We start from the raw sequence: 227,371 nt of genomic DNA, 5'->3' as shown, positions 1-227,371 counted from the left end.
CGGCGTGCCCAATCCGATTCTGTTCGGCGTCATGGTCGGGATGTTCAACTACGCGCCTTACATTGGCCCGGTGGCCAGTTTCACGGTGATCCTGCTGGTCAGCCTGCTGCACTTCGACGGGATCTACGCGACCCTGCTGCCGCCCGCGCTGATCCTCGGCCTGAACGTGCTGGAGGGCCAGTTCATCACTCCCACGGTGGCCGGCCACCGGCTGCAGCTGAGCCCGGTGGCGGTGTTCCTCTCGATCCTGCTGTGGGGCTGGATGTGGGGCGTGGTGGGCATTCTTATCGCGGTGCCGCTGCTGGTGTGCATCAAACTGGTGTGCGACAACATTCCCTCCCTGCGGCTGGTGTCCGCCTTCCTGGGCCGCTAACGCGGCCACCCGGGCGCTCCATGCAGCGATGTCCGGAAATGGCGAGCCGGGATCTCGTGGCCCATCTACAATGGCGATGATCACCGGTTACCCTGGCGGAGACACCATGCACACCGACGCCGATGTCCATCATCCGATCGACTCCCCCCTTGGCCCCTTGCTGCTCACCAGTGACGGCGACGCGCTCACCGGCCTGTACATGAAACGCTGGAAGGAAAGGCCCGAGGCGGACCGGGAGCGCTACCGGGACGACGCCCTGTTCCGCGCCGCCCGGGAACAACTCGCGGCCTACTTCGCCGGCCAGTTGCGCGAGTTCGAGCTGCCACTGGCACCGCGCGGCAGCGACTTCCAGCAAAGCGTCTGGCGGGCCCTGGCGGACATCCCCTACGGCGAGACCGAAAGCTACGGCGAGCTGGCCCGTCGGCTCGGCAACCCGGGGGCATCCCGCGCCGTGGGCCTGGCCAACGGCCGCAACCCGCTGGGCATCATCGTGCCCTGCCACCGGGTGATCGGCGCCAACGGCACCCTCACCGGCTACGGCGGCGGCCTGGAACGCAAGCAATGGCTGCTCGACCACGAACGCCGGCACGCCGGTGGCCAGACCGCCCTGCCCGGCTTCGGCTGAAACCCGGCGGAGAATGCCTGACGATGGTGCCAGAAACCTGCTAGGTTTAAGGCCTCGCAACCTTCCAGGGGCATCATCATGGACAACAAAAGCGATGCGATCGTGGTGGGCGCCGGCCTGGCCGGGCTGGTGGCCGCGGCGGAACTGGCGGACGCCGGCAAATCGGTGCTGATCGTCGAGCAGGAAGGGGAGAATTCCGTGGGCGGCCAGGCCCACTGGTCCCTGGGCGGCCTGTTCCTGGTGGACAGCCCGGAGCAGCGCCGCATGCGCATCAAGGACAGCGCCGAGCTGGCCCTGCAGGACTGGCTGGGCAGCGCCGGCTTCGACCGCGACGAGGACTACTGGCCGCGCAAGACCGCCGAGGCGTTCGTGGAATTCGCCGCCGGCGAAATGCGGCCCTGGCTGTATGAGCAGGGCATGCGCTGGTTCCCGGTGGTGGGCTGGGCGGAACGGGGCGGCTCCACCGCCACCGGCCACGGCAATTCCGTGCCGCGCTTTCACATTACCTGGGGCACCGGCCCCGGCGTGGTGGCGCCGTTCGAACGCCGTGTGCGCGAACACATGGACGCCGGGCGCATCACCCTAAAAACGCGCCACCGGGTCGGCCGGGTGCTCACCGCCGACGGCCGCGTTACCGGCGTGGCCGGCGAAATGCTCGCCCCCAGCACCGTGCAACGGGGCGAGCGCTCCTCCCGGGAGGTGATCGACGCGTTCGAATTCCACGCCGGCGCCGTGCTGGTCACCTCCGGCGGCATCGGCGGCAACCACGATCTGGTGCGCGAATACTGGCCCCGGGAGCGGCTCGGCGAACCGCCGGCCAGCATGGTCTCCGGCGTGCCCCACCATGTGGACGGGCGGATGATCGCCATTACCCGGGAGGCCGGCGCGGCGGTGATCAACAGCGACCGTATGTGGCATTACACCGAGGGCATGAAGAACTGGAACCCGATCTGGCCGAACCACGGCATCCGCATCATTCCCGGCCCCTCGTCCATGTGGTTCGACGCCAACGGCCGGCGCCTGCCGGCGCCCTGCCTGCCCGGCTACGACACCCTGGCCACGCTCAAGGAGATCCTCGCCAGCGGCCACGACTATTCCTGGTTCGTGCTCGACCAGTCGATCATCGAGAAGGAATTCGCCCTGTCCGGCTCGGAACAGAATCCGGACATGACCTCCGGGCAGTGGAAGGAAGTGCTCAAGAGCCGCCTGGGCAAAGGCGCGCCGCCGCCGGTGGAGGCCTTCAAGAAACACGGCGAGGACTTCGTGGTGGCCAATGACCTCAAAACCCTGGTGGACGGCATGAACCGGCTCACCGGCGAGAACCGCATCGACCACGGGCGCTTGCTCGCGGAGCTCACCGCCCGCGACAACCAGATGGACAACCCCTATGCCAAGGACGCGCAGATCACCGCCATTCACGGCGCCCGCCACTACCTGGGCGACAAGCTGTTCCGCGCCGCCAAACCGCACAAAATCCTGGACCCGAAACACGGCCCGCTGATCGCCGTGCGCCTGCACATCCTGACCCGCAAGACCCTGGGCGGCCTGCACACCAACGTGGACGGCCAGGTGCTCGACGACGCTGGCGACCCGCTGCCCGGGCTGTACGCCGCCGGCGAGGTGGCTGGCTTCGGCGGCGGCGGCTACCACGGCTACAACACCCTGGAAGGCACCTTCCTGGGCGGCTGCATCTTCTCCGGCCGCCGCGCCGGGCGCCACGCCGCCACGGTGGTTTAGGCGTAGCCGCGACCCGAGGTGCGCGGGTAATCGCGGCTGAAGCCGCCCCTACAGCCAGTCAGGGGGCTCAGGGCAGCCGGAACACCTCCACCCGGACCTCCGAAATGCGGTAACCACCGATGGCCGTGGCGGCGACCAGGATTTCACCGTCCGGACTCCAGGCGAGACGGGGCAGGTTCCGATTCTCCGCCTGGAAGGCGGCGATCTGCTCGCCGCTGCGCACCGACCAGACGCGAATATAGGCGGAGCCATCGCGCCGCAGGGTGTCGTCGGCGTAGAGCGCCGCCAACCGCTCGCCGTCCGGTGACAGCGCCAGAGTATAGCCGGAGGGGTAGTTTAATCTGGGTTCGTTGTCGCGGGGTTTCAGGCGACGCATCTCGCCGTCATCGACGCGGTACAGCAGCACGTCCTCGCCATCGGGCTGCCCCACCCACTGTTCACCCAGCCGGGTCAATCCACGGCCCGAACCGCGCCACCAGTCCGCGCGGAAAAACCCCGGCCGGGCCATCTCGGCGACGGTATCCAGCCGGCGGCCATCCCGCGCCGATACCACCAGGGCATCGTCTCCGGCCCCCCGGTAACAGAACTCGTCGTCACCAAGCTTGCCGGGCTCATAAGCATTCTCCCGCCGCCAGGGGTCATTGTGATGCTTCGGGCAGACCAGGGTAATACGGCCCCCGTCGGGGGAAACGAAAACCCAGTCCGGCGGATGCACGAACGGAATCCGCTGGCGGGCGCCGACGGCGCCGCTGTCGAGATCCATATGCACCAGCTCGACATGGCCCAGCCAACCCACTGGCCGCTCGGACTCCGGCGGCAACGAGGTGCCCACCAGCACCACCTCATCGCCGGGCGACGGCACCGCCATCACCTGACCCACGGTATCCATGGTGAAGGGCGCCACGGCGCCGCTGGCCGCCGGACCGCAGGGGTTCAAGGGGCGGCACTCGCCATGGAGATACTGGCCGGAGGTCCACCACCAAACCGCCGGGGCGGCGCCCACCGCCAGCAAGGCAAACACCCCCAGCACCAGCAGCAACCGGCGGCGAGCCGGGCTAGTGGAAACTTCGGTCATCGTGACCCCCTAAAACGAACGATTGTAAAGGCTCCTCAGGCGCAGGCCGGCAACGATCTGCAGCACGCCGTAGATCAGCATCCCAACGCCGAACCAGACCGTGGCCACCACCAATCCGGCCAGGGGTTTGGCCAGGAACAAACCGCCCAGCACGATGCCCAGCAGCCCGGTGACGGCGATCACCCATTCACCGCGCACATGGCGGCGGATCTGGAAGGCGAACAGCACCCGGAACACGCCGGCGACCACGAACCAGCACGCCAGCACCAGCAGCAGGGCCCCGGCGGTGGCCGCCGGGTTGGTCACCGCGAGCAACCCGAACAGCAGCGAAATCAGCGAGTAGAACAGTACCCAGCCGCGCCCCGCCACGGCGCCGTTGGCGAACAGCGCCGCCAGCCCCACCACGCCCTCGGCCAGGGCCAGGACACCGATCGCCCAGGCCAGCGCCACCGCCGCCTCCAGCGGGGAGACCACGGCATACAGGCCCACCAGCACACCGAGCACGCCGTAAAGCACCAGCAACCACCAGTGACGGCCGAAACCGTCCATGAACAGCGTCGTCATCGTTCCGATCTCCTCGTGAAGGGTCAACAGGGTGATTGTAGCCCCCCAGGCGGGAAGGCGGACAGGGCCAGCGGCGGGTGTGATGCAAGTAGGGTGAAAAGGCCCTAAAGTAGTGCGCCCTTTTCGCGCCGCCACCGTCTGGAAGCCCGCATGTCACTGGTCACGCCACCGCCACACCGCCCCAATGCCCTGATCATGGTCACCGGCGGCATTCTCACGGCGCTGGTGGCGATCGTGTTCGCGCGGCTTGCCTACGGCGTGATCCTGCCGCCCATGCGCGAGGACCTGGGCCTGAGCTACCGCCAGGCCGGCAACCTGGGCACCGTCACCGCCCTGGGCTATCTGCTGTTCGTGCTGGTGGGCGGGGTCGCCGCGGGTCGCTGGGGCGCGCGCAACGCCGTGGCCCTGGGCCTGTTCATTCTCACCTTCGGCTTCGCCGGCCTGGCGGTGGCCTCCGATTACCGCTGGATTCTCGGCCTGATGGGCCTGCTGGGCCTGGGTACCGCCTTCTGCTTCGCGCCCATGGTGTCATTGCTGGCCACCTGGTATCCGGAGCGGCGCGGCCTGGTGATCGGCTGCATGGGCGCGGGGGTGGGCGCCGGCCTGTTCGGTACCGGCCTGCTGGTGCCCTGGTTATCCGATGCCTTCGGCGACCACGGCTGGCGGGTCAGTTGGGGGGTGTTCGCGGTGATCTCGGCGGTGGCCGTGGCCCTGGTGCTGATCGCGGTGCGCGATCCCGAGCCGTTGGACAGCGACGATCCCCAGCGACCGGCGCCGGCGGATAAATGGCGCATCTACCGTCACCCACGGGTGATCACCATGGCCACCGTCTATGGCGTCATCGGCATGGTCTACATTATCCAGTCCATCTTCATGGTCAGCTATGTGGTGGAAGCCGGCCACGGCGACGACGTGGCCGGTTGGCTGATGGCCATGTCCGGCTTGCTGTCCGTGGCCAGCGGGCCGCTGTGGGGGTCACTCTCGGACATCTGGGGGCGCGGCAACGCCCTGACCCTGGCCACCGCCGTGGTCACCCTGGCCATGGGCCTGCCGCTGCTCGACCAGGGGCTGCCGGTGTTCTTCGCCCATTTTCTGCTGATGGGCTGCGCGGTGAATGGCGTGTTCACCATGATCCAGGCCGCCAGCACCGACCAGGTGGCGCCGCGTTTCATCCCCATCGCCTTCAGCTACGTCACCGTGTTCTTCGCCACCGGCCAGTTCCTGGGCCCGGCCATCGCCGGCGCGCTGATCGAGTTCAGCGGTGGTTTCCATCTGGCGGTGGGCTTCACCTGCGCCTCGCTGCTGGGTGCCCTGCTGCTGACCCTGCGCATCCGTCGCTTCCCCCGGGACCTGGCGGTCGCCTGAAGGGCGGTGACCGGAAGATTGCCGGGCGCCGGGCGCACCCGGCGGCGCGGCATTATCATCGCCGGCCGTTCCTGATTAGAATGTGCCGCTTCGCCCGGCGGAGCCCCGTTAAACGGGCGCCTCCGGGCCCGTGTTCCGGCCAGGGTGGCAGCAATGAGCAACGGCGTGCATAGCTTTCCACGAGCATCCTATCCGGGCGGCCGGCTGGCCCGTCTGCTGGCCGAGTTGCATCTGCTCGACGGTCAGCCCGACGGCGACGTCGCCGAACGCCTGGCGCGCCTGTTCGACCTGTCGGACACCGTGGCTCTGGACACCGCCAACGCCCACCGCGCCACGGGCCCCTTCCATGCCAGCGAGCGGGACTACCGGCGCCTCGGCGAGGATCTGGCCAAGGTTCGCGACAAGCTGCTGGCTGGCCTGACCCGGGCGTTCGAACCGGAACAGCTTGGCACCCGCAACGGCCTGCCCGCCCCCCAGGCGGACTACGAGCCCTACCAGAAATTCTACGTGGCCCGCCAGCGCCAACTCACCGCCGGCCTGCAACCGGTGCGCGTGCGCCTGCGCGGAGCCCTGGCCGACTGCGGTCCGGGCGCCGCCCGGCTGGCGGAACTGGACGCGGTGTTCGACGCCACCCTCACCGCCTGGACGCGGCGCTGCTTCGGCGCCGTCCCGAAATTGCTGGCGCGGCGCTTCGAGGCGCTCAAGCCGGATGGACAACGCAGCCTGCTGGACAACGACGCCGATGACCCCGATGCCTGGATGGCGCCCGGCGGCTGGCTGCACCGCTTTTGTCAGGAGATGCAGCTACTGCTGCTCGCCGAACTGGAAGCCCGGCTGGAGCCGCCGCTGGGCCTGCTGGACGCTTTGCACAACGAGGTACGCGACCGCACATGACACGCTTTCTTTTTGTTCTGGCCTTCATCCTGGGCGCCGCCGCGGTACTCTGGGTGGGGCTCGGTTTTCTCGCCGGCCAGCCAGTGGCGCTGCTCGCCACCCTGCTGATCGCCCTGGTCTATGGCTTCGGCTTCCTGGAACTGCTGCGCTTCCGCCGCGCCACCGACCGACTGAGCGAGAACCTCACCTCCACCCCCAGCGACGAACAGGCCCTGGGCGGCTGGCTGGCGAGCCTGCCGGCGGGCCTGCGTGGCGCCGTGCGGCGACGCATAGAGGGCGAGGCGGTGGCGCTGCCCGGGCCCATGCTCACCCCGTACCTGTCCGGCCTGCTGGTGATGCTGGGTCTGCTGGGCACCTTCATCGGCATGACCGTGACCCTGCAAGGGGCGGTCACCGCCCTGGACGGCGGCGCCGACCTGCAGGCCATCCAGGGCGCCCTGGCGGCCCCCATCGCCGGCCTCAGCCTGGCCTTCGGCACCTCCATCGCCGGCGTGGCGGCCTCCGCCATGCTTGGCCTCGCCGCCACCCTGTGCCGCCGGGACCGCACCCTGGCCAGCCGCGAACTGGACGGCAAGATCAGCCGCGAACTGCGCGTCTTTTCGCTTAAGCAGCAGCAACGAGACGCCTTCCAGGCCCTGCGCGCCCAATCCGATGCCTTCCCCGCCGTGGTCGAACAGCTCGCCGCGCTCACCGACCGGCTGGACGCCCTGGGCGGCCGGCTGGCCGACAATCTGAGCGACAACCAGGAACGCTTCCACAGCCGCATGACCGAGGAATACCGAACCCTCGCGGACACCCTCGGCGAGCGGCTGCAACATCACCTGGGCGACAGCGCCCGACTCGCCGCCGACGGGGTGAAGCCGGTCATGGAAGACGCCATGGCCCGTCTCCAGGAACAGACCGAGCGCACCCACCACCGGCTCGGCGAGGTCACCGAGCGGCACCTGACGGGCCTGGGCGAACAGTGGCGCCAGGGCCTGGCGGAAAGCCGCCAGGCCCATGAACAACAACTGGCGGCGCTCAGCGAACGCTTCCAGGACACCACCCGCCAGGCCGCCGACGCCTGGCGCGACGGCCTGGCGCAACAGAACCGTCAGCAGGCGGAAACCACCGAGCGCCTGGCCGGCACCCTGGAAGATACCGCCGAGCGCCTGCGCGCCGACAATAGCGCGATGATCGAGCATGGCCGCCAGCAACAGGCGGAGCACGCCGCCCGCGTCGAGGAGCAACTGGCGCGTGCCACCGAGGCGTTCCAGGCCAGCACCGAGCAGGCCGCCGGGCAATGGCGCGACCACCTGGAGCAGCAAGGCCACGCCGCCGGCGAACTGGTGGCACGCCTGGACCAGGCCCTGGCCCGCCACGGCGACGCCTTCCGCGCCACCGCCGGCGAGCTGCTGGATGGCCAGCGCCAGAGTCAGGACACCCAGCGACAACAAGCCGGCGAACTACTGCGCGACGTCGGCGCCACCCTCCAGGGCCACCAGGACGGCTTCCAGCAGGCCGTGCGGCAATTGCTGGACGGACAACGGCAGGGCCTGGAACAACTTACCGCCCGCACCGGCGAGCAACTGGCCGCCCTGCGCGACCAGGAGCAGGCCCGCGGCGAGGCCGCGAGCCAGCGGCTGGCGGCGCTGGAAGCCACCGCCAGCCGCCATCTCACCGAACTGGGTACGGCCCTGGAAGCACCCATGACCCGGCTCATCGAGACCGCCTCGGAAACCCCCAAAGCCGCCGCCGAGGTGATCAACGAACTGCGCGCGGAAATGACCCGCAACAGCGAGCGCGACAACGCCCTGCTGGAAGAACGCCAGCGCCTGGTCAGCGAACTGGACCGCCTGCTCGGCGCCCAGCGTCAGGCCGCCGAGGCGCAGCGCGAGGCGGTGGAAAGCCTGATCGTGGATGCCGGCGGCGCCCTGCGCGCGGTCAGCGACACCTTCACCGACCAGGTAGAACGGCAAAGCACGCAACTGGAAACCCTGGCCGGCGACCTCACCGGCGGCGCCCGGGAAATGGCCAGCCTGGGCGAGGCCTTCGGCGCCGCCGTGGCCCGCTTCGGTGAGGCCAATGAGGGGCTGCTGGACACCCTGCAGCAGGTGGAAGCCGCCCTCACCCGCTCCGCCGAACGCAGCGACGAACAGCTCGCCTACTATGTGGAGCAGGCCCGCGAAGTGATCGACCTGAGCCTGAGCGCCCAGAAGGACGTGATCGACGCTCTGGGCCGGGTCCGTGATTCCTCCACCGGAGCGAGCTGATGGCCTACGACGGCGACACTCAGGCGACCCCGGTGTGGGCCATCTTCTCGGACCTGATGGCCGCCCTGGTGGGCATCTTCGTGCTGATTCTGGTGTGGGTGATCGGCATCCAGCTGGAACTGAGCCAGTCGCTGCAGGAGGAGCGCGCCAAGCTGCAGGCCGAGCAGCAGCGCCGCCAGGCCCTGGAGGAAGCGCTCGCCGATCCGCTCGCCAGTGGCCGCATCTCGTTCCAGAACGGTCGTATCGGTATCAACGGCAGCGTCCTGTTCGGGCTCAACTCCGACCGCCTGCAAGCGGACGGCGAAACCCTGCTGCGCAGCCTGGTGGCGCCCCTCAAACAATACCTGAGCGAGCACGACGAGCTGCTCATGGTAAGCGGCTTCACCGACGATCTGGCGATCCAGAAGGGCAACCCCCGCTACAGCGACAACTGGGGCCTGTCCGCCCAGCGCGCGCTCACCGTGACCCGCACCCTGATCGACCAGGGCCTGCCCGAAGAGCGCTTGTTCGCCGCCGCCTTCGGCGATAACCAGCCGGTGACACCCAACACCGACGACGACGCCCGGGCCCGCAATCGGCGTGTGGAAATCACCACGGTGCCGCGCCAGGACAGCGGCGATGAGTAACCCGACTGTGCCCGCGACGGACCTGACGGACCGCCTGACAGCCCTGCGTGGGCAAGGCGCCGCCCGGTTCGAACCGGTGCGCTTTCATTATCTGGACGCCCTGGCCCGCCGTCTCGACGGCGACCATCGGCCCGGCCTGGCCACCACCCGGGAAAAACTGGAACGGGAACTAAGCGCCCTGGAAGAAGCGTTGGCGGCGGCGCGCCGGCACACCGACGCACTCATCGAGCAATGCGGGGACGAAGCCCTGCGCACCCGGCTCCAGGCGCTCGGCGAGCGCGGCGAGCACCGCGCCGCAAGGCGCCTGGCGAGCGCCGGCGGCGCGCCCTCGCCCCTGGGCGCACTGGTCGGCGAATTGCGCGCCGGCGACACCAGCCCGGCGGCGCCCGCCGGCGCCTCGGCGCTGGACGCCCTGCTCCACGAACAGCACCAGCGCCTGCGCGCCCACCACCAGGGCCAGAGCAACGCCGCCCCCAAACGGGACCTGAAAGCCGCCGCCGACATCCGCGCCCGACACGCCCGGCAGCGCACCGCGCAACGCATCGACGCCGCCCTCGCCCACCCCACCGGCGACGCCGGCCCGCTCAATTCCCACCGCCAGGTGGTGCGCGCCCTGGACCAGCTCCATGAACTGGCGCCGGAATATCTGGAACGCTTCGTCGGTTACGTGGACACGCTCATGGCGCTGGAAAAGGCGCTCGGGAATCGGCGCGGTTAGGGGGCATCCGGCGACCGGGGTGATCGCGACTGAAGCGGTGCGCCGCCCGGTCGCTCCTACCGCGGTGCTGCTTGCACCTTAGGAGCGACTTCAGTCGCGATATCGCCGGTGCAAGGCACGCACCTGCTCGGCGAGGTCCGGCACCGGGCCCTCCACCGGCACATCCGGCGCCACCTGTTGGATCGACAGGCCGGCCACCGGGGACGGTGGCTGGCCCCATTCCGCCCGCCAGGCTCTCAACTGCTCGCCGGAGCTGGCGTAGACGATGCGGCCCAGGCCCACCCAGGCGTGGGCGGCGGCGCACATGGGGCAGTGCTCCCCGGAGGTGTAGACGGTAGCGCGGGCACGCCGCTCCGGGAGCAGGTGTTCGGCGGCCCAACGGGCGATCTCGAATTCCGGGTGGCGGGTGTGGTCACCGCCGCCGACCCGGTTGCGGGCGGTGAACAGCACCGTGCCGTCCTGGTCCACCAGCAGCGAGCCGAATGGCTGGTCACCGGCTTCCAGGGCCCGCTCGGCGAGCTCGATGCAGTGGCTCAGATGGGCCAGGTCGGTGTCATTCATGGGCCCGCCGGTCAGCCGCCGATTTTATCCTGGGTCCTGGTTTCGAAGTCGCTGGCGTCATGGCGCTCACGAAGTTGCGAGGCGGGATCGCCGAAGCTGCGGTTCACCATGCGGCCCCGTTGCACCGCCGGGCGTGCGTCGATGTCCTTGGCCCAGCGCAGCACGTTCTTGTAGGACGTCACGTCCAGGAACTCGGCGGCGTCATAGAGCCGGCCCAGCACTAACTGGCCGTACCAGGGCCAGGTGGCCACGTCGGCGATGGAGTATTCGTCGCCGGCCAGGTAGGCGTTGTCGGCGAGGCGGCGGTCGAGCACGTCGAGCTGGCGCTTCACTTCCATGGTGTAGCGGTCGATGGGGTACTGGTATTTCTCCGGCGCGTAGGCGTAGAAGTGGCCGAAGCCGCCGCCCAGGAAGGGCGCCGCGCCCTGCTGCCAGAACAGCCAGTTCATGCACTCGGTGCGCACCGCCGGGTCGGCCGGAATCAGGGCAGCGAATTTTTCCGCCAGGTAGAGCACGATGGAGGCGGTCTCGAACACCCGGCGCGGCGGGGTCACGCCGTGGTCCATCATGGCCGGGATCTTGGAGTTGGGGTTGATCTCCACGAAGCCGCTGCCGAATTGATCGCCCTCGCCGATATTGATCAGCCAGGCGTCGTATTCGGCGCCCTCATGGCCCAGGGCCAGCAGTTCCTCCAGCATCACCGTGACCTTGACGCCGTTGGGGGTGGCCAGGGAATAAAGCTGCAGCGGGTGCTTGCCCACCGGCAGTTCCTGGTCGTGGGTGGGGCCGGCGATGGGACGGTTGATATTGGCGAACTTGCCGCCGTTGCCCGGTTCCCATTTCCAAACCTTAGGCGGCGTATAGGTGTCGTCGGACATGCAATCTCTCCCGTGGCAAAACGAAGACGGCGCGGGGCCGGACCCGGCACCTTAGAACGTCCCGGCCAGGGTTGGAACGGCGGGCGTCGCAAAGGCTTCCTATCATGCTGAAAGGCCGGGCCAATGGCGAGCGCGCCCGGTCAGACCTTCTTCACGAACTCCGATTTCAGCTTCATGGCGCCGATACCATCGATGCGGCAATCGATGTCATGGTCGCCGCCCACCAGGCGGATGCCCTTGACCTTGGTACCCACCTTGACCACCGATGAGGAGCCCTTGACCTTGAGATCCTTGATCACGGTGACGGTGTCGCCGTCGTTGAGCACATTGCCGTTGGCGTCCTTGATCAGGTCCGCTTCGGCGGCGGCCTGCTCATCGGCGGCGTTCCATTCATGGGCGCATTCCGGGCACACGAACATGGCGCCGTCTTCGTAGGTGTAAGGGGAGCTGCATTGGGGGCAGGCGGGCAATTCACTCATGAGCATTCTCTGTCAGGCGGCCCCCGGCGGGGTCGGTGGGTGCCGGCTCGGCGGCTTGGGCGGGGCATCATAACACAGCGCCGACGCCGTTCCCGGCGGTGCCCCGCAGCGCATGCTGGCGTCGCCATTGGCGGGGCGGGCAGCCATGGGCCTTGTGAAAGACCCGGGAGAAAGCACCGACATTAGCGTAGCCCAGCAGGCTGGCCAGCATGGTCACGGGGATGGTGGAGGCGCTCAGGTGCCAGCGCGCCACGCCCATGCGGGTTTCCGTGAGCAGGGTGTTGAAGCCGGTGCCCTGCTGGCGCAGGCGCCGCTGCAGGGTACGCGGATGCAGGGCCAATAAAGCGGCGATGTGTTGCAGGTCGTGCCCGCCGGCGGGCAGGGTCTGGCTGATCAGGGCGCGCACCCGGCGCGCCAGGTCGTCCCCGGTCTCGCGAATCAGGCCCTGGATATAGCCGTCCAGATAGCGGTTCAGGGCCTCGCTGGCGGGCACCAGCCGGCGGCGCAGAATGGCGGCATCGAACACCAGCACATCCTGCTCCTCGTTGAAGGACACCGGCGCCGAGAAAAAGCGTCGGTACCGGGCCTGCGTGGCGAGCGGGCGGTGACACAGGGCCACTCGCAACGGACGGATGTCGCGACCGATCAGTTCCTGGATCAGACGCAAACAAGCCCCCACGGACAGCTCCCGGTAAACGCGCCGGTCCAGATCACCATCGAACAACTCGAAGCGGTACACGTACAGGCGGTCACCGGTGACCTGGCTGCTCCAGTATTCGCCCTGGTTGTGCAGCGCGATGTGCCGTTGCAGTACCGCCAACCCGTCTTGTGGCCCGGCGCTGTCCTGGATCAGCTTCCCCAGAGCTCCGAGCATGGCCATGCCCTGCCCGTCCGCCATGCGCAGACCGAAATCCGGGCACGCCAGACGCCGGGCGCAGCTTCCCAGCAGCGCGGCGAAGCGCGCCACCGGCATGATGGCGTCGGGGTCGGTGAGCAGGCTCGGCGACAGACCATGATCGCGCAGCAACGCCCGGGGCTCGCCGCCGAGGCTCTCCACCAGGGGCCGCCAGCCCATCAGAGCGCCGCTGCGCACGCCGTAAGCCGGTGTCGAATACGAGGAAGACATGACGGTGTCGTGAATTGGTAAGTCCGGCCCAGTATAGCCGCCTATGCTGATGACGTCCCAAGGGCCCGGACCAGGAGCCCCATAACCACAACAAGAGGATGACGCCATGGCATACGCCTATGACTTCGTGATTCGCGGCGGCCGCTACTTCGACGGCACCGGCGCCCCGGCCACCGACAGCGACGTGGCGGTAAAGGACGGTCGCGTGGTGGCGGTGGCCCCGACGCTGGACAGCGACGCCGCGGAACAGGTGATCGATGCCCACGGCAAGTGGGTGCTGCCCGGCTTTCTCGATACCCACACCCATTACGACGCTGAATTGCTGGTGGCGCCGAGCCTGTCGGAATCGGTGCGCCATGGCGTCACCACGGTGCTGGTGGGCAGCTGCTCACTGTCCATGATCTGCGCGGACACCGAGGACGCCTCGGACATCTTCACCCGGGTGGAGACGGTGCCCCGGGAGAAGGTGCTGCCGATCCTGGAAGCGAAGAAAACCTGGCGCACGCCGGCCCAGTGGCTGGAGCACATTCACTCCCTGCCGCTGGGGCCCAACCTGATCTCCCTGCTCGGCCACAGCGACCTGCGCACCGGCGTCATGGGCCTGGAGCGGGCCACCGACCGCCGGACGCGCCCCAGTGAGCAGGAACAACAAGCCATGGAAGCGCTGCTGGAGGAGGCCCTGGAACTGGGCTTCGCCGGCCTGTCCACCATGTGCCTCAAGTTCGACAAGGTGGACGGCGACCGCGCCTGGTCCCGGACCCTGCCCAGCACCTACGCCCGCTGGAGCGAGGTACGCCGCCTCAACCGGCTGCTGCGCCGCTACGACCGGGTCCACCAGGGCGCGCCCAACGCCGCCAACCCGCTGCAGATTTTCCAGTACCTGGGCGAGGCCGTGGGGCTGCTGCGCAAACCCCTGAAGACCACGCTGATCTCCATGCTCGACCTCAAGGGCAACGCCACCGTGCGGCCCATGGCCATGCTCTCGGCACGGGTCACCAACTGGCTCAACGGCGACTTCCGCTGGCAGCTGCTGCCCACCGCCTTTTCGGTCTACGCGGACGGCATGGACGTGGTGCTGTTCGAGGAATTCGGCGCCGGCGAAATGGCCCTGGACCTGAAGGACCAGATCGAACGCAATGAACTGCTGCGGGACCCGGCCTACCGTCGGCTGTTCCGCAAGAACTACGGCAACAAACTGTCGCCCCGCGTCTGGCAGAGGGACTTCGCCGACGCCGTGGTGCTGGACTGCCCGGACCCGGCCCTGGTGGGCCGCGACTTCGCCAGCCTGGCCGCGGAGCGCGGCGTGCACGTGGTGGATTTCTTCCTCGACGCCATGATCGAACACGGTCGCAAGCTGCGCTGGTTCACGGTGATCGGTAACCATGACCAGGAACGGCTGAAACGAATGGTGTGCTTCCCGCACACCCTGCTCACCTTCTCCGACGCCGGCGCTCACATCCGCAACATGGCGTTCTACAACATGCCGCTGCGCTTCCTGAAACTGGTGCTCCAGGCACAATGCCAGGGCGAGCCGGTGATGCCCATGGAAAAAGCCATCTGGCGGCTCACCGGCGAACAGGCCGACTGGCTTGGCGTGGAAGCGGGCAAGATCCGCCCCGGCGACCGCGCCGACCTGATGATCCTCGACCCCGCCGGCCTCGACCAGGAACTGGAACAGCCGCAATGGGCGGAGATGGAAAACTTCGGCCTGCAGCGCATGGTGAACCGCAACCCGGGCATCATCGAAGCGGTCTGGATCAACGGTCGGTTGGCCATGGAAAACGACCGGGTCATGCCGGCGCTGGGCCGCGATGCCGGCTTCGGCCGCTTCCTGCCGGCGGGCGGGGCTCAGTCCTCGCCGATGTCCTCGTGCCAGACGTCCGGGTTGGCGCGGATGTAGTCGGCAAGCAGGGCCTTGCAGTCCGGGTCGTCCAGCTCGATGACGCGCACGCCGTGGGCGCGCAGCTCGTCCAGGCCACCAGGGAAATTCTCGGACTCGCCCACCACCACGGTGCCAACGCGGAACTGGCGCACCAGGCCGCTGCAATACAGGCACGGCGCCAGGGTGGTGACCATGATCTTGTCGCGGTAGCGGCGCTGACGGCCGGCCTTGCGGAAGGCGTCGGTTTCGGCGTGCACCGAGGGATCGTCTTCCTGGATGCGCCGATTGTGGCCGGCGCCGAGCAGGGTGCCGTCGGCGTCGAACAGGGCGGCGCCGATGGGGATGCCGCCCTCGGCCAGGCCCTGGCGGGCCTGTTCCAGGGCCACCTTGAGCAGGGCGTGGTAATCCAGGGTGTCGCTCATGGGTTCTCCTTGACCTCGTCTCAAGGCGGTGCTGCCATGAGCGAAGAGAATAACAATGGGGTGACCACCATGTCGCCATTGCAGCAACCCATCCTGGCGCTGCGGGAGCTGATCGGCTTTGATGCCGCGCAACTGGTCGCGTTTCTGCCGTCGCAGAAGCGTCATGTTTCGCTGTGGCATCAAGGATATTCCCCAGCCAGCATCGATGCCCTCGCCGACCAGTTTCCGCGCCTCTATCCGCCGGGTTTTACCCGACAGCTTTCCCCCCGGGACCGGCTGCCGCCTTCCATCAGTGAGTGCGCCGGCAAGATGTTTCCGCCGTTCCTGGCGACGTCGGTTTACCGGTCCGCTCTGCACCCTCAGGGTTTCCAGGACGGCATGACCATTGAGCTGGGCATCGAGGGGCGGCATCTGGGACTGGCGCATTTCTCTTCCTGCACGCCGGGCGCCTTCAATCAGCGGGTGCGCACCCTGGCGCGGGGCGCCCAACCGTTGCTGGAGGCCGCCCTGCGGGAGCGCCTGCCGGCGCTGCACGCCGAACAGTCGGTCCCGGTGTACTTCGACCGTCAGCCGGGGCGGCAGGCGTTATACGCGCCGCGCCCGCCGGCCGGCCTGGATCACCAACGGATGGCCCGGGCGCTGGCTTCGCTCAAGGACGATACGCTCACCGCGTTCTGGCTGGAGGGGCGCCGCGCCTTTCGGCTGCACGCGCAAAAACTCGCCGGGGAGGACGTGCTGGCGACGCTGACGCCCACACCGCTGCCGATGAACATGACCAGCGCCGAGATGCGCGTGCTCAGCTGGCTGGCGGCGGGGCTTGGTGACCGGGACATCGCGCGGCGCCTTTGCCTGAGTGAACGCACCGTGCATTCCCACGTGGCTTCCCTGCTGCGGCGGCTGGGCGTGCAAAGACGCGCCCAGTTGTCGGCCCAGGCGGCGGCCAACAACTGGTTCGTGCCCGATGCACGGGGATTGATCCTGGCGTCCGTGCCCGGTCTGGGGCACTGACGGCGCTCAACGCAAGGCGTCGATCAAGGGCACCGCGTCCTCGATGCGGGCACGCTGCTCATCAAGCAGCTCGGCGCCGCCCATGCCGGAAAGAAACTCCAGGTAAGGATCTTCCAACCCGCCCTCACCGGCCAGCTCCTGCAGCACCGCCAGGCCGCAGAACGGCACATAGTGCGGGCTGTAACCGCCTTCCTGGATGAACATCAGGCGCCCCTCGCAGAGGTCACCGGCGGCCTCCCGGATGCGCCGGGTCATGCTTCGGAACCCTTCCGAGGTCACCATCATCCGGGCCAGCGGGTCCATGATGCTGGCATCGAACCCGCAACCGACGATGATCAACTGGGGGCGGTAGGCCCGCAGCGCCGGCAGCACCACGGTGTCCATGGCGTGCAGATAGGCGCCATTGCCGCAGCCCGGGGGCATCGGCACATTCAGGTTGTAGCCCTGCCCGGCCCCGCCACCCCGTTCATGCAGGTAGCCGGATTCCGGTGGGAAGCAGAGGTGCTGGTGCAGTGACAGGGTCAGCACCGACGGGTCTTCCCACCAGATGTCCTGGGTGCCATTGCCGTGGTGCACATCCCAATCCACGATCGCCACGCGCTCCAGCCCCAACTCATGCCGGGCGTAGGCCGCCGCCACCGAACTGTTGTTGAAAATGCAGAAGCCCATGGCCGCGTCACGCGGGGCATGGTGCCCCGGCGGATTCACCAGCGCGTAGCCGTTGTCGATCTCGCCGCCGACCACGCTCTTGGCCATCTCGATGGCGCCGCCGGCGGCCAGCAGCGCGATCTCCAGGCCACCATTACCGAGATGGGTGACGCCATCGCCGGCGTCACCGCCGGTTTCCCGCGCGCTGAGCTCGCGCATCCGCTCCAGATGGCCGGCGGTATGGACACGCAGGATGTCCTCGTCCCGGGCCGGGCGGGCGTTCACCGGGGTCAGCGACTGGAACTGGCCGGAGGCCCGGACCAGCTCGTGAAAGCGGCGCTTGGTGTCCGGGTGCGCCAGGTGATGGCTGATGGGCTGCACCCTTGCCGCCAGATTGGCGCTGGTAAGGCCGCCGGTGCCGGTGTCCATCCAACCGTAGAGGGTATCCCACAGATAGCCGGTCGCCATGTTGTTCTCCTTTTTTGATCGAAGGTTATTTCGATACTAGGAGGTGGAACCGGCGGCCTCTTCCGTAGCACTACCGAATTTACCGGGAATTGACCTTCACGCCGGAGCGATGGGCGCGGCGGCACCGTTGAACAAAATTGCCGTCTTCCCAAACGGCGGCTTTGCCGTTACCGTGAACACCTGTACACAAAGCATGGCTGATTAGCATAATAAGGGAATCAGGAGGCAGGCATGACGACCCCGGTACCGGAAAGCAAGGCACCCAGGCGCTGGCTGACGCGGCTGTCCGCGATCAGTGATATGTTCGCGTTCCCGCTGCGCACCTCCCACTACGTGGAGCTGGTGAACCCGCTGTGGACCACCCACCGCATGCACGCCCGGGTGGTGGACGTGTGGGACGAAACCCGCGATGCCCGCACCGTGACCCTGAAGCCCGGCGCCAACTGGCGGCTGCACCGGCCGGGCCAGCATATTCGCGTGGGCATTCCGGTGGACGGCCGCCACTACACCCGCACTTATACCATCTCATCGCCGCCGGAGCGCGACGATGGCTGCTTCACTATTACCGTCAAGAAGATCGACGGTGGGCGGCTGTCCCACCACATCGTCCGTAATCTGAAGGTGGGCGATTTCATTCCGGTGGGGCTGCCCCAGGGCGAGTTCTATCTGCCGGACGCCTCGCCGGTGCAGCCGCTGTTCATCACCGCCGGCAGCGGCATCACCCCGGCCATGAGCATGGTGCGCAGCCTGATCGCCCAGGAGCGACTGCCGGATACCGTGCACATCCATTACGCGCCCCATGAGTTCGACACCATCTTCGGCCGCGAGCTGCGCCGGCTGGATCAGGCGCAGCCGCACTACCACCTGCACGAGGTGCACACCCGCCACGCCCCCGAGGACCAGAACCATTTCACCGAGGCGCAGCTTGAGCGTCTCTGCCCGGACTGGCGCGAGCGGGACTGCTACGCCTGCGGCCCACCGGCGTTGCTGGCCGCCCTGGAGCAAACCTGGGAAAACGCCGGGCTCGCCGGGCGGCTGCACATCGAGCGTTTCCGCGCCGACTTCGCACCGATTCCCGACGACGCCGTGGGCGGCCGGGTGCGCTTCGCCGGCAGCAACCTGGACGTGGACGCGGACGGCGAGACCAACCTGCTGCGCGTGGCCGAGGACGCCGGGCTCAACCCGCCGCACGGCTGCCGCATGGGCATCTGCCATACCTGCAACACCACCCTCACATCCGGCTGCGTGCGCGACCTGCGCAGCGGCGACTTCATCAACGAACCCGGCGCCATCGTGCAGGTGTGCGTGTGCGCGGCCGCCGGGGACTGCGAACTGGCACTTTAGGGAGAACGGCATGAGCACGAAACGACCCTTGCCGGTGGACCTCACCGACGAACAGATCGACGAGTTTGGCCGTGAGATGGACGCCATCTACCACGAGACCCTGGAATCCCGGGGCGAGAAGGACCGGCTCTACATCCTGCGGCTGATCCGCACCCAGCGCGCCATGGCCCTGGTGGGCCGGCTGGTGATCTACGCCAGCCTGTTCCTGCTGCCGGCCTGGGGCCACGCCCTGGCGGGCTGGCCGTCCACGCTGATCGTCATGGCCCTGGGCGTGATCCTGCTGGGCCTGGCCAAGATCCTGGAGAACATGGAAATCGCCCACAACGTGCTGCACGCCCAATGGGACTGGATGAAGGACCCGGAGATCCAGTCCAACACTTGGGAGTGGGACACCATGAGCCCGTCGGACCGCTGGATGCACTCCCACAATGTGGTGCACCACACCTGGACCAATGTGCTGGAGAAGGATCTGGACGTGGGCTACGGCATCATGCGCGTGACCCCGCACCAGCCCTGGAAGCCCGCCTACCTGTTGCAGCCGGTGTACTTCGTGCTGCTGATGTTGCTGTTCGAGGAAGGCGTGGCGCTGCACGAGCAGGCGCTGATCGACGTGGCCGAGCGCAAGAAAAAGCCCAAGGAGATCCTGCCGCTGATGAAGCACATCGGCCGCAAGGTGTGGGGCCAGGTGCGCAAGGACTACATCATGTGGCCGGGCCTGGCCGCCCTGGTGGCGCTGCCGATTTCCCTGGTGGTGCCGGAATCACCGCTGACCGTGTTCCTGCTGGTGGCCGGCGCCAACTTCGTGGCCAACACCATGCGCAATATCTGGGCCTTCGTGATCATCTTCTGCGGGCATTTCCCCGCCGGCGTTTATCACTTCACCCAGGAGCAGACCGAAGGGGAATCCCGTGGTCAGTGGTACCTGCGCCAGCTGCTGGGCTCCGCCAACATCACCGGCGGCCCATTGTTCCATGTGATGTCCGGCAACCTGAGCCATCAGATCGAGCACCATCTGTTCCCGGACCTGTGCAGCAACCGCTACCCGGAGGTGGCGCCCCGGGTGAAAGCCCTGGCGGACCGCTACGGCCTGCCCTACAACTCCGCGCCCCTGTGGCGGCAGTTCGGCACCACCTGGCTGAACAACCTGCGGCTGGCGCTGCCCGGCGGCGCCACGCCACCGGAGCCGGCGCGGGCCTGAGGGCCGGCAAGTGGTGGCTTTCCTCCGGATGACAGCAGTGCTAGCATTGCTGTCATCCATTGAGGAGAACGCCGATGAGCACCCTGACCGTCCGCAATCTCGATGACGACCTGAAACAGCGCCTGCGGCTGGAAGCCGCCCGGCACGGCCATTCCATGGAAGAGGAAGTACGCCGGATCCTGCGCCGGGCCCTCAGCGAGCCGGCGCCGGAACAGGGCCTGGGCAGCCGCATCCGTGACCGCTTCGCCGCCTACGACGGCCAGGAGCTGGAGCTGCCCGAGCGCCGCGACCCGCCGCGTCCGGCGGACCTGGATTGATGATCGTCCTCGACACCAATGTGCTCTCCGAGCTGATGCGCCCGGCGCCGAACCCGGTGGTGGTGCACTGGCTGGACCGGCAACCGGCCCGGGACGTGGCCACCACCAGCATCACCGTGGCGGAGATCCTGTACGGCATCGAGCGGCTGCCCGCCGGCCGCCGGCAACGCACCCTGGCGATGCTGGCCGCCGAGCTGTTCGACCGGGAATTCAGCGGGCGCCTGCTCACCTTCGACGCCCTGGCCGCCAGCCACTACGCCCAGAAAATCGCCAACGCCGAACGCAACGGCACCCCGGTGAGCATGGCCGACGGCCAGATCGCCGCCATCTGCGAGACCCACGGCGCCACCCTGGCCACCCGCAACACCAAGGACTTCGAGCCTCTTGGCATTCTCTTGATCAACCCCTGGGTCTCGTAACACCGCTTCTACAAACGGCTGGCAGTGGCCAGGTCCTCATGTTCGAAGGCGCTTTCCATGCGCTTGATTTCAGCAGCGGGAGCGCCCCGCTTTCTCGCCGCATCACGCCACCCCTTACAGGCTTTGGCCACTTCCCGAATGCACGCATCCGCTTCCGCCGGTTTGAGGGAAAATTCGTCCGCCACGGAGCGCAGCAGTTCGATGGAGCAGGTGCCATCATCCAGATCGATGTTGGTGGCCAATACGCGGGCTTTCATATCCTGAGGCGTGGGGTTGAGGTCATAGGCCGGCGACAGGGACCAGCCGGCCCCGCCTTGCCACAGGAATCCGTGATTGCGCAGGTGATCGTCCACGTTGGAAACCAGGATGGAAAACGCCACGCGCCGGAACAGTTCCCGGCGATCCTCGCGGGCGCTCGCCCCTTGCTCGGCAAGGGCATCGACAATTTCCAGATAGCTGCCCCGTTCGCCATCCCGGTGCTCGGTCATCGACATGGCCGACAGGAAAGGAATCCGTTCATCGCCGTCGCGGTCGAATCGGCGGGACAATAAGACCGGCCGCCCGGCCACCTCATGCAATGCGTGGTCGGCGGTGCGAATTCCCGCTCGCGCCGCCAGATCCAGCGCGATGGCTTCCCAGCGTTCCAGGGAATATTCATCGGTTTCCTTGGGGAATTTGGCGATCGCCAGCCGCCCGTGCTGATCGATCACGGACGCCTTGGGGCGGGCGCCCCCCAGCGAAGAGCCCGGCGCGAAGATCATACGCAAGTCTTCATCGGTCTCCTCACCGCGAACGATCCGCTCCGAAGCCCCGAGCAAATCACCCAGCGCGAGGAGGTCCGGCACCCCCCTGGACTGCGGTGCCTGAAAAACCGCATCCCCTTGCCACCGAAAGCGCAGCGCGCCAAGCCGGGTCTGGTCCGAGACACCGAGCAGAAAGTCGGTCTCGTGAAGGGTACGTACCGCCCGGCCTTCCCGTTCCGCCGCGCGCCGTTCGCGGCGGCGCATCAACATGCGGCCCCAAGTGTCCGGCGCGGAATCGCCCAGGGTGCCGAACATTTCCGCGCCCGCCGGCGGGCGAAACAGGCCCGGCCCCACCGGCAGCGCCGGGTCCATGGAAAAGCGGTCGTCCGCCGCCAACCATTCCGGCGCGTACTCGAAGGTCACCGTTTCCCGGCCCCTGCTGGCATGGCGGCGCAACAGGCCAACGCGACGATTCCGGCGCCGCCAATCCAGAAACACTTCGACGTTACTCATCCTTGTCACCCCTCGCGCGCGGCGATGAGGCCCGCTGGCGCAGCGATTCCCGGCTGATCTCAAGCCCTTGGGGGTCCTCGGCGCTGTCGGCCAGGTCCGCCAGCCGGGGCAGCATGCCCAGCGCCTGCAGCACACCGGCCAGAATCGCGACGCTCACCGCCGTGTCCCCCTTCTCCAAACGGGTCAGGGTGGCGCGGGAAGTCGCGGCGCGCTCGGCCACGATTTCCATGGACAGGTTACGGCGCAGGCGCGCTTCGCGGATATCCTCGCCCAGTTTCCGCAAGGCTCGGCGGACCGCCGGAGAGGGGCGATAAGGAGCAGGCATAATGTAATCTTCATGAGTCATTAACCACTTTAATGTCTCATGAAGATTACATTGAATCAAGAAAGAGGCGGGGCCCCGGGGTGATGTCACCCTCGGGGTCCCGCCAGGGATGGATCAGAACCGGCCCAGGTCCATGACCTTGGCCCAGGCGGCCACGAAGTCCTTCACGAACTTGGCCTCGGCGTCGTCGGACACCGGCGCCCAGGCGATGCTCATGTCCACGACGGTTTTGAAGAAGTCGTTGCTGAGCGTTTCCGGGCGGTCGGTGAAGACGCCGTGCTCGGCGCCATCGTAGTGGGCATTGAGGGCGCGCATGCCACTAAAGATCAATAATTCTGACACAAAAAGGACAACTTGCTTGACTTAATAATTCATGCTATATCGATTATGGGCGAATAAAAAGGAGAACATCATGATAAGGATTATTTCGGCAGTCCTAATAGTAACATCAACCTCTGCTTGGTCGGCCTCCCCTCCCGAAGACGGCCCCCTATCCACCCCCCTTGATCCAGATATTGTGACAAATGCGACTATCATCGGCGAATCAAGATGGTCGGATGAAGAAGGTATAATCCTTGAGCGAGAGTACTACCTGAAAGACGGAAAAAACGAAATATACGCCAAGCGTCGCTTCAGAGTTATAGAAAATGGAAGACTCGAACTCATATGGAGGTCTCCAGAGGCACGCAACCTGGACGTTAGGGCATGTGCCTTTTACGGCGGCAAACCAATAGAACCCGGTGAGGCCTCGAAAATAATATACTCCGACGATGTAGTATATTCAGTAAGTTGTGAGATCAGCCCAATCGACAAAAAAACAGTTCAGGATCAATATCGCCTCAAGACATTGAGGTGGGGGGGTCAATACCTTAGATGGCAGGATGCAAACAGCACCGCCACTGCTGGAATCAATGCTGTTTTTCTAATGCGGGCAGCCTACCGTTTCCACGGCGCCGGCCAAGCTTGGTTTAACTCCAGCACCGAAGCTGCAAGGGACCCGGGAAGCTGTGTTCTCAGTATTTTACGCACTCACACAGGGCAAGGAACGCATGAATCAATACTGATCGATAGTCGTCGAGCTGGGTAAAGGATCAACCAGGAACTTACCCCATCCATGCGGAAGGCTGCTCCAAAAGCCTTTGTGATACTCAAGTTTTTTCCGCGACACTTATCGATTAGCACCTCCTCCCCAATTACACTAAATACTCTTCTTTAGAAAGCGGGCGAGGATCGGCTCCTCGCCCTCATCCATATCACTTTCTTATCGGTCGAACCGGCCCAGGTCCATGACCTTGGCCCAGGCGGCCACGAAGTCCTTCACGAACTTGGCTTCGGCGTCGTCGGCGCCGTACACCTCGGAGAGGGCACGGAGCTGGGAGTTGGCGCCGAAGATCAGGTCGAGCCGGGTGGCGGTCCACTTGAGCTTGCCGGTGGACCGGTCGCGGCCTTCGAACAGGTAGTCGTCGTCCTCGGACACCGGCGCCCAGGCGATGCTCATGTCCACGACGGTTTTGAAGAAGTCGTTGCTGAGCGTTTCCGGGCGGTCGGTGAAGACGCCGTGCTCGGCACCATCGTAGTTGGCGTTGAGGGCGCGCATGCCGCCCACCAGCACGGTCAGTTCCGGGGCGGTGACGGTGAGCAGCTGGGCGCGGTCGATCATCAGGTGCTCCGCGTCCACCGTGGCCTTGGCCTTGCGGTAGTTGCGCACCGCGTCCACGAACGGCTCCAGGTAGCGGAAGGAGTCCACGTCGGTCTGCTCCAGGGAGGCATCGGTGCGGCCCGGGGTGAACGGCACGGTGACCTTATGGCCGCCCTTCTCCGCGGCTTTCTCCACCGCCGCCGCGCCGGCCAGCACGATCAGGTCCGCCAGGGATACCTTCTTGCCGCCGGAGGCGGCGCCGTTGAATTCGCCCTGGATGCCTTCCAGGGTCTTCAGCACCTTGTCCAGGTTTTTGGGGTCGTTCACCGCCCAGTCCTTCTGGGGCGCCAGCCGCACCCGGGCACCATTGGAGCCGCCGCGCATGTCCGAACCGCGATAGCTGGAGGCGGACGCCCAGGCGGCTTTCACCAGATCCGGAATCGACAGGCCGCTGTCCAGAATCCTGGCCTTGAGGGCGGCGATGTCCTGGTCGTCGATCAGGGCGTGGTCCACCTTGGGCACCGGGTCCTGCCAGATCAGTTCTTCGCTCGGCACTTCCGGGCCCAGGTAACGCTCGATGGGGCCCATGTCCCGGTGGGTGAGCTTGTACCAGGCGCGGGCGAAGGCATCGGCGAATTCCGCCGGGTTCTCATGAAAGCGCCGGGAAATTTTTTCGTAGACCGGATCGAAGCGCAGCGACAGGTCGGTGGTGAGCATGGTGGGCTTGCGCTTCTTGCTCTTGTCATGGGCGTAGGGGATGTCCGCCTGCGCGTCCTTGGCCACCCACTGGTAAGCACCGGCCGGGCTCTTCTCCAGCTCCCATTCGTGGCCGAACAGGTTCTCGAAAAACAGGTTGGTCCATTGCGTCGGCTGTTGCGTCCAGGTCACTTCCGGGCCGCCGGTGATGGTGTCGTCACCGAAGCCGCTGCCATGGCGGCTGTGCCAGCCCAGGCCCATGGATTCGATGGGCGCCGCTTCCGGCTCCGGCCCGATCAGGCCCGGGTCGCCGGCGCCGTGGGTCTTGCCGAAGGTGTGGCCGCCGGCGATCAGGGCCACGGTTTCCTCGTCGTTCATCGCCATGCGGGCAAAGGTCTCGCGGATATCGTGGGCCGCCTTCAGCGGGTCCGGCTCGCCCTCCGGGCCTTCCGGGTTCACGTAGATCAGGCCCATGGTGGTGGCACCCAGCGGGTCTTCCAGGTCGCGGTCGCCGGAGTAGCGCTTGTCGGTGCCGAGCCAGTCGCCTTCGTCACCCCAGTAGATGTCGGTTTCGGGTTCGTAGAGGTCCTCGCGGCCGCCGGCGAAACCGAAGGTCTCGAAGCCCATGGATTCCAGCGCCACGTTACCGGCCAGCACGATCAGATCGGCCCAGGAAATCTTGTTGCCGTACTTCTGCTTGATCGGCCACAGCAGCCGCCGGGCCTTGTCCAGGTTGACGTTGTCCGGCCAGCTGTTGAGCGGCGCGAACCGCTGGGTGCCGGTGCCGGCGCCGCCGCGCCCGTCGCCCAGCCGGTAGGTGCCGGCGCTGTGCCAGGCCATGCGGATGAACAGCGGGCCGTAATGGCCGAAGTCCGCCGGCCACCAGTCCTGGGAATCGGTCATCAGGGCGGTGAGGTCTTTTTTCAGCGCCGCCAGATCCAGGCTCTTGAAGGCCTCCGCGTAATCGAAGTCCTGGTCCATGGGGCTGGTCACCGGCGCATGCTGGTGAAGGATGTCGATGCGCAGCTGGTTGGGCCACCAATCCTGATTGGTGGTGCCACCACCCGCGGTGTTGTGAAAAGGGCATTTGCTCTCGGTCATGGTCGTTCTCCCTGAAAAAACACGCCTGCGATTATTCCGCCGGCCTTACGGCCCGGTACTCATAGATGTACTCCGGCGCTGCCTATCGGGCAAATACAGGCAATCGAACAAACCGATAGCTTTTGTCAGTGGCTCCTTGTTGACGTAATCGCGAGTCAGAAAAAAAGCGGGGAATATCAGTGCATCACCGTGGTGGCCCGCACTCACCCTCGCTATTTTTGACGCGTTCGGCCGCCTCTTTCGCCTCCAGATGGGACTCGAAGCCAGTCAGCATAAGGCTCCTGTTCAGGGGAGACTGGATAACAGGCTCGGTCGCCATGAGCGGCTCGCCATCCCCATCCTCCAGACGCATTTTGTGACCCACCCGGGAAACCGTGAAACCGTGGAGCATCACGCCGCCGTCCTCGTCCAGCCGGATGTACACCACCGGCATGCCGGTCTGATCCTCCGTACCCGCCTTCACGGAATCCAGGCAGTCCTTCGACACCCGGAAGGACTCCACCGGCTTTGAATCCGGCGCGGGCGCCGCCGACACGGTGAAGGACGACGCCATCGCGGAAGACGACCAGGTCAACAGCATCACCACTACAAAACGCCACATAGACATTTCCCTTCCATTCGTCAGTTCAACATCCACCGCGATGGCCCGTACCAGATCGCGGCGATGATCAAACCGCCAACATAGCAGTTGATGATCACGGCGTAGCGTGGCAGTTCAAAAAAAAAGGAGGTGCCCATGGAAAGGAGCGGTCCGGGAGCGCCGACGGGCAGTGATCGGTATACTGCGCGCCGACAATCATCCGGCACGACGGAACAAGGCATGACGACACTGGCAATCAACGGTTGGCGGGCCCGGCTGGGCCACTGGGTGGAATCCCCGGCGGTACGGCACTTCATCACCGGCCTGATCATTCTCAACGCCGTGGTACTGGGGCTGGAAACCTCCCGGCGGGCCATGGACGTGGCCGGCGAACTACTGGCCCTGCTCAACAGCCTGATCCTCGCCGTGTTCGTGGTGGAGATCGTCGCCAAGCTGGCGGCCTTCGGCCCGCGCTTCTTCCGCTCCGGCTGGAACCTGTTCGACTTCGTGATCGTCGCCGTTTCCCTGGCGCCGGCCGCCGGGCCCCTGGCGATTCTGCGCAGCCTGCGCATTCTGCGGGTGCTGCGGCTGCTTTCCACCATCAAGCGCCTGCGCATGCTGGTGGAATCGCTGATGCATTCCCTGCCCGGCATCGGCTGGACCGCCGCCCTGCTGCTGATGATGTTCTACATCTTCGGGGTGATGGGCACGGAGCTGTTCGGCGACGCCTTCCCGGACTGGTTCGGCACCCTGGGCGCCAGCATCTACACCCTGTTCCAGATCATGACCCTGGAAAGCTGGTCCATGGGCGTGGCCCGGCCGGTGATGGAACAGTACCCCCACGCCTGGCTGTTCTTCGTGCCGTTCATCCTGATCTCCAGCTTCATGGTGCTGAACCTGTTCATCGCCATCATCGTCAACGCCACCCAGGAAGTGCACGACCTGGAGCAAAAGGAAGAACGGGACCAGGCCAACCAGCGCGCCCACGACGAACGCCAGGAAATGCTCGAGCTGCTGCGCGCCATGGACCAGCGCCTGAGCCGGCTGGAACAACAAAAGGAAAACACCCCCCCGTAGGAGCGGCTTTAGCCGCGATGGGGCGTGCCGCCGACCCAAACGCCGGATCGCGACTGAAGTCGCTCCTACGAAATGAGGGTCCTAGTTGAGCATGCCCTGGGACAAGCCGTACCAGATGGCGGAAATGATCAGCCCGCCCACATAGCAATTGATCACCACCGCGTACTTCGGCAACTGGAAGAAACCGAAGTGATCCTTCACGTTGCGCAGGAAGAAACTGCCCACCAGCAGCGTGCCGATCAGAACCCCCAGCGGAAAGGAGCGGTGCAGAAAGGCCGGCACCAGAGCAAAGGCAAAACCACCATAGAGCAGCAACGCCCCCAACAGGTCGGTTTTCCAAAGATGAAAATCGTCGTGCTGTTGCATGATCGCCACACTCATAAACAGGAAAGGGCCTCCGCAAAGGCCGGATTGTGTCACCATACAGACCGGTCTACTGCTTTTCGATGGAGTGCGTCATGGGAGCCCGCCCCAAGCACCGGGACAATCTGATATACACCGCCGCACGCCTGTTCCGCCAACAGGGCTATGCCGCCACCGGCATCAACGACATTTTGAGGGAGGCGGCGGCCCCCAAGGGGTCGTTCTACCATTACTTCCCGGGCGGCAAGGAAGAACTGGGCGCGGCGGCCATCCGCCACGCCGGCGAACTGGTCACCGGCACCCTGGAACGGCTCGCCCTGGCCCACGGCTCCCCCGGCGACACCCTGCGTGCCTATGGCGCCCTGCTGGCCGGCTGGCTGGCGGACTCCAACTACCGCGACGGCTGCCCCCTGGCCACCACGGTGCTGGAAGTGACGCCCCAATCCGCGCTTATCACCGCCGCCGCCGAGGAAGCCTATGACCGCTGGCGGCGAACCCTGGCGGCGATCATCGCGCCGGACGACGCCTCCTCGGCAGCGACACAGGCGCTGGCCTCGCTGACCGTTTCCGCCCTGGAGGGCTCTCTGATCCAGGCGCGGGTGGCGCGCAGCCCGGCACCAATCCACGAGGCCTGCAACCAGCTCGCCCACTTGATCACCCCGAGCCACTGAGGACGACCGGTGCCTGCTGGCTGAAGATTGACCGTCCATGATAATTATATAGACTGGTCTACATTAAATTGTCGGAGCGTCATCATGGATACCGTCCCCGAAGGCTTTCGGCGCCACCCGCGCAAAAGCGGGTTCACCGCCCCCTGGGAACCGATTTATCAACGCCCCCATGAAGAGGGCCTCAGCCTGGGCCTGCGCGCCGGAGACGCCCACGCCAACAGCCGGGGCTTCGTCCACGGCGGCTTGATCTCCACGCTCTGCGACAACGCCATGGGGCTGAGCTGCGCCGGCGCGCTGGGCGGCATCAAGGGGCTGGTGACGGTGAACCTGAGTATGGATTTCCTCGGCACCGCCCGGGTGGGTCAGTGGCTGGAGGTGCGGGGAGCAGTGACCCGCACCGGGCGCACGCTGAACTTCGCCGAGGCGCGGGTGTTCGCCGACGGCAAGCTCTGCGCCCGGGGCAGCGGGGTGTTCAAGGCCCAGGTCTAGATCGGGTGATTCCCGTGACGCCGCCGGTCAGCGCGCCGCCGCCGCGCGGGCAGCGTGGAGTTTTTTGTAGCTCTCGATCAGGCGCTGGTGGCGGTCCAGTCCCTCGAGCTGCATGTTGGTGGGAGTGAGCCCCGGGAAGCGGACGGCGCCCTTCACGGCGCCGACCACATCGTCCATGGTTTCCGCGCCATACATGCGGCGCAGGCTGGTCAGGTAATCGTCCAGGTCCAGTTCGTCATCCAGGGTGATTTCCAGCACCGCGCTGACGGCGCGGTAGAACAGGTTGCGTTCCACCGTGTTGTCATTGAACTGCAGGAACGCCTCGGTGCGTTCCAGGGCCTCGTCGTGGCGGCCCAGGGCCAGGTCGATGAGCAGTTTCAGCTCCAGCACGGTGAGCTGGCCCCACACGGTGTTCTCGTCGAACTCGATGCCGATCAGGGTGATGATGTCGGTGTAGTCGTCGATCTGGCTTTCTTCCAGATGCTCCGACAGGGCGGCGAGCTGGTCATCGTCCAGGCGGTGCAGGTTAAGGATGTCCTCGCGGTAATCCAACGCCTTGTTGGTGTTGTCCCAGACCAGGTCCTCCACCGGGTAGACCTCGGAATAGCCCGGCACCAGGATGCGGCAGGCCGGCGCGCCCAGCTCGTGGTAAGAGGCAGTGTAGACTTCCTTGCCCAGGTCCTCGAGGATGCCGAACAGGCGCTCCGCTTCTTCCTGCGTATTTTGTGAAGAGCCGCCGGAAAAATCCCATTCGTGAAATTCCACGTCCGCCTTGGCGCTGAAGAACCGCCAGGACACCAGGCCGCTGGAGTCGATGAAGTGCTCCACGAAGTTGTTCGGCTCGGTCACCGCCAGGCTGTTGAACGTGGGCGGCGGGAAGTCGTTGAGGCCCTCGAAACTGCGGCCCTGCAGCAGCTCGGTGAGCGAACGCTCCAGCGCCACCGCCATGCTCGGATGGGCGCCGAAGGACACGAACACGCCGCCGGTGCGCGGGTTCATCAGCGCCACGCAGGCCACCGGGAATTGCCCGCCCAGGGAAGCGTCCTTGACCAGCACCGGGAAGCCCTGGGCTTCCAGCGCCTCGACGCCTTCCACCAAGTTGGGATACTTGGTCAGCACCTCTTTCGGCACGTCCGGCAGGGCCAGCTCTTCCTCGATGATCTGTTTTTTCACCGCCCGCTCGAAGATCTCGGATAGGCACTGCACCTGAGCCTCGGCCAGGGTATTGCCGGCGCTCATGCCGTTGCTGAGGAACAGGTTTTCGATCAGGTTGGAGGGGAACCACACGGTCTCGCCGTCGGAGCGGCGCTCGAACGGCAAGGAGCAGATACCGCGATCCACCCGGCCGGAGTTGGTGTCGATCAGATTGGAGCCGCGCAGCTCGCCATCCGGGTCGTAGATGGCCCGGCAGTGGTCGTCCAGGATCCCGGCCGGCAGCTCGTCCTCGGGGCCGGGCTGGAACCATTGTTCGTTGGGGTAATGCACGAAGTCGGCGTTGGCGACCTCCTCGCCGAAGAACTGGTCGTTGTAGAAGAAGTTGCAGTTCAGCCGCTCGATGAACTCGCCCAGGGCGGAACAGAGCGCGCTCTCCTTGGTGGCGCCCTTGCCATTGGTGAAGCACATCGGCGACGCCGCGTCGCGGATGTGCAGCGACCACACATGGGGCACGATGTTGCGCCAGGAGGCGATCTCGATCTTCATGCCCAGGGCTTCCAGCGCCCGGCTCATGGTGGCGATGGTCTCCTCCAGCGGCCGGTCCTTGCCCTCGATAAAGGTGCGCGCGCCCTCATCCAGGCCGGTCCCCAGCAGCGCCTGGGCGTCCTCGTCCAGGTTCTCCACGGTCTCGATCTGGAAATCCGGCCCGGTCTGCACCACCTTCTTCACCGTGCAGCGGTCGATGGAACGCAGAATGCCCTGCCGGTCCTTGTCGGAAATATCCTCCGGCAACTCCACCTGGATGCGGAAAATCTGGTTGTAGCGGTTCTCCGGGTCGACGATGTTGTTCTGCGACAGCCGGATGTTCTCCGTGGGAATGTCCCGCGCCTTGCAGTACACCCGCACGAAATAGGCCGCGCACAACGCCGACGACGCCAGGAAATAATCGAACGGGCTGGGCGCCGAACCGTCGCCCTTGTAGCGAATCGGCTGGTCGGTGACCACGGTGAAGTCGTCGAATCTGGCCTCCAGGCGGAGGTTGTCGAGGAAGTTGACCTTGATTTCCATTGGGAGACTACCGGTTGGCGAATGTGGCGCGGGGGCCTGGCTGGGCGCCATTATCCAGATTTTGCCGGTGGGCGTCTTGGGAGACGATGAAGGCTACGGATCGCCGTCGTGGATTTCATCGGAGCGCAGAAGCTGGCTGCTCCGCCGCACCGTCAATACATCGATGCGGTCTTTCACGCTATAAATGATTCGATACTGGCCGACGATCACTTCACGGATACGCCGGGCTCCCACCTCGGGCACGATTCGGCCGCTCTCGGGGAACGCCGCGAGCCGTTCCACGGCGGCGAAGATGTCATCCACCCAGCCATCCGCCGCACCGGGGTTATCCTCGGCGATGTACAGAGCAATGTCCTCGACACGCTCAAGGGCCAGCGGCGACCAGACGATGTTCATTTCGACAATCGGCCCTTGATCCTGGCCTTGGCATCCCGATGGGGAATCCCGTCCCCCGCAGCGATCTGCTCCTCGGCCTTATAGACCTCCTCCAGCACCTCCAGGCGCTCCTGCATTCGCTCATACTCATGAACGTCCACCAACACCGCCACGCCACGCCCGCGCTGGGTGAGCACCATGGGGCGCCGGGTCTCGTGGATGTGTCTCACAAAGGTGGCCACCCCAGCCCGGAATTCGGACAGAGGGCGGATGTCTTCATCAACTCGGACTCGCGGCATGGCACTTTCCCGTACACAATTACGTACATTAAAATGTACTCTTATTGACCTCGGATGTCACTTGCCTATCCGTCCCGGCCAAACAGCTCCCGAAAACGCCGCTCAGATTCCTTCAAACCTTCCTCGGTCAGCAAGACTGATTTCGCTTTCCCGACCGGATTACAAATCAAGCCCTTTTCATGAAGCCTGTTCATGGCATCCCAATCAAAGGACTTCCAGGCTCGGTCACCGTCGTGCAGCGTCAGATGCAGCAACGCCAGAACGGCCTGATCGACTTTCTCCTCATCAATTTCCATCAGGCTTTCTCCTGTCAGTGGCAAGGATACGCGCCGGATTTTGACAACCCGAATCAACGGCCTCAAGCCGGCCTTGCAAGGACCTAATCACCAATGCGGCTGTAGGATTCGAACGGAACCCCATGCTCCTCAAGAAAGCCCTGGAGACCGGCCGCGGCGTCGCCGCTGAAATGTTTCTTGAGTAGTGCAAGAGGATCGCCACGGTGGCCAAGCGCCTGGCGCAGCGTCTCCACATCCTGTGCCTTGATGGTCCAGCGCCACTCATACTCAGCGCAGCCGAAGGCGTCGCGAACGCCCTGGCCCAGGTCCTGGCCCTCGAAGACCAGGTCGCCGTTCTTCTGGCGTGTGACACCGAGGAAACGGTAGTCGCCCGGGCGGTGCTCTTCCCGCAGCGTCACGCTGTTCTTTTTCGATTCACCAAACATTGGGACTCTCCGATCGAACCGATGACGGCATCCATTTTCATATGCCACCAACACCTCCGCTCTCCTGGTCGTTCGTAGTGTTACTCCGCCGCATTCGCGCGATGTCCCTCACTGGAGGGTTGCCAAACATGCGGGCGTATTCCCGACTGAACTGGGAGGGGCTCTCGTACCCCACTCGATAGGCGGTGCTTGCGGCGTCCAATTGTCGGGACAGCATCAGGCTACGTGCCTCCACCAGCCTGACGGATTTCTGGAACTGCAGCGGGCTCATACTGGTGACGGCTTTGAAATGCACATGAAAAGTGGAAACGCTCATCCCGGCCAGGCGCGCCAGTTCTTCCACGGATATCGGCCGATGATAGTCCCTGCGCAGTTTCTCTATGATGGTGGAGATTCGCTGTGTCGGTGTACCGGTGAGGGATATCTGCGCGATCCGAGGGCCGTGCTCGCTGCGTAACATGCGGTAATGCATCTCGCGCACCAGAAACTCACCCAGCACGGGAATATCCTCGGGCACCTCGATCAATCCCAGCAGGCGCAGCAAGCTGTCGCCCATGGCACGATCCAGCTGACCGATGAACAGAGCGTTCCCGGACTGCTTATGAGCGACAGCGGATGACGGCATAAGCGGGAGCAGCTCGGAGATTCGCTGCCCATCAATATCGATCTGGATCACGAAATAGGGGCGCTCTTCCGTAGCCTCCTCCACAATGCCAATCACCGGCAGGTGCACCGAAGCCACCAGAAACTCCAACTCACCGTACGAGACACGCTGCTTGCCGAGCATCACGTTCTTGCGGCCCTGCACTATGACGCACAGGCAAGGCTGGTATACCGCCGGCATTTGGGTGTTGGGCCGGGAAATCCGGTAGCAGGACACATTGGGGATCGGTGTCGGGTTGAATCCCTCTTCCGTCGCGGCGCGCTCGACCAGACGCACCAGTGTCTTTTTCAATGTTACGCTCACCTTTGTTGTGCTCACCGTTCCCAACCGATTACTCTTCCGCCCGCACACCTCGGACAATCGGGCAATAATAGACGATTTTCATGTATCGTTTCCCACCACCCCGCCAACTAATATGACAAGCCTTGAACAGGGGCCCTTCACCGCCCCGGTTAAACCGCCCTTCAAGGAGCCTTGTCATGGAACAGCGTAAATTAAAAGTCATTTTGATCACCGGCGCCAGCAGCGGCATTGGTGAAGCCACCGCCCTTACTCTGGCCCTGGCCGGCCATACCGTGCTTCTGGGCGCACGCCGGACGGAACGCCTTGAGGCCCTGGCACGGAGAATCAAGCAAAATGGCGGCACTGCCAAGGCCTACACTCTGGACGTCACCTCCCGGGAGGACTTTCAACGGGTCGTGGCCGATGCCAGCGCGGAGTTCGGCCCCGTTGATGTGCTGGTCAATAACGCAGGCCTGATGCCACTGGCACCCATGGCGGCCCTGAAAGCGGACGAGTGGGACCGAATGATTGATGTGAATATCAAAGGGGTACTGAACGGCATCCAGGCAGTCCTGCCCACCATGGAAGAGCGAGGCGGACACATTATCAACACCGCCTCGATCGCGGCCCATAACGTCTTCCCCACCGCCGCGGTCTACTGCGGCACCAAATTCGCCGTCCGCGCCATCTCCGATGGCCTGCGAATGGAAACCAAGAAGATCAGGGTGACCACCATTTCCCCCGGCGTGGTGGAAAGCGAACTGGCCCGCACCACCACCGATGCCGACACCAAGGCATGGTTGGAAGACTTCCGCAAAGTGGCATTGAAACCCACGGCCATCGCCAACGCCATTGCCTACGCCATCTCACAACCGGATGACGTCAATGTGGATGAAGTGATCGTGCAACCCACCGCGGCCTGACATCTCCTCACCCTGCCGCCATCCCGCGGGGGCGACCCATCGCCTATGATCGCGACCGAAGCGGTAAGCCGCCCGGTCGCTCCTACGGGAATAAGAAGAGGGGACGTTTCAGTGCGGGGTGCTGGCCAGTTCCGTCAGACCATCCAGCACATCCCGGCCAGCGCTGTGCACCTCCTGGATGTCCCGGCGGAAAAAAGTCTTGGTGCACTCGGTCTGCACCACCAGCACGCCCCGCAATTGGTCGCCGTGCTCCAGGGGGATGCCCAGGTAGCTCTTGAAACGCTCCTCGCCGGAGCCTTCCACGTGGAAATAGTCGGCGTGGTCCTGAATCACCCGGGCGACCACGGGCTGGCGGGTGCGGGCCACCTTGCCGGTGAGGCCCTGGGCGTAACCCAGCTGCTTGCCGATCACGCTCTGGTTCAGGCCGCTGGTGGCGACGATCTCCAGGGTTTGCTGGTCCGGGCGGGCCAGGTAAAGGCTGCAGACGTCCACATCCAGCTTGCGCCGGACGGCGTCCACGCGGTCGTTCATGGTGGTGCGATGTTCAGTCACGCTGACTCCCGGGAAAGGTCAAAGGACACGACCTTAAGCAATAGCCGTGCCATGGGGTGGGCCGTGCCACACCCTCAGGACAATAATGGCGCTGGCATGGACCGAATAACGAACCACGTAGCGGCCAAAAACGATATCGCGAATGGAATCCGGGTCCGGGGCCAACGCCACGGGCGAGCCCATTCGCGGAAAGTCGGGCAAGGCGCTCGCTCAAGCTGCTGTTTCTCGATGTACTCCGAGAGCGCCTGGTTAATCACCCAGCCTTTGCTACGCTGAAGGCGGCTCGCGATGGCTTCCAGATGCTGCTCAACCTCTGCCTGAAGACGAACGGTGGCAACACTCATGGCAAACCTATCGGTGATCCTTACAGGGATCAGGAAGGATCATCCTCGTGTCATTGACGCCTTTGTATACGATGATAATATACAAAAATGATCGATTGGGCGCACGTTACAGGCTTCAACTGGGACGAAGGCAACTCCCGCAAAAACGCGGAGAAGCATGGTGTCGGCCAGTCCGAGGCGGAAGAAGTCTTCTTCAACGAGCCGCTTCTGCTGTTGGAGGATGCCAAGCACAGTCAAGCCGAAGCCCGTTTTCACGCCCTTGGTAAGACGGATGATGGAAGACTCTTGCACATAACGTTCACACTGAGACAAAGCGGCACGCTGATTCGGGTGATTTCCGCTCGCGACATGCACCGCAAAGAGAGGGCTGTTTATGAGCAAACGAAAAAAGACGCCTGAGTTCAAAACCGAAGCCGAGGAACGGACCTTCTGGGAAACCCACGACTCCTCTGACTACGTGGACTGGAGCCAGGCCAAGTCCGCTTCTTTTCCGAAGCTGAAGCCGTCAACGAAGACGATTTCGCTCCGTTTACCCGAAGCGCTGCTTGATCGCATCAAGATCGAGGCCAACAAGCGGGATATGCCTTATCAGTCCCTGATCAAGGCCTGGCTTAAGGATGACGTGGACGAGAGCCGGGCCGGGTAAAGGTCGGCATCTAGCCTCACTGCGAACCTGTAAGTGATCCTTACAGGTTGCCCGCAAAGAGCAGCCACCACAGCACTATGAGGTTGGCCGCCACCGCGGCGTAGAACATCAGTTGGAAAGACGTCTTGCGGGTCTTGTGCCGAAACACCCGTTGTGCCAGCAAGGCGCCGGGCCAACCGCCCAGCAGCTCGACCAGGTGCAGCCGAGCCTCCGACGTACGCCAGCCGCCACGCGTAGAGGCCCGCTTATCCAGGCCGTACAGTGAAAAGCCGAGCGCGCTCATCAGCATGTAAAAGCCAACAAACCATCGCCATTCAGGGGCGGGGGCGAGAATCGCCAGCCCGGCGAAGAACACCACGACGACGAGCACGGCAGAAAGCAGGCGCCGCCCACGTCCGGATGCTGATCGTTTCCTCGACGATCCATTATGTTTCATTGTCCAATCATTGAAGAATACGCGCCTTAACGCTGGACCATAACGCTCCTTCGTCCTGGTCTATCTCGAAGGCCACCAGGCGCCGATCCAGCTCTTGTTTTTGGGCGCCCGTCAGCTCAAGGTCCGCCGGCACCGAGGCCGTAACCGATTGAATCTCCAAAGTATTTCCTCCGACTGGGCAGATATTTTCCAAGCTTAGCACACTCCGGCAGCGGGACGACCTGCTCAAAAACGGGCGATTTTGAGCAGGTCCGCCTCGTCATGCTCATTTTTCGGGAATCGTGAGCAGCACGAGTTGCGCCCTTTTACCCTTTAATTGATAATCACTCTCAATTATAGCTGTGACCTCAATCTCTATGTCCGGCGCCGCCACCGACACTCAGCCGCTGTTGCCCGGCTCCCAGCGGGAGCTGGGCGAGCTGTATGCGGCGCATCATGGCTGGTTGACGCATTGGCTGCAGGGGCGGCTGCGCTGCCCGCAGGACGCGGCGGACCTGAGCCAGGACACCTTCCTGCGGCTGATTCTGGGCGAGCAGTCGCTGGAGGCGCTGCGCGATCCGCGCGCCTATCTGATGGTCATCGCCAGCCGGCTGATGATCAATCGCCACCACCGCAAGCAGGTGGAAGAGGAAGCGCTGCGCCAGGTGGCGATTCTGGTGGAGACCCGGGACGATCGAGGCCCGGCGGAGATCGCCGCCGCCCACAATCTGCTGGTGACGGTGCTCCGACTGCTGGTGGACGAGCTGCCGGAGAAGCCGCGCCGGGCGTTTCTGATGGCGCGCCTGGAGGGCCTGACGTATCGGCAGATCGCCCGCCGGCTGTCGGTGTCCGAAAGCAGCGTTAAACAGTACCTGGCCAAGGCCTTCGCCCACTGCCACGCGCGGCTCTACGACAGCCTGGCGGACCCATGTCCGAGCTGAACCGCATCCGCCAGCAGGCCGCCGAATGGGTGGTCGCCCTGCAAACCGCCGGCGCCGACGAACACGCCCGCCTGCAAGCGGAGTGCGACACCTGGCAGGCCAAGGACCCGCGCCGCCGCCAGGTGCTGGAACAGATCCAACGGATGTGGCGAGCCACCGACGCCACCGCGGAACGACGCCGCCGGCGCCGGCGGCAAGCCACCGGTCTCGGCGCCGTGCTGCTGCTGGTACTGGCCGGCGCGCAACTGCCCTGGGCCTACTGGAGCGCCGACTACCGCACCGCCGCCGGGGAGATCCGCACCCTCACCCTGCCCGACGGCAGCCAGGTGGTGCTCAACAGCGGCAGCGCCATCGACCTGGACTACAGCGGCACCACCCGCACCGTGGAGCTGGTGCGCGGCGAGCTGCTGGCCACCGTCGCCAAGGCCCCGGACCGCCCCTTCCAGGTCACTACCCGCGACCTCACCGCCACCGCCCTGGGCACCGAATACAGCGTGCGGCAGGAACACGGCTTCACCCGGGTGGCGGTACAGGAATCCACCGTGGCGGTGACCCCCCGGGACGGCGGCGACGAACTCAAACTCACAGCCGGCCAGCAGGCAGACCTGAACCGCCAAGGCGTCATCGCCCGCGCCGAAACCCCGCGCCAACGCCCGGACTGGGCCGACGGCCGCCTGGCCTTCAGCAAGGCGCCGCTCACGGAAGTGGTCGAGCGCCTGGCCCGCCACCGCCCCGGCCTGCTGACCCTGGACGACGCCCTCGACGCCCCGGACGCGCCCCGCTTCACCGGCGTGCTCCCCGCCGACGACAGCGACGCCGCCCTGGCCCTGCTCGCCGACACCCTCAACCTGGAGGTGCGCTACCTCACGCCCTGGTATGTCACCGTCCGCCGCCGCGCACAATAACCACCACGACGGAAACGCGCCCAAACCACCGGAAAAACATTGTAGGAGCGACTTCAGTCGCGATAGCTGTTCGCTACCTGAAAGGCTTTATCGCGACTGAACTCGCTCCTACAGCAAACTGATATGACAGCGTGATGGGTTGAGCCAAACGAAGAAGCAGGACATTGTGGATACCATTGACTCCGGCCAGGGCCGGCTTTCAGCGAACGAGGCACCCATGGCTCGAACTTTTGCTCTCCTTCTCTTCATCACCATCGCGCCTCTGGCGCACGCCACGGAGACCAAGCCGGCGAGAAGCGACTGCATTTTCCGTGTCGATCTGGACTGGAGCGAATTTGCCGGCAACAAGCAGGACGCACTGAAAACCCTGATCACGTCAGTCGGCCAGGCCCCGGATATGGGCTTCAACCAGGTCCCGCCCAGCGCCACCATTCAAGGCAACGATCAGCAGTACCTTTACTTCCAACTCACCGATGGCTGTGGCGCGCAACGGCTGGATAGCGCTAAGAAACTGCTCTCCCACGTCGAACGGGAGAGTCTGCCCCCGTTCCGCCTGAACACCGCCTCGTTCTCTCCGGGCCTGGACACCATCCATGTCCAAGGTCCGTGGTGGCGGTAGGGACACCCTTCACAAAAAAATTTCCGTCAGCACTGCCCGATCGGCTCCTCTGCTTTGTCTTCATAGGTAAAGACACCGCGCATCCCTGCTGGAGCCCCCATGATTCGCTCACAAAAACCGAATACCGCAACGACGGCGCCGAAGGCGCTGTTGCTGCTTGGCTTGCTGACCCCGCTGCTTACCGCGCCGCTGCTTGCCCAGCCCGCCCGGGCGCAAACCGCGACCACGCAGACCATCAACCTGCCCGCCCAGCCGCTGGACCAGGCGGTGATCGACCTGGCCCGGCAGACCGGGCTGGCCATCGGCGGCGACGCCTCCCTGCTGGAGGGTAAGCAGGCGCCGGCGCTGAGCGGCGACTACACGCCGGCCCAAGCCCTGCGCGCCCTGCTGGCCGGCAGCGGCGTCATCGCCGTGCGGGTGGAGAATGGCTACCGGCTGGAAGCGGCGCCGAAGGAAACCAGCGAGAGCAATACGCTGGACGCCGTCTCCGTGTACGGCCGCCAGAAAAACGACACGGTGGAAGCCATCCCGCAAAGCGTGAGCGTCTACGACCGGGAAAACTTCGAGCTGGCCCAGGCCAATACCGTGGGCGACATCGTGCGCCTCACCCCCAGCGCCAACCGGTCCGGCTCCGGCCGCGACATGTTCGCCGACGACTTCCTGATCCGCGGCTTCAACGCGGAGCAGTCCGTTAACGGCCTGGGCTTCCGGCAAACCGACCACCCCACGGACCTGGCCAACGTGGAGCGCCTGGAAATCCTCAAGGGCCCGGCCTCCGTGCTGTACGGCCAGATGGAACCGGGCGGCACCATCAACGTGGTGACCAAGCAGCCGCTGGACTACTACCAGGCGGAAGTGGGCGCCGAGTACGGCCGCTACGATTACCACCGCGCCACCCTGGACGTGACCGGCCCGCTCAACGACCGGGTGCGCGCCCGCCTCAACCTGGCCCACCAGGACAGCCACGCCTCCATGGACTACTGGGGCTACGAGCGCCTGTTCGTGGCGCCCAACGTCACCGTGGACCTCACCGACACCACCAACCTGACCGTGGAAGGCAGCTACTCGCGCAACGAATGGACCGCCCTGCCCGGCGGCGCCCCGGCGCAAGGCGCCATCGAGCCCAACCCCAACGGCGACTACAGCGACGACTTCAACGTGGCCTGGAAAGACGCCACCACCGAGCGGGACTCCGTCTACCTGAACGCCCGCCTCACCCAGGCGCTCACCGACACCATCGACGCCCGCCTGAGCTACGCCTACACCCGCAACAACGCGGACTGGAAGGAGTACGCCCCGTTCGGCCTGGGCGCGGACTTCCGCACCCTCAACCGCATCGTGTTCGCCAGCGACGACGCCAAACAAACCGACCACGAAGTGATCCTCGACCTGAGCGGCGAAGCCACCCTGGCCGGCATGACCCACCGCTTTATCGCCGGCGTGAACTTCCGGGACTCCGACAGCACCCGGCCTACCCAGGTGTACCTGGTGGACCCCATCGACCTATATGAACCGGTCTACGGCCCCATGGACCTGAGCACCAAAGCCCGCGACCGCGGCTTCACCCAGACCGACCGCATCCTCGCCGGTTTCGTCCAAGACCGCATCTCCTTCGCCGAAAAGTGGACCCTGCTCGCCGGCCTGCGCTACACCGACGCGGAACAATCCCAGAAAACCACCGACTTCATGGCCGGCGACGCCGTCACCCGCGCCGAGCTCGGTGAAACCGCCTGGACCACCCAGCTCGGCCTGGTTTACGACCTCACCGACAGCACCTCGCTCTACGCCAGCCGCAACGAAGCCTTCGTGCCCCAGCAGGGCACCACCTCCGGCCGCCAGCCCCTGGACGCGGAAGAAAGCGTGCAATACGAAGCGGGCGTGCGCGTCACCGCCGGCCGCCTCAACATCAACGCCGCCGGCTTCGTTATCGACAAGGACAACATGGCCATCAGCGACCCGCTCAACGCCGGCTTCCTGGTGGCCCAGGGCCGCTCCCGCTCCCAAGGCGCCGAACTCACCGTGGACGGCTACGCCACCGCCAACCTCTATCTGAGCGCCGGCTACGGCTACACCGACACCGAAGTGCTGCGCACCGACGACCCCACCCTGGAAGGCACCCGCTTTATCAACGTGCCCCTGCACACCGCCGCCCTGCAAAGCCGCTACTACCTCAACGCCATCACCGGCCTGAGCCTGGGCGGCACCGTCGCCTACGTGGACGACCGCCCCGCCAACGCCGACAACAGCGTCACCCTGCCCGCCTACACCCGGGTAGACCTGGGCGCCTACTACGCCGTCACCGACGCCCTGCAACTGGACCTGCTGCTCAACAACGTCACCGACGAGGAGATCTTCTCCCCCGGCTCGTTCGACGGCGTGATCCGCGAAGAAGGCCGCACCTACCTGGCGCGCATGAAGTACCTGTTTTAATGGGTCGCGCTGAATGAGGATGCGCCAACGGCTGGTGCAACTGCACCGCTACGTGGGGCTGGTGATGGCGGGCTTCCTGATCATCGCCGGCCTCACCGGCGCGCTGCTAGTGTGGTATTACGAGCTGGACGCCCTGATCAACCCGCAGTGGCTCAAGGTCGAGCCGCCGGCCGCGCACAGCGAACCCCTCTCGCCCTTCGCCCTGCGCGACCAGGTGGACGCCGCCCACCCGGACGCCAACGTGCACTGGATGATGCTCGCGCCCCCGGACGCCCACAGCCCGGTGCGCTTCTTCCTCAGCGCGAAACCGGAAGCGGCCGCATTGCCCATCGACGAAGTGTTCGTGAACCCCTACACCGGCCAGATCCTCGGCGGCCGCCTGTGGGGCGACCTGAGCCAGGGCATCAGCAACCTGATGCCCTTCGTCTACCGCCTGCACCACTCCCTGGCCCTGGGCACCATTGGTACCTGGATCTTCGGCCTCATCGCCCTGCTCTGGACCCTGGACTGCTTCGTCGGCGCCTGGCTCACCTTCCCCCCGCCACGCCGCCGCGACGCCCGGCACCGCCCCCGCCGCTTCTGGAAACGCTGGGCCAAAGCCTGGCAAATCCGCTGGCGCGCCGGCGGCCACAAACGCACCTTCGACCTGCACCGCGCCAGCGGCCTCTGGCCCTGGGCCCTGCTGCTCGTCTTCGCCTGGAGCGGCGTCGCCCTCACCCTCTACGACGAAATCTACCGCCCCACCACCGGCCTGCTCCTCAGCTTCCAGGAAGACCCGCTCGCCACCGTGCCCACCCGGGCCAACCCCAGCCCACAACCGCCCATCGGCTGGGAACCCGGCTACCACGCCGCCCGCCAACACCTTGAAGCCCTGGCCCAAGACCGCGACCTCAAAATCCACGCCCTGGAACGCTTCGCCTACACCCCGCACAAAAACGCCCTCAAACTGATGGCGCGCACCAGCAGCGATGTGAACGAACGGTTCGGCGAGACCTGGGTGTACGTGGACGCCACGGACGGCGCCCTACTGGGCCACTACCTGCCCACCGGGGAGGCGGCGGGGAATACGGTGACGACCTGGCTGACCAGCCTGCATATCGCGGCGGTGGGTGGGGTGGGATATCGGGTTGTTGCGACGGTGTTGGGCTTGGCGGTGATCGTGTTGAGCGTGACGGGGGTGATGGTCTGGTGGCGAAAGCGAGGAGCTGCGCGCGTAACGAAACCAATCGCCGTGCCCAGGTAAGCAATAGATTAAAAGTGTGTAGGAAAAGTGCGTCATCGCCGCTGTTGCGCACTGGACATATTGACAGTAGCGCAAACAGAACTACACTTTGCACAAGGAGCGTCGAAACTCCCACAAGCGGGCCTCACCGCAACCCGAACCAACCGCGGTATTTTTGTGCCTGAAAACCGGCCTGTAAGGGTCGGGAGGTCTGGGGAATACAACACCTTCGGGAAATACCCAGAGCAGTTCTTGTGGCTGTTTCGAACCTCCTGACCACCATTGCTTTTAATTCGAAATAAGCACAAGGAGCAACACCATGAAACAGCGCAAGCTGAAAGTCCGCAAAGGTCACTGGGATTACACTCTGAAAAGTGAACCCTATAGCGGCAACCGCATCACGCCCTTCCTTCTTCTCAAAGGTACCTGGCTGGAGCAGGCCGGGTTCAACATCGATACGCCTGTGTCGGTATCCGTTGAAAATGGTCGGCTATCAATTATTCGGGATCATACTAGATGAGAACCGCGCCCCGGTCATCGGCCGGGGCCTCCTGTGCTTTGATAAACACGGGGTATGATATAACGTTTGGCTCAGGTGCGTTTGAGGCGACGACCGCTTTTGCAGCAGAAAAAATGGGCGGCGGATCAAACGTCCCCTGCAGCGATTTGTTATATGGCAGATCACCGACGTTCAATCTGGATCCCATAGCGTTTCTCTACGTGGCGGATGAATTCTGATATTGCCAACTCAATGGCCTTCAGAATATGAAGATAGTCGGCTTTTTTCAGCGACCTATCTATGGCAAGATGATGAATTACCCCGTGCCTGTATTGAATTATTTCGGCAACCCGGTTCTCGAGGTAGCCAATAGAAGCTCCAATCTTCCTCCTCTTGTAGAGCAGCGCGCGTACATCAAGACCAAGCCAAGCTTTATAAGCTTTGTTTAGCTGATCTAAGTTTTGAAATGTATAGCTCTCGGCGATCAGCATCTCGACTGTCTTACTGCCATTTTTTATTTCGAGAACGTCTTCAAAAGCTATTTTCTGTTGATGTGACAGCATCGTTGCTTGTGCTGTGTCGTCATAGCGTAGAAGAACCTGAAATGCTCTTGAGAAAAAATACTCGAAGACCGCCACCGCAAATGGGACTAAGCCGTTGTAGATCACTCGGCTTGGATCAAGGCTGTTGGTGAATTCAATGAATTCTCCAGCCTTCCCGTTGGCAACATTTGGGTTGTTAAATGTCGGATCTGGCAATGCGTGCCGCACTGCTGCGATTTTCTGCTCAACGTGCTGAACGACAGCAGAGAGACCGCGACTAAGTGGCGTGCTGATATCGTCCCATAGAGGGGCATAGCGATTTGTGCCGTAATCGCCCCTGATGGTTCCGCCGAACTTCCGGCGCGCAGACCTGAGGACATCATTGAGCATTTTTACGTCATGCCAACTTGCGCTGTAGAGATTTCTTACATGCAGCGCCCAGGGATTACCACAGATTTCTAACTCATCTCCCGACACTGGATAAACGTCGGCAGAAACGCCATCAATGGAACGAAAATCGATCTCATCAAACCAACTGAAATTCAACGTACCCTGGGGCCAATCCCACCAATGATCACATTTCTTGAACCCAAGCTGAACAAGATGATCTCGCAAATCTTGCTTAGTGGCTTCCGCTGGATAAAGGGTGAGATCTCTTCCCATGGGTCGTTTTACACCGCGCGCACAACTGCCATATAACGCCCCTGATCCGGCGCGAAATTATGTTGGCGTGCCTTTTGCGACTTTTGCAAAAGGCATGACGATATACTTTTGTCGCTCAGGCTCGGATTGTTATGACATCTGTCTCTATGAAACATGAAATTGCTACTCGCTACTGAAAGCATCGTCCGCGTCTACAAACCGCGTGTAGACCTCAGGCTTCCTATTGTTAAACTCCATTGTTCCGTTAGTCTTGCGATCAGTCCAATACTTCGCAGTTAGCGTTCTTGGCTGAACGCTTGACCCATGTGTTTCCACTATCATTGCGCCCTGATGCATCTCACTAATTCGTTCATGCCGTAAATGAACATTCGGCTCATTGGTATAAACCCCGATGATTTGATAGCCATTGCCGCTCGGAGAAGGACGCACATGGTCAGCGATGAGCCACGACTCTGACTCTGGCGTCATGAGGTGCATGTTCAGCTTTGACAAAGTTTGTGTCACCCCCATGTAGCACTCAATTGGTGCAACTCTCTCATTGGTCTCCGGACGAACATAGCTAGATTGAATCACTACTTTCCATGTTCCCCTCAAATCAGGGCGTGCAAAGAACCATCCATGAAAAAGCCGATTCCGCCATAACCAGAACTCAAAAAGTAGGCCGACAGCCACAAGCCCACTTACTACAATGCTAAATGGCCTTGCATGATCCCAAGAAACTGGAGTTCCTTGGAGCCACAGAACCGCGAGCCAAATCACCGCAGCAATAGCTAGAAAGGCGGTAATGTGCAGTCTTTGAATAGTCATAGCGGCTTCACACCAACATAATCCCAAATGTCATTGATGAGTTGATGCGCCTGCTCTCTTGTCCAGGGTTGCGAAGGGTGGAAAAGGTATTTTATTCCATCGACCTCGCACCAATGATCAGACAACTCCTTCGATCTGGTCTGCTGCCATAGAAACCCCAAGACTGATTGGACTCGATCGACCCAAAGCTCGTGAGCAAAGCACCAGTCAGGCGAATTCCAAGCAAGGCACTCCAATAGGTAGCCTGGGGTAGATGTGGCAATTTGATGTCCACCATCCTCCAACTCGATGCGCAGCTTCTTGAGTATCCGCACCAAGCCTTTGTACCGATGGCCAGTGGCGCTGTTCTTCGAAACACCGTTCTCGTAGTGCAGTGGTGTCGGCGGCCAGTAATCAACCAATCGCTCGGGGTAATTCTCAATTCTTCCACCCCCTTTGTCAGGAAAGAGTACAACCCCTGCACGATAGTCCCCGCTGCTCCAGTATTGTCGGAACTCAAAGAGTGGTACGGCATCAGCTTCCACTTGAGACTGAGTGGCCTTAATGTCAAATGCTTTATTCCCCCTTTTTACCGAAGCGCGTCCGAAGTGATTTACCAAGGCTCCTTCGAGCTCGTCTTTAAACTGAGAGAATGAGTATCCTGCATCGTAGTTTCCAAAATCTGTATCCCTCTTCCCTTCCGGGTACTGGGCAATAAAATATTCGTAGAGCATTACGCCAACGTCCACATCGCTCTCTTTTCTCACATTTACCCGGTTGCGAAACGAGCCTTGGGTAAAGACGAGAATTTTTCTGGCTTGTAGCTTCTGACTACCATTTACGGCGGCAGTTATGGCTCGAATCACCCGCTCACAACGCTCTTGTTCCGTTTTGCTGGGCGACTGTGCCCAGAATGAGAACGAACTTTCCCAGTCTCTAGCCAAAATCACACTCCTTTCTGATCGTAGCTCGCAAGGTCATAACGTCCACGTTCAGGTGCGTTTGAGACGATGGCCGCTTTTGCGGCAGCAAAAGTGGGCAGCGAGTCAAACGTCACCTGCAACGTGTTGTTATGCCTTTGCATGACTAAGCTTAAAAAGCATCCCAACTGGCGAGCGTTTCACTCTGTTGTTTTCCTCCGCAAGATCTCTAATGGATTTTGGAATATCTCGGAGCTTCGGCGCATCTAAAAGCTGGTCGGCAGCGATGGCGGCAAGACCCCAAGCGGGAATTCCGGTTGCCGTTGCGGCGACCGCGAGGGAACCCACCACAAACCAAGACCCAATATCGCTTCCGGCAAACTTCCAGCCTTTGCTACGCAATTCATCAACATTCCTCTTGTGTAGATCGAACGCAGCATGGAAGTTTTCAAAAATTTGATCACTTGTCCGATGAAAGTTATTCGGATTAGCCTCAGCAAGTTCCTGCACACCTTGTCCGATGATTTGTCGAATCTCCGCCAGCGCACCATCTTTGCGAATTGCCACAAGCGCTTCCGGTGGAACATTTCCCAACCAGGTCATCTCGTTTTCAGCGAGATGCTGGAGGCCTCTTAATACATGAAGGGCTTCTTTCGGATCATTACCCTCAACGCGCTCTGCGTCATACTCCAGTTTCCAGCCAAAGTATTGCCATGAGGTAGGTGCATCAATAACCGGAGTGCCTTGTAAACGTCTTGCTTTGATTAGTAATTCGTTGCATGTAGCCATTCGACCAGCAGCGTTAGATGCAACGATGGCGCCGCAGTGATCTGTGCCAAGTAGACCAGAGAACCCGCCCGACGCCTTGGAAAGCTGTTCTTTGAGTCCACCAGACACTTCCGAGTCAAATAGTACACGACTGGGATCAACTACCGCTTTTTCGACCAAATCAAACGACGGCAGCGAACCAGCGAACTCCATCAACTCTTCGAATGATTCAAAGGATCTGCCAAAAATCTTGGACGAATGAATAAGCGCATCTTGTTGCCCAAGTTTCGCAAAAAACCGTTGCTCGTCCTCTTGAAGAACGGCCATATCTGGAAGCACCACGACTATGGGCGGCGACAGATCCGCGCAAGCCAATTCCTTGTATTGAAGTAAGTTCATGGCGTGCTTGATCATGTAGTAGGCCCTTTTCTGATCTGAGGCCCTGCTAAAGATCAATTTGGTCCTGAGAAAGGGACATGGCAGGATCAAAGTATCGGTATAAAGGCCGCACTTCGATGCTAGGTTTTCGTATGGCGACGGAAACAGATCACCTCCGAATACCCCTTTCAGACAACCATGCATGTCTTCCATATGGGCGTGCGCCGCATCCCCGCACTGCGACCAGAACTCTTCAATAACCTCCAAAAACTGAGGCAGATTTTCAATCAAACCGGCTATCGTTTCCGCATTCTGGGAAAGCGCCATCCCCGCATCGTGCGGAGTCAGATCACGCTCCTTCATGACCTGGAAGTAGCGTCCAAAATTCTGATCTATGAAACTGAAGTAAGCCTCCTGAATTTCAGGGAGAGGAACCGCTTCTTTTAGTTCCTTCCTGTCATGCATGAATTCAGCAGCAAGCGCCAGTGAACGAACACTTCCATCTACCGTTTCTAGGTCAATACTGCCGTCAGGATTTGTTCGAATTTTTTGGAGACTTTCAACTACGCCCAAGCCCTCAGCAAACTTGATCTTCCCCGCTTCTAATTCTTGCTTAAGCAATTCCAAGCGACGACGGAGACGAGCTTCGTAAGCGGCTTGTTCGTCATGGTTATCCACTATTCTTCCCCAAAAGCATAACAGTTTATTCACCGACGTTTGTCGTATATCCCCCGACATATATCCGGGCGCCGTTCCGATCAGGCGGTGCGGCAAGACTGCGCGTATCGACGCCTTACATTTGCCACCGACTTTCCGGTCGGCGACCTTTGCGACATGTGACGTTTATCTCTCTATCTTATATCTCGCACGTCTAATGTGTAGGTCACTAGAATATGGCATATCGTCCAATGGATGGGCTACCCATAACCTGAAAGGGCAATGATTTTTCATTTTCCACCACAACGACTTATTTTCTTAAGTTCTTCTCTATCTGCACTTGGCAAAGCGCTGTCTGGGCTTGAAGTTTATGCGCGAAGGCCTTTTCTTTCCCATAGGCGTAACCGACCGCGCCACCAATAATCCCGCCGACAGCCGCAAAAACAAGCTGACCAGTTGCGAGCCCAGCGAAACCCAGCAATATAACCCCGAGTGCAGTGTAAGACCGAGTTACACTATTAGCTCTGGCATACAACCTATCAGCGAACTCTTGTATGATATCTGGGTTATATATTGTTTTCATGGCGCCCCCTTTTTAAATTTTCATTTTTAGTTATCTATTCGGGAAATTTCTTATCAGCTTATAGGTAATGCTGCTATTGTCAGCATTCAAAACTTCTATTTGCGCTCCCTTGTAGCCTATTACCCTTGACGCCGAAAGGTCATACTCAACCTCGTTATTGAATGCGGGCCTAGCGGTGTTATTGCTAAACTCTCGGTATCCGATATTTATCTTGCTTCCTACGCGACCGCTGTATATCAGTGTCTGCTGAAAACTATTTTTTGTTTCCGAAACTCGCCCATGCCTCTCATAGTCAGCATCATAACAAGCACGGCTACCCAATGTAGTAATAACACATAGTTTGCTATGGCCTTGTTTCTTTATGGCCAAAGCTTCAATAGGGTCCGATAGCGCACCTCTGATGACGCCGACCGCTGAAAAGAAATCCTGCTTACTATCGAACCCTACTTGTGGGTAATTATTGCTGGGGATGTCGTAAAGGAAGCCGTCAACACGCTGTTTTACATATAGTACCTGCTCTTCATATATAACGCCCTTTTCGACCATATGATCCCCAACGTATGCTGTAACCTCTTGCTCCACAGGAGGGTAATCAACGTTTTTTACGGCCATCGGTGAACCATTATATTTTACAGTCGTGCAGCCGCTCAGAAAAATGATAACCAAAAGCACAGATGCTATCTTCAATTTGAACCCCCTCCCAATTTTTTAATCACGGCAGATCAAGCTGGTACAAAATTTCCGGTTTACCCCCTTTCTCTCACACCCCAAATGAGCTCAGTGTGCTGGGCTTTATCACGAATAAAAACGTGACCGACTTCACAAGTCAACATTTGTATCCGCTTGTCGCGCAAACACAAAAAAGGGCCACAAAAGGCCCCTTCAAATAGTAACGACTAACTAACTGCCAGGGCGGCACCATCACTCACTCCAAATCAAATCCAACTTCTTCGCCGCCTTCACCTCATCCAGCTGGCGCGCGGGCCGGTGAACGGCGCTTCGGTGACGGTTTCCGGGTTGGTGTTCGCTTCTTCCAGGGTTTTGGCCATGGCGTCGACAAAGTCGTCCATGGCTTCCTTGGTTTCGGTGGGCTCGATCAGGAAGCATTCGGGCACCAGCAGCGGGAAGTAGATGGTTGGGGCGTGCTGGTTATAGTCGAGCAGGCGCTTGGCGATGTCGAGTGCGGTGACGTGGTTGTCCTTGGCCAGTTTGGCGAAGGTGAGGATGAATTCGTGGCTAGCACGGCGCTCGGGGTAGGCGGCCTGGCAGCCGATGGCTTCGAGGCGCTTGAGCAGGTAGTTGGCGGCGAGGGTGGAGTATTCGCCGACGCGTACCCCATTCACGGGCGAGCATCACCGTGCAAAAGCAGGCACGTAGAAGACAACTTCAGTTCATTGTGCTATTCCCCAAAGACCGGAGAATAGTTGCCCTGCTAGCCTTTTTTGTCCGGTTCCTTAGGCGGGGAACTAGGAGCCTTAGGTACTTTTTCCATTGTGGGAATGTTAGCGCTATTTCCTGCTTTCCCTATGTCTCTCGGAATTCTTTCCATTGAAGGAACATTGGCACTCTTACGTATCAGACCGCCCGACACGTTCTTTCCTTTACTGCTTTCATCATTCATTTCCACTACCTCTGCACGTTGAGGATGACGAAGGTTACAATCAATATTATCGAAAAAGAAAACGCCAATCCAGTTATTGCATTGGCCCAACTATTCATGGTTGCATATACATTTCTGCGATCAAAGGCCCCATCATTTTCTTCTATATAATATTCTCTCGCATTTTTTATCTGTGCATTTATAGCTTTATTTCCGATAAAATATGCAAAAAGGGAACTTAGCACACTAATGGTTAGCAATATCCAGCTAATCTTCAATAGACAAAGATGGAGCGCACCATCTAACGGTACAATCAATTGAATGGCCGAAATAGATAGCGCCAAACAGCTGGAGGACAACGTTAAAATCGCTCTATCGTAGTTCTCAGTGTTAGACAAATCCCTCTTTAGCAACTCGTCCCTCAACGAATCAAACATCCTTTTTGACTCGAGTCTTTCCTCTTCTGTTCGGCTAATGGCCCACCCCCAGTATCTCGATTCCCTTTCAGGACATTACGTAAAAACAATTTTAAAGGTTATCTTCTTATCGATTCAATGGCTAACGATACTTACCGATCAGCCCCTAGAAAGAAGAGCCACCAAGGGGCTAGGAGGTAATAGCTAAATAGACCCTAAACCATCAATAGTACTTGCTTCAAACTGCATCCAATCCCTCTACGTCTTGACCTCATTCGGTCGGCGTACGGGCTGGGTAACCGGCGCCTCTGGATGGTCTCAGGGTTGGCCTTGGCCTCTTCCACTAGCTTGGCCATGGCGCCGACGAAGTCGTCCATGGCTTCGTTGGTTTCGGTGGGCTCGATGAGGAAGCATTCGGGCACCAGCAGAGGGAAGCCGATGGTGGGGGTGTGCTGGTTGTAGTCGAGCAGGCTCTTGGCGATGTCGAGCGCGGTGACGTGGCGGTCCTCGGCCAGTTTGGCGAAGGTGAGGATGAATTCGTGGCTGGCGCGGCGCTCGGGGTAGGCGGCCTGGCAGCCGATGGCTTCGAGGCGCTTGAGCAGGTAGTTGACGGCGAGGGTGGAGTATTCGCCGACGCGGATCATGCCTTGGCGGCCGAGGACTATCGTAGAGCCAGCGCGCGCTACATCAAGTGATGTGATTGCAAAAAACAGAAACGCGGGACCTGAAATTCGCCTCGTTTAAACGCGATTCGAATTCAGACATAATTTCCTGGATATCCAGAGATTTTGGCAACGGCAAGTCGGCCAGCTGTATATCTCGGCGACCGTGGAAATTTGCCTCAGCTATCTGTCTGGCTATGCCATTCAAGGCGTAGAAGGTTCCGTTGTTGTAAAGGTAAAGATGTAGGCTACCGTTTCCTTTTAACGACATCGCGTTACATCCAACCACTTCCTGATCACTTACAAACCTGACCTGGCACTTAATAGCTGATCCTGGATAGATCTTTGCGTCAAGATACGCAAGGGTTAAAGCATCAGAATGTTTGTTCGAGCTACTACATGCCGACATGACCATCAGCGACAGCATTATTATAAAAAACCGCTTCATTATCCCACCTTTTTATCTTTTCAGGTATTTAACCCAGCACCGTGTGCTGCATAACCTATAGCGTGAGCCAAGCTCACGCCTATTACTCAATCGCGCCTATGGAAGAAGAAGCGGCTTCTTATGCTATGGTACGAATTATTAAAGTGGGGCAAGATTAGCTCTAGCAGAGGTACGACTCAACTGCAATTTTGACAAAGATGATCAGCCTCTTCCCAAGAAGTCATACAACACCTCCAAAACTACCGGATTCTGGCTCTCACAGCGCCTTGCCCCGACAAAAGCAGTAACCAATTTATTTTTTCCCAGTGCCTTTAGGCTTAGACTTGCTTGGAGTTTGAGAAAGTGCGCTGCCTGCCGCCGATTTGGTCGCCTTTGACGTACGCCCATCTCTGAGCACTGCTGATGCCGCTTTTGCGGCCTTGGTACCGGTTTGCCTATTCGGAGTGCCTTTTTGCGATAAAGCGCTGCCAGACGAAGTCTTAGATTTCGAGCCTGTGCCCTTACCGGTTAATGTCTTTGAAGCACTTGAAGCGGCCTTCCCACCCGTGGTTCTCGTATTCCTAGCCATAACTGGTTCCGTTTACACAACACCCTCATTCGTGACGATGTGCCAAAATCATAAGCTCAGTTACATCAGTTCTTGCACCCATTTTTCTGGCAGTTCACCTTTTCAGCGGTATTCACCCAGTGACTTGGATGTTTGGTCGTGTCTTCACCGCATCCTGTCTTTCCGCCCTTTTGCCCTTTGTGGACTTTGCCTTCTTCGTATATGTGCTTAACCGCCATGTCGAACCTCCCAATTTTAGTGATATGTGCCGAATATCTTCACAGAACAGCAACCACTTTTTAGAACGTGTCAGGCATCATAGTCAACACTTGTGTTCGCTTGTCGCTTAACCACAAAAAGGGCCAGATAAGCTCGCTTTTAAATAGTAACGACTAACTAACCCTTAAAACCCCACCATCACTCACCCCAAACCAAATCGCCGCCTTCACACCGTCCAGTCGGCGCACGGGCTGGGTGAACGGCGCTCCGGTGACGGTATCCGGGTTGGTGTTGGCCTCTTCCGGGATCTTGGCCATGGCGGCAACGAAGTCGCCCATAACTTTCTTGGTTTCGGTGGGCTCAATGAGGAAGCACTGGGGCACCAGCAGCAGGAAGTAGATGGTGGGGGCGTGCTGATTGTAGTCGAGCAGGCGCTTGGCGATGTCGAGGGCGGTGACGTGTTGGTCCTTGGCCAGTTTGGCGAAGGTGAGGATGAATTCGTAGCTGGTGCGGCGGTCCGGATGGGCAGCTTGGCAAACTGGGTGATCTACCAGTAATCCGGCTTCTTGATTGGCTTCTTTCTTGTCGGTATCTGGTCGGGAAGGTGTGATTGCGAAAGCTCAACATCGGTAATGTGATGCCGAGTCCAGTCTGCAAACTTGCTGAGGCTCTTATTTCCCGGGCGATGCCCATTGAATGACTTTGGGTCCCTGATAGGAAAAATAACACCCAATTGGAGCCGTCCGCCGAGGTCCTCTTTCAGGGCTTTCACAACGGGAGCCAAGTCTGTGTCATTCGAAACAAACACCAGCTGATCAACGCCAGCTTTGAGGCCGTCACGATAGGCTTCCAAAGCCATATTGACGTCCGTTTCCTTTTCCTCAAGACGCCATACAGCGACTCGGCGGGACTTATCAGGTGGCTGCCTATATTCAAGCAGGCGAGCCTTTTCCAGACTGTAATAACCTTTGATGATTTCCACTGTGGAAGGGTACAGCGCTTCCAAAGCTCGATGGTATGACTGCTGGGCAGTCACGGCGTCTTGCCCGTGCGTGGCAATTTTGGCCCGGATACTAGCAGTAAAATATTTGATGCAAACAAGCTCGGAGCCGGGGTCTTGGACGCGAACAATGCGCTCGAATAACAGCTTCTGAATGTCCAGCCATTTATCCTTGCTATGTTTTAGGCAGCCGTAGAATAGGTTGTAGCCGTCTACATAGATAATGGTTTTCATGCAGCGGGGCTCCGGTAAAATTCGGTGCCCCAGAAATGAGAAAACCGCCCAGAAGGCGGTTTTCCCGCCCCAAGCAGCAGCCAACTTAATGACCCTGCGAGGGGGGAGTCGTGCTTGACATGGTGCGATATCAACGACAGGTTGTCAACCTTAAGTTGACAACCTTGCATGAGGCGGCTGGCATTTAACTTACTGAAAAATATCAATTTTTTACCCTGGAGACACCCGCAATGACATCTGCGGGGCTGGGCATCGTGGGCCCATGGTCACCGCCGAGCAGACCAGAATCTGAGCGGCTGAAAAGAGCCTGGAGAACGATGTCTCTGGACTTAGTATCCAGAGCCCCTTCGTTGATTAAGGACAGATAAAGGTGGGAGAGCTGCTCTCTTTCCTCTGCGTCACGCTGTAGATGATAGGAGCTGAATGTCAATCTGGAGAGGACGCGGACCAGGAAAACGGCTGCCGCAGCGGAGGCCCCGAACAGAGCGACGCCTTGCAAACTGTGCAGGCCGAATGGAATTTCGGATTTATTCGTTAGCCATTCCCAGAAAAAAGCACCTGCGGCGACGGATAGCAGCAGAGAAAAAAGTATTAGCAACCTGGCCCAGCCTTTACCTTGGCGTCCGAGGGCACCGGCCCGGTCCGCCCAATACTTAGCAGGAGCTTCCAGTCGAAGCTTTTCCCGATACAGCGCCTCCAGCTCCTTGTTACGCTCGACAGCATAGTCAGCCATGCTTTTAAATAGCTCCGAATGCGCTGCTACAGACTTTATAGAATCTTCTCTGTAATGAGTGAACCAATCGGCAGTCTGCTTCTGCATCCGGTCGAACCACTCTTTAAAGCTACTCTCTGTTCCGCTTCGCCAGCTGTCAATCTCATTGCGAAATTCCGCTATTTCCACTACTAGTTTGTTGCGTTCTTCTTCGAGATCTTTTCTTAGCGTCTCAAACGACTTCTTCTCTGCTTTACGGCGCTTTACCAGATGTGATCGGTCTTGTAGGCGATATTCGTAGGCCATCAGAACGCCGGTGAAGGAATCAAAGCTCGGCGGATTCCCTACCGTTTGAGCTTGATCACTAATCATTGAATCACGAAACGCATTCCCTGACGCCTGGGAATACTTGTAGGCGGCCAGCATTGCCTCGACAAAAGCGCCACCTCTGTACACCCAGTTTTTTATCATCCAGCCTTTAAACGCATCTTTTTCTCTCTCAAATACCTGCTTGAGCTGGGTGATATTGTACTTCCCGGGCTCTGCGAGCTCTGCTTTTTCTAAGGAATTCATCTTTTCCAGGAAAGACGAGATCTGCTCCGGAACTGATGTCAGTGCTTTGTCGAGCTTATTACCGAGCTCTTCTTTTTTTTCGTTCCAGAATCGACGCTCAGCTTCCAGAAATGAGCGCACCTCCTCCGAGGTCTTTAGCGTAAAAGATTGCTTCGTCTTGTCGGTAATCCTTAAGTTAACATCCATATTTGGCTACCTTTTATAGGGCGGCGCCTAATTTTTTTATGGTATTCAGAAGTAAAGTAGCCTACAAAGCTAACTTTTTTGGGTTTGATTGCTCTCGGCCACGTTTGGCGGCTTATTGTTATACGTCCACAGCCAGCGCGGCGCAAACTCCTGAGCCACACTCGATAGCCTGCCGCGCAAACACAAAAAAGGGGCCAGAAAAGGCCCCTTCAAGTAGTAACGACTAACTAACCCTTAAAACCCCACCATCACTCACCCCAAACCAAATCCAACTCCTTCGCCGCCTTCACATCGTCCAGCCGGCGCACGGGCTGGGTGAACGGCGCCTGGGTGACGGTCTCGGGGTCGGTGTTGGCTTCGTTGAGGATCTGCTCCATGGCGTCGACGAAGTCGTCCATGGCTTCCTTGGTTTCGGTTTCGGTGGGCTCGATGAGGAAGCATTCGGGCACCAGCAGCGGGAAGTAGATGGTGGGGGCGTGCTGGTTGTAGTCGAGCAGTCGCTTGGCGATGTCGAGGGCGGTGACGTGTTGGTCCTTGGCCAGTTTGGCGAAGGTGAGGATGAATTCGTGGCTGGCGCGGCGGTCCGGGTAGGCGGGCTGGCAGCCGATGGCTTCGAGGCGTTTGAGCAGGTAGTTGGCGGCGAGGGTAGAGTATTCGCCGACGCGGATCATGCCTTCGCGGCCGAGCACCATGGCGTAGAAGTAGGCGCGCAGGAGGACGCCGGCGTTGCCCATGAAGGCGCTGAGGTGGCCGATGCTGGTGGGCAGGGTGTCGGTGTCGATCCAGTGGTAGTCGCCAGATTCTTCGTCCTGCCCGGCCATGGGGGTGGGCAGGTAGTCGAGCAGGCGTTGGGAGACACCGACCGGGCCGGCGCCGGGGCCGCCGCCGCCGTGGGGGGTGGCGAAGGTTTTGTGCAGGTTCATGTGGATGACGTCGAAGCCCATGTCGCCGGGGCGCACTTTTCCGAGGATGGCGTTGAGGTTGGCGCCGTCGTAGTAGAGCAGGCCGCCGGCGTCGTGGACGGCTTTGCTGATGGCTTCGATTTGCCGTTCAAAGACGCCGCAGGTGGACGGGTTGGTCATCATCAGGCCGGCGGTTTGCGGGCCGCAGGCTTCCTTGAGGGCTTCCAGGTCCACGTCGCCGTCTTTGTTGACGGGGACTTCGCGGACTTTGTAGCCGCACATGGTGGCGGTGGCCGGGTTGGTGCCGTGGGCGGCTTCGGGGATGAGGATTTCGGTGCGGGCGTCGTCGTTGCGGGCTTCGTGGTAGGCGCGGATCATGGCGACGCCGGCGAATTCACCCTGGGCGCCGGCCATGGGGGCCAGTGACACGCCTTTCATGCCGGTGACTTCCTTGAGGAAGTCCTGCAGTTCGTACAGGCACGCGAGGTAGCCCTGGCTGTGGGTGGCCGGGGCGAGCGGGTGCCGGTTGAGGAAGCCGGGCAGCATGGCCGCGCGGTTGGCGCCGCGCGGGTTGTATTTCATGGTGCAGGAGCCGAGCGGGTAGAACTGCTTGTCGATGGCGAAGTTCTTGGTCGACAGGTTGGTGTAGTGGCGCACCACTTCCAGCTCGCCCACTTCCGGCAGGCCGGGTTTTTGCTTGCGGCGCAGGTGCGCGGGGATGGCGGCGAGTTGGTCTTCACTCACGGGCTTGGGCGCTTGCGCGGTGGCGCTGCGGCCGGGACGGGAGTGTTGGAAGATCAGCGTGGTTTCGTTGCTCATGCCAAAACCTCCTTCATCGCGGCCACAAACAGATCAAGGTCGCCTTCGGTGTGGACTTCCGTGGCGTTCACCAGGATCGCGTTCTTCATCTTGAAGTCCTTGGCGAGGCTGAGGCCGCCGAGGATGTCTTTCTCAGCAAGACGGGCGAGCACGCTGTCGGCGTCTTGCGGCAGCGTGAGGGCCACTTCGTGGAACACCGGGGCGGTGAAGGCGCGTTCGACGCCGTCGAGGGCGCAGAGTTTGTCGGCCAGCTTCTGGGTGTTGGCGTGGCAGTGGCCGGCGACGCTGGCGAGGCCGTCGGGGCCGAGCAGCGAGGTGTAGATGGTGGCGGCGGTCATGGCCAGGCCCTGGTTGGTGCAGATGTTACTGGTGGCCTTGGAGCGGCGGATGTGCTGCTCGCGGGCTTGCAGGGTGAGGGTGAAGCCTTGCTTGCCTTCCAGGTCGATGGTGCGGCCGATGATGCGGCCGGGCATTTGGCGCACGTGTTTCTGGGTGCAGGCCATGAAGCCGAAGTAGGGACCGCCGGAGCTGAGCGGGATGCCCAGGGGCTGGCCTTCGCCGACCACGATGTCGGCGCCCTCGCCTTCCGCGCCCCATTCGCCCGGGGGCGTGAGCAGCGCCAGGGACGTCGGGTTGACCACGGCGATCACCAGCAGGCCGTTGGCGTGGGCCCAGTCGGTGAGGGCGTCCACGTCTTCCAGGCTGCCGAAGTAGTTGGGCTGGCTGATCACCAGGGCGGCAAAGTCCTGGCCTTCATGTTCTTTCAGACCGTCCACCAAGGTCTGGCCGGCGTCGTTGCAGAACGGCACGGACACCAGCTCCACGTCCTGGTTGCGGACGATGGCCTCGCAGGCGCTGCGGTAGCGCGGGTTAAGCGCCTCCGGCACCAGCACCTTGCGGCTTTTCGATTTGCGGTTGGCGCGCAGGCTCATGAGTACCGCTTCGGCCAGGCCGGAGGCGCCGTCGTAGACCGAGGCGTTGGAGACGTCCATGCCGGTGAGGCGGGCGATCAGGGTCTGGTATTCGTAGATCACCTGCAGGGTGCCCTGGCTGGCTTCCGCCTGGTACGGCGTGTAGGCGGTGTAGTACTCGCCCCGCGTCGCGATTTCCCATACCGCCGCCGGGATGTGGTGCGCGTAGGCGCCGCCGCCGATAAAGCTGAGGGCGAAGCGGTCCTGTTCGGCGCGCTCCGCCATCAGGCGGGTCACTTCCATCTCGCCGCGCCCTTCGGGCAGGGCGTCGAGGGCGTGGCCGGCTTTCAGGTGGGCGGGGATTTCATCGAAGAGCTGTTCGATGCTGTCGGCGCCGATGGCCGCCAGCATGGCTTGGACGTCGTCTTCGGTATGGGGGATGTAGGGCATGGGAGGCGTTACCGGATGGTTAGGTGGTCAACGGAATGGTCACGACGGTTAACGACGGGCCGGACGCTTGACGCCGGACGCAAGACGCTCAGGACGGCGGTGTTTGCGTCCGGCGTCAGGCGTCCAGCGTCAGGCGACGCGGCCCAAGCCGCGTCTATTCGCTGTCGATCTGTTCCTGGTACTGGTCGGCGGTGAGCATTTCTTTCAGCTCGCCGCTGTCGGCCATTTTGATCTTGAACAGCCAGCCGCCGGCGTAGGGTTCGTTGTTGACCAGCTCGGGCTCGTCTTCCAGGGCCTCGTTGATGGCGATGACTTCGCCGGAGACCGGGGCGTAGATGTCGGAGGCGGCTTTCACGGATTCGACCACGCCGGCTTCGTCGCCGGCGGCGAACACCACGCCCACTTCGGGCATTTCCACGAACACCAGATCGCCCATGGCGTCCTGGGCATGGTCGGTGATGCCGACCACGGCCACGTCGTCCTCGACGCGGACCCATTCGTGGCTGTCGCGGTAGCGCAGTTCGGCAGGAATCTCGCTCATTGTTTTCTCCTTTAAAGACGCTTGCGCGCTGGCACGCTTCACGCTGGCACGCCCAAAAGCGTGGTGCGTGCAAGCGTGTAGCGTGCCAGCGTGTTCACACGGGTTTATAAGAACTCTGGCCTTTTTTCACAAACGGCGGCTTTACCACTTGAGCCACCAATCGCTTGTTGCGTATCTCCACCTCCACGGTGCCGGTGGTGCCGGCGGGCAGGCGCGCCAGGGCGATGGCCTGGCCCAGGGTCGGCGAGAAGGTGCCGCTGGTGGTCTCGCCTTTGCCCTCCCCATTTTCAGAGTGCGTGTGCACGGTCTGGTGGGGGCGCAGCACGCCTTTGTCCTGGAGCACCAGGCCGCGCATGACCGGATGGTCCCGTTCTTTGTGCCGTTCCAGGGCGCGGCGGCCGACGAAGTCCCGCTCGGCGTCGTCCAGGGCGACGGTCCAGCCCAGGTTGGCTTCCCACGGGGTGATGTCGTCGTCCATGTCGTTGCCGTAGAGGTTGAGGCCGGCTTCCAGGCGCAAGGTGTCGCGGGCGCCCAGGCCGATGGGCCGCACGCCGGCGTCGAGCAGGCGCTGCCAGAGCTCCGGGGCCTTGCCGCCGGGCAGGATGATCTCGGCGCCGTCCTCGCCGGTGTAGCCGGTGCGGGCGATCAGCCATTCGCCGACGGTCTCGAAGCCGAAGAACGGCATCTCGCGGACCGCCTTGCCGGCGGCGTCGCAGAGCTGCTGTTCGAGGATGGCGCGGGCCTCGGGGCCCTGCACGGCGATCATGGCCAGGTCCGGGCGTTCGCGGATGTCCACGGCGTAGCCGCCGGCCTGGCCTTCCATCCAGTCCAGGTCCTTGTCGCGGGTGGCGCAGTTGACCACCAGACGGAACTGGTCGGCGCCTTTATAGACGATCAGGTCGTCCACCACGCCGCCGCGCTCGTTGAGCATGCAGGTGTAGAGGGCACGGCCCTCGCCCACCTTGTCGATGTCGTTGGCGAGCAGGTGGCGCAGGTAGGCGCGGCTGTCGTTGCCGGCCACATCCACCACGGTCATGTGGGAGACATCGAACATACCGGCGCTCTGGCGCACGGTGTGGTGCTCTTCGAGCTGGGAGCCATAGTGGATGGGCATGTCCCAGCCGCCGAAGTCCACCATCTTGGCACCGGCGGCGAGATGGGCGTCATAAAGGGGTGTGCGATGACCCATGGGAATGCGGGCTCCAGGTCCGTGGGCCGGGGCGGCGGGGCGCCGAATCCGACCCATTGATTGTCAGGGGTGAAGGATAACGGACGCGGGCCACGGCGCCTAGGCGGGGACTGACCGGGCGGTCGCCTCCGCCGGCGGGTTTCCTGCTTGTTCTTGCGCCGGCGTTCATTCGCGAATAGTTCTCGTTTATACTGCCCGCCGCCACAGTTCGCCCTTTATTTTCCTGCTCCGGGAGCGTGACGCCATGCGGTCCGCCCAATCCCGCCAACGGGATGCCTTGGATGCCCTTTACCGGGACCATCACCGCTGGTTGCACAATCTGTTGCGCAGCCGTTCCGGTTGCAGCGAAACCGCCGCCGACCTGGCCCAGGATACCTTTCTGCGGCTGCTCAGCCGCGATCAGGATCCGTTGGGGCTGACCCACCCGCGCGCCTATCTGGGGCGCATTGCCCGGGGCTTGCTGGCCAACCATTGGCGCCGCCGGGATATCGAACAGGCTTACCTGGAGGCACTGCGCCAGCGGCCGGAAGCGCTGGCGCCGTCCCCCGAGGAGCACCACCTGGTGATGGAAACCCTCTATGAGGTGGACGCCTTCCTGGTCTCTTTGCCGGACAAGGCCCGGCGGGTATTTCTGATGTCGCGGCTTGATCGTTTGCGCTATGCCGAGATCGGCGAGCGGCTGGGCATCTCCGAGCGTATGGTGAAGAAGTACATGGCCCGGGCCACGCTGCAGTATCTGCGCCTGGACAACCGGGGCGACGGGCGGTGAGCGGGAGCGACCCGGCCCTGCCCGACGAGGTACTGGCCGAGGCGGCGGAGTGGTTCGCCACCCTCGGCGACGAGCCGGTGTCCGAGGCCGAGCGCCAGCGCTGGCGGGCCTGGTTGGCGGCCAGCGAGAGCCACCGGCGCGCCTGGCGGCGTCTGGCGGATCTGGACCGGCGCCTGGGCACCCTGCCCGCCGCGCCCGCCCGCCGTGCATTGTCGGCGGCGGGCCGGAGCCGGCGCCGCTTTCTCAAGGGCGGCGCCGGGCTGGCGGTGCTCGCCGCCAGCGGTGGCCTGGCCTGGTCCCGGGCGCCGCTCTGGCGGGCGGATCTGCGCACCACCGTGGGCGAGATCCGCGAGCAGCCCCTGCCGGATGGCGGCCGCCTTTGGCTCAACACGGACACCGCCGTGGACCTGGATTACAGCGCCGACCACCGCCGCCTGCGCCTGCTGGCCGGGGAGGTGCTGATCGAAACCGCCGCCGACCCGCGCCCGTTCACGGTACTCACCGCCGCCGGGGCGGCACGTCCCCTGGGCACCCGTTTCGGCGTGCGCCTCACCGACACCGGCACCCGGGTGGCGGTGTGGTCCGGTCGGGTGGCCCTGGCCCCCGCCGACGCGCCGGGGCGCGGTGCCGTGGTGGCCGCCGGCCAGCAACGCCACTTCGACGCCCGGCATTGCGCGGCGGCCACGCCGCTGGCCGGCCACGGCGGCGCCGGCTGGGAGCGCGGCATGCTGGTCGCCGACGATCGGCCCCTGGGGGAATTTCTGGAGGAACTGTCCCGCTACCGGCGCGGCGTCATTCATTGCGACCCGGACGCCGCCGGGCTGCGCCTGGTGGGCAGCTTCCCCCTGGCGGACACCGGCCGGGTGCTGCGCTCCCTGCCCGAGGCGCTGCCGGTGGATGTGACCTTTCTGACGCCCTGGTGGGTGTCGGTGTCCCGGGCCGGTTGATGGCTGGATAGCGGGGGATCGCAACTGAAGCGGTACGCCGCCCGGTCGCTCCTACGGATCAATATTGGTGCTGTGGTTCCCCTTTTTGGGTTTCACGGGGCTGGGTCCTTGAACCCTTTCATACGAATCCGGAAAAAAGGATCGCCCCATGGCGTTACGTCCATTGTCCCGCTCCTGGCCCCTGCTGGGAGCCTTGTTGCTTGCCTCGCCGTTGCAGGCGCAGACCGCCGCCACCGTCGCCGCGCAAACCCAGGCCCGTGATTACGCCATCGAGCCGGGGCCGCTGAGCACGGTATTGTCCCGCTTCGCCGGCGAGGCCGGGCTGCTGCTGTCCGCCGACGGTGAATTGACGCGCGGCAAGCAAAGCCCCGGCCTGCGCGGCCGCTACACGGTGCCGGCGGGCCTGGAGCAACTGCTTGAAGGCAGCGGCCTGCGCTACCGGCTCACCGACGACGGCGGGCTCACCCTGGAGCCCGTGGGCGAGGGCCACACCCTGGCGCCGGTGGCGGTGACCGGCACCGCCCAGAGCCGCTACGAAAGCCGCTACGCGGACAGCGCCCTGCGTCTGCCCAAGGACGTGGCGGACGTGCCGCGCAGCCTGGACGTGATTCCCGAGCAGTTGCTGCTGGACCAGCAGTCCCGGGAGCTGGCCGAGGTGTTCCGCCTGGCCCCCAACGTGACCGTCAGCGACGGCTACGGCGGCACCCGGGAGCACGCCGTGGTGCGCGGTTTCGCGCGCAACGACAACTTCTACCGCAACGGCGTGCCGTTCGTCACCGACAGCCGCATCGACCCGGCCACCGTGGACAGCATCCAGATTCTCAAGGGCCCGGTGGCGGACATCGGCCGCATGGCGCCCAGCGGGCTGATCAACATCCAGACCAAGCAGCCCTCGTTCCAGCGTCAGGGTTCGCTCTCCACCGCCTTCGACGAGCACGGCCAGCGCCGCTTCACCGCCGACACCACCGGCCCGGTGGCCGGCAGCGACACCTTTGCCTACCGCGTTACCGGCTCACTGGAAGACAGCGAGACCTTCCGAGATACCAATGTGGACCGCAAATTCCTGTCGTCCTCGTTGCTGTGGCAAACGCCGTCCGGCTTCCGCCTGTCGGTGAACCATGAGTATTCCGAGGACCAGCGCGAGATCGACCGGGGCCTGGTGACGGTGCCGGTCGGTGGCGACCGCCGGCGGGTGGCCGACGTGGACCGGGACGCCCGCTACGACGGCAACGTGAAAAACGAGCGTGACGAGCACTACCAGCTGGTGCAGATCGACAACCTGCTGCCGCTGGGTGGCAGCGGCTGGGATCTGGACAGTACCCTGTTTTATTCCCGCGAGGGCGGTGACGATGTGCGCGCCGAGGTGGTCAACGTGTCCGACAGCGGGGTGCTGACCCGGCGCATGGGCAGCAACGAGAACCGGGAGCGGCGTTCCGTGTTTCTGCGCTCGCAGTTGATCGGCTCGCTGCCCACCACCCTGCCGGTGGACCTGGCCGCCGGGGTGGAATACCGCCGCGAAACCCATGAGTGGGAGAACTACACCGGTGCGCTGCAAACCGGGGGCACGGTGAACGATCCCGATGCCTTCGATCTGGTCAACGACATCGGCACCCCGCAAAACGGCCTCTATTTCGATACCGAGGTGCAATCCCAAGGCGTGTTCGCGCTGGCGGATGTGGCCCTGCTGCCCTCGCTCACCGCCACCCTGGGGCTGCGTTACGAGGTGTTCGAAACCGACTTCCACCGCCGTGATCTGCTCGCCGGCGGCGTCACCGACGCCCGATCCGGCGACCAGAACAAGCTCACCAAGGGGCTGGGGCTGATGTGGTCGGTGACCCGGGATCTCAATCTGTACTTCAATTACGCGGACACCTTCGAGCCGCAGAGCATCTTTATCGGCCAGACCCGGGTGGCCGAGGCGGACCCTCGGGAAGGCCGCCAGTACGAAGTGGGCGCCAAGTGGCACCTGCTCGATGACCGCCACTTCCTGACCGTGTCGCTGTTCGATCTGGAAGAAGACAACGTGGTGCAGTTCGAGAATGGCGAGCCGGTGCTGAACGGCGGCCAGACCTCCCAGGGCGCGGAGGTCTCGCTGGTGTCCAACCCGGTGGACGGCTTCAACCTGCGCGCCGCCGTGGGCGTGGTGGACGCCGAGCAGGTCACCAATGACGACGATGACGGCAACCGCCCGGCCAATGTGCCCACCACCACCGCCAGCCTGTGGGCCAGCTACGAATTCCAGACCGCCGCGCGGCCGCTGCGGGGGCTAGGCCTGGGCGGCGGCGTCTCCTACGCCGGCGATCGCTATGGCGACAGCGCCGGCAGCTTCGAGATGGACGGCTACACGGTGCTGGATGTGGGCGCCTGGTATTACCTGCCGCTCAGCCAGCGGGAACGGCTGCGCTTTGATGTGGGCGTGAAGAACCTCGCCGACGAGGAATACTACAGTGCCTCCGGCGGCTCCTACCGGATCTCGGTGGGCAACCCGCGCACCGTGTTCGGCGGGGTCAAACTGGAATTCTGATCGGTGGCTTCCCTGGCGCGAACAGCATTCCGGGTGCACAGCTTCACCGGCGTGATCACCGGTTTACTGCTATTCATACTGTGCTGGAGCGGCACCTTCGCGGTGATCGCCCATGAACTGGACTGGCTGGCCACGCCCGCCGCCCGGGCGCAGGCGGCGCCGGGTCCCGACAACTGGGCGGCCTGGGAGGCCGGCGTGCACGCCTACGCCCCGGACACCCGGCTGCTGGGGTTGCGCGCGCCGCTCAATGACCACGGCGCCGCCCAAGCGATGATCCAGCGGCCCGATGGCAAACGGCGCCTGCTGTTCATCACGCCGGCCACCGGCCAGGTGCAGGGCGAGGCGAGCCCGTTCACGGTGCAGCGCTTCTTCCGGGAGTTTCACCGCAGCTTCTATATTCCCACGCAATGGGGCACCTATCTGGTGGCGGCGCTGGCGGTGACGCTGCTGGTGTCGCTGGTGGCCGGGCTGCTGTTCTACCGGCGCTGGTGGCGGCGCTTCTTTTCGTTGCGCTGGCGGCGCGGGCCGGGCCTGTGGAGCGAGCTGCACAAATTCGTGGGGCTGTGGAGCCTGTGGTTCGTGCTGATCATCGGCGTCACCGGCCTGTGGTACGGCGTGGAGCGGGCGCGCCTGGATATGGGCGACGGTCTGTTCGCCTACGCCGGGCCCACGGCAATGGCGGCCCACCGTATTGCCGAACCCGACAGCGATCCGTCACGGCCGCCGCTGTCGGTGGCGGCGCTGGTGGACCGGGCACGGGCACTGCGCCCGGCTCTGCGCCTGACCACGGTGATCCCCGGGCCGGACCGTTTCTACGCCGAGGGCGAGGCCGATGACCTGCTGGTGCGGCCGCGCGCCAACCTGATCTATCTGGACGCGCGCAGCGGCGCGCCGCTGTACAGCCAGAACGCCGGCGATCTGCCCGCCTACTGGCGCTGGTCGGAGACCGCCGACCCGCTGCACTTCGGCGACTTCGCCGGGCTGCCGGTGAAGCTGCTGTGGTTTGTGTTCGGGCTGCTGCTGTGCGGTTTGATTCTCACCGGCACCTGGATGCATGCGCGTCGCCTGGCGCGCTCCGAGCGGGCCCGGGAAAAGCACCGCTGGCGGGGTACCGGGGCGGCGGTGGTGGTGTCGTTGCTGGTGGTGGTGGCGTCGGTGCCGCTGGCGATCCACCAGGTGCGTCTTGAGTATGGTGGTTTTCCGCCGTTGCAAAGCGGTGTGATGGCGGTGGTGCTGGGGTGGGTGGCGCTGACCGTGATACTGCTGGCCGGATGGGGATGGAGCCTGAAGCGGCGCTGAGTGGTCGCGGCTGAAGCGGTTCCTACGGTGGGTTGGCGTGGTGCCGGCGATGATCGCGGCTGAAGCCGCTCCTACGGGGTTGTAGGAGCGGCTTCAGCCGCGATGCCGGGCCGATCAGTTCTTGATCGGCGCGGAGACGTAGTTGAGGAACACCCCGCCTTCGGGGATGCCGAGGGTCATGCTGGCGGCCCGCAGCACACCGGCGTCGTCCAGGCTGATGCCCACTTCCACGTCCTGCTCGACCTGATTGCGTTGCTCGATCTGCAGGCGGCCGTCTTCCAGGAAGGTGACGTCACCGACCAGATGCAGGCTCAGCGGATAGCTGTAGAGGTCGTGGGAGAGCGGCAAGCCGGCGGCCGTGGGCTGCAGGTACGGCGCCGACAGGTAAATGTCCAGGTTGGTCTCGAAAATCGGACCGTCCGGGGTTTCGCGAATCCAGCCCGTGACCGGCTGGGTGCGGTTGCCGTTGCCGTCGTCCTCATAGCGGATACGCATGATCTGCGGCCCCGTGGCGATGGTTTCCTTGATCGGGATAATCGCCAGCAGGATCTGCGCGTAGACGTCCACGGTGGAGGTCTTGAGCAGCGTCGGGTAGATGTTCACCTTCACCGCGTCCTCGTCCGCGTCGTAGCCGAGCACCTGCACGTCCAGGTCGGCGGTGACGTGGATGAACTTGTCCGCCGGGCAATCGTCATCGCTGTAGTCGCAACCGACCCGCGCCTGTAGCAGCAGCCCGCCGGTGTCCTTCACGAACAGTTCGGTGCTGTTCGCTGGCGGCGGAAATTCGCCGGAGCCGGCCGGGCTTTCCTGGGCCTGGGGCTCGCTGTCCTGGTGCACGAAGTCGTGGTTGGTGTCGTTCACCGGCAGGTTGCGCAGTTCCTGGAAGACGTTGTTGTCCGCCGGGGCACCGGTGAAGTAAAGCTCCAGGTTGGGCCCGCCCATGTCGTCGTCCGGGGCTTCCAGCACGGCGGTTTGCAGGGGGCCGTTGTCCTCGGTGCAGATGGCCGCGCCGCTGGTGCAGTCGTCGACGCTGAAGTCCTGGTTCTCGGACATCAGCACGTAGCGGTAGGTGGCGCCGTCTTCCCAGGGCTGGTCCGGGGTGAAGGTGATCTTGCGACCGGCGTATTCCAGCTCACCGGGCACGGTGTCCAGGCAGGTGTACTGGGTGCGGCTGTTGCCGTCCACGGTGCCCTGGGGGGCCTGGCCGGGCTCGGCGATTTTCTCCACGCGGAAGCTGCCGGTGTCGCAGGTTTCACCCACCTGGATGCTCTCTTCCAGCATGGTCTGGGAGAACTGCACCACGATGGGCCGCTGGCCGGGCATGGGCATCACCGGCATGTGATCGTCGTCGCCCTCGCCGCCCCGGCACTGGCCGTGGTCGCCGGCGGCGATGTCCCAGGTGGTTTTGTCCGCCGCGCAGGGGAAGCCCGGGTAGGTGGTGGTGGCGATGGCCGGGTGGCCGCTGCCTTCATAGGTCGGCATGGTGAAGGTGCGGGTGAACGGCTGAGTCGGATTGCCGGCGGTGTCGGTGATGCCGTCGGTGACGCCGATTTCATAGCTGGTGCCGTAGGCCAGCGGCTGCTCCGGCTTGATGACGATGGAAACGCCATCCAGGTAATAATCGAACGGCACCGCCACGCCGCCGGCGGTGAGCGTGAGGTCGGTACCCGGCGCCACGGACATCGGGTCCAGCGGTTCATCAAAGGTCAGGATGATGGGGTCGCCGGGGCGCTGCTTACCGAGCTCGTCACCGGGCATCCAGGTGGCGATCTGCGGCGCATCCAGGTTACGCGGCTGCTCCGGCGCGCTTTCCTGGTCCGGGTAGGATTCCATGTGGAAGCTGAGCATGCCGTAGGCGTTCTCGACGCCCAGCACGCGCGGCTCGACCATGCCCACGGCGTCCACCACCAGGCTGCCTTTTTCCAGGTCGGTGAAGGCATAGCCCACCAGTTCCACTTGCAGCAGGTTCTGGTTGAAGGCGCCGTTGGCCTTCTGGGTCTTGGTGTCGAAGGCCACGTCCATGGTCAGGCGCAGTTGCTTGGGCGCGCCGGCGTCATCGGAATAGGGATTCGGCAGCAGGTAACCGTTGGCATCGGACAGGAAGGTGACGGTGACATCGCCGGAATCAAAACCGGCGGGCACCGCGCCACCGATGTTCACGTCCAGCGGGTCGCCGCTGAGCAGTGAGCCGCGCGGGATGCGCAGCGGCGTCTTGTCCGGGAAATTGGGCGCGAACGCCAGCTCCGCGTACACATCGCCCTGCTGTTTGGAGACGGTGTTGTCACCCAGCAGCTTGGCCACCAGGGGCACGCAGTTGATGGCGTCGCCGGTGATCGGCGAGGTGCGCACGCCATCGTCCAGGCAACCCAGCTGAGTGTCCGCCGGGTCGGCCTTCTGGGCCAGCATGGAACGCGGCGTGGTGTCCCGGGGCATGAACTCCCGGGTGTAGGCGGGCAGCGCCTGGCCTTTGATGTTGCGGACCTGGTTGGTCAGCGTCAGGGTCAGGGTAGTGCCGGCCTGAACCGGCTCCACCTGGTCCTCGCCACCTTCGCTTTGTGGTGTGGGGTCGATGGTGATGTAGCGGCCATCCACCAGCAGCGTGGCGGGAATCACCTCACCATTCTGGGTCAGGGAAATGGTCTGGCCGTATACCAGCGAGTCCGGGTCCACCGGTTGCGAGAGCCGCAGGTTCACCGAGGAGAAGTCCAGGAAAGGTACCTCGGCGTCGTCCGGGTTAACGCTCACCACCTCGAAGCTGTCCTCGCTGCTGCGCAACTCGAACGGGCCCTGCAGGGCCGGGCGGGTGGTGAAGTTGAGTGCGTCACCGGGCAGCGAGGGCTCGCCGTTGTCGGTGCGGATGTCGTTAAGCGTCAGCGTGTAGTCGCTCTTCAGCGCCAGCGGCTGATCCGGGGTGAGCACGGCGCTGAGCCCGCCGTCGACGCTGGCCACGCTGAACGATACCGGCCCGTCCGGGCCTTCCAGGGTAAAGTTGCCGGCGTCCACTTCCACCGGCTCGGAGAAGCGCACCACCACCGGGGCGCGGGGCGCCACGTCCCGTTGCCCTTCATAGGGGTAGGTGTAGAACACCTCGGCTTCCACCCAGGTGTCGAAGTCCACGCTCTGTTCGCTGCCGCCACCGCCGCCGCAGGCTGCCAGTGTCAGTGCCATGCCGGCGAGCAGGAGTTTTTTTGTGATCATGTCCCGCCTCCTCAGAATTTCAGGGTCACGGCGCCGGTGATGACGTTCACATCACCGTCCGCTTCCACGGTTTCATAGGGCTGAGGGTAGCTGGAGGAGCGGGTGTCGTAGAGATCGAACTTACGCGGCTCCAGCTTCTGGTATTGATAGGCGATGTCGAAGCGCACCGGGAAGGAGAAGAAACGGGTGCGTTCGTACTTGGCGGTCAGCCCCAGGCCGACGATCCATTTGTCGGTGTCCAGGTAGTTCACATTCAGGGAGGCGTTGGATTTCAGCGGCGACTCGCTGTAGGCGACACCGCCGGTGACCGCGAAATTCTTGTTGATCTGGTATTCGGCGCCGACGCGCGGGATGACGATGTCCTGGAATTCCAGGATGCCGACGCCATCGTCGTTGGCCACCGCCTGGTCCTTGATGGTGTCACCGTCGAACTCGTCGGCGAGATCGGACCACTGCTGCATTTCCACGCTGGCGCCCACGCGCAGGCGGCCGGTGTCGTAGAGCACGCCGGCGGAATAGATATTGGGCTGGTAGGAATCCAGGGTGGTCACCGCCAGGGACAGGCCCGGTTCGTCGATGACGCCGGGGATCACGGTGTTGGCGTCCACGGTGGTGTTGGTGTTGGAGTAGCCACGGAACGCGAACGCGGTCTCGAAGCCGTCGTACCAGCACTCGCCGTCAGGACAGAAGGTCTCGCCCAGGTCCATGGTGACACTCAGGGTGGGCCGGATTTCCGGTTTGGCGGAGACATCCAGTTTTTCGTATTCGGTTTCGCCGGCCAGGTTGGTGTAGGCACGCAGCTCCGCGTCGGACTGCAGGGTGATACGCGCGGAGGCGCCCACGTCGATGCCCCGCCACAGCTGGGTAGCACCGCCCAGGCTCAGAAACAGAGGCTGGCGACCGTACTCGAAGAACTGGCCCTCCCGGGACGTTTCCGATTCGAAGGCGAGCATCTCCTCGCCGTATTTTTCGATGCCGATCATCACGCCCAGGTAGAGCGGATGGTTGAAGCGGGTGAGGTTGGAGAGGTTCGACTTAAGGCCGATCAGGGTGTGCTGGGAAGGGGAATCCTGTAGCACGTCGCCGCGCCGGATCGGTGCCGCCGCGCCGCCCAGGCTGTCCACGCGCAGTTCGTGCTCGGCGTGCAACAGACCCATGGTGAGCTCACCCCGCGGGTCCTTGGCCAGGTAGGCCGGGTTGTAATACACCGAGGAGACCTTGGTGTTGAACATGGACAGCGCCTGCGCGGAGGCCACGTCGGTGGGCAGCACACCATAGGTGGTGCCGATGTTCCCCATGCTCGCGAAGGCGTTGCCGGCGGTTCCCATGACAAGCGCCAGGGCCGCGCCCTGGACGATCTTGTTGTTTTTCATGCTGGACATCTCCGTTAGGCCGTCGGGAGCAACGGCACTTTATTATCGAATTCGCCCCGGTACAGGCGTTCACATCAGGGCGGCGAAGTATGGGCTACCGAAATCGTACTAAACACCACCAACTGCAACGTTTGGTGCACTTTTGTTAACCACTTCCGGTAGTCAAAACCTTTTACTGATGCCGCTTTAATAAGCTAATAGTTAAGTATCGTTCCGGGCCTTCCCGGCCTTCGCCGGACGGCGCGGCGTGCGGTCTGAGCCGCGCCATTGGCGGCGTCGGCGGGGCAACCGTCTTGTACTGCTCAAGCTTCGATTGTGAAAAACCGTCAGCCGATGGGAAACATAAACTTTGTAAAAACAGGGTGAAGAATTGCAGCGTTGCGTGCCGCCCGGCAACACCGCGAGAACAACCGTTAGCCGCTTTGAGGACGCCCGTGCACAACAATAAGTCAGCGCGACTCAACGGGCGGGACAGCTTATGAAGACGAAGTCATAAGACTTTCGGAGCGTTGCCAACGGCTGGTGATTCATCTTGCCTTCGTTGTTCGGTATAAACCCCGATGAAGCAACGCGGAACAAATAGGTTTACCTATTCATAAGTGGCCCTCGGGCCCAAAATAAGACGAACAACAGCAGGAGGGTTATATGGACGGCATTACCGAAGAGGGCTCACGCGCCAGCGGCGCTTCCCGACCCGGATTCCTCAGCCGCGAACGCACCATCGCGGGACCTCAATTCAACCGCTGGCTGGTACCCACCGCCGCACTGGCCATTCACCTGTGTATTGGCATGGCCTACGGCTTTTCGGTGTTCTGGCTGCCGATGAGCCACGAGATCGCCAACCCGCCGGCGAGCTGCGGCGACATCGGCCTGATGCAGGCGCTCACCACCACCACCTGCAACTGGACCGTTACCCAGGTGACCTACACCTTCGGCATCTTCATCGCCATGCTCGGTGTGTCGGCGGCGATCTGGGGTGCCTGGCTGGAACACGCCGGCCCCCGCAAGGCCGGCTTCATCGCCGCCCTGTGCTGGGGTGGCGGCATGATCCTCGGCGGCGTGGGCGTGATGGTGCATCAGCTGTGGCTGGTGTATCTGGGCGCCGGCGTGCTCGGCGGCGTGGGCCAGGGCCTGGGCTACATCACCCCGGTCTCCACCCTGATCAAATGGTTCCCGGACCGGCGCGGCATGGCCACCGGCTTCGCCATCATGGGCTACGGCGGCGGCGCCATGATCGGCGCGCCCCTGGCGGTGTGGCTGATGGCGCGCTTCAGCGCCGACGGCGGCACCGGCGTGGCGCCCACGCTGATGACCATGGGCGTGATCTACGCCATCGTCATGAGCTGCGGGGCGTTCGGTTTCCGGGTGCCGCCCAACGGCTGGAAGCCCGAGGGCTGGCAGCCCAAGGAAGAAGACGGCAACGCCATGATCACCCAGGGCCATGTGCACCTGAACAAAGCCTGGAAGACCAAACAGTTCTGGCTGATCTGGGCGGTGCTGTTCCTCAACGTGACCGCCGGCATCGCGGTGATCTCCATGGCCAGCCCGATGCTGCAGGAAGTGTTCGGCGGCATCCTGGTGGGCGTGGACGACCCCAACGCCACGCTCACTGAGGCGCAACTGGCAGCGGTGGCCGCCGCAGCGGCGGGCCTGGTGGGCCTGATCAGCCTGTTCAACAGCCTGGGCCGGCTGTTCTGGGCGTCGCTGTCGGACAAGATCGGCCGCAAGAATACCTACTTCTGCTTCTTCGTGATCGGCATCGTCGTCTACAGCCTGCTGCCCACCTGGGGCCACCTGGGCATGGCCGGGCTGTTCGTGATTTCCATCTGCGTGATCCTGAGCATGTACGGCGGTGGCTTCTCCACCGTGCCCGCCTATCTGGCGGACATCTTCGGCACCCAGATGGTGGGCGCCATCCATGGCCGGCTGCTGACCGCCTGGAGCGCCGCCGGCCTGGTGGGGCCGCTGATCATCGGCGCCCTGCGCGACGCCCAGTTGGAAGCCGGTGTGGACCAGGCGCTGGTCTATGACCGCACCCTGTACATCATGGCCGGGCTGCTGTTCGTGGGGCTGATCTGCAACGCCCTGGTGCGACCGGTGCACGACGACCACCACATGGACGAGGAGGAAGTGGCCCGCGAGCGGGCTCTGCAGCACGACAGCGGCGTGGCCGCCAACGCGGAGACCGCCGCGCGCGGCAGCTTCGGCGTGGGTGGCGTGCTGTGCTGGCTGGGGGTGGGCGTGCCCTTCCTGATCGGCCTGTACATCGCCATCGCCAAGGCGGCGGCGTTGTTTTAGGGGTCGGTTATCGCGACTAAAGTCGCTCCTACCGCTACCTGATACGCCATGCGCATATCGTTTTCGGTAGGAGCGACTTCAGTCGCGATCCGGCCGGGCCGGGCTATTCGGCCCGGTCGCTGGCGAGCAGCTCCTCGAAGGTACAGATCTCCCCGCAGCGGTCCGGCGCGTAGCCGGGCAGCCGGTCGATCTCGGCGAGGAAGTCCGGCGAGCGCATCAGCGCCAATAGCTGGCGCATGTTGTGGTTCTCCAGGCGGTCCCGGTGACACACCAGCAGATAATGCTCGGTGGCCAGGTTGACGAAACCCAGGCCGAACTGGCGCGCCGCCGCTTCCACGCCGAAGCCGGCATCGGCCATGCCGGCGGCCACGTAGGCGGCCACCGCGGTGTGGGTGAACTCCTCCTGGTCGGTGTCATGGATCGCCGCCGGGTCCACGCCCTGCTCTTCCAGCATCAGGTTGAACAGGGTGCGGGTGCCGGAGTGCCGGTCCCGGTTGATGAACCGCACCGAAGGATCGGCCAGGTCCGCCAGCCCCTCGAAGCGACGTTCGCTATCAGCGCGCACCATCAGGCCCTGCTCCCGGGTCACGAAACGGATCACCCGCAGGTTGTCCAGATCGAGCCGGTCCTGATACAGGGCCATGATGCGCTCCGCCCGCCTCGGGCTGGCCGGGAAGTGGAAGCTGGCCAGGTCGGATTCGCCCCGCGCCAGGATGTCCAGGGCGTGGGCCGGGTTGGTGTACTGCAGATCCAGCTCCACCCGGTCGGAAAACTCCGGCAGCAGCGCCACCGCGTAGCCATGGCTGGCGTGCAGGCGCAGCACCGGGTGCTCGCCGGCCAACAATTGTTGTAACTGGGTGTTGAGCTCCGAGGCCAGGCTGTCGAGCTGGGGTCCCAGCCGCGCCTTCACCCGCTGCTCGGACCACAGCAGTTTTTCGCCCAGGGCGGACAACCGGGTGCCCTGCCCTTTACGCATCTCCACCAGAGGCAGGCCGAAGAAGTCGGCGGCCCGATTGAGCAGGTTCCAGGCGTGGCGGTAGGAAATGCCCGCCGCCTTGGCGGCCTGGGTAAGCTTGCCGGATTCATGGACGCCGTTGAGCAGGCGGAAAATAACCGGCTCGAACAGCTCGCCCTGGTCGGTGCGAAACACCCAGGCCGGGGCGATGTGGAGCTTCTTTTTAGGCATTGTCGTTCATATTTATTGGGGTTATCGGGAGTGTTAATTTCAAGGGTCACGCTGTGAGAGCGACAAAAATTTAGGATCGGTTATTCATATGTATAAGCACAATAACCCGTCCGCGGAAGGGCTGTCCACGCCACCGCCGGATGACCAGCCACAGAGCCAGCCGGAGCAAATCCAGCAAGCCGTGGACTCCCTCAAGGACCAGCCCGGCGCCATGCTGCCCATTCTGCACGCGATCCAGGATCGCCTCGGCTACATTCCCGATGCCGCCGTGCCCATCATCGCCGAAGGCCTGCGCCGCACCCGCGCCGAGGTGCACGGCATCATCAGTTTCTACCACCACTTCCGCACCCACCCCGCCGGTCGCCGCGTGATCCAGGTGTGCCGCGCGGAAGCCTGCCAGGCGGTGGGCGCCCGCGCTCTGGAAGCCCACGCCAAGACCAGCCTGGGGGTGGACTACCACCAGACCAGCGCGGACAACGAATTCACCCTGGAGCCGGTGTACTGCCTGGGCAACTGCGCCTGCGGCCCGTCCATCCGGGTGGGCGACGATGTGCACGGCCGGGTGACCCCGGCGCGCTTCGACGCCCTGGTGGAGGAACTCACCACCAGCGTGGTAAGCCTGCGGGGAGGGATGAAGCCATGACCGTCACCGTCTACGTACCCCGTGACACCACCGCTTTGTCCCTGGGCGCCGACCCGGTGGCGGCGCGCATCGAGCAAGCCGCCACCGAGCGCGGTGTGGAACTGAAGCTGGTGCGCAACGGCTCCCGGGGCCTGTTCTGGCTGGAGCCGCTGGTGGAAGTGGCCACGCCGGCAGGCCGCGTGGCCTACGGCCCGGTGACGCCCGAGGACGTGCCGGCGCTGGTGGAAGCGGGCCTGTTCGAAGGCGGCCAGGAGCATGAACTCGCCCTGGGCCTCACCGAGGACATCCCCTACCTGAAGAATCAGCAGCGCCTGACCTTCTCGCGCATCGGCATCACCGATCCGCTGTCCCTGGATGACTACACCGGCCTGCGCGGCTTCGAGGGCTTGAAGAAAGCGCTCACTCTCGACGGCCAGGGCATCATCGACGAGGTGAAAGCCTCCGGCCTGCGCGGCCGGGGCGGCGCCGCCTTCCCCACCGCCATCAAATGGCAGACGGTGCACGACGAACCGCCGGGCCAGAAGTACATCGTCTGCAACGCGGACGAAGGCGACTCCGGCACCTTCGCCGACCGGCTGGTGATGGAGTGCGACCCGTACATGCTGATCGAGGGCATGACCATCGCCGGCCTGGCGGTGGGCGCCACCCAGGGCTACATCTACCTGCGCTCGGAGTACCCGCTGGCACAGAAAATCTTCAATGAAGCCCTGCGGCGCGCCTACGCGGCGGGCTATCTGGGCGAGAACATTCTCGGCAGCGGCCGGCACTTCGATCTGGAAGTGCGGCTGGGCGCCGGCGCCTACATCTGCGGCGAGGAAACTTCCCTGCTGGACAGCCTGGAAGGCAAACGGGGCATGGTGCGCGCCAAGCCGCCGCTGCCCGCCATCCAGGGCCTGTTCGGTCGGCCCACGGTGGTCAACAACGTGCTGTCCCTGGCGGCGGTGCCGTTCATCCTCGACCAGGGCGGCCAGACCTACGCCGACTACGGCCAGGGCCGCTCCCTGGGCACCCTGGCCCTGCAACTGGCCGGCAACGTGAAGCGCGGCGGCCTGGTGGAACTGGCCTTCGGCACCACCCTGCGCACTCTGATGGAGACGTTCGGCGGCGGCACGCTCAGCGGCCGACCGCTGAAGGCGGTGCAGGTGGGCGGCCCGCTGGGCGCCTACCTGCCGGAGAGCCAGTGGGACAGCCCCATTGATTACGAAGCCTTCGCCGCCTTTGGCGGGGTGGTGGGCCACGGTGGCGTGGTGATGTTCGACGACAGCGTGGACATGGGCGAGCAGGCCCGCTTCGCCATGGAATTCTGCACCGTGGAGTCCTGCGGCAAGTGCACGCCCTGCCGGATCGGCTCGGTGCGCGGCGTGGAGGTGATCGACCGCCTGCGCGCCGGTGAGGACCGCGATGCCAACCTCGAACTGCTTTCCGAGCTCTGCGAAACCATGGTGGACGGTTCCCTGTGCGCCATGGGCGGCATGACGCCGTTCCCGGTGCAGAGCGTACTCAAACATTTCCCGGACGACCTGACCCGCTCCCGTGGAGGTGCGCCATGTTGAATTATTACGACCCCAGCCAGCATCGCCCCAATCCCAACCAGGATCTGGGCACGCCAGCCCGGCTGTCCGAAAAACAGATCGCCCTGACCATCGACGGCCTGGAGATCAGCGTGCCGGAAGGCACCTCGGTGATGCGCGCCGCCGCCCTGGCCGGCATCACCATTCCCAAGCTGTGCGCCACCGATAACCTGGAAGCGTTCGGCTCCTGCCGGCTGTGCGCGGTGCAGATCGAGGGCCGGCGCGGTTACCCGGCCTCCTGCACCACGCCGGTGGCGGAAGGCATGGACGTGACCACCCAGAACGGCAAGCTGGCCAAACTGCGCCGCAACATCATGGAGCTGTACATCTCCGACCACCCGCTGGACTGCCTGACCTGCCCGGCCAACGGTGACTGCGAACTGCAGGACATGGCCGGCGCGGTGGGCCTGCGCGAGGTGCGCTACGGCTTCGAGGGCGCCAACCATCTGGACGCCCCCACCGACGACTCCAACCCCTATTTCAGCTTCGACGCCAGCAAGTGCATCGTCTGCTCGCGCTGCGTGCGCGCCTGCGAGGAAGTGCAGGGCACCTTCGCGCTGACCATCGACGGCCGCGGCTTCGACTCCAAGGTGGCCGCCGGGCAGGACGAGGACTTCATGGACTCCGAGTGCGTGTCCTGCGGCGCCTGCGTGCAGGCCTGCCCCACCTCCACGCTGATGGAGAAGAGCGTCATCGACCAGGGCGTGCCGGAGCACAGCGTGGTCACCACCTGCGCCTACTGCGGCGTGGGCTGCTCGTTCAAGGCGGAGATGAAAGGCGACCAGCTGGTGCGCATGGTGCCCTACAAGGGCGGCGACGCGAACCACGGCCACTCCTGCGTGAAAGGCCGCTTCGCGTTCGGCTACGCCACCCACAAGGACCGCATCAAGACGCCGATGATCCGCGACTCCATCAACGAGCCGTGGCGGGAAGTGTCCTGGGAAGAGGCGATTCAATTCTCCGCCCGGCGCCTCAAGGAGATCCAGGCGAAGTACGGCCGCGAAAGCATCGGCGGCATCACCTCCTCGCGCTGCACCAACGAGGAAACCTACCTGGTGCAGAAGCTGATCCGCGCCGCCTTCGGCAACAACAACACCGACACCTGCGCGCGGGTGTGCCATTCGCCCACCGGCTTCGGCCTGAAAACCACCCTGGGCGAATCCGCCGGCACCCAGACCTTCGATTCGGTGATGAAGGCGGACACCATTCTGGTGATCGGCGCCAACCCCACCGACGCCCACCCGGTGTTCGGCTCGCAGATGCGCCGCCGACTGCGCCAGGGCGCCACCCTGATCGTCGCCGACCCGCGCCGCATCGACCTGCTGAAAACGCCCCACGGCGGCCGCATGCTGCACCTGCCGCTGCGCCCGGGCACCAACGTGGCGCTGATCAATTCCCTGGCCCACGTGGTGGTGTCCGAGGGACTGGAAGACCAGGCCTTTATCGAGGCGCGCTGCGAGTCCGGCGCCTACCAGGCCTGGCGCGACTTCATTCTGGAAGAGCGCAATTCGCCGGAAGCCCTGGAAGCGGTCACCGGCGTGGCCGCCGAAAAAGTCCGCGAGGCGGCCCGCGCCTACGCCGAGGTGCACAACGGCGCCATCTACTACGGCCTGGGCGTCACCGAGCACAGCCAGGGTTCCACCATGGTGATGGGCATCGCCAACCTGGCCATGGCCACCGGCAACATCGGCCGCGAAGGTGTAGGCGTGAACCCGCTGCGCGGCCAGAACAATGTGCAGGGCTCCTGCGACATGGGCTCCTTCCCCCACGAACTGCCGGGCTACCAGCACGTGGCCGACCCGGCGGTGCGCGACCGCTTCGAGGCGGTGTGGAAGGTGAAGATCGACGACGAGCCGGGCCTGCGCATTCCCAACATGTTCGACTCGGCCATCGCCGGTACCTTCAAGGCGCTGTACGTGCAGGGCGAGGACATCGCCCAGTCCGACCCCAACACTCAGCACGTGCAGGCGGCGCTGACCAGCCTGGACTGCCTGATCGTGCAGGACATCTTCCTCAACGAAACCGCCAAGTACGCCCATGTGCTGCTGCCGGGTTCCACCTTCCTGGAGAAGAACGGCACCTTCACCAACGCGGAACGGCGCATCAACCGGGTACGCAAGGTGATGCCGCCGGTGGCCGGCAAGGAAGACTGGGAAGTAACCCAGGAGCTGGCCAACGCCCTGGGCTACCCGATGAATTATTCGCACCCGTCCGAGATCATGGACGAGATCGCCCTGCTCACGCCCACCTTCACCGGCGTCAGCTATGCCCGGCTGGAGGAACAGGGCAGCATCCAGTGGCCCTGCAATGACGAGCACCCGGACGGCACGCCGACCATGCACGAGGTGGACTTCCCGATCGGCAAGGGCCACTTCGCGGTCACCGAGTACGTGCCCACCGAGGAACGCACCACCCGGCGCTTCCCACTGCTGCTCACCACCGGCCGTATTCTCAGCCAGTACAACGTGGGCGCGCAGACCCGGCGCACCGCCAACAGCCAGTGGCACGACGAGGACGTGCTGGAGATCCATCCCAGCGACGCCGAGCTGCGCGGCATCCGCGACGGCGACTGGCTGGGCGTGTCCAGCCGCGTGGGCCACACGGTGCTGCGCTGCCGCATCAGCGACCGCATGCAGCCCGGCGTGGTCTACACCACCTTCCACCATCCCGGCAGCGGCGCCAACGTGATCACCACGGACAGCTCCGACTGGGCCACCAACTGCCCCGAGTACAAGGTTACGGCGGTGCAGGTGGAGAAGGTGTCGCAGCCGTCCCAGTGGCAGCAAAACTTCCAGGACTTCGACCGCCGTCAGAAGGACTACCTGGAAAACGCCGGGGCCGACGCCACCGTCGACGAACCGGCGCCGATGGGCAAGTGAGGGCGCGGCCATGAAGGAGCAAGCATGAGCGGACAGGGTCTCGAGCAACTGGTGAAGATGGTCAACCAGATCAGCGCCAACATGCACGGCGCCACCGACCAGCAGGCCGCCGACAAGGTGGCCACGCACCTGCAGAAGTTCTGGGCGCGGGCCATGAAGGAGCAGATCATCGCCTACGCCAACGACGGCGGCGAGGACCTGACGCCGATTTCGCGGATGGCGGTGGAGAAGCTAAGGGAAGTGCGCGCGGCGGGGTGAACGCTGGACGCCTGACGCCGGACGCCGGACGCCAGACGCTGGACGCTGGACGCTAAACCCGAAGCCTGAACGCGATGGCGTGTTTACTGCTCGCCAGAAAACACTCGGCGCCTTTCCGCGCCGGGTTTGGGGTTTGGCGTCTGGCGTCTGGCGTCTGGCGTCTGGCGTCCGGCGTCCGGCGTCCGGCGTCTAGCGTGCCACCGGCCGGGCGGTGCGGGGCAGGTCGCCGGCGCGGCCCAGGGCCCGGTGCATGAAGGCATGCCGGGCCGGGGCCAGCCGGTTGACCAGGTTCAAACCGCTGTTGCGCAGCCAGCGCACTGGCAATTCCTGGCGCTCAAACAGCAGCTTGAAGCCGCGCATGGCGTTCTGCATCACCAGATTGTCGGCGCGGCGGCGGCGCTGGTAACGGGCCAGCACCGCCGGCTCGGTGACCGGCAGGCCGGCCTGCCGGGCCCGACCCAGCTCCTCCGCCAGCACCGCCGCGTCCAGAAAGCCCAGGTTGATGCCCTGCCCGGCCAGCGGGTGAATCACGTGGGCGGCGTCGCCGACCAGCGCCAGGCCTGGGCCCACGTAGGCGCTGGCGTGGCGCTCCTGGATCGGGAACACGGCCCGGCGGCCGCGCACCCGGGCCTGGCCCAGGGCGGCGCCGGTGGCCCGGGTGAGGGCGGCGCCGAAGGCGTCGTCATCCAGGGCCATCAGTTCCTCCACCCGCTCCGGCCAGGCGGACCAGACGATGGAACACTGCTGGCCCGGGCCTCCTTCCTGTGCGCTGAACAGGGGCAACAGGGCCAGCGGTCCGGAGTCCATGAACACCTGGCGGGCACAACCGCCATGGGGCAATTCCGTATCGATGGTGGCCACCAGGGCATGGTGGCCGGTGTTCCGGGGGCCGCCGGGGATACCGGCCAGCTCGCGAACCCGGGAGCGGGCGCCGTCGGCCCCGATCAGCAGGTCGGCGGTGAAGGTGTCGCCGCCGGCCTCCACCCGCCAGCGACCGCCTTCCCGGCGGATCGCCGTGGCCGCCTTGCCGCATTGCCAGTCCAGGTTGTCGCGCTCGCCGGCGGCGGCGTACAGGGCGGCGGTAAGATGATCGTTCTCCAGCAACCAGCCCAGATACTCGGCGCCGGCGTCGCGAGCGTCGAACGCCACCTCGCCGGTGCCGTCCTGGTCCCATACGCGCATGGCGGTATAGCCCTGCACCCGCTCCGGACGCAGCCGCTCCCAGGCGCCGGCGTGGCGCAGGAGCCAGTGACTGGCCTCGCTGAGGGTGGAAACCCGCGCCGCCGGCTCGCCCTCCGGCCAGGCCGGCGCCGGAGCGCCATCCAGCACGCGCACCGTGAAGCCCTGCTCCGCCAGGCTCTTATCCGTCAACAGCAGGGCCTGCAGCCCGCCGGCCATGCCGCCGCCGATGATCAGGATGTCGGTGTGGGAGGATTCCTTCATGGTGTTTTCTCTCATAGCCCCATGGCCCGGCGGGCGAAGTTTTTGCGGGCGCCGGGCAGCAGGTCCAGGGCCAGCAGGCCGAGCTGGCGGGTGTGGGCGAACAGCGGATTGCGCACCCGGAACAGTTCCGGCACCCAGCGCGAGGCACGGGCGATGTCGGCCTGGTCCCGGCGCCGGTCGGCGGCCCATTGCTCCAGCAGGGCCAGGCGCCCGGGGTTCGGCTGGCCGCCAACCCGCTCGGCGAGCAGGGCCAGATCCCGGAATGTCAGGTTGAAGCCCTGGCCGGCCACCGGGTGCAGGGTGTGGGCGGCGTTGCCCACCACCGCCGCGAAGGGCACCGCCTGGGCGCAGGCCTCGGTGAGAATCAGCGGGTAGCGTTGGCGCTCGCCGGCCCGGGCCAGCCGGGGCATGGCGGCGCCCACCCGTTGGCGCAGGGCGGCCAGGAAGGCGTCGTCGTCCAGGGCCATCCAGCCATCCACCTGCTCCCGGGGCCCGGTCCAGACCAGCGCCATGCGGTCGCCCGGCAGGGGCAGCAGGGCCAGCGGGCCGTCGTCGAGAAAGCGCTCGAAGGCCACGCCATGGTGCGGCTCCGCCAAACCGATGTTGGCGATCAGGGCGTCCTGGCCCAGGTCCTGGTGGCGGGCGCTGATGCCCAGCCACTCCCGGGTTCGGGAGCGGGCGCCGTCGGCGGCGACCAGCAGCGGCGTCAGCCGCTCCTCGCCGTCCAGGGTGACCCGGTAACCGTCACTCTCCCGGGCGATGGCGGTGACCGACGCCGGAGCACGCAACTCGATGGCCGGGTCCGCTTCCACGGCGCGCAGCAGCACATGCCCGAACCAGCGGTTCTCGACCACGGCACCGAGGCGCGGCAGGGCGTGCTCGGCGGCGTTGAGCCGGGTGATGCCGAGCCGCTCGCGGCGCGACACGTGCACGGTGTCGATGCCGGCGGCGCGCTCCAGCACCGCGTCCAGCAGCCCCAGGCGTTCCAGGATCGTCAGGCTGCCGGCGGACAAGGCGGTGCTGCGGGCGTCGAAGCTGGGCGTGTCCGGCGGCTCGCCGGCGCGGATTTCATGGCTCTCCACCAAGGTCACCGCCGGCGCGCCATGGTGGCGCAACAGCAACGCCAGCGCCGCGCCGGCCATGCCGCCGCCAACGATCAGCGGCGCCGCCCCTTTCATGCCCGCGCCTCGCGCATCAGGGCTTCGATGTCGTCGATGTCCTTGGGCACGTCGGCGGTGAGCACCTCGCAGCCGTTCTCGGTGACCAGCACGTCGTCCTCGATGCGGATGCCGATGCCGCGCCAGCGTTCGTCCACCGTTTCGTCGTCCGGGGCGATGTAAAGGCCCGGCTCCACGGTGAGGGTCATGCCCGGTTCCAGTTGGCGCCATTCACCACCGACCCGGTAATCGCCCACGTCGTGTACATCCAGCCCCAGCCAGTGGCCGGTGCGGTGCATGTAGAAACGCTGGTAGGCCATTTCCTCGATCAGGTCGTCCACCTTGCCACTGAGCAAGCCCAGTTCCACCAGCCCCTCGGTAAGGATGCGCACCACGATTTCATGGGGCACGTTCCAGTGGTTGTCCGGGTGGGTCGCCTCGATGGCGGCGTACTGGGAGCGCAGCACCAGTTCGTAAAGAGCGCGTTGCTCGGCGCTGAAGGTGCCGTTCACCGGGAAGGTACGGGTGATGTCCGAGGCGTAGTTTTCCAATTCGCAGCCGGCGTCGATCAGCACCAGGTCGCCGTCCTTCAGTTCGGCGTTGTTCTCGATGTAGTGCAGCACGCAGCCGTTGGCGCCACCGCCGACGATGCTCGGATAGGCCGGGCTGCGGGCGCCATGGATCATGAACTCGTGCAGGTACTCCGCTTCCAGCTGGTACTCGTACATGCCCGGGCGCACCGCCTTCATGGCGCGCACATGGGCGCCGGCGGAAATGCGACCGGCACGGCGCATCAGGTCCGCCTCCGCCTTGCTCTTGAACAGGCGCAGGTCGTGCAGCAGGTGGGACAGGGCGACGAACTCGCCGGGGGGCTGGGCGCCGGTACGCACCCGCTCGCGGATGGCGTTGACCCAGCCCATCAGGCGGCGGTCGAAGTCGGCGTCGCGACCCAGGTCGTAGTAGACCCGGTTCCGGCCTTCCACCAGGCCCGGCAGGATGTCGTCGATGTCGTTGATGGGGAAGGCGTCGTCGGCGCCGTAATCGGCCACCGCCCCTTCCGGACCAGCCCGGTAGCCGTTCCAGATTTCCCGGGCGCGGTCGCGCTCGCGGCAAAACAGCACGTACTCACCGTGCTCGCGACCGGGCAGCAGCACCATCACCGCCTCCGGCTCGGGGAAGCCACTCAGGTACCAGAAGTCACTGTCCTGGCGGTAGGGGTGTTCCACGTCCCGGTTGCGGGTGCGTTCCGGGGCGGCGGCGAGAATGGCGATGCTGTTGGGCTCCATCTGCGCCATCAGCTCCGCCCGGCGTTGCTGGAATTCCTCGAGACCAATACTCATGGGGGCTCCGGCTTAGTGCCGCGTGGGCGGGTTGGTGTTGGTGTCGCCGCCGGTGTCGTGGGCGGCGGGCTTCATGACCAGGTCGGTGTAGATCATCATCGCCGCCATGCGGCAGTGCTCGGTGACCTGCTCAAGCATGCGCTGCTCTTCCTCGCCGTCTTCCTCCGGCGTGCTTACCTGGCTGATCGCGGACAGGTCGGAGAGGGCCTCCTGGACGCCGGGGGAAAGCTGGCTGTCGTTGATGCCGGCGGCGCCGGTGCCAAACCCCACCAGGAAGCCCTCGGCCCACTGGCCCAGGGCGGCCACGCGCAGACCCAGGTCGTCTTCATCGTCGGGCAGCAGCAGATCCAGCTCCAGGCCGGTGTCGGCGTAGCCTTCGCTGGCGGCGTCGCGGCAACGTATCAGGTCGCCGGCGAGATCCGGCGACAGACCCTGGGGTTGTTCCGCGTGAGCGGCCAGGGTGCCGAGCAGAGCGGCGTCGTTCAGGCCCTGGCCGGTGGCCAGCAGTCCGCAAACAACGCCGTGCAGTTCACTGGGGGAGACCGCCACGCCAGCGTCGGAGGCGGCGCGGACGAGGTGATCAAAATCGGGCAGATCGGGCATGGGAATGTTCAGCCACTCTTTACGGAAGCGGCGCTAAGTGTCTCTTGCGCCTTGGAATTTCGTTGACCCTTACCAGGGCCCCACCTATAGTACAAAAAGCCGTCAATGGCGGCGAAATCAGGCCCGGATCGGGGGCTTAACCCAGGGGCGTAACCTTAGGCGAACAGCGACCAATTTGCCATGACGACGGACCAACAACTCCGGCAACTGGAAGCCCGCGTGGACGAGTTGCTGCGGATTTCCGCGCACCTGCGCCAGGAAAACCGCCTGCTGCGTGAACGCGAGACCCGTCTGCTCGACGAACGCACCCAGTTGATCAAGAAAAACGACCTGGCGAAAAGCCGCGTGGAGGCCATCATAACCCGTCTTCGTTCCCTGGAGCAGGAGGACTCATGAGCAGCGACAGCTCCCTGGTCATCCACCTGCTCGACAAGGAATACCGGGTCGCCTGCCCGCCCGGCGCCCAGGACAACCTGCTGCGCGCCGCCCGCTACCTGGACGATCAGATGCGCGAGGTCCGTCAGGCCAATGTGATCGGCCTGGAGCGCATCGCCATCATGGCCGCGCTCAACATGAGCCACGAGCTGCTGGAAGCCCGCGAACGGCTGGATAACGACCCGGACAGCGACGCCCGGGTGGAAGCCCTGCTCAACCGTCTGGAAAACGAGATCCGCGCCTTCGAGGAAGGCCATTCGCAAGCGCCTGTCAAGCCCTGACCCGCCACGCCCGCCCTGTTATACTCGCTCCCAAGTGTTCCCTGGACCGTGCGCCAGACGGGTTATGTCCCTGAGCCGATGCTTTACCCCAAGGGGATCAAATTGGCGTGCCTGTGTGCATGTCCGCCCGCGAGCGGAAAGCCTGAGGGCATTAGCCTGAGGTCTCCGCCTTGAACCTTTCGGTTCAAGGGCCACACCCGCAGCGGCGGTTCGGGGAGCACGCTTTATTCAAGCTGCACGCTGCACGCTGCACGCTGCACGCTGCACGGATTGTCCTTCCTTGATGAGCGATTCCAACCCTTCAAGAGCCTCTCTGCGACGTGAACTGCGCGCGCGACGCCGGGCGCTGAGCGCCGGCCAGCGACGCCAGGCGCAGCGGCGCTTCGCGCGCAATCTGTCCCGGGCCCTGGGCCCGAGGCGGTTCACCGAGGTGGCGTTGTATCTGGCCGGGGACGGCGAGCTGGACCCGTTACCGGGGCTGGCGGCGGAGCGATTCGAAAGGGCCCGGCTGTACCTGCCGGCGCTGGACCGGGTGCATCGGGGACACATGCAGTTCCGGCTGTGGCGGGTGGAGCGGCGGCTGCGCGCCAACCGCTTCGGCATCGGCGAGCCGCGCCGACGGGAGCGGGCCCGGGCGGCCTGGGCGCTGGATATGATGCTGGTGCCACTGGTGGGCTTCGATGATCGCGGCCACCGCCTGGGCATGGGCGGCGGCTTCTATGACCGCGCGCTGGCCGATCTGGCGCGCCGACCCCGGCGCCCCCTGCTTGTGGGCGTGGCGTTCCGGTTCCAGCGTCTCGACCACCTGGCGAATGCCGCCTGGGACCAAGCGCTGGACCGTGTGATTACGGACTGAGCGGGTTACCGGCTGACGCTGACCTTGACGCCCGCCGAGTTGGCGAACCGTTCCAGATCGGTATCATTGCCGCCATGGGTCAGCGTGCTGACCAGAACCCCGATAGCGAATACAAAAGCAAGAACGACGAGGGCGTCGGGCTTTTTCTTCATTGTGCTGCAAATCCCCAAAATTCAAGGCCGGGCACCATAGGGGCCCCTTGGCTCGGTACGACGAAAACAACGGAATTCCGCTTTATGGGACCCGGTCGGGCCGGGTCGGCGCGGAATTTCCCGCATCCCCTGTGTCCATATCGGACGAAAGACTCACGATGGTACGGCATTTTTTTCGTAACAGAATGAGAACGGTGTCAAAATTCAACAGCAACCCTCAATAAAGTCAAGCAGTTAGAGGGCAATGCTCACGCTTCTTAACAAAACCCCCGGCCAACTCACAAAGATCACGGGTTTTTCACGGCAATTTCGTGCTTACCCGCGCCGAGCCGCCGGCGGTTCTGAAGGGTCGGACAGAACCGTCCGACCTTAGTTCAAAAACAGCCGATAGGCCGGGTTGTCGCTTTCCTCGACCATCGGGTACGGCACCTTCTTGAGGTCCTTGCGCAGGTTGCCCCGCTCCCCGAACGGAACCTGGAACCCCACCAGCACCCGACCGTAAGCGGCACCGTGGTTGCGATAGTGAAACAGGCTGATATTCCACTTCTGCCCCAGCGACAGCAGGAACTTCAGCAGGGCGCCCGGGCGCTCTGGAAACTCCACCCGGAACAGCATCTCGTCCAGGTCCTGCCGCGAAGTGTGGCCGCCCACCATATGGCGGATGTGCAGCTTGGCCATCTCGTTGCCGGTCATGTCCACCACCGGATAGCCGGCCTCGCGCAGCTCCTCCAACAGGGGAGCAAGGTCCGTGCCACCCGGACGGATCTGAATACCGACGAAGATATTGGCCTCATGCTCGCCGGCATAGCGGTAGTTGAACTCGGTGATGCCACGGCGGCCCACCACCTGCAGGAAATTACGGTAGGCGCCCGGTTTCTCGGGGATCGTCACCGCCAGGATCGCCTCGCGCTGCTCACCCACCTCCGAACGCTCGGAGATGTGGCGCAGGCGGTCGAAGTTCACATTCGCACCGCTCTGGATCGCCACCAGCGTCTGGTTTTCCGCGCCATGCTTGTGCACCCAGTTCTTCAGGCCGGCCAGGGCCAGGGCACCGGCGGGCTCGCACACCGCCCGGGTATCCTCGAAGGAATCCTTGATCGCGGCGCAGATCTCATCGGTGGTGGCGGTGATCACCTCGTCCACGGTGTCCTTCAGCACCCGGTAGGTTTCCTTGCCGATCTGCTTGACCGCCACGCCGTCGGCGAACAGACCCACCTCCGACAAGGTAACCCGGCGCTTGCGCTCCAGGGCGGCCTTCAGACAGGCGGCGTCTTCCGGTTCCACGGCGATGATCTTCACATCCGGTCGTACGTACTTCACGTAGGCGGCCACGCCGGCGGCCAGGCCGCCGCCGCCCACCGGAATGAAGATGGCATCCAGGTCGCGGCTTTGCTGGCGCAGGATCTCCATGCCCACCGTGCCCTGGCCGGCGATCACGTCCGGATCATCGTAGGGGTGCACGAAGGTCAGGCCTTCCTTCTCTTCCAGCTTCGTGGCGTGGGCCAGGGCTTCGTCGAAGCCGTCGCCGTGGAGCACCACCTTGCCACCGCGCTGACGCACGGATTTGACCTTGATCTCCGGCGTGGTGCGCGGCATCACGATCACCGCGCGCACGCCCATGGCGCTGGCGGCCAGGGCCAGGCCCTGGGCGTGATTGCCGGCGGACGCGCAGATCACGCCACGTTCGCGCTGGGCGTCGGTGAGCGCCGCCAGCTTGTTGTAGGCGCCGCGCAGCTTGAACGAGAACACCGGCTGCAGATCCTCCCGCTTGAGCAACACCCGGTTGCCAATGCGCTTGGAAATCAGCGGCGCGGCATGGATCGGGGTTTCATGGGCCACGTCGTAGACGCGGGATTGGAGAATCCGTTTCACGTATTGATCAAGCATCGCAGGCATGGAAAGTCCGGAAGGGTAAAAGCGCTAGTTTACGGGCCCAAGGGCGGGAGCGTCCATTGGAGCGGCGGCTCCCGGGCCGTATAATCCCGCCGTCGCAACGAGGATGGATCGCATGGATCAGGACGCGCTCAAAAAACAGGTGGCCGAAGCGGCACTGCGCTACGTGCCGGAGGGTGAGGTAGTGGGCGTGGGCACCGGCTCCACCGCCAACCACTTCATCGACGGTCTGGCGGCCATGAAGGACCGTATCGTCGGTGCCGTGGCCAGCTCCGAGGCCACCGCCGAGCGTCTGCGCGGCCACGGCATCGCGGTGCTAGAGCTCAACGACGTGGGCACCCTGCCGGTGTACGTGGATGGCGCGGACGAGGTCAACGCCCATCGCGAAATGATCAAGGGCGGCGGCGGCGCGCTCACCCGGGAGAAGATCGTCGCCGCGGCGGCACGGGAATTCGTGTGCATCGTCGACGGCTCCAAGAAGGTGGAGCGCCTGGGCCGCTTCCCGCTGCCGGTGGAGGTGATCCCCATGGCGCGCTCCTACGTGGCGCGCAAGCTGGTGGCCCTGGGCGGGCGCCCGGAATACCGGGACGGCTTTATCACCGACAACGGCAATCTGATCCTCGATGTGCACAACCTGGACATCCTCAACCCCATCGAGCTGGAAACCACTCTCAACAATATTACCGGCGTGGTCACCAACGGCCTGTTCGCCCGCCGCCCGGCGGACGTGGTGCTGGTGGGCGAGGGCGGCGGCGTATCGGTTTATTGAGCCACCCGGCCTTGACCCTCGCGCACCCTCCCGGTGGACCGCGGGTTACCCGGCCGGCCCACCCTTAACCGCGCCGTTACGTTCCGCAACCCAAGACTACGTTCGGCAAATTTCCCGCTGCTCAGCGAACGCTTTCCAACCTTTTTCATACGGCAGGGCACCCCGTTTTTGCTTTATGAATTGCATATGAAGCAATAACTCCAATAAGAGGTGTTCCATGCGTCCTTATCTCGTGACAGCAACACTGAGCGTCACCCTGGCGCTGACGGGCTGCGGCGGCAGCGGCGGCGGCGGTGGTGGTGGCGCGGTACCACGCGCCCCGGAAAGCAGCAGCGACGCGCTGTTCTTCTCCTATCCGGCGGACGGCCAGACCGACATCGCGCCGAACGCGCCGGTGGTGTTCAGCTTCGCCAACCCGGTGGCGGTGACGCCGGCCAACTTCCAGTTCCTGGACGACGACGGCAACGCGGTGGACTTCCAGCTGCGCTCCGTGGATAACGGCCGTGGCGTGGTGCTCGCGCCCACCTCGGCACTGGCGCCGATCACCGATTACACCGTGGAGCTCCGGGACATCGTCATCGATGATCAGGACGTGGTGCCACCCGGCGGCACCCTTGACTTCACCACCCGGGCCGCCGTGCAGGGCCCGGTGCGTCAGCAGCAGGAAAGCGCGGCGTTCGAGATCGCCTCCGTGTTCCCGGACGACCAGCAGTTCCAGACCATGGACTTCTCCGCTTTCCGGCTACGCACCAGTCACCCGCTGGATCAGAGCAGCGCCGTCTATGGCGACACCATCCGGCTGACCCGTGGCGGCGAGCTGGTGCCGGCGGTGCTGGTCGCCCAGGGCAACGCCATCACCGTGGACCCGCTGCAGGACATGACGCCCGGCGACACCTACACACTGATCGTGGATGGGCTGAAAAGCCGCTTCGACGAGACCATCGACCGCTTCGAGCGGGAGGTGAGGCCCCGTGATACCACGTCGCCGCTCGGCGAGCGGTCGCTGCTGGTCACCGAGGTGCCGGCGGCGGACCCGGACAAGAGCTGTCTGGATCAGGATGTGCTCACCTCGCCGTTGACCGGCACCCCGATCAACTGCGTGCCGGTGAAGGGCACCATCCTGGCGGACCAGACCGCCTCCAAGCAGACCGGCAACGTGTTCGGTGAACTGGCCTTCCAACCGAACTTCCCGCTGGTGACGCCGCTGCGCGTGGCGCGGGGTTCACGGCTGATCGGCGATGCCCTGGAGGTGATCATCGGTGGCGAAGTGCCGGTGGGCTTCAACTCCGGCGACGTGACCGTGGAGATGATCACCGACGCCACCGGCTATCTCTACCCCAACCCGCTGTCTCGGCGGGACGACGCCAGCCGCTACCTGCGCCTGTTCATGGATCTGGCCACCACCACCGCCGACGCCCGTGCCAATGGCGCCTTCACCCAGAACCTGATGCACCTGGAGCTGATCGGCCGTGCCCGAGTGATCGACGGCCGGCTCACCGTGGACGCCCTCACCGTGGTGGAACCGAGAGTGCTGGGCGTGGAGACCAGCTACGGCCTGCTCAGCTTCCGCATGGCGTCCTACCTGGACCAGACCTCCGCGCCGGCGCCGATCGAGGACACCACCGGCCCGCAATTGCAGGCGGTGACCCAGGACGGCCAGCTGCGCCTGTCCTGGCAGCCTGGCCTGGTGGCCGACCGCATGGTGCCCGGCGAACCGGTGGTGCTGCAATTCGACGAAACCCTGGACCCGCTCAGCATCGTGCCCGGCGACACCCTGCGCCTGACCAAGGGCGGCGCCAGCGAGCCATTTTCCTGGTACCTGAACGGCAACGCCCTGGTGATCACCCCGGAGGACCCGGTCAACTTCGGCGTGCAGTACGCGGTGACCGCCACCAGCGGCATCACCGACCTGTCCGGCAATCCCCTGCAGCCCATCAACCGCATCGAGGGCGGCGATACCCTGACCTTCTCACTGCCGGAATACGTGGAGAGCGCGGGCGGCGACAGCGTGCTGCGCGGCCCCTTCGCCATGGTGGTGTACCCGGGCTTCCCCTGCGCCAGCTCCGACGACATCGACCTGAACGCTTTCAACGGCCAGGGCAGCCAGGGTGTGTGCCTGTCCTCCAGCTCCGACAGTGAGCAGGTAGTGCTGGACACGCTGCCCATCGATGCCCTGCCCCGCAACCGGCCGATCCGGGTGCGTTTCTCCCAGAACATGGACCCGGCCAGCCTGACCCTGGGCCAGACCTGCGGCGACGGCAGCGTGCGCGTGGAGCGCATCGACCAGAACGGTACCTGCCTGGAGCCGGTGCCCGGCGTGCTGCAACGGGAAACCCGGGCGCTCACCTTCCTGCCCAGGGACCCGTGGGAAGTGGGCGGCCTGTACCGCTACACCCTGGGTTCCCAGGAAAGCGGTTGCGGCGCCGGCGCCATCTGCTCGGAGGCGGGCCTGCCGCTGCAAACCGCCCCGCTGCTGGGCGGCGACCGGGAAACCGGCGGCCCGGACATGGACATCGTGTTCCGTGGCGCGCCGGCCAACCTGGATGTGTTCCAGGAGCTCAACAACCTGCCCAGCGTGGACGTGAACAGCAACTTCGCGGTGGATGACGGCGAATCGCCGATCACCGACAACAGCGTGCCGACGCCCTCCAACGCCACCCGCATCCGTCCGGACGTGGACGGCCCCAACGGCTCCGGCGAGGGCCTGGTGGTGGCCGCCAATACCGGCTGTGGTTTCGGCGGCGCACCGCCTTACGAGGACGGCGAGCAGACCGATTGCGATGCCCAGCGGTTGCTGTACATCGCCGGCGCGCTGAACACCGATATTCTCGGCTATGATCCGGACCCGGACCTGCCCGAGGAAATCACCCGGGGCCAGGGCGGCGTGGCGGTGCGCATCTATCCGACCACGGTGGCGCTCACGAACCTGGACGCCACCGCCGTGATCGGCCTGGACCTGGACACCACCGACGGCGGCACCACCCTGGAAACCGTGCCGCTGGTGGGCGGCCTGCTCAACGGTCTGGTCACCACCCTGGGCGACGTGCTGGATATTCTCGGCCTTGAGGAACCGGTGCTCGGCCAGGTGGGCAACCTGGGCCTGGTGCCCATCGACACCGCCACCGGCCCGAACATCATGCGGGTGCGCTACGAGCCCGATGAGAACGGCAATCGGACCAAGGCGCCGGTGGGTTATATCCTGCCCGGCGACAACCCGGCCGCCGGCGATCCGCCGCGCTTCGTGATCCGCTTCGACCTGTTGTTCGACGCGCCGGCCCTGTCTCTGCCGCTGGGCCTGGATCACAACGTGAAGAGCCTGCCGATCGACGACATCACCCTGGAAGGCACCCTGGACTTCCTGCCCGATGGCCGTCTGTTCATCGCCCTGGAAAACCAGGAGCCCAAGCAGGTGAGCCTGGAGATCAAACTCTCCGAGCTGGAAGGCGGCAAGGTGAACCTGAACATCCCGGTGGGCGGCATCAACCTGAGTTATCAGAGCGTGTCGATCCAGGAATAACCTTCCAGCAACGAAAAAGGGGCCCCTCGGGGCCCCTTTTCTGTTACCGCTGACCGGCGAATCAGTCTTTATCCTCGCCCATGGCCTTGCGGTATTCCTCCTTGATGTTATCGCTGGAGTCGATCTTCTCGCGCTGTTCCAGATAATCCTTGGATTTACGTTCAGCGCCGTCCATCTTCTTCTCCGCGGCTTCACGCTTGGCTTCCATGGCCTTGCGATATTCCTCGCTGATGTTGCCTTCGGAGTCGAGCTTCTTGCGGCCCTCGGAGTAATCCGGGCCGGTGCCGGTGTCGGACATGCCCTTTTCCTTGGCCTCGCGCTGAGCCTCCATGGCCTTCTGATACTCTTCCTTGATGTTTTCCTGGCGATCAACATTGGTCTGCTGTGCCAGGGCGGCGGGTGCCATCAGAGCACCGGAAACGCCCAGCAAAGCGGAAATCAGTACGGTTTTTTTCATGGTTCTCTCCTTCGTTATTTTTCGATCCCTATCGATCGGGGTCCAAACGATCCCCCACCAGTATAGTGACCGGGTGGTGACAATGCACCGCCCAAAATAGCGGCCCGGCTTAGCGATCGGCGCCCGCGCCGAAGCCGTCGAAGGCACGCTGTGAGCGCTCTCTGACCCGGTCATTGCGATCGCGCGCGTCGCTGTCCAGGCGATCCATGCGCTCGCGCATGATACGACGGTGCTCGCCTGCCTGGTCCCGGCCACGCTGGCGCAGGGTCTCGGTGGCGTCACGGTTTGTTTCCAGGCGGGGCGGGCGGTTGTCCGGCGGTGTCTCGTCATCGACCGCCCGGGCCGGCGGGCCGGCCAGCGCGGTGGCGACGAGCAGGGTGGTGAACAGTGCTTTCATTCTCATGGCCCGGCTCCCGGACATTTCGGTCAGTGTGGTCGCCGTGAAGTCACGACGACGCGAAGGGTTCATGCCAGATAGCGGTCGATCAGGGCGAAGATGCGCTGGCGGTAGTCACCGTGCTCATTGGCCAGATGATGGCGCGCGCCGGCCAGCATGTGGATCTCCGGGTCCTCGAATTTATTGCGAATCACCTGCAGATTGTGGCGCCAGTCCACGGTTTCGTCCTGGTCGCCCTGGATCACCACCGGCGAGATCTTGACCCGGTCGGCGGCTTCGAAGCCGGGAATCCAGCGTTTCAGGGCGGTCACCCAGCGAGCCGGCAGGCGGCGTTCCTGGAGCGGGTCCTTATTCTCCAGGAAATCGAGGAAGTCCGGATCGCCGGAATTGACCGTGAACACCCGTTTGATGGAGCGGGCGAACGGCCGCACCAGGGTGTGCAGCCAGCGCGCCACGCCCCATTTGAAAGGCCGCACCAGCGGCGCCAGCAGGATGATCTGCTCAAAGGGGCTGCTGTCGGCGTCGAAGCCATGGTGCAGCAGGTAGTCCATGACGATGGCGCCGCCCGTGCTCTGGCCAATCACGTGCCAGGGACGCGGCAGATGGTTTTCGGCCAGGGACAGGCATTGTTCCAGTACTTCCCGGTAAATGCGGAAATCGTCGATGGCGGCCCGGGGGCCGGAGCTCAGGCCGTGGCCGGGCAAATCGTAGGCGAGCACCGCGTAGCCGAGCTGCAGCACATGGCCGATGACATGCCGGTACAACCCGACGTGATCAAAGTAGCCGTGGCAGATCAGCACCGTGCCGCGCGGAGCGACGGGCCGCCAGGCGTGCACGCTGATGGTGTGGCCGGCGGCTTCGAAATAGCCGAAGCCGTGCTCCAGCTCCGGCAGGCGGGCGTCGAAATCGATGCCGTAATAGTGCGCGTAGCGCTGGCTGGTCTCGTCCAGCGGGTCGAAGGCTTCCCAGTTGAGGGGCTTCCAGTGCTGCAGGATTTCTTCGCGGCTGAACGGTAACGACATGGTAGCGGCGGCGTTCTCGATAACGGGATTCGATGATAGGCGCCCGGTGGCGGTAAAAAAAGGTCCATCGGGTTCGGGGTAACGGCGGACGAAGGATCCTCCATCCGGGCCGCGTCTCGGCGTGGTCCCCCTTCCGGGAACGCCGTGAACCCCCGCAAGCGGGTCCGGCCACCCATCACAGATGGGCGGCGTTCGGCGGCGCGCGAAGCAGTGCTTCGCAACACACTTGCCTCACCCATGGGGGCTCCCGGTCAAACATCCTGCTTGACAGGGTCCCGGAAGGGGGACCACGCCGAGGCGCTCCGAGGTAGCGTCATGCGCGGCTCCGTAGGTTGGATGGTGCGGTAGGAGCGACTTCAGTCGCGATCAGCCCCGGCGCCATCTTCATCGCGACGGCAATGCGCGGTCCGGGCTTTCCGGTCGGCGGCGCTGGATAAAAAAAGCCCCGGCGGGGGGGCCGGGGCAAGGGGGGGTAAAACAGAGGGACGCAAGGCAGTCCGAATCAGCTCTGTCCGAGATTACTCAGCACCTCGGAGATGTGCTGGGGAGAATCCAGGTTCTGACGTTCGTTAAGGTAATCGCGGCCGGCACCGGCGGGGTTGCCTTCGGCTTTCACCACCTCTTGCTGCGCTTCCAGGTCACGGTATTCCGCGGCGATGAACTGCGCCTGATCCTGGTTGAGGCGCTGCGCCAGGTAATCACGGGGCGCGCCCTGATCGTTGCCGGCGGCGCGGGCACGCTGGCCCTGAGCCACGGCTTCCTGATAAGAGGCCTGGATCTGCTCGAAGCTGTCCAGGTTCTGGCGCTGGGCCAGGTAATCATCGGCCTGGGCAACACTCAGGGGGGCGGCGCTCAGGGCGGCAATGGCGAACGGGATAAGTGCTTTGTTCATGGTCCTAACCTCGCTGTTCGGTCGTTCCGGCGCGTGGCGGGACCGCTCGCTGTACTTGGCCTCCCACGCTTGATGGTTGCCAGTATGGTTACAGGTTACAGATTTGTCAACTTGTAACTTGCGAAGCAAATACCTATCGCCGCCATAGGTGTTGCCTCAGGGCGCCAGGCTGCGCAGGATCAGGTTGGTGACCGCGGTCAGTTTGGCTTCCATCTCCTCGGGATCGCCGAGCCGGCTGAGCAACACCGGGTGGGCGTAGGCGGCGGCGGTGACGCGGATCGCGGTGCACACCTCGTCGAGCGGGGTCTTACGTTCGAACTCGCCACTGTCGCGACCGTCGGCGACGATCTTCTCGATGGTCTCGTAGACCACCCGGTTGTGCTCCTCGGTGACCGCCCATTGGTTCTCGATGGACACCACGATGATGTCGTGCATGCGGCGCTCCCTCAGGAACAATCGCAGGGCTTCTTCCAGCAGGGTGCGCAGCATGTCGCGCAGGCGCTGGGTGGCGGGCTGGTCGCGCGCGGCGACGGCGCGGATGGCGTTGTCCATGCTCAGCAGAGCGCGGGCGCAGACCGCCTCGCCGATGGCCTGCTTGGAGTTGAAGAAACGGTACAGGTAGGCGCTGGACACGCCGATTTCCCGGGCGATGTCGGTGACCGAGGTCTTGCGGAAACCGTGGGCCTTGAACAGATCGTCGGCCACGCAAAGGATCTGTTCGCGGCGTTCGTGGTCCGCCGGCCCGCGCTGGCCCGGCGTGCCGTCGCACAGGTCGTTGCCCGTGTCGTTGGTGACTTTGTTGCTCATCATGCTCTCCCAATCTCGCCGTCGCGGCACAGGCACGGCAAGTAACAAACATTATAATTTGTAACGGGGTGAGCTTAGCAGATAGATCGGCGCGGCTGTAGGAGCGGTCGGGTGGCGTGCCGCTCCTACAGCGGCCTGGCCCCCTGGGGAGGGGGCCCGTGGGGGCTACTTGACGCGGGGATCCAGTTCGCCGGTTTCGTAGCGCTGGTACATCTTTTCCAGGCTGATCGGCTTGATCTTGTCGGCGTTGCCGGCGGTGCCGAAGGCTTCGTAACGGGCGATACAGATGTCGCGCATGGCCGACACGGTTTCCTTGAGGAATTTACGCGGGTCGAACTCGGCCTTGTTGTGGGCCAGGAAGCGCCGCACCGCGCCGGTGGAGGCCAGCCGCAGGTCGGTATCCACGTTGACCTTGCGCACGCCGTGCTTGATGCCTTCCTGGATTTCCTCCACCGGCACGCCGTAGGTTTCCGGAATCTCGCCGCCGTATTCGTTGATCACCTTCAGCCATTCCTGGGGCACCGAGGAGGAGCCGTGCATCACCAGGTGAGTGTCCGGGATGCGGGCGTGGATTTCCTTGATGCGCTCGATGGCGAGGATGTCGCCGGTGGGCGGCCGGGTGAACTTGTAGGCGCCGTGGCTGGTGCCGATGGCGATGGCCAGGGCATCCACGCCGGTGGCCTTGACGAAGTCGGCGGCTTCCTCCGGATCGGTGAGCAGCTTGTCGTGGTCGAGCTTGCCCTCGGCGCCGATGCCGTCTTCCTCGCCGGCCATGCCGGTTTCCAGGGAACCCAGGCAGCCCAGCTCGCCTTCCACGGATACGCCACAGGCGTGGGCCATTTCAACGGTGCGACGGGTCACTTCCACGTTGTAGTCGTACTCGGTGGGGGTTTTGCCGTCCTCGCCCAGGGAGCCGTCCATCATCACCGAGGAGAAGCCCAGTTGAATGGAGCGCTGGCAAACACTGGGGCTGGTGCCGTGGTCCTGGTGCATCACCAGCGGGATGTGCGGAAACTCCTCGGTGGCCGCCAGGATCAGGTGGCGCAGGAAGGGGGCCCCGGCGTATTTGCGGGCACCGGCGCTGGCCTGCACGATCACCGGTGAATTGGTCTGGTCGGCGGCCTCCATGATGGCGCGCATCTGTTCCAGGTTGTTCACGTTGAACGCCGGTACGCCATAGCCGTGCTCGGCGGCGTGGTCCAGCAGTTGACGCATGCTGATCAGTGCCATGGTATTTCTCTCCGGTTAACCGTTTGCGGTGACTGACACCGCTTTCGCTTCGTCCAATACGTTACCGCCCACACGCACCACGCTAACACGCAACACGCCAAAGCGTGCCGGCGTGGAGCGTGGTGCGTGCAGGCGTCTAGTCTTTTGCCCGCTGCTCGAGCATCGCCACCGCCGGCAAGGTCTTGCCTTCCACGAATTCCAGGAAGGCGCCGCCGCCAGTGGAAATATAACTGATGCGATCGGCGATGCCGTACTTGTCCACCGCCGCCAGGGTATCGCCGCCGCCGGCGATGGAAAATGCCTCGCTGTCGGCGATGGCTTCCGCCAGTTCCTTGGTGCCTTCACCGAACTGGTCGAATTCGAACACGCCCACCGGGCCGTTCCAGACGATAGTGCGCGCTTCCTTCATCAAGGCGGCGAACACGTGGGCGGTCTGCGGCCCCACGTCCAGGATCATGTCGTCCTCGGCCACCTCGTCCACCGTCTTGGTGATGGCTTCGGCGGTTTCGGCGAATTCCTTGGCCACCACCACGTCCACCGGCAGCGGGATATGCACTTTCTCGGCCAGCTTCCGCGCCGCCGGGATCAGATCCTTCTCGCACAGGGACTTGCCCACCGGGTGGCCGGCGGCGGCCAGGAAGGTGTTGGCGATGCCGCCACCAACGATCAACTGATCGACCTTCTCCGCCAGGGCGTCGAGCACCTCCAGCTTGGTGGACACCTTGGAACCGCCGACGATGGCCACCAGCGGCTTGGCCGGTTCCAGCAGCGCCTTGCCGAGGGCATCCAGTTCATTGGCCAGCAGCGGCCCGGCACAGGCCACCGGCGCGAACCGGGCCACGCCGTGGGTGGAGGCCTGGGCGCGGTGGGCGGTGCCGAAGGCGTCCATCACGTAGATGTCGCACAGCGCCGCCATTTTTTTGGCGAGCGCCTCGTCGTCCTTCTTCTCGCCCTTGTTGAAGCGCACGTTCTCGCACAGCACCACCTGGCCTTCCGCCACGTCGACACCGTCGAGCCAGTCCTTGGCCAGGGGCACCTCGCGGCCCAGCAGGCCACCCAGGTGCTCGGCCACCGGCTTGAGCGAGTACTGTTCCTCGTACTCACCCTCGGTGGGGCGGCCCAGGTGCGAGAGCAGCATGACACGGGCACCAGCCTCCAGGGCGTGCTGGATGGTCGGCAGCGAGGCGCGGATGCGGGCGTCGCTGGTCACCTTGCCGTCCTTGACCGGCACGTTCAGGTCCTCGCGGATCAGCACCCGCTTGCCTTTCAGTTCCAGGTCGGTCATGCGTTTGAAATTCATGATTCCTCTTACCTCGTTGGAAAAACGCTGGCACGCTCCACGTAACACGCTTGCACGCCAAAACTTTAACCCGTGCCACCGGCGGCGCTCCCGCGTGTCAGCGTGAAGCGTGTTGCGTGCCAGCGGCAATATAAGCCACCCAATCGAGCAGGCGGTTGGCGTAGCCCCATTCGTTGTCGTACCAGGCCACTACCTGGACCATTTCGCCCTGAACCCGTGTCTGGGTCGCGTCAACGACGGCGGACTCGGGCCGATGGTTGAAGTCCGCGCTCACCAGAGGCTCGTCATTGTAGCCAATCAGCGCCGGTTGTTCCTGGGACAGGCGCCTTAACCAGGGGTTCAGGTCGCCGGCGTCCGGGGTGCGCTCAAGCAGCAGGGTCAACGCCACCATGGCCACGTTAAGCGTGGGCACACGGATGGAGTGGCCGTCGATGCGCCCTTCCAAGGCCGGCAGCACCGCCTGCACCGCCTTGATGGCGCTGCTGGTGGTGGGAATGATGTTCTGCGCCCCGGCCCGGCCCCGGCGCGGATCACGATGCACGTGATCGAGCAGGGTCTGGTCCGAGGTGTAGGCGTGGATTTCCTTCATCAGGGCCTGGCGCACACCGAATTCCCGGTCCAGGGCCGCCAGCACCGGCGCCACGCAATGGGTGGTGCAGGAGGCCGCGGACAGTACCCGGCTGTCCGGGTCCAGGTCGCCGTCATTGACGCCGTAGACGATGGTCTGGTCGGCGCGGTCGAACGGCACCGCGCCGATGATCACCCGGCCGGCGCCGGCGCTCAGATGCCGCGCCGCGTCGCCGTGGCCGCGAAAATGGCCGGAGCATTCGAGCACCACGTCCACCCCCAGCTCACCCCAGGGCAGGTCCTCGGGCCGCGCCTCGCTGAACAACCGGGGCGCCTGCCCGCCGATGCGCAGGCAGCCGCCCTCCAGAGCCACCGGCGCGTCGAGACGACCGTGGGTGGTGTCGTAGCGGGTCAGGTAGAGCAGGTCCTCGGCGCGGCCCAGATCATTGATCGCCACCAGCGTCACGGGCGCGGGGCGGCCCGCCGCCTCGCGCTCCGCGAGCGCGCGAACGAAGGAGCGGCCGATGCGGCCATAACCGTTGATCGCGATCTTCATGAAAAACGCTCGACGCTTGACGCCGGACGCCGGACGCCAAATACCGCGCTTTTCAGCGTCTGGCGTCCGGCGTCTGGCGTCCGGCTTTTATTCAAAGCAAGCTCTCCACCGCTTCGCGGACCGCATCGGCGGTGATACCAAAATGTTTGTACAGCTCGCCGGCCGGGGCCGAGGCGCCATAGCCGTGCATGCCCACCACCTTGCCGTCCAGGCCCACGAAGCGGTACCAGTAGTCGACGATGGCCGCCTCCACCGCCACCCGGGCACGCACCGCCGAGGGCAGCACCTGTTCCTGGTAGTCGGCGCTCTGCGCCAGGAAGGTGTCGACGCTGGGCATGGACACCACGCGCACGTTCTTGCCCTGATTGCCCAGCTCGCGGGCGGCGTTCACCGCCAGCTCCACCTCGGAGCCGGTGGCGATGATGATCGCCTCGGGCTGACCTTCGCCGGTCTGCAGCAGGGTGTAACCGCCCTTGGCCACGTTGCCCAGCACGGTGTCGTCGCGCTCCATGCAGGGCAAGCCCTGACGGGAGAAGATCAGCGCGCTGGGGCCGTCGGTGCGGGTCACGGCGTGCTTCCAGGCCACCGCGGTTTCCACCGTGTCGCAGGGCCGCCAGGTGCTCAGGTTCGGCGTCATGCGCAGGTTGGCGAGCTGCTCGACAGGCTGGTGGGTGGGGCCATCCTCGCCCAGGCCGATGGAATCGTGGGTGTAGACCAGAATGTTGGGCTGGTGCATCAAGGCCGCCATGCGCACCGCGTTGCGGGCGTATTCCATGAAGGTCAGGAAGGTGCCGCCGTAGGGGCGCACGCCGCCGTGCAGGCACAGGCCGTTCATGATCGCCGTCATGCCGAATTCACGCACGCCGTAATGGATGTAGTTGCCGCTGGCGTCACCGGCGGTGATCGACTTGCAGCCCTTCCACACGGTGTTGTTGGAACCACCCAGGTCGGCGGAGCCACCGGTGAGCTCCGGCAGCAGGGGGCCGAAGGCGTCCAGGGTATTCTGGCTGGCCTTGCGGCTGGCTACTTTATCGCCGGCCTTCTGGCATTCGGCGATGAAGTCGTTGGCGCGCTGCTCGAAGCCGTCCGGCAGCTCGCCGGCCAGGCGACGCTCGAACTCCGCCGCCAGCTCCGGGTGCTCGGCCTTGTAGGCATCGAACCGGGCCTGCCAGTCGGCTTCCACCTTGGCGCCCTGGGCACGGGCGTCCCAGGCCTGGTAGATCTCGTCCGGTACCTCGAAGGGAGGATGGTGCCAACCCAGGGCATCCCGGGTCAGGGCCACTTCTTCCTCGCCCAGGGCGGCGCCGTGGGAATCTTCCTTGCCCTGCTTGTTGGGGCTGCCGAAGCCGATCACCGTCTTGCAGCAGATCAGGGTGGGCTGGTCGGTGTTCTTGCGGGCGTTCTCGATGGCCAGCTTCACTTCCTGGGCGCTGTGGCCGTCCACATTGGGGATTACGTGCCAGCCGTAGGCGCGGAAGCGTTCCACGGTGTCGTCGGTGAACCAGCCTTCCACCTCGCCGTCGATGGAGATGCCGTTGTCGTCATAGAAGGCGATCAGCTTGCCCAGGCCCAGGGTGCCCGCCAGGGAGGACACTTCATGGGAAATACCCTCCATCATGCAACCATCACCCAGGAAGCAGTAAGTGTGGTGGTCGACGATGTCGTGGCCGTCCCGGTTGAACTGGGCCGCCAGCACTTTCTCCGCCAGGGCCATGCCCACGGCGTTGGCGATGCCCTGCCCCAGGGGGCCGGTGGTGGTCTCGATGCCCGGCGCGTCGCCGTATTCCGGGTGGCCGGCGGTGGGGCTGCCGAGCTGGCGGAAGTTCTTGATGTCATCCAGGCTGACGCCATAGCCGGTCAGGTGCAGCAGGCTGTAGAGCAGCATGGAGCCATGCCCGTTGGAGAGCACGAAGCGATCACGGTCGGCCCAGTGCGGGTTGTCCGGGTTGTGCTTCATGAAGCCGCGCCACAGGACCTCGGCGATATCGGCCATACCCATGGGCGCGCCGGGGTGGCCGCTGTTGGCTTTCTGGACCGCGTCCATGCTGAGCGCACGAATGGCGTTGGCGAGATCACGGGTGGCGGGAGCAGAGGACATGCACGTCTCCTGGGTGATTTTTGGGCAGCGCTGAAAAAGGGGGCGCTATTGTCGCCGAAGCCCGGGATGGGGGCAAACCCTGCAAGGCGCTGGCACGCAACACGCTGGCACGCCGGCAAGCTGGTCGGCTTTCGCTGCGCTCAAACCGCCCCGGAAAACACACCAACTCTCTCCGCCCCGGGGTTTGCGTGTAAGCGTGCTGCGTGATGCGTGCCAGCCACCTATATCAATAAACTTTGATGCAGACTTCCGCTTCCTTTAGAATCGCGCTTTATGACCACCGATGCGGCACCGCTGGAACAGCCCCTGGACACCCTGGCCGCCTTCCTCAAGGCAGCGGGCGATCCGTTGCGTCTGGAGGTGCTGCGGGTACTGGGGCAGAACAGCTTCGGCGTGCTGGAGCTGTGCGAGATCATGGCCATGAAGCAGTCCGGCATGAGTCATCACCTCAAGGTGCTGGCCCAGGCCGGGCTGGTGGAGAAGCGCCGCGAGGGCAACTCGATCTTCTACCGGCGGCGGCTGCCGCCGCCCCAGGCGCCCACGGAGAAGCTCCACGGCGCCTTGTTCGAGGAACTGGACGAGACCCTGCTGGACACCGGCACCGCCAAACGGCTGGCCGGGGTGCAGGCCCAGCGGGCGGCGCAGAGCCGGGCGTTTTTCGCCCGCCACGCCGACGACCTGCCGCGCCAGCAGGAACTGATCGCCGAGTACGATCAGTACGCCGAGCAGGCCTGTGAGCTGCTCGACCGGGCCCTGGCCGGGGCGCCGGCGCGGCGCGCCCTGGAAATCGGCCCCGGCGACGGTCGCTTTCTGACGCCCCTGGCGGCCCGTTTCGAGCAGGTGCTCGCGCTGGACAACAGCGAGGCCATGCTGGCTCTGGCCCGGCGCCGTGTGCGCGAGGCAAAACTGAACAATGTGACCCTGGTGGCCGGCGAGTGGCCCCAGGAGGGCGAGAGTTTACCCTCGGTGGACGCGGTGGTGCTCAATATGGTGCTGCACCACCTGCCCTCGCCGGCCAGCGCCCTCAAGGCGGCAGCGGCGCAACTGAACGGCGGCGGCGTGCTGGTGGTCACTGATTTATGCCGTCACGATCAACGCTGGGCGGTGGACGCCTGCGGCGATTTCTGGCTCGGCTTCGACGAAGCCGATCTGGTGGCCTGGGCCGGCCGGTCCGGGCTGGTGTTGCGCGAGAGCCTGTTCCTGGCCATGCGTAACGGGTTTCAGGTACAGGTAAGAAGCTTTGAAAAGAGCAGTTGACAGTTACCAGTTAAATCACGGGAGACCCCACAATGAGTGAGTATTCCATCTTTACCTCCGAGTCGGTCTCCGAAGGCCATCCGGACAAAATGGCCGACCAGATCTCGGACGCGGTGCTGGACGCCATCATCGCCGATGACCCCCACGCCCGCGTGGCGGTGGAGACGCTGGTCAAAACCGGCATGGCGATCGTCGCCGGCGAGGTCCGGACCAACACCTACGTGGAACTGGAAGACATCGTCCGTCAGGTGATCCTGGACATCGGCTACAACAGCTCCGATGTGGGCTTCGACGGCGCCAGCTGCGCGGTGCTCAACGGCATCGGCAAACAATCCGCGGACATCGCCATGGGCGTGGACGAAGCGGAAGACAAGGAGCAGGGCGCCGGTGACCAGGGCCTGATGTTCGGCTACGCCACCGACGAGACCGACACCCTGATGCCGGCCCCGATCTATTTCTCCCACCGGCTGGTGGAGCGCCAGGCGGAACTGCGCAAGAACGGCCGCCTGGGCTGGCTGCGCCCGGACGCCAAGAGCCAGGTGACCCTGCGCTACGAAAACGGCAAGCCGGTGGCGGTGGACGCGGTGGTGCTGTCCACCCAGCATTCCCCGGACATCAAACTGCCGGAACTGCGCGAAGCGGTGATGGAAGAGATCATCAAGCCGGTGCTGCCCGCCGAGTGGCTGCACGACAAGACGCTCTATCATATCAACCCCACCGGTAATTTCGTGATCGGCGGCCCGATGGGCGACTGCGGGCTCACCGGCCGCAAGATCATCGTCGACACCTACGGCGGCATGGCCCGCCACGGCGGCGGCGCCTTCTCCGGCAAGGACCCGTCCAAGGTGGACCGTTCCGCGGCCTACGCCGGTCGCTACGTGGCCAAGAACATCGTCGCCGCCGGCCTGGCCAGCAAGTGCGAGATTCAGGTGAGCTATGCCATCGGCGTGGCCGAACCCACCTCGATCTCGGTGAACACCTTCGGCACCGGCAAGATCTCCGACGAGCAGATCGTGGCGCTGGTACGCGAACACTTCGACCTGCGCCCGCGCGGCATCATCGAAATGCTCGACCTGCGCCGGCCGATCTACCGGCCCACCGCCAGCTACGGCCACTTCGGCCGGGAAGGCTTCAGCTGGGAAAACACCGACAAGGCCGAGGCGCTGAAAGCGGCGCTTTAAGCCAGGAAACGTAAATCAAAACCTCCGTAGGAGCGGCTTCAGCCGCGAAACACCGGCCGCGCACAGCGCTGATCGCGACTAAAGTCGCTCCTACAAGAACCTTATCCCCCATCGTCATCGAGGGGCGCTGCAGCGGACATCCGCGAGGCTCGATGAAACGGGGTCGAAACGAACAACGGCGCCCATTCGCTAACCACGAATGGAGAAAGCAATGAACGCAAAAGCAGACGCGTTGCAGGACTACAAAGTCGCGGATATTTCCCTGGCCAAATGGGGCCGCTCGGAAATCGAAATCGCGGAAACCGAGATGCCCGCCCTGATGGCGATCCGGGAAAAATACCGTGCCGAACAGCCGCTGAAAGGCGCCCGCATCATCGGCTGCATCCACATGACGATCCAGACCGCGGTGCTGATCGAAACCCTCAAGGCCCTGGGCGCGGAAGTGCGCTGGTCCTCCTGCAACATCTTCTCCACCCAGGACCATGCCGCCGCCGCCATCGCCGCCGCCGGCGTGCCGGTGTTCGCCTGGAAGGGCGAGACCGAGGAAGAGTACATGTGGTGCATCGAACAGACCTGCCGCGACGGTGACGGCAATCTGTGGGACGCCAACATGATCCTGGACGACGGCGGCGACCTGACCGCCTACATCCACGACACCTACCCGGAAATGCTGGACAAGATTCACGGCATCACCGAGGAAACCACCACCGGCGTGCACCGTCTCTACGACATGCTGAAAAAAGGCACCCTGAAAGTGCCGGCGGTGAACGTGAACGACTCGGTCACCAAGAGCAAGAACGACAACAAATACGGTTGCCGCCACTCGCTCAACGACGCCATCAAGCGCGCCACCGACCACCTGCTGTCCGGCAAGAAAGCGCTGGTGGTGGGCTATGGTGACGTGGGCAAGGGCTCCGCCCAGTCCCTGCGCCAGGAAGGCATGATCGTGAAGATCACCGAGATTGACCCGATCTGCGCCATGCAGGCGTGCATGGACGGCTTCGAAGTGGTCAGTACCTACAAGAACGGCATCAACGACGGCAGTGAAGCGTCCGTGGACAAGGCACTGCTGGGCAACACCGACCTGCTGGTGACCACCACCGGCAACCTGAACGTGTGCGACGCCAACATGCTCAAGGCACTGAAGAAAGGCGCGGTGGTCTGCAACATCGGCCACTTCGACAACGAAGTGGACACCGCCTTCATGCGCGACACCTGGGAATGGGAAGAAGTGAAACCCCAGGTGCATAAAGTGTGGCGCGACAAGAAGAACGCCGACTTCCTGCTGCTGCTCTCCGAGGGTCGCCTGGTCAACCTGGGCAACGCCACCGGCCACCCGAGCCGCATCATGGACGGCTCCTTCGCCAACCAGGTACTGGCGCAGATGTACCTGTTCGACCAGGGCTACGCCGGCCATTCCGACACCGTGAAGGAAAAAATGCTCAAGGTGGAAGTGCTGCCCAAGCATCTCGACGAGGAAGTGGCCCAGTACATGGTGCAGGGCTTCGGTGGCGTGATCACCAAACTCACCCAGGAGCAGGCCGACTACATCGGTGTCAGCACCGACGGCCCGTTCAAGCCCGACCACTACAAGTATTAAGGCGCCGGACGCCGGACGCCGGACGCCGGACGCTTTGCGCTCGCCTCGCGAGCGGGCGTCCGGCGTCAAGCGTCAAGCGTCAAGCGCCTCGCAACGCGAGGCATAAATGAAACGCATCAGCTTTGAGTTTTTCCCGCCCAAGACCGAACAGGGCCGGGAAAAACTGCTGAACACCCAGAAAAAACTGCTGGTGAAGAAGCCGGAATTCTTCTCCTGCACCTTCGGCGCCGGCGGTTCCACCCGGGACAACACCCGGCAGATGGTGGACCTGCTGCGCGAGCAGCACGCCGACACCGCGCCGCATCTGAGCTGCATCGGCCAAAGCCGTGACGAAATCATGGAGCTGGTGAATGGCTACAAGGAAAAAGGCGTCACCCGCATCGTGGCACTGCGCGGCGACCTGCCTTCGGGCATGGGCTATGCCCAGAGCGAGGTGAAGTACGCCGATGAACTGGTGGCGCTGATTCGAGAGGAAACCGGCGATCACTTCACCCTGGAAGTGGCTGCCTATCCGGAGAACCACCCGCAATCGCGCAGCTTCGATGACGACATCGGGCACTTCAAGCGCAAGATCGATGCCGGCGCCGACAGCGGCATCACCCAGTACTTCTACAACGCGGACGCCTACGGCTACTACATGGACGAGCTGCGCCGCCGGGGCTGCGAGGCGCCGGTGTACCCGGGCATCATGCCGATCCTCAACGTGGCCAACCTGTTCCGTTTCTCGGACAACTGCGGCGCCGATATTCCGCGCTGGCTGCGTGGCCGGCTCACCGACCTGCAGGATGACGAAGCGGCGGTGAAAGCCTTTGGCGAGGAAGTGGTGACCCGCCTGTGCGAACGGCTGCTCGCCATGGGGGCGCCGGGCCTGCACTTCTACACCATGAACCAGGCCGCGCCGATTCTGCGCATCCTCGACAACCTCGGCCTTTGAAGAACAAGGCGGCTGAAGCGGAGTGCCGCCCAGTCGCTCCTACAAAATCTCTACCCTGCGGAGCCGCGCGGGACGCCACCTCGAAGCGTCTCGGTGTGGCCCCCGCCGCTAACGGAAAAAGCGGGCCAGCGCCCGCGCTTCCTCGGCAATCAGATCCCGCACCACCGACGCCAGCTCATTGAAGCGCAGCACGCCGTGGATCAGCCCGGGCGCCACCACCAGTTCCGAGGCCACGCCGGCGTTTTCCAGTTCACCGTGAAGGGCCCGGTTCTGATCCAGCAACGGGTCCAGTTCACCCACCACCAACCGAGTGGCCGGCAGCCCGCGCAGATCCCCATGCAGCGGCTGCACGCGCCAGTCGCTGTCATCGTCCGGCAGATAGGTGCGCCAATACTCGCGCATGGACGCCGCCGACAACCCCTGCCCGCCAACGCCACCCAAACGCCAGGACGCCGAATCGGTCTCCTTCGCATAAACGCCGTAGAACAGCAGAAGATAGGCCAGGGGCTCCACTCCGGCATCGCGCAGAGCCAAGGCCGCCGCCAGCGCCAGATTGGCACCGGCGGAATCGCCGCCCAGCGCGAATCGGGCCACGCTCAGCCCGGCCACGCCGCCCTCGGCCATGACCTGGCTGGCCACCGCCACCACCTCTTCGAACGCCGCCGGGAACGGATACTCCGGCGCCAGAGCGTACTCGATCGACAGCACCGCCAGGCCGCTGTCGCGCACCAGTTGGCGCAGGGGCGCGTCCCAGCCGGCCAGGGTGCCATGGCGGAAGCCGCCACCGTGGCAATAAAGCAGCAGACCCGGCGGCGCCCCGTCCTCGGGCGGGTAAAGCTTGCAGGGCACCGCGCGGCCCGGACCCGGCACCGACAGCAGGCGCTCCCCGGGCAGCGGCACGCTGTCCGCCGAGGCAAACGCGGCGAGGCGTTCCAGATCCGCCCGCACGGTTTCGATGTCCGCGCCTTCCCGTGGCACCAGGCCGGCGCCGCGCAACAACGCGGCGACCCTCGCCACCTGAGGATGCACGGCCCCGCTCACGAAGACACCGCCCCGGCCATGGCGTCGAAGAGCGCCTCATACCCGGGCTGTCGGCCCAGATCGGCGACGAACCGGAGCACCGCGTCTTGCGCCTCCTCGGTGAGATGTGGCGCCGCCATCTTGCGGAACTTGCGCTCGAAGTCGGCCTCGGTCATGGGCGTCTCCACGGAACCGGGCCCGCTGATCACCTCACTGACCAGGTGCTCCCCGGAGTCCAGCGTCACGATCACCCGGTTAGCCAGATGCTTGGGAAACAGCGCGGTGAGCGCCGGGTCCACGGTCACCGTGGTCCGGTCCATGAGCGCCGCCGCCGCCGGATCGGCGATCTTAGCCGGGGTATAGGAATCCAGGGTGATGTCCCCGTCCAGCAACGCGCGGGCCACGTTGTAGGGCAGGCTGTGGTCGGCGGTTTCCCGGGTGCGCGGGCGCCATTTGTCGGCACCGTCCGCCAGCACCCGCCGGTTGAATTCGGAGGTCTCGATGCGAATCGCCTCGATCCCGGCCAGGTCACCGACCCGCTCACGCAGATCGAGGGCGGCCCACACGGCGGTATGCAACTCGCCGTTGGTGGGGAAGGTCTTGGTCAGCGAGCGGCGGATGGCGAAGTCTCCGTTCTCCAGGGTGCCGAAGCGGTCCACGTCCAGATTCAATGCACCGGTGACCTGGTTTTCGAAGCCCATTTCCCCTTCAAACACCGGCGCCGGGCCGGTCATGCCGTGGCGCGCCAGTTGCGCCGAGAAGATCGCGTTGCGGGCGGCGTTGGCGGCGGAACAGCCCTTCCAGTCCGACAGGTTGCCGGAGCGCACCTGGCGCAGGGCCAGATGCCCGCTGAGCGAGATATTGATGGCCTGCTCGATGGCGTCCGGCTCCAGCTTCATCAGTTTGCCAACCGCCGCTGCCGTGGCCACGTTGATGTAGTTCACGTGGTCCCAGCCCTTCTTGTTCAGGCTGGCGGCGTCCTGAAGACGCATCTGGATTTCGTAGGCCAGCACAATGGCGGCGATCAGCTCCTCGCCACCGGCCCGTTCCGCCTGGGCCACCGCCAGGCAGGCGGGAATGTTGTCGCTGGGGTGGCCCGGCTCCAGACCCATGTAGCCGTCGTTGTAATCCAGGAAGCGTACCATCACGCCGTTGGCGAAGGCGGCGGCCTCCGGCGTGCTCTTCCGCGCCGACCCGAACACGCCACAGACACCGGGCACCGACGAAGCATGGGCCACCGCGGCGTTTACCGGCGCGGCACCGTAGGCGCCCAACACGCATGCCAGGCTATCCAGAAAACGGCTGCGCGCAATGGCGCGTATCGGTTCGGGAATGTCCGTCACTGGAAAATCCCGGGCGTAGAGGGCGAGGCGTCTTGCAAGGGTCATGGGGTTTACTCCGATAGAAAGAGATGACGAATCGCGATCAAAGGCCCAGCCCGGCGTTCAGCCAGCCCAGATAGCCCACGTAGATGGCCAGAAGCAGCGCCCCCACCCACCGGCTCAGGCGCAGCCCTCGGGCTCCACCGATCAGGGCCAGCAATTGCAGCATCACCACCAGCGCGACCATCACCGGCCAATCCCGGTACAGCAGCCCATCGGCCACCGGGAAGGGCGTGATCACGCCGGCCAGGCCGACCACCGCCAGGGTGTTGAACAGGCCGGAACCAACAATGTTGCCAAGCGCCAGGTCGTGCTCGCCTTTGCGCGCCGCCGCGATGACGCTGGCCAGTTCCGGCAGGGACGTGCCCAGGGCCACCACCGTGAGCCCGATGATCAGTTCGCTGATGCCCAGGGACAGGGCGATTTGAACCGCGCCCCAGACCAGTAACCTGGATGAGGCCAGTAACAGAACCAGGCTGACCAGCAGCCAGACCAGGGCGGCGCCGGTGCCCGCGCCGGCTTCATTGCCGGGGGGATCATCGGCGGAAGGACCGCCACTGAAACTCTTCTTCACCGACCAGGCCAGCAACACCACGAAGGCGGCGAGAAGAACGAGCGCGTCACCGCGCCCCAACTCGCCGTCGAGCAGTAACCCGCCGGCCAGCAGGCTGACGCCGAGCAGGAGAAGAATTTCCCGCCGAATCACCGGCGAGCGGGAATGGATCGGCCGGACCAACGCCGCCAGCCCCAACACCAGGCCAACGTTGGCAATGTTGGAACCGAACGCATTGCCCAGCGCCAGCTCGGGGCTGTTTTGCGAAGCGGCGATGGCGGACACCACCAACTCCGGCGCCGAGGTACCGAAGCCGACGATGATGATGCCGATAAACAGGGGCGGCACGCCGAGTCGGCGCGCGCACAGGGAGGCGCTATCGATGAAGCGGTCGGCGCTCCAGACCAATATCGCCAGACCCAGGATCAATGCCAACCAGGAGAGAAGCATGACAAAAGCCGGAGCGAATGGTTACGAAAAAAAGGGCGCGTGCTCTCCGCCCGGAGAGCACGCGCCCGCCCAACGACGGGCGAGCAATGCCTTATGTGGGGACCGTGATGCACATAAGGTCGGCACATCGCTTAATCGAGCGGAACATCCAGTAGCCGCGCGTACTGCTGGCCGGCATGCATGTCCCGCTCCACCATGCCGCCCTGGGGCGTCAGCCGGGGGTAGGAAATCTTCACCATGCTCAGTTGCGGTACCGGGATACGCTTCACCAAGGCCGGATCGGCGCCGTAGAGGCTGGCGAACCGCTCCACGGAAAGCGCCGGGCTCTGGTGATAAAGGTCAAAGCTCTCCCGGCTGTCGAAGTAGATATCGAAAGTGATCCAGAAAGGACCCGCCTGCTTCGACCGAACATGACGACATACTTCACGCAGTTTAGGCACGCGCTTTCTCCTCGGATTCGTTGGCATCGCCCACGCCAACCCACTCGGTGGTGACCAGCTCGAACGGGTCATCCAGCTGGACGACATGATTGAGTTTGAACTCATAGATGCGGCCGCAAGGGATGTCCGCCGGCGAAAACGCGAAGCCGTAGGACGGCAACTCCTTGCCCATGATGCTCGGGTAATGGAAGAAGTAGGGGTTGCAGGCGTGGGCGATGGTGTTCGCCAGATCCTGAGTGGCCGCCGTGGCGACGAACAGCATCCCCAGCTCCGGCGGCGTGGCCGTGCTCGGGGGCGGCGTCACTCCGGTAACCGCGTTCCAGCCATACATACGCAGGGAGATATGGAATTCGCCCAGCTCGTCCTCCGGAATACACTGCCGGGTGCGCTCATTCAGCGCCGCCAGAAGGCGATCATGGAAGCCGTCGATGTCCTCCAGCACATCCGGATCCTGGATACCGACCAGCATGATGGTCTGGTAAGCACCGGCGGCGGCGCCCTCCAGCTTCATGGTGTAGGGCTGGTTTTCCCAGCGGGAGCCGGTGACCCGGACCCGGCGCTCATCCACTGAGCGGTACTCCGCATCGGTCACGTTCAGAATGCCGCCGGGCTCGGTCAGGCGGAAAGGGTCGGTATTCTCATAGAGCATGTGGCCGGACACGCTGTTGGGGGTACAGCGGTTGCCCGGGTCCAACGGCTCCACCTCGAATCCCGCCGAGTCGATACAAAGCAGGACGCCCGCCCCCCCGGTGGAGTTCTCCGCGCACTGCACGCCACATTCAGCGATCTTTCCCGCATGCCAGGCCGGGCCCCAGGGAGCACCTTTCCAGATCGGGAAGGCGGCGATCACCGCGGTATCGGTGGCGCGCCCGGCGAGGATAATGTCCGCGCCCTGGTCAAGAGCCTCGACGAAGGGCTCAACGCCCAGGGCGGCGACGATATGCTCGCACTGGTCCACGGTTTCGTCTTGCAGATCACCCAGCGGCGGCAGCGGCGTGATGCGGCCTTCGCCGTTCAGCCGCTTGAGCGTTGCTTTATCCTGCTCGCAGTGGATCAGCGCGATGCGCGGGGCAAGCCCGAGTTCCCGGGCCACTTCCAACACGATGTCCCGGGTCCAGGCCAGATTCAGATCGCCGCCGGCCTGGCCGCACGTGCCCACGATCAACGGCACGCCATGCTCCGCCTGCGCCGTCATCAGGATTCGCAGATCCCGCTTCACGGCGCCCCGGCTGTTTTTTGATTTGCCCATCGCCAGATAGGCGGCGCCGCTATCGGTGGACCCGGCATCGGTGGCGATGGCCTGGGCGCCGAGGCGGAACCCCCGCGCGACCTCCTCCTCACGCACGCCGGCCCCAAGAGAACCACACGGCACGATGATCTTAATAGTGTCTTCTGAATCCTGTCTCATAAAAGCATCCTCTTTACCTTTCAATAAACGGGCCGGAGCCGGGAGTGGCCCACGATCAGGCAACCGGACGGGGGCTCTTGGTCGTTCAACACGGACACCACGCAACGGGCCGCCACCTGATTGGTACGCCGCAGTCCCTCGTGGGTGGACGCGCCGGAGTGGGGCGTGGCGACCACGTCCGGCCGTCGCACCAGTTCCCGGGTGACATCCGCGAGTGCCGGGTTGGCTTCACTTTCAAACACATCCAATCCGGCCCCGCCCAACCGCTCCTCTTGCAACGCGGCCAGCAGGGCCCGGTCATCGACCAGGCCGCCACGACCGGTATTGATCAGAAAGGCGTCCGGTTTCATCAGGGCCAACCGCCCGGCGTTGATGAGGTGCTTTGTTTCCGGCTTGAACGGCGCATGAAGGGAGACGAAATCGGCGCGCTCGAGCAGGGTGTCCAGATCCACGTACTCGACGCCCATGGCATCCGCGTAGGCCGGGTCCGGTCGCGGCGTGTGGACCAGCACGGTGGCGTCGAACGCCTTCAGCCTGCGCACCACGTTGCGGGCGATGCGCCCCAAGCCGATGATGCCCACCGTGCGCGCGTGGAGATCGTGACCAAGCAAAATCGCGCCCGGCCCGTCGATCAGTTGCTGCTGCGATTCGCGCAGCCGGTGGGCCACGCCCAGCATCAATGCCAGGGTGCGGTCCGCCACGCTTTCCTCGTTGCCACCGGCGGCGATGGTCACCACCTTGCCGGTTTGCCGGGCGGCATCGAGATCCACTTTCTCGTAGCCGACACCCCGCCGCGCCACGATCTTCAGGCGCGGCAGCGCCTGCAGCAGGCTCAAGGTCACCTGGGCGTGCCCGACGATCCAGGCGTCCGCCTCGGCGAGCAGAGCGATCAACTCCGCCTCGCCGGCGGTGGCGTCGGTGACGCCCTCCGGGAAACGGGCCACGGTAACATCGCAGCCGTTTTCCTCGAGGAACCGGATAGTTTCCCCGTCGAAGAATTTCTGCGTCACCACCACCGACTTTCTTTCATCCACCATGTTGGGTTCACCGTTCAAGGTTCACTTTTTCCTTTCGTTTCGCCCATGTCAGAACGCGTAATCCACGTACACGCGCAGCTCCTCACCGTTCAGCACGTTGTCCGGCTGCGCGGAGACCAGCGCCACGAAGTCCTCATTGATCCAGTAGCGGGTGTAAATCAGGCCCACGGAGACGCCCTCGTGCTCCGGTTCGTCGAAGCGGTAGTTCAAGCGGTACTCCAGTTGCTTTTCTTCCACCTCGCTGCTGACACCGGACAGCGGGTTGGTGGCATCGAATTCACCGCGTTTGAAGATCGCCATGGCGTTGACGCCATCCAGCGGGATACGCCCCAGGGAATGGCCGCTGAAGTCATACTGAACGCCGATCTGCCAGGCTTCCTCGCCATCGTTGTTGAAGTCGTTGCCGGAGCGGGTCCAGGCGTCCATCAGGCCATCGGCGTTGTCGCCGTGGTCGAAGTAGGCGTAGCCGAGCATGCCGTTACTGAGTTCCGCCTCGGATTTGGAGTAGGACAGACCCAGCCCCCAGCGCGCGATTTCCACGCCCAGGTTCACGTTCAGCCAGTTGGCGTCGTCATCGTAGGCCGCGTCGCCGCTGGCCCAGTCGTGGTCCCAGAGTTCACCTTCTTTCTGGAAGTCGTAGTACTGGGTTTCCAGGAGGACGCCGCCGTCCTCGCCAATGGACGCGCGCAGGGTCAGGCCGTAGCTGGTGTTGCGGTTAAAGTCCCGGGCCACGCCACGGGCGAACTTGAGCGCGATCAGACGGGCGTCGTATTCCACGCCGAAGGTCTTGATGTCGGTGATCTCTTCCCCGGACTCACTGACGATCTTTTCGAAGTCTTCCCGGTCCCGGGGCGAGGTGCGATTGATGTAGGCGGCATCCAGGCTGAGCACGCCGGGCAGGGGGCCGATGTCCAGGCCCTCGAAGCGCATTTGCCCGCGTGCGCCCTGGTAACTACCCGGTACCGCCCGGGTGTCCTTGGTGACCACGGTGCCAGCGTCGAACCGGCCCCGGCCCGCCTGGAAGGCGGCCAGCCAGTGCTCGCCGCCGTGGCGGAATTTCAGGTTGGCCTGGCCCAGCTTGCCGAAGCTCTTGCTGTCGCCGGAGGTATCGTCGAACAGGTCGCGGTCTTCCGGTCGCGCATCGATCTTGGCGACGCCGTACAGGGATGCATCGAAGCCGATGCTGTCCATCCAGTAGCGGGATTCGTAATCGGTGACCACGCCCAGGGCGGTGCCGCCCAACCGTTCGCCGATCGGGATGCCGCCGAACAGATCGTCCATCAGATCGTTCTCGATGCGGGTATCGATATGCACCGCGCGCATGTACACATTCAGTTCACCGTCGTTGCCGGTGCGGTCATAGTCATTGATGCTCACCGCCATCACCTGGGTGGGCGCGCCGATCACCAGCGCCGCCGCCATTGCGTTTTTCATCTTCATTTCGGTTACCTCTTATACTTATTTTGGACAGAGGGGCCCCGTGCACCCTGGCGAAGCCGGATGCGGACCCGTTTTTTTATTTGCTGTTTTTCTTTAAATAGCGCCGGTCAGGAAGGCTCCGGCAATAAAGACCAGGGACGCGCCGATCGCGGGAAGAAGCGCGAAACGTTGCAGTTCCCCCACCTCCTTGTTCAATAGGCCGCCGATTACATAAATGGGCGCGATCAACGGACTCAACGCATGCACCGGTTGGCCCAGCATGGAGGCGCGTGCGATATGGATCGGATCGACGCCGTACTCCGCCCCGGCCGAGGCGAGGATCGGCACGATGCCAAAGAAATAGGCGTCGTTGGACACGAAGAAGGTGAACGGCAAGGAAGCGAACGCCGTGATCGGCGCCATGTACTCGCCGGCGGCGTCGGGAATGATCGCCACGAACGCCTGCGACATGGCGTCCACCATGCCCGAGCCCGTGAGAATGCCGGTGAACACGCCGGCGGAGAAAATCAGCGTGGCCACGGTAACGGCGTTTTCCGCGTGGGCGGCGATACGCGCCTTCTGTTCCGCCAGGCGCGGATAGTTGATCAGCAGAGCCAGCGCGAAGGTGACCACCATCACCACCGGCAGCGGCGCCACGCCGGTGCCCATGGCACCGGCCATGCCGAGCATCAGGAACAGATTGACCCACACCAGTTTCGGGCGCTGATGGCGGTTATCGATTTCCGGCACGTCCGCGCCATTGTCGGTGGCCAGCATGTCCTTGTCCGGTTCCCAGCCGAGCCGCTTGCGCTCCCTCAGCCCCAGCCACCAGGCCACGCCGGTGGCGTACACCAGGCCCAGCAAGGCGGCCGGGATCAGCCCGACGAAAATATCCATCACATCCAGGTGGAGGGCACTGGCCACCCGGGCGGTGGGGCCACCCCAGGGAATGATGTTGATCATCGTGTTGGTGAGCAGCAGAAGCAGCGCGATGATCAGCGGATTCATGCCGATGCGCAGATAGACCGGTAGCATGGCCGTCACCACGATCAATACCGTACTGGTGCCGTCGCCATCGAAGGAAGTGGCGGCGCCGAGGAACGCCGTGGCCAGCGCGATGCGCAGCGGGTCGTGACCGGCGAACCGGGTAATCGATTTGACCAACGGCTCGAACAGGCCGGCGTCATACATGATCGAGAACAGCAGAATCGCGAACACCAGCATGATGGCGATGGGCGCCACCTTGCGCATCCCCTCCATGACCATGCCGCCCATGTCGCCGCCCAGGCCGGCGAACAGGCCGAAAATCACCGGGACAAGAATAAGGGCCACCACGGCGGACAACCGCTTGGTCATGATCAGCGTCATGAAGGTGATGACCATACCGAAACCAATCCAAGCCATATCGCTTTCCTTTTTTATTTTCCGAATAACGCGAACCGCCCCGGGGCGATCAAGGCAGAACCGTACACATTGACTATAATCAAGTAAATCTTGATTTTTTATGTGCATATTTACAGTAAATATTCACCTATGCTCCAATACACCGACGTCCCGTTCGCGAACAACCAGGATCGATTTCCGTGAGTGATGATCATCTCTATCTGACGGCCGAGGAGGCCGCCGGCATGCTCGGCGTGAGCCTGCCCACGCTCTACGCTTACGTAAGCCGCAAAGGCATTCGCTCGGTGAAAGTCGAGGGATCAAGAAAACGGCGCTACTGGGCGGCGGATATCGAGGCACTGAGCAACGGGGAACGCCGACCGCGAACCGAACGGCAGCCCGCACTGGACCTGGGAATACAAAGCAGCGCCATCACCCTGCTCACGGACAACGGCGTCTACTACCGTGGCGTCAGCGCCACGGAGCTGGCCGATTCGGCCTCCGTCGAGGAGGCCGCGGAGCTGATCTGGCAGTCACCGGGGGCGTTCTCCGATTCGCTGCCGACCATGCCGAAGGCCACCAAGCCATTGCTTGAGCTGTACCGGGACATGACCGTGTCGGAAAAGGCCATCGCGCTGTTTCCCCTGGTCGAGCGGGAGAATCCCCGCGCCTTCGATCTGTCGCCGGACGCCTACGCCCGCACCGGCGCCGACGTGGTGCGCATTCTGGCCTCGCTGATCGCCGGCCGGGGCGTGCCGGACGCCTCGCCGCTGCACCAATTCCTGACCCGCGAGCTGGGGCTGGACCCGGCCTACGAGGATATGATCCGGCGCCTGCTGGTGCTGTTCATCGATCATGAGTTCGACCACTGCACCTACAGCGTGCGGGCCGCCGCGCGCACCGGCGTGACGCCCTACTACGCGGCCATCGCCGGGCTGACCACCTATCAGGGCCGGCGGACGGCGTACGCCCGGCACCAGGCCGCCAACCGTCTGCTCACGGAAATCTGCACCGCCAAGGACCCGACCCCGCCGGTGCTGCAGTATTTCAGCCAGAATGGAGAGATCCCCGGTTTCAATCACTCCACCCACAAGGTCAAGGATCCACGGGTGGCGAACCTGATGAAGGCGCTCACGGCGCTGTTCGAATCCGATTCGGAATTCCAGAATCTGATGAAAGCCACCGAGGTGGCGGATGAGCTGGTGCAAAAGCCGCCTGAGTTCGTGCTGCTGGCCAGTTTCGTGGGGCGCAAATGCAACCTGGCCGGCCAGGAGCTGGCCCTGGCCGGCATCGCCCGCGCCATCGGCTGGATCGCCCATGCCAGCGAGCAATGCCAGCAGCCGGTGTCCCGGCAGCGCGCCAACTACGTGGGCAAGCTGCCGTAGGGCGGGCCGTCAGGCCAGCCAGGGCTGGTCGGCGAAATGCCGGGCCTCGAACCGCTCGATCCGGTCACTCATGGTGAGCGTGCGGTCGATGGCGTCCAGGCCCGAGATCAGCACGTCCTTGCGCAGCCCGTCGATGTCGAACGCCACCACCACGCCGTTGGCCAGGGTGATGGTCTGCGCCGGCAGGTCGATCTCCAGGGTCGCGCTACCGGCCTCGGACACCCACTCGCCAATCTCCCCCACCCGCTCCTGGTCCAGTTCGATCAGCAGCACGCCGTTACGCTGGCAGTTATCGAAGAAAATGCCGGCGAAGCTGCTGCCGATCAGCGCCCGTATGCCGAGCTGCCGCAAGCCCCAGACCGCGTGTTCGCGGCTGGAACCGCAGCCGAAATTGGGCCCCACGACCAGGAACCTGGCGTCCCGCCAGGGCGCCCGATTAAGCACGAATTCCGGATTCGGGCCGCCTTCGGGCAGAAATCGCAGATCGTGAAATACGCCCCGGTCGAGGCCGGCCCGGTCGATGCCCTTGAGGAACTGCTTGGGCATGATTACGTCGGTGTCGATATTGGCGGAGAGCAGCGGCGCGGCCACGCCCTGTTCTCGAGTGAAAGGTTCCATCAGGCCTCCGGGTTCGCGGCGTGCGCGGTTCTGACATCGGCGAGCCGGCCAGCGATGGCGGCTTCCACCACCATGGCCGGGCTCATCAGGTGGGTGCGGGCGCCGGCGCCCTGACGCCCCTCGAAATTACGGTTGGTGCTCGACGCGCAGCGGTCACCGGGGGCGAGCACGTCGTCGTTCATGGCCAGGCACATGGAGCAGCCGGATTGCCGCCATTCAAAACCGGCGTCGATGAATTGCCGGGCCAGCCCTTCCTCTTCCGCCTGGCGCTTCACCGGCGTGGAGCCGGGCACGATCATCGCGCGCACCCCCGGCGCCACCTTGCGGCCACGCAGCACCCCGGCGGCGGCGCGCAGGTCCTCGATACGGGAGTTGGTGCAGGAGCCAATGAAGGCATGGGTGATGGGCAGGGCATCCAGGCGGGTGCCCGGCGCCAGGTCCATGTAACGCAGCGCCCGCTGCATATCCATGCGCCGCAACGGGTCCGGCTCCCCGGCGGGGTCCGGAACGCGACCCTCGATGCTCACTACCTGGTCCGGGCTGGTGCCCCAGGTCACCATGGGCGCCAACTCGCCGGCCTCCAGGGTCACCTCCCGGTCGAAGCGGGCCCCCGGATCGCTGTACAGCGTCCGCCAGTGCGCCACCGCCCGCTCCCACATCTCGCCCTTGGGCGCCCGGGGCTTGTCGGCGAGATAGGCGTACACCTTTTCATCCGGCGCCATGAACGCCCCTCTGGCGCCGGCCTCCACGGCCATGTTGCAGATCGTCATGCGCGCCTCCACGGACAGGTCATCGATGGCGGAGCCGCTGAATTCGATGGCGTAGCCGGAGGCGCCGGACGCGCCTATGCGCCCGATCAACGCCATGATCACGTCCTTGGAGGTCACGCCCGGCGCCAGGGGCCCATTGACGACCACCCGCATGGCCTTGAGCTTCTTATAGGCCAGGGTCTGGGTGGCCAGTACATGCTCGATCTCCGAGGTGCCGATGCCGAAGCCGAACGCGCCCAGCGCGCCGTAGGTGGTGGTGTGGCTGTCGCCAGCGGCCACCACCATGCCCGGCAGGATGAAGCCCTGCTCCGGCGCCACCACATGCTCGATGCCCTGGCGACCGTCCAGAATATCGAACAACTCGATGCCGAAGTCCTCGCAGTTGCGGCCGAAATAGGACACCTGGCGGGCGCCGCCGGCGTCGGCCACCTCGGCGGTACGGCGTGGCGCCGTGGGGTTCACATGGTCCACCACGCCCAGGGTGGCGGACGGCCGACGCACCTTTCGACCCGCCTCGCGAAGGCCGCTGAACGCCTGCGGGCTGGTGTATTCGTTCGCCACCTGCCGGTCGATGTAGAGCAGCACGTGGCCGTGCTCATCCAGCTTGCGGATGGTGTGCGAATCGATGTGTTTGTCGTAGAGGGTTTTCGGCGCCATGACTGCTCCAGAATCCGTCGAAGGGACAACGAAAGGCTGGAGCATATACACGCACAAAAAATGTGTAAATGTTTACAATATTAATCAATCATTGATGCGCCTGATGCATCGAAAAAACGGTTATGTTGATCGATTTAGTACAGATTTCTTCAATGGAATCAGTGGTATATCTTCCATCGATTCATTCACTGCCGTTTTCATGTTGATTGCCTATGACCATTCCAATAACAACCTCCCGGGCCCCACTCCTGATCACTCTGCTGTGCCTGGCCGGGCTCATCGCGATGTCATCCGGCCCGCTGAAGGCCGGCGAACTACCCTCCGGCCCCTCCGCCGGCGACATGGATCTGTCTCCGTTTTATCGCTGGGACGGCGACGTGCCGGCGGCGCCCGGCACCGTGCTGCGCGCCGAGGAGGTTGAACCCCAGGCCGATATTCCAGCCGCCGCCCATGTTCGCCGGCTGCTCTACAGTGCACCGGATCAGCGCTGGGATTCCGGCCAGGTACCGGTGAGCGCCACCCTCTTTCTGCCCTCCGCTCCGGCACCGGCGGACGGCTGGCCGATACTGGCCTGGGCCCATGGCACCCTGGGCATCGCCGATGTTTGCGCGCCCTCCTGGGCCGGGTTCAAGGGCCGCGACGCCGCCTACATCAACCGCTGGCTGGAACGGGGCTTCGCGGTGGTCGCCACCGACTATCAGGGCCTCGGCGGCCCCGGGCCCCACCCCTATTCGGTGTGGCGGGCGGAAGGGCAATCGGTGCTCGATTCGGTGCGCGCCGCCCTGGCTCTGGAACCACGCCGCCTTGCCAACCGGGTGGTCCTGGCCGGCCAGTCCCAGGGCGGCGGCGCGGCCCTCGGCGCGGCGATCCTGAGCCAGCGACAGGCACCGGAGCTGAATATTCTCGGCGCCGTGATCACGGGGCCCAACAGCACCTTTCCGGACGGCCCGGTGGCGCTGCCGCCACGCCGCTCCATGACCATGTTCCTGGCGTTCGCCACCGGCGGGTTGCGCCCGGATGGCCCGTCCCTGGAGAAAATCCTCACGCCCAAGGGCCTGGCGCTGCTGCGGGTGGCCCGCGCCGGGTGCACCGCCGACATCGCGCGCAAGGCACGGGAACTGGGTGTGGCCTCCTCCGAGGAGCTGCTCACCATCCCTGCTCGGGAGTTGGCCGCCCTGCGGGTACCGACCACCGATATGCCCCAGGCGCGCCTCCCCTTCCCCGTACTGATCGGCACCGGTCAGGCGGATCGCACCATCACGCCCGAGCGGCAGTATGCCGTGGCGGCGGCACTGTGCGCCGCCGGCAACCGGATCATCTGGCGGCTCTACCCGGGCCTGGGCCACGACGGTGCCCTGCACGGCGCTCTGGACGACGCCTTCAGGTTCGTCGAGGCGCGGCGGGCGGGCGAAACACCGCCGGCCAATTGCGATCGACTGCAACCACCGGGCCCACCCGGCGAACGCGACCCGGACGCGCCTTTCAATCATGATTAAAAACGGCCACGCCGCCACCGGAACCGAACAATGAAAAAAACCGGCTTTCGCACGCTTTCCTTCTGGCTGCTCCTGATTCTTCTTTCCGGAGCCGCCGCCGCTCTGATGCGACGATGGCATCTGCCGGCGGCGTTCATGCTCGGGCCGATGGTGGCCGGCGTGATCATTGCCTTGAGCGGCAGCGGCCTGCGCTTGCACCGCAACTTCACGCTGGGCGCGCAAAGCGTGATGGGTTGCCTGATCGCCGGCTTCATCACCCCCTCCTTGCTGGCGGTGTTCCTGGAGCACTGGCTGCTGCTGATCTCGGTGAACCTGATCGCCATGGCGGCCATCGTGGCATTCAGCATCGTCATCGCGCGGCGTCGCTGGCTGCCCGACACCACCGCCATCTGGGGTCTGTTTCCCGGCGCGGCCTCGGCCATGGTATTGCTTGCCGACACCCATCATTCCGATCCCCGCGTGGTGGCGATGATGCAGTACTCACGGATCGTGCTGGTGTCCGTCGCGTCCATCGCCATGGCCACGCTGCTGGAAAAAAACCACGGAAGCGGCCATGCCGCCGGCGCCGCCCTGCCACTGGCCTGGTCGTTCCACGGCAGCTACCTGCCGATCCTCGCCGGGCTGGCGCTGGCGCTGTTCGGCTTCGCCATCAGCAAGCTCACTGGCAACGGCACCCTGGCGCTTCTGGTTCCCGCCTTCGGCGGCACGCTGCTGCAGGGCAGTGGCCTGCTGACGATCGAGGTGCCGCCGTTCGTGTTCATCCCCGCCTTCACCATGACCGGCTGGTACGTGGGTCTGACCTTCAATCGCGGCGCCATCAAGCACTGCTTGACGCTGCTGCCGATCATGCTGTCCGCGGCGGCGGCGGTGATTACCCTGTGTGGCGTGATCGCGTTCCTGCTGGCCCGGCTGGTGCCGACCATCGATCCGCTGACCGCCTATCTGGCACTCAGCCCCGGCGGCATTGAAACCATCATCATCATTGCCCGGGAAGCGGACGTGATTCTGCCGCTGATTCTCGCTTCGCAGTTTCTACGCCTGCTTATCGTGCTTTCCATCGGCCCCAGGGTAGCCCGGTCGGTGGCTGTCCGGAGCCGGGCGCGATAAGCCACGCCACGAAATTCCGTTAGCGAATTTCGCGACAATATGGCGACAATGTTGCAGGTCACCCTTTTTTCGCTAGACTCAAATGAATTAAAACGGCGCTCGACCGTTGGGGGACCTTAATCATGAGAATCGGTCTGGTGGTGGATTCCGGTTGTGATCTGCCCAAGTCCTTTATCGATGAGCACGGCATTCTGATTCTGCCGGTGGCCATCAAACTGGGCGATCAGGAAATCGTTGACCAGCGCGATCCCGAACGCACCCGCCAGTTCTATGCCACCGAGGCGGCGGACAAGGCCCACGACGCGGTCTCCGTGCCGTTCACCATGGAACAGATCAAGACCCTGTTCCTGGAAAAAGTGGTGGTGGATTTCGACTACGCTCTGGTGCAGACGGTACCGAAAAGCCGCAGCCCGATCTTCGACAACGCCACCGAGGCGTCCCACGCTATCCTTCGCGAGTACAAACCGATTCGCAAGAACGCCGGCGTGGAGGGCCCCTTCGCGCTGCGCGTCACCGACAGCCAGACCCTGTTCGCCGGCCAGGGTGCCCTGGCCGCGGCCACCGCGCGACTGATCCAGTCCGGCATGAAGATCACCGAGATCCGCCAGACCGTGGAAGTGCTGGCCAGCCAGGCCACCGGCTACGCGGTGGTGCCGGATATCTACTACCTGCACAAACGCGCCAAGAAGCGGGGCGACAAGAGCGTCAGTTGGGCCGGCGCGATTCTGGGCAATGCCCTGGATATCAAACCGGTGCTGTGCGCGCGTCAGGACGAGACCTTCCCGGTGGCCAAGCTGCGTGGCTTTGACGCCGGCGTGGAGGCGATCTTCCGTCACGGGGCGCGCTGCATCGAGCGCGGCCTGGCGGCGCCGGTGATCTGCGTGAGCTACGCCGGCGATGAAAGCCGCATTCGTCAAATGCCGGGCTTCGACAAGCTGGCCGCGACGGCCCGGGAGCATGACGTGGCCCTGCTGCTGAGCACAATGGGCCTTACCGGCGCGGTGAACATCGGCCCCGGCGCTCTGAGCCTGGGCATGATCGTCGACGATCCCGCCTTCGAGGGCTGATACCGGAAACGGCTCACCGGAACCCCGCCGCCAGGCCCTCCCCCCGGCGGACGTCGGCGGCGGGTTTGAGGTTCCGGCGCCGCTGATCGCCTGCTTCCAGCCCACAACCCGAGTTTACGGCGCGGCGATCAGGCATCATTTTGCAGTGCACACGGTGAGCCGGCTTGCCCGTCCGTCCCCCATTTCTTGTCTCCGCGTCCCCGGAGCGATCAAAGCTGACGCAGCCAATGCTGAAAGGCCGGCCCGCCCGGCGTGGACGCCGGTGAGACGTCGGCGGCCCGGGCTTGCTCGATAACGTCGCTGGGGGTCATGGCGAAGGCACGGCGGAACAGCCGGCAGAAATGGCTCTGACTATCGAAGCCCCAGCGCAGGGCCACGTCCACCACCCGCTCGCCATTGACGGCGGCACGCCGCAGATCCCGGAAGCAACGCTCCAGGCGCTGCTCACGCACATAGGCGGCCACCCCGCCCACCGGCTGGAACAGGCGATACAACCGGCTCCTGGAACAGCCGAACCGATGACAAAGCCTGGCGGGCGACAGGTCTTCATCCAGGTGGGCGCGGATATAGGCGAGCATGGCGTCCAGCCCGACGCCCTCGAGAAGGGGTTCCTCGCCCGCCGACGGCGACACCGGCCCGCCACCGCCCGGGTCGGCGAAGGCTCCGGCCACCGCTCCCACCAGGGTGCGATTGACGCTTTCCAGATCGGCGACGGACAGGGTCGGAAGGGTTTGCCAGACGGAGAGCAGGTGGTGGCTCAGAATGGTCGTCAAAGGCCGGTTCGCGGCCAGTACCCGACCGTGGCGAAGGCGGACCCCGGGCGCCAGCTCGGCAAGCACGTCCCGGGGAATCACCACCGACAACACCCGCGATGAGGGGGCCCGGGTATCCAGGGAGCGGCCCAGATCCAGCAGGCTGATGTCGCCGGCGCCCACGCGCATCGGGCGATCACCGTTGTGCCCCGCATAGCCGCCCCGCTGATAGAACTGCACCAGCCAGTGATCACCCCCGTCCGGGTATTCACGGCCGGCGGGGCGTTGAAACGCCAGGGGCGAAAAACCGCACCAGGCCATGAACACCTCGCGCAGGTCGTAGCTTTCCACCCAGGCGTGAAATTTCCCGGTGGCGGCGGGCACGGAATCGAACAAGGGGCGCACGCTCTCCCGCCAGACCGGGAAGCGGTCCGCTCGGGGAAAGCGCTCAGCGCGAAATACGTCGTGGGACAGACCGGCCTCTTGCCGATCCACCTGCCCGGAACAAACCACCCGCCACCTCCAAAAACCGGAACCCGTTCACAAAACAGGTACCACGGTGGCGGGCGCCGTACAAGCCGGGGCGGCTTAGCGATCCCAGTCCGGGGCGAAATCCGGGTCGGCGATGCGCTCGCCCCGATCCAGACTTTCGATGATCGCCACGTCGTCTTCCTCGATGCTCAGATCCAAGGCCTCCAGATTGGCTTTCAGGTGGGCTTCCTTGGTGGAGGACGGGATCACCACGATGTCCTGCTGGTGCAGCCAGGCCAACACCAACTGAGCCGGCGTGGCGTGGTACTTATCCGCCAGCTTCCCGAGGGTCTCGTCTTCCATCACCTTGCCCACCGCCAGGGGCATGTAGGCGGTGACGGTGAGGCCGGCGCCCTTCACCGCCTCCACCACCCTGCGGTTGGTGAGGAACGGATGCACCTCCACCTGGTTGGTGACCAGGTGCTCGCCGCCGGGCAGACCGCGTGCTTTCTCAAGCTGGGCGACGGTAAAGTTGGACACGCCCACATGCCTGGCCAGGCCGCGTTGTTTGGCCTCCGCCAAGGCACCGATGTATTCCTCCATGGGCACTTCGTCGCCGGGGCTGGGCCAGTGAATCAACGCCAGATCCACACTGTCGGTGCGCAGCCGGTTGACGCTTTCCTGCAGGCTTTTCAGCAGGTCGTCGTGGCGCAACCGGTCGTGCCAGATCTTGGTGGTCAGGAACACCTCGTCGCGGGGTACGTCATGGGCGTCCAGGGCGGCGCCGACGGTCTCCTCGTTGTCGTACATCTGAGCGGTATCGATGTGGCGGTAGCCCAAATCCAGAGCCTTGTGGATGCTGCCCATCAATTGCTCGCCCTTGAGCCGGAAGGTGCCCAGCCCCAGGGACGGAATGCTTGCCTTAGCCATGTTCGCTCCTTTGCCGTTCGGGTTAATCCGTCAACGGGGTGTACCTGACGGCGAATGGAGTGGGTTTCAAGGTTGATCGCGACTGAAGTCGCTCCTACGGTGCCCATGGCTCGTTGTAGGAGCGACCGGGCGGCGTACCGCTTCAGTCGCGACCCGCCATGGCCTCCACCAGAAAATCCACGAACTGCCGCACCTTCGGCGACAGATGCCGGTGGCGCGGATAGACCACCCACACGGCGGTGTGGCCACAGGCGTACTGGTCCAGCACCGAAATCAGCGAGCCATCGTCGAGCCCGTCGCGCACGTAGTAATCCGGCAGTTGCACCAGGCCCAGCCCCTTGCGGGCCGCGTCCAGCAGCGCCAGGCCGGAATTGGCCCGCCAGTTGCCCTGCACCCGCCAGGTACGGTGCTGGCCGTCCACGTCGAAGGCCCAGTGGTCCATGGAACCGAGCAGACAGTTGTGGCCGCCCAGCTCCCCCAGGGTGTGCGGGCGTGGATGCCGGTCGAAATAGGCCGCCGAGCCGACCACGTACTCGCGACGCTCGCACAGCTTGCGGGCGATCAGCGTGGAATCGGGCAGGGCGCCGGTGCGAATCGCCACGTCGAAGCCCTCGTCGATGATGTCCACCCGCCGGTTGGTGAAGTCCATGCGCACCGACAGCTGTGGGTGGGCGACCAGGAAATCGTTGACCACCGGAGCGATGAATTTCTCGCCGAAGGTGGTGGCGCAGGTGAGCTTGAGCACACCCTTGGGCTGCTGCTGGTAGTCGCTGATGGCGGTGAGCGCTTCCTGGAAGCCGTCGAACAGCTGGGCGCAGTGTTCGTAATAGACGGTGCCGGCGTCGGTGAGGCCCAGCCGCCGGGTGGTCCGGTAGAGCAACTGAGTGCCCAGCTCCTTCTCCAGCCGCGCCACCAGCCGGCTCACATGGGAACTGGAGACGCCCAGGGCACGGGCGGCGCCGGCGAAGGATTCGTGCCGCACTACTTCGACGAAGGCCTCGATGCGGTCCCAGTGCTGCATTGTTGCCCTCCAGCAATAATCTATTGCGCCATGATGCCTTAATCCGCGCCCCGGCGCTGCTCTACCATGGACACCAATACGATATGGACCCACAGGGAGAACACCATGAAATCAAGAGCCGCCGTGGCCTGGGAAGCAGGCAAACCGCTGGTCATCGAGGAAATCGACGTGGCCGGCCCCAAGGCCGGCGAAGTGCTGGTCCGGATCGTCGCCACCGGCGTCTGCCACACCGACGCCTACACCTTGTCCGGCAAGGACCCGGAAGGGCTGTTCCCTTCCGTGTTCGGCCATGAGGGCGCCGGCATCGTCGAGGAAGTGGGCGAGGGCGTTACCAGCGTCAAGCCCGGCGACCACGTGATCCCGCTGTACACCGCCGAATGCGGCAAGTGCAAGTTCTGCCTGTCCGGCAAGACCAACCTGTGCTCCGCGGTGCGCGCCACCCAGGGCCAGGGCCTGATGCCCGACGGCACCCGCCGTTTCTCCCTGAACGGCAAGGAAATCAACCACTACATGGGCACCAGCACGTTCTCCGAGTACACCGTGGTGTCGGAAGTGTCCCTGGCCAAGGTCAGCAAGGAAGCGCCGCTGGACAAGATCTGCCTGCTCGGCTGCGGCGTCACCACCGGCATCGGCGCGGTGCTCAACACCGCCAAGGTGGAGCCCGGTTCAACGGTGGCGGTGTTCGGCATGGGCGGCATCGGCCTGTCGGTGATCCAGGGTGCGGTGATGGCCAAGGCGGAGCGCATCATCGCCATCGACATCAACGACGACAAGGAGAAGATGGCGCGGCAATTCGGCGCCACCGACTTCATCAACCCGACCCAATACAGCAACTCCATCCAGGAGGTGATCGTCGAGCTCACCGACGGCGGCGTGGATTACTCCTTCGAGTGCATCGGCAACGTCAACGTGATGCGCTCCGCCCTGGAGTGCTGTCACAAGGGCTGGGGCGAATCGATCATCATCGGCGTGGCCGGCGCCGGCGAGGAAATCTCCACCCGCCCGTTCCAGCTGGTCACCGGCCGGGTCTGGAAAGGCTCCGCCTTCGGCGGCGTGAAGGGCCGCACCGAGCTGCCCGGCTACGTGGACCGCTACATGAAGGGCGAGATCAAGATCGACGAGTTCGTCACCCACACCATGCCGCTGGATGACATCAACAAGGCGTTCGATCTGATGCACGAAGGCAAGAGCATCCGCTCCGTGATTCTGTACTGAGGCCGGTTGCTCCGTATCTTTCGAATATGACCCAGGGAGTCACCGATGACGACCTCCAATGAACTGGAACTGGTTTCCGCCAACAAGAGCTTCGGCGGCTGGCTGAAACGCTACAAGCACCACAGCAAGGTGCTGGGCTGCGAGATGGTGTTCGCCATCTTCCTGCCGCCGGCGGCGGAGGAGCATGATGTGCCGCTGCTGTGGTGGCTGTCCGGGCTCACCTGCACCGATGAGAACTTCACCCAGAAGGCCGGCGCCCAGCGGGTGGCGGCGGAGCTGGGGCTGGCGTTCGTGTGCCCGGACACCAGCCCGCGCGGCACCGACCTGCCCGGCGAGCATGACAGCTACGATTTCGGCTCCGGGGCCGGCTTCTACCTGAACGCCGAACAGGCGCCCTGGAACAAGCACTACCGGATGTACGACTACGTTACCGAGGAATTGCCGGCGCTGGTGCACGCGCACTTCCCACTCAACGGCCGCGAGGCGATCAGCGGACACTCCATGGGCGGCCACGGCGCCCTGGTCTGCGCGCTCAAGAACCCGGACCGCTACACCTCGGTGTCCGCGTTCGCGCCGATCGCCAACCCCACCCGGTGCCCCTGGGGCGAGAAAGCATTCGGCGGCTATCTGGGCGACGACCGGGAAAGCTGGAAGCAATGGGACGCCTGCGAGCTGATCGCCGCCGGCGCCCGGGTGGACGAGATCAAGGTGGACCAGGGCGACGCGGACAACTTCTACCAGGACGGGCAGCTACGCCCGCAAGCCCTGGAAGCCGCCTGCAAGGACGCCGGCATTCCGCTGACCCTGCGCATGTGCCCGGGCTACGACCACTCCTACTTCTTCATCGCCAGCTTCATCGACGATCACCTGCGCTACCACGCCCACCACCTGCGCAGCGCCTGACCGCTGCTCTCCAGAGGGCCCGCGCCGGGATCGGGTGGGCCCGTACAGGATTATCGGGTTCCCAGGGCCGGTTATTGCGGCGCCAGCGCGTCCAGCAGCAGCAGGCTGTTGGCCTTGACGGCGGTGGTGATCACCCGGCGCGGTTCGATGATTTCGAACTTGGGGTTGTGGTTCATCGGCGGCAGTTTACCCGTCGCCATGTAGGTCTTGACCACGTCCGCGGGCCCACCGCCCACTTCCATGAACAGGGTCTTGGTGTCCTCGATGCCGGCCACCAGCATGGGGAAATCCTCGGAGCCCATCACCGGCGGGAAACCGGGCATCAACGCGTCCTTGCCGAGGCCTTCGGCCAGCAGGCCCTGGGCGTGCCTGGCCAGGGCTTCGTCGTTATAGACCGGCTCGGAGTACCCCTTGAAGGTGTAGTCCGGCAGCTTGTCCTCGGCCACGCCGGCGGCCCGGGCGATGCCGTTGGTTTCCCGCTTGATCGCCTCGATCATCTGGTCGCGCACCGATTTTTCGTACCAGCGCAGGTTCAGTTTCAGCACACCGGTTTCCGAGATCACGTTGTTGGCTTCGCCGATCTGGCTGGCGCCAACGGTAAGCACCGCCGGTTTCTGCGGGTCCACGTTACGGCTTACGATGGTCTGATAAGCCATCACCGAACGGGCGCCCATCACCACCGGGTCAATGGTGACTTGCGGCATGGAGCCGTGACCACCGACCCCGTGCAGGGTGACGTCCAGCTGATCGCTGCCGGCCATGCGGCGACCGGCGCGCACCGCCACGGTGCCCGAGGGCCAGGCCGGGAAAACGTGGGCGCTGATCAGCAGTTGCGGCTTGGGCACCTTATCGTAGAGACCATCATCGACCATGGCCTGAGCGCCTTCGAGCAGTTCCTCCGCCGGCTGCGCCACCAGCACCAGGGTGCCGGACCAGTCATCACGGGTATCACGCATCACCCGGGCGATGCCCAGCAGCCAGCTTACGTGAGCGTCGTGGCCGCAGGCGTGGGTCACATGCACCTTGCTGCCGTCATCCAGGGTCACCTGCTTGCGGCTGGCGTAATCCAGGTCTGTCTCTTCTTTCAGAGGCAGGCCATCCATGTCGCTGCGGAACATCACCACCGGCCCGTCGCCGTTTTTCAGCACCGCCGCCACGCCGGTGCCACCGATGCCGGTGTGCACCTGGTAACCGAGCTTCTTGAGCCGCTTGCTGACCAGCCGGGCGGTTTCGGTTTCCTGGAAACCCAGCTCCGGATTGGCGTGCAAGTGCTTGAAGGTACTTTCGAGACGGTCCCCCTGGGCCTCGGCCAGCTCGGCGACGCGCTCTTTCAGATCGGCGGCCGCCTGGGCGCCGGCACAGACCAGCAGCAGGGCGGCCGCCAGCGGCGCCCGTAGTGACATGGAAACAGACATACACTCTCCCCTGGTGAGAATTGGACCCGGAGGTCCTGTTATTGGAATGGAGTTTCGCGAGTGAAGATAACCACTCAACCGCCATGTGCCAAGGAACAGCCCCCCCATTCACCCGGTGGGACTCCCGGTAGGAGCGGCTTCAGCCGCGATCCGGCGGTGGGGTGATGCTCAAACGCCGAATCGCGGCTGAAGCGGTACGCCGCCCGGCCGCTCCTACGGGCCTACAGAGCATCCAGGTGGCGGCGCAGGCCTTTCTTGTAGAAGGTCCAGGCCATGGCGCCGGCGAGCAGGTTGCCAGCGCCGGCGCCGATGGCCAGCCCGGTGAGCCCGCCCAGCCAGGCGCCCAGCCATAGCAACGGCAAGTAGCAGGCGAACAGGCGCAGGAAGGAAATCAGCATGGCGCGCATGGGCCAGCCCAGGGCGTTACTGGCCGATACCACCAGCATGCACACGCCGAGCAGCCCGTAGCTGGGCGGCAGGAAGCGGATCAGCCGGGTGAGGGCGTCACGTACCGCCGGGCTTTCCACCAGCAACGCCGCCAGGGGCGCGGCGCACAGCGCCACCAACAACCCCAGCAGCACCTGCCAGATCACCACCATGCGCGCGGCGGCGGCCATCACCCGCTCCACCTCTTCCCAGCGGCCGGCGCCGTAGCAGCGGCCCAGCCAGGGCGGCAGCGCCATGGTCATGCCCAGCACCAGCACGATGGAGAAGCTTTCCAGGCGGCTGGTCAGGCCCCAGGCGGCCACCGCCGATTCCCCCAGCCGCGCCACCAGGCCGGTGGCGAGCATGGCCGCCAGGGGCGGCATCAGCTGGCTGACCATGGCGGGCCCGGCGATGTGGGCGAACGGGCCGGCGGAAACGCGCACCTCCGCCAGCACCTGGTCGAGCTCCAGCCAGCCGCGCCCGCGCAGGAAGAAAGCGGTGACCAGGCCGCCGCTGACGAACGCCGCCAGCGACGCCCAGGCGGCGCCCTCCAGGCCCAGGGCCGGCACCGGCCCGAGGCCGAAGATCAGCAATGGGTCGAGGACCAGGTTCAGCAGGCTGGTGACCATCATCATGGTCCCCGGGAAGCGGGTATTGCCGTGGGCGCGGAACAGGCTGTAGCCGAAATACATCATGGCGCTGGCCCAGGAGGCGCACACCTGAATGTTCCAAAACGGCCGGATCACCTCGCGGATGCGCTCGCTGGCGCCGAGCAGGGCGAAGGCCGGGTCCTGCAATGCCCACAACAGGAACAGCAATACCGCCATGACGGCGCCGCCGCCGGTGAGCACCAGCACCCCCAGGCGCCCGGCCCGGTGTTCCTCGCCGGCGCCGATGGCCCGGGAGATCAGGGCGGCGATGGCGATGCCCATGCCCACCTGCACGCCGATGGTGAGAAACACCAGGGGGAAGGTGAACGACTGGGCGGCCAGGGGCTCGGTGCCCAGGCGCGCCACGAAGACGCTGTCGACCAGATTGAAGCCCAGCAGCGACAGGGCGCCCAGGGTCATGGGCCAGGTTTGCTGCCAGATTTGACGGGTCAGGGAGGAATCGGCGTGGCGCACGGAGGCTCCGGCGGATTACGGGAGCGGCAAGCCTAACACAGGAGGGGTGACCGCATGGACGGGGAGCATCGCGACTGAAGTCGCTCCTACAGCCCCCCCCTTGGCCTTGTAGGAGCGACTTCAGTCGCGATCATCACAGCGGCGTAAGGCGGTCCGCGAACTTTCCGGTCTCCACCAGCTCCAGGAACTCGTCGCCCAGCCGCCGGCTCTCGTCGATGGCCTGGCGCCAGGCCCGCTCGCGGGCCGGGTCGTCGCCCAGGTAGCGCTTGAAGTCGGAGCGGTCCGGCAGCTTGCCGTCCGGCAGCCGCGCCAGGTAATCCGCCGAGGGCGCCACCAGCAGGGTGCGTGACAACCGTCCGACGTCGCCCTTTCGCCAGCGCAGGGGTTTATCGAACCAGCCGGGGATCACCCGGTCGGTGAAGTGCGGATACAGCACCAGCCCCTCGCTGCGATAGGGCAGGTCCAGGTGGTAATCCAGCAGCCCGCCGTCCCGGTACACGCCGGGCGGCGCGCCGGGGATGTCGCGCACCCCCTCCAACACCATGGGAATGGCGGCGCTGGCCAGCAGTACCGCGCGCAGGTTCTTCACATCCAGGGGAATGGCATGGGTGGTGAAGTCGCGCAGCTCTTCCAGGGGCAGCTCTGGTTCGCCGGTGTAGGCAAGGCCCCGCTCCATGAACGCGCCCAGGGCGCGACGGCTGAGCAGATTGCCGCCGATCACCCCGGCCAGGCCGAGCCCCAGGCCCAGGGGGCGGTCGCCACCAATCGCGCCCCGGCTGCGGATCACCACCACCACCAGCCGGTAATCCGGGTTGGTGAGAATACGGTCGTCGCTGTCGGCGAGCAGGTCCGCCAGCATCTTCTCGCAGCGTCGCGTGACTTCCCGGGGAGTCACGCCCTTGGGAAAACGCTGGGAAGTGTACAGATCGGCCAGCCGCGCCAGCCGGTGAGCGGCGTCGCGACCGTCCCGGGCGCCGGCCACGGCGGCGAACCGCCAGCTGCCGATGGAAGCGCCGATCAGGGTGCGCGGGCGCGGCGCCCGGGGCAGGAAATCGCCGAACACGGCCCGGTCCAGGCCGGCCAGCCCCACCGCCTTGGGGCCGCCGGCGGCGCCGGGCAGGATGTCCACGTCCTCGGCGCGCAGGCCGTGATCAATAAGGTGCTGTCGAGCTTGCGCGCCAGCGCGCAATATCAGCGCCGGCTCGCGGGTATGAATGGCGGGCAAGGCGCTTCCCCCGGCTAACGGACCCGGCCATGCTAACCGCTGGTTCGGGAAACACAATGCCGAACAGGGGCGCCCTCAGTTGCGCTCCTGGGGATGGCAGTAGATCACCAGCTCGTCCTCCGCCTCGCTCTCGCTGAGCGGCGGGTTGAGCGGATCGTTCACCGCCAGGATCACGTCGTAGGTGCGGGAACCACTCAACGAGCAATCCACGCGGGCAAAGCGCTCTTCCGGGCTGACACCGGTACGGGCGACCACCAGGTTGAGACTGCCTGCATTGGTACTCTGATAATCAGTGGCCTGGCCAAGGCGCAAGCCCGTCTCGAAGTAATTGCCGGTACCCGCGTCGTTGTAGCGCAAGGCGAAACCACTGGCATCCAGATCTTCCGGATCAACCGTATTGATGACCCTGAACCGGGCCCCGGAGTCGACGTCACTGCCATCCTGCTCGAAAACGGCAATATCCGTATTAAAGCCGGTGTCACCGTAGGACACCGCGGTGTAGTTGCTGTTATTGACCAGATCGACGCGAGTACGGAACAAACGACCGCTGCTGTTCTCGCCCACCAACGAAACGCTGTTGTCATCATTATCATCGGCATCATCGATGCGGACCCGAAGTTCCGGCCCTTCATCATCGAGGGAATAACCGATACCGGAAGCACTGTCGCTGTCGTCGTCCCCGGTCAGGGAGACATCCACCGTCAACAGGCTCTGATCGGCGGCGCCGTTGCTGGTGATCTGGTTGTAATAGAACACCGAGGCGTCGGAACGCAGTGAACCGAGGCCGTCGTCATCGTCGTCCCCGCAACTGCTGGCCACGGCGGCGGCCACCACCAGCGGCGTGAAATACAACAGATTCATGATCGTCTCCCCGGGATTCCGTCCCTGTTATTCGTCTCCGGTAGGACCAATGTCCACGTCCGCCGGTTCCGTGTTGAATTCCTGAATGAAGATCTGCCAGAAGGCCACGAACAGGCCCGCCAGCAGCGGTCCCAGGGCGAAACCGGTGATCCCGAACAGCGCCAGCCCGCCGAGGGTGGAGTACAGCACCACATAGTCCGGCAGCTTGGTGTCGCGGCCCACCAGGATCGGCCGGAGCAGGTTGTCCACCAGGCCGATCACCACGGCGCCGAAGGCGGTCAGGATCACCGCCTCGGCGACGTCGCCCACGGCATACAAATACAGCGCCACCGGCAGCCAGATCAAGCTCGCGCCCACCGCCGGGATCAGCGACAGCAGGGCCATGGCCACGCCCCACAGCAGCGCCGCCGGGATGCCCAGTATCCAGAAGATGAGACCGCCCAAGGCGCCCTGCACCGCCGCCACCACCAGATTGCCCTTGATGGTGGCCCGGGTGATTTCGGCGAACTTGTTGAACAGCAGGATCTCCCGGTCGTCGCCCAGGGGCAGCGCGCGGATCAGCATGTTCACCAGCTTGGGCCCGTCGCGCAGCAGGAAGAAAGTGAGATACAGCATCAGGCCCAGATCGATGAAGAACTGGAAGGTGTTCTGGCCCACTGCCAGGGCGCGCTTGCCAAGGAACTGGCCGGCGCTCTTCAGTCCGTTGATCAGCTGCTCGCCCAGATTGCCGAATTCCACGCCGGCGCGCTCCAGCAGGTGGTAGGCGGAGGGAAAACCGGTACGGAAGGCATCGATGTATTTCTGCGGGTCCAGATCGCCCCGCTGCAGCTTCTGGTACATGGCCACGCCCTCGGTGACGAAGGAGGCGGCCACCGCCAGCACCGGAATCACCACCACCACGGTGCAGATCAGCAGCGTGGTCAGCGCCACCAGGTTGGGCCGCCCCGGCCACTTGCGCAGCAGCCTCTGCTGGGCGGGATAAAAAATCAGCGCCACGGCGCAGGCCCAGAAGATGGGCGCGAAGAACGGCTTGAGCACCCACATGAAGGCCACGCTGACCAACAGCAGCAGGGCCAGGAAGGATTTCTGTTCCAGCGGCGCGCGCATTGTTTCTCCTTGTTGGCGGGCCGGCGTCAGCCGCCGGCGCCCGGCGCGGTGACCAGAGTGCTGATCAGATAGCCGGTGTACCCCAGATAGGCGGCCAGCAGAATCGCGCCTTCAAAACGGTTGATGCGGCCCGTGCCGGCGCCCCGAAAACCGTAGCCGAACACGAACAGGGCCAGAGTGAGCGCCGCCATCACCACCCAGTCGCGGTACAGCACCGCCGGCTCGGTGGGCACCGGCGTGATGGCGCCGGCGATGCCGACCACCGCCAGGGTGTTGAACAGATTCGAGCCTAGCACATTGCCGAGCGCCAGATCGTGCTCGTTCTTGCGCACCGCCGCCAGAGCGGAGGCCAGCTCCGGCAGGGAGGTTCCCACCGCCACCACGGTCAGCCCGATGATCAGATCGCTGACCCCCAGGGATTCGGCGATGAACACCGCCCCCCACACCAGCAACCGGGAACTGACCACCAGCAGCACCAGCCCGGTAACCAGCCAGAACAGCGCCCGGCCCAGAGGAAGAGGCTGCGCCTCCAGTTCACCTTCCACGCCGCCGCCCAAGGGGTCGCCCTGGCCGCTCATGCCCTGATACACGGACCAGCCCATCAAGCCGGCGAACACCACCAGCAACACCGCGGCATCCAGGCCGCTGACCTGGCCGTCGAGCAACTGGTAGCCGGACAGTACGGTAATCACCGCCAGCACCGGCAGTTCCCGGCGCAGCACCGTGGATTGCACGGCGATCGGGCTGATGATCGCGGTGACGCCGAGGATCAACGCAATGTTGGTGATGTTGGAGCCGTAGGCATTACCCAGGGCCAGCCCCGGATTGCCGTCCAGGGACGCCAGCGCCGAGACCACCATTTCCGGCGCGGAGGTACCGAAGCCGATCACCAGCATGCCGATCAGCAGGGTCGGCATGCCCGCGTGGCGGGCGGTGGCGGAGGCGCCGTCCACGAACCGGTCGGCGCTCCAGATCAGAATCACCAGGCCGGCGATCACCGCCCCTATGGCAAGGCCCAAAATATACCTCCAAAAACCATGCGGCCTCGGGCCGCTACTCTTTTCTGTAAAGGCGGGCGCGCACGTCACCGCCGTCCTTTTCGCGCAACAGTTCCCAGCCGTCCGGCACCGCCGGGGCGTCCGCCTGACGCCGGGACTCCACGTAGATCAGGGCATCGTCGGCGAGCAGCCCCAGTTCCTCCAGGGCCGCGCAGGCCGGTTCCGCCAGCCCCAGATCATAGGGCGGGTCGATGAACACCAGATCAAAGCGCTCGCTGCTGCGCGGCAGCCACTTGAGGGCGTCCGCGCAGCGCACCCGCACCCGCTCGCCGAACAGCGGCTCCAGTTGCCGGCTCAGGTCGGCGCAGCGCTCGCGCTTGCGCTCCACCAGCACGGCGTGGGCGGCGCCCCGGCTGAGCGCTTCCGCGCCGAGGGCACCGGAGCCGGCGAACAGGTCCAGCACCCGGGCACCGGGCACGTCCGCCTGCAGCCAGTTGAACAGCGTTTCGCGCATGCGATCCGAGGACGGCCGCAGATCGCCGCGCTGATCGACGAAGTGCAGCCGGTGGCCGCGCCGCTCGCCGCCGATGATCCGGATCTGGCCCCTACTGGTCTTGCCCCTGGGTTTCATTCTTCCCGCCTTGTGGCAGACGCGGCGCCTCCGGGCCGATGCTGACGATGGCCAGCCGGTCGGCGTCGAGGGCACGCTGGAACGCCTCGCGAATGTCCGCCACCGTGACCGCCTTGACCTGCCGGTTGAAGCGCTGGAGATAATCCAGGGGCAGATCATAGAAGCCGATGGCGCCAAGCTGGCCGATGATATCGCCGTTGTCGGCGGTTTCCAGTGCCCGGCGGCCAAGAATGTTGGCCTTGGCGTTGTCGAGCTGTTCCTGGGTGGGGCCGTTGGCGATGAAGTCACGCAGGATGCCCATGGTCAGCCCCAGGGCCTGGTCGGCGTTGTCGTTGGCGGTCTGAAGCTGCAGGCGGAAGGGCCCGCCGCCGGCCATCGGCTGGAAGTAGCTGGACACACCGTACACATAGCCGTGCTTCTCGCGTACCTCCTGGGTGAGCAGGGAGGCGAAACCGCCACCGCCGAGAATGTAGTTGCCCACATAGAGCGCCGCGTGGTCCGGGTTGCCGCGCCAGGTGGCCTGGCCGCCGATCAGGATGTGGGTCTGGTTGGACGGGAAGGTGAGGTGCTCGGTGACCCGCGCGGCGGGTTTTTCCGCGCGCGGCATCTCCGGCGCCGGGCCGCCTTCGGGCAGTGCCGCGCTGAGCTCGGCGGCGATCGCCTCGGCCCGCTCGCGGCTGACGTCACCCACCAGGGCGATGACCGTGTTGCCGGCGGCGTAATAGCGCTCATGGAAGCGGCGCAGATCTTCCCGGGTAATGCCGGGCAGGCTCTCCAGGGTGCCGGAATCCGCATGGCCGTAGGGGTGATCACCGAATACCACGCGCTGGAAGGCCTTTTCCACCTGCGGGCCGGGCACCTGCTTTTCCATCTTCAGCCCTTGCAGGGCACGGGTACGCAGGCGATCCAGGGCATCCTGGGGGAAAGTGGGCTGGCCGATCACCCGCGCCAGCAGATCCACGGCGTCATCGCGCCAGGCCGGCTTGGACAGGGTGCGCAGGCTGATCACCCCCATGTCCTGATAGCTGCCGGTGGAGAAGCTGGCACCCCGATCCTCGAACCCACGGGCGATGTCGTCCACGCTCAGCCCCTCGGCGCCTTCGCCGATCAGGGCACTGGTCAGGGAGGCCAGGCCGGGCTGGTCGCCGTCACGGGCGCCGCCGGCGTGCATCACCAGGCGCACATCCAGCATCGGCAGCGCCTCGGACGGCACGAACAGCACCTTGGCGCCCTGATCGGTTTGCCAGGACTGAATCGCCAGCTCCGGCGCCGCCGGTTCCGCCTGGCTTACCTGCCGGGCGCTGGTGGGAAACCCGGCGCAACCGGCCAGAGCCAGAGTGCAGAGCGTCGCGACGACCATCTTCAGGGGACTGTGGGCTGCCATCTTCATTGCTGCTCCTCCGGAATCACATGGGCCACGGCGCGGCGTTCGGCCACCAGCCAGTCACGGGCCGCCTGTTGCACCTGTTCGGGGGTCACCTTCGCCAGGTTGTCGTCGAACTGCTCGGCCAGGCGCCAATCCACGCCCAGCACCGACAGGCGGCCCAGCTCCATGGCCTGGCCCATCACCGAATCACGCTGATAGACCTGGCCGGCCAACACCCCGGCACGCACCCGGTCCATCTCCTCGGCGCTGGGGGGCTGTTCAGCGATCTTGCGCACTTCCTTCTCGAACGCGGCCTCCAGGTCATCCAGGCTGACGCCCGGGTTCGGGGAAGCGCTGAAGGTAAAGGTGCCGTTGCCGCGCTGCAGGCCGTCGTAACCGGCGCCGGCGCCGGCGGCCAGGCGCTGGCCGCGCACCAGATTGCTTTCCACGCGGGCACTGAGGCCACCGTCCAGCACGCCACCGAGCATGGTCAAAGCGTAGAAGGTAGCCGGGTCCTCGGCGGTGGTCAGGGAGGGCACGTTATAAAGCATGTAGAGCGCCGGCACCCGCACCGGCAGCCGCAAGGTCATGCGCCGCTCGCCAGCGGGCGGATTCAGCGTCGGCTCCGGACGCGGCGGGGTCTCGCCGGCGGCGATGGCGCCGAAGAACTTTTCCACCAGGGGCCGGGCCTCGGCCTCGGTGACATCACCGGCGATCACCAGGGTGGCGTTGCCGGGCACATAAAAGCGTCGGTACCAGCTGCGCGCCTGCTCCGGCTTGAGCTGGGCAAGCTGGTCCCGCCAGCCGATGATCGGGTGAGCATAGCCGGTGCCGGGCCGCGCCACCGCCTGGAATTTCTCCCAGGCCAGGGCGGTGGGCTTGTCGTCGGTGCGCTGGCGCCGCTCTTCCATCACCACCTGCAGCTCGCGCTGGAAGTCCTCGTCCTCGATGCGCAGGTTCTTGAGCCGCTCGGCTTCCAGTTCCAAGGCCAGCGGCAGCCGCGAGGCCTCGTACTGCTGGTAATAGGCGGTGAAATCAAAGCTGGTGAAGGCGTTGTCGCTGCCGCCGAAGCGCGCCACGGTGCGCGAGAATTCACCGGGGGCCAGATGCTTGCTGTTGCGGAACATCATGTGCTCAAGCAGATGGGCGACGCCGGTTTCGTAGGGCGCCTCGTCGATGCTGCCGGCCTTGAACCAGATCATCACGGTGACCACCGGAGCGCGATGATCCTCGCGCACCAGCACGTCCAGGCCGTTATCGAGCTGGAATTCATGGGTGGGCAGGTCCGCCCGCGCGGTCACCGCGACCAGGCTCAACGCCAGGGCGATCCACAGTTTTTTCATGCGTTTTCCTCTGAACGACCGGGGTCAGGGAACCGGCGATTATGATGGTTAGCCCCCGCCGACACGAGCCGTCGGCGGCCATAACCGGGTAGGACTGATCGGACGCCGGGAAGGTTCCGGCGCCGGGGGCTCAGAGCACCGGCGGTTCGGAGAGAGGAAACTGACGCAGCAGGGTTTCACGCACCACCCGGGCGATGCGCGCCAGGTGATCGTCTTCCAGGCGCTTCACCCCCAGGCGCCGGATCAGCGTGGTGCGGTGCACGCCGAACACGATGGCCTCACCGTACAACGCCTGCACTTCGATGATCACATCCGGATCGGTTTCCGGTTTGCCGCGCAACGGCCCCACCAGACGCGCCATCAACTCGTGCACCGGCTGGATCAGTTCGTCGTACAGGATGTCCATGGCGGCGGTGGGCTGCATCTGCTCGCGCAGCAGAAAGTAGCCGATCTCGTACTTGTCGCGCTGAGCAAGAATCTTCTCGAGCAGGGCGCCGACCAGCAACGCCACGTCCTCGCGGGCCCGGGCCAGGTCGGTGACGCCATCGGCGTGGCGATCACGCACTTCCACCACGGCGTGCTCCATGGCTGGACGCACGGTTTCCACGATGCGCCAGGCCACCGCCCGATAGAGCCCTTCCTTGGACTGGAAGTGGTAGGGGATGGCGGCCAGATTGGCCTTGGCGGCGTTGGCCAGGGCCCGGGTACTGACGGCGTCGAAGCCCTGACGGCTGAACAGGCGCAGGCCAGCGTCGATCAGCCGCTTGCGGGTAGCTTCGCTGCGCGCGGATTCGCCGCGGGCATGCCCTGTGGAGGAGGCGGATTCAGGGCCCGTCGCGGGCCCGGTGCCGGGCTTGGCCATGCTGGGTTCCGGTGGCGTGAAAAGGCCAATATTAATTCAATCGATTGATTTTGTCATTGGACTGTTCAAGAATGTTGCCCGACTTCATCGGGAGGCGTTTCATGCCCAGTTCCCTTATCCCCGTTCGCCGCTGGCGGCGCCCCACGCTGGTCGCGCTGATGGCGCTGACGCTGGGCGCCTGCGCGGTGGGCCCGGACTTCCAATCGCCGGCGGACGAGCTGGCCGAGGATTACCAGGTGCGCGCGCCGGTCGGCGAGACCGCCCGCACCGACGGCCCCGGCGGCGGCGCCCAGAGATTCACCGAGGGCGCGCCCATCGCCGCCGACTGGTACCGGCTGTTCGGATCCCCGGCGCTGGACGCGTTGATCCGCCAGGCCATGGAGAACAGCCCGTCGCTGCGCGCCAGCCAGGCCAGCCTGCGCCAGGCCGCCCATCAGCTGGAGGCGGTGTCCGGCTCCGACCTGCCCGACCTGGATCTGTCCGGCGGCGCCACCCGCCAGCGTTCCAATGGCGCGCGGATCGGCCAGGACAATCCCATGTTCAACAACGTCTTCAACCTCTACGAGGCAAGGCTGGCGTTGAGCTATGACCTGGATCTGTTCCACGCCTCGGACCGGGAAACCGAAGCCCAGGTGGCCCAGGTGGCATACGCACAAAACCTGCTGCGCGGCAGCATGCTGACCCTGGTGGACAACGTGGTGGTGACCACGGTGCGGCTGGCCGCCCTGCGCGACCGGCTCGCCGCCAGCGAGACCATCGTGCGCCTGCAGCGCGATCAGGCGGAACTGCTGAGCGAGCAGGAACAGGCCGGCTCCGTGGCCTACGCCGACGTGCTGCGCGCCCGCGCGCAACTGGCCGACAGCCAGGCGCAACTGCCCACCCTGCGCCACGATCTGGCCACCACCGAACATGCCCTGGCACGGCTGGTGGGCGCCGACCCGTCCACCTTCCGGGCGCCGCCGCTGTCACTGGCGGACCTGAACCTGCCGGCGGAGTTGCCGGTCAGCCTGCCCTCCGAACTGGTGCGCCAGCGTCCCGATATCCTGGCGGCGGAAGAACAGCTGCACGCCGCCAACGCCCGGGTGGGCCTGGCCACCGCGCGGCTCTATCCCAACCTGAATCTCACCGCCAGCCTGGGCTCCGTGGCCAACCACGGCGACGCCCTGTTCGAACCCGCCGCCAAGGTCTGGAGCCTGGGCGCCGATCTCACCGCGCCGCTGTTCCACGGCGGCACCCTGCGCGCCAACAAAAAAGCCGCCCAGGCGGCCTGGGAAGCGGAGTACGCCCACTATCGGGACACCGTGCTGGGCGCCTTCGTGCAGGTGGCCGACGTGCTCGACGCCATCCAGCGCGACGCCGACGGCCTCAATGCCCGCGATCACTCCCTGGAAGCCAACCGCGACAGCCTGGCGCTGGTGCGCAAGCAGTACCGGGCCGGCGCCGCCGGCTATCTGGACGTGCTCAGCGCCGAGCAACGCTACAACCAGGCGCTGTTGTCGCGCATCGACGCGGTGCGCCAGCGCTACGTGAACACCGCCGCGCTCTACCACGCCCTGGGCGGCGGCTGGTGGAGCGCCACCCCCGAACGGAACGACCGGACGGCCGCCGCGCCGACCGCCCCCTGAACGCCGGAGACCTTTCATGGCCGAGCACGACACCTCCACCCACCCGGACCACACCGCGCCTCAACCGTCCGGCGACAGCCCCACCAACAATGACAGCCCCACCGACAACAACGGCGGCAAACGCAAACGCCTGCTTCTGATTCTCGCCCTGGTGGTGGTGATCGCCGCCGCCGGCTACCTGGCCTACTGGCTGCTGTGGGGCCGCTTCCACATCACCACCGAGGACGCCTACGTGGGCGGCAACGTGGTCAGCGTCTCGCCCCAGGTGAACGGCACCGTGGTATCGATCCACGCCGAGGACACCGACCGGGTGGCCGCCGGCGACCTGCTGGTCACCCTGGATGACACCGACGCCCGCGTGGCCCTGGAACAGGCCAAGGCCAACCTGGCGCAGACCGTGCGCGAGGTGCGCCGGCTGTTCGACCAGGCCGACCAGCTCAACGCCACCGTGACCCTGCGCAAGGCCTCCCTGGAGCAGGCTCGCCGCGACTATCAGCGGGCCCGGGAGCTCAAGCAGGTGCGCGGCATCTCCACCCAGGACTTCCAGCACGCGGAGACCGAGCTGGAAACCGCCCGCGCCTCCTATCAGGAAGCCCGCCATCAACTGGCCGCCAGCCGCGCCGCGGTGGCCGGCACCAGCCTGGAGGATCATCCCCAGGTGCTGCGCGCGGAAGCGGACCTGCGCCAGGCCTGGCTGCGCCTGCAACGCACCCGCATTCTGGCGCCCACCGACGGCTATGTGGCCCAGCGCGGCGTGCAAGTGGGCCAGGAGGTGCAGCCCGGCGGCAAGCTGATGGCGGTGGTGCCCCTGGACCAGGTGTGGGTGGACGCCAACTACAAGGAAACCGAACTCACCCATGTGCGCATCGGCCAGCCGGTGGAACTGACCGCCGACCTGTACGGCGACGACCACGTCTACCACGGCAAGGTGGCCGGGCTGGCCGCCGGCACCGGCAATGCCTTCGCGCTGCTGCCGGCGCAGAACGCCACCGGCAACTGGATCAAGGTGGTGCAGCGGGTGCCGGTGCGCATCCGCCTGGACGGCGACGACCTGCGCGATTTCCCGCTGCGGGTGGGGCTGTCCATGGAAGTCACCGTGGAAACCCGGGACCGGGACGGCCGCACCCTGGCCGAGGCGCCGGTGTCCGGCGCCCGCTTCGAGACCGACGTGTACCGGCGCGACCAGAGCGAGGTGGACGCGCTGATCGCCGACATCGTGGCCGCCAACCGGGGCGGCGATGACCGTGCCTCCTGAGTCCCGCGTCCACCAGGAGAACCGTCATGGCCGTTGATTCCGTCCGCGCCGGCACCCCGGGGGCGCGCAACAACGTGAGCCCCTGGGTAATCGCCCCGGTGGTGGCCATCGCCGCCTTCATGGAGGTGCTCGACATCTCCATCGCCAACGTCGCCCTGCTGCACATCGCCGGCGGGCTGTCCGCCACCCAGGACGAAGCCACCTGGGTGCTGACCTCCTACACCGTGACCAACGCGGTGGTGCTGCCGATCAGCGGCTGGCTGTCCAACGTACTCGGCCGCAAGCGCTTCTTCATGATCTGCATCGCCGGCTTCACGGTCACCTCCCTGGCCTGCGGGCTGGCGCCCACCCTGGGCACGCTGATCCTGTTCCGTTGCCTGCAGGGCATCACCGGCGGCGGCCTGCAGCCGGTGTCCCAGGCGATCCTGTCGGACGCCTTCCCGCCGGCCAAGCGCGGCATGGCCTTCGCCATGTACGGCATCGCCGTGGTGTTCGCGCCGGCCATCGGGCCCACCCTGGGCGGCTGGATCACCGACCATTTCTCCTGGCGCTGGGTATTCCTGATCAACCTGCCGGTGGGGCTGATTCTGATTCCCCTGGTGCAGGCGCTGATCCGCGACCCGGATTACATGAAGGAAGCGCGCCACAAGCGCGGTGGCAAACGGCCCCGGGTGGATCTGATCGGCTTCAGCCTGCTGGTGGTGGGCCTGGGCGCCCTGCAGATCATGCTTGATCGGGGCCAGCAGGACGACTGGTGGCATTCCGGCTTTATTCTGGCCATGACCTGCCTGGCGGCGGTGGGGCTGATCGCCTTCCTGATCTGGGAGTGGTACGACAAGGACCCGATCGTCGATGTGCACCTGTTCCGCAACCGCAACTTCGCGGTGGCCAACCTGTTCATGATGATCCTGGGCTTCGTGCTGCTGGCCAGCACCGCGGTGCTGCCGCTCTATGTGCAGGAACTGATGGGCTACACCGCCACCCAGGCGGGCCTGGTACTGACCCCCGGCGGCATCGCCATCATCTGCCTGATGCCCTTGGTGGGGCGGCTGGTGGGCAAGGTGCAGACCCGCTATCTGATCGGCTTCGGCTTCCTGGTCAGCGGCATCGGGCTGTACACCATGACCGGCTTCAGCCTGGAGGCGGACTACAACACCATCATGCTGGCCCGGGTGCTGCAGGCTTCGGCGTTGGGTTTTCTGTTCATCCCGATCAGCACCGCCGCCTACGACGGCCTGCCGATGGAGAAATCCAACGACGCCTCGGCGATCATCAATCTGGCCCGCAACCTGGGCGGCAGCATCGGCATCTCGCTGGCCACCACCCTGCTGGCCCGGCGCAGCCAGTTCCATCAGTCGCGGCTGGCCGAGGAGATCACGCCCTACAACCCGGCCTACCAGGACCAGATTCATCAAATCGGCCAGGCCACCGGCGCCGGCGACCTGGCCAGCCACGGTATGCTGTATCAGGACCTGCTCAACCAGGCCAGCATGCTGGGCTACCTGGACGTGTTCAAATTCATGGCGATTCTGTTCCTGTGCATGGTGCCGCTGGTGTTCATCATCCGCCGTGGCGTGGCCGGCCAGGGGGCGCCGGCCGGGGCGCATTGAGGGGAGCGCTGGCACGCTGGCACGCTGGCACGCTGGCACGCTGGCACGCTGGCACGCTAAACCCTGACCTGAAAGGTAAGGTGTGTTTACTGCATGCGCGGCAGAAAACACGCCATGGATCTCCGCAACGGGTCTGGCGTGTAAGCGTGTAAGCGTGTTGCGTGTAAGCGTGCAAGCGTGTTGCGGCCCCCCGGCGTTTTTTGCCCGCCCCCATGGTGGTAGCATACCGACCGCCCCGCATTCGACCCCACAGGACCCGACCCGATGAACGACGACGCCCGCGACGACGATCGCAACGAGGAAGCGCAGAAAGGCGGCTTCTTCTCGCGCATGTTCCGGCGCAAGCCCGAGGACAAGCCGGAGCCGGCGCCGTCCAGCGACCGGGCGGAGCCCGATAGCGACACGCCGGCGGAACCCGGGTCACCGGAACCGGCCCCAGCCGAGCCCGCGTCCTCCGAACCGGCCCCGCCGGAACCGGTGCGCGCCGAACCGGCCACCCCGCCGGCGCCCGTCGAGCAGCCCGCCCCCGCCCCGGAGTCCGCCGGCGAAGGCGGCGGCTTCTGGTCGCGCATGAAGCAGGGCATGAGCAAGACCAGCAAGAACCTGGGCAAGGGCCTGGCGGACCTGCTGGTGGGCGCCAAGGAGATCGACGACGAGATCTTCGAGGAGATCGAGACCCAGTTGCTGGTGGCGGACGTGGGCGTGGAGGCCACCGACACCATCATCGGCAACCTCACCGAGCGGGTCGGTCGCCAGGAGCTGGTGGACGCCGACGCCCTCTATGAAGCCCTGCAGGAAGAACTGCGCAATCTGCTGGTGCCGGTGGACCGCCCGCTGGAAATCGACACCTCGAAAAAGCCCTATGTGATTCTGATGGTGGGCGTGAACGGGGTCGGCAAGACCACCACCATCGGCAAGCTGGCGTGCCGCTTCAAGGCCGAGGGCCGCGGCGTGATGCTGGCCGCCGGTGACACCTTCCGCGCCGCCGCCGTGGAGCAATTGCAGGTGTGGGGCGAACGCAACGACATTCCGGTGGTGGCCCAGCACACCGGCGCGGACTCCGCCAGCGTGGTCTATGACGCGGTGCAGGCGGCCCAGTCGCGGGGCGCCGACGTGCTGATCGCCGACACCGCCGGGCGCCTGCACACCCGGGGCAACCTGATGGAGGAGCTCTCCAAGGTCACCCGGGTGATGAAGAAGCTGTCCCCGGAGGCCCCCCACGAGGTGCTGCTGGTGCTGGACGCCGGCACCGGCCAGAACGCCATCAACCAGGCCGAGGAGTTCCGCGATACCGCCGGTGTGACCGGGTTGGTGCTCACCAAGCTCGACGGCACCGCCAAAGGCGGTATCCTGTTCGCTCTGGCCAAACGCACCGGGCTGCCGATCCGCTTTATCGGCGTGGGGGAACGCCTGGAGGACCTGCGCCCGTTCAACGCCGAGGAGTTCGTGCAGGCGCTGTTCGAGGACGTCACCGCGTAACGCTTGCATACACCACGCTGACACGCACCACGCTTTCAAGCGTGAAGCGTGTTAGCGTGCAAGCCGTCGAGCAAAGCGAGACTCTATTCATGATCAAGTTCGACCGGGTGGGCAAACGCTACCCGAACGGCAAGGACGCCCTGCGGCAGGTCAGCTTTGAACTGCCCGCCGGGCAATTGACCTTCCTGACCGGGCATTCCGGGGCGGGCAAGTCCACCTTGCTGAAGCTGATCATGATGATCGAGCGCCCCACCCAGGGTCAGGTGTTCGTGGAAGGCCAGAACCTGACCGGCGTGGGCAGCCGCCACATTCCCTTCCTGCGCCGCAAGATCGGCATGGTGCACCAGAACCATCAGCTGCTGTTCGACCGCAGCGTGTTCGACAACGTGGCCCTGCCGCTGGTAATCGCCGGCTTCGCCCGCGCCGACATCGGCAAGCGGGTGCGCGCCGCCCTGGACAAGGTCGGCCTGCTGGACAAGGAAAAGCTCAACCCGATCATGCTGTCCGGCGGTGAACAGCAGCGCATCGGCATCGCCCGGGCGGTGGTCAACAAGCCGCCGTTGCTGCTCGCCGACGAGCCCACCGGCAACCTGGACCCGGCGCTGAGCGCGGAGATCATGGATCTGTTCCATGATTTCGCCCGGGTCGGCGTGGCGGTGCTGATCGCCACCCACGATCTGTCGCTGATCGCCCGCTACCGGCATCGGCTGCTGACCCTGCGCGAAGGCCGTCTGATTCACGATGGCGAGGAAGCGGCCTCCCAGCGCGACCAGGACCTGGCGCTCTACGCCGGCATCCGGGAGGACCGCCGTGGCCCGTAATACCCGTCCTCCCCGCCAGCGGCGGCCCGCCGGGGCGCGCAGCACGCGCACTTCCCTGGGTGACCAGTTCACCGCCTGGCGCCACCATCACCGGGATTCCCTGACCGACGCCCTGGCCCGCATGCGCGCCGCGCCCACCAGCACCCTGATGACGGTGTTGGTGATCGCCATCGCCCTGGCCCTGCCCGCCGGCCTGGCGGTGTTGATGGACAACGCCCGCGCCCTGACCCGGGGCTGGGACGGCCAGGCGCACCTGTCCGTGTTCCTGCAACTGGATACCGGCGAGGAGCGCCAGCGCGCCCTGGCGCGGGAATGGGACGGCTTCGATACCGTGGCGCGTACCGAGGTGATCACCCGCGAGCAGGCCCTGGACGAATTCAAAACGCTGTCCGGCTTCGGCGATGTGCTCGAGGCCCTGCCGGACAACCCGCTGCCGCCGCTGATCGTGGTCTACCCGGCGGATGTGGCGCCCGGCCAGATCGAGGCCCTGCAACGGCGCCTCAACGGCCTGCCGGAAGTGGACAACGCCCAGCTCGACGTGGCCTGGGTGCGGCGCCTGCACGCTATTATCGAGCTGGGCGACCGGATGATCAGCGTGCTCACCCTGGGCCTGGCCCTGGCGGTGGTCCTGGTGGTGGTGAACACCGTTCGGCTGGCCATCGAAAGCCGCCGCGAGGAGATCGTGGTGATCAAGATCGTCGGCGGCACCGACGGCTTCGTGCGGCGCCCCTTCCTGTACAGCGGCTTCTGCGTGGGTTTCGCCGGAGGCCTGCTGGCGCTGATCCTGGTCAGCCTGGCCCTATGGTGGCTGGGCGGCCCCATCGACGAGTTGCTGAGGCTGTACGATAGCGAGCACTCGCTAACCGGCATGGCCGCCTCCAGCGGCCTGGTACTGCCGCTATTCAGCGGCACCCTGGGGCTGCTCGGCGCCTGGCTGGCGGTGAGCCGGCATCTGGGCGACATCGAACCGCAGTTCTAGGGCCTGTTTTTCCTTTCTTTACCCCACGCCGACGCCGGGTTCCCTAAAGTGGGGAATTCACGGCAGGCAACGGCGTCTATATTGATGCACGTCACCACGGCGTCACCGACCCCGTCGCAGGCTGATAGCAGCCATTGAAGGTTTGAATGACGGGGAACTATCCCGGCTATTAGCACTCATATAAACCGAGTGCTAATATCGAGCCCATCCAATCAGGGAGAAGGGACATGACCACCCAACAACTGCAAAAGGCGCAAGCGTTACCGCTGGCGGTGCCGGGCGACGACCTCGACGCCTACATCCGCGCGGTCAACTCCGTGCCGGTGCTCAGCGTCGAGGAAGAGCGGCAGCTGGCGGAGCGGTTGTACTTCCAGGATGACCTGGACGCCGCCCGCAATATGGTGCTGGCGCATCTCCGGTTCGTTGTTCATATCGCCCGCAGCTACACCGGCTACGGGCTGCCCCTGGGCGATCTGATCCAGGAAGGCAATGTGGGCCTGATGAAGGCCGTCAAACGCTTCGATCCCAACAAAGGCGTGCGCCTGGTGAGCTTCGCGGTGCACTGGATCAAGGCGGAAATCCACGAATACGTGATCAAGAACTGGCGCATCGTGAAGGTGGCCACCACCAAGGCCCAGCGCAAGCTGTTCTTCAACCTGCGCGGCCAGAAAAAACGCCTGGGCCGGTTGACCACCGAGGAAGCCCAGCGGGTCGCCGATGATCTGGGCGTGACCGCCGCCCAGGTGAAGGAAATGGAAGGCCGACTGGGCGCTTTCGACGCCAGTTTCGACGGCCCCACCAGCGACGACGAGGACAATGCGATCCCGTCACCGGCGGCCTACCTGCACAGCGACAACAGCGACCCGGCGGATCTGGTGGCCGAGGAAGATCACCAGCAACGCAGCTCCCGCCAGCTGGGTTCCGCCATCCTGACCCTGGACGACCGCAGCCGCGACATCCTTGAGCGCCGCTGGCTGGCCGACCAGAAAGCCACGCTCCAGGAGCTGGCCGACGAATACGGCGTCTCCGCGGAGCGGATTCGCCAGCTTGAGAACAACGCGCTGAAGAAACTGCGCAACGCCATCGCCGCTTGAGGCGGCGACGGCGCGCGGAACCCCTTCGCCCCGGCACCCACCGCCGGGGCTTTTTTATGGTCCTCCACGCGGTTGAAGAGCCCCCGTCGCATCCCAATTTCCAGTACAATCGGGTCTCCACGGATCAACCACGCCGGTGACCATGAAATACCTCCTTTTCCTGGGCGCTCTGAATGGCGCTCTGGCGGTCACGCTCGGGGCCTTCGGCGCCCACGGGCTGAAAAACCGCGTCGACGCGGCCATGCTCGACATCTGGTCGACGGCCAGCCAATACCATTTCTACCATGCCCTGGCGATCCTGCTGGTGGGCGTGCTGGCCCGCCAGCTCGGCGCCGGCCTGCTCACCGCCGGCTGGATTCTGTTCGCCGGCATGCTGGTGTTCAGCGGCAGCCTCTATGTGCTGGTGCTCAGTGGCCAGAAATGGCTCGGCGCGGTCACCCCGCTGGGCGGCGTGGCGCTGATCATCGGCTGGCTGTGGCTGGCCTGGTCGCTGTGGCGCGCCCACGGCTGACACCCACTTACGGATAGCGAGCACCACCATGACTTCCCTGACCGTAAACGGCGACCCGCTGACCCTGGACGGCACCACCGTCGCGGACCTGGTGGCCCAGCTGCAGTTGCAGGGCCGCCGGCTGGCGGTGGAGGTGAACCGCGACATCGTGCCCAAGAGCGAGCACGGCCAACACCCGCTCCGCGACGGCGACGTGGTGGAGATCGTACACGCCATCGGGGGTGGGTAAATCGCGCCTACGGCGCGATTTACGACCGGACAGGACGTCCGGGCCGGGCGTTCAGACCGGCACGGCGCCGCGCCAGGGATGGCGGGCACGGCGCCAAAGAATGGTACGCGGAAGAGCCGCCAGGAATGGCGGAAATCAGCCCGAACCCTGTTTCACCAACGCTGGAACCCATCATGTCCGACCCGCTTCACATCGCAGGCAAAACCTACCAGTCCCGGCTGCTGATCGGCACCGGCAAATACAAGGACTTCGAGGAAACCCGCCAGGCCGTGGAGGCCAGCGGCGCGGAGATCGTCACCGTGGCGGTGCGCCGCACCAACCTGGGCCAGGAGCCCGGCGAGCCCAACCTGCTCGACTTCGTCACCCCGGACAAATACACCATCCTGCCCAACACCGCCGGCTGCTTTAATGCCGAGGACGCGGTGCGCACCTGCAAGCTGGCCCGGGAACTGCTCGACGGCCACAAACTGGTGAAGCTGGAAGTGCTCGGCGACCAGAAGACCCTGTACCCGAACATCGCCCACACCGTGCGGGCCGCCCAACAACTGGTGGACGACGGCTTCGACGTGATGGTCTACACCAACGACGATCCGATCGTCGCCAAGGAGCTGGAGGACATGGGCTGCGTGTCGGTGATGCCCCTGGGCTCACTGATCGGCTCCGGCCTGGGCGTGCTCAACCCGCACAACCTGCTGTTGATCATGGAAGAGGCCAGGGTCCCGATCCTGGTGGACGCCGGCGTGGGCACCCCCAGCGACGCGACCCTGGCCATGGAGCTGGGCTGCGATGGCATCCTGATGAACTCCGCCATCGCCCATGCCCGCAACCCGGTGCTCATGGCCAGCGCCATGAAGAAGGCCGTCGAGGCCGGTCGCGAGGGCTTCCTGGCCGGGCGCATGCCCAAACGGGTATTCGCCAACCCGTCCTCGCCCTCCGAAGGCCTGATTTAACGCGCAAATACGCAACACGCACGCTGGCACGCTGGCACGCTGGCACGCTGGCACGCTGGCACGCTGGCACGCTGGCACGCTGGCACGCAAACACGCTTACACGCTAAACCCGTGCCTGAAAGCCCTCAGTGTTTCCTGACACCTCAGGAAACATGCCAAACACTCCAGGCGCGGGTTTAGCGTGTTGCGTGCCAGCGTGTTGCGTGTAAGCGTGTTGCGTGCCAGCGTGCTGCGTGTAAGCGTGCTGAGTGTAAGCGCGCCCCCCATCCCTTATACTCTGCCCCGCCAACCGCCACCGTAATCGCCATGCTCGATTTTCTGCACCAGGACAAGGACCCGGAAACCGGCAAGGTGATGCGCCGGGTGCGCAGCTTCGTGCTGCGCGAGGGCAGGCTCACCGACGGGCAGCGTCGGGCCCTGGACACCCTGTGGCCGCGCTTCGGCCTGGAACGGGGGCAGGGCATGCTGGACCCGGACGCGGTGTTCGGTCGCGACGCGCCACGGGTGCTGGAAATCGGCTACGGCATGGGCCGCTCCCTGGCGGACATGGCGGAGACCGACCCGGACAAGGATTTCATCGGCATCGAGGTGCACCGGCCCGGTGTCGGCGCCCTGCTGATGGAAATCGAGCAGCGCGGGCTCACCAACCTGCGCAGCTACTGCGACGACGCGGTGGATATTCTCAAACTGTGCATTCCGGACGGCAGCCTGGAGCGGGTGCAGCTGTATTTCCCCGACCCCTGGCACAAGAAGAAGCACCATAAGCGGCGCATCGTGCAACCGGACTGGGTGGCGCTGGTGGGCCGCAAGCTACGCCCCGGCGGCGTGCTGCACATGGCCACGGACTGGGAAAACTACGCGGAACACATGATGGAAGTAATGGCGGGCACCGACGGCTTCAAGAACCAGGCCGGCGCCGGCCAGTTCGCGCCTCGGCCGGCCTGGCGCCCGGAAACCAAGTTCGAGCGCCGTGGCGCCGGCCTCGGCCACGGGGTGTGGGATTTGCTGTTCGAACGAACGGCGCCGTAGCGAGGGCCACGGCGCCGCATCAGGCGGCGGGGTGCCTAGAAGCGGTATTCAAGACCCACGGCGAGGCTGTCGTATTCCAGGTCCTCGCTGACGTCGTCCGCCTCGAACGCATAGCGGCTGTAGGACGCGGTGACACCGGCCTGCTCACTCAACAACCAGGCCGCGCGCACGCCGTAAAAGAAGTCACGGGCATCGTCGTCCATGCTGTCCGAGCCACCCGGCCCCCTGAGCCGGAACGTGATGTCCGCGTTCTGGATACCCAGGGTGCCGCCGACCAGGAACGAGGGTGTCACCGGGAACATGGCATCGGCGGCCACATAAAAACCGTCCGCTTCCACCTCGAATTTACCGATGCCGCCCTCGATATCGGCTTCCGCGTCCCCGAATTTCCGGTAACCGAAACGGAAAGTGAACATCTCGTTGGCGGCCAGGCCGACATACACATCCCCGCCCATTTCCGCATCCGGCGAACTTATCCGGACCGACGTCCCGCCCACCGCGTCGTCAAGAAAATCATCGGCGTTACTCTGGTCGCGGGTTACCGCCGCACCCACCAGAAATCCGGAATCCGCCTGGGCGGCAAGGGGCAGAATAGTCAGGCTGGACACAGCGGCGGCAAGAAGAAATTGTTTTTTCACGGGTTCCCTCCGATATTAATGTTATTGAATAAGAGCGGGACACTTTACCCAAAAAAGTTATAAAAGGTAAATCCTGATGCACCTTCCTGGTGCTCTCCGCCCGGATCGACATTGGCTTGGAGGGGCGACTTCAGCCGCGATCAACGGCGTGGTCCGCTGTACCGTGCTCAAACCTCTCTCAGGCGCCAGGACCAGAAAGTGCCGAGGGTGCCCATCAGCCCCAGGAACACCAGCGCCCACTGGGCGCCAACCAGGGACACACCGGTGCTGACCGCTCCCACCGCCAGCAGCAGCACGCCGATGACAGTGTTGCTCACCGCCGTGTAATCGGTGCGCTTGGTGCCGCCGGCCATGTCCACCAGGTAGGTCTTGCGGCCAATGCGCACGCCGGAGTGCGCCACGGAAAGCACGAAGAAGGCCACCGGATAGAACCCGCCCAGCCACGACCGCTCCGGGGCGAACAACGCCACGGTGGCCACCGCCAGGCACACCAGGGCCGCCAGACCGCCACCGCGCATCATCACCTGGCGGCTGGAAGCGTCGGCCATGTAGCCCCAGAGCGTGGCGCTGAGGGTGCTGGCCAGGCTGGAGGCCACCAGGAAACCACCCAGCAACGCGGCGCCCTGACCACGCTCCTGGGCCAATACCACCAGAAAGGGGGAACCCAGGGCCGAGGCCATGAGCAAGGCCCGGGCGATCACGAAATTCCGGAACGGCGCGTCGGTCACCAGCAGGTTGAGGCTGCCCAGGGCCTCGCGCAGCGCATGGCCGCCACCGGCGGTTTCGCCCTTGAACTCATCGACGCGGGCGAACACCGCCGCCGCCAGCCACCAGGCCAGGCCCGCGGCCACCAGCAGCAGGGAATAGAACCGCAACCCGGGCTCGCTGTCCTGGCCAAACAGAAACAACCCCACCGCCAGAGTGGCCAACCCGGAGAACGTGGAGGCCAGGCCGGTGAGCCGGCCACGCCGGGACTTGGGAATGCATTTACCCTGCACGTCCTTCATGGCCACGGAGCAAAAGCCGCGGCCCAGGCTGAAAATCACCAGCAGCCCGACGATGGCCAGCCCGGCGGCGAGACCTTCCCAGTGCCATACCGCCAGCGCCATGCCCAGCACGCACACCCCCTGGATCACCGAGCCGAGAACCCAGAAGCCCTTGCGCACCGGATGGCGACGCACCCAGGCACCGATCACCAGTTGCGGAATCAGCGAGCCGGATTCACGGATCGGCACCAGAGCCCCGGCCAGGGCGGCGGGGGCGCCCACCGCGCCGATCAGCCAGGCCAGCACGGTTTTCGGGTTGATCAGCAGATCGCCGATCTTGGAGAGCACGTTGGCCAGAATGAGCCTGAAGAAATTGCCGGGCACCTCCCGGCAGGCCTCCTCGCTGATGTCGGTGCAGGTGCGCGCGTCCTCATCGTTCGCCACCAGCGTGTAAAGGCGGTCCAGCGCGGCCTGGTCATGGTCGCCGCTGGCGCTCCGCGGTTGGTTCATGGTGTCCCCTTAACGTTTTTTAACCCTCGTTTACCCCTTGTTTACGCATCCCGGGAGTAGCATGAAACACAGGAGATCAGAGCACTCAGGGAGAGTAACACTATGTACAGAGTGTATTATCTCGTCCGCAGTCTCGATCAGGTAAAGGTCGCCCTGAACGGCCTGAAGCGCGCCGATATCGGCGCCAACCGCGTGCATGTGATGGCCCGCGACAACGGCGAACTGGTCGCCGAGGGTATCCACGCCACCACCCCCTGGGAAGACACCAACATCATGACCACCGGCTTCTATGGCGCCCTGATCGGCGCCGGCATCGGCCTGTTGGTGGGCGGAGCGTTGGCGGCCATCGACCCCTGGGGCGTGCCCATCGGCTTCTTCGGGGTAGTATTGAGCGTCCTGTTCTTTGCTGCCCACGGCGCCTGGGCCGGCGGCCTGCGCGGCATTTCCCACTGCAGCTACCATCTGAAACCTTATCTCAAGGACATCCGCCGGGGGCGTTATCTGATTCTTGTGGATGTGGACCGCGAGGAACAACGGGCCCGGGTGCACCGGGTGCTGGACCGCAGCCTGTACGCCGACCGGCAGGACGACGAGGGCTCCTACAGCCCGCTGTTCTGAACCGCGCGCGGCTGAAAAGGGTCCGTCGCTTTCTAGCGGGAACGGTGGCCGGATTTCCCGGCGGGAGCGGCTGAAGCCACTCCCGCCACATCCATTGAGCGTGCATTGCACGGTCGGGGGGTGGCCGATAGACTTTGCCCCACCTTTGGATGGTTACCCGAAATGCCCGAATCGATTCCCCAGGACTCCGTTGGCCTGGTACAACCGCGAACCCTGCACGTCGACCAGTCGCTGGAGCTGGAGTGCGGCCGGGTTCTGCCCGCCTATGACCTGGTGTACGAGACCTACGGGACCCTCAACGCGGACGCCTCCAACGCGGTGCTGATCTGCCATGCGCTGTCCGGCCATCACCACGCCGCCGGTTACCACGGCCCGGACGATAAACGCCCCGGCTGGTGGGACAACTGCATCGGCCCGGGCAAGCCCATCGACACCAACCGCTTCTTCGTGGTCTGCCCGAACAACCTGGGCGGTTGCCACGGCTCCAGCGGCCCCACCTCCACCAATCCGGAAACCGGCCAGCCCTGGGGTCCGGATTTCCCGATGATGACGGTGAAGGACTGGGTGAAGAGCCAGACCCGCCTGGCGGACGCCCTGGGCATCGCCCAGTGGGCGGCGGTGGTGGGCGGCAGCCTGGGCGGCATGCAGGCCATGCAGTGGGCGATCGACTTCCCCGAGCGGCTGCGTCACTCGGTGGTGATCGCGGGCGCGCCCAAGCTATCGGCGCAGAACATCGCCTTCAACGAGGTGGCCCGCCAGTCGATTCTCACCGACCCCCATTTCCATGGCGGTCGTTATTATCTGCACGACACCTACCCTCGCCAGGGGCTGATCCTGGCCCGCATGGTGGGCCATATCACCTACCTGAGCGACGACGCCATGCGCATGAAGTTCGGTCGCGACCTGCGTTCCGGTCGCTTCCACTTCGGCTTCGACGTGGAGTTCCAGGTGGAGTCCTATCTGCGCCACCAGGGCGAGACCTTCTCGCGCAATTTCGACGCCAACACCTACCTGCTGATGACCAAGGCGCTGGACTACTTCGACCCGGCCCGGGAGTACGACCATTCCCTGGAAAAAGCCATGGAACAAACACGCTGCAATTTCCTGGTAATGTCGTTCAATTCCGACTGGCGCTTCGCCCCGGAGCGCAGCCGCGAAATCGTCAACGCCCTGGTCCAGGCGGGCCGCGACGTGAGCTACGCGGAAATCGACACGCCCAAGGGCCACGACGCCTTCCTGCTGCCGATTCCGGAATACACCAAGCTGTTCAGTGCTTACATGGGCCGCGTGGCCGGCGAGGTGGCCGCCCATGTCTGAGCGCGACGAGCTGCGTCTGATCAGCGACTGGATTCCCCAGGGCGCCACGGTGCTCGACCTGGGCTGTGGTGACGGCGCCCTGCTGGCGCGCCTGCGCGACGAGCGGGCGGTAACCGGTTACGGTCTGGAGATCGATCAGGACAACCTGGCCGCCTGCTTCGAGAAGGGCGTCAATGTGATCGAGCAGGACCTGGACAAGGGCCTGGGCAATTTCCAGAGCGAGCGCTTCGACTACGTGATCATGACCCAGGCACTTCAGGCGGTGCTGCGCCCGGACGCCATTCTCGACGAGATGCTGCGCGTCGGTCGCGAGGCGATCATCACCTTTCCCAACTTCGGCTACTGGCGCATTCGCGCCTACCTGGGGTTCAAGGGCCGCATGCCGGTGTCCTCGGCGCTGCCCTATGAATGGTACGACACTCCCAACATTCACCTGTGCACGGTGGCCGATTTCCAGGCCCACTGCCGGCGCAACGACATCCGCATCATCGAGCGGACCGTGGTCAACCGCCAGCATCGCAGCGGCGCCCTGACCCGCCTGTGGCCCAACTTCTTCGGCGAGATCGCCGTCTACCGTGTGACCCGCTGACGCGGAGATAAACCATGAACACCCTTGTGCTGGCTTCCGGCAACCGCAAGAAACTCGAAGAGATGCGCGCCATTCTGGCGCCCCTGGATCATGAGGTGGTGCCGCAGAGCGATTTCGACGTACCCGAGGCGGAAGAAACCGGCCTCACCTTCGTGGAAAACGCCATCCTCAAGGCGCGCAACGCCTGCCTGCACACCGGCCTGCCGGCGATCGCCGACGACTCTGGCCTGGAAGTGGACGCCCTGAACGGCGCGCCGGGGATTTTCTCCGCCCGCTTTTCCGGTGCCGACGCCAACGACGCCAAGAACAATAAGCTGCTGATCGAAATGCTCGGCGACCTGCCGGAGGCACCACGCACCGCCCGCTATCAGGCACTGCTGGTGATGATGCGCCATGCCGAGGACCCCACGCCGTTGATCTGCCAGGGCACCTGGGAAGGCGAGATCATACTGCAGCCCCGGGGCGAGCACGGTTTCGGCTATGACCCGCACTTCCTGCTGCCGGACCGGGGCCTGACCGCCGCCGAAATGGACCCGGCGGAGAAGAACCGCGTCAGCCATCGGGGACGGGCCATGGCGGAATTGATTGGCCGGCTGACGGGGGATCGCGGCTGAAGCCGCTCCTACGGCGCCGCCAGGCCATGAACGCCACCGACGATACCCTCGGCCTCTATATCCACGTGCCCTGGTGCGTGCGCAAATGCCCCTATTGCGACTTCAATTCCCACGAGCGCGGCGAGATTCCGGAACGGGCCTATCTGGCGGCCCTGCTCACCGACCTGGACCAGGACCTGCCCTGGGTGGCGGGCCGCGTCGTGGACACGGTGTTCATCGGCGGCGGCACCCCGAGCCTGATGAGCGCCGCCTTCTACCGCGAGCTGTTCCATGGGCTCCGTGAGCGCCTGGCGTTCAGCGACCACGCCGAAATCACCCTGGAAGCCAACCCGGGCACCCTGGAGGCAGGGCGCTTCGCCGGCTTCCGGGAAGCGGGCATCAACCGGTTATCCATTGGCGTGCAGAGCTTCCACGCACAACACCTGGCCAGGCTGGGCCGCATCCACGGCCCGGAGGAGGCGCGGGCGGCGGTGGGGGAAGCCCGCGCCGCCGGCTTCGACAACTTCAACCTGGACCTCATGCACGCCCTGCCGGGCCAGACCACCGAGCAGGCACTGGATGATCTGCGCCAGGCCCTGGCGCTGTCGCCCACCCACCTGAGCTGGTATGAGCTCACCATCGAGCCCAACACCGCCTTCTTTCGCGCGCCGCCGGAACAGCCCGACGGCGACCACCGCGCCGACACCGAGGAAGCCGGGCTGGCGTTGCTGGCCGATGCCGGCTTCCGTCGCTACGAAGTCTCCGCTTTCGCCCGGGACGACCGCGCCTGCCGGCATAACCTGAATTACTGGCGCTTCGGGGATTATCTCGGCATCGGCGCCGGCGCCCACGGCAAGCTGACCCTGCCGGACCGACGGCTGCGTTATCGCAAGACGCGGCAGCCGGAACACTATCTCGCCGATCCGGCGGCGTCGCGCCGTCAGGAAACCGTCATCGAAGCCGCCCTGGAAGAGGCTCTGATGAACGGCCTGCGGCTGGTGGATGGTGTGTCCTCGGCGCTGCTTGCCGAGCGCAGTGGCTGGTCACCACCGGAGCTGGACGCCGCCCTGGCGGCGTTCCGCCAACGCCACCTGTTGGTCGATGAAAAGGAGCGGGTGGCTTGCACGCCCCTGGGGTTCCGCCATCTGGATACCGTGCTCGAACAACTCTTCGCGCATCTGGCCAATCGCTGACGCGACGTCAAAAATCGATCCGCGCGGCGCATAGGCGCCATGGCCTCTGGCTCGGGGTCGACCGGGTGTTCACACTGCCATTTCAATATCCCATGACCGTGGCGTATGCTCTTCGCTCAGTTTCAGGCCACGGATGGCCGGCCCGGCGTCACGCGGGACGCCGCCCTCCGCGGGCACAAGAATCAAAAACACCGCCTTCTATCAGGGGTTTATACCGATGAGTAAGCGCATTATCAGCAAGCGCATGGTGATCATGCTGATCATCCTGGCGATCGTGTTCGGGGCGATCTTCGGCTTCAAGGCATTTGTCAGCGTGAAGATGAACGAATTCTTCGACAACATGCCGCAACCCGCCGCCGCGGTATCCACCTATGAAGCCCGCCCGGACAGCTGGGCCCTGATGCTGGAAGCGGTGGGCACGGTCAACGCGGTGAACGGCGTGGACGTGACCAGTCAGGTGGCCGGCGAGGTGCGCAAGATCGAGTTCGAATCCGGCGACACGGTCAAACAAGGCGATGTGCTGGTAACCCTGGAATCCGCCGCCGACCGCGCCCAGCTCAATGCGCTGCAAGCCACCGCCCGGTTGTCCCGCCAGGAATTCGACCGTTACGAGCGGCTGTTCAAGCAAGGCAGCATTTCCAAATCCGAGCTGGATAACCGCCGCGCCCAGCGCGACCAGGCCATGGCCCAGGCCCAGGCCCAGCAGGAACAGCTCAACTACAAGACCGTGCGCGCGCCCTTCGACGGCCGGCTCGGCATTCGCCAGGTGGACCTGGGTCAGTATCTGCAGCCCGGCACCCCGGTGGTGAGCCTCACCCAGCTGGAACCGATCTTCGTGGACTTCTCCCTGCCGGAGCAGGAACTCAGCAAGGTGGAGCAGGGCTTCAAGGTACAGGTGCGGCTGGATGCCTTCCCGGACCAGAGCTTCGAAGGTGAGATCAGCGCCATTGAGCCGGGCGTGGACGCGGCCACCCGCAACGTGAATATCCAGGCCCGCTTCGAGAACGCGGATCGCAAACTGCGCCCGGGTATGTTCGCCAAGGTGAATATCCAGTTGCCCCAGGCGGAAGACGTGGTGGTGGTGCCGCGCACCGCGATCAGCTACGCGCCCTATGGCAATGCGGTATTCGTGCTGCAGGACGCCGACACCGGCAAGAACGGCGAGCAAGCCAGCGGCGAAGACGAACCCCGGAAAATCGTCAAGAAACGCTTCGTGAAACTGGGCCGCCAGCGCGGCGACCTGGTGGCCGTGGTGGACGGGCTCAAGCCCGGCGAGGTGGTGGCCACCAGCGGGCTGCTGAAACTGCGCAACGACGCCAGGGTAACCATCGAGAACGATGTGCGGCCTTCCGCCGACCCGACGCCGACGCCGGGTAACAGCTGAGGCCGCCCATGAAATTCACGGATATTTTCATCAATAAACCGGTGCTGGCCAGCGTGGTCAGCCTGTTCATCTTCCTGCTCGGCCTGCGCGCCGCCACCGAGCTGAACGTTCGCCAGTATCCGGAAATGGAAAACGCCGTGGTCACCGTGACCACGGTCTATACCGGCGCCGACGCGGACCTGATCCAGGGCTTTATCACCACGCCCCTGGAGCAGGAAATCGCCTCCGCCGAGGGCATCGATTACCTGGTCTCCACCTCACTGCAGGGGGCGTCCTCGATCCAGGCCTATATTCGCCTGGGCGCCGACCCCAACGAGGCGCTCACGCAAATCGTGGCCAAGGTCAACAAGATGCGCAGCGAGTTGCCGCAGGAGTCCGAGGACCCGACCGTCGAACTGGCGGTGGGCGAGGACATCGCCTCGATGTATCTGTCGTTCTCGTCGGAGATTCTCGACAACAACCAGATCACCGACTACATCGTGCGCGAGATCCAGCCCAAACTGGCCACCATTCCCGGGGTACAGCGCGCCCGCGTACTCGGCGACCGTACCTTCGCCATGCGCGCCTGGCTCAAGGCGGAACGCATGGCGGCCCTGGGAGTGACGCCCTCGGACGTGTACGGCGCCCTGCAGCAGCAGAACGTGCTGGCCGCGGTGGGTAGCACCAAGGGCACCAACGTGGCCCTGGACCTGAAAGCCGGTACCGACCTGAATTCCGCCCGCCAGTTCGAGCGGCTGATCATCCGTTCCGAGGGTAACGCCATCGTGCGGCTCGGTGACGTGGCCGATGTGGAACTGGGCTCGGAGTCCTATCAATCGTCGGTGACCTTCAACGGCAAGCAGGCCACCTTCATCGGTGTCGAGGTGGGCACCGACGCCAACGCCCTGGACGTGATCGCGGAAGTACGCGACGTTCTGGAAAACCAGATCTTTCCGCAGTTGCCGGAAGGCATGAGCGGCGACATCCCCTACGACGGCACCGACTACATCCAGGACTCCATCGACGAGGTGATCAAGACCCTGATCGAGGCGGTACTGATCGTGATTCTGGTGATCTACCTGTTCCTGGGTTCACTGCGTTCGGTGCTGATCCCGGCCATCGCCGTGCCGTTGTCCATGGTCGGCGCCCTGTTCCTGATGCTGCTGATGGGCTTCTCCATCAATCTGCTGACCCTGCTGGCCATGGTGCTGGCCATCGGCATCGTGGTGGACGACGCCATCATCGTGCTGGAGAACGTGCACCGGCACGTGGAAGAGGGGCTATCGCCGTTCGACGCGGCCATCAAGGGCGCCCGGGAACTGGCCTGGCCGGTGGTGGCGATGACCACCACCCTGGTGGCGGTGTACCTGCCTATTGGTTTCATGGGCGGCCTCACCGGCACCCTGTTCGTGGAATTCGCCTTCTCCCTGGCCGGCGCGGTGCTGCTGTCCGGTATCGTGGCACTGACCCTGTCGCCGATGATGGCCGCCAAGATTCTCAAGCCCCACGATCCGAACCGGGAAGGCCATCGCTTCGAAAAGTGGCTCAACCGCCGTTTCGAAAAACTGGAGAAGGGCTACGAGCGACGCCTGCACGGCGCCCTCAACGACCGGCCGGTGATCTATGTGTTCGGCCTGGTGATTCTGGTGTCCTGTTACTTCCTGTTCATCAGCTCGCCCAGTGAGCTGGAACCGGCGGAGGACCAGGGCTTCGTATTGACCTCATCCACCGCCGACCCTTATGTGACGCTGGATTATCTGGAACCCTTCACCCGGGAGTTCAACCAGATCGCCGACAGCATGCCGTCGGTGGGCAACGTATTCCTGCTCAACGGCATCGGCGGCGGCGCCGGCACCGCCGCCTCCAACACGGCGCTGGCCGGCTTCGTACTGAAAAGCTGGAACGAACGCGACCAGACCACCGCCGAGGCGAACACCGAGCTGTCCGAGAAGATCAACAGCATCGCCGGCCTGCAGGTGGCCTCCTTCGTACCGCCGTCCCTGCCCACCGCCGGCGGCATGCTGCCGGTGGAATTCGTGATCGGTACCACCGAGCCCACCGAAAACCTGCAGGAGTTCGCCAACGAAGTTCTGGCCAAGGCTCGCGCCAGCAACAAGTTCATCTTCATGGACACCGACCTGAAGATCGATAAGCCGCGCTACAACATCGTCATCGACCGGGAGAAGGCGGCCAGCCTTGGCATCACCATGCAACAGCTGGCCCAGGAGATGGGCGCCATGCTGGCCGGCGGCTACGCCAACCGCTTCTCCCTGGAGAACCGTTCCTACAAGGTGATTCCCCAGGTGCAGCGGGGCGACCGCCTGACTCCGGAGCAGCTCAAGCAGTTCTATGTGCGCACCGGCGGCGGCGAGCTGGTGCCCCTGGCCACGGTGATCAGCCTGGAAGAAACCGTGCAGCCGCAGCAGTTGAAGCGCTTCCAACAGCTCAACTCGGTGACCATCTCCGGGGTGCAGCGGCCCGGCGTGACCCTGGGCGAGGCCCTGGGCGTGCTGGAAACCGCCGCCAACGAGGTGCTGCCTCCGGGCTACTCGGTGGATTACTCCGGCCAGTCCCGCCAGTTCAAGAAAGAAGGCAGTGACCTGATCATCACCTTCTTCTTCGCGCTGATCGTGATCTACCTGGTGCTGGCCGCCCAGTTCGAGTCCTGGCGGGACCCGATCATCATGCTGATCACGGTGCCGATGTCGGTGTGCGGCGCCATGATTTTCGTGAGCCTGGGCCTGACCACCCTGAACATCTACACCCAGGTGGGCCTGGTGACGCTGATCGGGGTGATCTCCAAACACGGGATTCTGATCGTGGAGTTCGCCAACAAGATGCAGGACGAGGGCATGAGCAAGCGCCAGGCCATCGAGCACGCCGCCGCCGTGCGGCTGCGCCCGGTGTTGATGACCACCGCCGCCCTGGTGCTGGCCATGGTGCCGCTGCTGATCGCCGCCGGCCCTGGTGGCGGTGCCCGCTTCGCCATCGGCCTGGTGGTGGCCGCCGGCATGACCATCGGCACCCTGTTCACCCTGTTCGTGGTGCCGGCCATGTACATGCTGCTGGGCCGCGACGAAGGCCACGACGACAGCGACCACGCCGCCGCCTGACGGCGGGGCGGTGCCCTGCGGGGCACCGCCCCGCTCCCACGGCAATGAAAAGCCCCGCTACGTGGCGGGGCTTTTTTGTGTCCGGGCGGTTTGAAGCGCCGGGTCAGAACTTCCAGTAGGCCGAGGCCGCCGGGCCTTTGACGGTCACGTTGTCCTTGTCGTAATAGAACATGTACTCGAGGTTCAGGCCCACGCGCTCGCTGAGATCCATGTCCACGCCCGCGCCATAGGAGGAGTCATAGAACTTCTGGTCGACTTCTCCAAGGTCGGTATCGAGCTTTTCCTTCCCTTCCGTGTAGCCACCCAGCAGGTAGGGGGTGAAAGCGGTGTGGTTGGCCCAGCTGAGTTTGGCGTAAATGCCGTAGAAGTATTCGATGGCGTATTCGCCTTTGACGCCGGGCAAAGCGCGCAGGTTGTCCTCGTTCTTGTTGATCGTGGTGCCGGCGCGCATTTCCACGCCGAACCAGTTGTTCACCCGCCCACCGAGTTTGCCGATCAGTTCGCCGGTTTCGAACCGGTCGTCTCCGAAGAAGCGATCATTCTGCTCATGATGGCCGTAGCCCAGGGACAGATAGGCCGGGGAGGGTTCGTCCGCGCTCACGGGCGACAGCAGGCCCAGGCCGATCAACGGAACGGCCAGGACGGCGATGTTGGTTTTCATTTCTGGATCAGTCCTCTTCCTTGACGCGATTCGCTTCCACCACCCGCTTGTCGGCCCGCAGCCGCTCATGCTGGCGGGGCGTGCAGCCCAGACAACGCACGAAGGCGGCGGACGCCGGTGTTTTCACCAGGGTGTCCGCGGCTTCCTGCGGGTTGCCGCCAATCAGGCTGAATGGCAGGGTCACCGCGTAGACGGCTATGCCCCCCACGGTGCCCACGGTCATGATCGGCCGCACGATCAGGGCATCGCCGAACATGGCGAGCGCCGACGGGCGAGCGCCATCCAGCTCCATGTCGCGGGCCTGGGCGGGACCGGCAAGCGAAAGCGTCGAGGCGAGAGCGGTGGCCGCGACCAGGCGCAGGGCTCGCTTCATGGTGGTTCCCTCTTGCTTGGAATCGTCGATGTGCTCCGGCACGCCCAGGGCGTCCACCGGGAGCTTGTTAATGTAATACTGCTATTGTCGTTCCTAAGTAATTCTTCTTCCGACAATCACATCACAATCTACAGCTTTGTTATGAGCCCGGCAATATGGCCGCCAGCGGCCCGTCAGCGCTGGCAGGCCGCGCAAAATACCGTGCTGCGCTGGCCGTGGCGGGCGCTCCGCAGGGGCGCCCCACACTGCCGGCAGGGCCGGCCCGCGCGGCCGTACACCAGCAACTGCTGGGCGAAATAGCCGGGCTGGCCATCGGCTCGGGTGAAATCCCGCAGAGTGGTGCCACCGGCCTCGATGGCCTTGGCCAGCACCGCGCGGATCGACAGCGCCAGACGCTCGTAACGGGCGCGGCTGATACGCCCGGCGGGCCGCGACGGATGAATGCCGGCCAGGAACAGGCTTTCCTGGGCGTAAATGTTGCCCACCCCCACCACGGTAGCGTTATCCATGATGAAGCTCTTCACCGACACCCGCCGTCCCCGGCTGCGCCGGTACAGCCAGTCGCCGCCGAACGCCTCGTCCAGGGGCTCCGGCCCCAGGTTGGCCAGCAGGGGATGGGTCAGCCCCTCGGCCAGGTAGAGCAGGGCGCCGAAGCGGCGCGGATCGTTGAAACGCAGCAGCCGGCCGGAGTCCAGGTGCAGGTCCACATGATCGTGCTTGCGCAGCGGGGTGTCCGCCCCCACCACCCGCAGAGTGCCGGACATGCCCAGATGGATACCCAGCTCCAGGTCGCCCAGATCGATAAGCAGGTACTTGGCACGCCGCCGCAGAGCGCGGATGGGCCGGTCGCGCAGCTCGCCGACGCGGGCGTCCACCGGCCAGCGGAGGCGCGGCTCGCGCACGGTGACGGCGGTGAGCACACGGCCAGCCACATAGGGCTCGATGCCGCGCCGGGTGGTTTCCACTTCGGGCAATTCAGGCATATTCGGTCAATTCAGGTCGGGGAATCCGGGGTCCGGGGCGAGTGCACGCCTCCACCGGGGACATTAACATGGGCCTCGCATTGTAGTGGACACGGAACACGGAGACACCATGGCGTACTGGCTGGGCGTGGATACGGGCGGCACCTTCACGGATTTCGTGCTGCTCGGCGAGGATGAGCCGCGCATTCACAAGGTCCTTTCCACGCCGGCCGCTCCGGAGCAGGCGATCCTTCAGGGCATCCGGGAAATGGGCCTGGAAGACGCCCTGGGTGCCGGCGAACTGGTTATCGTGCATGGCACCACGGTGGCCACCAACGCCGCCCTGGAAGGCCAGGGCGCGCGCACCGTGCTGGTCACCAACCAGGGCCTGGAGGACGTGCCGCTGATCGGCCGCCAGAACCGTCCGGAGCTCTACAACCTGACCCCCATCGCGGCGCCTTCCGCCCTGGGCGAAACGCCGGTGGAAAGCCTGCCGGCCCGGCTTGGCGCCGGCGGCGAGGAAATAACCGCCCTGGATGACCGGCAGATTCAGGAGCTCGTGTCGAGAGTGAGCGCCCACAAACCCGAATCCGTGGCGGTCAACCTGCTGTTCAGCTATCTCGACCCCGACCACGAAAACCGGCTGGGCCGGGCTCTGGAGGAGGCCGGCCTGACGGTGAGCCTGTCCAGCCAGGTGCTGCCTTTGCGCGGCGAGTACGAGCGCGGCCTGGCCACCTGGTTGAATGCCTGGCTGGCACCGCGCATTCGTCATTATTTGAATCGTTTGTCCACCCATACCCGGCCGTCACCGCTGACCATCATGCAATCCAACGGCGGCACCGTGGCGGCGGAACAGGCCGCCGACCGCGCCGTGAACCTGCTGCTCTCCGGCCCCGCCGGCGGCCTGAACGCCGCCCGCCGTCTGGGCCGCGAGCTGGGCCGCGACCACCTTATGACCTTCGACATGGGCGGCACCTCCACGGACGTGGCCCTGCTGGACGGCGACATCCGCCTGACCCGGGATGGCCACATCGGCCCTTACCCGGTGGCGGTACCGATGGTGGACATGCACACCATCGGTGCCGGCGGCGGCTCCCTGGCGCGGGCCGACGACGCCGGCCTGCTCCATGTGGGCCCGCGCTCCGCCGGCGCCCACCCCGGCCCGGCCTGCTATGGCCGGGGCGGCACCGAACCCACGGTCACCGACGCCAACGTGGTACTCGGCCGCCTGCAACCGGAATTCGCCCTGGGCGGCAGCCTCGCCCTGGACGAGGACGCCGCCCGGGCGGCGGTGAACCGGCTGGCGGCACGGCTGGGCCTGGGGCTCGAGGACGCGGCGCGGGGCATCATTGATCTCGCCAACGAGCACATGAGCCAGGCTCTGCGGGTGATTTCCATTCAGAAGGGCTTCGATCCGGCGAACTTCACGCTGGTCAGCTTCGGCGGCGCCGGCGGCCTGCACGTGTGCGCCCTGGCCGATAATCTGGGCATGCGCCAGGCCGTGGTACCGGTACGTGCCGGGGTGCTGTCCGCGGAGGGGCTGGTGTACGCGCCGCGCAAGCGGGAGCTGATCCAGGCTCTGCCGGCGGACGCCGACGGCCAGGGCGTGGACACCCTGGCCCGGGATCTGGACCGGCACGGTCGCGCCGAACTGGCCGCCGAGGGCGTGGCCGAAACAGACATCGAGACCACCGTGAGCCTGGATCTGTGCTACCAGGGCCAGTCCTCCACCCTGGCGCTGCCCTGGGAAGGGGACGCGGCGGCCTGCGAGGCGGCCTTCCATGCCCTTCACGAACAGCGCTATGGCCACCGGCTGGCCCTGCCCGTGCGGCGCGTGAATGTCCGTGTACGCTGCCAGGCCGCGCCCCGTTCACCGGCGCCGGCGGCCCTCACGGGCGGTACCGGGGAGCCGGCCTGGCACGCCCGGCTGCCGGAACTGTCCGTGCCGGTGCCGGTCTACCGTAGAGAGGCCCTCAAGCCGGAACAGTGCCTGGAAGGCCCGGCCCTGATCTTCGAGCCGGTCGGGACGGTTTATCTGGCACCGGGCTGGCGGGCTCAGGTACACTTTCAAGGTCATCTGCTGATGACCCGCTAGTCACCAAAAAGATACTCATCCCCATGAACGACGTACTCAATTTCCTCTCCGGCGGCCTGCTCTCACCCGGCCCCTGGACCCTGGTTCTGATCACCCTGGCGCTCACTCACGTGACCATCGTCAGCGTGACCGTATACCTGCATCGCTATTCCGCCCACCGGGCCCTGGAGCTGCACCCGGCCCTGAAGCATTTCTTCCGCTTCTGGCTGTGGATGACCACCGGCATGGACACCCGTGCCTGGACCGCCATCCACCGCAAGCACCACGCCCGCTGCGACAGCGAGGAAGACCCCCACAGCCCGCAGGTTCTCGGCCTGCGCAAGGTACTGCGCGAGGGCGCCGAGCTCTACCAGGCGGAAGCCACCAACCAGGAGACCCTGGACAAATACGGCGCCGGCTGCCCGGACGACTGGTTGGAGCGCAACCTCTACCACAAGCACAGCGTGCTCGGCATTACCCTGATGGGTCTGATCAACGTGGCCCTGTTCGGCGTGGTGGGCATCACCGTCTGGGCCGTGCAGATGATATGGATTCCAATCACCGCCGCCGGCATCATCAACGGCATCGGCCACTATTGGGGCTACCGCAACTTCGAGTGCAGCGACGCCTCCCGCAACGTGCTGCCCTGGGGCATCCTGATCGGCGGCGAGGAGCTGCACAACAACCACCACACCTACCCGAACTCCGCCAAGCTCTCCGTGCGACGCTTCGAGTTCGACCTGGGCTGGGCCTGGATCCGCACCTTCGAGGTGCTGCGTCTGGCCAAGGTGAAAAAGGTGGCGCCCAAGCCGGTGGTCGCCCGCGACAAACACACCGTGGACCTGGACACCCTTCGTGCCCTGGTGCAACACCGCTTCCAGGTGATGGCGCACTACCGCCGCGAAGTGATCAAGCCCGTGTTCGAGCAGGAAAAGGCGCGCGCCTGCGACGCCACCCGTGGCCTCTACAACCGCGCCGCCGCCCTGCTGCATCGCGACCAGCGCTTCTTCAAGGTGCGCCACACCAAACGCCTGACCACCCTCACCGAGCACAACTCGACCCTGGCGACAATCTACGATTACCGCCTGCGTCTGCAGGAAATCTGGAGCCAGACCAGCCACAGCTCGGCGGAAATGCTCGACTCCCTGGCGCAATGGTGCCGGGACGCGGAAGCCTCCGGCATCCACGCCCTGCAGGATTTCGTAAGCACGCTGAAAGGCTACCGGGTCACTCCGGCCCGAGCCTGAACCGGACCCCGCCCGCCGCTTGCCGGCGAGCGGGGCCCGCCTTTCCAGGCGCTAGTAACGCAAGGACACCCCCACGGTGAACAGGCTTTCCGTGGGCTTCAGTTCCAGAGCTCCGTCGAAATAGTCCTCTTCGCCGTAGCGCGTCTGGTTCCACTCCAACCGCATATCGAGATTCTCTTGCAGAGGCAGCAGGGCGCCGACGCCGTAGCGAATGCCGTCATGGTCCTGGTCGTCTGAATCGGCGCCACTGACCTCGTAGTTGGAGGTCTGCCATCCCAAGCGCAGATAGGGTGTGGCGCCTTCGAGGCGGCCACCCAGAAGGATGCCCAGGCCGTAGCTCACGTCGGATTCAACCTGCGCTTTATCGGTTACACCACCAGAACGGAGGGTTTCTTCCGCTTCCGCGTCGCGCATTCCCATGTTGGCTTCAATTGCGAAGAAACCATGGATAGAGCGCCACCCATATCCAGCAAAAATACTGCCACCCAACCCATCAGCCGCAAGCCCATCCAGGTTGTAACGAGCACCGAGTGCCGAAGAACTCATCTCGACATGATTGCTGGACCAACCCATGCCAGCCCCAATGAACCCACCCTCGCGCGCCATAACCTGCGAGGGCAACCCAAGCACCAGCGCAAGAGAGCCAGCAACCATGTACACACCCAACCGGTTTTTTCCATTTTGTTTTTTCATCGTTTCCTTCTCCTTGCTCCTTATGGTTTGAACTTTTTTCCTTAGCAGCCCTCCCGGCCACGCGATCCCAAAACACCACGGCAACGCCTACTCGGACCAGGCACCATGGAAAGCATTAACCGGTAAAAACCGAGATGGAATCGACTTTGCGGTTAGGTGCCGTCACCGCTAACAGCCACATTCTCAATCAACTGGATATTGCTCTGGTCCACCCCAGAAACGGTGACGGAAATCCCCCCAAGGCCCACACCCAGGGTCTGAAGCAACGGATTGATCAGAGCTTGCGCGAGACTGTTCACTACCCCATTAAGTAAGGCCTGAAGTGCATCCGTGATCGGCTGAAGAAGAACCCCGAGATCGAGCCCCAAAAGCTCGACTTTCTTTAATTCCACGCCCAGATCAAGACCGCCCAATCCAGCCCCCTGGTCCTCCCACTCCTGCCTTGCACAGCCGCTCTCGGGAGAGCAATAGAGAGGGTATCGAGGATCTAACGTCACGGTTTGATTCTCAGCGGGGACGGAAACATCTAGGCCGGCGGTCAGTTGTATAGCAGGGTCAAGCACCGGAATCAGACCAAAGAACAAGCGTAATCTTCCGACCTGCGCGTCTATATCCTCCTGGTTGAATGACCCGGAAGGCCCCACCGAGCCGGTCGCGATCCTTGCCACTTCCCGTTCCAGTTCAACGGTGACCTCGACATCATTGTTGTTACTCTTAGCGCAATCCGCCGCCACAAAGGCACCTTGGCCACCGCCAACGGCGACGGCCAGAGGTATATTGAGACTGGCCAGATTCAGTGAGGCAAGCCCCAGGTCCACGTTCAAAAGCTCAACATCGGCGGCCAGAGCCAAAGTGATATCCGGCGCATGGAAACGGGTAACCCATTCATCCGTTTCCCCACGACGCGCCGGGCCAATGGCGACGGTCGGGGGTTCGCCTACATGAAGCCCGACATCCACCGTGTTGATATTCGCCAGAAGGGGAATCGATAGGTTGTCGATATTGATTGGCAAATCCAGAATGCCGTCACTGCCTGGCTGCTGTTGTTCAGCAATGTTCAAGACCAGACTAATAACAACGTCATAGAGAGGAAATTCACTGTTTTCAGGAACCCGGCTTTCACCAACCACGCTGAGGATATCGCCGACTTTTATGGTCTCTATACCGGCGGCACCGGCAATATCATCCAGCGTTCGCCCCAGGGAAGTGGTCACTCCGGATATAGTACTCAACGCACCAGCCAGTTCATCACCGCCCAAAGGCAAAAGACCGGCAATGTCATTAACGCCCAGAGTGTTAAGCAACTCACCCAGTTCTACCGTCGTGTTCTGCAAGCTAGAAAGACTGGTCGGATCCAGCGTGTAAGCGGCGTCACCGAGCACCGCCCCCAGAAGCGATCCCAACAGACCACCTCCGACGCCAGCTGTACTGCCGGCGGCGCTGAGTGTCGCGACGGCTTCCTTACGAACCGCCGCGGAAACCTCCATATCAACGCTGCCCAATTGGGTTTCCGGCAGCAGCATTGATATTCGCGCGGAGCGCCGATAACTAACGTGGACCGCGTTGCTCTGGTCCAGAAACGGCATGGTACGGAATTCGATATCGCCGTCCCCATCGCTGTCCTGAAGAAGCCCGGCCTGTACAACCAGATCTCCGTCTTCCCCCGTGAACCCTTGGCCACGGGCGGCCGTCAACGCTCGCTGGCGTATCGTCGCCATATCGACGTCCTGACCGCCGCAGGTTTGTACGCCGTCAGCGGCGGCGGTGGCGGCGGCATTAACCTGACTCTGCATATCCTGGCGCAATGAATAAAGGCGCGCGCCGTCGAGGGCCATCGTGCTAAGAAGCACGACGATCACCATAAGCAGCGGAGTAACAAAGGTTAGGGCGCCACGCTGCCGTCTCATTTCAATTCTCGTTAAGGGTCTGCTCACCGAAGCTGTCCGGGATCGGCTGATTGAAGCTCTCCGAAAGCCGGCGCTGGGTCTGCACGTACACGGGCACGGAAAGTTCGCTTTCCTCGGCTTTAGGCGAACGACGCTGCTGGTTCAGAGCCCGTTCAGTAGCGGTGGTCGAGCGTTCCTTCACCACCACGCCGGCGAGGCCGTATTCGGGGGTTTCAGCTTCGCCGGCCAGGGCCAGGGCAGGAATCATGATGAATAGCGCGAGCCCGTATTTCATTGCACGCTCCTGAAAGTAGCGGCGAGACGTTCCGCGTAGGCGCGTTCCTCGCCATCGAAGTCGTATTCCTGGGTCATCCACTGCAAACCCGCCCAGTTTTCGGTGAGCAGGTAGGCCACCGCCAGATTCTGGCGAACCGGACCCTGGCCATCGCCTAGCTCCATGGCGGTACGCAATTCGTAAGCGGCGTCCTGATACTCGCCGACCATGAGCAGCACATAGCCGTAGTCGTTGCGTACCTGAGCCGAGGCCGGCGTGGCGCGACGCGCCTGTTCGAGCTGGTCCAGCGCCGCCATGACCTCATTCTTCTTGAGCAGCACCATGCCCAGGCCGTGATGACCGCGCCCGCTTTCACATTCGCGGACCAGGCCGCGAAAGATCCGCTCCGCTTCATCCAGACGGCCAGTGGAGGCCTTCAACTGACCGTATCGCACCCAGTGATCGACGGTGGACAACGGTCGCGCTTCCAACTGCGCAAGAGCCGCGTGGTTGTGCTCACGGGCCATAAGGGTGTCAACACGGTCCAGCTGCACCTGTTCCTCGGGCTGAATTTTGGCGTTGCAGGTCAGGTTTTCCGGCGCGCCGGTATTCAGGTTATCGGGCGGTGGCGGCTGGTAAGCACAGCCGGTAGCGAGCAACGCCGCCGTGAACCCCACAATGAATGCTCGCATCCTTTCACTCCCTTCTTTTTAGCCCGTTAACGCTTCGCCAATGGAAATGACCGCTGGCCCGCCGATCAGAATGAACAGCGCCGGCAGCATGAAGGCCATCATGATCACAGTCATCTTCGCCCCGATCCGATTGGTTTCTTCCTGGATGCGGTTGCGTTCGACCTTTTGAGCTTCCTCGATGATCTGGTCCAGGCTGTCGGATACGCCGGCACCAAGCTGGCTGCTTTGCTTCATCAGCACCACATAGCTGCGCAGCACTGGAATACGGCGGTTCTCGCCCAGTTCGTCCAGCGCCTGGGTACGTTCGGCGCCGGATTCCATCAACCGGTTGAACCGGTCGAGGCGCATGGCCAGCATGGGAATCATCGGTCGGCCTTGCGCGGCGATGAGGCGCAGTACCCGTTCCAGTGACAGGCCAGCTTCCATCAGCATGCGTGTGAGATGACACAACTCCACCGCTTCGATGTTTTGCCTTTGTTCGGCCCGGCGGCCCATGGAACGGATCGTGCGTCGCGGCAGTAAAAAGGCGCCCGCCGCCACCAACATGCCGCCCATGGGGCCCAGGAAGACAAAACCACCAAACACCACAATGGCGGGGATAAGCCAGCAATAGACCAGATAGAGCACCTGGGATTGTTCCCGGTGGCGCCCGGTGGCGGAGAACGCCTCCTGCATCTCCCGAAAATCCTCCCGTGCCAGTGAAGATTCCGTCAGGCGGGTGGCGAACCGGCTCAGCCAGAACGAAGAGGATTCCGCCTCCACGTCACCGGCGTTTCTCAAACGGGCGTGCACACGCCCCTTCCGCGCCCAACGAGGTGCCATGAACCAGGCAACCCAGACGGCCAGTAATGCCATGATCATGGCGGCGAAGAACCAGAGATTAATCACGGCCGACCCCCTGGATCATTCGCCAGATCAGAATCATGCCCAGCGCCTGCAACCCGCCGGCCACGCCCAGCATCCAATGCCCCGTGGTGCTGTTCAGCAATACGTCCGAGTAGTTTTCGTTGATCAGGATCATGTAGCCCGCCAGTCCTAACGGCAGCAATGCGAAAGCGGCGGCGGTGAAGCGGATCTCGGCGGTGGCCGCCATGAACTCGCGACGGAGCTCCTGTTGCGAACGCAGGGATTCGGAAACCTGTTTGAACACCGGCTTAATGGATGAACCGAACCGCGCCGAGGTACGCAGGGCAATGGAAACCAGAACCAGGGAGGGCACTTGGTAAAGTTGTGCGAAGTCCTCGAACAGTCCGGTGTAATCCCGACCGGACTCCACCGCGCTGCGCAACCGGAAGTTGAGCGGATCGAAGACCGGCGGTGCGTCTCGAAACGCTTCCACCAGGGCATTTTCCAGAGAACGTCCGGCGCTCATGTAGCGTAGTACGGAATCAATGATGCCGGGCAGTTCCTCATAAATGCGTCGCCGCTGTTGCTGGAAACGAAAGCGCCAATACATCCAAAGCATAACCGCCAACAGCCCGGCCGTGATCGCCACCACCAGCGGCCCTTTCAACGAAGCGACCACGGCCAGGAACCCCATCAGCAGGATGCCGACAAGCACCAGCTTTTGGCGGGGTATCTGAATATCGGCGCGCAGAAGCACCTGCTCCAGAGCGGTGAGCTTCACCCGGGCAATAGCGTCGTCGCTTACCGGGCCGGCGTCGATCATTCGGCGCCGCACGTTCTCATTGAGCACGCGCCGCGACCGATAATGAAACCAGAGTGCCTGCACCGCCAGAACCAGCAGGGCCAGCACGGCCAGGGTCTGGGCGGCGGCGAGCAGGGCGACGCTATTCATGGTCCTGGCTCCGATAGAGATAATCCATGTGGTAGGCATCGGTTTCGGTGGGGCTCAGCGACACCACATCACTGACCATGCGCTTACCATCTGGCCGGCGCACCAACTGGATAATGATGTCCAGCGCCGAGCCGATCAGCCGGCCGATGGCCTTTTCGCTGGCGTCATAACCGCTGACCGCCAGCAACGTTTCAATTCGAACCAGGGCATCGCGGGTGCTGTTGGCGTGGATGGTACTCATGGAACCTTCGTGACCGGTGTTCATGGCTTGAAGCAATTCAATGATTTCCGCGGAACGGACTTCGCCGAGAATGATGCGGTCCGGGCGCATCCGCAGCGCATTGACGACCAGTTCCCGGGCGGTGATGCGGCCCTTGCCTTCGGTATTCGCGGGCCTGGTTTCCAGCCGCACCACGTGGGGGTGATGCAACACCAGCTCGGCGGAATCCTCGATGGTAAGAATGCGTTCCTGGCGGGGGATATGCTGGCTGATCAGATTCAGCATGGTGGTCTTGCCGGTCCCCGTGCCGCCGCTGACGATGATATTGCGGCGCGATTCCACCGCCCGTATCAGCACCTCAAGGCATGCCTCGGTCATGGAGCCGCTGTTGATCAGCTCCCGGGCGGTAAGGTGGTTGCGGGTGAACTTCCGGATACTGATGGTGGGCCCGTCGAGCGCCAGCGGCGGGATGATCGCATTGACCCGGGAGCCGTCCGGCAGGCGGGCGTCGACCATCGGGCTGGCCTCATCCAGCCGCCGACCCAATGGCGCCAGCATGCGCCGGATCACCCGGATCACGTGCTCATCATTGATGAAGCGGGTGCGTGCCCGCTGCAGTACACCGGCGACTTCCACGAACACATCCTTCGGCCCGTTGACGAGAATGTCGTTGATGCTTTCGTCGGCGAGCAGTGGCTCCAGGGGACCATAGCCCACCACTTCGTTCAGCGTGTCCCGGGAGAGCTGATTGAGGTCGCGCGTGGACAGCGGCACCCGGTTCTGGGAAATAAACTGGCTCAGGTTGTGGTGCACGAACTCAGCAAGAGTATCGACCTTGGTGCGCCCTACCTCGATGCCCTCCTCGTCGAGCCGCTCAACCACCCAGCGGTGAGCACGCTCCTTGAGTTCCTGATATTCCTGATCAATACGACCGGGCACGGCTTAGCTCCCCAGAACACGCGTCAGCAAACCGCCCTTTCGCGATTTCTCCATTCCGCCGTCCAGGGCATCGAGTACCGCCCCGAGGTGGCGGCTGTAGGCACAACGTGGTGATTGTTCGAGAATCGGCCGGCCGGAGTTGATCGCCATCAACCGGTGGCGCCAGTCCATGGGCAGCGTGCCGGCCAGCGGCGCGCCCACCGTTTCACCCAGCTCCTCCAGATCCGGCGGCACCTTGCTGTCGTAGCCGTCGATGACCAGGCCGATTTCCGCATTGCGGCCCAGGTGCGAGCGCCAGTCCTGCACCAGGCCGCGAGCCGCGTGGGCCTGCTCCACCAGGGGCTGCATGGCGACCATGAGATGGCGCGTGTGTACACCCAGGGCGCGAATCCAGTAGTTGCTTTCCAGCACGCCCACGTTGATGACGATATGGTCGAACATCTGCATCAGCCGGTTCAGGGCGATGAACAGATCCGCGCTGCGATCTCCCTGAAAATCCTGTGTGCCGGCGCCGCCGGCGAGCAGCCTCAGGCCCGGGCGGTATTCCTCCAGGGCGGTGCCGATCAGGGTTTCGTCCAGGGTCTCCGGGCTGGTGATCAGGTTATCGAGGGTAAACTGGTTGCTGGCGTCGAGATAAAACACGCTTCGCTCGCCGGCCTGGGTATCAATCGCCAGACAGCGCCACTCCGGGTGGCGGCGGTTTATACCCAGAGCCAGGCTCTGGGTCAGGAAGCGGGTATCCACGGTCGGGTCCGCGCCGGCCACCAGGGTGAGGTTGTTTACCGCCGAACGGGTCTCGTCGCCATAATGACCGCTGCGCACCAATTGGTGCCGGCGCAGACGGTCACGGATTTCAGCGGCGTCGTTACCGGCCAGAAAACAGTCGCGGGCACCGGCACGCATGCTTTGCAGCAGCAGCTCCTGATTGGCATAGCCGCATACGGTGATCACCGTTACCCAGGGGCGCGCGCTGGTGAGGGCGGTGATGATGGCCAGGGACTGGTCCAGGTCTTCCTCGTTGACTTCGACCAGCACCAGATGGGCGGTGGTCGCTTCCAGCAGGCGCAGAACCCGGGTCATATCTCCACGGCTGACGAATTCGAGCCGGAACGGCTCCTCGACGCTTCGTTCCAGCCAGGCTTTGATGCCCGGGTCATCGACCACGGACAGGACAATATCGTTATCGCTCATGGCTCACCAGCTCACTCCGTGACGAATGGGTTGCGAACCGCGCCGCGGTTCCGTGGCCATGTCCAGCCACCCGGTGCTGCTTTCGTGATAGGCGCCACCGGGCAGGGTGACCGGAGGACGGCCGGCCTTGCGCGGCGTCACCAGGTGCGGCGTGACCACCATGACGAGTTCCTTATCGTCGCGGGAAATGCGGCTGGAGCGGAAGAACGCGCCCAGCACCGGGATGTTGCCCAGGCCCGGGATGCGATCACTGTTATTAACCGTGCTCCGGCTCACCAGCCCACTGATGATGAAGGTCTCGCCGGGCGCCAGGGAGACCGTGGTCTCCGCGCGCCGCACGCGCAGGCCGGGCACCGCCACGCCACCGGTTTCCACGCCGGCGGAGTAATCCAACTCGCTGACCTCGGGTGCCACCTTGAGAATAATCTGTTCTCCGCTGATTACCGTGGGAGTCAGGCTGAGGCCGACACCGAACTCCTTGTACTCAACCTGGATGCCATCGTTGGAGCTGCGGGTCGGCACCGGAAACTCACCACCGGAAAGAAAGGAAGCGCTTTGGCCACTGAGGCTGGTGAGCGAGGGCTCCGCCAACGTGTAGGCGAAACCGCCACCTTCGAGAGCGTTGATGATGGTCAGGGAATTGCTGCCAAAACCAAACAGGTTGAAGCCATCCGCGTTGATCGGCGCCTGGGCGCCCCCCGGGCCCGAAAAGCCCCGATAGCTGGTGCCCGGCGGGGCGATGCCAATGGCGGAGTCGCCGCCGTCAAACAGGTTGGCGTAGTAAACGCCCAGGCTGTTGAGCTCCGAGCGGCTTACTTCCAGCACACGGATATCGGTTTGTACCTGGGTTCCGAACGGCAAACTGCCGCCCAGGGTCGTGGCCACCGCCACGCTGCTGCGCAGGGGCGCCTGGCGATCACGGACCCAGATGGTCAGTTCGGCGGAGCCCTCCTGGATGGCGGTCAACAGGACTTCGCGGTCGCCGCTCACCGTCAGTCTGGCGACCTCCGGGTTCGATGTGGCCACTTTGGTGATCGGCCCCGGGAAGGTCAGGACTTTCTGATCGCCGGGGGCGAGCCTGGTGGAGCTTCCCATGGGTTCCGCCAGAACAGCCACCGACCAGCACAACGCCAGTACGGCAACGAAAGCGGATCTGCATCGCCTAGCGAACATAGGTGCTCCTTGATTCAGCTCCCTCGAACACCTGAACACGGCGCCCCGGCGAAGCACGCGGCGCCGGTGCCCGCGCCTTGGGCGGCTCCGGGAAGAAGTCCTCGAAATAGAAAGGTTCGGCTTTGTCTTCGGTGTCGTTCATCGCCACGGAGGTAGCGCGCCGATCATCGGCGGCCGGGCCTTGTTCAGGAGTGGGTTGTGACGCCGGCCCCTCGTCCTGGCCACCGACCACGGCGAGGCGGAGCTTCCCTTCGGAGGAAGCCAGCATCAGCGCGGAGACTCTCGCCTCCGGCACCGACAGCACCACGGTGTCGTTGCGGCGATTGTTGTCGTCGTCGCTGTCGACATTGTTCATCACGCCACGCACCGCCAGCACCTCGATGCGCTTGAGCATCACCAGAGCCACCGGCGCGTCCTTGTCGGAACGACGGAAAGCGGTAATCACGTCAACACGGTCGCCGGGCCTCAGCAGCCCCCCGGCCACGGTGACATTGTCCACGGGAATGGCGATGGCGCGATGCCCACGGGGCAAGCTGGGGGGCAGAGAGCCACCGGTTTCCAGATGGTGGGCGGCGAGCAGCTCCCCGGCGCGCACGGTGCTCTGCACCTGCTGCCCGGCGATGGCCTCGTCGGCGCTCAGCGCCCCGGTGATGGGCGAATCCGCGGACACCACCGCCAAATTGTCGGCGGTGAGGGTCTCTCCCGCTTCCACCGGTTCTCGCACCACCCAGTATTCGTGGGCCGCTTCTTCACCGGCTGCAGGCGCCAACGGCGCGCTCCGCTCGGCGGAAGTCGGTTCCGGCTCCCGGCTCAGGCCCACCAGGGCCAGAATCAGGGCCAGTAACGCCAGCAACAGTGCCGGCAGGGTGTACAACAGCTTCGATCCCATAACCCCTCCAGAACCTCCCTGTTTCTTGGCAACTGGTAAGACGAGGTCAGAAAGCCGCGTGCGCCTCCGCCGTCAGGGTATCCGGCAAGGGAGGGAAGGTGCCGAGCATGCCGAAGCTCATCACCGGCACGATCGGATTGGCCTTGTAGTCATAGGTCAAGGTACACCGAAGCATTTCCACTCCCCCGACTCCCCCGACGGTTTCCACACCGCAGGCACCGTCCCCCGGTGACATGCTTTTCAACGGCTCGGGCTGCTTCGCGAGCAGCCCGCTCAGGGCATTCAGGGCACGACTTTCCACTTGAGTTTGCAGTTCTGAGGTAGCGTAGGCTGAGCGATCCACGTACAGCGCCGTGGCCACCGACCGGTCCACCACGCTCTGCAGCCGGTACTGGCTGAAGAACACAATGCCGTAGATGGCAGCGCCATACAGCATGGCTACCACGAAGGGGAAGAGCATCAGAAATTCCAATGCCACGGCCCCTTCGTGGGCCTTCGCTGGCGTTTGGCGACTACCACCAACAATGAACATCACCCAAAGCCTTAATCTAGGGGTTGGGGTTCTTATTGGTTGCGTCGGTAAATAATTGTGTAAACGCCGTCTGCAAAGTCGTCTGGACGGTATCGTTGGTAGCCAGAATGCCAACAACAAAGATGATGGCCGCAGCCAGAACAATATATTCGAGGGCACTGGCACCACGCTGCTTGTCGGCACGGGTAGGCGCGACGGAGTACAGACGGGCCGCCAGTTTCTGAGTAGTGAGTCGAATGTTAGTGATCGCTTTCATAGTGAGCTCTCCATGGCACTTTGTTGTGGAATCAGTAACGAATCCTTTCCCGATAGTAGACATTCTGTGAGCGTGATCACAATGACTGAATTTGCCATGATTTTCTGTCTCCCCCACTAAATCAATGAGTTAGCTGATATGGCCGGATGATAAGTGGCACCGTGAGAGCGACGACCGGTGGGTACCCGTCCCAAATTACCGGACATCAAGCGCTCGACGACACACCCTCGCCGGCCTCACGTTCGTACCAATATGGCGAAATGGTGGGCGTTTCGGAAGATATTCTTTGTATTGTTATGAAATTTTTTGTTTCTTGGAATTTTTATGACAGAGGTCGGTTTTCCAGGCACACAAAAAACCCGACGTAGTGTGAACCACGTCGGGTTTTTTGTTGCCCCTTGCCAGGCGGGAAGCTTACTTAATCTTCGCTTCCTTGTAGATCACGTGCTTACGCACCACCGGATCGAACTTCTTGGTCTCCATCTTTTCGGGATGCAGACGCTTGTTCTTGGTGGTGGTGTAAAAGTGACCCGTGCCCTCGGAGGACACCAGACGGATCTTTTCGCGAATCGGACCTGCCATGATTCAGTTCCTCCCGGCCTTTAAACCCGCGCGCCGCGGGCGCGGATATCGGCCAGCACGCTGTCGATACCCTTCTTGTCGATGATGCGCATCCCTTTGGAGGACACACGCAGACGCACGAAGCGCTTTTCGCTTTCCACCCAGAAACGGTGGTAGTGGAGGTTCGGCTCGAAGCGGCGTTTGGTCTTGATGTTCGAGTGGGACACATTGTGACCCGTTACCGGCCGCTTGCCGGTCACCTGGCAAACCTTGGACATGATTCTTGCTCCCGTGAAACATACTTTGGGGCGGGGCAGCCCCGGAAAAGGCGCGTTTTATACCATCCCATTGGCCGTTGTTCAAGCAAAGAGTGGCGTTCAGACCCAACCGCGCCGGCTGAAGGACTCCCAATGGCCGTCGCCGATCACCAGATGATCCAGCACCCGCACGTCCACCAGATCCAGCGCCTTGCGCAGCCGGTCGGTGACGTCGCGGTCCGCCTGGCTGGGCTCGGCCACCCCGGACGGGTGGTTGTGCGCCACGATCACGCTGGCCGCGTTGTATTCCAGAGCCCGCCGCACCACCTCCCGGGGATAGACCGCGGCGCCATCAACGGTGCCGTAGAACATTTTCTCGAAACCGATCACCCGGTGCTTGTTGTCCAGGAACAGGACGGCGAACACCTCGCGGGGCTCACCGCGCAACTCCGCGGTCAACAGACGCGCCGCCGGTTCCGGATTATCCAGGCTGAAGCCGCGCTCAAGCTCCTCCGCCAGATAGCGCCGGCCCATCTCCAGGGACGCCAGCAACAGCGCCCGGCGCCCCACGGAAGCCAGCCCGGGCAGCCGCGCCATCCGGGACGGCGGCAGGTCCAACAGTTTGCGCAGCCCGCCGGCGCGGTGCAGCAGCCCCCGCCCCACATCCACCGCGGTGCGCCCGCGGCTGCCGGTGCGCAAAAAAATCGCCAATAATTCCGCGTCGCTCAGGGCCGACGCCCCGCGCGCCAGAAGTTTCTCCCTCGGCCGCTCGTCCTCGGGCCAGTCGCTGATCGCCATTGTCCGCCTCCTTGGACCGTGACCGCCCACCCGGCCACGGCATCACTACGCTTGGTCATACCTTGGTGCTACCCTAGGACCCCTCTGAGAGTCACCACCCCATTACACCAAGCCACCCACGGACCCTGGCAGACGACATCGGCTCCGAATCGTGTCAGCCAAATCCCAAAACACTGTACGGAATAACAGTATGCAGCGACTGGTCAACAAGCGAATCCTCCTCGGCGTGACCGGCGGCATCGCCGCCTACAAAGCCGCCGAACTGGTCCGCCGACTGCAGGATGCCGGCGCCGAAGTGCGCGTGGTGATGACCCAGGGCGCCTGTGAGTTCATCACCCCCCTGACCATGCAGGCCCTGTCCGGCCACCCGGTGCATACCGATTTGCTCGACCCGCGCGCCGAAGCCGCCATGGGCCACATCGAACTGGCCCGCTGGGCGGACCTGGTGCTGATCGCCCCGGCCTCCGCCAACTTCCTGGCGCGCCTGGCCTACGGCCACGGCAACGATCTGCTCAGCACCCTGTGCCTGGCCACCGGCGCGCCCATCGCCGTGGCGCCGGCCATGAACCAGCAGATGTGGGCGGACGCCGCCACCCAGAAGAACCAACTGATTCTCCAGGAAAAGGGCATTCATATATTCGGCCCCGGTGATGGCAGCCAGGCCTGCGGCGAAGTGGGTCCGGGCCGCATGCAGGACCCGGAAACGATCATCCACCAGGCGGCGGACGTGTTTGACTACGACCTGCTCACCGGCCGCCATGTGGTGATCACCGCCGGTCCCACCCGGGAGCCAATCGACCCGGTGCGCTACCTGACCAACAAAAGCTCCGGCAAGATGGGCTTCGCCCTGGCGGCGGCCGCCGCCGAGGCCGGCGCCCGCGTGACCCTGATCGCCGGGCCGGTGTCGCTGCCCACCCCCAACCGGGTACGGCGGATCGACGTGGTACGCGCCGAGGAAATGCACCAGGCGAGCCTGGACGCGGTGGAAGACGGTTGCGACATCTTCATCGCCACCGCCGCGGTGGCGGACTACCGCCCCACGGTCACCGCCGATCACAAGATCAAGAAGTCCACCGAGGAAATTCACCTGACCCTGGTGAAGAATCCGGACATCATCGCCGCGGTGGCCAGCCACGCGAAACGCCCCTTCACGGTGGGCTTCGCCGCCGAAACCCAGGACGTGATCCAGTACGCTCAGGGCAAGCTGGAAAACAAGAACCTGGACATGATCGCCACCAACGACGTCTCCGGCAGCGACGTGGGCTTCAACAGCGACAACAATGCCCTGACCGTGATCTGGCCCAATGGCCACAAGGTGTTGCCGCTGGCTTCCAAGGCGCAGATCGCCAAGCAGTTGATCGAGCTGATCGCCATCCGTCAGGGCTGAGGCATGCCCCGCTCAGGACATCCGGAACGGCGCCTTGCCTTTATCGTTGTTGGCCTCCACCAGCCGCACCAGCTGTGACAACAAGGCCGCCCGCTCCGGCTCCGGCAGGGCCTCGATGGTGCGGTCGTGGGCGCGCTGCGCCGCCGCGTCCACCCGCTTGATCAGAGCCCGCCCCTTGCGCTCCAGCTTCACCAGCTTAACCCGCCGGTCACTTTCGCTGCGCCGGCGCGACACCAGTTCACGGGCTTCAAGGCGGTGGATCACCTCCGCCACGCTGGTCCGTTCCAGACCGATCTCCGTGGCCAGGCCCACCTGATCCAGTTCACCGCGATCCGCCAGTGTGGTCAGCAGGCTGTACTGAACCGGCGTGATATTGAAATCCCGCGTCTCTTCCAGAAACAACGCGCAGTGAATCTGATGCAGGCGACGAATCAGGAAACCGGGTCGGTCCAGCAGCGAGGACCGGGGAGCATTCGCGGGCGGCGATTGTGAAGCGTCCATCAACATTCCTTTTGCAAGGTTCGGTGCGTCCGGGCCTATTGCACCCCAGCCAGGGCAGCCGCGCAACAAGCGCCGGCCCGGTGCATTTAAATAAGTGGTATGCCCCTTAATGCGACACTCGTATACTCGCCGTCCCACCATATAAGAGGCATACCACTCATATAGATCAATAATTGCCCACCAGAAACTCATTTATTTTCAATGGATTACATTACCCCTGGATAAATTTTCCGCGCCCTTGGCATATCCATTGCAGCAGACGCCGTATCACAAGGACCAAAAGGACAGCGCAAACAATGGCGGATCTGCTGATCAAAGGCGGGCATGTGATCGACCCCGCCCAGAACATCGACGCCCCCCGGGACATACTGGTCACCGACGGACGCATCGAGGCCGTGGTAGCCCCCGGCACGGTCGCCGCGCCGGGGGCGGACGTTATCGACGCCAGCGGCAAACTGGTGATCCCCGGCATGATCGACACTCATGCCCACGTATTTCAGTACGTGACCGGTCGCTTCGGGCTCAACCCGGATCTGTGCGGGGTTCGCTCCGGCGTCACCACCCTGATCGACCAGGGCGGCCCGTCGTGCATGACCCTGCCGGCGTTCCGGGAGCACATCGCCGGAGGCCACCACTCACGGACCTTCGCGTTTCTTTCCACCTATCTGGTCGGCGGCCTGGAAGGCCATTACTACCCCTCGCTGTACAAGCCCGATTGCGTGGACGTGGAAGCGACCGTTACCTCGGCGCTGGCCAACGCGGACCTGGTAAAGGGCTTCAAGGCCCACGCGGAAATCGGCGGTATGTCACGCTGGGGGCTGGATGTGATGCGCCAGTGCGCCGAAATCGGCAAACGGGCCGGTCTGCCGCTGTACATCCACTTCGGCCAGCTCTGGCCATTGCCCGAGGACAAACACCCCATCGACCCGGATTCGGTGCTCCGCGACGTGGTGCCGCTGCTCAAACCCGGTGACATTCTGGCCCACCCGTTCACCCGCCACCCCGGCGGCTTCGTGAATAGCGAGGGCAGGGTGCACCCGATGGTTCGCGAGGCCCTGGAGCGGGGCCTGAAGGTGGACGTCGGGCATGGCTCGCACTTCAGTTTCAAGATGGCCCGCATCGCGCTGGACGCGGGCATCGTGCCGCACACCCTGGGCGCCGACATGCACGGCTACAACACCCATGTGCCGCACCCCGCGGGCACTCCGGAGGAGCACACCGACAAGGAACACATGTTCTTTGGTAAGCAGCGCTTCTCCCTGGCTTCGGCGATGACCTCCATGCTGGCCCTGGGCCTGCCCCTGATGGAGGTGGTGAAGATGGTCACCACCAATGTGGTGGCGAATTTCGGCCTGCCGGACGAGCTGGGCTCCCTGACCCCGGGCAACCCGGCGGACATCAGCGTGCTGAACGATCACCGCGGGCGCTTCTCATTGCGCGACAACGAGGACACCGTGGTGGCCGCGGACCGGCTGCTGAGTCCGGCGTTCTGCCTGGTCGATGGCGTGCGCCATGACGCCGACGCTCCGATCCTGCCGGATCTGACGAGGAATGCGGTATGACACCCGCCACCCTCGCCGCGCCCTTCGCCGACGCCTTCTGGCATGATCTGGTGACACGCCGTCAGGCGCTGCCGGATCTGCCCGAACGCACCTTGCTGCATGCCGGCCCGCCACTGCGCGGCGCCGTACCCACCGCCGTGCGCAACGCGGCGGTGGTGGCCGCTCTGTTCGAGGGGCTGGCCGGCAGCTCCGCCGAGGCTCTGGAACTGCTCAAACAGGGCCACCTGACCCTGGCCCCGGCCCAGGACCATGGCGTGGTGACCCCGCTGGCCCAGGTGGTCAGCGCCAGCATGCCGTTGATCGCGGTGGGCGAGGGCGCCGCCACCCGTTATGCCCCCCTGGTGGAAGGGCCGCCGCCGGCGGCACGGTTCGGCACCCTGAGCACGGACGGCGCCGCCCGTTTCCGCCATCTGGCACGGCTGGCCGCCGACCATCTGGCGCCGGCGGTACGCGCCCGCCCCCTGGCCGTGGAACCGGTAGTGACCGAGGCGCTTGCCCAGGGCGACGACTGCCACTCCCGTACCGGCGCGTTGACGCGGGCCTTGCTGGACCGGTTGCCCGGCCTGCCGGAGGCGATCCGCGCGGAGCTGGCCAATAACGCCTCCTTCGCGCTGACACCGCTAATGGCCGCCGCCGCCTGGCGGCTCCACGACGCGCCGATTACCGCCATCGGCGGCAACGGGGTGGATTTCGGCCTGCGCGCGCGTGGCGCCAGCCAATGGCGCACGGCGCCGGCGACACCGCCCCGCGGCACCCTGCTGCCCGGCGCCGACGAAGCCAATGCCCTCGGCGCCATTGGCGACAGCGCGGTCATTGACGCCTGCGGCCTCGGCGGCCAGGCACTGGGCCTCGCGCCGACTCTGCTCGAGGAATGGGCCGACAGCCTGCCCGACTACGCGGCGCGACGCCGGCCCCTGTTCGAGCTCGCCAGCGGCACCCTGGACCCGGAAAGGATTCTCGCCGATGGCCGCCCTCCCATCATCAACCTGGCGATTCTCGGTCGCGACGAGGCCTCCGGCCTGATTGGCCGGGGTTTCCATCAGCCCCCGCTCAGCCTGTTCGACCTGCCGGAGACCGTCTCATGAATCTGGAAACGACCCTGGCCGGGCGCGTCGCCGTGGTCACCGGCGGCGCCCTGGGCATCGGCTTCGCCGCCGCCGAGCGCCTGGCCCGACGCGGTGCCAGCGTGATCATCGCCGACCGCGACGGCGCCGAGCAGGCCGCCACGCGGCTCCGCGACCAGGGCCTGGCCGTCGAGGGCCTGGCGGTGGACGTGGCCTCGGAAGCGGATACCGCCATGCTGGCCGGCACCGTCACCGACCGTCATGGCCGCCTGGACATCGTGCTCAACAACGCCGGCATTTATTCATCACTGAAGCCGGCGCCGTTTGAAACCCTGGAGCCGGAAGAATGGCGCCGCGTATTCGACGTCAACGTAATCGGCATCTTCCTGATCTGCCGGGCTTTGCTGCCTCTGCTCAAGGCCAGCGACCATGCCCGCGTCATCAATATCGCTTCCGGGGTGGCCTTCAAGGGCAACCCCTGGATGGCCCATTACGTGGCCAGCAAGGGGGCGGTTATTTCCCTGACCCGGGCGCTGGCCACCGAGCTGGGCGCCCATGGCATCACCGTCAACGCGGTGGCGCCGGGCTTCACGCTCAGCGATGGCGTGCACGGCAACCCGGAGCTGGTGGACGGCGTCAAGGAACCGTCCCTGCGCAACCGGGTACTGGCCCGCGACATGCTGCCCGCCGACCTGGTGGGCGCCATCGAGTTCTTCGCCGGCGATCCGTCCGCCTTCATTACCGGCCAGACGCTGGTGGTGGACGGCGGCGCCTACTTCCACTGACCCCGAGGCCTTCCCATGACCGCCACCATTCCCGTTATTGATCTGGCCCCGGCACTCGAAGGCGACCCCGAGGCGCGCCTGCGCGTGGCCCGGGAGATCGATGCCGCCTGCACCCGGGTGGGTTTTTTCACCATTCGCGGCCACGGCGTGCCGCTGGCGGTGATCGACCGTCTGCGCGAACAGGCCAGCGCCTTTTTCAACCTGCCGCTGGACGAGAAGTTGCGCGCCCAGCCGGATGACGTTTCGGTGCCACGGGGCTACCGCGCCATCGGCTTCGAGGCACTGTCCTACGGCAACACCATCGAGACCCCGCCGGACCTGAAGGAGTACTACCACTTCGGTCGCCCGGACTGGCCGGACGAGCCCTATTACACCAGCGACCAGGGGCAACGTTTCTTCGTGCCCAACCGCTGGCCGGCGCGGCCCGCGGCGTTTGCCGAGGCCGCCGCTGACTACTACCGGCGGGTGGAAAAACTGGCCGAACAACTGATGGCGCTGACCGCCCTGGCGCTGGGCCTGGACGAGGATTTCTTCGCCGACAAGATCGATCGCCATATCACCGCCATGCGCATCAATTTCTATCCGGAGCAGAAAGAAGCCCCGGAACCGGGACAACTGCGTGCCGGCGAACACACCGACTACGGCCTGCTCACCATTCTCAACGGCGAGAACAAGCCCGGTGGCCTGCAGGTTCAGGTGCGCGACGGCGAGTGGATTCCGGTGGAAACGGCGCCGGACACCTTCGTGGTCAACATCGGCGATCTGCTGATGCGCTGGACCAATGACCGCTGGGTTTCCAACGTGCACCGGGTGGTGAATCCCCCGGCCAGCGCCGCCTCCATGTCGCAACGCATTTCCATTGGCTTTTTCCACCACCCCAACTACGACGCCCTGATTGAAAGCGTGGCGGCGCCGGGGGAAGCCAAGTATCCGCCGGTTCTGTCCGGCGAGTACCGCGACGAAAAATACCGGGTGACCCGCAGCTGATAACGCGGCACTCCGATGATTTCTTTTTTCCCACAAGAGGGTATACGCAGCATGACTTCCACCAAGGTTCTTCACGCTCTGCGCGCGCTGGGGTTCGCCGGCGCCTTGTCCGCTGGCCTGGCCGTGGCCGGCGCCCACGCCGCCGATCTGCGCTTCGCCGCCGACTGGGCGTTCCAGGGTCCCCAGGCTCCATTCCTGTTGCCCCACGAGAACGGCTGCTATGACGAGGCCGGCCTGGACGTGGTCACCGACCGGGGCTTCGGTTCCGGCGACACCATCACCAAAGTCAGCACCGGCGCCTATGACATCGGCTTCGCCGACATCAACGCCATGCTGGAATTCAACACCCGCAATCCGGATGACGCCCTGATCGCCATCTTCGTGATTTACGACGGCTCACCGCTGTCGATCATTACCCGCAAGGACACCGGCGTCGAAAAACCGGCGGACCTGGTGGGCAAATCCATCGCCGCGCCGCCGGGGGATGCATCCCGGCGCCTGTTCGGCCTGCTCGCCAAGGCCAACGGCTTCGACGAAGACTCGGTGAACTGGAAAAGCGTCTCGCCGGAACTGCGCGAGAGCACCCTGGCCCGCAAGCAGGCCGACGCCATCGCCGGCCACGCCTTCACCGGCTATATCGGCGCCAAGGCCGCCGGCGTGCCCGAGGATCAACTGGTGGTGATGCGTTACGCGGAAAACGGCGTGCCCCTGTACGGCAGCTCCCTGGTGACCCGCCCCGGGTTCGCCGAGGAACATCCGGAAGCGGTGAAGAAGTTCATCGGCTGCGTGGCGCAGGCGTTCATGGAAAGCGCCAGGGACCCGGAAGGCACCATCGAGGTGCTCGCCAAGAAGGACCCGCTCACCGACAAGACCGTGGAGCAGGAGCGCCTGCAGTTGTCCCTGGACTGGTCCGTGGCCACGCCCTGGGTGGTTGAGCACGGCATGAGCAACGTGGACGCCAAACGGCTGGCGGACACCACCCGTGGCGCCGCCCAGGCGCTGGGCATCGCGGTGCCGGCGCCGGACACCGTCTATACCGACGCCTACCTGCCGCCCCGCGACACCCTGAAATGGTCCGCCGAGTAATCGCATGGGATATCCAGCCATGGTCAATACGCTCCCGCCGACGCCGGAGGAACCGGCGTCGGGCGGCCAGCGTCCGTTCGTCGAGCTCACCGACGTCAGCCTCACCTACGGCGACTTCGGCGAAGGGCTGCTGGCCCTCAAGGATTTCAACCTTTCCGTGGGCCAGGGCGAATTCTGCGCGCTGGTGGGCCCTTCCGGCTGCGGCAAGTCGACCACGCTGAAACTGGTGAGCGGGTTGCGCCAGCCGGATGCCGGCGGCGTTATCGTCGCCGGCAAGGAGGTCAGCAAGCCGCTGAAGATCGTCGGCATGGCGTTCCAGAACCCGACGCTGCTGCCCTGGCGCACGTCCCTGGACAATGTGCTGTTGCCGCTGGAAATCGTCGACCCCCACCGGCGCCGTTTTCGCAAGGAGCGCGCGCGTCATGTGGAACGGGCAATGGCGCTGTTCGACAAGGTCGGCCTCAAGGACGTGGCCGACCGCTTCCCCTGGCAGCTCTCCGGCGGCATGCAGCAGCGGGTATCGCTGTGCCGCTCGCTGATTCACGAGCCGGACCTGCTGCTGCTCGATGAGCCGTTCGGGGCGCTCGATGCCTTCACCCGGGAGGACCTGTGGGACACCGTGAAAGCGCTTTGGGAGGAACGGAAGTTCACTACCCTGCTGATCACCCATGACCTCACCGAGTCGGTGTACATGGCCGAGACCGTGCACGTGTTGTCCGCGCGCCCGGGCCGGGTGATTCATTCACAGCGCATTCCCGCCCACCTGCGACGCACTCGCGAGGATCGCTTCTCGCCGGCATTCGCCGACACCGTCCATCGGCTCCGCCAGCACGTGGGCCACGCCCAGGAGAACCCATCATGAACCGACGCAAACTGCGCCAGGCGATGAGCCCCTGGATCACCGCCGGCGGCTTCTTCGCGGTCTGGGAAGTGGCCTGCCTGGCGTTTGATATCCCGCAATCGATCCTGCCGTCGCCCACCGACTCGGTGAAGGCGGGCATCGAGTTCTGGCCGGTGATTCTGTCCGCCTCGATGCAGACGCTTTACACCACCCTGGTGGGCTTCTTCATCGCTCTGGTGGTGGGCGTGGCCCTGGGCGCCCTGGTGGGCTCCAGCCAGGCCATGTACCGGGCCACCAACCCGCTGCTGATCGGCTTCAACTCGGTGCCCAAGGTGGCCATGGTGCCGGTGCTGGTGATGTGGTTCGGCATCGGCTCGGTGCCGGCGATTCTTACCGCCTTCCTGACCGCGTTCTTTCCGATCCTCGCCAACGTGGCCACCGGCATCGCCACCCTGGAACCGGAACTGGCGGATGTATTGCGTTCGCTGGGCGCGAAACGCGGTGTGATTCTGCGCAAGGTGGGCCTGCCCCGGGCACTGCCCTATCTGTTCGCCTCGTTGAAGGTGGCCATCTCGCTGGCGTTCGTCGGCTCGGTGATCGCCGAGATGGTGGCCAGCGATGGCGGTATCGGCTACCTGCTGCTGACCGCCAGTTCCTCGTTCCGGGTACCGTTGGTGTTCGCGGCGCTGCTGGTGGTGGGGGTGCTCGGTATCCTGATGTACGTGATCGCCGACCTGATCGAACGGCGCTCCACCCGCTGGGCGACCCGGGGCGGCGGCTCCCTGTGAGCCGCCCCTCGCCGGCGGGGCTTCCCCCTTGGTCGGACTCTGCAAAGGATGGCACCCGGTGTTAAAGTAACGGCCCGAATGGCCCGAACGGAGAGCCCGACACCGTGGAACTGCAATACCGCCTTCTCGACCCGCGCCTGGGCGACCAATTCCCATTGCCCGCCTACGCCACCGACGGCTCCGCGGGCCTGGATCTGCGCGCCATGGTCGAGGCGCCACTCACTCTCAACCCCGGTGACACGACCCTGCTGCCCACCGGCCTCGCCATCCATATCTCCGACCCGGCCTACGCCGGCCTGATCCTGCCGCGCTCCGGGCTTGGCCATAAGCACGGCATCGTGCTCGGCAACCTGGTGGGGCTCATCGACTCCGATTACCAGGGCCAGTTGATGGTGTCGTGCTGGAACCGGGGGCAAGCTCCGTTCACCGTGGAACCCGGTGAGCGGATCGCGCAACTGGTGGTGGTGCCGGTCATGCAGGTGGCACTGCGTCAGGTGGAAAGCTTTGAAGACAGTGAACGGGGTGAGGGCGGTTTCGGTCACAGCGGCCGCCATTAAGGTGAACGACAATGGGCGCTGGGGGGCGTCCATCGCGGCTGAAGCCGTGATAACAAGACGACAAGAGGCGAAAAAGGGGGGGAGAGCATGGCGCGCACCAGGAACCCGTTCGGCGGGCGGGCGCTGTTGCTGATCTTGGCGGTGCTGATCGGCGGCGGTGCCTACGGTTTCCACGAATACCAGCACGGGCGGACTCTGGCCCAGGCCCGGAGTGACGCCCAGGCACTGTCCCGGCAATTCGCCGGCACCCTCGCTACCCTGCTCAACCGCGACCGTGAACAGCTCCAGCAACGCGGCGCGGACCCTTCCGTGCGTGAGCGCCTGGCCAGCGGCGAACTGGCACCCGGCCCCTGGAACGACGACGCCCGCCTGTGGCTGATTGCCGATCAAGGGACCGGCGAGGAAGAACTGTCCTTCGTCTTTCAGGACCTGCTGCGGCAGGTGCGCGAGAGCGGCGAACCGAGGATGTCGTCGCGGGGCGGCGAGCAACCGGCCGTGCTGCTGGCGCGTAATGCCCCCGGTGGCGCGTTGATTCTCGAGCGTCGCCTGACCCCCTGGCTCGATCAGAGCGCCCGGGATCTGCCACCAAGGGCCATGCTGACCCTGGAACAGGGCGGTCTGACCCTGATCCGATATGGTCAGGCCGACGCCGATGCCCCCCGGGCACAGGCCGCCGCCGGCCCTCTTTCCGTGGCGGTCACGGTACCGCCAGCCCCCCCTTTCTGGTCCACCTGGCTGATCCCCGGCGGCGCCGGCATCGCGGCGTTGCTACTGATAGCGGCCCTGGTTCCCGCCCTGCGGCGCCTCCGTGGCACGCCGGCCACCGAACCGGCGACACCCGGCGTCCGGCGTCCGGCGGCCAAACCCGCCGGGCCCTCCCCGGCCGCGCCGGCGGCACCGCCCTCCGCTCCGGAACCCGCCCCGGAGCCGGCCAGCCCGCCGCCGCCCACCGTACCGGCGGACCTGCTCCATGATGACCACCTCGGCGGCGCCACCCTGAAAACGGACACCTTGGCCCGGCTGGCCCGGGCTCTCGGTGGCGCCGCCGGCGAAGCCGGCCAGCACACCCTGTTCGCGGCCCGCTCCCCGGCCACCGGGGACGATCCCTACGCGGCGCTGCTGGACGGGCTCGCCGCCAGCGGCCGCCAGGTCATGGATCTTGGCGCCGTTCCCCGCCCGGTGCTCTACTACGCCACCGAGGTGCTGGAAAGCCAGACCGGGCTGTACCTGAGCGGCCAGCGCCTGGAAGTTCGCCTGCAGGGCGAGCGGCTCACCGGCGAGGCCCTGGCCGCCGCCGCCAGCCACGCCGGGCCCGCGCCCGAGGCGCCCGGCACCGTGGAGCAGCGGGAACTCACCGGGCGCTACCTGCGGGCCCTGGGCGATGACATTATTCTGGCCCGCCCGATGAAGGTGGCGGTATTCGCCAGCCCCGGCGCCACGGACCAGGTGGCGGCGGTGCTGCTGGAAGAACTGGGCTGCCGCGCGGTGCCCGTGGAGGGCCGATGGGACCCGACCGACCCGGCTACGCTGGCGCCCCTGGGCGACACCGTCACCGGCCAGAACCTGGACCTGGGCCTGGCCTTCGACGATGGCGGTGGGCGGCTGGCGGCGGTGGCCTCGGACGGCGCCGTGCTCGGCACCGACCGGCTGTTGATGCTGTTCGCCCGCGACCTGCTGAGCCGGAATCCGGGCAGTGACGTGCTGTTCGACGTAGAATGCAGCCCCGGGCTGGGCACCCTGATCCGCAAACAGAGCGGTCGGCCGGTGATGACCCCCGCCGGCGCGGCGGCCCTGCAGACGCGCTTGCGCGAAACCGGCGCTCCCCTGGCCGGCGACATGAGCGGGCATATATGCTTCGCCGATCGCTGGTTCGGGTTCGAGGACGGCCTGTACGCCGCCGCCCGGCTGCTGGAAATACTGTCCCTGCAAGCCGGGGACAGCGCGGCGGCGTTCGCCGCGCTCACCGATTGATTGAATGGCTGGAGACACACATGGACACCAAGAGCGCACAGGAAACCGCCCGCGTTCTGATCGAGGCGCTGCCGTATATTCAGCGCTTCTCCGGCACCACCGTGGTAATCAAGTACGGTGGCAATGCCATGGAAAACGACGAACTCAAGAACAGCTTCGCCCGCGACGTGGTGATGATGAAACAGGTCGGGATCAACCCGGTGATCGTGCACGGCGGCGGGCCGCAGATCGGCGACCTGCTTACCCGCCTGGGTAAGGAAAGCAAGTTCGTCCAGGGCATGCGCGTCACCGATCGCGAGACCATGGACGTGGTGCAGATGGTGCTCGGTGGTTTGGTGAACAAGGACATCGTCAACCTGATCCAGCACAACGGCGGCCAGGCGGTGGGCCTGACCGGCAAGGACGGACGCCTGATCAGGGCGCGCAAGATGGTGCTCAAGAACCTGGACACCAGCGACCCGGAACTGAACACCTCCGAGATCATCGATATCGGCCACGTGGGCGAGGTGCAGGGCATCGACACCAAGGTGCTGGACCTGCTCGGCGGCAGCGACTTCATCCCGGTGATCGCGCCCATCGGCGTGGACGATGACGGCGTCAGCTACAATATCAACGCCGACCTGGTGGCCGGCAAGGTGGCCGAGGTGCTGCGCGCCGAGAAGCTCATCCTGCTGACCAACGTGGCCGGCCTCAAGGACAAGGAAGGCCGGGTGCTGACCGGCCTCAGCGCCGAGCGGGTCGGCGAACTGATCCAGGACGGCACCATCCATGGCGGCATGTTGCCCAAGATCCGCTGCGCGCTGGAGGCGGTGGAGAACGGCGTGAAGACCTCGCACATCATCGATGGCCGGGTGGCCCATGCCGTGCTGCTGGAGATCCTGACCGACAAGGGCGTGGGGACGCTGATCAGCAAGCATTGAATTTGGACTGGTCGGGTCGCGGCTTCCGCCACGCCCCGACCCGGGGGAAAAGGGAACCACCGAATGACAGAACAGAAGCAGTCCAGAAAGGACCAGATCCTGCAGGCACTGGCGCACATGCTGGAGGCGGAGCCCGGGGGGCGCATCACCACCGCCGGCCTGGCCCGGGAGGTGGGCGTCTCGGAAGCCGCCCTGTACCGGCATTTTCCCAGCAAGGCGAAGATGTTCGAGGGGCTGATCGACTTCATTGAGGAGGCGATCTTCTCGCGCATCAACCGTATCACCGCCGAGGGCGATGCTCTTACCCAGGTGGAGCAGATTCTGACGCTGATTCTGGCCTTCACCGAGCGCAACCCGGGCATCACCCGGCTGCTCACCGGCGACGCCCTGACCGGCGAGAACGAGCGCCTGCGCAAGCGCATCCAGCAGTTCTACGACCGTGTCGAAAGCCAGCTCAAGCAGGTGGTACGGGACGCGGAATTCAAGGAAGGCAAGCGCACCCGGGCGACGCCCACTATCACCGCCAATTTACTGCTGGCGGTGGTGGAAGGGCGCATCGCCCAATTCGTACGGTCCGGGTTCAAGATCCACCCCGGCCAGGACTGGCCGGAGCAATGGGCGCTGCTGGCGCCCACCGTGTTCCGCGATTAACCCCCGCTTACCACTCCTCCCGTAGGAGCGGCTGAAGCCGCCCCTACAGGGGAACCATGATGGCGGGTCAGGGGGCGGAGGTTTCCAGTTGGCGCAGCCGCTCGATGATCGGCTCGTACTGCTTGCGTACCGTCTCGATGTCACGCTGGTAGGCTTCGATTTCGGCGTGAGTGTCTTCCATGCGGCGATTGTAACGGCGGATTGCTTCGCGGGTGCCTTCCGGCACCGCCCGCCCGGCCCGCTCGGCACGGGCCGCATCGCTGACCTCGGCGTCGCGCTTGTCCTCAAGCTGGCCAAGGGAACTGCGCGCATAGCTGATTTTCAGCTCCAGGGCATCCACCTGGCGTTCCCGGGCCCGCTCCGCGTCCTCCGGGCCGGCGTACAGGCGCTTGAGTTCCTCGTCCCGGGCGGCCCGCGCCTCGGCCTGGCGCCTGGCCTCCATTTCCTGGCGCCGACGCGCCTGCTCCTCCGGCGGTGCCGGGGCCACTTCCTTGATCACCTGACCCTTGTGGTCAAGCACCTGGTAACCGGAATGGATCGCCTCGCGGGTGAGCGTGGCGCTCAGCGCCAGATTGCCGTCCGGGGTGGTGTAACGGTACGTCACTTCCCCCGGGGCACTTTCGTTCCGGGCCGGCGCGGCCATCACCAGTACCGGCAACAACAGCAATCCCGCCCAGAGCCTTTTCACTCGTCGTCCACTCCGTATTGTTGCCGGTAAAGTTGCATGGCGGCGCGATCCGCCTCGCGCTCGGGCAGTTCCTCCAGCCAGGCGATGATGTCGGCCATGCTGACGATACTGCGTACCGGCACACCCAGGCTCCGTTCCACCTCCTGGATCGCGGACAGCGGCTTGCCCTCCGCCGACGGCGCCGCCTGGCCGCGCTCCTGACGGTCCACCGCCACGAACACCCCGGCGATGCTGGCCTCGGTTTTCTCGAACAGCGCCGCCACCTCGCGGATCGCGGTACCGGCGGTGATCACGTCGTCAATCACCAGGACCCGGCCCTGCAGGGGCGCGCCCACCAGCCAGCCGCCTTCGCCGTGGTCCTTGGCTTCCTTGCGGTTGAAGGCCCAGGGCAGGTCGCGGCCGTGGTGCTCGGCCAGGGCCACCGACACCGCCGCCACCAGCGGGATACCCTTGTAGGCCGGCCCGAACAGCATGTCGAATTCGATGCCGGACTGAACAATGGCGTCCGCGTAGTGACGGCCCAGCCGCGCCAGTGCCTCACCGGTATGGAAGGTGCCGGCGTTAAAGAAATAGGGGCTGATGCGCCCGGATTTGAGCGTGAATTCCCCGAACTTGAGCGCCTGGCGCTCCTCGGCGAAGCGCAAAAAGTGCTTTTTGTAGTTCTTCATGCGTCCCCCCGGGCTACCAGCCCAACACCGCCTGTTGTTCGCGAACGATTTCCCCGATGCCCTTCTCCGCCAGGCCCAGCAAGGTGTCGGACTGCTGGCGGGTGAACGGCTCGTCGCCTTCGGCGGTGCCCTGAATCTCCACGAAACCGCCATGTTGGGTCATTACCACGTTCATGTCCGTGTCGGCGTTCGAATCTTCGGCATAATCCAGGTCCAGCACCGGCTCGCCCTTGTACAGGCCCACGGACACCGATGCGATCAGGCCGTTGAGCGGGTCTTCCTTGATGCGCTTTCTCTCCAGCAGCTTGGTGAAAGCGTCCACCAGCGCCACGCAGGCCCCGGAAATGGCCGCCGTGCGAGTGCCGCCATCGGCCTGGAGCACGTCGCAATCCAGGTAGATGGTGTTCTCGCCCAGCTTCTTGAGATCCACCGCCGCCCGCAGCGAACGGCCGATCAGGCGCTGAATCTCCAGGGTGCGGCCCCCCTGCTTGCCGCGCGCGGCCTCGCGCCCGGAGCGGGTGTGGGTGGCGCGGGGCAGCATGCCGTATTCGGCGGTGATCCAACCCTGGCCCTTGCCCTTCAGGAAGCGCGGCACGCCATCCTCCACGGAGGCGGTGCACAGCACCTTGGTGTTACCGAAGGACACCAGCACCGAGCCTTCGGCGTGCATGGTGAAATCGCGCACGAAGGAAACCTCGCGCATCTGGTCGGACTGTCGGCCGGAAGGGCGCATGAAAACTCCTTGATGGGACGTTGAAGGCGCCCATTGTAACGAACCCCCGGCGCCAAGTGCGAGGCGCGCAGCGGTTCAGGACGGGTTCACCAGCCCCAGGTGAATGGCTTTCAGGGTCGCCTCGGCGCGGGTGTTTACCTGCAACTTGGCATAAACATCCTTCATGTAACCCGCCGCGGTATAGGGGGAAATGCCCAGCTTTTCCGCGGCATGCTTGACGCTCAGCCCCTTGGCGATAAGCGTCAGCATGTCGGTCTCGCGCCCCGTCAGGGTGGCTTCCTGCTCGCCGAAAACCGGGTGGAACCGCTCCAGCAGCCGCCGCGCGATGGACGACGAAAGTGGCGGTCGTCCGGCCAGGATACCGGCCAGCTGCTGGCGAAATTCCGATTCGGTGTCGTCCTTCAGAAGGTAGCCGTCGGCGCCGGCGCGCAGGGAGCCAAACAGGTGCTCGGCATCGTCGAAGATGGTGGTCACCACGCAGAGTCCGTCGCGGTGGGCTTCCTTGAAAGGGCGCACCAGATCCACGCCGCTGCCATCCGGCAGACCGAGATCGATCAGTGCCAGGTCATGGACGTTGGCGCCCATGCTCTCCCGTGCTTCCTTCAGGCTGGCGGCCCGGTCGATGTGTTCAGGGGCCAATAAACCGGACACCTGCTCATGCAGCCAATCGGCCACGTCCGGCAGATCCTCCACAATCAATACTCGCTTGATTGCTTTCATTGTCGCGCCCCTGAATATGGACAAACGCAAAGCTGTGACACACGTCACAGGAATCATATATTCTGCGACGATATCACAAAGGGAACAGGCATGTTTTCACTAAAAACACGCATCACCACCGGGCTTGTTCTCGTTGCTGTTTATGGCTTTCTGACCGTCGCCCTGGCATTAACATTGCCCGCCAGCGACATCACCTTTGGCACGCACGACGACCGCATCGACGCCGTCCTGCCCAACAACCGGGCGGTTACCGTGGCCGCCTTCAGCGATGGCGTCTCGACACAGCCGGCGGACCCCATCCTGCTGCTGGAAGAGCCCGACGTGGTCGCCACCTACGCCGATCTGAACCGCTTCTTCCTCGGCCACCAGCAACTGGCCGACTGGCTCGCCAACGGCACCCTGGTGCTCATTGATACGGACGGCGGCCGGCACCCGGTCAGCCCGGCGCGCCGCACGGTCACGCAGTTGCCCGGGCTTTTCTGGCTGCAGCTTCTTTGCGGCCTTTCCGGCATGGTGATCTGCCTGCTTGTCTGGGTGCCGGCGAAACGGGACGTGGCGATCCATTCGTTCGCCATCACCGGGCTGAGCTACGTGCTGTTTTCATCGGCGGCGGCGATTTACAGCACCCGGGATTTCTTCATGCCGGGCCCGTTGTTCTCCTGGCTGTCGGGCATCAACCATCTGGGCGCCTTGCTGTTCTCCGCTTCCCTCGGCGCCTTCCTGTGGAACTATCCGCGCAAGGCGCCTTCCCGCTGGGTCGCCACCGGGTTTTATCTGGCCTCCGCGCTGGCCATTGTGATCGACCAGTTGCAGCTCACCGACCGCCCCGCCGAGGGTTTCCATTCCTGGGTGCTCGGCATTTTTCTTATCGGGCTGCTCGGCGCCGCCTGGCAATGGCGCGGCACCAGAACACAACCCGGGCACCGCTCCGCGCTGCGCTGGGTGATCAGCTCGATCCTGGTTGGCACCGCGTTCTTCGCCGGCGGCATGATTCTCCCGGCCATGCTGCAGGTCGCGGAGCCGGCCTCCCAGGGACTGCTGTTCACCACCTTCCTGCTGATGTACCTGGGCATGGCCCTGGGGGTGGTGCGGCACCGGCTTTTCAATCTGGATCAGTGGTGGTTTTCACTATGGTCCTGGCTGCTCGGCGGCCTGTTCATCATGCTCACGGATCTGGTGCTCGCGCTGATCCTCAGCCTCTCCGCGCCGGTCACGCTGACGCTGTCCGTCGCCCTCATCGGCTGGCTGTATTTTCCGCTGCGCCAGTATCTCTGGCGAAAGCTGTTTCTCAGCAATCACCAGGAACTGGAAGAGTGGTTGTCCCAGGCCCTGCCGGCCATGCTCGAAGCACAGCGCCACACACAACCACGCTCCGGCGTGCAGGAAGCCCTGCAGGCGGTATTCCAGCCTCTTGCCCTGGAGAGCCTGCCACATACCACCTCCGCCATTGCCCTCTCCGATAAGGGCGAGACCCTGAAGGTCCCGGACCCCGCCGAGCCGCGCACCTGGCTGCTGCACCATGCCCGCCAGGGTGAAAGGGTGTTCAACCGCCACGACATGCGTACCGCCGGCCTGGTGCTGGCCCTGCATCAACTGGTGAACCAGGCCGACCGGGCCCACGCCACCGGCGCCCGGGAAGAGCGCCTTCGCATCCGAAGGGACATCCATGACGATCTGGGCGCCAAACTGCTTCAGCTCCTGCACCGTTCCACCGACACCACCAAACCCCTGGTCCGGGAAGCCATCCATGACTTGCGTGACCTGCTCAAGGACATGGAAGGGGAATCCCTTTCCCTCGAAGCCGCGATGCTGCAATGGCACGAGGAAACCGCGCAACGCTGCGAGGATCACGGCACCCGGCTGCAATGGCGGGCGCACCCCACCGGCACGGTGCTCGCCGCCAGCGAATTCAGCGAGTTGACCCGTATTCTTCGCGAGGCGGTGACCAACGCGCTCAAGCATGCCTCCACGAAACAACTTTCCGTGGTGCTCGACGGCGAGGCCGGCTCACTGACCATGGTGATCGAGAATGACGGCGCCATGCCCGCGCGGGAAAACCGGACCGGCCGGGGCCTGGATATCATGGCGAGCCGCGCCCGCAAGCTTGGCGGTCGCTTCCAGCATGAACACCAGGCCGACCGCTGGCGGGTGATCCTGGGCATCCCGCTGGCCGCCGGCGCGCCTACCCTGGAAGGCAGCCGCTGACCGGCGGCGCCGGTCATTGCTTTCGCGCCTCGCTCATCCCGAACAGTTCGCCGGCCATGCTAAGACGCCGCCCGCGAGACGTACCCCCCACGAACAGGGGGGCGAGCCCGCGCCACCCCGCCCGAGGTCAATGTCAGCCGCGCACCGAACCGGTACACTACGCCCTCACTCGTAATCGCAGCCCACGGGGACGCCCATGATCCGTAGCATGACCGCCTTCGCCCGCGCCGACCGTCGCCTCCAGGGAGCCGACCTGGCCTGGGAACTCCGCTCGGTGAACCACCGCTACCTGGAGCTCATGCCGCGCCTCCCCGACGCTCTGCGCGGCCTGGAAAACGCCCTCCGCGAACGCTGCCGGCAACGCCTGGGCCGGGGCAAGGTGGACATCACCCTCCGCTACCAGCCCGATGACACCGACGCCGAACTGGAACTCAACGAAGCCCTGGTCAAGCGCCTCTCCGAAGCCGCCCGCCGGGTCGGCGATCTGGTACTGCACGCCGGCCAGGTCAACCCGCTCGAGGTGCTGCAGTTCCCTGGCGTGCTCAGCGCCCGCCAGATCGACAGCGACGCCCTGGAAGCCGCCGCCCTGGAGTTGCTCGACGAAGCCCTGGACGCCCTCATCGCCACCCGCGACCGGGAAGGCGAACAGCTCGCCAAGCTGATCCAGGACCGCCTCGACCGGGTCGAGCAGGAAGTGGAGCGGGTGCGCAAGGCCCTGCCCGCGATCCGCGACGCCCTGCGCGAACGGCTCAAACAACGCGTTCAGGAAGCCACCGACAACCCGGACCCGGACCGCCTGGAACAGGAACTGGTACTCGCCGCCCAGAAAATGGACGTGGACGAAGAACTGGACCGGCTGGTGACCCACGTTGCCGAAGTACGCCGCGTGGTCCGCAAGGGCGGCCTGATCGGCCGCCGCCTGGATTTCCTGATGCAGGAACTGAACCGGGAAGCCAACACCCTGGCCTCAAAATCCGTGGACGCGGAGACCACCGCCGCCGCGGTGGAACTCAAGGTGCTGATCGAACAGATGCGCGAGCAGATTCAGAACATCGAATAAAGTCTCAGGGAATCCAGATAAGCTTTTAATCCGTTGTTTTAACTTAACTTTCTTACCATCTCCCTTCCCAGGTAGTCCAAAGAAATCCGCCAATGCCCACCATAAAAGGTGGGCAAAATGGTGGGCACCTTCGCTTTTCCCTGCTTAAATATCAACCAAATGGTGGGCAGCGCCCACAGCCCAGGACAAGGAGCGCCCATGGCCAAGCTCACCGCGACCCAGGTCGCCTCTCTCGCCAAACGCGACGCCAAGAAACACACCGACGGCGGCGGCCTCTACTTCTGCGTGCGCAACGCCGGCTCGCCCTATTGGATGCTGCGCTACAGCCACGCCGGTAAACGTCGGGAAGCCACCCTCGGTGCCTACCCGGCACTTTCACTCGCCGAGGCCAGGCTCCGCGCCGAAAACATGAAGAAAGACCTGCGCGAGGGTAGGGACCCCCTCGTCGAGAAGCAGAAACGCCAGACCCCCGACATTCAAACCACTCGTCAGCTCTTCGATGACTGGTACCAGAGCGACCTGACCAAGCGCCTCCAACACCCTCAGATCCCCAAGCGCATCTATACCAAGGAAATTGACCCCGTAATCGGCAACTACCCCATCAACGATGTGACCCCCAAGGACATTCGCCGGATCATCCAGCGCGTCGTAGAGAGCGGAAGGCCGACCATCGCCAACGACACCCTGATGTACCTCAAGCAGTTGTTTCGCCACGGCATGAAGCTGGGCCTCTGCAACACCAACCCAGCCGCTCCCTTCACCGCTACCGACGCGGGCGGCCTGGAACACAGCCGAGAGCGAGCGCTCACCCCAGAAGAAATTCAGCACGCCTTTGAAGTCTTCAGACAGAACATCAGCAGCTTCGGCCGAGACAACTACCTGGCATGCTGCCTCTTCCTGGTCCTCGGGGTACGAAAAAGCGAACTCTGCGAAGCCCTCTGGGAGGAATTCGATCTGGACGCCGCCGTCTGGGAGCTGCCCGCTCATCGCAGCAAAACCGGCACAGCGATCTCCATCCCCCTGCCCACCCAAGCGGTGGAATGGCTCGCCACACTAAAAGGTTTCGCCTGTGGCTCTGCCTATGTCTTCCCCGCGCGAAGGGCCAGCAAACGCCCGCACATGGGTCCGGACACCCTCAACCGCGCGATTTCGAAGCTGTTTGGACGGGAAACCGGCCGCAAGCGGCAGCCACCCAACAAGATGGGCGACCTGGAGCACTTCACCGTTCATGACCTGCGCCGCACCTTCCGCAGCCTCGCGGCTGCGGAAGGCGTGCCCAGTCACGTGGCAGAGCGGTGTCTGAATCACAAGCTGAAAGGGGTAGAGGGGATTTATGATAGACACGACTATTTTCTTCAGCGAAAAGACGCACATGAAAAAGTAGCCAATAAAGCATTATCATTTTTGGCGGGGAACTGACAAGTAGGTCTTTACACCAATCTTAGTCGGCACATATCAACTCAATGATCCGTCAAAAATGCACCCCGGTACAAATCAAAAGCTATAACGCACCAGTCAGGAGCGAATAAATGACGAAACTTTCTAACTAGCGGCTCGACAGAAAACCTTCTAAACGCAGCACCATCCACCACCTCCAAAAGCTTATGCACTTCAGCAGCAAATGACATAACCGTTGTATCCGCTGCCATCACCCCTCCATGCGTAAGATCCATAGCATTCCGGAGGGAGCCAAAATTCGCCATTAAGTTTATATCAGGACGGGAAGACATATTGTAGTCTTGGGAGAACACCGCCCATTTCTCAAAGAAGCCCTTTACTTTTCGTCCATTAAGAACGAAATAATGGACATCACGAAATCTTCGAAAATCCAAACTTCCACTAAGGAGAAGAGCAGCATCTACTAAGCACTCCAAAGCTCTAAAGTGGTAAACATATGCCACATTGTAGAAGCTCATGGCCTGATAAGACTCGGCAAGGACAAAAAAACTAGCAGCGTGCCAGCGCATCGCCTTCGAAACCTGCTCCGGTGAGGCAAACTCCAGGTCTGACACTCGCACCGTCGAAGAAATATCCGTCAGCTCTTGAAGCGTCCAAGACCACTCCCTCCAAGATGCACTAACCTCTAAGCCAGCAGAATCATTGACCCAGCCCTTCAGACCGCGCTGCAAGCGTTGCCATCGCGTCAAATTGCACATATCCCACAGCCCGTGCTTAGCACCGGTCAGGGCCTCGCCATGGGCTACCGCATCTCTTTGCCCCAGGCCCCTCAGAAGGCTTTCACAGCAAGCTTCAAGCTTGATAACGAAATTAACTAAAAGCTGAGTTTCTGTGAAGACGCTGACAGGACAAGCCTTTAGATAGCCAATATGATGGTAAGCATCCCTTACATTCTTATTGCTTGCTGCCTCCCTTAGAGCTGAAAGGCTATGGTGGACTCCGCTAAGCTCTCTACTTATCAGCCGCTCCTCATTCATATCCTCATCTAAAAAAACAATCTCTTCACCTTCGCCCTTCAGGATGTTTAGACTGATTAGCAACTCCGCCAAAGCTGCCCTATGGAAAGCCAGTCCGCCCCATAGACATCTATTCGCCGGAAAGTCAGCCTCCTCCGTAATGTCGATACAGTCCTGGCGCTCACCAACGAGGCAGATCCACAGGGAATCCCCATAAGTCTCCACAAGAAGGGTAATAGCCGCCGCTGCGTCCCCCGAGGAGTACCCATGCCTAAGCTGAGGCAAAACCACAGTCGCCATAAGGCTAGTCCTCTACATCCTCCTCAACTTTCTCCTCCGCTACAGGCTGGAAACCCAAGAGGTGGGCCAACTGCTTAAGAGAAAGATCGTAATCGTGCTTTATATGCTCACGAACGAGATCATCAAAGTCGGTAGGAATTTCAATTTCCGAATCTGCTTTTTTTCTTACTTTAGCATCCTGAAGGGCTTGCTGTGCCAGGGCGAGCTTCTCTCTTTCTGTCGCAGAAAGCTGAAGATCACTTTTGTAACTAACCACGAACGCCTTGCGTCGCGCAGAAAAAAGCGTATGTGCAAAATACGCCGCATCCGCCTGGCCTTTATTTGATAGATCATCTCTCAACGCGTCGACATTATCAGGCCCCGCCTCAGCCGACATTATGGCCACAACCTCCTCACAAACCTTGGCATTGCCGAGGAAGGCAGTAATTAACCGTTGTATCTGGTCCCTACCTTCTTTAGTGGGACGTATTTTTACTCCCGAGTATACAGACTCTTGCAGGTAATAGTGTTTATCATCATTTTCAAACGTGCCCATCTTGACTGACAGCGCCCTATCCAGAAGTCGGATAAATCCATCTGTAGCAGCATGGATAGATATTTGATAACGACGGCCAACAGAAATCATACCAAACCAAGCAGAAAGCATGCCCCGCTGGAAAACATTATTCCTAATTATCCTTGGATACGAGCCCGCCGCCTCCCTCTCCACATCGCTAATAAACGCCGCTTTGAGGCTTTCTGCGCTAGGGTTCTGATAGATAGGATTCGAATCCAGAAAATGATTTATTACAACTTTCGCGTGTTCTGCCTCAGGGCACCGCTCACCAGCCATATCTTCCAGCTTAGTTTTGAACAAACGCGAAAAAATTTCAAAATGCTTACGATATGGGTCCGAATGAAAAAATATCTTTATAAGATTAGGAACAAGATGCTTCCTTATACATTCGTCAAGATAAGGCTTGTTCTGATAACGAAAATCTCGCCAGGGGAACTCACTCGGCATAGGCAAAGGCTGGTCATTCTCATCTAAACCGAAATCTAACCGGTCCTCGATTTCGCCGAGATTAATCATATACGCCAAGAGTCTCCGGCCATCTCTATCGCTAAAGGCTGCTTTGAACGCCTCATCAATAACACCAAGACTCGTAATGGTATAGCTCTTAGAAATAGTCAAAGATTCTTTATGGTTTTTGGTGTTCCATTCCACTAGAGACAGCGCCTGTCGACCCAGGTCGTACTTTTTCATTATTTCGTCGCAGAATGCACGACATATCGGGCTAGAAAGCGTTTGATCTGACAGAAGAATAACGAAATGACCACTAACTCGCTCTACGGTTGAGTTAACGTCAACAAACAGATCTCTAAGGACCTTAGGAACAGACGGTATATGATCAGCAGCCTTGCTCTTTGTTGAAAGAGGAGAGTAAAGAATACAAACTGGTAGCAAGATACGCTCAATCTTGCCTCGACACGTTTTTTGAAGATGCTTCAGCGCAAACAGTCTATGCTGGCCATCGATGACAACCAGCTTGGCCCCCGCCGCTCCTTCAGAAGCAAGACTGAACTCAACTGTTAGCTTGCTAGGGTCAATTGACACCTCTCTCTTTTCACCATTGACCTCAAGTGCAAGCGGATATCCATCATCTAAGTCATAGTGTGTCACTTGAAACAAACGACCCCAGCGCCTTTTGTATATCTCGCCGTGACCATCTTCACCCACACTTTCTTCGCAATCGGGATAATACTGAGAAAGGCTTCCATCTTCTGTTACAGGGACGATGGCCGCTAAAAGAGGAGGCAAAAAGACAATGTCATCCTTTTTCGATCCGCCTTCCTTAGGACTGATATACTGACTAATCTCGGCCAACGCCCTCCCTTCATCTATATCGCGCTGCATTAACAAATCAAAGTTGAGTGCAGTCTGCGTGTCGCGCGCATAAGAAAGCAGAGATAACTCGTTGACGCCAAATGTCGTCAGCATATACTCAATTGGAACAGTAATATCAGTAGAGAAAAAGCCAAACTGGCCATCTTTAGTATGGCTCCACTCCGGCAGCTTGCCACCGCGACGACTCATAATTCCCCCTTTTAGGCCTGACTTAATACGGGTTTCGATAAGGAGAGGAGCAAATCCTCACACAGTTTAATATTTCGGTCGCTAACCAGCGCCGTCGGCAACTCTATGGCATGAAAAGTTACGTCGTTCCACGAAAGCCTTAGCTTGCGCAATCTGGCGCCAAAAGTACCTGGGACCGGTGATCTATAATTATGCCAATGCTGCTCATAGCGCATTCGGAGCGTCTGATCGCGAGTTACACCAACATAGATTGGAGGCAAAGCCAGGGAAACTCGCTCCAAGATATGAACCAATGCTTCGGGGTCACCAATCGCCGCCAAATCTTCACGTATAGCTGCCAAATTGAGCGATTGCACCTGCTCTGCTGACACGCTAAACCTGGTTGCAGGGTGAGTGCCTTTATCCTCAGACAAATTACCTTGCAGCACCCGACTAGAAAGTACTTCATCGGCTAGATTTAGCCTATCTAGCAACCGGGCCCTGAGGCGGGCCTGCCCATCAGCAGGTCTGAGATGGCTAGGGCCGATAAGACCCATCACCTCTGGGTTAGCCAAACAAAGACGGAAGCAGTAGAGGCCTGCGCTCTCAGGAATTTCGGGAGAACCATATAGCTTCATATCAGACGCCGACCAAGCTGTTGCGTGGACGTTTATTTTGTGTGATTATGACTTCCAATTCTTTTTAACTTCCAAAAGCTATGACCACTGACACAACTTTCGCATACACTTTCCCCGCAGCGAGAGGGGTTCAAAGTGGCCGCCCCTGCTATATAGCGATGTGTCCAATGCGGCTTGTCCCTAAAATCTTCAAGTTTAATGAGGAGGAAGTGCCCGCTGAGCTAAGGGCACAAAGGACGTTGAATAGGGCGCGAATACCCGAGATCAGCTCTTATCTCGTCGAAAATTTCGCAGACTATACCCTATCCGCTATCACCGCCTCTATAGATGGACAAGTAGCTTTTGAACCCACCGCTGATACCGGGCTCGGTCAGAACCTCGGCAATCTCTCTATACCGATGGATGCGCAAATATTGATCAATGATGGTCAGCACCGTCGAGCTGCGATTGAATATGCCATACAAGAGAAGCCCGAACTAGGGTACGACAATATTCCCGTACTTTTTTTCATCGACGAAGGTCTAGAGCGCAGCCAGCAGATGTTTGCTGACCTCAACAAGCATGCCGTAAGGCCGAGTGACTCGATCAGTACGTTATATGACAGACGCGATATCCTTTCGGAGCTTGCCCGCTCAATGGTGAAGAAAGTAGAGGTTTTCTCGCGGCTCACTGAGCTTGAAAAATCCAGCATCTCAAATCGGAGCACCAAGCTTTTCACGTTAAGCGCCATAAAGAATGCCACGAAAACGCTTCTAGCTAAGCGGAAAGGTGATCCGATTGAAGAAAGTGAAATGACGCTCGCTAGCAACTATTGGTCAATAGTCGCCCAAAATATGCCCGATTGGCAACAGGCATTGGCAAAGAAAGTTTCCACCTCTGAGCTCCGTGAGCAGTATATCCACGCACACGGAGTAATGTTGCAAGCCATGGGAAATGTTGGAGCAGAACTACTGGTTCGCCCACAAAAACAGTGGTCTCAAGTGCTGGAAGGCTTAAGCAGGATAGATTGGGCGCGAGCCAATTCTGATTGGGAAGGCCGTGCTATGCACCACGGAAGGATTAGTAAAGCGGTCTCTAGCGTTATACTTACGGGCAACTATATAAAGCTTGAGCTCGGCTTGCCTCTCTCAGCGTCAGAGCAGGAATATGAGGACGGCAGAAAATGACAGCAATGGAACAGTTTCTTTACCCTACACATCTCGAAATGCTGAAAGACCTCTCAATAAGCGGGAGACCGCTCGTTGACCTTGTGCATGAGATACAAAACATATACTTGGCGGATGATCGCCCTTGGATTATCGGTTTCAGCGGTGGCAAAGACTCTACCTGTGTACTTTCACTTATTTATAGTGCCATCGAGCAACTCCCTGAAGACAAACGCCACAAGCATATTTACGTTGTGTCCTCCGATACTCTTGTGGAGACTCCTGTAGTCGTGGACATGATCAAGGGCGTGTTAGGTTTGATTAACGAATCTGCAATAGACCAGAATCTACCTATTACTGCCCACTCGGTCACGCCCAAGACCTCCCAAACCTTTTGGGTGAATCTGATCGGCAGAGGCTACCCAGCTCCGAACCAAACGTTCCGATGGTGTACGGAGCGCATGAAAATAGACCCGGTCAGCGAATTTATCTTAGACACCGTTGCACAATTCGGCGAAGCAGTCGTTGTTCTGGGCTCTCGTAGCCAAGAGAGTAACTCTAGAGCCCAAGTAATCACAAAACATAAGATTGACGGCTCTGCACTAAGTCGACACTCATCGCTCCCCAATGCATACACTTATATGCCGATTGAGACCTGGTCTGCTGATGAAGTATGGGAATATCTTATGAGCTCACCCTGCCCTTGGGGAGGCTCTAACCGTAAGCTTTTTGAGCTCTACAAAGGTTCCAATCAAGGCGAATGTCCGCTGGTCATTGATAAAAGCACGCCCTCATGCGGGAACAGCCGCTTCGGTTGCTGGACGTGTACTGTAGTAACAGACGAAAAGGCTCTTCATGGCCTTATTCAATCAGGCGCTAATTGGATGCAACCTCTGCTCGATTTTCGCAACAAGCTTTATCAGTCGCGCCAACCAGAAAACTCGAACAAGTACCGAAATTATCGGCGGCGCACAGGTCGAGTAACATATAACACTGGCGACATCAGTGATGATTCCGTTTCCGAGGTCCGGCATGTACCAGGCCCGTACTGGTTAGAGGTTCGACGCGAATTTTTGAGAGAGTTGCTGATGATAGAAAAATCTATTAACCAGCAAGGGCAATCTATTGAGCTAATAACTCGCCCTGAGCTCCACCAGATTCGCCAACAGTGGCTGCGTGATCCCAATGAACCAGATTGGGAGGACTCTCTACCCGGGATCTACCGTGAAGTTTATGGTGAAGATTTAGAGTGGGTGGAGAATGACGCCGGCGCTTTCAGTAAAGTCGACGGATCTATACTTGAAGAGCTTGCAAATAAACACAATGTTCCTTCATCAATGGTAAGAAAAATGCTCGAGGCGGAGCTACAGGTTGCGGGACTGGGAAGGCGACGAGGCATATTGCAGCATATCGAGTCAATTTTACGCCAAGACTGGGAAGATCTTGAGGAAGTCAACGAGCGAAACCGTGGATTGCGCAAACTCGGCAAAAGTCATGTTGACGAGGTGAAAGAAGAGTTCGCGGAGTTTCTTAAGTAATGCTGATAAAAGAGCTTGTACTACGAAATTACAAGATTTACGAAGGCGAAAACCGATTCGATCTTTCTCCACGCAAGCGCTACGGAAAAGTACGACCCATAATTCTATTTGGCGGCATGAATGGTGCAGGCAAAACGAGCCTACTTTCCGCACTTCGCCTAGCTTTGTACGGCAGGTTTTCTTTGGGACAATCGCCGACCCAAAAGGAGTATGAAGATTTTTTAAAGAAAGCGATTTACAGATCAAAAATTACTGATCGCGCGGCTAATGAAGCTTCCGTTGAGCTTTGCTTCACCTACGCAAAGCTCGGCACAGAGAACCACTACCGCGTAATTCGAAGCTGGAAGTCTACCGGTAAATCGGTTAAAGAAAACGTTGAAATTTTTGAAGACTTCGAACATATAAAAGGACTTGGCTACGAACAAGCACAGAATTTTCTGAACGAACTTATCCCTATTGGCGTTTCAGATCTTTTCTTTTTTGATGGAGAAAAAATTAAAGAGTTGGCGGAAGACACCGGCGGCTCAGCTCTAGAGAATTCTATAAAAAAGCTTATGGGCTTGGATATCATAGAACGCCTTTCGGGTGATCTTACTGTATTGAATCGTAATATAACGAAGGCGTCCTCTCTGGGCCAGATCAATAGAGAAATAGACTCGCAGCAAAAATTGCTTGATCGACATAAAGCATCGATAGAACAATATAAAAGCGAAATTTCTGACCTTCTGGTAAAGCGCGCCGAATTAGCACAGAACCATAGGAATCTTCAGTCACGATTCGATGAGCGCGGCGGACACTTCTCTGCTTCAAGAAAGGATATAGAAAAAAAAATAGATGCGGAATCTAACCGAAAGTCTGAATTGGAAGCCGAAATCGTTACTCTATTATCCGACGCTCTGCCACTCTATCTCTCCGGCGGCTTCCGTCTACATGTTGCGGAAGTGATCCAGAAAAGCCTGGATGAAGTAAACCCTCTCACTAGCGACAAAGTTAGAAGGTCTCTAGAGGCGGAACTTTTGAGAAGGCTCGAAGTTAAGTTTGGAAAAAAAGAGCTAGAAGAAGTTAGCAGAGCTCTGTCAGAGCTATTTGTAATTTCTTCTGATCACCAGGCAGCACAAGTACATGATCTGACGCCACGCCAGGCGAGCGAGGTTATAGCTTCCTTTCAAAAGGCCATAGAGCAGTTCAATAGCGCTTCTTTCCTATTCGGCGAACTGGAGAAATGTGAAACATCTCTTGACGAGCTTGGATCTGCTCTCTCTCGCGCTCCCGATGATTCGCTGATCCGAGCAGATTTTGAGAAGCTTCAACTCGCCCAGTCCGAACTGTCTGCGTTAGAAATCAATATAGAAGCGCTGCGAAGTTCAGCAAAAAAAGAAGCGGAGTTGGCAGTTGAGTGCGCGCGAAAACTAGACAAGCTCTATGAAAAAGCTGCTCGCTCTAGCGACCAGGCTCGCGTACTTAACTATATAGGTTCAACTAATAATCTGATTGATGATTTTGTTCGTCAATCTTCCCTTTCAAAGATTGCTGATCTAGAAACTCAATTCTCCGACTGCTTCTCCCGGCTAGCTAGAAAGCATGACATGAATCTAAGTCTTAAGGTGAATCCTGAAACTTTCAAGTTCGGCCTTCTCAGCAAAGATGGTTCTGAGGTGGACAAAAGTGAGCTTTCTGCAGGCGAGAAGCAGATCTTTGCTATCTCGATCCTGGAAGCGCTAGCTAAGACATCCGGACGCCAGCTGCCCATGATAGTAGACACGCCTTTAGGCAGACTTGATTCTAATCATCGCCAAAAGCTAGTAGAGGAGTATTTCCCTCGAGCAAGCCATCAGATGATCATTTTATCTACAGATACCGAGGTTGATGAAGGTTTCTACAAAGCACTATCTCCAGAGATTTCTCGCGCTTTCAAGCTGGAGTATGATCCTCTATCTGGGTCCACCCAGGCTACTGAAGGTTATTTTTGGCAACAGCGAGGGTGATGTAGATATGCTGCCTACCAGGATACAACTCAGCAAGAAAACGTGGGACAAGCTTCAGTATCTTCAAACACAGACACGCTTGACGCCTAACGTTACCGCTCGACTAGCAATCAACATGGCGTTACGAGACACTCGTTCCGCGACAGTGAACACTTCGCAGCCCGATCAGGTACACACGATAAACCGTGACGTTCTGTTCGGCGAAAATGATAAGGCATATGAGGCTTTATTTCGCCAATTCTATAATGATTATGATATCAGTGCCGATATCCAATCAGTCATTCGTTCTCTCATCGAGAGCGGACTACACAAGCTCGGGCATTTGCGAAAGTTCTCTGATCTTCGATCTATATTTCTTGTCGATAGCTAGGGACATTCAATCTCATTAAGGTAAGCGTCCGGGGAACCCACCTTGTCAGGCCGTGGCCGGCGCCCAGTTATGAGGCAGGAGTTCGTCGATGGCGCAGCTCTTCTGCGTCGGCAGGCGAGTCAGCACGTCCTTGAGGTAGGCATAGGGATCGTGGCCGTTGAGTTTGGCCGACTGGATCAGGCTCATCACGGCGGCGGCGCGCTGGCCGCTGCGCAGTGAGCCCGCGAACAGCCAGTTGTTGCGGCCCAATGCCCAGGGCCGGATCTGGTTTTCCACCCGGTTGTTGTCGATCGGCACCGCGCCATCGTCCAGGTAACGCGTTAGCGCCGCCCACCGTTTCAGACTGTAGTCCAGGGCTTTGGCCGTACCGGAGCCATCCGGGACCTTCTGCCGTTGCGCGATCATCCATTGGTGCAAGGCATCGGCGATGGGCCGGGCCTTTTCGTGGCGCAAGCGCTGGCGGTCCTGATCGGGCAGGTCCTTTGCCTCGCGCTCGACGCCGTACAGCGCTCCGATGTAGTCCAGTGCCCGGGCGGCCAGTTCACTCTTGTTGGCCATGTGCAGGTCGTGGAACTTACGCCGGGCGTGCGCCAGGCAACCGATCTCGGTAATGCCGCTGCCGAAGCCCGCCTTGTAACCGGCGTAGTCGTCGCACACCAGTTTGCCGTGCCAGTCGCCCAGGAAAGCGCGGGCACGTTCGCCTACCCGGCCCAACGCGAAGTCGTAGACCATGGCCTTCAGTTCAGAGAACAGCGTGCTGCAGTAAGTCCACACATAAGCTCGGTGAGTCGTCTTCTTGCTCGGCGCCAGCATGGCCACCGGGATTTCGTCGGCGTGCAGCACCGGCTGCGCCAGCAACTGGGCCCTGAGGGCGTCCACCACCGCCTTCGGTCGTACACCGCAGATGCCCACCCAGTCGGTCAGAGTGGAACGCGCGATCGCCAGCCCGCCCGGTCGAAGATGATTTCCTGACGGCCCAGCGGCAGATGATCCGCGTACTTGGCCGCGCGCACCTCGGCCAGCAAGTTGTCGAAGGGCTCTTATACCGGGCTAGTTAAATAAAATCCTGATAATCCCGTAACCTGTCCACAGCCACCACCAGGCCCTGCGCGGCCAGGGTATCAAGATATTCTTCCACACCTTTCGGCGGGCTCCTTAGCGAAGCCCTATGCTGTTTGGCCGCGCTGACCACCCTCGCTTCGTGCAAGTCAAACTGCTGGACGATGAAGTCATCGGGGTGAACCGCTTCGATACCAAAGGACGCCAAGTAATCGTTGGGGAAATCTTTGAGATTAAAGGTGACGATCAGTTGGGCGCCGGCCAGAATCGCGGCGGCGAGCACATGCCTGTCGTCAAGGTCTGGCAGCGACAATCCCGGGATCAGGCTCTCATATCCGACTACCCGACAATCCGGTACGGCCAGGTTCATCAAATCTATGGTCCTTGCCACCTGACCCGAGAGTTCGGGTCTGTCCATGAGCAAATTGCGCGACCACTCGTTCTGAATGTCGTCTGACCATCTCGCCGCGAATAGGCCGGACAACGCCAAGCGCATGAGAAAATCACGCAGCGGCGCCGGATACAGAACGCAGGCATCGTAGATGACCGAAAAGCGCATCAGTACCCCATATCGTGTTCTTGAGCCTGGTCCGCCAGCGCCTGCAGGGCCGCTTCGCTTTCCGAGTTGCGGGCTGTTCGATATTCCATGACATCCTGAAAGCGGATACGACGGTGCGTTCCCACTTTACTAAAGGGGATTTCCCCGTCTTCCAGCAACTTGACCAAATGCGGCCGGGACACGTTCAACAGGTTGGCAGCTTCCTGAGTGGTCAACTCCGCGTGCACCGGCATGATGGTGACCGCGTTACCCTGGGCCATTTCGGTCAGAAGATTCCGTAACAACTCTAGGGCGTGCCGTGGCAGCACCAAATCCGTGTCGTCCATACGGACCCGGGCACGGTCCTGCCGGGGGTGATCTTTCAGCAGCTTCGCCAAAGCGGCGGAGCTCTCACGCGCCAAATCCGCGGCCTGGGGATCTGGAAGCTTGCTGTGGTCCGACGCGGTATTCATGAGCACCTCTGGTTGATGGATATCCGTCCGATATCGACAACTTATTCGAAACAATCGAAAAACGCAATAAACGAAACGCCACTCAACAAACTTTCAGATACATATCACCCGCCCAATAGCCGGGCTCTCCGTGTCTATCCTCAATTCATCTACTCCTGGAGGCACATTGAACGTTACTTGCCCATGCTGCCAGTGCGAGCGGCACCCTGAACACCATCCCGCCCGACAGGTCTGCAGCGCCCTGGGGGCTGCTGCGGGCGCAGCCAGCGGCCTGGCAGCGGCAGGCTCCAGCGCCCGGATCGGCGTTACCGTCGGTTCCGTAGCGGGGCCAGCCGGCGCCGTCATCGGCGCGCTCGGTGGCGCCTTTGCCGGAGGTACCGCCGGTGCGGCCGTCGGTGACCTGATCGGCGAGACCGTACTGAACACCCTCGAATGTCTGGAGTGCGGATACCGGTTCAGCGTCGAACCGCAGTAAAGCCTCCTCCCTTCTATTCCCCATCAGCCCGCTTATGCGGGCTTTTTTGTTTCTGGAGATTCCCATGTGCCATTGCGAAACCACCTTCGTGAAAAGCGAGAAGGGCCTGTACCAGGCCTTCGGGCCGATCACGCCGGAGGCCATTGTGCGAACCGCTGCCGCCATCCTTCAGGAAAGCCTGGTGCGCGGCGATGCCTTAACCAATCCGGAAGACGCCGCCCGGTTCCTGCAGATGGCGTTGGCTAATGAAAAGAATGAGCACTTCGCTGTGCTGTTCCTGAACAACAAGCATCAGGTCTTGAGCTTCGAGCGCTTGTTCTTCGGTACGGTCGATGGCACCACTGTTCATCCCCGCGTCGTGGTGCAGAAGGCGCTTGAATATAACGCTGCCTCAGTGATCTTGGCCCATAATCACCCGTCCGGTCATAGCGAGCCGTCCCAGGCGGATCGGGAGGTGACCGACCTCTTAGTAAAGGCCCTGAAGCTGATCGACGTGCGGGTGTTGGATCATTTGATCGTATCTCAATCCGGCTGGGAGAGCCTTTCCCGGCGCGGCTGGGTCTGACTGGCCCACCTTCCTTCCCCTTCCTTTTTTCTTCCTCTCATCGCCCCGCCTGCCTGGCGCGGGTGCTTTTATGCCGTTTACAAGGAGAATGTTCATGAGCCATCTCGTGGAGCAAATGGCCTGCATGGGCCGTGCGCCACTATCTGTCGTCAGCCAGCGCTATCGTGTCGGTTCAGCCCCGCCCAGGCGAAGACGTTTTGCATCGGCTGTTCCAAGGGCCGCAGGGCCGATCGCGCATTCGGGCCAATGAAAGGGCCATGGCATCGGTGCAGGCTCTTCATAAAAGCAACGGGCGCGCAGCGCTGGCCACTGCCTGGACTCCGTCTGGTTCGGCCAGGGTGCCGCTCTAAAACAAAAAGCCTTGGAGCAGGCCCCGCTATTGGTGGCCTGACCCGAATGGACAGGAAGGACTCCCGGTGGCACCAGGCGCCACCGGGAATCGCATTGGAAGGAGAAAAAGATGCCCCCTGATGATTTCACCCCCTACCGCCAGGCTGGGCGGGCTCGGGATCTGGAGAGCAAGGAGCTCCCCCTCACCATCGCGCCTGTGTGGGGAGCCTTTCTGTTCGAGGGTCTGCTGACCTCGACACGTAACCCCCAACGGCGGGAGCATGTTCTGGCGCTCTGGAAAGCCGGTCGCATTGAGTTGATCGTGCGGAGCAGCCGGTACTTGGATCGGATCTGGGCGCTGAGCCGCCACCGCTGGCCGCGACAGGCCCAGCCGGAAGGCGTTTTCGAGTATGAGGTGGTCTCGGCGTTCGGGGAGCTGCTGGGCTATCACCTGATCCTGAACGGTGGGCAACTGCCTTCCGAAGAAGAAGCCGATCTGGTGATTCAGGATTTGCTGGAAGACTTTTTCCAGGACGATGGCGGCCCCGCGCCGGTTGTTCCGCCGAAGTAGGCCTTTTCCGGGCCCTTTCACACGGTCGGCGTTGTCCGGCCCCTCCTCTTAACCCAGCAGATTCAGCAGTGCCTGGCGGCGCTTGGCCGGCAATTTGCGGTAGGCCTTCAGCAAGGCGGCTTCGTCGTCGTTACGGGCCACACGCTGGGGATCCTTCGCCGGCGCCGCGTCCGTCTCGGCACCGCACACCAGGTCGTCCAGTGACACGCCCAAAACGTCACGGATCTTGGAGAGCAGCCGGAAGCCTGGCTTCTCGCGGTCGTTCTCCCAGGCCGATACCGACGCCTTGGTGACGTTCAGCTCTTCGGCCAGGGCTTCCTGGGTCATGCCCAGCGCTTGCCGGGCCGCTTTCAAACGCTCGTGAAAACCTGCCATTGGGGGGCCTCGATGATGATCAGCCCTCCCAAGCTACGGCAACGCTTTACCTCTGTCGTATGGTCTATCTTGACCACATATGTTCACTTAAACCATACTTTCCGAGTACGGGGAATGTGAACCATCGCTCAGTCCAGAGCATCACCCATTGCTTCGAGATCCAGCCCGCTCCGCCAGCAGGAGCGGTGCGCTGGGGATGATTGGCCCACGCCACGACGGAGCACCCAGACCCAATACAAAATGGAGTAAGAACCATGATTCGAAGGATCGGTTACGGCGTGCTCGCCGGCCTTATCTTGAGTGGTTGTGGCGGTGGAGGCGGCTCGGATTCGCCCGCCGTGGAGCCCGGTGAACCAAACTCCGGCAATACCGCGCCGGTGGCCCAGGTTGGGCCCGCCCAGAACGTCAAGGTGGGCGACACCGTCATTCTGGATGGCAGCGGTAGCCGCGACGCTGACGGTGATGCCCTTAGCTACCAGTGGGAACTGGCTACGCTGCCCGACGGCAGCACCGCCAATCTGTCCGACACCACCAGCCCCAAGCCCCGCTTTCAGGCGGATGCGGCCGGGCGCTATGTGGCCACGCTGGTGGTGAGCGACGGCGAGCTGGACAGCGAGCCAGCCTCCGTCGCGGTCACGGCCTCCATCCAGAACAGCGCGCCGGTGGCCGATGCCGGCCCGGACCAGAATGTCGCTACCGGCGACCTTGTCCGACTCGATGGCCGGTCCAGCAGCGATGCCGATGGCGACCCTTTGACCTACCAATGGTCTTTCGTGGCCACGCCGGCGGGAAGCGGCGCCGAGCTGCAAGACGCGGCGAGCGTTGAGCCCTCCTTTACCCCGGATCTGGACGGTGAGTACCGCCTCGCCCTGGTGGTCAACGACGGCTTGACCGAGAGCGATGCCGACGAGGTGGTAATCACCGCCACCACCGCCAACAGCGCGCCCGTGGCCAATGCTGGCGCGGACCAGAACACCGTGGCGGGCAGTACGGTAACCCTGGACGGCGCCGCCAGCACCGACGCGGATAACGACGAGCTGTCCTATCAATGGCGCTTCGTCTCCCGCCCGGCCGGCAGCACCGCAGCGCTCACCGGTGTCGACACCGCCCGCCCCAGCTTCGAGGCGGACCAGGCCGGCGATTATGTGGTCGAGCTGATCGTCAACGACGGCAGCGACGACAGCGCGCCAGACAATGTGGTGGTGACCGTGGCGGCGGCCAACGCCGTGCCGGTGGCCGACGCGGGCAACGATCAGACCGTGGTCGCCGGTGACAGTGTCACCTTGGACGGAGCGGCCAGCTCCGACGCCGACGGCGACTTGCTGACCTACCAGTGGCGGTTCGTTTCCTTGCCGGACGGCAGCCAGGCCGCCTTGCAGGGCGAGGACACGGTCGCGCCGACGTTCCAGGCGGACCTACCGGGCAGCTACGTCATCAGCCTGGTGGTGAGCGATGAGGAGGCGACCAGCGAAGCGGCCCGGGTGACCGTTACCGCCACCGAGCGCAACGCCGCGCCGGTGGCCGACGCCGGCGATGATCAGGAAGTGATCGAGGGCGCGACCGTGCACCTCGACGGTTCCGCCAGCTCCGACGCCAACGACGACGAACTGTTTTTCCAGTGGCGGTTCGTCAGCCGGCCCGCCGGCAGCGGCGCGACCCTGACGCGCGCCAACGGGGTAACGCCGGAATTCATCGCCGATCAGGCCGGCACTTTTGTGCTGGAGCTGGTGGTCAACGACGGTGAGCTGGACAGTGTGCCGGCCACGGTGACGGTCACCGTGACCCGGGCCAACGTCAAACCGGTGGCCGATGCCGGCCCGGACCAGTCGGTGGTGGAAGGCGATATCGTGCTGCTGGATGGCAGCGGCAGCAGCGACCCGGATGGCGATTCTCTGTCCTATCGCTGGCGCTTCATTTCCACGCCCGACGGCAGCGCGGCGATGCTGTCCGATGAGGTCGCACCGGCCCCCAACTTCACCGCCGACCTGCCGGGCACCTATGTGGTGGGCTTGATCGTCGGCGATGGCGAGCTGGACAGCACCGAGGACCGTGTGACGGTGGTGGCCGCCGAGGCCAATGCCGCGCCGATGGCGGATGCCGGCCGCGATGTGAACGCCCTGACCGGCACGCTGGTGACGCTGGACGGCTCCGCCAGCTCCGACGCCAACGGCGATGCTCTGACCTACCATTGGCGGTTCGTGTCCCGTCCCGATGGCAGCACCACCGCGTTGGTGAATGCGACCACGGCATCGCCGTCGTTCACACCGGACCTGGACGGCACCTATGTGTTGGAGCTGGTGGTCAACGATGGCGAGCTGGACAGCGCCGGCGACCGCGTTCAGGTCGTCGCGGAGACCGTCAACAACGCGCCGGTGGCCGATGCCGGACCGAATCAGACCGTCTACACCGGTAACCGCGTGGAACTGGATGGTAGCGGCTCCTACGACCCGGAAGGCGATGCGCTGAGCTACGCCTGGTCGACGAGCAGCCTGCCCACCGGCAGCGCCGTGACACTGGTGGACGCGACCACGGTGCGGCCGTCTCTCACGCCGGACCAGGCCGGGGACTACGTCATCAAGCTGACGGTCAACGACGGCGAGAAGACCAGCCAGGAGGATACGGTTCGCATTACCGCCCTGGAACCCGATTTAGCCATGGAGCAGTACGACGAAGGGGACGCCTTCGATCCGCCGCGATGGTTCAACGTGGGCCTGCCCTACAGCAGCAGTAGCACCATCAACCGTACCTGCAGCGGTTCCTGCGGGACCATCGAGCTGGCCCGCTTCCGCCTGGAGGCCAAGGGCCGCAGCTACACCCTGCGCAACGTCCAGGTCACCCGCCTCAGCGGCACCCTGCCACCGGGCCTCAACCCGCGCTTCTCCGGTCTGGTCAGCGACGACACCGTCGAAGCCGGCGAGACGCGGACCTTCAGCCTGCTGGTGGAGAACGTCAACGCCTCGGTGCAACTCGACTTCGCCTTCGAGGTGGACGGCACCGGCGAGACCTTCAGTAGCCGCTATACCTTGAATTTCCGCTAACCCCCCCCTGGCCGTCCCCTTGCGCACTGCAAGGGGATTCGGCCTCGGCATTCCGCCAATCAACGCTTTCTACTAGTCGAAGAGGGAATCGAACAATGGACGAGCATAACGCCACCGACCTGCCGGACGACAACCAGGACACGCAGTCGGACACGCAGGATATCCGCCACAAGAGAGAGATCCGGGAATTCATCCAACGGGAAATCAAACGCATCCGCACCTATACCCCCAAGATCGGGGTGTTCGGTGTCACCGGGGTGGGCAAATCCAGCCTGTGCAACGCGCTCTTTGGCCGCGAGATCGCCGAGGTCAGTGATGTGGCCGCCTGCACCCGCAACCCCCAGGAAGTGCTGGTCACCGATGACGAAGGCGGCGGCCTGATCCTGGTGGATGTACCCGGTGTGGGGGAGAACCTGGAGCGGGATAAGGAGTACATCGAGCTCTATCAGCGGCTGGCCCCTGAACTGGACCTGATCCTCTGGGCCATCAAGGCCGACGACCGCGCCTACGCCTCCTCGGTGCAAGCCTACCGCACCGCGATCCGGCCCCATGAAGACAAATGCCCGGTGGTGTTCGTCATCACCCAGGCCGACAAGATCGAGCCGTGCCGGGAGTGGGACGTGAGCCGCCGTCAACCCAGCGGGCAGCAAAAACACAACCTGGAGGTCAAGAAGCAGCACATCGCCCGGGAATTTGACCTGGCGGGCACCCAGTTGGTGGCGGTGTCCGCCGAGGAGAACTACAACCTGGATCTGCTGGTGAGCACCATCGTTGCCGTTCTGCCCAATGACAAGAAGGCCTCCCTGGTCCGCGAGGCCAAGGAGGAGAACGTGTCCGATGAGACCATCGCCGCCTCCGAAACCGGCATTCTGGACTACCTGGCCGAGAAGATCGGCGCGGGCCTCTTCCACGTCCGCGAATTCCTGAACGATTTCGTCGTGGACACGGCCGCCCGCTACGGCTCCAGGATCTCCAAGGTCGTCGTCGCCTGGATCGCCGGCAAGCGCTGGTAACGTTTTCCTAAAGAGGTCCCCAAGCTGCGCTGGCCGGAGGGAAGCCCTCCGGCCGGTTCCAACCGCCTACAACTCATCCCGTTCCTGAATTCGCGCCTCTACCCAATCCTGGACCTCATCAGATACCCAGCCCACGGATCTGGCCCCTAGGGATACTGGCCGGGGAAAACTCCCCTCATTCATCCGGTTGTAGATGGATGAGCGGGCCAGCCCGGTGGTCTGAATAACTTCGGTTAAACGCATAATTCTCATGAGAGGACTCCTTCTGCTCATGAGATACGCCACCCCGGTAAACAAATACCCACGAAACGTTCATCTACGGGCGGCTATACCGAAGGTTCCTTCCTCCATGTCCGAATTGCTTGGTACTCTCCTTCGCCAAGTAGCTCAGCCGGTTGAATAGGCCCGCACACTGGCTATCGCTGAGCGGTGACCCGCGCTTGATCCAGTAGACTCCACCGTCCGAGAAATGGACCAAACCTGCCGTCTGCTCCATGCTCCGGCCCAATGCTCGCGCCCAGGCCATTACAATACGTTTGGCCAGGCTATCCGCCATGGTGGCGTTCGAGTCCATCAGGACATCGGGGTCGAATGATCCGCCGCCTCCGCCCGTCGGCATTTCCCCAAGACCCCGATAGCAATCGCCGTTGAGGAACAGACCCATATGGAAATGATGCCGATACGATCCTGCCTGTTCCCTGGCAGAGACGTACTCAAGACGACAGCGCGGCGCCGTGCGCCCTTCTCGTTTACGTCGGGCCATATCCGCGTCTATCTGGGCTCTCAGGGACTGGATGAACCGCCCGATCAAGTCACCCGAGCGAAAGTACCCATCGACGGGTAAAGATAGATCCAAGCGCACCGCCATGGTCCGGCCTTGGCTATTGATGGCCCGCATCATCGTCTCGTGGATCCTTTCCAGGTAGGGAATGAACAACGGCCCATGCTGCAGTTGGACGTCGTACCCTTCCCAAGGGCCGGAATGATGAAGGGTGAGATTGGCGTTGTGGATATTGCGTTTACGCACTGAATCGCTCCTATGATTCATGGACTTCATAGAAGCTGGCTACAGTGTATTTTTTGAGCGCACCTCAGAGACTGCTGAGCAGAGGAGCCCCTTCTGGAGATCTACAGTGAACAACCAGCATATTTCATTTCGGTATATGAAATTAAAAACCCCTAGTGGTTATGCATAACTATTACCGGCTCATGGAGCCTCCCCTCTGGGCATGAACAGTTGGCTGCCGGCCACTACAGCACTCCTAGGTTGAATCAGGTTCCAATGCCCCGGAGCAATCTGCCCCTCCTCCTCTAACAGAGTCACTCAGACCCCAAAGCTCTCCAAACAGTTGCTTAAACACGAGACCATCAGTGTGGCCGTCGAAACCTGTTAAGGTTTCTGATGGAAACTGCCATTCCAGTAGCAGTTTAAGTGGGTAAATGCAGCGCATACGCGAACGCACAGCTGCATTTGCTTTACCCGAGATTAACAGATAAATTCTTTCTGAGATTACTCTTTAATTCATACAATAATTTCTACATGTAGACACAACTATGCCTATCCATGGTGTTGATAAACCAGTGCTACCCCAATTCAGCAGGCGACAAAAGCACTGTTTGCATGCGTACCTGTCTGCTAACCAGTCACCTTACTTGCCAGCTTCTTCTAAGATAAAAAGCACCGACACTATCGCTGAAGATTTATACCTCCATGGTGGTGACCCGGATATACTTCGCACTATCGCAGAGGCATGGGACGAGGCGTATTGCCTTCCCAAAACTGAACTTGACTGGATATCAACCAGTCGCCATCGGCAATTGGTTTGGCTCCTCAATGAATTGAGAGACGTGGTTTCCACCACACCCATTGACGATCCAACACCGCATTACCTGATCCAAAGCCCCACTCCCTATATCCCCAACCCTGCGAAGGCGCTGCCCAGACAGCGTTACGATATTGCGATTGCGACAATTGACGCTTGGCCTATTCGAGTGCACAAGAAGCGGAATCAACTTCATGCGATACAGCAGAAATGGGAGAGGAGTCAGCTATCCTGGCGCAAGACCAAGTGGCTTAACGGAAAAGACGAAGAGCAGCTTAACTGGGCCCTGGAATACCTTGCGAAGGCCAACCTTTCGCAACAGCGCGGCCTTACGTTCGACTGTTGGCATTCGCAAGACACCAAGGACAAGCATATCTACGTTCTTGGCTTCCTCGATCATCTCTACAGACACAGTGGAGATCTCCAAGAACTCTTCATAACCAAGATGCGCAAGACCTGGTCACAGAAGAAGTACCGCGAGTCCGAGAAGGCCAAGAAGCAGGTATACTTCTCCCTGAGCGACGAGGCCAGGCAGCACCTCCGACAGCTTGAGAAAGCCCGGAAGCAGTCCAAGAACCGCATCATCGAGGACCTACTGTCACAAGCAGTGCGATCGAAGCGGCCCGGGTAGCCTTCAGCCAAGTGGTGGGCAGATTGGTGGGCAAGACTCAATATTACGAATATCACTCCTCGTAACCATCTGATTCTATTGTTATTTACTCTTTCTTGCGACAAGCAGATTCAGAATATCGAGTGACGCCCAAGGCAGCCTTGCGCCCCCAACTCAGTTTACAGGGAGGTAGTCGCTCCACCCTGCCGCCTTTTTTATCGGGAGGATTCGCCGGGTCAGCTCAGCCTTGCAGGCTGGCGCGGAAGGCGGGGTCGTCCAGGTAGGCGACGTTAAGGCGGGTCCAGGGCACCACCAGGTCGCGGGTCGCGGAGAAAATCGAGCCGGGGGCGAGCATCACGCCCCGCTTCAGGCAGCGACGGGTCAATTCGTTGGCGTCCTCGATGCCGGGGAAGCGGGCCCACAGGTACAGGCTCTGCTCCGGTCGGCAGAACACGTCCGCGCCCAGTTCGTCCAGCACCCGTAACCCGGTGGCGGTGGCGGCGCGCAATCGCTCCTGGAGCCGGGAGAGATGGCGCAGATAATTTCCCTCTCTCAGGATCACGTCCACGGTGCGTTCGGCGTATTCGGCGCCGCCGATGTGCATGAGCATTTTTATATCCGCCAGCTCGGAGATCAGGGCTTCGCCGCCGGCGATGAAACCGACCCGCAGGGCGGCGGAGATGGGCTTGGAGAAGCTGCCCAGGTAGAGGGTGCGGCCGAGCTGGTCGAGGGCGGAGAGCTTGGTGGCCGAGTTCAGTTTGAAGTCGGCCATGGCGTCGTTTTCGACGATGATCAGGTCGTGGCGTTCCGCCAGGGTCAGGAGGCGGCGCGCTTTGTGCTCGGAGAGATCGGTGCCGGTGGGGTTGTGGCCCACGGACTGCATGAAGAACAGCGCCGGTCGCTCGCGGATCAGCAGGCGCTCCAGTTGTTCGAGGTCGGGGCCGTCCACTTCGCGGGGCACCGAGAGCATGCGCGCGCCGCTGAGCTGGAGCTTGCCGAACAGGGGGTAGTAGCCGGGATTTTCCACCAGTACCGCGTCGCCGGGCCGCGTGAAGCGCCGCAGGATGAGATCCATGGCGTGGTTGGCGCCGAAGGTGGTGAGGATCTGCTGGGGCAGGGCGTTGATGCCATAGCTGGCGATCTTTTTTACCAGTTGCTCGCGCAGGCTGGCGTTGCCAAAGCGGTTGCCATAGCGGAACAGGGTGGTAACGCCGCCACGCACCACCTGGCGGTGAAATTTGTCCAGACGCATATCCATGAGCCAGTCCACCGGCGGGAAGCCTTCGCCGAGGTGGGAGTGGCCCGGCTCGCGCACCAGTTGCTGGCGCATCATCCAGATGGTGTCCAGGGCACGGGCGTAGGGCGGCGGCTGGGTCTCGTCGTCCGGTGGACGAGGCGCCCCCCGGACAAAGAACCCTCGACCGTGACGCGCTTCCACCAGTCCCTCCGCCGCCAGGTACTCATAGGCGGTGATCACGGTGTTCTTGGAATAGCCGTGCAGGCGCATGTATTCGCGCAAGGACGGCAGTTTGTCGCCGCGCCGCAGTATGCCCTCGGCGATCTGCCCGGCGATATCGGAGGCGATCCGCTGGGCCCGGGTCTGGCGCTGCATCGGTATGGACACGGTTGGCTCCCACTGTTTGCCCTAACTGTACCTTTTTCATGGGTACAGGCGCCGATATGTTAGAGCACAACCTTGCGCGGCGACACGCGCTCCTAACAAAAACCGTCCCAGAAAAGGGGTATTCAGTGAGTTCCAGTTCCCAGCTCCCCGGTTTTCGTAATCTCTCACCGTCGGAACGCGTCGATTTCGTGGCCCGCCACCTTGAACTGAGCGACGAGGAAACCGCGCTGCTCCGCGACGATGGCGCCCTGCCGATCGAAATCGCCGATGGCATGATCGAGAACGTGCTTGGCAAATTCGAGCTGCCTCTCGGCCTGGCGGGCAATTTCATGGTCAACGGCCGTGACGTGCTGATCCCCATGGCCGTGGAAGAACCCTCCGTGGTCGCCGCCGCCTCCTTCATGGCCAAGCTGGCCCGGCCGGCGGGTGGCTTCCTGACCTCCAGCAGCGCGCCCTTGATGCGTGCCCAGATCCAGATCGTCGGGCTCCAGGACCCGGCCAACGCGCGCTTGAGCCTGCTGCGCAACAAGGCGCGCCTGATCGAGCTGGCCAACACCAAGGACCAGTTGCTCAACAAGCTCGGCGGTGGCTGCCGGGATCTGGAGGTGCACACCTTCATGGACAGCCCGAGGGGCCCGATGGTGGTGGCCCACCTGGTGGTGGACGTGCGCGATGCGATGGGCGCCAATACCGTTAACACCATGGCCGAGGCGGTGGCGCCGCTGATCGAGGAAATCACCGGTGGCACCGTGCGACTGCGCATTCTGTCCAACCTGGCGGACCTGCGGCTGGCGCGGGCACAGGTCCGCGTGGCACCCGAACACTTTGAAACAGATGCGTTTAGTGGCACGGACGTCATCGACCGTATCATCGACGCCTATACCTTCGCGGCGATCGACCCTTACCGGGCGGCGACCCATAACAAGGGCATCATGAACGGGATCGACCCGCTGATCGTCGCCACCGGCAATGACTGGCGCGCGGTGGAAGCCGGCGCCCATGCCTACGCCTGTCGCGACGGTCACTATGGCTCGCTGACCACCTGGGAGAAGGACCGCGACGGCCATCTGGTCGGCACCATCGAGATGCCGATGCCTGTTGGCCTGGTGGGCGGCGCCACCAAAACCCACCCCCTGGCCCGCCTTGCTCTGCGGATTCTCGGCGTCCAAACCTCCCAGGAACTGGCCGAAATCGCGGTGGCGGTGGGGCTGGCGCAAAACCTGGGTGCGCTGCGGGCGCTCGCCACCGAAGGCATTCAGCGCGGCCACATGGCGCTGCACGCCCGCAATATCGCCTTGTCCGCCGGTGCCCGTGGCGAGGAAGTCGACCAACTGGTGCGGCAAATGGTCCAGGACCATGACGTGCGTTCCGACCGCGCCGAGGCATTGCTCAAGGCGCTGCGCGGCCAATGAGCGTTACCGCCGTACGACTGGTGGAGGTGGGCGCGCGGGACGGGCTGCAGAATGAAGCCCGCACCCTGGCCCCCGAGGTGCGCGCGGAGCTGATCCGGCGCCTGGCGGACGCCGGCCTGCGCCATATCGAGGCGGGCGCTTTTGTGTCGCCGCGCTGGGTGCCGCAAATGGCTGGCACCGACACCGTGCTGGAGAAACTGCCCGGCGACGGCGATGTGACCTTCAGCGTGCTGGTCCCCAACGAGCGGGGCATGGCCATGGCGCTTGAGAGCGGCTGCCGGGAGGTGGCGGTATTCACCGCCGCCTCCGAGGCGTTCAACCAGCGCAACATCAATTGCTCCATCGACGAGAGCCTGGCCCGCTTCGAGCCGGTGCTGGCCGCCGCGAAGGAGAACGGCGTCGCGGTGCGCGGTTATGTCTCCTGTGTGCTGGGATGTCCATATAGCGGACCTATCCCGATCGCGGATGTGGTTCGTACCGCCACGCGGTTGTACCAAATGGGCTGCTACGAAGTGAGCCTGGGCGACACCATCGGCGCGGGCGTGCCCACCGGCGTGCGCGATCTGGTATCGGCCTGCGCCATGGAAATGCCGGTTGCCCGGCTCGCCGCTCATTTTCATGACACCTGGGGCATGGCCACGGCGAATTGCGTGGCCGCGCTCGAGGGAGGTATCCGCGTTTTCGACAGCTCGGTTTCCGGGCTGGGCGGTTGCCCTTATTCCCCCGGCGCCACCGGCAACGTGGCCACGGAGGATCTGATTTACCTGTTCGAGGGCATGGGCCTGGATACCGGCGCCGACCTGGGCGGCGTGGTCGCCGCCGGCGCCTTCGTGGACCAGCGGCTCGGGCGGGAGACGGCGTCACGGGTGGCGCGCGCCTGGCGGGCTCGCCACGGGGCGGCCTGAGCCCGGCGCGACAATACGACAACAAATCTGGAGGACAGATGACTGAACGCACAGGCCTGCCACCGGCGGCGAAAGGCGCCCTTAAAGGCGTCATTATCCTCGACCTGACGCGCGTGGTCGCCGGCCCCTATTGCGCCATGTTGCTGGCCGACATGGGCGCCACCGTTATCAAGATCGAGCATCCAAAGGACCCGGATCTCACCCGCGAATTTCCACCGGCCCTCGGCGGAGATGATGAAGCCATCAGCGGCTTCTTTGCTCAATACAATAGAAACAAGATGGCGATAAGCCTCGATCTCAAGGCCACGGAAGGCCGCGAGCTTTTCTTCGATATGGTGCGCAAGGCCCATATCGTGATTGAGAATTTCCGCCCTGGAACCATGGATAAGCTGGGCCTGAGTTACGCGACTCTCAAGGAGATCAATCCGGCCATCGTGATGACCAGCATCAGCGGCTTTGGCCAGACCGGCCCGAACGCGCCACGGCCGGCGTTCGACAGCAGCGCCCAGGCTTCCGGCGGCCTCTGGTCAATCAACGGCACCGTCGAGGAGCCCATGCGCGTGGGCACGGTGCTGGGCGATTTGAGCGCCGGCCTGTACGGCGCCATCGGCACGCTGGGCGCGCTGCGCGAGGCGGAGCGCGACGGCCATGGCCAGCATGTGGACGTGTCCCAGCAGGATTCCATTATCTCGCTGACGGAAAACGCCCTGGTCACCTACACCACCACCGGCAAGGTGGCGATCCCGGAAGGCAACGGTCATCCGTTCGTGAAGCCCTATGGCCGCTTCGCCTGCAAGGACGGTTACGTGTTCTTCGGCGCCTATACCGATAAGTTCTGGCGCGAAGCCTGCCAGGTGTTCGGCGATGAGGATCTGATCACCGATCCGGAGATCGACACCATGGCCAAGCGCTTTGACAGCGAGATCTACCAGCGCCGGGTTCATCCGGTGGTGGAGCGCTGGTGTGCCAGCCACACCAAGGCGGAACTGGAGGCGATGACCGGGTCGCGCTTTCCGCTGTCACCGATCAAGACCATCGACGAAGTGGTGGCCGACCCCCATGTGCGCGAACGCGACATGGTGATTCCGGTGGACTACAAGGGCCAGCGTTTCGAGGTATTTGGCAACCCGATCAAGATGTCGCTGGGGACCAACGAGCATGGCTCCCATGCGCCGGTGACCGGCGAATCCAACGATGCCGTTTATGCCGGCTGGCTGGGCCGCTCCGAAGAGGAGCTGGACCGGCTTCGTGACGCCGGCGTGATCTGAATCCCGATCCTGAACCATTAAACAACAATTCAAAGGTGACATTATGAATATCAAATCCATGGCCGGCGCGATGCTGGCCGGCGCCCTTCTGTTCAGCGGCCTGACCACCAGCGTGGAAGCACGCACCCTGCGTTACGCCATCGGCCACCCGCCCAGCTCCTTCGTGGTGGACGTGACCAAGGAATACGCCAAGCAGGTGGAAACGCTTTCCGACGGCGACCTGAAGGTACGCGTGTTCCCCATGTCGCTGCTGAACTTCGCGGAAACCTCCGGGGGCGTACGCGATGGCATGGCCGATATCGGCTTCGTGCTTACTTCCTATTTCCCGTCCGAGTACCCGCACAGTAACGTGGCGGTGGAAGCGTCCATGCTGGTGGGCCTGCTGGGCGATCAGGCCCGTGGCCGCGAGGGCATGATTTTCATGGGGGCACTGTCCGAGTTCACCTTCTTCCACTGCCCGGAATGCAATCAGGAATTCAAGAAACAGAATCAGGTTTACACCGGGAGCACCGGCGGCACCTCCTATGGCCTGGTCTGCAATGAACCGGTGGAGACCAAGGCCGACCTTGTAGGCAAGCGGCTGCGTGTGGGCGCCTCCAACTGGTCCCGCTGGGCGGAGTCCGTGGGAGCCTCCCCGGTGACCATGTCCGCCAACGAAATGTTCGAGGCGCTCAGCCAGGGCGTGGTGTCCTGCATCGTTCTGGCGTCGCCGGAAATTCATAATTTCGGCCTTACCGATGTGGTCACCGACATCAACATGGACGTGCCCGGCGGCCCGATGCCTATCGCCGGCACCAATATCAACGCCGACACCTGGAAAAGCCTGAGCGCCGAACAACGCGAGGTAATGCTGCGCGCGGCCAGCCAGTTTTCCGCCGGCGTGCCGTGGATTTATCACCAGCATGAAGACCGGATTCTGGCCGAGGCCGAGGAACGCGGAGTGGCGATCCACCACGCCGACCAGGCGCTGATCGATCAGACCCGTGCATTCATCAAGGACGACATGCAACACATCGCCGAGGACTACCGCTCCCGCTATGGGGTCGAGAACGGTGAGCAACTGATCGCCGATTTCCAGAAACTGCTGGAGAAATGGACCGGCCTGGTTCAGGACGTGCAAACCGAGCAGGATCTGGCGGACCTTTACTGGAACGAAATTTTTTCCAAGGTCGATGTGGAAAAACACGGGCTATAGGAACGCATCATGACCCTTCTTACCGACGAGCTTGTTGCTCTGATCGGCACCGAGGTAGCGCCGTTCGAGTTCGAAATCACGCGCGGTGACATCAAGAAGTACGCGGTGGCCACGGGCCAACGCCAACGTCGCTACCTGGATGGCGACGAGGCGCCGCTACTGTTTCTTTTCAGTGCCATGATGCCGGTGATTCCTCTGGACGAGCTGCTGCCCGACGGGCGGCAGCCGGACAGTCCGCTGATTCCCGAGCTGCCGCTCAAGAGGATCATGGCCGGCGGCAGCGATTACCGGGTGCATCGGCCGGCGCGTGCCGGCGAGGTGCTGGTGTGCCGCCAGAAGCTGGCCGACCTGTACGAAAAACAGGGCGGCTCCGGTCCGTTGATCTTCATGATCTTCGAGAACCGTTTCGAAACCCGTACCGGCGAGCCGGTGGTCACCGAATATCTGACCCGTATCGCGAGGTAAGAATGATGTCCACAACAAAAATTCAGGAAGGCGATACGCTGCCCGGTCGTGAATTCAAGGCCGATACCGTTCAGCTTTTTCTCTACAACGCGGCAATCTGGAACCCCCATCGTATTCACTACGATCTGCCCTATACCCGGGAGCAGGAAGGCCACCCCGGGCTTCTTATCGACGGGCCGCTTCAAGGGGACTGGCTGACCCAGATCATCGAGGAATGGCTCGGTGATCGCGGCGTGCTGACCGCGTTCCGCTATAGCAACCGCCAGGCGGCCTACATCGGCGAGGTACTCGCCGGGGAAGGGCACGTCACCGACCGTGACGGCGACAGCGTGACCCTTTCCCTGGCGCTACGGAACCAGGAAGGCGCGACCACCACCGTGGCCACCGCCAGCGTGCGCGTGGACCCCGGCCACTGACGCCGCGGCTCTTTTTCAGGAGAACTGCTATGTACCGGCTCGGACGTTGGCTTTCCCGCCTGACCAGCGCCACCACTCTGCTGGGCGGGTTCGCCATTGCCCTGATGATGTTGCACATCACCGCCGACGTGGTGCTGCGATACCTGTTCTCGGCGCCGCTTCCCGGCACCATTACCTATGTCTCCAATTACTACATGATCATCGCCACCTTCGTGCCCCTGGCCTACGCGGAAAAGCTGGATGCCCACGTTACCGTGGAAGTGGTCGCCGAGCGTCTGCCGCGCCGGCTGCAGCGTCATCTGGCCCACTGGCTGCTGCCGGTTTGCTCGGTGGTGCTGTCGTTCATGACCGTGAAGACCTGGACCGAGGCGGTGGGCAAGTATCAGATGAACGCCTCCCTCGTGGAAGGCGGCACCACCATCATTACCTGGCCTGGTTATTTCATGCTGCCCCTGGGGCTGGGCCTGATGGTGCTGGTGCTGCTCTACAAGTTCGTCGTCTATCTCACCGGCGCCCGTTGCGGCCTGACGGTGAGCGACGAGGAACGGGCCATTGCCCGGGAAGTGCACGCGGATAAGCCGGCCTCACCGGGAGACCGCCATGAGTGACGTTCAGATCGGGCTGTCCGGGCTCGCCGTATTGTTCGTGCTGATCGCCTTGCGCATGCCCGTGGGGCTGGCGTTGATCGGCGTTTCCTTCGGCGGCCTCTGGTATTTGATGGGCTGGGGCATCGCCTGGGGCTCCCTGGGGCTGATTCCGTATCAGTTTTCCGCTAACTGGGTGCTCAGCTCGGTGCCCATGTTCCTGTTGCTGGGTTACGTCTGCTACCACGCTCAGCTTACCCAGGGCCTGTTCCGGGCCGCGCGATTATGGCTGTCGAGAGTACCCGGCGGGCTGGCGGTGGCCTCGATTTTCGGCACCACCGGGTTCGCCGCCGTGTGCGGTTCCTCGGTGGCGTGCTCCGCCGCCATGGGTCGGGTGGCGGTGCCGGAGATGATCGAGCACCGCTACAACCCGGGCCTGGCCACCAGCACGGTGGCCATCGCCGGCACCGTGGGGGCGCTGCTGCCGCCGTCCATCATCATGATCCTGTACGGCATCATCGCCCAGGAGCCGATCACCAAGCTGTTTCTCGGCGGCATCAC

Annotated in this window: 216 protein-coding genes, 1 other RNA gene, 2 pseudogenes and 1 riboswitch (2 of these 220 running past the window's edge); of the genes and pseudogenes, 104 read left to right on the top strand and 115 right to left on the bottom strand. The window is 63.7% G+C overall.

The features are described 5' to 3' along the window. The 3 genes from JF515_RS16955 to JF515_RS16945 form a co-directional block, all read left to right on the top strand. Window positions 1-373, top strand: the 3' portion of a protein-coding gene (locus tag JF515_RS16955) for an AI-2E family transporter (protein WP_203105639.1). 749 nt of this gene lie to the left of the window's left edge; only the last 373 of its 1,122 coding nucleotides appear in the window; its start codon lies off the left edge, out of view; the stop codon is at window positions 371-373. A gap of 106 nt (window positions 374-479) precedes the next feature. Next, window positions 480-998, top strand: a complete 519-nt coding sequence (locus JF515_RS16950) for a methylated-DNA--[protein]-cysteine S-methyltransferase (protein ID WP_203105638.1) — start codon at window positions 480-482, stop codon at window positions 996-998. 78 nt (window positions 999-1,076) lie between these two features. Continuing rightward, complete coding sequence (locus JF515_RS16945; protein WP_203105637.1) at window positions 1,077-2,735, top strand: FAD-binding dehydrogenase; 1,659 nt, start codon at window positions 1,077-1,079, stop codon at window positions 2,733-2,735. A gap of 67 nt (window positions 2,736-2,802) precedes the next feature. Here JF515_RS16945 and JF515_RS16940 read toward each other — a convergent pair whose 3' ends face one another. Further along, a complete protein-coding gene (locus JF515_RS16940) occupies window positions 2,803-3,810 on the bottom strand; it encodes a hypothetical protein (protein WP_203105636.1) in 1,008 nt (335 codons plus the stop codon). A gap of 9 nt (window positions 3,811-3,819) precedes the next feature. Beyond that, entirely contained in the window at window positions 3,820-4,374 is a 555-nt protein-coding gene (locus tag JF515_RS16935; protein WP_238401136.1) for an HdeD family acid-resistance protein, read from the bottom strand. Between the two features lie 150 nt (window positions 4,375-4,524). Here JF515_RS16935 and JF515_RS16930 point away from each other — a divergent pair, with 150 nt between their 5' ends. From JF515_RS16930 to JF515_RS16910, 5 genes are all read left to right on the top strand, one after another. After that, window positions 4,525-5,739 carry an MFS transporter gene (locus tag JF515_RS16930; RefSeq protein ID WP_203105635.1) on the top strand — a complete coding sequence of 405 codons (1,215 nt, stop codon included), beginning with the start codon at window positions 4,525-4,527 and terminating at the stop codon, window positions 5,737-5,739. A 153-nt stretch (window positions 5,740-5,892) separates the two neighbouring features. Then, a complete protein-coding gene (locus JF515_RS16925) occupies window positions 5,893-6,633 on the top strand; it encodes a DUF3348 family protein (protein ID WP_203105634.1) in 741 nt (246 codons plus the stop codon). Beyond that, entirely contained in the window at window positions 6,630-8,885 is a 2,256-nt protein-coding gene (locus JF515_RS16920) for a DUF802 domain-containing protein (RefSeq protein WP_203105633.1), read from the top strand. Before JF515_RS16925 ends, JF515_RS16920 begins: the two co-directional genes overlap by 4 nt. Then, the gene (locus JF515_RS16915) at window positions 8,885-9,511 is read left to right on the top strand and encodes an OmpA family protein (protein ID WP_203105632.1); all 627 of its coding nucleotides are present in this window, start codon (window positions 8,885-8,887) and stop codon (window positions 9,509-9,511) included. Before JF515_RS16920 ends, JF515_RS16915 begins: the two co-directional genes overlap by 1 nt. Further along, window positions 9,504-10,229, top strand: coding sequence for a DUF2894 domain-containing protein (locus JF515_RS16910; RefSeq protein WP_203105631.1), 726 nt, complete (start codon window positions 9,504-9,506; stop codon window positions 10,227-10,229). Before JF515_RS16915 ends, JF515_RS16910 begins: the two co-directional genes overlap by 8 nt. A 90-nt stretch (window positions 10,230-10,319) precedes the next feature. Here JF515_RS16910 and JF515_RS16905 read toward each other — a convergent pair whose 3' ends face one another. The 4 genes from JF515_RS16905 to JF515_RS16890 all read right to left on the bottom strand — a co-directional run bounded on the left by JF515_RS16905 (window position 10,320) and on the right by JF515_RS16890 (window position 13,273). Then, on the bottom strand, window positions 10,320-10,790 hold the full coding sequence (locus JF515_RS16905) for a nucleoside deaminase (protein ID WP_203105630.1): 471 nt from the start codon (window positions 10,788-10,790) through the stop codon (window positions 10,320-10,322). A gap of 11 nt (window positions 10,791-10,801) precedes the next feature. Next, a complete protein-coding gene (gene yghU / locus JF515_RS16900) occupies window positions 10,802-11,668 on the bottom strand; it encodes a glutathione-dependent disulfide-bond oxidoreductase (protein WP_203105629.1) in 867 nt (288 codons plus the stop codon). 140 nt (window positions 11,669-11,808) lie between these two features. Next, a complete protein-coding gene (locus JF515_RS16895; protein ID WP_203105628.1) occupies window positions 11,809-12,147 on the bottom strand; it encodes a zinc ribbon domain-containing protein YjdM in 339 nt (112 codons plus the stop codon). A gap of 67 nt (window positions 12,148-12,214) precedes the next feature. After that, window positions 12,215-13,273: an AraC family transcriptional regulator gene (locus JF515_RS16890; RefSeq protein ID WP_203105627.1), complete on the bottom strand. Its 1,059-nt coding sequence runs from the start codon at window positions 13,271-13,273 to the stop codon at window positions 12,215-12,217. A 106-nt stretch (window positions 13,274-13,379) separates the two neighbouring features. Between JF515_RS16890 and JF515_RS16885 the strand changes: the two genes are divergently transcribed. Further along, a complete protein-coding gene (locus tag JF515_RS16885; RefSeq protein WP_203105626.1) occupies window positions 13,380-15,173 on the top strand; it encodes an N-acyl-D-amino-acid deacylase family protein in 1,794 nt (597 codons plus the stop codon). Here JF515_RS16885 and JF515_RS16880 read toward each other — a convergent pair. After that, window positions 15,122-15,577: a nucleoside deaminase gene (locus tag JF515_RS16880; protein ID WP_203105625.1), complete on the bottom strand. Its 456-nt coding sequence runs from the start codon at window positions 15,575-15,577 to the stop codon at window positions 15,122-15,124. The two genes, JF515_RS16885 and JF515_RS16880, sit on opposite strands and share 52 nt — an antisense overlap. Before the next feature lie 36 nt (window positions 15,578-15,613). Between JF515_RS16880 and JF515_RS16875 the strand changes: the two genes are divergently transcribed. Continuing rightward, a complete protein-coding gene (locus JF515_RS16875) occupies window positions 15,614-16,585 on the top strand; it encodes a helix-turn-helix transcriptional regulator (protein ID WP_203105624.1) in 972 nt (323 codons plus the stop codon). Between the two features lie 6 nt (window positions 16,586-16,591). Here JF515_RS16875 and JF515_RS16870 read toward each other — a convergent pair whose 3' ends face one another. Further along, the gene (locus JF515_RS16870; protein WP_203105623.1) at window positions 16,592-17,701 is read right to left on the bottom strand and encodes a class II histone deacetylase; all 1,110 of its coding nucleotides are present in this window, start codon (window positions 17,699-17,701) and stop codon (window positions 16,592-16,594) included. A gap of 231 nt (window positions 17,702-17,932) precedes the next feature. On the opposite strand from JF515_RS16870, the gene JF515_RS16865 reads away from it, so the two are divergent. The 4 genes from JF515_RS16865 to JF515_RS16850 all read left to right on the top strand — a co-directional run bounded on the left by JF515_RS16865 (window position 17,933) and on the right by JF515_RS16850 (window position 20,979). After that, complete coding sequence (locus JF515_RS16865; RefSeq protein ID WP_203105622.1) at window positions 17,933-19,045, top strand: ferredoxin reductase; 1,113 nt, start codon at window positions 17,933-17,935, stop codon at window positions 19,043-19,045. 10 nt (window positions 19,046-19,055) lie between these two features. After that, window positions 19,056-20,243 (top strand): fatty acid desaturase family protein, encoded by a 1,188-nt coding sequence (locus JF515_RS16860; protein WP_203105621.1) that lies wholly within the window; start codon window positions 19,056-19,058, stop codon window positions 20,241-20,243. A 74-nt stretch (window positions 20,244-20,317) separates the two neighbouring features. Continuing rightward, the gene (locus tag JF515_RS16855) at window positions 20,318-20,560 is read left to right on the top strand and encodes a FitA-like ribbon-helix-helix domain-containing protein (protein ID WP_161385719.1); all 243 of its coding nucleotides are present in this window, start codon (window positions 20,318-20,320) and stop codon (window positions 20,558-20,560) included. Further along, window positions 20,560-20,979 carry a type II toxin-antitoxin system VapC family toxin gene (locus JF515_RS16850; protein ID WP_203105620.1) on the top strand — a complete coding sequence of 140 codons (420 nt, stop codon included), beginning with the start codon at window positions 20,560-20,562 and terminating at the stop codon, window positions 20,977-20,979. Before JF515_RS16855 ends, JF515_RS16850 begins: the two co-directional genes overlap by 1 nt. A gap of 8 nt (window positions 20,980-20,987) precedes the next feature. Here the strand turns inward: JF515_RS16850 and JF515_RS16845 are convergent, their stop codons facing one another. From JF515_RS16845 to JF515_RS16835, 3 genes are all read right to left on the bottom strand, one after another. After that, entirely contained in the window at window positions 20,988-22,235 is a 1,248-nt protein-coding gene (locus JF515_RS16845; protein WP_203105619.1) for a type II toxin-antitoxin system HipA family toxin, read from the bottom strand. Further along, entirely contained in the window at window positions 22,228-22,560 is a 333-nt protein-coding gene (locus tag JF515_RS16840; RefSeq protein WP_203105618.1) for a helix-turn-helix domain-containing protein, read from the bottom strand. The genes JF515_RS16845 and JF515_RS16840 overlap by 8 nt, the downstream gene beginning before the upstream one ends. Before the next feature lie 114 nt (window positions 22,561-22,674). Then, window positions 22,675-22,875: a hypothetical protein gene (locus tag JF515_RS16835; RefSeq protein ID WP_203105617.1), complete on the bottom strand. Its 201-nt coding sequence runs from the start codon at window positions 22,873-22,875 to the stop codon at window positions 22,675-22,677. 97 nt (window positions 22,876-22,972) lie between these two features. Between JF515_RS16835 and JF515_RS16830 the strand changes: the two genes are divergently transcribed. Beyond that, on the top strand, window positions 22,973-23,647 hold the full coding sequence (locus JF515_RS16830; protein ID WP_203105616.1) for a hypothetical protein: 675 nt from the start codon (window positions 22,973-22,975) through the stop codon (window positions 23,645-23,647). Window positions 23,648-23,821: 174 nt separating this feature from the next. Here the strand turns inward: JF515_RS16830 and katG are convergent, their stop codons facing one another. Beyond that, window positions 23,822-25,996, bottom strand: coding sequence for a catalase/peroxidase HPI (gene katG, locus JF515_RS16825; RefSeq protein ID WP_203105615.1), 2,175 nt, complete (start codon window positions 25,994-25,996; stop codon window positions 23,822-23,824). Window positions 25,997-26,180: 184 nt separating this feature from the next. Beyond that, window positions 26,181-26,603 (bottom strand): hypothetical protein, encoded by a 423-nt coding sequence (locus JF515_RS16820; RefSeq protein WP_203105614.1) that lies wholly within the window; start codon window positions 26,601-26,603, stop codon window positions 26,181-26,183. Window positions 26,604-26,816: 213 nt separating this feature from the next. On the opposite strand from JF515_RS16820, the gene JF515_RS16815 reads away from it, so the two are divergent. Continuing rightward, window positions 26,817-27,653, top strand: coding sequence for an ion transporter (locus JF515_RS16815; RefSeq protein ID WP_203105613.1), 837 nt, complete (start codon window positions 26,817-26,819; stop codon window positions 27,651-27,653). Between the two features lie 81 nt (window positions 27,654-27,734). Here the strand turns inward: JF515_RS16815 and JF515_RS16810 are convergent, their stop codons facing one another. Further along, entirely contained in the window at window positions 27,735-28,019 is a 285-nt protein-coding gene (locus JF515_RS16810) for a hypothetical protein (RefSeq protein WP_203105612.1), read from the bottom strand. Window positions 28,020-28,111: 92 nt separating this feature from the next. On the opposite strand from JF515_RS16810, the gene JF515_RS16805 reads away from it, so the two are divergent. Then, entirely contained in the window at window positions 28,112-28,687 is a 576-nt protein-coding gene (locus JF515_RS16805; RefSeq protein WP_203105611.1) for a TetR/AcrR family transcriptional regulator, read from the top strand. A gap of 84 nt (window positions 28,688-28,771) precedes the next feature. Next, entirely contained in the window at window positions 28,772-29,176 is a 405-nt protein-coding gene (locus JF515_RS16800; protein ID WP_203105610.1) for a PaaI family thioesterase, read from the top strand. 27 nt (window positions 29,177-29,203) lie between these two features. On the opposite strand, the gene JF515_RS16795 is transcribed toward JF515_RS16800, so the two are convergent. The 6 genes from JF515_RS16795 to JF515_RS16770 form a co-directional block, all read right to left on the bottom strand. Further along, entirely contained in the window at window positions 29,204-31,399 is a 2,196-nt protein-coding gene (locus tag JF515_RS16795; protein ID WP_203105609.1) for an OsmC domain/YcaO domain-containing protein, read from the bottom strand. 93 nt (window positions 31,400-31,492) lie between these two features. Further along, window positions 31,493-31,795, bottom strand: coding sequence for a type II toxin-antitoxin system RelE/ParE family toxin (locus JF515_RS16790; RefSeq protein WP_203105608.1), 303 nt, complete (start codon window positions 31,793-31,795; stop codon window positions 31,493-31,495). Then, a complete protein-coding gene (locus JF515_RS16785; protein WP_203105607.1) occupies window positions 31,792-32,073 on the bottom strand; it encodes a type II toxin-antitoxin system Phd/YefM family antitoxin in 282 nt (93 codons plus the stop codon). Before JF515_RS16785 ends, JF515_RS16790 begins: the two co-directional genes overlap by 4 nt. A 65-nt stretch (window positions 32,074-32,138) precedes the next feature. Continuing rightward, window positions 32,139-32,369, bottom strand: coding sequence for a DUF6429 family protein (locus JF515_RS16780; protein WP_203105606.1), 231 nt, complete (start codon window positions 32,367-32,369; stop codon window positions 32,139-32,141). An 83-nt stretch (window positions 32,370-32,452) separates the two neighbouring features. Further along, on the bottom strand, window positions 32,453-32,794 hold the full coding sequence (locus tag JF515_RS16775) for a hypothetical protein (RefSeq protein WP_203105605.1): 342 nt from the start codon (window positions 32,792-32,794) through the stop codon (window positions 32,453-32,455). 37 nt (window positions 32,795-32,831) lie between these two features. Next, window positions 32,832-33,749, bottom strand: coding sequence for an AraC family transcriptional regulator (locus tag JF515_RS16770; protein ID WP_203105604.1), 918 nt, complete (start codon window positions 33,747-33,749; stop codon window positions 32,832-32,834). 188 nt (window positions 33,750-33,937) lie between these two features. Here JF515_RS16770 and JF515_RS16765 point away from each other — a divergent pair, with 188 nt between their 5' ends. Continuing rightward, the gene (locus tag JF515_RS16765) at window positions 33,938-34,663 is read left to right on the top strand and encodes an SDR family oxidoreductase (RefSeq protein WP_203105603.1); all 726 of its coding nucleotides are present in this window, start codon (window positions 33,938-33,940) and stop codon (window positions 34,661-34,663) included. A 108-nt stretch (window positions 34,664-34,771) separates the two neighbouring features. Here JF515_RS16765 and JF515_RS16760 read toward each other — a convergent pair whose 3' ends face one another. Together JF515_RS16760 and JF515_RS16755 are read right to left on the bottom strand one after the other, a co-directional pair. Beyond that, entirely contained in the window at window positions 34,772-35,215 is a 444-nt protein-coding gene (locus tag JF515_RS16760; protein WP_338015242.1) for a GAF domain-containing protein, read from the bottom strand. A gap of 33 nt (window positions 35,216-35,248) precedes the next feature. Beyond that, window positions 35,249-35,416 (bottom strand): type II toxin-antitoxin system RelE/ParE family toxin, encoded by a 168-nt coding sequence (locus JF515_RS16755; RefSeq protein WP_425305608.1) that lies wholly within the window; start codon window positions 35,414-35,416, stop codon window positions 35,249-35,251. Between the two features lie 230 nt (window positions 35,417-35,646). On the opposite strand from JF515_RS16755, the gene JF515_RS16745 reads away from it, so the two are divergent. Together JF515_RS16745 and JF515_RS16740 are read left to right on the top strand one after the other, a co-directional pair. Next, a complete protein-coding gene (locus tag JF515_RS16745; RefSeq protein ID WP_203105601.1) occupies window positions 35,647-35,958 on the top strand; it encodes a BrnT family toxin in 312 nt (103 codons plus the stop codon). Continuing rightward, window positions 35,933-36,205 (top strand): BrnA antitoxin family protein, encoded by a 273-nt coding sequence (locus tag JF515_RS16740; RefSeq protein WP_203105600.1) that lies wholly within the window; start codon window positions 35,933-35,935, stop codon window positions 36,203-36,205. The genes JF515_RS16745 and JF515_RS16740 overlap by 26 nt, the downstream gene beginning before the upstream one ends. 40 nt (window positions 36,206-36,245) lie before the next feature. Here the strand turns inward: JF515_RS16740 and JF515_RS19495 are convergent, their stop codons facing one another. Beyond that, window positions 36,246-36,641, bottom strand: a complete 396-nt coding sequence (locus JF515_RS19495; protein WP_238401135.1) for a DUF1294 domain-containing protein — start codon at window positions 36,639-36,641, stop codon at window positions 36,246-36,248. A 341-nt stretch (window positions 36,642-36,982) separates the two neighbouring features. Here JF515_RS19495 and JF515_RS16730 point away from each other — a divergent pair, with 341 nt between their 5' ends. The 6 genes from JF515_RS16730 to JF515_RS16705 all read left to right on the top strand — a co-directional run bounded on the left by JF515_RS16730 (window position 36,983) and on the right by JF515_RS16705 (window position 43,257). Next, window positions 36,983-37,561, top strand: coding sequence for a sigma-70 family RNA polymerase sigma factor (locus JF515_RS16730; RefSeq protein ID WP_338015241.1), 579 nt, complete (start codon window positions 36,983-36,985; stop codon window positions 37,559-37,561). Next, window positions 37,549-38,466 carry a FecR family protein gene (locus JF515_RS16725; protein WP_203105599.1) on the top strand — a complete coding sequence of 306 codons (918 nt, stop codon included), beginning with the start codon at window positions 37,549-37,551 and terminating at the stop codon, window positions 38,464-38,466. The genes JF515_RS16730 and JF515_RS16725 overlap by 13 nt, the downstream gene beginning before the upstream one ends. 217 nt (window positions 38,467-38,683) lie before the next feature. Further along, window positions 38,684-39,085 carry a hypothetical protein gene (locus JF515_RS16720; protein ID WP_203105598.1) on the top strand — a complete coding sequence of 134 codons (402 nt, stop codon included), beginning with the start codon at window positions 38,684-38,686 and terminating at the stop codon, window positions 39,083-39,085. A 99-nt stretch (window positions 39,086-39,184) separates the two neighbouring features. Next, window positions 39,185-41,515, top strand: coding sequence for a TonB-dependent siderophore receptor (locus JF515_RS16715; protein WP_203105597.1), 2,331 nt, complete (start codon window positions 39,185-39,187; stop codon window positions 41,513-41,515). Between the two features lie 13 nt (window positions 41,516-41,528). Beyond that, complete coding sequence (locus tag JF515_RS16710; RefSeq protein ID WP_203105596.1) at window positions 41,529-42,758, top strand: PepSY-associated TM helix domain-containing protein; 1,230 nt, start codon at window positions 41,529-41,531, stop codon at window positions 42,756-42,758. A gap of 298 nt (window positions 42,759-43,056) precedes the next feature. Further along, window positions 43,057-43,257, top strand: a complete 201-nt coding sequence (locus JF515_RS16705) for a SymE family type I addiction module toxin (RefSeq protein WP_203105595.1) — start codon at window positions 43,057-43,059, stop codon at window positions 43,255-43,257. 161 nt (window positions 43,258-43,418) lie between these two features. Here JF515_RS16705 and JF515_RS16700 read toward each other — a convergent pair whose 3' ends face one another. The 16 genes and pseudogenes from JF515_RS16700 to gcvT form a co-directional block, all read right to left on the bottom strand. After that, window positions 43,419-44,441 (bottom strand): hypothetical protein, encoded by a 1,023-nt coding sequence (locus tag JF515_RS16700; RefSeq protein ID WP_203105594.1) that lies wholly within the window; start codon window positions 44,439-44,441, stop codon window positions 43,419-43,421. 162 nt (window positions 44,442-44,603) lie between these two features. Further along, window positions 44,604-45,248, bottom strand: coding sequence for a hypothetical protein (locus JF515_RS16695; RefSeq protein WP_203105593.1), 645 nt, complete (start codon window positions 45,246-45,248; stop codon window positions 44,604-44,606). Beyond that, on the bottom strand, window positions 45,245-46,171 hold the full coding sequence (locus JF515_RS16690; protein WP_203105592.1) for a nucleotidyltransferase domain-containing protein: 927 nt from the start codon (window positions 46,169-46,171) through the stop codon (window positions 45,245-45,247). The genes JF515_RS16695 and JF515_RS16690 overlap by 4 nt, the downstream gene beginning before the upstream one ends. Window positions 46,172-46,297: 126 nt before the next feature. Then, window positions 46,298-47,971 (bottom strand): hypothetical protein, encoded by a 1,674-nt coding sequence (locus JF515_RS16685; RefSeq protein ID WP_203105591.1) that lies wholly within the window; start codon window positions 47,969-47,971, stop codon window positions 46,298-46,300. 289 nt (window positions 47,972-48,260) lie between these two features. Further along, window positions 48,261-48,533: a hypothetical protein gene (locus tag JF515_RS16680; RefSeq protein WP_203105590.1), complete on the bottom strand. Its 273-nt coding sequence runs from the start codon at window positions 48,531-48,533 to the stop codon at window positions 48,261-48,263. 30 nt (window positions 48,534-48,563) lie between these two features. Then, on the bottom strand, window positions 48,564-49,220 hold the full coding sequence (locus tag JF515_RS16675; protein ID WP_203105589.1) for a hypothetical protein: 657 nt from the start codon (window positions 49,218-49,220) through the stop codon (window positions 48,564-48,566). Between the two features lie 272 nt (window positions 49,221-49,492). After that, window positions 49,493-49,876: a hypothetical protein gene (locus tag JF515_RS16670; RefSeq protein ID WP_238401134.1), complete on the bottom strand. Its 384-nt coding sequence runs from the start codon at window positions 49,874-49,876 to the stop codon at window positions 49,493-49,495. 888 nt (window positions 49,877-50,764) lie between these two features. Continuing rightward, window positions 50,765-51,193: a hypothetical protein gene (locus JF515_RS16665; RefSeq protein WP_238401133.1), complete on the bottom strand. Its 429-nt coding sequence runs from the start codon at window positions 51,191-51,193 to the stop codon at window positions 50,765-50,767. Between the two features lie 1,405 nt (window positions 51,194-52,598). Then, a complete protein-coding gene (locus JF515_RS19490; protein ID WP_238401132.1) occupies window positions 52,599-52,763 on the bottom strand; it encodes a hypothetical protein in 165 nt (54 codons plus the stop codon). Between the two features lie 9 nt (window positions 52,764-52,772). Beyond that, a pseudogene (locus tag JF515_RS19710) lies at window positions 52,773-52,901 on the bottom strand (hypothetical protein); the annotation flags it as partial. 71 nt (window positions 52,902-52,972) lie between these two features. Continuing rightward, window positions 52,973-53,659 carry an NYN domain-containing protein gene (locus JF515_RS16655; protein WP_203105588.1) on the bottom strand — a complete coding sequence of 229 codons (687 nt, stop codon included), beginning with the start codon at window positions 53,657-53,659 and terminating at the stop codon, window positions 52,973-52,975. 202 nt (window positions 53,660-53,861) lie between these two features. Continuing rightward, the gene (locus JF515_RS16650) at window positions 53,862-55,130 is read right to left on the bottom strand and encodes a DUF6161 domain-containing protein (RefSeq protein ID WP_203105587.1); all 1,269 of its coding nucleotides are present in this window, start codon (window positions 55,128-55,130) and stop codon (window positions 53,862-53,864) included. 248 nt (window positions 55,131-55,378) lie between these two features. Then, a complete protein-coding gene (gcvPB, locus tag JF515_RS16645) occupies window positions 55,379-56,851 on the bottom strand; it encodes an aminomethyl-transferring glycine dehydrogenase subunit GcvPB (RefSeq protein WP_203105586.1) in 1,473 nt (490 codons plus the stop codon). Continuing rightward, on the bottom strand, window positions 56,848-58,212 hold the full coding sequence (gene gcvPA / locus JF515_RS16640) for an aminomethyl-transferring glycine dehydrogenase subunit GcvPA (protein ID WP_203105585.1): 1,365 nt from the start codon (window positions 58,210-58,212) through the stop codon (window positions 56,848-56,850). Before gcvPA ends, gcvPB begins: the two co-directional genes overlap by 4 nt. Window positions 58,213-58,366: 154 nt before the next feature. After that, window positions 58,367-58,753, bottom strand: coding sequence for a glycine cleavage system protein GcvH (gcvH, locus tag JF515_RS16635; RefSeq protein ID WP_203105584.1), 387 nt, complete (start codon window positions 58,751-58,753; stop codon window positions 58,367-58,369). A 94-nt stretch (window positions 58,754-58,847) separates the two neighbouring features. Further along, window positions 58,848-59,942 carry a glycine cleavage system aminomethyltransferase GcvT gene (gene gcvT / locus JF515_RS16630; protein ID WP_203105583.1) on the bottom strand — a complete coding sequence of 365 codons (1,095 nt, stop codon included), beginning with the start codon at window positions 59,940-59,942 and terminating at the stop codon, window positions 58,848-58,850. Between the two features lie 244 nt (window positions 59,943-60,186). Here gcvT and JF515_RS16625 point away from each other — a divergent pair, with 244 nt between their 5' ends. The 4 genes from JF515_RS16625 (at window position 60,187) to JF515_RS16610 (ending at window position 65,481) form a co-directional block, all read left to right on the top strand. Continuing rightward, complete coding sequence (locus tag JF515_RS16625; RefSeq protein ID WP_203105582.1) at window positions 60,187-60,711, top strand: sigma-70 family RNA polymerase sigma factor; 525 nt, start codon at window positions 60,187-60,189, stop codon at window positions 60,709-60,711. Further along, window positions 60,708-61,658, top strand: coding sequence for a FecR domain-containing protein (locus JF515_RS16620; protein ID WP_203105581.1), 951 nt, complete (start codon window positions 60,708-60,710; stop codon window positions 61,656-61,658). Before JF515_RS16625 ends, JF515_RS16620 begins: the two co-directional genes overlap by 4 nt. A 148-nt stretch (window positions 61,659-61,806) precedes the next feature. Further along, the gene (locus JF515_RS16615) at window positions 61,807-64,182 is read left to right on the top strand and encodes a TonB-dependent receptor (RefSeq protein WP_203105580.1); all 2,376 of its coding nucleotides are present in this window, start codon (window positions 61,807-61,809) and stop codon (window positions 64,180-64,182) included. Window positions 64,183-64,185: 3 nt separating this feature from the next. After that, window positions 64,186-65,481 carry a PepSY domain-containing protein gene (locus JF515_RS16610; RefSeq protein WP_203105579.1) on the top strand — a complete coding sequence of 432 codons (1,296 nt, stop codon included), beginning with the start codon at window positions 64,186-64,188 and terminating at the stop codon, window positions 65,479-65,481. A 114-nt stretch (window positions 65,482-65,595) separates the two neighbouring features. On the opposite strand, the gene JF515_RS16605 is transcribed toward JF515_RS16610, so the two are convergent. Both JF515_RS16605 and JF515_RS16600 read right to left on the bottom strand, forming a co-directional pair. Further along, window positions 65,596-68,679, bottom strand: a complete 3,084-nt coding sequence (locus JF515_RS16605; RefSeq protein ID WP_203105578.1) for an Ig-like domain-containing protein — start codon at window positions 68,677-68,679, stop codon at window positions 65,596-65,598. Between the two features lie 11 nt (window positions 68,680-68,690). Next, a complete protein-coding gene (locus JF515_RS16600; RefSeq protein WP_203105577.1) occupies window positions 68,691-70,052 on the bottom strand; it encodes an outer membrane protein transport protein in 1,362 nt (453 codons plus the stop codon). A 645-nt stretch (window positions 70,053-70,697) separates the two neighbouring features. On the opposite strand from JF515_RS16600, the gene JF515_RS16595 reads away from it, so the two are divergent. Then, window positions 70,698-72,350, top strand: a complete 1,653-nt coding sequence (locus JF515_RS16595; RefSeq protein WP_203105576.1) for an L-lactate MFS transporter — start codon at window positions 70,698-70,700, stop codon at window positions 72,348-72,350. Between the two features lie 103 nt (window positions 72,351-72,453). On the opposite strand, the gene JF515_RS16590 is transcribed toward JF515_RS16595, so the two are convergent. Further along, window positions 72,454-73,536 carry a substrate-binding domain-containing protein gene (locus tag JF515_RS16590; protein WP_203105575.1) on the bottom strand — a complete coding sequence of 361 codons (1,083 nt, stop codon included), beginning with the start codon at window positions 73,534-73,536 and terminating at the stop codon, window positions 72,454-72,456. Window positions 73,537-73,624: 88 nt separating this feature from the next. Here JF515_RS16590 and JF515_RS16585 point away from each other — a divergent pair, with 88 nt between their 5' ends. From JF515_RS16585 to JF515_RS16570, 4 genes are read left to right on the top strand one after another with little or no spacing between them, the layout of a single operon-like run. Then, on the top strand, window positions 73,625-74,179 hold the full coding sequence (locus tag JF515_RS16585; protein ID WP_203105574.1) for a formate dehydrogenase subunit gamma: 555 nt from the start codon (window positions 73,625-73,627) through the stop codon (window positions 74,177-74,179). Beyond that, window positions 74,176-75,732: a formate dehydrogenase beta subunit gene (locus tag JF515_RS16580; RefSeq protein ID WP_203105573.1), complete on the top strand. Its 1,557-nt coding sequence runs from the start codon at window positions 74,176-74,178 to the stop codon at window positions 75,730-75,732. Before JF515_RS16585 ends, JF515_RS16580 begins: the two co-directional genes overlap by 4 nt. Continuing rightward, complete coding sequence (fdhF, locus tag JF515_RS16575; protein WP_203105572.1) at window positions 75,726-78,629, top strand: formate dehydrogenase subunit alpha; 2,904 nt, start codon at window positions 75,726-75,728, stop codon at window positions 78,627-78,629. The genes JF515_RS16580 and fdhF overlap by 7 nt, the downstream gene beginning before the upstream one ends. Window positions 78,630-78,653: 24 nt before the next feature. Beyond that, window positions 78,654-78,887: a formate dehydrogenase subunit delta gene (locus JF515_RS16570; RefSeq protein WP_203105571.1), complete on the top strand. Its 234-nt coding sequence runs from the start codon at window positions 78,654-78,656 to the stop codon at window positions 78,885-78,887. A 189-nt stretch (window positions 78,888-79,076) separates the two neighbouring features. Here JF515_RS16570 and JF515_RS16565 read toward each other — a convergent pair whose 3' ends face one another. The 4 genes from JF515_RS16565 to JF515_RS16550 are packed head-to-tail and all read right to left on the bottom strand — an operon-like array spanning window position 79,077 to window position 83,430. Then, window positions 79,077-80,330 (bottom strand): UbiH/UbiF/VisC/COQ6 family ubiquinone biosynthesis hydroxylase, encoded by a 1,254-nt coding sequence (locus tag JF515_RS16565; protein WP_203105570.1) that lies wholly within the window; start codon window positions 80,328-80,330, stop codon window positions 79,077-79,079. An 11-nt stretch (window positions 80,331-80,341) separates the two neighbouring features. Next, on the bottom strand, window positions 80,342-81,508 hold the full coding sequence (locus JF515_RS16560; protein WP_203105569.1) for an FAD-dependent monooxygenase: 1,167 nt from the start codon (window positions 81,506-81,508) through the stop codon (window positions 80,342-80,344). Beyond that, the gene (gene pepP / locus JF515_RS16555) at window positions 81,505-82,827 is read right to left on the bottom strand and encodes a Xaa-Pro aminopeptidase (protein ID WP_203105568.1); all 1,323 of its coding nucleotides are present in this window, start codon (window positions 82,825-82,827) and stop codon (window positions 81,505-81,507) included. Before pepP ends, JF515_RS16560 begins: the two co-directional genes overlap by 4 nt. A gap of 12 nt (window positions 82,828-82,839) precedes the next feature. After that, entirely contained in the window at window positions 82,840-83,430 is a 591-nt protein-coding gene (locus tag JF515_RS16550; RefSeq protein ID WP_203105567.1) for a UPF0149 family protein, read from the bottom strand. Window positions 83,431-83,610: 180 nt separating this feature from the next. Here JF515_RS16550 and JF515_RS16545 point away from each other — a divergent pair, with 180 nt between their 5' ends. The 4 genes from JF515_RS16545 (at window position 83,611) to JF515_RS16530 (ending at window position 85,002) form a co-directional block, all read left to right on the top strand. Then, window positions 83,611-83,826, top strand: a complete 216-nt coding sequence (locus JF515_RS16545; protein ID WP_161382493.1) for a TIGR02449 family protein — start codon at window positions 83,611-83,613, stop codon at window positions 83,824-83,826. Then, window positions 83,823-84,146: a cell division protein ZapA gene (locus JF515_RS16540; RefSeq protein ID WP_203105566.1), complete on the top strand. Its 324-nt coding sequence runs from the start codon at window positions 83,823-83,825 to the stop codon at window positions 84,144-84,146. Before JF515_RS16545 ends, JF515_RS16540 begins: the two co-directional genes overlap by 4 nt. Window positions 84,147-84,181: 35 nt before the next feature. Continuing rightward, a non-coding RNA gene (gene ssrS / locus JF515_RS16535) (6S RNA) lies at window positions 84,182-84,367 on the top strand. Between the two features lie 62 nt (window positions 84,368-84,429). Then, window positions 84,430-85,002, top strand: a complete 573-nt coding sequence (locus tag JF515_RS16530; RefSeq protein ID WP_203105565.1) for a 5-formyltetrahydrofolate cyclo-ligase — start codon at window positions 84,430-84,432, stop codon at window positions 85,000-85,002. Between the two features lie 5 nt (window positions 85,003-85,007). Here the strand turns inward: JF515_RS16530 and JF515_RS16525 are convergent, their stop codons facing one another. Both JF515_RS16525 and ilvA read right to left on the bottom strand, forming a co-directional pair. After that, complete coding sequence (locus tag JF515_RS16525; RefSeq protein WP_194864132.1) at window positions 85,008-85,154, bottom strand: hypothetical protein; 147 nt, start codon at window positions 85,152-85,154, stop codon at window positions 85,008-85,010. Window positions 85,155-85,523: 369 nt separating this feature from the next. Next, entirely contained in the window at window positions 85,524-87,041 is a 1,518-nt protein-coding gene (ilvA, locus tag JF515_RS16520; RefSeq protein ID WP_203105680.1) for a threonine ammonia-lyase, biosynthetic, read from the bottom strand. A 121-nt stretch (window positions 87,042-87,162) separates the two neighbouring features. Here ilvA and rpiA point away from each other — a divergent pair, with 121 nt between their 5' ends. Then, a complete protein-coding gene (gene rpiA / locus JF515_RS16515; protein ID WP_203105564.1) occupies window positions 87,163-87,816 on the top strand; it encodes a ribose-5-phosphate isomerase RpiA in 654 nt (217 codons plus the stop codon). Between the two features lie 217 nt (window positions 87,817-88,033). Beyond that, window positions 88,034-91,333 carry an Ig-like domain-containing protein gene (locus tag JF515_RS16510; protein WP_203105563.1) on the top strand — a complete coding sequence of 1,100 codons (3,300 nt, stop codon included), beginning with the start codon at window positions 88,034-88,036 and terminating at the stop codon, window positions 91,331-91,333. Between the two features lie 61 nt (window positions 91,334-91,394). Here the strand turns inward: JF515_RS16510 and JF515_RS16505 are convergent, their stop codons facing one another. From JF515_RS16505 to tkt, 9 genes are all read right to left on the bottom strand, one after another. Continuing rightward, on the bottom strand, window positions 91,395-91,790 hold the full coding sequence (locus tag JF515_RS16505; protein WP_203105562.1) for a hypothetical protein: 396 nt from the start codon (window positions 91,788-91,790) through the stop codon (window positions 91,395-91,397). Between the two features lie 109 nt (window positions 91,791-91,899). Then, window positions 91,900-92,193 (bottom strand): hypothetical protein, encoded by a 294-nt coding sequence (locus tag JF515_RS16500; protein ID WP_203105561.1) that lies wholly within the window; start codon window positions 92,191-92,193, stop codon window positions 91,900-91,902. Between the two features lie 62 nt (window positions 92,194-92,255). Then, entirely contained in the window at window positions 92,256-93,209 is a 954-nt protein-coding gene (locus JF515_RS16495; protein ID WP_203105560.1) for an alpha/beta hydrolase, read from the bottom strand. Window positions 93,210-93,711: 502 nt separating this feature from the next. Next, window positions 93,712-94,101 (bottom strand): hypothetical protein, encoded by a 390-nt coding sequence (locus tag JF515_RS16490; protein WP_203105559.1) that lies wholly within the window; start codon window positions 94,099-94,101, stop codon window positions 93,712-93,714. Between the two features lie 156 nt (window positions 94,102-94,257). After that, on the bottom strand, window positions 94,258-94,908 hold the full coding sequence (locus tag JF515_RS16485) for a TetR/AcrR family transcriptional regulator (RefSeq protein ID WP_203105558.1): 651 nt from the start codon (window positions 94,906-94,908) through the stop codon (window positions 94,258-94,260). Between the two features lie 165 nt (window positions 94,909-95,073). Beyond that, window positions 95,074-96,138 (bottom strand): class II fructose-bisphosphate aldolase, encoded by a 1,065-nt coding sequence (fba, locus tag JF515_RS16480; RefSeq protein ID WP_203105557.1) that lies wholly within the window; start codon window positions 96,136-96,138, stop codon window positions 95,074-95,076. A 136-nt stretch (window positions 96,139-96,274) separates the two neighbouring features. After that, window positions 96,275-97,438, bottom strand: coding sequence for a phosphoglycerate kinase (locus JF515_RS16475; RefSeq protein WP_203105556.1), 1,164 nt, complete (start codon window positions 97,436-97,438; stop codon window positions 96,275-96,277). A gap of 97 nt (window positions 97,439-97,535) precedes the next feature. Beyond that, window positions 97,536-98,561 (bottom strand): type I glyceraldehyde-3-phosphate dehydrogenase, encoded by a 1,026-nt coding sequence (locus JF515_RS16470; RefSeq protein ID WP_203105555.1) that lies wholly within the window; start codon window positions 98,559-98,561, stop codon window positions 97,536-97,538. A 91-nt stretch (window positions 98,562-98,652) separates the two neighbouring features. Beyond that, entirely contained in the window at window positions 98,653-100,659 is a 2,007-nt protein-coding gene (tkt, locus tag JF515_RS16465) for a transketolase (protein ID WP_203105554.1), read from the bottom strand. Between the two features lie 273 nt (window positions 100,660-100,932). On the opposite strand from tkt, the gene JF515_RS16460 reads away from it, so the two are divergent. From JF515_RS16460 to metF, 4 genes are all read left to right on the top strand, one after another. Beyond that, a complete protein-coding gene (locus JF515_RS16460) occupies window positions 100,933-101,916 on the top strand; it encodes an ArsR/SmtB family transcription factor (protein WP_203105553.1) in 984 nt (327 codons plus the stop codon). A 32-nt stretch (window positions 101,917-101,948) separates the two neighbouring features. Next, window positions 101,949-103,097: a methionine adenosyltransferase gene (gene metK / locus JF515_RS16455; RefSeq protein WP_203105552.1), complete on the top strand. Its 1,149-nt coding sequence runs from the start codon at window positions 101,949-101,951 to the stop codon at window positions 103,095-103,097. Window positions 103,098-103,210: 113 nt separating this feature from the next. Continuing rightward, a riboswitch (S-adenosyl-L-homocysteine riboswitch) is annotated at window positions 103,211-103,288 on the top strand. Between the two features lie 20 nt (window positions 103,289-103,308). Then, window positions 103,309-104,697, top strand: a complete 1,389-nt coding sequence (gene ahcY / locus JF515_RS16450; protein WP_203105551.1) for an adenosylhomocysteinase — start codon at window positions 103,309-103,311, stop codon at window positions 104,695-104,697. Window positions 104,698-104,803: 106 nt separating this feature from the next. Further along, window positions 104,804-105,631, top strand: coding sequence for a methylenetetrahydrofolate reductase [NAD(P)H] (gene metF / locus JF515_RS16445; protein ID WP_203105550.1), 828 nt, complete (start codon window positions 104,804-104,806; stop codon window positions 105,629-105,631). Window positions 105,632-105,739: 108 nt separating this feature from the next. On the opposite strand, the gene JF515_RS16440 is transcribed toward metF, so the two are convergent. The 8 genes from JF515_RS16440 to JF515_RS16405 form a co-directional block, all read right to left on the bottom strand. Further along, window positions 105,740-106,672: an alpha/beta hydrolase fold domain-containing protein gene (locus JF515_RS16440; RefSeq protein ID WP_203105549.1), complete on the bottom strand. Its 933-nt coding sequence runs from the start codon at window positions 106,670-106,672 to the stop codon at window positions 105,740-105,742. After that, window positions 106,669-108,039 carry an MmgE/PrpD family protein gene (locus tag JF515_RS16435; protein WP_203105548.1) on the bottom strand — a complete coding sequence of 457 codons (1,371 nt, stop codon included), beginning with the start codon at window positions 108,037-108,039 and terminating at the stop codon, window positions 106,669-106,671. Before JF515_RS16435 ends, JF515_RS16440 begins: the two co-directional genes overlap by 4 nt. Window positions 108,040-108,076: 37 nt before the next feature. After that, on the bottom strand, window positions 108,077-109,036 hold the full coding sequence (locus JF515_RS16430) for a calcium/sodium antiporter (RefSeq protein WP_203105547.1): 960 nt from the start codon (window positions 109,034-109,036) through the stop codon (window positions 108,077-108,079). 131 nt (window positions 109,037-109,167) lie between these two features. Next, on the bottom strand, window positions 109,168-109,476 hold the full coding sequence (locus JF515_RS16425; protein ID WP_338015240.1) for a DUF4387 domain-containing protein: 309 nt from the start codon (window positions 109,474-109,476) through the stop codon (window positions 109,168-109,170). After that, window positions 109,469-110,884, bottom strand: a complete 1,416-nt coding sequence (locus JF515_RS16420) for an acyclic terpene utilization AtuA family protein (protein ID WP_238401130.1) — start codon at window positions 110,882-110,884, stop codon at window positions 109,469-109,471. Before JF515_RS16420 ends, JF515_RS16425 begins: the two co-directional genes overlap by 8 nt. Before the next feature lie 20 nt (window positions 110,885-110,904). Next, window positions 110,905-111,921, bottom strand: coding sequence for a phosphoglycerate dehydrogenase (locus JF515_RS16415; RefSeq protein ID WP_203105545.1), 1,017 nt, complete (start codon window positions 111,919-111,921; stop codon window positions 110,905-110,907). Window positions 111,922-111,969: 48 nt separating this feature from the next. Further along, window positions 111,970-113,355: an OprD family outer membrane porin gene (locus JF515_RS16410; RefSeq protein WP_238401129.1), complete on the bottom strand. Its 1,386-nt coding sequence runs from the start codon at window positions 113,353-113,355 to the stop codon at window positions 111,970-111,972. 99 nt (window positions 113,356-113,454) lie between these two features. After that, window positions 113,455-114,744: a CitMHS family transporter gene (locus JF515_RS16405; RefSeq protein ID WP_203105543.1), complete on the bottom strand. Its 1,290-nt coding sequence runs from the start codon at window positions 114,742-114,744 to the stop codon at window positions 113,455-113,457. Between the two features lie 179 nt (window positions 114,745-114,923). Here JF515_RS16405 and JF515_RS16400 point away from each other — a divergent pair, with 179 nt between their 5' ends. Beyond that, window positions 114,924-116,108, top strand: coding sequence for a citrate/2-methylcitrate synthase (locus tag JF515_RS16400; RefSeq protein WP_203105542.1), 1,185 nt, complete (start codon window positions 114,924-114,926; stop codon window positions 116,106-116,108). 9 nt (window positions 116,109-116,117) lie between these two features. On the opposite strand, the gene leuD is transcribed toward JF515_RS16400, so the two are convergent. Further along, complete coding sequence (leuD, locus tag JF515_RS16395; protein WP_203105541.1) at window positions 116,118-116,726, bottom strand: 3-isopropylmalate dehydratase small subunit; 609 nt, start codon at window positions 116,724-116,726, stop codon at window positions 116,118-116,120. Beyond that, the gene (gene leuC / locus JF515_RS16390) at window positions 116,726-118,153 is read right to left on the bottom strand and encodes a 3-isopropylmalate dehydratase large subunit (protein ID WP_203105540.1); all 1,428 of its coding nucleotides are present in this window, start codon (window positions 118,151-118,153) and stop codon (window positions 116,726-116,728) included. Before leuC ends, leuD begins: the two co-directional genes overlap by 1 nt. A 284-nt stretch (window positions 118,154-118,437) precedes the next feature. On the opposite strand from leuC, the gene JF515_RS16385 reads away from it, so the two are divergent. The 3 genes from JF515_RS16385 (at window position 118,438) to JF515_RS16375 (ending at window position 121,823) form a co-directional block, all read left to right on the top strand. Next, window positions 118,438-119,649 carry a lipase family protein gene (locus tag JF515_RS16385; RefSeq protein WP_203105539.1) on the top strand — a complete coding sequence of 404 codons (1,212 nt, stop codon included), beginning with the start codon at window positions 118,438-118,440 and terminating at the stop codon, window positions 119,647-119,649. A 30-nt stretch (window positions 119,650-119,679) separates the two neighbouring features. Further along, entirely contained in the window at window positions 119,680-120,756 is a 1,077-nt protein-coding gene (locus JF515_RS16380) for an AbrB family transcriptional regulator (RefSeq protein ID WP_203105538.1), read from the top strand. A gap of 122 nt (window positions 120,757-120,878) precedes the next feature. Then, window positions 120,879-121,823: a DegV family protein gene (locus tag JF515_RS16375; protein WP_203105537.1), complete on the top strand. Its 945-nt coding sequence runs from the start codon at window positions 120,879-120,881 to the stop codon at window positions 121,821-121,823. 209 nt (window positions 121,824-122,032) lie between these two features. Here JF515_RS16375 and JF515_RS16370 read toward each other — a convergent pair whose 3' ends face one another. The 3 genes from JF515_RS16370 to JF515_RS16360 form a co-directional block, all read right to left on the bottom strand. Further along, a complete protein-coding gene (locus tag JF515_RS16370) occupies window positions 122,033-122,971 on the bottom strand; it encodes a helix-turn-helix domain-containing protein (RefSeq protein WP_203105536.1) in 939 nt (312 codons plus the stop codon). A 192-nt stretch (window positions 122,972-123,163) separates the two neighbouring features. Continuing rightward, complete coding sequence (gene dkgB / locus JF515_RS16365) at window positions 123,164-123,976, bottom strand: 2,5-didehydrogluconate reductase DkgB (RefSeq protein ID WP_203105535.1); 813 nt, start codon at window positions 123,974-123,976, stop codon at window positions 123,164-123,166. Between the two features lie 142 nt (window positions 123,977-124,118). Continuing rightward, complete coding sequence (locus tag JF515_RS16360; RefSeq protein ID WP_203105534.1) at window positions 124,119-124,997, bottom strand: LysR family transcriptional regulator; 879 nt, start codon at window positions 124,995-124,997, stop codon at window positions 124,119-124,121. A 105-nt stretch (window positions 124,998-125,102) separates the two neighbouring features. Between JF515_RS16360 and JF515_RS16355 the strand changes: the two genes are divergently transcribed. After that, entirely contained in the window at window positions 125,103-126,212 is a 1,110-nt protein-coding gene (locus JF515_RS16355; protein WP_203105533.1) for an S-(hydroxymethyl)glutathione dehydrogenase/class III alcohol dehydrogenase, read from the top strand. 45 nt (window positions 126,213-126,257) lie between these two features. Further along, window positions 126,258-127,115 carry an S-formylglutathione hydrolase gene (fghA, locus tag JF515_RS16350; RefSeq protein ID WP_274380708.1) on the top strand — a complete coding sequence of 286 codons (858 nt, stop codon included), beginning with the start codon at window positions 126,258-126,260 and terminating at the stop codon, window positions 127,113-127,115. Between the two features lie 71 nt (window positions 127,116-127,186). Here the strand turns inward: fghA and JF515_RS16345 are convergent, their stop codons facing one another. The 10 genes from JF515_RS16345 to JF515_RS16300 form a co-directional block, all read right to left on the bottom strand. After that, on the bottom strand, window positions 127,187-128,530 hold the full coding sequence (locus JF515_RS16345) for an amidohydrolase (protein ID WP_203105532.1): 1,344 nt from the start codon (window positions 128,528-128,530) through the stop codon (window positions 127,187-127,189). Between the two features lie 221 nt (window positions 128,531-128,751). Further along, window positions 128,752-130,026 (bottom strand): MATE family efflux transporter, encoded by a 1,275-nt coding sequence (locus tag JF515_RS16340; protein WP_203105677.1) that lies wholly within the window; start codon window positions 130,024-130,026, stop codon window positions 128,752-128,754. 187 nt (window positions 130,027-130,213) lie between these two features. After that, complete coding sequence (locus JF515_RS16335) at window positions 130,214-131,305, bottom strand: patatin-like phospholipase family protein (protein WP_203105531.1); 1,092 nt, start codon at window positions 131,303-131,305, stop codon at window positions 130,214-130,216. Between the two features lie 75 nt (window positions 131,306-131,380). Beyond that, a complete protein-coding gene (locus JF515_RS16330) occupies window positions 131,381-132,166 on the bottom strand; it encodes a DUF4397 domain-containing protein (RefSeq protein WP_203105530.1) in 786 nt (261 codons plus the stop codon). A gap of 27 nt (window positions 132,167-132,193) precedes the next feature. Beyond that, complete coding sequence (locus tag JF515_RS16325; RefSeq protein WP_203105529.1) at window positions 132,194-133,273, bottom strand: AI-2E family transporter; 1,080 nt, start codon at window positions 133,271-133,273, stop codon at window positions 132,194-132,196. Between the two features lie 26 nt (window positions 133,274-133,299). Beyond that, window positions 133,300-134,292, bottom strand: a complete 993-nt coding sequence (locus tag JF515_RS16320; protein ID WP_203105528.1) for a calcium/sodium antiporter — start codon at window positions 134,290-134,292, stop codon at window positions 133,300-133,302. Between the two features lie 34 nt (window positions 134,293-134,326). Continuing rightward, the gene (gene rsmD, locus JF515_RS16315) at window positions 134,327-134,902 is read right to left on the bottom strand and encodes a 16S rRNA (guanine(966)-N(2))-methyltransferase RsmD (protein ID WP_203105527.1); all 576 of its coding nucleotides are present in this window, start codon (window positions 134,900-134,902) and stop codon (window positions 134,327-134,329) included. Next, window positions 134,877-136,292 carry a M16 family metallopeptidase gene (locus tag JF515_RS16310; protein WP_238401127.1) on the bottom strand — a complete coding sequence of 472 codons (1,416 nt, stop codon included), beginning with the start codon at window positions 136,290-136,292 and terminating at the stop codon, window positions 134,877-134,879. Before JF515_RS16310 ends, rsmD begins: the two co-directional genes overlap by 26 nt. Beyond that, a complete protein-coding gene (locus tag JF515_RS16305) occupies window positions 136,289-137,611 on the bottom strand; it encodes a M16 family metallopeptidase (RefSeq protein ID WP_203105526.1) in 1,323 nt (440 codons plus the stop codon). Before JF515_RS16305 ends, JF515_RS16310 begins: the two co-directional genes overlap by 4 nt. Window positions 137,612-137,741: 130 nt before the next feature. Next, window positions 137,742-138,473, bottom strand: a complete 732-nt coding sequence (locus JF515_RS16300) for a CerR family C-terminal domain-containing protein (protein ID WP_203105525.1) — start codon at window positions 138,471-138,473, stop codon at window positions 137,742-137,744. A gap of 101 nt (window positions 138,474-138,574) precedes the next feature. Between JF515_RS16300 and JF515_RS16295 the strand changes: the two genes are divergently transcribed. From JF515_RS16295 to trmB, 11 genes are all read left to right on the top strand, one after another. Further along, window positions 138,575-140,098, top strand: a complete 1,524-nt coding sequence (locus tag JF515_RS16295; protein ID WP_203105524.1) for an efflux transporter outer membrane subunit — start codon at window positions 138,575-138,577, stop codon at window positions 140,096-140,098. 16 nt (window positions 140,099-140,114) lie between these two features. Next, window positions 140,115-141,353, top strand: coding sequence for an efflux RND transporter periplasmic adaptor subunit (locus tag JF515_RS16290; protein WP_203105523.1), 1,239 nt, complete (start codon window positions 140,115-140,117; stop codon window positions 141,351-141,353). Between the two features lie 26 nt (window positions 141,354-141,379). Continuing rightward, window positions 141,380-142,963 (top strand): DHA2 family efflux MFS transporter permease subunit, encoded by a 1,584-nt coding sequence (locus JF515_RS16285; RefSeq protein WP_203105522.1) that lies wholly within the window; start codon window positions 141,380-141,382, stop codon window positions 142,961-142,963. A gap of 264 nt (window positions 142,964-143,227) precedes the next feature. Beyond that, the gene (gene ftsY, locus JF515_RS16280; RefSeq protein WP_203105521.1) at window positions 143,228-144,442 is read left to right on the top strand and encodes a signal recognition particle-docking protein FtsY; all 1,215 of its coding nucleotides are present in this window, start codon (window positions 143,228-143,230) and stop codon (window positions 144,440-144,442) included. A gap of 89 nt (window positions 144,443-144,531) precedes the next feature. Beyond that, on the top strand, window positions 144,532-145,263 hold the full coding sequence (gene ftsE, locus JF515_RS16275) for a cell division ATP-binding protein FtsE (RefSeq protein ID WP_203105520.1): 732 nt from the start codon (window positions 144,532-144,534) through the stop codon (window positions 145,261-145,263). Next, entirely contained in the window at window positions 145,253-146,242 is a 990-nt protein-coding gene (gene ftsX / locus JF515_RS16270; protein WP_338015239.1) for a permease-like cell division protein FtsX, read from the top strand. Before ftsE ends, ftsX begins: the two co-directional genes overlap by 11 nt. A gap of 227 nt (window positions 146,243-146,469) precedes the next feature. Next, window positions 146,470-147,336, top strand: coding sequence for an RNA polymerase sigma factor RpoH (gene rpoH / locus JF515_RS16265; RefSeq protein ID WP_203105518.1), 867 nt, complete (start codon window positions 146,470-146,472; stop codon window positions 147,334-147,336). A gap of 142 nt (window positions 147,337-147,478) precedes the next feature. Next, a complete protein-coding gene (locus JF515_RS16260) occupies window positions 147,479-147,847 on the top strand; it encodes a DUF423 domain-containing protein (protein ID WP_203105517.1) in 369 nt (122 codons plus the stop codon). A gap of 28 nt (window positions 147,848-147,875) precedes the next feature. After that, window positions 147,876-148,076 (top strand): sulfur carrier protein ThiS, encoded by a 201-nt coding sequence (gene thiS, locus JF515_RS16255; RefSeq protein WP_203105516.1) that lies wholly within the window; start codon window positions 147,876-147,878, stop codon window positions 148,074-148,076. A gap of 173 nt (window positions 148,077-148,249) precedes the next feature. Then, a complete protein-coding gene (locus JF515_RS16250) occupies window positions 148,250-149,026 on the top strand; it encodes a thiazole synthase (protein ID WP_203105515.1) in 777 nt (258 codons plus the stop codon). Window positions 149,027-149,332: 306 nt separating this feature from the next. Beyond that, window positions 149,333-150,055 (top strand): tRNA (guanosine(46)-N7)-methyltransferase TrmB, encoded by a 723-nt coding sequence (trmB, locus tag JF515_RS16245; RefSeq protein ID WP_203105514.1) that lies wholly within the window; start codon window positions 149,333-149,335, stop codon window positions 150,053-150,055. Between the two features lie 35 nt (window positions 150,056-150,090). Here the strand turns inward: trmB and JF515_RS16240 are convergent, their stop codons facing one another. After that, window positions 150,091-150,693, bottom strand: coding sequence for an outer membrane beta-barrel protein (locus JF515_RS16240; protein ID WP_203105513.1), 603 nt, complete (start codon window positions 150,691-150,693; stop codon window positions 150,091-150,093). 167 nt (window positions 150,694-150,860) lie between these two features. Further along, the gene (locus tag JF515_RS16235; protein ID WP_203105512.1) at window positions 150,861-152,189 is read right to left on the bottom strand and encodes an MFS transporter; all 1,329 of its coding nucleotides are present in this window, start codon (window positions 152,187-152,189) and stop codon (window positions 150,861-150,863) included. Between the two features lie 102 nt (window positions 152,190-152,291). Here JF515_RS16235 and JF515_RS16230 point away from each other — a divergent pair, with 102 nt between their 5' ends. The 7 genes from JF515_RS16230 to JF515_RS16200 all read left to right on the top strand — a co-directional run bounded on the left by JF515_RS16230 (window position 152,292) and on the right by JF515_RS16200 (window position 160,975). Next, window positions 152,292-152,807 (top strand): hypothetical protein, encoded by a 516-nt coding sequence (locus JF515_RS16230; protein WP_203105511.1) that lies wholly within the window; start codon window positions 152,292-152,294, stop codon window positions 152,805-152,807. A 162-nt stretch (window positions 152,808-152,969) separates the two neighbouring features. Next, entirely contained in the window at window positions 152,970-154,124 is a 1,155-nt protein-coding gene (gene metX, locus JF515_RS16225; RefSeq protein WP_203105510.1) for a homoserine O-succinyltransferase MetX, read from the top strand. After that, entirely contained in the window at window positions 154,117-154,713 is a 597-nt protein-coding gene (metW, locus tag JF515_RS16220) for a methionine biosynthesis protein MetW (RefSeq protein ID WP_203105509.1), read from the top strand. Before metX ends, metW begins: the two co-directional genes overlap by 8 nt. Window positions 154,714-154,727: 14 nt before the next feature. Next, a complete protein-coding gene (gene rdgB, locus JF515_RS16215) occupies window positions 154,728-155,327 on the top strand; it encodes an RdgB/HAM1 family non-canonical purine NTP pyrophosphatase (RefSeq protein WP_203105508.1) in 600 nt (199 codons plus the stop codon). Between the two features lie 26 nt (window positions 155,328-155,353). Continuing rightward, on the top strand, window positions 155,354-156,499 hold the full coding sequence (gene hemW / locus JF515_RS16210; RefSeq protein WP_203105507.1) for a radical SAM family heme chaperone HemW: 1,146 nt from the start codon (window positions 155,354-155,356) through the stop codon (window positions 156,497-156,499). 217 nt (window positions 156,500-156,716) lie between these two features. Next, entirely contained in the window at window positions 156,717-157,883 is a 1,167-nt protein-coding gene (locus JF515_RS16205) for an efflux RND transporter periplasmic adaptor subunit (RefSeq protein ID WP_238401126.1), read from the top strand. Window positions 157,884-157,891: 8 nt separating this feature from the next. Next, window positions 157,892-160,975 carry an efflux RND transporter permease subunit gene (locus JF515_RS16200; protein WP_203105506.1) on the top strand — a complete coding sequence of 1,028 codons (3,084 nt, stop codon included), beginning with the start codon at window positions 157,892-157,894 and terminating at the stop codon, window positions 160,973-160,975. 103 nt (window positions 160,976-161,078) lie between these two features. On the opposite strand, the gene JF515_RS16195 is transcribed toward JF515_RS16200, so the two are convergent. The 3 genes from JF515_RS16195 to mutM form a co-directional block, all read right to left on the bottom strand. Beyond that, window positions 161,079-161,636 (bottom strand): outer membrane beta-barrel protein, encoded by a 558-nt coding sequence (locus JF515_RS16195; RefSeq protein ID WP_203105505.1) that lies wholly within the window; start codon window positions 161,634-161,636, stop codon window positions 161,079-161,081. Between the two features lie 7 nt (window positions 161,637-161,643). Next, window positions 161,644-162,009, bottom strand: coding sequence for a hypothetical protein (locus JF515_RS16190; RefSeq protein ID WP_203105504.1), 366 nt, complete (start codon window positions 162,007-162,009; stop codon window positions 161,644-161,646). Between the two features lie 173 nt (window positions 162,010-162,182). Beyond that, window positions 162,183-162,992 carry a bifunctional DNA-formamidopyrimidine glycosylase/DNA-(apurinic or apyrimidinic site) lyase gene (gene mutM, locus JF515_RS16185; protein WP_203105503.1) on the bottom strand — a complete coding sequence of 270 codons (810 nt, stop codon included), beginning with the start codon at window positions 162,990-162,992 and terminating at the stop codon, window positions 162,183-162,185. A 109-nt stretch (window positions 162,993-163,101) separates the two neighbouring features. On the opposite strand from mutM, the gene JF515_RS16180 reads away from it, so the two are divergent. Together JF515_RS16180 and JF515_RS16175 are read left to right on the top strand one after the other, a co-directional pair. Further along, a complete protein-coding gene (locus tag JF515_RS16180; RefSeq protein ID WP_203105502.1) occupies window positions 163,102-165,066 on the top strand; it encodes a hydantoinase/oxoprolinase family protein in 1,965 nt (654 codons plus the stop codon). A 23-nt stretch (window positions 165,067-165,089) separates the two neighbouring features. Beyond that, window positions 165,090-166,292: a DesA family fatty acid desaturase gene (locus tag JF515_RS16175; protein WP_203105501.1), complete on the top strand. Its 1,203-nt coding sequence runs from the start codon at window positions 165,090-165,092 to the stop codon at window positions 166,290-166,292. Between the two features lie 51 nt (window positions 166,293-166,343). Here the strand turns inward: JF515_RS16175 and JF515_RS16170 are convergent, their stop codons facing one another. The 15 genes from JF515_RS16170 to radC form a co-directional block, all read right to left on the bottom strand. After that, window positions 166,344-166,985 carry an outer membrane beta-barrel protein gene (locus JF515_RS16170; protein ID WP_203105500.1) on the bottom strand — a complete coding sequence of 214 codons (642 nt, stop codon included), beginning with the start codon at window positions 166,983-166,985 and terminating at the stop codon, window positions 166,344-166,346. 152 nt (window positions 166,986-167,137) lie between these two features. Further along, the gene (locus JF515_RS16165) at window positions 167,138-168,892 is read right to left on the bottom strand and encodes a hypothetical protein (RefSeq protein WP_203105499.1); all 1,755 of its coding nucleotides are present in this window, start codon (window positions 168,890-168,892) and stop codon (window positions 167,138-167,140) included. A gap of 1 nt (window position 168,893) precedes the next feature. Then, on the bottom strand, window positions 168,894-169,166 hold the full coding sequence (locus JF515_RS16160) for a hypothetical protein (RefSeq protein WP_203105498.1): 273 nt from the start codon (window positions 169,164-169,166) through the stop codon (window positions 168,894-168,896). After that, a complete protein-coding gene (locus JF515_RS16155) occupies window positions 169,163-169,837 on the bottom strand; it encodes a tetratricopeptide repeat protein (protein ID WP_203105497.1) in 675 nt (224 codons plus the stop codon). The genes JF515_RS16160 and JF515_RS16155 overlap by 4 nt, the downstream gene beginning before the upstream one ends. 18 nt (window positions 169,838-169,855) lie before the next feature. Further along, window positions 169,856-170,725 (bottom strand): type II secretion system F family protein, encoded by an 870-nt coding sequence (locus tag JF515_RS16150; RefSeq protein ID WP_203105496.1) that lies wholly within the window; start codon window positions 170,723-170,725, stop codon window positions 169,856-169,858. Further along, complete coding sequence (locus tag JF515_RS16145) at window positions 170,718-171,635, bottom strand: type II secretion system F family protein (RefSeq protein WP_203105495.1); 918 nt, start codon at window positions 171,633-171,635, stop codon at window positions 170,718-170,720. The genes JF515_RS16150 and JF515_RS16145 overlap by 8 nt, the downstream gene beginning before the upstream one ends. Beyond that, window positions 171,628-172,794 (bottom strand): ATPase, T2SS/T4P/T4SS family, encoded by a 1,167-nt coding sequence (locus JF515_RS16140; protein WP_203105494.1) that lies wholly within the window; start codon window positions 172,792-172,794, stop codon window positions 171,628-171,630. Before JF515_RS16140 ends, JF515_RS16145 begins: the two co-directional genes overlap by 8 nt. A 3-nt stretch (window positions 172,795-172,797) precedes the next feature. Next, a complete protein-coding gene (locus JF515_RS16135; protein ID WP_203105493.1) occupies window positions 172,798-173,985 on the bottom strand; it encodes an AAA family ATPase in 1,188 nt (395 codons plus the stop codon). Between the two features lie 3 nt (window positions 173,986-173,988). Continuing rightward, window positions 173,989-175,080, bottom strand: coding sequence for a type II and III secretion system protein family protein (locus JF515_RS16130; RefSeq protein ID WP_238401125.1), 1,092 nt, complete (start codon window positions 175,078-175,080; stop codon window positions 173,989-173,991). Window positions 175,081-175,147: 67 nt separating this feature from the next. Further along, window positions 175,148-176,047, bottom strand: coding sequence for a Flp pilus assembly protein CpaB (cpaB, locus tag JF515_RS16125; protein ID WP_203105491.1), 900 nt, complete (start codon window positions 176,045-176,047; stop codon window positions 175,148-175,150). 46 nt (window positions 176,048-176,093) lie between these two features. Further along, window positions 176,094-176,519: a hypothetical protein gene (locus tag JF515_RS16120; RefSeq protein WP_203105490.1), complete on the bottom strand. Its 426-nt coding sequence runs from the start codon at window positions 176,517-176,519 to the stop codon at window positions 176,094-176,096. Between the two features lie 76 nt (window positions 176,520-176,595). After that, window positions 176,596-176,835, bottom strand: coding sequence for a Flp family type IVb pilin (locus JF515_RS16115; protein WP_203105489.1), 240 nt, complete (start codon window positions 176,833-176,835; stop codon window positions 176,596-176,598). 414 nt (window positions 176,836-177,249) lie between these two features. Then, entirely contained in the window at window positions 177,250-177,417 is a 168-nt protein-coding gene (gene rpmG / locus JF515_RS16110) for a 50S ribosomal protein L33 (protein ID WP_138773780.1), read from the bottom strand. A 20-nt stretch (window positions 177,418-177,437) separates the two neighbouring features. Further along, window positions 177,438-177,674 carry a 50S ribosomal protein L28 gene (gene rpmB, locus JF515_RS16105; RefSeq protein ID WP_161382569.1) on the bottom strand — a complete coding sequence of 79 codons (237 nt, stop codon included), beginning with the start codon at window positions 177,672-177,674 and terminating at the stop codon, window positions 177,438-177,440. A gap of 99 nt (window positions 177,675-177,773) precedes the next feature. Then, window positions 177,774-178,451, bottom strand: a complete 678-nt coding sequence (gene radC / locus JF515_RS16100) for a RadC family protein (protein WP_203105488.1) — start codon at window positions 178,449-178,451, stop codon at window positions 177,774-177,776. 190 nt (window positions 178,452-178,641) lie between these two features. Between radC and coaBC the strand changes: the two genes are divergently transcribed. Beyond that, entirely contained in the window at window positions 178,642-179,838 is a 1,197-nt protein-coding gene (gene coaBC / locus JF515_RS16095; RefSeq protein WP_203105487.1) for a bifunctional phosphopantothenoylcysteine decarboxylase/phosphopantothenate--cysteine ligase CoaBC, read from the top strand. 12 nt (window positions 179,839-179,850) lie between these two features. On the opposite strand, the gene JF515_RS16090 is transcribed toward coaBC, so the two are convergent. After that, window positions 179,851-180,339: a MarR family winged helix-turn-helix transcriptional regulator gene (locus JF515_RS16090; protein WP_203105486.1), complete on the bottom strand. Its 489-nt coding sequence runs from the start codon at window positions 180,337-180,339 to the stop codon at window positions 179,851-179,853. Window positions 180,340-180,635: 296 nt separating this feature from the next. Between JF515_RS16090 and JF515_RS16085 the strand changes: the two genes are divergently transcribed. From JF515_RS16085 to slmA, 11 genes are all read left to right on the top strand, one after another. Then, window positions 180,636-181,901, top strand: a complete 1,266-nt coding sequence (locus JF515_RS16085) for an amidohydrolase/deacetylase family metallohydrolase (RefSeq protein WP_203105485.1) — start codon at window positions 180,636-180,638, stop codon at window positions 181,899-181,901. Beyond that, entirely contained in the window at window positions 181,898-182,986 is a 1,089-nt protein-coding gene (locus tag JF515_RS16080) for a DUF1116 domain-containing protein (RefSeq protein ID WP_203105484.1), read from the top strand. Before JF515_RS16085 ends, JF515_RS16080 begins: the two co-directional genes overlap by 4 nt. Continuing rightward, entirely contained in the window at window positions 182,983-183,750 is a 768-nt protein-coding gene (locus JF515_RS16075; protein WP_203105483.1) for an SDR family NAD(P)-dependent oxidoreductase, read from the top strand. Before JF515_RS16080 ends, JF515_RS16075 begins: the two co-directional genes overlap by 4 nt. Before the next feature lie 15 nt (window positions 183,751-183,765). Continuing rightward, window positions 183,766-184,737 (top strand): isopenicillin N synthase family dioxygenase, encoded by a 972-nt coding sequence (locus JF515_RS16070; protein WP_203105482.1) that lies wholly within the window; start codon window positions 183,766-183,768, stop codon window positions 184,735-184,737. A gap of 51 nt (window positions 184,738-184,788) precedes the next feature. Then, the gene (locus tag JF515_RS16065) at window positions 184,789-185,823 is read left to right on the top strand and encodes an ABC transporter substrate-binding protein (protein ID WP_203105481.1); all 1,035 of its coding nucleotides are present in this window, start codon (window positions 184,789-184,791) and stop codon (window positions 185,821-185,823) included. Between the two features lie 19 nt (window positions 185,824-185,842). Then, on the top strand, window positions 185,843-186,685 hold the full coding sequence (locus JF515_RS16060; RefSeq protein ID WP_203105480.1) for an ABC transporter ATP-binding protein: 843 nt from the start codon (window positions 185,843-185,845) through the stop codon (window positions 186,683-186,685). Next, the gene (locus JF515_RS16055) at window positions 186,682-187,452 is read left to right on the top strand and encodes an ABC transporter permease (protein ID WP_203105479.1); all 771 of its coding nucleotides are present in this window, start codon (window positions 186,682-186,684) and stop codon (window positions 187,450-187,452) included. Before JF515_RS16060 ends, JF515_RS16055 begins: the two co-directional genes overlap by 4 nt. Window positions 187,453-187,556: 104 nt before the next feature. Continuing rightward, entirely contained in the window at window positions 187,557-188,009 is a 453-nt protein-coding gene (gene dut / locus JF515_RS16050; RefSeq protein WP_203105478.1) for a dUTP diphosphatase, read from the top strand. An 87-nt stretch (window positions 188,010-188,096) separates the two neighbouring features. After that, on the top strand, window positions 188,097-189,980 hold the full coding sequence (locus tag JF515_RS16045) for a hypothetical protein (protein WP_203105477.1): 1,884 nt from the start codon (window positions 188,097-188,099) through the stop codon (window positions 189,978-189,980). Window positions 189,981-190,000: 20 nt separating this feature from the next. After that, entirely contained in the window at window positions 190,001-190,900 is a 900-nt protein-coding gene (gene argB / locus JF515_RS16040; protein WP_203105476.1) for an acetylglutamate kinase, read from the top strand. Between the two features lie 63 nt (window positions 190,901-190,963). Next, entirely contained in the window at window positions 190,964-191,551 is a 588-nt protein-coding gene (gene slmA / locus JF515_RS16035; RefSeq protein ID WP_203105475.1) for a nucleoid occlusion factor SlmA, read from the top strand. A gap of 67 nt (window positions 191,552-191,618) precedes the next feature. On the opposite strand, the gene JF515_RS16030 is transcribed toward slmA, so the two are convergent. The 4 genes from JF515_RS16030 to JF515_RS16015 form a co-directional block, all read right to left on the bottom strand. Further along, window positions 191,619-192,239, bottom strand: coding sequence for a hypothetical protein (locus JF515_RS16030; protein ID WP_338015238.1), 621 nt, complete (start codon window positions 192,237-192,239; stop codon window positions 191,619-191,621). Continuing rightward, entirely contained in the window at window positions 192,236-192,907 is a 672-nt protein-coding gene (gene pyrE / locus JF515_RS16025; RefSeq protein ID WP_203105474.1) for an orotate phosphoribosyltransferase, read from the bottom strand. The genes JF515_RS16030 and pyrE overlap by 4 nt, the downstream gene beginning before the upstream one ends. Window positions 192,908-192,920: 13 nt before the next feature. After that, complete coding sequence (rph, locus tag JF515_RS16020) at window positions 192,921-193,640, bottom strand: ribonuclease PH (protein ID WP_203105473.1); 720 nt, start codon at window positions 193,638-193,640, stop codon at window positions 192,921-192,923. 75 nt (window positions 193,641-193,715) lie between these two features. Continuing rightward, window positions 193,716-194,360 carry a response regulator gene (locus tag JF515_RS16015; protein WP_203105472.1) on the bottom strand — a complete coding sequence of 215 codons (645 nt, stop codon included), beginning with the start codon at window positions 194,358-194,360 and terminating at the stop codon, window positions 193,716-193,718. 90 nt (window positions 194,361-194,450) lie between these two features. Between JF515_RS16015 and JF515_RS16010 the strand changes: the two genes are divergently transcribed. The 3 genes from JF515_RS16010 (at window position 194,451) to JF515_RS16000 (ending at window position 199,044) form a co-directional block, all read left to right on the top strand. Next, the gene (locus JF515_RS16010) at window positions 194,451-196,565 is read left to right on the top strand and encodes a sensor histidine kinase (protein ID WP_203105471.1); all 2,115 of its coding nucleotides are present in this window, start codon (window positions 194,451-194,453) and stop codon (window positions 196,563-196,565) included. 196 nt (window positions 196,566-196,761) lie between these two features. Beyond that, window positions 196,762-197,625 carry a YicC/YloC family endoribonuclease gene (locus tag JF515_RS16005; RefSeq protein ID WP_203105470.1) on the top strand — a complete coding sequence of 288 codons (864 nt, stop codon included), beginning with the start codon at window positions 196,762-196,764 and terminating at the stop codon, window positions 197,623-197,625. A 198-nt stretch (window positions 197,626-197,823) separates the two neighbouring features. Then, entirely contained in the window at window positions 197,824-199,044 is a 1,221-nt protein-coding gene (locus tag JF515_RS16000) for a tyrosine-type recombinase/integrase (protein ID WP_203105469.1), read from the top strand. Window positions 199,045-199,085: 41 nt separating this feature from the next. On the opposite strand, the gene JF515_RS15995 is transcribed toward JF515_RS16000, so the two are convergent. Genes JF515_RS15995 through JF515_RS15985 form a run of 3 tightly spaced genes read right to left on the bottom strand, consistent with a single transcriptional unit; the run spans window position 199,086 to window position 203,033 of the window. Further along, on the bottom strand, window positions 199,086-200,339 hold the full coding sequence (locus JF515_RS15995; protein WP_203105468.1) for a hypothetical protein: 1,254 nt from the start codon (window positions 200,337-200,339) through the stop codon (window positions 199,086-199,088). 4 nt (window positions 200,340-200,343) lie between these two features. Beyond that, window positions 200,344-202,416 carry a hypothetical protein gene (locus JF515_RS15990; protein ID WP_203105467.1) on the bottom strand — a complete coding sequence of 691 codons (2,073 nt, stop codon included), beginning with the start codon at window positions 202,414-202,416 and terminating at the stop codon, window positions 200,344-200,346. Window positions 202,417-202,427: 11 nt separating this feature from the next. Continuing rightward, window positions 202,428-203,033, bottom strand: coding sequence for a hypothetical protein (locus tag JF515_RS15985; RefSeq protein WP_203105466.1), 606 nt, complete (start codon window positions 203,031-203,033; stop codon window positions 202,428-202,430). A gap of 80 nt (window positions 203,034-203,113) precedes the next feature. On the opposite strand from JF515_RS15985, the gene dndB reads away from it, so the two are divergent. Genes dndB through JF515_RS19745 form a run of 4 tightly spaced genes read left to right on the top strand, consistent with a single transcriptional unit; the run spans window position 203,114 to window position 208,071 of the window. Then, window positions 203,114-204,199 carry a DNA sulfur modification protein DndB gene (gene dndB / locus JF515_RS15980; RefSeq protein WP_203105465.1) on the top strand — a complete coding sequence of 362 codons (1,086 nt, stop codon included), beginning with the start codon at window positions 203,114-203,116 and terminating at the stop codon, window positions 204,197-204,199. After that, window positions 204,196-205,716 carry a DNA phosphorothioation system sulfurtransferase DndC gene (gene dndC, locus JF515_RS15975; RefSeq protein WP_203105464.1) on the top strand — a complete coding sequence of 507 codons (1,521 nt, stop codon included), beginning with the start codon at window positions 204,196-204,198 and terminating at the stop codon, window positions 205,714-205,716. The genes dndB and dndC overlap by 4 nt, the downstream gene beginning before the upstream one ends. After that, a complete protein-coding gene (gene dndD, locus JF515_RS15970) occupies window positions 205,716-207,701 on the top strand; it encodes a DNA sulfur modification protein DndD (RefSeq protein WP_203105463.1) in 1,986 nt (661 codons plus the stop codon). Before dndC ends, dndD begins: the two co-directional genes overlap by 1 nt. Beyond that, window positions 207,583-208,071, top strand: coding sequence for a DndE family protein (locus JF515_RS19745; protein ID WP_425305607.1), 489 nt, complete (start codon window positions 207,583-207,585; stop codon window positions 208,069-208,071). The genes dndD and JF515_RS19745 overlap by 119 nt, the downstream gene beginning before the upstream one ends. Before the next feature lie 45 nt (window positions 208,072-208,116). On the opposite strand, the pseudogene tnpC reads toward JF515_RS19745, so the two are convergent. The 3 genes and pseudogenes from tnpC to JF515_RS15950 all read right to left on the bottom strand — a co-directional run. Beyond that, window positions 208,117-209,108 (bottom strand): annotated as a pseudogene (gene tnpC, locus JF515_RS15960) (IS66 family transposase); the annotation flags it as partial. Between the two features lie 17 nt (window positions 209,109-209,125). Beyond that, a complete protein-coding gene (locus JF515_RS15955) occupies window positions 209,126-209,689 on the bottom strand; it encodes a PIN domain-containing protein (protein ID WP_203105461.1) in 564 nt (187 codons plus the stop codon). Then, a complete protein-coding gene (locus JF515_RS15950) occupies window positions 209,689-210,141 on the bottom strand; it encodes a helix-turn-helix domain-containing protein (RefSeq protein WP_203105460.1) in 453 nt (150 codons plus the stop codon). The genes JF515_RS15955 and JF515_RS15950 overlap by 1 nt, the downstream gene beginning before the upstream one ends. A 539-nt stretch (window positions 210,142-210,680) precedes the next feature. On the opposite strand from JF515_RS15950, the gene JF515_RS15945 reads away from it, so the two are divergent. Together JF515_RS15945 and JF515_RS15940 are read left to right on the top strand one after the other, a co-directional pair. After that, window positions 210,681-211,181 (top strand): JAB domain-containing protein, encoded by a 501-nt coding sequence (locus JF515_RS15945; protein ID WP_203105459.1) that lies wholly within the window; start codon window positions 210,681-210,683, stop codon window positions 211,179-211,181. Between the two features lie 460 nt (window positions 211,182-211,641). After that, on the top strand, window positions 211,642-212,082 hold the full coding sequence (locus JF515_RS15940) for a hypothetical protein (RefSeq protein WP_203105458.1): 441 nt from the start codon (window positions 211,642-211,644) through the stop codon (window positions 212,080-212,082). A 48-nt stretch (window positions 212,083-212,130) separates the two neighbouring features. On the opposite strand, the gene JF515_RS15935 is transcribed toward JF515_RS15940, so the two are convergent. Continuing rightward, a complete protein-coding gene (locus JF515_RS15935; protein ID WP_203105457.1) occupies window positions 212,131-212,457 on the bottom strand; it encodes a helix-turn-helix domain-containing protein in 327 nt (108 codons plus the stop codon). Between the two features lie 254 nt (window positions 212,458-212,711). On the opposite strand from JF515_RS15935, the gene JF515_RS15930 reads away from it, so the two are divergent. Next, window positions 212,712-215,495: a PKD domain-containing protein gene (locus JF515_RS15930; protein WP_203105456.1), complete on the top strand. Its 2,784-nt coding sequence runs from the start codon at window positions 212,712-212,714 to the stop codon at window positions 215,493-215,495. A gap of 95 nt (window positions 215,496-215,590) precedes the next feature. Next, a complete protein-coding gene (locus JF515_RS15925) occupies window positions 215,591-216,508 on the top strand; it encodes a GTPase family protein (RefSeq protein WP_203105455.1) in 918 nt (305 codons plus the stop codon). A gap of 66 nt (window positions 216,509-216,574) precedes the next feature. Here the strand turns inward: JF515_RS15925 and JF515_RS15920 are convergent, their stop codons facing one another. Together JF515_RS15920 and JF515_RS15915 are read right to left on the bottom strand one after the other, a co-directional pair. Next, window positions 216,575-216,751, bottom strand: coding sequence for a helix-turn-helix transcriptional regulator (locus JF515_RS15920; protein WP_238401141.1), 177 nt, complete (start codon window positions 216,749-216,751; stop codon window positions 216,575-216,577). A 73-nt stretch (window positions 216,752-216,824) separates the two neighbouring features. Next, entirely contained in the window at window positions 216,825-217,535 is a 711-nt protein-coding gene (locus tag JF515_RS15915) for a YagK/YfjJ domain-containing protein (RefSeq protein WP_203105453.1), read from the bottom strand. 527 nt (window positions 217,536-218,062) lie between these two features. On the opposite strand from JF515_RS15915, the gene JF515_RS15910 reads away from it, so the two are divergent. After that, window positions 218,063-218,962 (top strand): hypothetical protein, encoded by a 900-nt coding sequence (locus JF515_RS15910; RefSeq protein ID WP_203105452.1) that lies wholly within the window; start codon window positions 218,063-218,065, stop codon window positions 218,960-218,962. Window positions 218,963-219,182: 220 nt separating this feature from the next. Here the strand turns inward: JF515_RS15910 and JF515_RS15905 are convergent, their stop codons facing one another. Next, complete coding sequence (locus JF515_RS15905; protein ID WP_338015237.1) at window positions 219,183-220,565, bottom strand: PLP-dependent aminotransferase family protein; 1,383 nt, start codon at window positions 220,563-220,565, stop codon at window positions 219,183-219,185. Between the two features lie 125 nt (window positions 220,566-220,690). Here JF515_RS15905 and JF515_RS15900 point away from each other — a divergent pair, with 125 nt between their 5' ends. The 8 genes in view from JF515_RS15900 to JF515_RS15865 are tightly spaced (at most 43 nt apart) and all read left to right on the top strand, a layout consistent with a single transcriptional unit that may run on beyond the window. Next, on the top strand, window positions 220,691-221,977 hold the full coding sequence (locus JF515_RS15900; RefSeq protein WP_203105451.1) for a hydroxymethylglutaryl-CoA reductase, degradative: 1,287 nt from the start codon (window positions 220,691-220,693) through the stop codon (window positions 221,975-221,977). Then, entirely contained in the window at window positions 221,974-222,882 is a 909-nt protein-coding gene (locus JF515_RS15895; protein ID WP_203105450.1) for a hydroxymethylglutaryl-CoA lyase, read from the top strand. The genes JF515_RS15900 and JF515_RS15895 overlap by 4 nt, the downstream gene beginning before the upstream one ends. 38 nt (window positions 222,883-222,920) lie before the next feature. Continuing rightward, window positions 222,921-224,150: a CaiB/BaiF CoA transferase family protein gene (locus tag JF515_RS15890; protein ID WP_203105449.1), complete on the top strand. Its 1,230-nt coding sequence runs from the start codon at window positions 222,921-222,923 to the stop codon at window positions 224,148-224,150. A gap of 43 nt (window positions 224,151-224,193) precedes the next feature. Continuing rightward, window positions 224,194-225,345 (top strand): C4-dicarboxylate TRAP transporter substrate-binding protein, encoded by a 1,152-nt coding sequence (locus JF515_RS15885; RefSeq protein WP_203105448.1) that lies wholly within the window; start codon window positions 224,194-224,196, stop codon window positions 225,343-225,345. Window positions 225,346-225,354: 9 nt separating this feature from the next. After that, window positions 225,355-225,810 (top strand): FAS1-like dehydratase domain-containing protein, encoded by a 456-nt coding sequence (locus JF515_RS15880; protein ID WP_203105447.1) that lies wholly within the window; start codon window positions 225,355-225,357, stop codon window positions 225,808-225,810. Between the two features lie 5 nt (window positions 225,811-225,815). Next, complete coding sequence (locus JF515_RS15875; RefSeq protein ID WP_203105446.1) at window positions 225,816-226,226, top strand: hypothetical protein; 411 nt, start codon at window positions 225,816-225,818, stop codon at window positions 226,224-226,226. A 29-nt stretch (window positions 226,227-226,255) separates the two neighbouring features. Then, window positions 226,256-226,834, top strand: coding sequence for a TRAP transporter small permease (locus tag JF515_RS15870; RefSeq protein WP_203105445.1), 579 nt, complete (start codon window positions 226,256-226,258; stop codon window positions 226,832-226,834). Continuing rightward, window positions 226,827-227,371 carry the beginning of a TRAP transporter large permease gene (locus JF515_RS15865; protein WP_203105444.1) on the top strand. It continues 763 nt past the right edge of the window, so the window shows 545 of its 1,308 coding nt (coding positions 1-545); its start codon is at window positions 226,827-226,829; the stop codon falls past the right edge of the window. The genes JF515_RS15870 and JF515_RS15865 overlap by 8 nt, the downstream gene beginning before the upstream one ends.

Source organism: Alloalcanivorax marinus (assembly GCF_016785095.1).
GTDB classification, from domain to species: Bacteria; Pseudomonadota; Gammaproteobacteria; order Pseudomonadales; family Alcanivoracaceae; genus Alloalcanivorax; species Alloalcanivorax marinus_A.
The sequence above is the reverse complement of the archived record's forward strand: the minus strand, read 5'-3'. Positions and strand labels throughout refer to the sequence as shown.

What these genes read in the sequence shown, in the direction of transcription:
- JF515_RS16510 (WP_203105563.1), top strand. Translation starts at nt 88,034, where the DNA reads ATGCGTCCTTATCTCGTGACAGCAACACTGAGCGTCACCCTGGCGCTG.
- ftsE (WP_203105520.1), top strand. Translation starts at nt 144,532, where the DNA reads ATGATCAAGTTCGACCGGGTGGGCAAACGCTACCCGAACGGCAAGGAC.
- JF515_RS15895 (WP_203105450.1), top strand. Translation starts at nt 221,974, where the DNA reads ATGAGCGTTACCGCCGTACGACTGGTGGAGGTGGGCGCGCGGGACGGG.
- radC (WP_203105488.1), bottom strand. Translation starts at nt 178,451, where the DNA reads ATGGCGATCAGCGACTGGCCCGAGGACGAGCGGCCGAGGGAGAAACTT.
- JF515_RS16605 (WP_203105578.1), bottom strand. Translation starts at nt 68,679, where the DNA reads ATGATCACAAAAAAACTCCTGCTCGCCGGCATGGCACTGACACTGGCA.
- JF515_RS19490 (WP_238401132.1), bottom strand. Translation starts at nt 52,763, where the DNA reads ATGGGCGACTTCGTTGCCGCCATGGCCAAGATCCCGGAAGAGGCCAAC.
- JF515_RS16695 (WP_203105593.1), bottom strand. Translation starts at nt 45,248, where the DNA reads ATGACTATTCAAAGACTGCACATTACCGCCTTTCTAGCTATTGCTGCG.
- JF515_RS16495 (WP_203105560.1), bottom strand. Translation starts at nt 93,209, where the DNA reads ATGTCGTTACCGTTCAGCCGCGAAGAAATCCTGCAGCACTGGAAGCCC.
- JF515_RS15870 (WP_203105445.1), top strand. Translation starts at nt 226,256, where the DNA reads ATGTACCGGCTCGGACGTTGGCTTTCCCGCCTGACCAGCGCCACCACT.
- gcvPB (WP_203105586.1), bottom strand. Translation starts at nt 56,851, where the DNA reads ATGAGCAACGAAACCACGCTGATCTTCCAACACTCCCGTCCCGGCCGC.
- JF515_RS16460 (WP_203105553.1), top strand. Translation starts at nt 100,933, where the DNA reads ATGACCACCGATGCGGCACCGCTGGAACAGCCCCTGGACACCCTGGCC.
- JF515_RS15885 (WP_203105448.1), top strand. Translation starts at nt 224,194, where the DNA reads ATGAATATCAAATCCATGGCCGGCGCGATGCTGGCCGGCGCCCTTCTG.
- JF515_RS16235 (WP_203105512.1), bottom strand. Translation starts at nt 152,189, where the DNA reads ATGAACCAACCGCGGAGCGCCAGCGGCGACCATGACCAGGCCGCGCTG.
- JF515_RS16625 (WP_203105582.1), top strand. Translation starts at nt 60,187, where the DNA reads ATGCGGTCCGCCCAATCCCGCCAACGGGATGCCTTGGATGCCCTTTAC.
- JF515_RS16850 (WP_203105620.1), top strand. Translation starts at nt 20,560, where the DNA reads ATGATCGTCCTCGACACCAATGTGCTCTCCGAGCTGATGCGCCCGGCG.
- JF515_RS16055 (WP_203105479.1), top strand. Translation starts at nt 186,682, where the DNA reads ATGAACCGACGCAAACTGCGCCAGGCGATGAGCCCCTGGATCACCGCC.
- JF515_RS15935 (WP_203105457.1), bottom strand. Translation starts at nt 212,457, where the DNA reads ATGGCAGGTTTTCACGAGCGTTTGAAAGCGGCCCGGCAAGCGCTGGGC.
- argB (WP_203105476.1), top strand. Translation starts at nt 190,001, where the DNA reads ATGGACACCAAGAGCGCACAGGAAACCGCCCGCGTTCTGATCGAGGCG.
- JF515_RS16300 (WP_203105525.1), bottom strand. Translation starts at nt 138,473, where the DNA reads ATGGCCAAGCCCGGCACCGGGCCCGCGACGGGCCCTGAATCCGCCTCC.
- JF515_RS16435 (WP_203105548.1), bottom strand. Translation starts at nt 108,039, where the DNA reads ATGACCCTTGCAAGACGCCTCGCCCTCTACGCCCGGGATTTTCCAGTG.
- JF515_RS16250 (WP_203105515.1), top strand. Translation starts at nt 148,250, where the DNA reads ATGTCCGACCCGCTTCACATCGCAGGCAAAACCTACCAGTCCCGGCTG.
- JF515_RS15945 (WP_203105459.1), top strand. Translation starts at nt 210,681, where the DNA reads ATGTGCCATTGCGAAACCACCTTCGTGAAAAGCGAGAAGGGCCTGTAC.
- metF (WP_203105550.1), top strand. Translation starts at nt 104,804, where the DNA reads ATGAAACGCATCAGCTTTGAGTTTTTCCCGCCCAAGACCGAACAGGGC.
- JF515_RS16325 (WP_203105529.1), bottom strand. Translation starts at nt 133,273, where the DNA reads ATGCGCGCGCCGCTGGAACAGAAATCCTTCCTGGCCCTGCTGCTGTTG.
- JF515_RS16080 (WP_203105484.1), top strand. Translation starts at nt 181,898, where the DNA reads ATGACACCCGCCACCCTCGCCGCGCCCTTCGCCGACGCCTTCTGGCAT.
- JF515_RS16205 (WP_238401126.1), top strand. Translation starts at nt 156,717, where the DNA reads ATGAGTAAGCGCATTATCAGCAAGCGCATGGTGATCATGCTGATCATC.
- JF515_RS16170 (WP_203105500.1), bottom strand. Translation starts at nt 166,985, where the DNA reads ATGAAAAAACAAAATGGAAAAAACCGGTTGGGTGTGTACATGGTTGCT.
- JF515_RS16665 (WP_238401133.1), bottom strand. Translation starts at nt 51,193, where the DNA reads ATGATCCGCGTCGGCGAATACTCCACCCTCGCCGTCAACTACCTGCTC.
- JF515_RS16000 (WP_203105469.1), top strand. Translation starts at nt 197,824, where the DNA reads ATGGCCAAGCTCACCGCGACCCAGGTCGCCTCTCTCGCCAAACGCGAC.
- JF515_RS16355 (WP_203105533.1), top strand. Translation starts at nt 125,103, where the DNA reads ATGAAATCAAGAGCCGCCGTGGCCTGGGAAGCAGGCAAACCGCTGGTC.
- fba (WP_203105557.1), bottom strand. Translation starts at nt 96,138, where the DNA reads ATGGCACTGATCAGCATGCGTCAACTGCTGGACCACGCCGCCGAGCAC.
- JF515_RS15950 (WP_203105460.1), bottom strand. Translation starts at nt 210,141, where the DNA reads ATGAATACCGCGTCGGACCACAGCAAGCTTCCAGATCCCCAGGCCGCG.
- JF515_RS16590 (WP_203105575.1), bottom strand. Translation starts at nt 73,536, where the DNA reads ATGCCTAAAAAGAAGCTCCACATCGCCCCGGCCTGGGTGTTTCGCACC.
- JF515_RS19745 (WP_425305607.1), top strand. Translation starts at nt 207,583, where the DNA reads ATGAAGGTTTCTACAAAGCACTATCTCCAGAGATTTCTCGCGCTTTCA.
- JF515_RS16285 (WP_203105522.1), top strand. Translation starts at nt 141,380, where the DNA reads ATGGCCGTTGATTCCGTCCGCGCCGGCACCCCGGGGGCGCGCAACAAC.
- rpmB (WP_161382569.1), bottom strand. Translation starts at nt 177,674, where the DNA reads ATGTCCAAGGTTTGCCAGGTGACCGGCAAGCGGCCGGTAACGGGTCAC.
- cpaB (WP_203105491.1), bottom strand. Translation starts at nt 176,047, where the DNA reads ATGGGATCGAAGCTGTTGTACACCCTGCCGGCACTGTTGCTGGCGTTA.
- JF515_RS16305 (WP_203105526.1), bottom strand. Translation starts at nt 137,611, where the DNA reads ATGAAAAAACTGTGGATCGCCCTGGCGTTGAGCCTGGTCGCGGTGACC.
- ilvA (WP_203105680.1), bottom strand. Translation starts at nt 87,041, where the DNA reads ATGCTTGATCAATACGTGAAACGGATTCTCCAATCCCGCGTCTACGAC.
- metX (WP_203105510.1), top strand. Translation starts at nt 152,970, where the DNA reads ATGCCCGAATCGATTCCCCAGGACTCCGTTGGCCTGGTACAACCGCGA.
- JF515_RS16765 (WP_203105603.1), top strand. Translation starts at nt 33,938, where the DNA reads ATGGAACAGCGTAAATTAAAAGTCATTTTGATCACCGGCGCCAGCAGC.
- JF515_RS16775 (WP_203105605.1), bottom strand. Translation starts at nt 32,794, where the DNA reads ATGTTTGGTGAATCGAAAAAGAACAGCGTGACGCTGCGGGAAGAGCAC.
- JF515_RS16580 (WP_203105573.1), top strand. Translation starts at nt 74,176, where the DNA reads ATGACCGTCACCGTCTACGTACCCCGTGACACCACCGCTTTGTCCCTG.
- JF515_RS16310 (WP_238401127.1), bottom strand. Translation starts at nt 136,292, where the DNA reads ATGAAGATGGCAGCCCACAGTCCCCTGAAGATGGTCGTCGCGACGCTC.
- gcvH (WP_203105584.1), bottom strand. Translation starts at nt 58,753, where the DNA reads ATGAGCGAGATTCCTGCCGAACTGCGCTACCGCGACAGCCACGAATGG.
- JF515_RS16830 (WP_203105616.1), top strand. Translation starts at nt 22,973, where the DNA reads ATGATAAGGATTATTTCGGCAGTCCTAATAGTAACATCAACCTCTGCT.
- dkgB (WP_203105535.1), bottom strand. Translation starts at nt 123,976, where the DNA reads ATGGCTAAGGCAAGCATTCCGTCCCTGGGGCTGGGCACCTTCCGGCTC.
- JF515_RS16870 (WP_203105623.1), bottom strand. Translation starts at nt 17,701, where the DNA reads ATGGCGACCGGCTATCTGTGGGATACCCTCTACGGTTGGATGGACACC.
- JF515_RS16420 (WP_238401130.1), bottom strand. Translation starts at nt 110,884, where the DNA reads ATGAGACAGGATTCAGAAGACACTATTAAGATCATCGTGCCGTGTGGT.
- JF515_RS16615 (WP_203105580.1), top strand. Translation starts at nt 61,807, where the DNA reads ATGGCGTTACGTCCATTGTCCCGCTCCTGGCCCCTGCTGGGAGCCTTG.
- JF515_RS16165 (WP_203105499.1), bottom strand. Translation starts at nt 168,892, where the DNA reads ATGAGACGGCAGCGTGGCGCCCTAACCTTTGTTACTCCGCTGCTTATG.
- JF515_RS16290 (WP_203105523.1), top strand. Translation starts at nt 140,115, where the DNA reads ATGGCCGAGCACGACACCTCCACCCACCCGGACCACACCGCGCCTCAA.
- JF515_RS16060 (WP_203105480.1), top strand. Translation starts at nt 185,843, where the DNA reads ATGGTCAATACGCTCCCGCCGACGCCGGAGGAACCGGCGTCGGGCGGC.
- JF515_RS16485 (WP_203105558.1), bottom strand. Translation starts at nt 94,908, where the DNA reads ATGAGCAACAAAGTCACCAACGACACGGGCAACGACCTGTGCGACGGC.
- JF515_RS16925 (WP_203105634.1), top strand. Translation starts at nt 5,893, where the DNA reads ATGAGCAACGGCGTGCATAGCTTTCCACGAGCATCCTATCCGGGCGGC.
- JF515_RS16530 (WP_203105565.1), top strand. Translation starts at nt 84,430, where the DNA reads ATGAGCGATTCCAACCCTTCAAGAGCCTCTCTGCGACGTGAACTGCGC.
- JF515_RS16005 (WP_203105470.1), top strand. Translation starts at nt 196,762, where the DNA reads ATGATCCGTAGCATGACCGCCTTCGCCCGCGCCGACCGTCGCCTCCAG.
- JF515_RS16940 (WP_203105636.1), bottom strand. Translation starts at nt 3,810, where the DNA reads ATGACCGAAGTTTCCACTAGCCCGGCTCGCCGCCGGTTGCTGCTGGTG.
- fdhF (WP_203105572.1), top strand. Translation starts at nt 75,726, where the DNA reads ATGTTGAATTATTACGACCCCAGCCAGCATCGCCCCAATCCCAACCAG.
- JF515_RS16715 (WP_203105597.1), top strand. Translation starts at nt 39,185, where the DNA reads ATGATTCGCTCACAAAAACCGAATACCGCAACGACGGCGCCGAAGGCG.
- JF515_RS16705 (WP_203105595.1), top strand. Translation starts at nt 43,057, where the DNA reads ATGAAACAGCGCAAGCTGAAAGTCCGCAAAGGTCACTGGGATTACACT.
- rpiA (WP_203105564.1), top strand. Translation starts at nt 87,163, where the DNA reads ATGGATCAGGACGCGCTCAAAAAACAGGTGGCCGAAGCGGCACTGCGC.
- JF515_RS15985 (WP_203105466.1), bottom strand. Translation starts at nt 203,033, where the DNA reads ATGAAGCTATATGGTTCTCCCGAAATTCCTGAGAGCGCAGGCCTCTAC.
- rph (WP_203105473.1), bottom strand. Translation starts at nt 193,640, where the DNA reads ATGCGCCCTTCCGGCCGACAGTCCGACCAGATGCGCGAGGTTTCCTTC.
- JF515_RS16295 (WP_203105524.1), top strand. Translation starts at nt 138,575, where the DNA reads ATGCCCAGTTCCCTTATCCCCGTTCGCCGCTGGCGGCGCCCCACGCTG.
- JF515_RS16500 (WP_203105561.1), bottom strand. Translation starts at nt 92,193, where the DNA reads ATGAGAATGAAAGCACTGTTCACCACCCTGCTCGTCGCCACCGCGCTG.
- JF515_RS16890 (WP_203105627.1), bottom strand. Translation starts at nt 13,273, where the DNA reads ATGTCTTCCTCGTATTCGACACCGGCTTACGGCGTGCGCAGCGGCGCT.
- rpoH (WP_203105518.1), top strand. Translation starts at nt 146,470, where the DNA reads ATGACCACCCAACAACTGCAAAAGGCGCAAGCGTTACCGCTGGCGGTG.
- JF515_RS16085 (WP_203105485.1), top strand. Translation starts at nt 180,636, where the DNA reads ATGGCGGATCTGCTGATCAAAGGCGGGCATGTGATCGACCCCGCCCAG.
- JF515_RS16595 (WP_203105576.1), top strand. Translation starts at nt 70,698, where the DNA reads ATGGACGGCATTACCGAAGAGGGCTCACGCGCCAGCGGCGCTTCCCGA.
- dndB (WP_203105465.1), top strand. Translation starts at nt 203,114, where the DNA reads ATGACCACTGACACAACTTTCGCATACACTTTCCCCGCAGCGAGAGGG.
- JF515_RS16915 (WP_203105632.1), top strand. Translation starts at nt 8,885, where the DNA reads ATGGCCTACGACGGCGACACTCAGGCGACCCCGGTGTGGGCCATCTTC.
- JF515_RS16785 (WP_203105607.1), bottom strand. Translation starts at nt 32,073, where the DNA reads ATGCCGCGAGTCCGAGTTGATGAAGACATCCGCCCTCTGTCCGAATTC.
- JF515_RS16475 (WP_203105556.1), bottom strand. Translation starts at nt 97,438, where the DNA reads ATGAATTTCAAACGCATGACCGACCTGGAACTGAAAGGCAAGCGGGTG.
- JF515_RS16585 (WP_203105574.1), top strand. Translation starts at nt 73,625, where the DNA reads ATGTATAAGCACAATAACCCGTCCGCGGAAGGGCTGTCCACGCCACCG.
- JF515_RS16340 (WP_203105677.1), bottom strand. Translation starts at nt 130,026, where the DNA reads ATGACCCTGGGCGCCCTGTCGCTGCTGGGCTTCAATCTGGTCGACAGC.
- JF515_RS16800 (WP_203105610.1), top strand. Translation starts at nt 28,772, where the DNA reads ATGGATACCGTCCCCGAAGGCTTTCGGCGCCACCCGCGCAAAAGCGGG.
- JF515_RS16155 (WP_203105497.1), bottom strand. Translation starts at nt 169,837, where the DNA reads ATGCGAGCATTCATTGTGGGGTTCACGGCGGCGTTGCTCGCTACCGGC.
- JF515_RS16175 (WP_203105501.1), top strand. Translation starts at nt 165,090, where the DNA reads ATGAACGACGTACTCAATTTCCTCTCCGGCGGCCTGCTCTCACCCGGC.
- JF515_RS16680 (WP_203105590.1), bottom strand. Translation starts at nt 48,533, where the DNA reads ATGAAAACAATATATAACCCAGATATCATACAAGAGTTCGCTGATAGG.
- JF515_RS16950 (WP_203105638.1), top strand. Translation starts at nt 480, where the DNA reads ATGCACACCGACGCCGATGTCCATCATCCGATCGACTCCCCCCTTGGC.
- JF515_RS16375 (WP_203105537.1), top strand. Translation starts at nt 120,879, where the DNA reads ATGAGAATCGGTCTGGTGGTGGATTCCGGTTGTGATCTGCCCAAGTCC.
- JF515_RS16945 (WP_203105637.1), top strand. Translation starts at nt 1,077, where the DNA reads ATGGACAACAAAAGCGATGCGATCGTGGTGGGCGCCGGCCTGGCCGGG.
- rpmG (WP_138773780.1), bottom strand. Translation starts at nt 177,417, where the DNA reads ATGGCAGGTCCGATTCGCGAAAAGATCCGTCTGGTGTCCTCCGAGGGC.
- JF515_RS16855 (WP_161385719.1), top strand. Translation starts at nt 20,318, where the DNA reads ATGAGCACCCTGACCGTCCGCAATCTCGATGACGACCTGAAACAGCGC.
- JF515_RS16260 (WP_203105517.1), top strand. Translation starts at nt 147,479, where the DNA reads ATGAAATACCTCCTTTTCCTGGGCGCTCTGAATGGCGCTCTGGCGGTC.
- JF515_RS19495 (WP_238401135.1), bottom strand. Translation starts at nt 36,641, where the DNA reads ATGAAACATAATGGATCGTCGAGGAAACGATCAGCATCCGGACGTGGG.
- JF515_RS16200 (WP_203105506.1), top strand. Translation starts at nt 157,892, where the DNA reads ATGAAATTCACGGATATTTTCATCAATAAACCGGTGCTGGCCAGCGTG.
- JF515_RS16865 (WP_203105622.1), top strand. Translation starts at nt 17,933, where the DNA reads ATGACGACCCCGGTACCGGAAAGCAAGGCACCCAGGCGCTGGCTGACG.
- JF515_RS16075 (WP_203105483.1), top strand. Translation starts at nt 182,983, where the DNA reads ATGAATCTGGAAACGACCCTGGCCGGGCGCGTCGCCGTGGTCACCGGC.
- JF515_RS16380 (WP_203105538.1), top strand. Translation starts at nt 119,680, where the DNA reads ATGAAAAAAACCGGCTTTCGCACGCTTTCCTTCTGGCTGCTCCTGATT.
- JF515_RS15875 (WP_203105446.1), top strand. Translation starts at nt 225,816, where the DNA reads ATGTCCACAACAAAAATTCAGGAAGGCGATACGCTGCCCGGTCGTGAA.
- JF515_RS15880 (WP_203105447.1), top strand. Translation starts at nt 225,355, where the DNA reads ATGACCCTTCTTACCGACGAGCTTGTTGCTCTGATCGGCACCGAGGTA.
- JF515_RS16885 (WP_203105626.1), top strand. Translation starts at nt 13,380, where the DNA reads ATGGCATACGCCTATGACTTCGTGATTCGCGGCGGCCGCTACTTCGAC.
- hemW (WP_203105507.1), top strand. Translation starts at nt 155,354, where the DNA reads ATGAACGCCACCGACGATACCCTCGGCCTCTATATCCACGTGCCCTGG.
- JF515_RS16820 (WP_203105614.1), bottom strand. Translation starts at nt 26,603, where the DNA reads ATGTCTATGTGGCGTTTTGTAGTGGTGATGCTGTTGACCTGGTCGTCT.
- JF515_RS16330 (WP_203105530.1), bottom strand. Translation starts at nt 132,166, where the DNA reads ATGAATCTGTTGTATTTCACGCCGCTGGTGGTGGCCGCCGCCGTGGCC.
- metW (WP_203105509.1), top strand. Translation starts at nt 154,117, where the DNA reads ATGTCTGAGCGCGACGAGCTGCGTCTGATCAGCGACTGGATTCCCCAG.
- JF515_RS16180 (WP_203105502.1), top strand. Translation starts at nt 163,102, where the DNA reads ATGGCGTACTGGCTGGGCGTGGATACGGGCGGCACCTTCACGGATTTC.
- ftsY (WP_203105521.1), top strand. Translation starts at nt 143,228, where the DNA reads ATGAACGACGACGCCCGCGACGACGATCGCAACGAGGAAGCGCAGAAA.
- JF515_RS16470 (WP_203105555.1), bottom strand. Translation starts at nt 98,561, where the DNA reads ATGAAGATCGCGATCAACGGTTATGGCCGCATCGGCCGCTCCTTCGTT.
- JF515_RS16130 (WP_238401125.1), bottom strand. Translation starts at nt 175,080, where the DNA reads ATGGGAAGCTCCACCAGGCTCGCCCCCGGCGATCAGAAAGTCCTGACC.
- JF515_RS16880 (WP_203105625.1), bottom strand. Translation starts at nt 15,577, where the DNA reads ATGAGCGACACCCTGGATTACCACGCCCTGCTCAAGGTGGCCCTGGAA.
- gcvPA (WP_203105585.1), bottom strand. Translation starts at nt 58,212, where the DNA reads ATGCCCTACATCCCCCATACCGAAGACGACGTCCAAGCCATGCTGGCG.
- JF515_RS16600 (WP_203105577.1), bottom strand. Translation starts at nt 70,052, where the DNA reads ATGAAAAACAACAAGATCGTCCAGGGCGCGGCCCTGGCGCTTGTCATG.
- JF515_RS15920 (WP_238401141.1), bottom strand. Translation starts at nt 216,751, where the DNA reads ATGCGTTTAACCGAAGTTATTCAGACCACCGGGCTGGCCCGCTCATCC.
- JF515_RS16725 (WP_203105599.1), top strand. Translation starts at nt 37,549, where the DNA reads ATGTCCGAGCTGAACCGCATCCGCCAGCAGGCCGCCGAATGGGTGGTC.
- JF515_RS16045 (WP_203105477.1), top strand. Translation starts at nt 188,097, where the DNA reads ATGGCGCGCACCAGGAACCCGTTCGGCGGGCGGGCGCTGTTGCTGATC.
- JF515_RS16840 (WP_203105618.1), bottom strand. Translation starts at nt 22,560, where the DNA reads ATGCCTGCTCCTTATCGCCCCTCTCCGGCGGTCCGCCGAGCCTTGCGG.
- JF515_RS16910 (WP_203105631.1), top strand. Translation starts at nt 9,504, where the DNA reads ATGAGTAACCCGACTGTGCCCGCGACGGACCTGACGGACCGCCTGACA.
- JF515_RS16655 (WP_203105588.1), bottom strand. Translation starts at nt 53,659, where the DNA reads ATGAAAACCATTATCTATGTAGACGGCTACAACCTATTCTACGGCTGC.
- JF515_RS16430 (WP_203105547.1), bottom strand. Translation starts at nt 109,036, where the DNA reads ATGCTTCTCTCCTGGTTGGCATTGATCCTGGGTCTGGCGATATTGGTC.
- JF515_RS16090 (WP_203105486.1), bottom strand. Translation starts at nt 180,339, where the DNA reads ATGGACGCTTCACAATCGCCGCCCGCGAATGCTCCCCGGTCCTCGCTG.
- JF515_RS16405 (WP_203105543.1), bottom strand. Translation starts at nt 114,744, where the DNA reads ATGGCTTGGATTGGTTTCGGTATGGTCATCACCTTCATGACGCTGATC.
- leuC (WP_203105540.1), bottom strand. Translation starts at nt 118,153, where the DNA reads ATGGCGCCGAAAACCCTCTACGACAAACACATCGATTCGCACACCATC.
- rsmD (WP_203105527.1), bottom strand. Translation starts at nt 134,902, where the DNA reads ATGAAACCCAGGGGCAAGACCAGTAGGGGCCAGATCCGGATCATCGGC.
- JF515_RS16905 (WP_203105630.1), bottom strand. Translation starts at nt 10,790, where the DNA reads ATGAATGACACCGACCTGGCCCATCTGAGCCACTGCATCGAGCTCGCC.
- JF515_RS16570 (WP_203105571.1), top strand. Translation starts at nt 78,654, where the DNA reads ATGAGCGGACAGGGTCTCGAGCAACTGGTGAAGATGGTCAACCAGATC.
- JF515_RS16550 (WP_203105567.1), bottom strand. Translation starts at nt 83,430, where the DNA reads ATGCCCGATCTGCCCGATTTTGATCACCTCGTCCGCGCCGCCTCCGAC.
- JF515_RS16490 (WP_203105559.1), bottom strand. Translation starts at nt 94,101, where the DNA reads ATGAACAAAGCACTTATCCCGTTCGCCATTGCCGCCCTGAGCGCCGCC.
- JF515_RS15890 (WP_203105449.1), top strand. Translation starts at nt 222,921, where the DNA reads ATGACTGAACGCACAGGCCTGCCACCGGCGGCGAAAGGCGCCCTTAAA.
- JF515_RS16835 (WP_203105617.1), bottom strand. Translation starts at nt 22,875, where the DNA reads ATGCGCGCCCTCAATGCCCACTACGATGGCGCCGAGCACGGCGTCTTC.
- tkt (WP_203105554.1), bottom strand. Translation starts at nt 100,659, where the DNA reads ATGTCCTCTGCTCCCGCCACCCGTGATCTCGCCAACGCCATTCGTGCG.
- rdgB (WP_203105508.1), top strand. Translation starts at nt 154,728, where the DNA reads ATGAACACCCTTGTGCTGGCTTCCGGCAACCGCAAGAAACTCGAAGAG.
- JF515_RS16935 (WP_238401136.1), bottom strand. Translation starts at nt 4,374, where the DNA reads ATGACGACGCTGTTCATGGACGGTTTCGGCCGTCACTGGTGGTTGCTG.
- pyrE (WP_203105474.1), bottom strand. Translation starts at nt 192,907, where the DNA reads ATGAAGAACTACAAAAAGCACTTTTTGCGCTTCGCCGAGGAGCGCCAG.
- slmA (WP_203105475.1), top strand. Translation starts at nt 190,964, where the DNA reads ATGACAGAACAGAAGCAGTCCAGAAAGGACCAGATCCTGCAGGCACTG.
- JF515_RS16745 (WP_203105601.1), top strand. Translation starts at nt 35,647, where the DNA reads ATGATCGATTGGGCGCACGTTACAGGCTTCAACTGGGACGAAGGCAAC.
- yghU (WP_203105629.1), bottom strand. Translation starts at nt 11,668, where the DNA reads ATGTCCGACGACACCTATACGCCGCCTAAGGTTTGGAAATGGGAACCG.
- JF515_RS16385 (WP_203105539.1), top strand. Translation starts at nt 118,438, where the DNA reads ATGTCATCCGGCCCGCTGAAGGCCGGCGAACTACCCTCCGGCCCCTCC.
- JF515_RS16895 (WP_203105628.1), bottom strand. Translation starts at nt 12,147, where the DNA reads ATGAGTGAATTGCCCGCCTGCCCCCAATGCAGCTCCCCTTACACCTAC.
- JF515_RS16805 (WP_203105611.1), top strand. Translation starts at nt 28,112, where the DNA reads ATGGGAGCCCGCCCCAAGCACCGGGACAATCTGATATACACCGCCGCA.
- JF515_RS16230 (WP_203105511.1), top strand. Translation starts at nt 152,292, where the DNA reads ATGTACAGAGTGTATTATCTCGTCCGCAGTCTCGATCAGGTAAAGGTC.
- JF515_RS16790 (WP_203105608.1), bottom strand. Translation starts at nt 31,795, where the DNA reads ATGAACATCGTCTGGTCGCCGCTGGCCCTTGAGCGTGTCGAGGACATT.
- JF515_RS15990 (WP_203105467.1), bottom strand. Translation starts at nt 202,416, where the DNA reads ATGAGTCGTCGCGGTGGCAAGCTGCCGGAGTGGAGCCATACTAAAGAT.
- JF515_RS16345 (WP_203105532.1), bottom strand. Translation starts at nt 128,530, where the DNA reads ATGTCTGTTTCCATGTCACTACGGGCGCCGCTGGCGGCCGCCCTGCTG.
- pepP (WP_203105568.1), bottom strand. Translation starts at nt 82,827, where the DNA reads ATGAGTATTGGTCTCGAGGAATTCCAGCAACGCCGGGCGGAGCTGATG.
- JF515_RS16740 (WP_203105600.1), top strand. Translation starts at nt 35,933, where the DNA reads ATGAGCAAACGAAAAAAGACGCCTGAGTTCAAAACCGAAGCCGAGGAA.
- JF515_RS16415 (WP_203105545.1), bottom strand. Translation starts at nt 111,921, where the DNA reads ATGGTGGATGAAAGAAAGTCGGTGGTGGTGACGCAGAAATTCTTCGAC.
- ahcY (WP_203105551.1), top strand. Translation starts at nt 103,309, where the DNA reads ATGAACGCAAAAGCAGACGCGTTGCAGGACTACAAAGTCGCGGATATT.
- JF515_RS16195 (WP_203105505.1), bottom strand. Translation starts at nt 161,636, where the DNA reads ATGAAAACCAACATCGCCGTCCTGGCCGTTCCGTTGATCGGCCTGGGC.
- JF515_RS16650 (WP_203105587.1), bottom strand. Translation starts at nt 55,130, where the DNA reads ATGGATGTTAACTTAAGGATTACCGACAAGACGAAGCAATCTTTTACG.
- dndD (WP_203105463.1), top strand. Translation starts at nt 205,716, where the DNA reads ATGCTGATAAAAGAGCTTGTACTACGAAATTACAAGATTTACGAAGGC.
- JF515_RS16505 (WP_203105562.1), bottom strand. Translation starts at nt 91,790, where the DNA reads ATGAAAAAAACCGTACTGATTTCCGCTTTGCTGGGCGTTTCCGGTGCT.
- JF515_RS15955 (WP_203105461.1), bottom strand. Translation starts at nt 209,689, where the DNA reads ATGCGCTTTTCGGTCATCTACGATGCCTGCGTTCTGTATCCGGCGCCG.
- JF515_RS16410 (WP_238401129.1), bottom strand. Translation starts at nt 113,355, where the DNA reads ATGAAAAACGCAATGGCGGCGGCGCTGGTGATCGGCGCGCCCACCCAG.
- dndC (WP_203105464.1), top strand. Translation starts at nt 204,196, where the DNA reads ATGACAGCAATGGAACAGTTTCTTTACCCTACACATCTCGAAATGCTG.
- JF515_RS16795 (WP_203105609.1), bottom strand. Translation starts at nt 31,399, where the DNA reads ATGGAAATCAAGGTCAACTTCCTCGACAACCTCCGCCTGGAGGCCAGA.
- JF515_RS16700 (WP_203105594.1), bottom strand. Translation starts at nt 44,441, where the DNA reads ATGGGAAGAGATCTCACCCTTTATCCAGCGGAAGCCACTAAGCAAGAT.
- JF515_RS16360 (WP_203105534.1), bottom strand. Translation starts at nt 124,997, where the DNA reads ATGCAGCACTGGGACCGCATCGAGGCCTTCGTCGAAGTAGTGCGGCAC.
- fghA (WP_274380708.1), top strand. Translation starts at nt 126,258, where the DNA reads ATGACGACCTCCAATGAACTGGAACTGGTTTCCGCCAACAAGAGCTTC.
- JF515_RS16780 (WP_203105606.1), bottom strand. Translation starts at nt 32,369, where the DNA reads ATGGAAATTGATGAGGAGAAAGTCGATCAGGCCGTTCTGGCGTTGCTG.
- JF515_RS16015 (WP_203105472.1), bottom strand. Translation starts at nt 194,360, where the DNA reads ATGAAAGCAATCAAGCGAGTATTGATTGTGGAGGATCTGCCGGACGTG.
- coaBC (WP_203105487.1), top strand. Translation starts at nt 178,642, where the DNA reads ATGCAGCGACTGGTCAACAAGCGAATCCTCCTCGGCGTGACCGGCGGC.
- JF515_RS16720 (WP_203105598.1), top strand. Translation starts at nt 38,684, where the DNA reads ATGGCTCGAACTTTTGCTCTCCTTCTCTTCATCACCATCGCGCCTCTG.
- JF515_RS16810 (WP_203105612.1), bottom strand. Translation starts at nt 28,019, where the DNA reads ATGCAACAGCACGACGATTTTCATCTTTGGAAAACCGACCTGTTGGGG.
- JF515_RS16560 (WP_203105569.1), bottom strand. Translation starts at nt 81,508, where the DNA reads ATGAAAGGGGCGGCGCCGCTGATCGTTGGCGGCGGCATGGCCGGCGCG.
- JF515_RS16190 (WP_203105504.1), bottom strand. Translation starts at nt 162,009, where the DNA reads ATGAAGCGAGCCCTGCGCCTGGTCGCGGCCACCGCTCTCGCCTCGACG.
- JF515_RS16065 (WP_203105481.1), top strand. Translation starts at nt 184,789, where the DNA reads ATGACTTCCACCAAGGTTCTTCACGCTCTGCGCGCGCTGGGGTTCGCC.
- JF515_RS15930 (WP_203105456.1), top strand. Translation starts at nt 212,712, where the DNA reads ATGATTCGAAGGATCGGTTACGGCGTGCTCGCCGGCCTTATCTTGAGT.
- JF515_RS16525 (WP_194864132.1), bottom strand. Translation starts at nt 85,154, where the DNA reads ATGAAGAAAAAGCCCGACGCCCTCGTCGTTCTTGCTTTTGTATTCGCT.
- JF515_RS16920 (WP_203105633.1), top strand. Translation starts at nt 6,630, where the DNA reads ATGACACGCTTTCTTTTTGTTCTGGCCTTCATCCTGGGCGCCGCCGCG.
- JF515_RS16815 (WP_203105613.1), top strand. Translation starts at nt 26,817, where the DNA reads ATGACGACACTGGCAATCAACGGTTGGCGGGCCCGGCTGGGCCACTGG.
- JF515_RS16135 (WP_203105493.1), bottom strand. Translation starts at nt 173,985, where the DNA reads ATGAGCGATAACGATATTGTCCTGTCCGTGGTCGATGACCCGGGCATC.
- JF515_RS16010 (WP_203105471.1), top strand. Translation starts at nt 194,451, where the DNA reads ATGTTTTCACTAAAAACACGCATCACCACCGGGCTTGTTCTCGTTGCT.
- JF515_RS16565 (WP_203105570.1), bottom strand. Translation starts at nt 80,330, where the DNA reads ATGAAGGAATCCTCCCACACCGACATCCTGATCATCGGCGGCGGCATG.
- mutM (WP_203105503.1), bottom strand. Translation starts at nt 162,992, where the DNA reads ATGCCTGAATTGCCCGAAGTGGAAACCACCCGGCGCGGCATCGAGCCC.
- JF515_RS16845 (WP_203105619.1), bottom strand. Translation starts at nt 22,235, where the DNA reads ATGAGTAACGTCGAAGTGTTTCTGGATTGGCGGCGCCGGAATCGTCGC.
- JF515_RS16145 (WP_203105495.1), bottom strand. Translation starts at nt 171,635, where the DNA reads ATGAATAGCGTCGCCCTGCTCGCCGCCGCCCAGACCCTGGCCGTGCTG.
- JF515_RS16930 (WP_203105635.1), top strand. Translation starts at nt 4,525, where the DNA reads ATGTCACTGGTCACGCCACCGCCACACCGCCCCAATGCCCTGATCATG.
- metK (WP_203105552.1), top strand. Translation starts at nt 101,949, where the DNA reads ATGAGTGAGTATTCCATCTTTACCTCCGAGTCGGTCTCCGAAGGCCAT.
- JF515_RS15910 (WP_203105452.1), top strand. Translation starts at nt 218,063, where the DNA reads ATGCCTATCCATGGTGTTGATAAACCAGTGCTACCCCAATTCAGCAGG.
- katG (WP_203105615.1), bottom strand. Translation starts at nt 25,996, where the DNA reads ATGACCGAGAGCAAATGCCCTTTTCACAACACCGCGGGTGGTGGCACC.
- gcvT (WP_203105583.1), bottom strand. Translation starts at nt 59,942, where the DNA reads ATGGGTCATCGCACACCCCTTTATGACGCCCATCTCGCCGCCGGTGCC.
- JF515_RS16070 (WP_203105482.1), top strand. Translation starts at nt 183,766, where the DNA reads ATGACCGCCACCATTCCCGTTATTGATCTGGCCCCGGCACTCGAAGGC.
- JF515_RS16545 (WP_161382493.1), top strand. Translation starts at nt 83,611, where the DNA reads ATGACGACGGACCAACAACTCCGGCAACTGGAAGCCCGCGTGGACGAG.
- JF515_RS15925 (WP_203105455.1), top strand. Translation starts at nt 215,591, where the DNA reads ATGGACGAGCATAACGCCACCGACCTGCCGGACGACAACCAGGACACG.
- JF515_RS16160 (WP_203105498.1), bottom strand. Translation starts at nt 169,166, where the DNA reads ATGAAATACGGGCTCGCGCTATTCATCATGATTCCTGCCCTGGCCCTG.
- JF515_RS16875 (WP_203105624.1), top strand. Translation starts at nt 15,614, where the DNA reads ATGAGCGAAGAGAATAACAATGGGGTGACCACCATGTCGCCATTGCAG.
- trmB (WP_203105514.1), top strand. Translation starts at nt 149,333, where the DNA reads ATGCTCGATTTTCTGCACCAGGACAAGGACCCGGAAACCGGCAAGGTG.
- JF515_RS15995 (WP_203105468.1), bottom strand. Translation starts at nt 200,339, where the DNA reads ATGGCGACTGTGGTTTTGCCTCAGCTTAGGCATGGGTACTCCTCGGGG.
- JF515_RS16115 (WP_203105489.1), bottom strand. Translation starts at nt 176,835, where the DNA reads ATGAAAGCGATCACTAACATTCGACTCACTACTCAGAAACTGGCGGCC.
- JF515_RS16860 (WP_203105621.1), top strand. Translation starts at nt 19,056, where the DNA reads ATGAGCACGAAACGACCCTTGCCGGTGGACCTCACCGACGAACAGATC.
- JF515_RS15940 (WP_203105458.1), top strand. Translation starts at nt 211,642, where the DNA reads ATGCCCCCTGATGATTTCACCCCCTACCGCCAGGCTGGGCGGGCTCGG.
- JF515_RS16710 (WP_203105596.1), top strand. Translation starts at nt 41,529, where the DNA reads ATGAGGATGCGCCAACGGCTGGTGCAACTGCACCGCTACGTGGGGCTG.
- leuD (WP_203105541.1), bottom strand. Translation starts at nt 116,726, where the DNA reads ATGGAACCTTTCACTCGAGAACAGGGCGTGGCCGCGCCGCTGCTCTCC.
- thiS (WP_203105516.1), top strand. Translation starts at nt 147,876, where the DNA reads ATGACTTCCCTGACCGTAAACGGCGACCCGCTGACCCTGGACGGCACC.
- JF515_RS16540 (WP_203105566.1), top strand. Translation starts at nt 83,823, where the DNA reads ATGAGCAGCGACAGCTCCCTGGTCATCCACCTGCTCGACAAGGAATAC.